The sequence below is a fragment of the Enterococcus sp. AZ196 genome, assembly GCF_050498845.1.
Lineage (GTDB): Bacteria > Bacillota > Bacilli > Lactobacillales > Enterococcaceae > Enterococcus_A > Enterococcus_A murrayae.
This window is the reverse complement of the sequence record NZ_JBIPAM010000002.1, coordinates 230,380-461,065: the sequence shown is the minus strand read 5'-3', so window position 1 is coordinate 461,065 and position 230,686 is coordinate 230,380. Positions and strand designations below refer to the sequence as shown.

212 protein-coding genes, 1 tRNA gene and 1 other annotated feature (1 of these 214 cut by a window edge) are annotated in these 230,686 nt (G+C 39.5%); of the genes, 119 read left to right on the top strand and 94 right to left on the bottom strand.

Translation table 11 applies throughout. The features are described 5' to 3' along the window. On the bottom strand, positions 1-438 hold the 5' portion of the coding sequence (locus tag IGI67_RS19940; protein ID WP_429958995.1) for a PadR family transcriptional regulator. Its footprint begins 111 nt before the window's first position; 438 of the gene's 549 nt are visible here — the first part of the coding sequence; the start codon lies at positions 436-438; its stop codon lies beyond the left edge, outside the window. A gap of 390 nt (positions 439-828) precedes the next feature. Here IGI67_RS19940 and IGI67_RS19935 point away from each other — a divergent pair, with 390 nt between their 5' ends. Beyond that, positions 829-1,320: a hypothetical protein gene (locus IGI67_RS19935; protein ID WP_429958994.1), complete on the top strand. Its 492-nt coding sequence runs from the start codon at positions 829-831 to the stop codon at positions 1,318-1,320. Positions 1,321-1,467: 147 nt separating this feature from the next. Here IGI67_RS19935 and IGI67_RS19930 read toward each other — a convergent pair whose 3' ends face one another. The 10 genes from IGI67_RS19930 to chvE form a co-directional block, all read right to left on the bottom strand. Further along, a complete protein-coding gene (locus tag IGI67_RS19930; RefSeq protein ID WP_429958993.1) occupies positions 1,468-2,325 on the bottom strand; it encodes an ROK family protein in 858 nt (285 codons plus the stop codon). A gap of 10 nt (positions 2,326-2,335) precedes the next feature. Continuing rightward, a complete protein-coding gene (locus IGI67_RS19925; protein WP_429958992.1) occupies positions 2,336-3,706 on the bottom strand; it encodes a glycoside hydrolase family 1 protein in 1,371 nt (456 codons plus the stop codon). Between the two features lie 12 nt (positions 3,707-3,718). Continuing rightward, on the bottom strand, positions 3,719-4,510 hold the full coding sequence (locus tag IGI67_RS19920) for a MurR/RpiR family transcriptional regulator (protein WP_207109665.1): 792 nt from the start codon (positions 4,508-4,510) through the stop codon (positions 3,719-3,721). Positions 4,511-4,521: 11 nt separating this feature from the next. Then, positions 4,522-7,143 (bottom strand): glycoside hydrolase family 38 C-terminal domain-containing protein, encoded by a 2,622-nt coding sequence (locus IGI67_RS19915; RefSeq protein WP_429958991.1) that lies wholly within the window; start codon positions 7,141-7,143, stop codon positions 4,522-4,524. A 39-nt stretch (positions 7,144-7,182) separates the two neighbouring features. Beyond that, positions 7,183-7,638 carry a PTS sugar transporter subunit IIA gene (locus tag IGI67_RS19910; RefSeq protein ID WP_207109667.1) on the bottom strand — a complete coding sequence of 152 codons (456 nt, stop codon included), beginning with the start codon at positions 7,636-7,638 and terminating at the stop codon, positions 7,183-7,185. 15 nt (positions 7,639-7,653) lie between these two features. Further along, on the bottom strand, positions 7,654-9,177 hold the full coding sequence (locus tag IGI67_RS19905; protein ID WP_429958990.1) for a PTS fructose transporter subunit IIC: 1,524 nt from the start codon (positions 9,175-9,177) through the stop codon (positions 7,654-7,656). Positions 9,178-9,436: 259 nt separating this feature from the next. Further along, a complete protein-coding gene (locus tag IGI67_RS19900) occupies positions 9,437-9,763 on the bottom strand; it encodes a PTS sugar transporter subunit IIB (protein WP_207109669.1) in 327 nt (108 codons plus the stop codon). An 11-nt stretch (positions 9,764-9,774) separates the two neighbouring features. Beyond that, a complete protein-coding gene (mmsB, locus tag IGI67_RS19895; protein ID WP_429958989.1) occupies positions 9,775-10,980 on the bottom strand; it encodes a multiple monosaccharide ABC transporter permease in 1,206 nt (401 codons plus the stop codon). Further along, positions 10,980-12,512 carry a multiple monosaccharide ABC transporter ATP-binding protein gene (gene mmsA / locus IGI67_RS19890; RefSeq protein ID WP_429958988.1) on the bottom strand — a complete coding sequence of 511 codons (1,533 nt, stop codon included), beginning with the start codon at positions 12,510-12,512 and terminating at the stop codon, positions 10,980-10,982. Before mmsA ends, mmsB begins: the two co-directional genes overlap by 1 nt. Before the next feature lie 67 nt (positions 12,513-12,579). Then, entirely contained in the window at positions 12,580-13,668 is a 1,089-nt protein-coding gene (gene chvE, locus IGI67_RS19885) for a multiple monosaccharide ABC transporter substrate-binding protein (protein WP_429958987.1), read from the bottom strand. Positions 13,669-13,888: 220 nt separating this feature from the next. Here chvE and IGI67_RS19880 point away from each other — a divergent pair, with 220 nt between their 5' ends. From IGI67_RS19880 to IGI67_RS19870, 3 genes are read left to right on the top strand one after another with little or no spacing between them, the layout of a single operon-like run. After that, positions 13,889-14,854, top strand: a complete 966-nt coding sequence (locus IGI67_RS19880; RefSeq protein WP_429958986.1) for an ABC transporter substrate-binding protein — start codon at positions 13,889-13,891, stop codon at positions 14,852-14,854. Positions 14,855-14,864: 10 nt separating this feature from the next. Further along, the gene (locus IGI67_RS19875; RefSeq protein WP_207109674.1) at positions 14,865-16,310 is read left to right on the top strand and encodes a sensor histidine kinase; all 1,446 of its coding nucleotides are present in this window, start codon (positions 14,865-14,867) and stop codon (positions 16,308-16,310) included. Beyond that, a complete protein-coding gene (locus tag IGI67_RS19870) occupies positions 16,303-17,838 on the top strand; it encodes a response regulator (RefSeq protein WP_429958985.1) in 1,536 nt (511 codons plus the stop codon). The genes IGI67_RS19875 and IGI67_RS19870 overlap by 8 nt, the downstream gene beginning before the upstream one ends. Before the next feature lie 119 nt (positions 17,839-17,957). Here IGI67_RS19870 and IGI67_RS19865 read toward each other — a convergent pair whose 3' ends face one another. The 6 genes from IGI67_RS19865 to IGI67_RS19840 all read right to left on the bottom strand — a co-directional run bounded on the left by IGI67_RS19865 (position 17,958) and on the right by IGI67_RS19840 (position 25,971). After that, positions 17,958-20,342 (bottom strand): phosphoketolase family protein, encoded by a 2,385-nt coding sequence (locus tag IGI67_RS19865; RefSeq protein ID WP_207109676.1) that lies wholly within the window; start codon positions 20,340-20,342, stop codon positions 17,958-17,960. A gap of 160 nt (positions 20,343-20,502) precedes the next feature. Then, a complete protein-coding gene (araA, locus tag IGI67_RS19860; RefSeq protein WP_429958984.1) occupies positions 20,503-21,927 on the bottom strand; it encodes an L-arabinose isomerase in 1,425 nt (474 codons plus the stop codon). A gap of 31 nt (positions 21,928-21,958) precedes the next feature. Then, on the bottom strand, positions 21,959-22,657 hold the full coding sequence (locus IGI67_RS19855; protein WP_429958983.1) for an L-ribulose-5-phosphate 4-epimerase: 699 nt from the start codon (positions 22,655-22,657) through the stop codon (positions 21,959-21,961). A 14-nt stretch (positions 22,658-22,671) separates the two neighbouring features. After that, positions 22,672-24,264 carry a xylulokinase gene (locus IGI67_RS19850; RefSeq protein WP_429959814.1) on the bottom strand — a complete coding sequence of 531 codons (1,593 nt, stop codon included), beginning with the start codon at positions 24,262-24,264 and terminating at the stop codon, positions 22,672-22,674. A 159-nt stretch (positions 24,265-24,423) separates the two neighbouring features. Further along, complete coding sequence (locus tag IGI67_RS19845) at positions 24,424-25,506, bottom strand: GntR family transcriptional regulator (RefSeq protein WP_429958982.1); 1,083 nt, start codon at positions 25,504-25,506, stop codon at positions 24,424-24,426. A 180-nt stretch (positions 25,507-25,686) separates the two neighbouring features. Next, positions 25,687-25,971, bottom strand: a complete 285-nt coding sequence (locus IGI67_RS19840; protein ID WP_429958981.1) for a DUF1905 domain-containing protein — start codon at positions 25,969-25,971, stop codon at positions 25,687-25,689. A gap of 181 nt (positions 25,972-26,152) precedes the next feature. On the opposite strand from IGI67_RS19840, the gene IGI67_RS19835 reads away from it, so the two are divergent. From IGI67_RS19835 to IGI67_RS19825, 3 genes are all read left to right on the top strand, one after another. Beyond that, positions 26,153-26,767, top strand: a complete 615-nt coding sequence (locus IGI67_RS19835; RefSeq protein ID WP_429959813.1) for a YitT family protein — start codon at positions 26,153-26,155, stop codon at positions 26,765-26,767. Between the two features lie 264 nt (positions 26,768-27,031). Beyond that, on the top strand, positions 27,032-27,403 hold the full coding sequence (locus tag IGI67_RS19830) for a hypothetical protein (RefSeq protein ID WP_429958980.1): 372 nt from the start codon (positions 27,032-27,034) through the stop codon (positions 27,401-27,403). An 89-nt stretch (positions 27,404-27,492) separates the two neighbouring features. After that, the gene (locus tag IGI67_RS19825; protein WP_207109682.1) at positions 27,493-27,918 is read left to right on the top strand and encodes a hypothetical protein; all 426 of its coding nucleotides are present in this window, start codon (positions 27,493-27,495) and stop codon (positions 27,916-27,918) included. Between the two features lie 362 nt (positions 27,919-28,280). On the opposite strand, the gene IGI67_RS19820 is transcribed toward IGI67_RS19825, so the two are convergent. The 3 genes from IGI67_RS19820 to IGI67_RS19810 form a co-directional block, all read right to left on the bottom strand. Further along, positions 28,281-28,377 (bottom strand) — tRNA-Sec (locus tag IGI67_RS19820). 145 nt (positions 28,378-28,522) lie between these two features. Next, positions 28,523-28,882 (bottom strand): DUF1622 domain-containing protein, encoded by a 360-nt coding sequence (locus IGI67_RS19815; RefSeq protein ID WP_429958979.1) that lies wholly within the window; start codon positions 28,880-28,882, stop codon positions 28,523-28,525. Positions 28,883-29,261: 379 nt separating this feature from the next. Further along, the gene (locus IGI67_RS19810) at positions 29,262-31,328 is read right to left on the bottom strand and encodes an LTA synthase family protein (protein ID WP_429958978.1); all 2,067 of its coding nucleotides are present in this window, start codon (positions 31,326-31,328) and stop codon (positions 29,262-29,264) included. A gap of 399 nt (positions 31,329-31,727) precedes the next feature. Between IGI67_RS19810 and IGI67_RS19805 the strand changes: the two genes are divergently transcribed. Then, the gene (locus IGI67_RS19805; RefSeq protein ID WP_429958977.1) at positions 31,728-32,243 is read left to right on the top strand and encodes a DUF2975 domain-containing protein; all 516 of its coding nucleotides are present in this window, start codon (positions 31,728-31,730) and stop codon (positions 32,241-32,243) included. A 29-nt stretch (positions 32,244-32,272) separates the two neighbouring features. After that, complete coding sequence (locus IGI67_RS19800) at positions 32,273-32,476, top strand: helix-turn-helix domain-containing protein (protein ID WP_207109686.1); 204 nt, start codon at positions 32,273-32,275, stop codon at positions 32,474-32,476. A 186-nt stretch (positions 32,477-32,662) separates the two neighbouring features. On the opposite strand, the gene IGI67_RS19795 is transcribed toward IGI67_RS19800, so the two are convergent. The 26 genes from IGI67_RS19795 to IGI67_RS19670 all read right to left on the bottom strand — a co-directional run bounded on the left by IGI67_RS19795 (position 32,663) and on the right by IGI67_RS19670 (position 59,987). Beyond that, a complete protein-coding gene (locus IGI67_RS19795; protein WP_429958976.1) occupies positions 32,663-34,465 on the bottom strand; it encodes an FtsX-like permease family protein in 1,803 nt (600 codons plus the stop codon). 10 nt (positions 34,466-34,475) lie between these two features. After that, positions 34,476-35,228: an ABC transporter ATP-binding protein gene (locus tag IGI67_RS19790; protein WP_429958975.1), complete on the bottom strand. Its 753-nt coding sequence runs from the start codon at positions 35,226-35,228 to the stop codon at positions 34,476-34,478. Between the two features lie 45 nt (positions 35,229-35,273). Further along, the gene (locus tag IGI67_RS19785) at positions 35,274-35,633 is read right to left on the bottom strand and encodes a YxeA family protein (RefSeq protein ID WP_207109689.1); all 360 of its coding nucleotides are present in this window, start codon (positions 35,631-35,633) and stop codon (positions 35,274-35,276) included. A gap of 154 nt (positions 35,634-35,787) precedes the next feature. Further along, positions 35,788-37,368, bottom strand: a complete 1,581-nt coding sequence (gene abc-f / locus IGI67_RS19780) for a ribosomal protection-like ABC-F family protein (protein ID WP_429958974.1) — start codon at positions 37,366-37,368, stop codon at positions 35,788-35,790. Positions 37,369-37,810: 442 nt separating this feature from the next. Next, a complete protein-coding gene (locus tag IGI67_RS19775; protein ID WP_207109691.1) occupies positions 37,811-38,356 on the bottom strand; it encodes a CD3073 family putative ECF transporter S component in 546 nt (181 codons plus the stop codon). Continuing rightward, positions 38,353-38,850 carry a CD3072 family TudS-related putative desulfidase gene (locus IGI67_RS19770; RefSeq protein ID WP_429959812.1) on the bottom strand — a complete coding sequence of 166 codons (498 nt, stop codon included), beginning with the start codon at positions 38,848-38,850 and terminating at the stop codon, positions 38,353-38,355. Before IGI67_RS19770 ends, IGI67_RS19775 begins: the two co-directional genes overlap by 4 nt. A gap of 18 nt (positions 38,851-38,868) precedes the next feature. Then, positions 38,869-40,245, bottom strand: a complete 1,377-nt coding sequence (gene selA, locus IGI67_RS19765; protein WP_429958973.1) for an L-seryl-tRNA(Sec) selenium transferase — start codon at positions 40,243-40,245, stop codon at positions 38,869-38,871. Between the two features lie 15 nt (positions 40,246-40,260). Further along, on the bottom strand, positions 40,261-41,385 hold the full coding sequence (locus tag IGI67_RS19760; RefSeq protein ID WP_429958972.1) for an aminotransferase class V-fold PLP-dependent enzyme: 1,125 nt from the start codon (positions 41,383-41,385) through the stop codon (positions 40,261-40,263). Beyond that, complete coding sequence (gene selB, locus IGI67_RS19755) at positions 41,386-43,275, bottom strand: selenocysteine-specific translation elongation factor (RefSeq protein WP_429958971.1); 1,890 nt, start codon at positions 43,273-43,275, stop codon at positions 41,386-41,388. Positions 43,276-43,279: 4 nt separating this feature from the next. Continuing rightward, the gene (locus IGI67_RS19750; RefSeq protein WP_207109696.1) at positions 43,280-43,546 is read right to left on the bottom strand and encodes a DUF3343 domain-containing protein; all 267 of its coding nucleotides are present in this window, start codon (positions 43,544-43,546) and stop codon (positions 43,280-43,282) included. 117 nt (positions 43,547-43,663) lie between these two features. Beyond that, positions 43,664-44,254 carry a sulfurtransferase-like selenium metabolism protein YedF gene (gene yedF / locus IGI67_RS19745; RefSeq protein ID WP_207109697.1) on the bottom strand — a complete coding sequence of 197 codons (591 nt, stop codon included), beginning with the start codon at positions 44,252-44,254 and terminating at the stop codon, positions 43,664-43,666. Between the two features lie 14 nt (positions 44,255-44,268). Then, the gene (gene selD / locus IGI67_RS19740; RefSeq protein ID WP_207109698.1) at positions 44,269-45,291 is read right to left on the bottom strand and encodes a selenide, water dikinase SelD; all 1,023 of its coding nucleotides are present in this window, start codon (positions 45,289-45,291) and stop codon (positions 44,269-44,271) included. 358 nt (positions 45,292-45,649) lie between these two features. Further along, the gene (locus IGI67_RS19735) at positions 45,650-46,531 is read right to left on the bottom strand and encodes a sulfite exporter TauE/SafE family protein (RefSeq protein ID WP_207109699.1); all 882 of its coding nucleotides are present in this window, start codon (positions 46,529-46,531) and stop codon (positions 45,650-45,652) included. Positions 46,532-46,549: 18 nt separating this feature from the next. Further along, positions 46,550-47,566, bottom strand: coding sequence for a proline racemase family protein (locus IGI67_RS19730; RefSeq protein ID WP_207109700.1), 1,017 nt, complete (start codon positions 47,564-47,566; stop codon positions 46,550-46,552). Positions 47,567-47,636: 70 nt separating this feature from the next. Continuing rightward, on the bottom strand, positions 47,637-48,116 hold the full coding sequence (locus tag IGI67_RS19725; RefSeq protein WP_207109701.1) for a glycine/sarcosine/betaine reductase component B subunit: 480 nt from the start codon (positions 48,114-48,116) through the stop codon (positions 47,637-47,639). Positions 48,117-48,142: 26 nt separating this feature from the next. Continuing rightward, positions 48,143-48,880, bottom strand: a complete 738-nt coding sequence (prdD, locus tag IGI67_RS19720) for a proline reductase cluster protein PrdD (protein WP_429959811.1) — start codon at positions 48,878-48,880, stop codon at positions 48,143-48,145. 16 nt (positions 48,881-48,896) lie between these two features. Further along, complete coding sequence (gene prdB, locus IGI67_RS19715; RefSeq protein WP_277988950.1) at positions 48,897-49,622, bottom strand: D-proline reductase (dithiol) protein PrdB; 726 nt, start codon at positions 49,620-49,622, stop codon at positions 48,897-48,899. Between the two features lie 3 nt (positions 49,623-49,625). Beyond that, entirely contained in the window at positions 49,626-49,931 is a 306-nt protein-coding gene (locus tag IGI67_RS19710) for a CBO2463/CBO2479 domain-containing protein (RefSeq protein ID WP_207109703.1), read from the bottom strand. A gap of 9 nt (positions 49,932-49,940) precedes the next feature. Then, positions 49,941-51,827 carry a D-proline reductase (dithiol) proprotein PrdA gene (prdA, locus tag IGI67_RS19705; protein WP_429958970.1) on the bottom strand — a complete coding sequence of 629 codons (1,887 nt, stop codon included), beginning with the start codon at positions 51,825-51,827 and terminating at the stop codon, positions 49,941-49,943. A 25-nt stretch (positions 51,828-51,852) separates the two neighbouring features. Further along, positions 51,853-53,142 (bottom strand): proline reductase-associated electron transfer protein PrdC, encoded by a 1,290-nt coding sequence (prdC, locus tag IGI67_RS19700; RefSeq protein ID WP_429958969.1) that lies wholly within the window; start codon positions 53,140-53,142, stop codon positions 51,853-51,855. Between the two features lie 539 nt (positions 53,143-53,681). Then, complete coding sequence (locus IGI67_RS19695; protein ID WP_207109706.1) at positions 53,682-55,037, bottom strand: MFS transporter; 1,356 nt, start codon at positions 55,035-55,037, stop codon at positions 53,682-53,684. A gap of 25 nt (positions 55,038-55,062) precedes the next feature. Then, the gene (pepI, locus tag IGI67_RS19690) at positions 55,063-55,944 is read right to left on the bottom strand and encodes a proline iminopeptidase (RefSeq protein ID WP_429958968.1); all 882 of its coding nucleotides are present in this window, start codon (positions 55,942-55,944) and stop codon (positions 55,063-55,065) included. 15 nt (positions 55,945-55,959) lie between these two features. Further along, the gene (locus IGI67_RS19685; protein WP_429958967.1) at positions 55,960-57,036 is read right to left on the bottom strand and encodes a M24 family metallopeptidase; all 1,077 of its coding nucleotides are present in this window, start codon (positions 57,034-57,036) and stop codon (positions 55,960-55,962) included. Between the two features lie 507 nt (positions 57,037-57,543). Further along, positions 57,544-58,011 (bottom strand): threonine/serine exporter family protein, encoded by a 468-nt coding sequence (locus IGI67_RS19680; protein WP_207109709.1) that lies wholly within the window; start codon positions 58,009-58,011, stop codon positions 57,544-57,546. 32 nt (positions 58,012-58,043) lie between these two features. Next, the gene (locus IGI67_RS19675; protein ID WP_207109710.1) at positions 58,044-58,796 is read right to left on the bottom strand and encodes a threonine/serine ThrE exporter family protein; all 753 of its coding nucleotides are present in this window, start codon (positions 58,794-58,796) and stop codon (positions 58,044-58,046) included. A 120-nt stretch (positions 58,797-58,916) separates the two neighbouring features. After that, positions 58,917-59,987, bottom strand: a complete 1,071-nt coding sequence (locus IGI67_RS19670; RefSeq protein WP_429958966.1) for a M24 family metallopeptidase — start codon at positions 59,985-59,987, stop codon at positions 58,917-58,919. Positions 59,988-60,236: 249 nt separating this feature from the next. On the opposite strand from IGI67_RS19670, the gene IGI67_RS19665 reads away from it, so the two are divergent. Further along, complete coding sequence (locus tag IGI67_RS19665; RefSeq protein ID WP_429958965.1) at positions 60,237-61,553, top strand: ISL3 family transposase; 1,317 nt, start codon at positions 60,237-60,239, stop codon at positions 61,551-61,553. A 128-nt stretch (positions 61,554-61,681) separates the two neighbouring features. Here the strand turns inward: IGI67_RS19665 and IGI67_RS19660 are convergent, their stop codons facing one another. The 5 genes from IGI67_RS19660 to IGI67_RS19640 all read right to left on the bottom strand — a co-directional run bounded on the left by IGI67_RS19660 (position 61,682) and on the right by IGI67_RS19640 (position 68,485). Further along, positions 61,682-63,199 carry a chloride channel protein gene (locus IGI67_RS19660; RefSeq protein ID WP_429958964.1) on the bottom strand — a complete coding sequence of 506 codons (1,518 nt, stop codon included), beginning with the start codon at positions 63,197-63,199 and terminating at the stop codon, positions 61,682-61,684. A gap of 56 nt (positions 63,200-63,255) precedes the next feature. Beyond that, entirely contained in the window at positions 63,256-64,338 is a 1,083-nt protein-coding gene (locus IGI67_RS19655; RefSeq protein WP_429958963.1) for a replication initiator protein A, read from the bottom strand. A 650-nt stretch (positions 64,339-64,988) separates the two neighbouring features. Beyond that, entirely contained in the window at positions 64,989-65,528 is a 540-nt protein-coding gene (locus tag IGI67_RS19650) for a hypothetical protein (protein ID WP_207109714.1), read from the bottom strand. Between the two features lie 12 nt (positions 65,529-65,540). Next, positions 65,541-66,389 carry a ParA family protein gene (locus IGI67_RS19645; RefSeq protein WP_207109715.1) on the bottom strand — a complete coding sequence of 283 codons (849 nt, stop codon included), beginning with the start codon at positions 66,387-66,389 and terminating at the stop codon, positions 65,541-65,543. A 1,028-nt stretch (positions 66,390-67,417) separates the two neighbouring features. Continuing rightward, positions 67,418-68,485, bottom strand: coding sequence for an iron-containing alcohol dehydrogenase family protein (locus IGI67_RS19640; RefSeq protein WP_429958962.1), 1,068 nt, complete (start codon positions 68,483-68,485; stop codon positions 67,418-67,420). A 233-nt stretch (positions 68,486-68,718) separates the two neighbouring features. Beyond that, positions 68,719-68,951, top strand: a binding site (T-box leader). Between the two features lie 125 nt (positions 68,952-69,076). Here IGI67_RS19640 and IGI67_RS19635 point away from each other — a divergent pair. From IGI67_RS19635 to IGI67_RS19625, 3 genes are all read left to right on the top strand, one after another. After that, on the top strand, positions 69,077-69,901 hold the full coding sequence (locus IGI67_RS19635) for a MetQ/NlpA family ABC transporter substrate-binding protein (protein WP_207108935.1): 825 nt from the start codon (positions 69,077-69,079) through the stop codon (positions 69,899-69,901). 92 nt (positions 69,902-69,993) lie between these two features. Beyond that, on the top strand, positions 69,994-71,007 hold the full coding sequence (locus tag IGI67_RS19630; RefSeq protein WP_429958961.1) for a methionine ABC transporter ATP-binding protein: 1,014 nt from the start codon (positions 69,994-69,996) through the stop codon (positions 71,005-71,007). After that, the gene (locus tag IGI67_RS19625) at positions 71,007-71,669 is read left to right on the top strand and encodes a methionine ABC transporter permease (protein ID WP_207108931.1); all 663 of its coding nucleotides are present in this window, start codon (positions 71,007-71,009) and stop codon (positions 71,667-71,669) included. Before IGI67_RS19630 ends, IGI67_RS19625 begins: the two co-directional genes overlap by 1 nt. A 57-nt stretch (positions 71,670-71,726) precedes the next feature. Here the strand turns inward: IGI67_RS19625 and IGI67_RS19620 are convergent, their stop codons facing one another. Further along, on the bottom strand, positions 71,727-72,668 hold the full coding sequence (locus IGI67_RS19620; RefSeq protein ID WP_429958960.1) for a nucleoside hydrolase: 942 nt from the start codon (positions 72,666-72,668) through the stop codon (positions 71,727-71,729). Positions 72,669-72,876: 208 nt separating this feature from the next. Between IGI67_RS19620 and IGI67_RS19615 the strand changes: the two genes are divergently transcribed. Together IGI67_RS19615 and trhA are read left to right on the top strand one after the other, a co-directional pair. Then, the gene (locus tag IGI67_RS19615) at positions 72,877-73,164 is read left to right on the top strand and encodes a hypothetical protein (protein WP_207108929.1); all 288 of its coding nucleotides are present in this window, start codon (positions 72,877-72,879) and stop codon (positions 73,162-73,164) included. An 89-nt stretch (positions 73,165-73,253) separates the two neighbouring features. Next, positions 73,254-73,889 (top strand): PAQR family membrane homeostasis protein TrhA, encoded by a 636-nt coding sequence (gene trhA, locus IGI67_RS19610; protein WP_207108928.1) that lies wholly within the window; start codon positions 73,254-73,256, stop codon positions 73,887-73,889. 65 nt (positions 73,890-73,954) lie between these two features. Here trhA and IGI67_RS19605 read toward each other — a convergent pair whose 3' ends face one another. Further along, a complete protein-coding gene (locus tag IGI67_RS19605; protein ID WP_429958959.1) occupies positions 73,955-75,745 on the bottom strand; it encodes an ISL3 family transposase in 1,791 nt (596 codons plus the stop codon). Between the two features lie 156 nt (positions 75,746-75,901). After that, on the bottom strand, positions 75,902-77,077 hold the full coding sequence (locus IGI67_RS19600) for an AI-2E family transporter (protein WP_429958958.1): 1,176 nt from the start codon (positions 77,075-77,077) through the stop codon (positions 75,902-75,904). 142 nt (positions 77,078-77,219) lie between these two features. On the opposite strand from IGI67_RS19600, the gene IGI67_RS19595 reads away from it, so the two are divergent. Beyond that, positions 77,220-77,762, top strand: coding sequence for an acyl-CoA thioesterase (locus IGI67_RS19595; protein WP_429958957.1), 543 nt, complete (start codon positions 77,220-77,222; stop codon positions 77,760-77,762). Between the two features lie 179 nt (positions 77,763-77,941). Here IGI67_RS19595 and IGI67_RS19590 read toward each other — a convergent pair whose 3' ends face one another. After that, positions 77,942-78,814, bottom strand: a complete 873-nt coding sequence (locus tag IGI67_RS19590; RefSeq protein ID WP_429958956.1) for a cation diffusion facilitator family transporter — start codon at positions 78,812-78,814, stop codon at positions 77,942-77,944. 409 nt (positions 78,815-79,223) lie between these two features. On the opposite strand from IGI67_RS19590, the gene IGI67_RS19585 reads away from it, so the two are divergent. The 3 genes from IGI67_RS19585 (at position 79,224) to IGI67_RS19575 (ending at position 80,723) form a co-directional block, all read left to right on the top strand. Then, on the top strand, positions 79,224-79,922 hold the full coding sequence (locus IGI67_RS19585; RefSeq protein ID WP_207108924.1) for a MarR family winged helix-turn-helix transcriptional regulator: 699 nt from the start codon (positions 79,224-79,226) through the stop codon (positions 79,920-79,922). A 140-nt stretch (positions 79,923-80,062) separates the two neighbouring features. Next, positions 80,063-80,506 (top strand): GNAT family N-acetyltransferase, encoded by a 444-nt coding sequence (locus IGI67_RS19580; RefSeq protein WP_429958955.1) that lies wholly within the window; start codon positions 80,063-80,065, stop codon positions 80,504-80,506. A gap of 49 nt (positions 80,507-80,555) precedes the next feature. Next, positions 80,556-80,723 (top strand): hypothetical protein, encoded by a 168-nt coding sequence (locus tag IGI67_RS19575; protein WP_207108923.1) that lies wholly within the window; start codon positions 80,556-80,558, stop codon positions 80,721-80,723. 147 nt (positions 80,724-80,870) lie between these two features. On the opposite strand, the gene IGI67_RS19570 is transcribed toward IGI67_RS19575, so the two are convergent. From IGI67_RS19570 to IGI67_RS19555, 4 genes are all read right to left on the bottom strand, one after another. Further along, positions 80,871-82,421 carry an L-glutamate gamma-semialdehyde dehydrogenase gene (locus IGI67_RS19570; RefSeq protein ID WP_429958954.1) on the bottom strand — a complete coding sequence of 517 codons (1,551 nt, stop codon included), beginning with the start codon at positions 82,419-82,421 and terminating at the stop codon, positions 80,871-80,873. A 341-nt stretch (positions 82,422-82,762) separates the two neighbouring features. Beyond that, positions 82,763-83,476 (bottom strand): GntR family transcriptional regulator, encoded by a 714-nt coding sequence (locus IGI67_RS19565; RefSeq protein ID WP_429958953.1) that lies wholly within the window; start codon positions 83,474-83,476, stop codon positions 82,763-82,765. Then, complete coding sequence (locus IGI67_RS19560; protein ID WP_429958952.1) at positions 83,457-84,506, bottom strand: ADP-ribosylglycohydrolase family protein; 1,050 nt, start codon at positions 84,504-84,506, stop codon at positions 83,457-83,459. Before IGI67_RS19560 ends, IGI67_RS19565 begins: the two co-directional genes overlap by 20 nt. Positions 84,507-84,526: 20 nt before the next feature. Continuing rightward, positions 84,527-85,912: a PTS transporter subunit EIIC gene (locus tag IGI67_RS19555; protein WP_429958951.1), complete on the bottom strand. Its 1,386-nt coding sequence runs from the start codon at positions 85,910-85,912 to the stop codon at positions 84,527-84,529. Positions 85,913-86,274: 362 nt separating this feature from the next. On the opposite strand from IGI67_RS19555, the gene IGI67_RS19550 reads away from it, so the two are divergent. After that, positions 86,275-87,036, top strand: a complete 762-nt coding sequence (locus IGI67_RS19550) for a tyrosine-protein phosphatase (protein ID WP_429958950.1) — start codon at positions 86,275-86,277, stop codon at positions 87,034-87,036. A 19-nt stretch (positions 87,037-87,055) separates the two neighbouring features. Here the strand turns inward: IGI67_RS19550 and IGI67_RS19545 are convergent, their stop codons facing one another. After that, positions 87,056-88,594: a helix-turn-helix domain-containing protein gene (locus tag IGI67_RS19545; protein ID WP_429958949.1), complete on the bottom strand. Its 1,539-nt coding sequence runs from the start codon at positions 88,592-88,594 to the stop codon at positions 87,056-87,058. A 288-nt stretch (positions 88,595-88,882) separates the two neighbouring features. Here IGI67_RS19545 and IGI67_RS19540 point away from each other — a divergent pair, with 288 nt between their 5' ends. The 18 genes from IGI67_RS19540 (at position 88,883) to IGI67_RS19455 (ending at position 107,346) form a co-directional block, all read left to right on the top strand. Next, positions 88,883-90,130: an O-antigen ligase family protein gene (locus IGI67_RS19540; RefSeq protein WP_429958948.1), complete on the top strand. Its 1,248-nt coding sequence runs from the start codon at positions 88,883-88,885 to the stop codon at positions 90,128-90,130. Continuing rightward, positions 90,127-91,164 carry a glycosyltransferase family 4 protein gene (locus IGI67_RS19535; RefSeq protein WP_429958947.1) on the top strand — a complete coding sequence of 346 codons (1,038 nt, stop codon included), beginning with the start codon at positions 90,127-90,129 and terminating at the stop codon, positions 91,162-91,164. Before IGI67_RS19540 ends, IGI67_RS19535 begins: the two co-directional genes overlap by 4 nt. Positions 91,165-91,178: 14 nt before the next feature. Next, complete coding sequence (locus tag IGI67_RS19530) at positions 91,179-91,865, top strand: YveK family protein (protein ID WP_429958946.1); 687 nt, start codon at positions 91,179-91,181, stop codon at positions 91,863-91,865. A gap of 25 nt (positions 91,866-91,890) precedes the next feature. Continuing rightward, on the top strand, positions 91,891-93,102 hold the full coding sequence (locus IGI67_RS19525) for a polysaccharide pyruvyl transferase family protein (protein ID WP_429958945.1): 1,212 nt from the start codon (positions 91,891-91,893) through the stop codon (positions 93,100-93,102). Beyond that, positions 93,099-94,517 (top strand): lipopolysaccharide biosynthesis protein, encoded by a 1,419-nt coding sequence (locus IGI67_RS19520; RefSeq protein ID WP_429958944.1) that lies wholly within the window; start codon positions 93,099-93,101, stop codon positions 94,515-94,517. Before IGI67_RS19525 ends, IGI67_RS19520 begins: the two co-directional genes overlap by 4 nt. Continuing rightward, positions 94,510-95,235, top strand: a complete 726-nt coding sequence (locus IGI67_RS19515; RefSeq protein ID WP_207107020.1) for a WecB/TagA/CpsF family glycosyltransferase — start codon at positions 94,510-94,512, stop codon at positions 95,233-95,235. Before IGI67_RS19520 ends, IGI67_RS19515 begins: the two co-directional genes overlap by 8 nt. After that, positions 95,232-96,473 carry a glycosyltransferase family 4 protein gene (locus IGI67_RS19510; RefSeq protein WP_429958943.1) on the top strand — a complete coding sequence of 414 codons (1,242 nt, stop codon included), beginning with the start codon at positions 95,232-95,234 and terminating at the stop codon, positions 96,471-96,473. The genes IGI67_RS19515 and IGI67_RS19510 overlap by 4 nt, the downstream gene beginning before the upstream one ends. Next, positions 96,470-97,237, top strand: coding sequence for a winged helix-turn-helix domain-containing protein (locus tag IGI67_RS19505; RefSeq protein ID WP_429958942.1), 768 nt, complete (start codon positions 96,470-96,472; stop codon positions 97,235-97,237). Before IGI67_RS19510 ends, IGI67_RS19505 begins: the two co-directional genes overlap by 4 nt. Before the next feature lie 236 nt (positions 97,238-97,473). Next, positions 97,474-98,160: a sugar transferase gene (locus tag IGI67_RS19500; RefSeq protein WP_429958941.1), complete on the top strand. Its 687-nt coding sequence runs from the start codon at positions 97,474-97,476 to the stop codon at positions 98,158-98,160. Between the two features lie 35 nt (positions 98,161-98,195). Further along, positions 98,196-98,969 carry a YveK family protein gene (locus tag IGI67_RS19495; RefSeq protein ID WP_429958940.1) on the top strand — a complete coding sequence of 258 codons (774 nt, stop codon included), beginning with the start codon at positions 98,196-98,198 and terminating at the stop codon, positions 98,967-98,969. 18 nt (positions 98,970-98,987) lie between these two features. After that, positions 98,988-99,671, top strand: coding sequence for a CpsD/CapB family tyrosine-protein kinase (locus IGI67_RS19490; RefSeq protein WP_207107025.1), 684 nt, complete (start codon positions 98,988-98,990; stop codon positions 99,669-99,671). Between the two features lie 66 nt (positions 99,672-99,737). Then, positions 99,738-102,611, top strand: a complete 2,874-nt coding sequence (locus IGI67_RS19485; protein WP_429958939.1) for an immunoglobulin-like domain-containing protein — start codon at positions 99,738-99,740, stop codon at positions 102,609-102,611. A 16-nt stretch (positions 102,612-102,627) separates the two neighbouring features. Then, positions 102,628-103,110 (top strand): DUF4352 domain-containing protein, encoded by a 483-nt coding sequence (locus IGI67_RS19480; RefSeq protein ID WP_207107027.1) that lies wholly within the window; start codon positions 102,628-102,630, stop codon positions 103,108-103,110. Between the two features lie 173 nt (positions 103,111-103,283). Further along, positions 103,284-104,477: a non-hydrolyzing UDP-N-acetylglucosamine 2-epimerase gene (wecB, locus tag IGI67_RS19475; protein ID WP_429958938.1), complete on the top strand. Its 1,194-nt coding sequence runs from the start codon at positions 103,284-103,286 to the stop codon at positions 104,475-104,477. Continuing rightward, on the top strand, positions 104,432-105,382 hold the full coding sequence (locus IGI67_RS19470; RefSeq protein ID WP_429958937.1) for an LCP family protein: 951 nt from the start codon (positions 104,432-104,434) through the stop codon (positions 105,380-105,382). Before wecB ends, IGI67_RS19470 begins: the two co-directional genes overlap by 46 nt. 222 nt (positions 105,383-105,604) lie before the next feature. Then, complete coding sequence (locus IGI67_RS19465) at positions 105,605-106,084, top strand: RrF2 family transcriptional regulator (protein ID WP_429958936.1); 480 nt, start codon at positions 105,605-105,607, stop codon at positions 106,082-106,084. A 14-nt stretch (positions 106,085-106,098) separates the two neighbouring features. Beyond that, a complete protein-coding gene (locus IGI67_RS19460; protein ID WP_207107031.1) occupies positions 106,099-106,287 on the top strand; it encodes a hypothetical protein in 189 nt (62 codons plus the stop codon). A 72-nt stretch (positions 106,288-106,359) separates the two neighbouring features. After that, a complete protein-coding gene (locus IGI67_RS19455; protein WP_429958935.1) occupies positions 106,360-107,346 on the top strand; it encodes a choloylglycine hydrolase family protein in 987 nt (328 codons plus the stop codon). Positions 107,347-107,415: 69 nt separating this feature from the next. On the opposite strand, the gene IGI67_RS19450 is transcribed toward IGI67_RS19455, so the two are convergent. The 5 genes from IGI67_RS19450 to IGI67_RS19430 form a co-directional block, all read right to left on the bottom strand. Next, positions 107,416-108,498 (bottom strand): YhgE/Pip domain-containing protein, encoded by a 1,083-nt coding sequence (locus tag IGI67_RS19450; RefSeq protein WP_429958934.1) that lies wholly within the window; start codon positions 108,496-108,498, stop codon positions 107,416-107,418. Positions 108,499-108,907: 409 nt separating this feature from the next. Then, positions 108,908-109,540: a DUF2922 domain-containing protein gene (locus tag IGI67_RS19445; RefSeq protein ID WP_429958933.1), complete on the bottom strand. Its 633-nt coding sequence runs from the start codon at positions 109,538-109,540 to the stop codon at positions 108,908-108,910. A 48-nt stretch (positions 109,541-109,588) separates the two neighbouring features. Next, entirely contained in the window at positions 109,589-109,972 is a 384-nt protein-coding gene (locus IGI67_RS19440; RefSeq protein WP_429958932.1) for a hypothetical protein, read from the bottom strand. Positions 109,973-110,040: 68 nt separating this feature from the next. After that, entirely contained in the window at positions 110,041-110,253 is a 213-nt protein-coding gene (locus tag IGI67_RS19435) for a DUF2922 family protein (protein WP_429958931.1), read from the bottom strand. A gap of 19 nt (positions 110,254-110,272) precedes the next feature. Then, complete coding sequence (locus IGI67_RS19430; protein ID WP_429958269.1) at positions 110,273-110,482, bottom strand: hypothetical protein; 210 nt, start codon at positions 110,480-110,482, stop codon at positions 110,273-110,275. Positions 110,483-111,216: 734 nt separating this feature from the next. Between IGI67_RS19430 and IGI67_RS19425 the strand changes: the two genes are divergently transcribed. Beyond that, on the top strand, positions 111,217-111,636 hold the full coding sequence (locus IGI67_RS19425; protein ID WP_429958930.1) for a hypothetical protein: 420 nt from the start codon (positions 111,217-111,219) through the stop codon (positions 111,634-111,636). Positions 111,637-111,660: 24 nt separating this feature from the next. Continuing rightward, the gene (gene ptsG, locus IGI67_RS19420; protein WP_429958929.1) at positions 111,661-113,721 is read left to right on the top strand and encodes a glucose-specific PTS transporter subunit IIBC; all 2,061 of its coding nucleotides are present in this window, start codon (positions 111,661-111,663) and stop codon (positions 113,719-113,721) included. A gap of 206 nt (positions 113,722-113,927) precedes the next feature. Here ptsG and IGI67_RS19415 read toward each other — a convergent pair whose 3' ends face one another. Further along, positions 113,928-114,704: a glycyl-radical enzyme activating protein gene (locus IGI67_RS19415; RefSeq protein WP_429958928.1), complete on the bottom strand. Its 777-nt coding sequence runs from the start codon at positions 114,702-114,704 to the stop codon at positions 113,928-113,930. A 145-nt stretch (positions 114,705-114,849) separates the two neighbouring features. Here IGI67_RS19415 and IGI67_RS19410 point away from each other — a divergent pair, with 145 nt between their 5' ends. From IGI67_RS19410 to IGI67_RS19385, 6 genes are all read left to right on the top strand, one after another. Beyond that, the gene (locus IGI67_RS19410; RefSeq protein ID WP_207109522.1) at positions 114,850-115,593 is read left to right on the top strand and encodes a DeoR/GlpR family DNA-binding transcription regulator; all 744 of its coding nucleotides are present in this window, start codon (positions 114,850-114,852) and stop codon (positions 115,591-115,593) included. A gap of 140 nt (positions 115,594-115,733) precedes the next feature. Next, positions 115,734-118,175 (top strand): glycyl radical protein, encoded by a 2,442-nt coding sequence (locus IGI67_RS19405; protein WP_429958927.1) that lies wholly within the window; start codon positions 115,734-115,736, stop codon positions 118,173-118,175. 551 nt (positions 118,176-118,726) lie between these two features. Beyond that, positions 118,727-119,578, top strand: a complete 852-nt coding sequence (locus tag IGI67_RS19400; RefSeq protein ID WP_429958926.1) for a PRD domain-containing protein — start codon at positions 118,727-118,729, stop codon at positions 119,576-119,578. A 104-nt stretch (positions 119,579-119,682) separates the two neighbouring features. After that, the gene (locus tag IGI67_RS19395) at positions 119,683-121,554 is read left to right on the top strand and encodes a beta-glucoside-specific PTS transporter subunit IIABC (protein ID WP_429958925.1); all 1,872 of its coding nucleotides are present in this window, start codon (positions 119,683-119,685) and stop codon (positions 121,552-121,554) included. A gap of 14 nt (positions 121,555-121,568) precedes the next feature. Next, positions 121,569-123,026 (top strand): glycoside hydrolase family 1 protein, encoded by a 1,458-nt coding sequence (locus IGI67_RS19390; RefSeq protein WP_429958924.1) that lies wholly within the window; start codon positions 121,569-121,571, stop codon positions 123,024-123,026. Continuing rightward, positions 123,023-123,841 carry a phosphatase PAP2 family protein gene (locus IGI67_RS19385; protein ID WP_429958923.1) on the top strand — a complete coding sequence of 273 codons (819 nt, stop codon included), beginning with the start codon at positions 123,023-123,025 and terminating at the stop codon, positions 123,839-123,841. Before IGI67_RS19390 ends, IGI67_RS19385 begins: the two co-directional genes overlap by 4 nt. A gap of 76 nt (positions 123,842-123,917) precedes the next feature. Here the strand turns inward: IGI67_RS19385 and IGI67_RS19380 are convergent, their stop codons facing one another. Further along, complete coding sequence (locus IGI67_RS19380; RefSeq protein ID WP_429959810.1) at positions 123,918-124,424, bottom strand: DUF4865 family protein; 507 nt, start codon at positions 124,422-124,424, stop codon at positions 123,918-123,920. A 121-nt stretch (positions 124,425-124,545) separates the two neighbouring features. Between IGI67_RS19380 and IGI67_RS19375 the strand changes: the two genes are divergently transcribed. The 8 genes from IGI67_RS19375 to IGI67_RS19340 all read left to right on the top strand — a co-directional run bounded on the left by IGI67_RS19375 (position 124,546) and on the right by IGI67_RS19340 (position 132,879). After that, entirely contained in the window at positions 124,546-125,331 is a 786-nt protein-coding gene (locus tag IGI67_RS19375; RefSeq protein WP_429958922.1) for a LysR family transcriptional regulator, read from the top strand. Positions 125,332-125,358: 27 nt separating this feature from the next. Continuing rightward, entirely contained in the window at positions 125,359-126,201 is an 843-nt protein-coding gene (locus tag IGI67_RS19370) for a PhzF family phenazine biosynthesis protein (protein WP_429958921.1), read from the top strand. Between the two features lie 43 nt (positions 126,202-126,244). Then, positions 126,245-126,604: an MmcQ/YjbR family DNA-binding protein gene (locus IGI67_RS19365; protein WP_429958920.1), complete on the top strand. Its 360-nt coding sequence runs from the start codon at positions 126,245-126,247 to the stop codon at positions 126,602-126,604. Positions 126,605-126,824: 220 nt separating this feature from the next. Then, positions 126,825-127,670, top strand: a complete 846-nt coding sequence (locus IGI67_RS19360) for a PRD domain-containing protein (protein ID WP_429958919.1) — start codon at positions 126,825-126,827, stop codon at positions 127,668-127,670. A gap of 5 nt (positions 127,671-127,675) precedes the next feature. Then, positions 127,676-129,514, top strand: coding sequence for a beta-glucoside-specific PTS transporter subunit IIABC (locus IGI67_RS19355; RefSeq protein WP_429958918.1), 1,839 nt, complete (start codon positions 127,676-127,678; stop codon positions 129,512-129,514). Positions 129,515-129,525: 11 nt separating this feature from the next. Further along, positions 129,526-130,953: a glycoside hydrolase family 1 protein gene (locus IGI67_RS19350; protein WP_429958917.1), complete on the top strand. Its 1,428-nt coding sequence runs from the start codon at positions 129,526-129,528 to the stop codon at positions 130,951-130,953. 3 nt (positions 130,954-130,956) lie between these two features. Then, a complete protein-coding gene (locus tag IGI67_RS19345) occupies positions 130,957-131,733 on the top strand; it encodes a histidine phosphatase family protein (protein WP_429958916.1) in 777 nt (258 codons plus the stop codon). 486 nt (positions 131,734-132,219) lie between these two features. Further along, entirely contained in the window at positions 132,220-132,879 is a 660-nt protein-coding gene (locus tag IGI67_RS19340; protein ID WP_207109509.1) for a helix-turn-helix domain-containing protein, read from the top strand. A 597-nt stretch (positions 132,880-133,476) separates the two neighbouring features. Here the strand turns inward: IGI67_RS19340 and IGI67_RS19335 are convergent. Continuing rightward, a complete protein-coding gene (locus IGI67_RS19335) occupies positions 133,477-133,773 on the bottom strand; it encodes a hypothetical protein (RefSeq protein ID WP_429958915.1) in 297 nt (98 codons plus the stop codon). 383 nt (positions 133,774-134,156) lie between these two features. On the opposite strand from IGI67_RS19335, the gene IGI67_RS19330 reads away from it, so the two are divergent. The 3 genes from IGI67_RS19330 (at position 134,157) to IGI67_RS19320 (ending at position 136,276) form a co-directional block, all read left to right on the top strand. Then, the gene (locus IGI67_RS19330; protein WP_207109507.1) at positions 134,157-134,465 is read left to right on the top strand and encodes a hypothetical protein; all 309 of its coding nucleotides are present in this window, start codon (positions 134,157-134,159) and stop codon (positions 134,463-134,465) included. Between the two features lie 220 nt (positions 134,466-134,685). Further along, on the top strand, positions 134,686-134,910 hold the full coding sequence (locus IGI67_RS19325; protein WP_429958914.1) for a hypothetical protein: 225 nt from the start codon (positions 134,686-134,688) through the stop codon (positions 134,908-134,910). 22 nt (positions 134,911-134,932) lie between these two features. After that, a complete protein-coding gene (locus IGI67_RS19320) occupies positions 134,933-136,276 on the top strand; it encodes a C39 family peptidase (RefSeq protein ID WP_429958913.1) in 1,344 nt (447 codons plus the stop codon). A gap of 125 nt (positions 136,277-136,401) precedes the next feature. Here IGI67_RS19320 and IGI67_RS19315 read toward each other — a convergent pair whose 3' ends face one another. Continuing rightward, a complete protein-coding gene (locus IGI67_RS19315) occupies positions 136,402-137,022 on the bottom strand; it encodes a TetR/AcrR family transcriptional regulator (RefSeq protein WP_429958912.1) in 621 nt (206 codons plus the stop codon). A 157-nt stretch (positions 137,023-137,179) separates the two neighbouring features. Between IGI67_RS19315 and IGI67_RS19310 the strand changes: the two genes are divergently transcribed. Continuing rightward, positions 137,180-138,301 carry an alpha/beta hydrolase gene (locus tag IGI67_RS19310; RefSeq protein WP_429958911.1) on the top strand — a complete coding sequence of 374 codons (1,122 nt, stop codon included), beginning with the start codon at positions 137,180-137,182 and terminating at the stop codon, positions 138,299-138,301. A 268-nt stretch (positions 138,302-138,569) separates the two neighbouring features. Here the strand turns inward: IGI67_RS19310 and IGI67_RS19305 are convergent, their stop codons facing one another. From IGI67_RS19305 to IGI67_RS19275, 7 genes are all read right to left on the bottom strand, one after another. Next, positions 138,570-138,932 (bottom strand): DUF3784 domain-containing protein, encoded by a 363-nt coding sequence (locus tag IGI67_RS19305; protein ID WP_429958910.1) that lies wholly within the window; start codon positions 138,930-138,932, stop codon positions 138,570-138,572. Between the two features lie 396 nt (positions 138,933-139,328). Further along, positions 139,329-139,634: a hypothetical protein gene (locus tag IGI67_RS19300; RefSeq protein WP_429958909.1), complete on the bottom strand. Its 306-nt coding sequence runs from the start codon at positions 139,632-139,634 to the stop codon at positions 139,329-139,331. Between the two features lie 101 nt (positions 139,635-139,735). Beyond that, entirely contained in the window at positions 139,736-139,993 is a 258-nt protein-coding gene (locus tag IGI67_RS19295; RefSeq protein ID WP_429958908.1) for a hypothetical protein, read from the bottom strand. Between the two features lie 193 nt (positions 139,994-140,186). Further along, positions 140,187-140,405 carry a hypothetical protein gene (locus IGI67_RS19290; protein ID WP_207109497.1) on the bottom strand — a complete coding sequence of 73 codons (219 nt, stop codon included), beginning with the start codon at positions 140,403-140,405 and terminating at the stop codon, positions 140,187-140,189. Positions 140,406-140,531: 126 nt separating this feature from the next. Next, entirely contained in the window at positions 140,532-140,705 is a 174-nt protein-coding gene (locus tag IGI67_RS19285) for a hypothetical protein (RefSeq protein ID WP_429958907.1), read from the bottom strand. A 96-nt stretch (positions 140,706-140,801) separates the two neighbouring features. Beyond that, on the bottom strand, positions 140,802-141,143 hold the full coding sequence (locus IGI67_RS19280; RefSeq protein WP_429958906.1) for a hypothetical protein: 342 nt from the start codon (positions 141,141-141,143) through the stop codon (positions 140,802-140,804). 141 nt (positions 141,144-141,284) lie between these two features. Further along, positions 141,285-141,644, bottom strand: a complete 360-nt coding sequence (locus IGI67_RS19275) for a YxeA family protein (protein WP_429958905.1) — start codon at positions 141,642-141,644, stop codon at positions 141,285-141,287. A gap of 467 nt (positions 141,645-142,111) precedes the next feature. Here IGI67_RS19275 and IGI67_RS19270 point away from each other — a divergent pair, with 467 nt between their 5' ends. The 5 genes from IGI67_RS19270 to IGI67_RS19250 all read left to right on the top strand — a co-directional run bounded on the left by IGI67_RS19270 (position 142,112) and on the right by IGI67_RS19250 (position 148,860). Beyond that, positions 142,112-142,909: a MurR/RpiR family transcriptional regulator gene (locus IGI67_RS19270; RefSeq protein ID WP_429958904.1), complete on the top strand. Its 798-nt coding sequence runs from the start codon at positions 142,112-142,114 to the stop codon at positions 142,907-142,909. 115 nt (positions 142,910-143,024) lie between these two features. Further along, positions 143,025-144,389, top strand: a complete 1,365-nt coding sequence (locus IGI67_RS19265; RefSeq protein ID WP_429958903.1) for a glycoside hydrolase family 1 protein — start codon at positions 143,025-143,027, stop codon at positions 144,387-144,389. A 13-nt stretch (positions 144,390-144,402) separates the two neighbouring features. Continuing rightward, positions 144,403-145,728 carry a PTS sugar transporter subunit IIC gene (locus IGI67_RS19260; RefSeq protein ID WP_429958902.1) on the top strand — a complete coding sequence of 442 codons (1,326 nt, stop codon included), beginning with the start codon at positions 144,403-144,405 and terminating at the stop codon, positions 145,726-145,728. Between the two features lie 1,076 nt (positions 145,729-146,804). Continuing rightward, a complete protein-coding gene (locus IGI67_RS19255) occupies positions 146,805-147,389 on the top strand; it encodes an RNA polymerase sigma factor (protein ID WP_429958901.1) in 585 nt (194 codons plus the stop codon). Next, positions 147,373-148,860 carry a hypothetical protein gene (locus IGI67_RS19250; RefSeq protein ID WP_429958900.1) on the top strand — a complete coding sequence of 496 codons (1,488 nt, stop codon included), beginning with the start codon at positions 147,373-147,375 and terminating at the stop codon, positions 148,858-148,860. The genes IGI67_RS19255 and IGI67_RS19250 overlap by 17 nt, the downstream gene beginning before the upstream one ends. 254 nt (positions 148,861-149,114) lie before the next feature. On the opposite strand, the gene treR is transcribed toward IGI67_RS19250, so the two are convergent. Then, positions 149,115-149,837, bottom strand: coding sequence for a trehalose operon repressor (gene treR, locus IGI67_RS19245; RefSeq protein ID WP_429958899.1), 723 nt, complete (start codon positions 149,835-149,837; stop codon positions 149,115-149,117). Positions 149,838-150,165: 328 nt separating this feature from the next. On the opposite strand from treR, the gene treP reads away from it, so the two are divergent. Both treP and treC read left to right on the top strand, forming a co-directional pair. Next, positions 150,166-152,115 carry a PTS system trehalose-specific EIIBC component gene (treP, locus tag IGI67_RS19240; RefSeq protein WP_429958898.1) on the top strand — a complete coding sequence of 650 codons (1,950 nt, stop codon included), beginning with the start codon at positions 150,166-150,168 and terminating at the stop codon, positions 152,113-152,115. 15 nt (positions 152,116-152,130) lie between these two features. Further along, on the top strand, positions 152,131-153,753 hold the full coding sequence (gene treC / locus IGI67_RS19235) for an alpha,alpha-phosphotrehalase (protein WP_429958897.1): 1,623 nt from the start codon (positions 152,131-152,133) through the stop codon (positions 153,751-153,753). A 140-nt stretch (positions 153,754-153,893) separates the two neighbouring features. Here the strand turns inward: treC and IGI67_RS19230 are convergent, their stop codons facing one another. Beyond that, positions 153,894-154,673 carry a glycyl-radical enzyme activating protein gene (locus tag IGI67_RS19230; RefSeq protein WP_429958896.1) on the bottom strand — a complete coding sequence of 260 codons (780 nt, stop codon included), beginning with the start codon at positions 154,671-154,673 and terminating at the stop codon, positions 153,894-153,896. A 299-nt stretch (positions 154,674-154,972) separates the two neighbouring features. Here IGI67_RS19230 and IGI67_RS19225 point away from each other — a divergent pair, with 299 nt between their 5' ends. From IGI67_RS19225 to IGI67_RS19195, 7 genes are all read left to right on the top strand, one after another. Then, positions 154,973-155,731 carry a DeoR/GlpR family DNA-binding transcription regulator gene (locus tag IGI67_RS19225; protein ID WP_429958895.1) on the top strand — a complete coding sequence of 253 codons (759 nt, stop codon included), beginning with the start codon at positions 154,973-154,975 and terminating at the stop codon, positions 155,729-155,731. 12 nt (positions 155,732-155,743) lie between these two features. After that, on the top strand, positions 155,744-156,493 hold the full coding sequence (locus tag IGI67_RS19220) for an N-acetylmannosamine-6-phosphate 2-epimerase (protein ID WP_207109486.1): 750 nt from the start codon (positions 155,744-155,746) through the stop codon (positions 156,491-156,493). 1 nt (position 156,494) lies between these two features. Then, on the top strand, positions 156,495-158,780 hold the full coding sequence (locus IGI67_RS19215; protein ID WP_429958894.1) for a pyruvate formate lyase family protein: 2,286 nt from the start codon (positions 156,495-156,497) through the stop codon (positions 158,778-158,780). A 119-nt stretch (positions 158,781-158,899) separates the two neighbouring features. Continuing rightward, the gene (locus tag IGI67_RS19210) at positions 158,900-159,352 is read left to right on the top strand and encodes a PTS sugar transporter subunit IIB (RefSeq protein ID WP_207109484.1); all 453 of its coding nucleotides are present in this window, start codon (positions 158,900-158,902) and stop codon (positions 159,350-159,352) included. A 21-nt stretch (positions 159,353-159,373) separates the two neighbouring features. After that, positions 159,374-160,144 carry a PTS mannose/fructose/sorbose/N-acetylgalactosamine transporter subunit IIC gene (locus tag IGI67_RS19205; protein ID WP_207109483.1) on the top strand — a complete coding sequence of 257 codons (771 nt, stop codon included), beginning with the start codon at positions 159,374-159,376 and terminating at the stop codon, positions 160,142-160,144. Next, entirely contained in the window at positions 160,137-160,961 is an 825-nt protein-coding gene (locus IGI67_RS19200; protein ID WP_207109482.1) for a PTS system mannose/fructose/sorbose family transporter subunit IID, read from the top strand. Before IGI67_RS19205 ends, IGI67_RS19200 begins: the two co-directional genes overlap by 8 nt. Positions 160,962-160,982: 21 nt before the next feature. Beyond that, positions 160,983-161,399 carry a PTS sugar transporter subunit IIA gene (locus IGI67_RS19195; RefSeq protein WP_429958893.1) on the top strand — a complete coding sequence of 139 codons (417 nt, stop codon included), beginning with the start codon at positions 160,983-160,985 and terminating at the stop codon, positions 161,397-161,399. Positions 161,400-161,588: 189 nt separating this feature from the next. Here the strand turns inward: IGI67_RS19195 and IGI67_RS19190 are convergent, their stop codons facing one another. From IGI67_RS19190 to IGI67_RS19175, 4 genes are all read right to left on the bottom strand, one after another. Beyond that, positions 161,589-162,179, bottom strand: coding sequence for a DUF2922 domain-containing protein (locus tag IGI67_RS19190; protein ID WP_429958892.1), 591 nt, complete (start codon positions 162,177-162,179; stop codon positions 161,589-161,591). A gap of 24 nt (positions 162,180-162,203) precedes the next feature. Further along, complete coding sequence (locus tag IGI67_RS19185; protein ID WP_429958891.1) at positions 162,204-162,596, bottom strand: hypothetical protein; 393 nt, start codon at positions 162,594-162,596, stop codon at positions 162,204-162,206. Positions 162,597-162,719: 123 nt separating this feature from the next. Next, positions 162,720-162,929, bottom strand: a complete 210-nt coding sequence (locus tag IGI67_RS19180) for a DUF2922 domain-containing protein (protein WP_429958890.1) — start codon at positions 162,927-162,929, stop codon at positions 162,720-162,722. Between the two features lie 100 nt (positions 162,930-163,029). Beyond that, complete coding sequence (locus tag IGI67_RS19175; RefSeq protein ID WP_207109525.1) at positions 163,030-163,236, bottom strand: hypothetical protein; 207 nt, start codon at positions 163,234-163,236, stop codon at positions 163,030-163,032. 404 nt (positions 163,237-163,640) lie between these two features. On the opposite strand from IGI67_RS19175, the gene IGI67_RS19170 reads away from it, so the two are divergent. The 4 genes from IGI67_RS19170 to IGI67_RS19155 all read left to right on the top strand — a co-directional run bounded on the left by IGI67_RS19170 (position 163,641) and on the right by IGI67_RS19155 (position 170,202). After that, on the top strand, positions 163,641-164,360 hold the full coding sequence (locus IGI67_RS19170) for a MurR/RpiR family transcriptional regulator (RefSeq protein ID WP_207109478.1): 720 nt from the start codon (positions 163,641-163,643) through the stop codon (positions 164,358-164,360). A gap of 125 nt (positions 164,361-164,485) precedes the next feature. Next, positions 164,486-166,399 (top strand): PTS 2-O-a-mannosyl-D-glycerate transporter subunit IIABC, encoded by a 1,914-nt coding sequence (gene mngA, locus IGI67_RS19165; protein ID WP_429958889.1) that lies wholly within the window; start codon positions 164,486-164,488, stop codon positions 166,397-166,399. Between the two features lie 19 nt (positions 166,400-166,418). After that, positions 166,419-169,010 (top strand): mannosylglycerate hydrolase, encoded by a 2,592-nt coding sequence (mngB, locus tag IGI67_RS19160; protein WP_429958888.1) that lies wholly within the window; start codon positions 166,419-166,421, stop codon positions 169,008-169,010. A gap of 58 nt (positions 169,011-169,068) precedes the next feature. Continuing rightward, a complete protein-coding gene (locus IGI67_RS19155; protein ID WP_429958887.1) occupies positions 169,069-170,202 on the top strand; it encodes a glycerate kinase in 1,134 nt (377 codons plus the stop codon). 244 nt (positions 170,203-170,446) lie between these two features. Here the strand turns inward: IGI67_RS19155 and IGI67_RS19150 are convergent, their stop codons facing one another. Beyond that, positions 170,447-171,139, bottom strand: a complete 693-nt coding sequence (locus tag IGI67_RS19150; protein ID WP_429958886.1) for a hypothetical protein — start codon at positions 171,137-171,139, stop codon at positions 170,447-170,449. A 667-nt stretch (positions 171,140-171,806) separates the two neighbouring features. On the opposite strand from IGI67_RS19150, the gene IGI67_RS19145 reads away from it, so the two are divergent. The 10 genes from IGI67_RS19145 (at position 171,807) to IGI67_RS19100 (ending at position 181,612) form a co-directional block, all read left to right on the top strand. Beyond that, positions 171,807-172,928, top strand: coding sequence for a tyrosine-type recombinase/integrase (locus IGI67_RS19145; protein ID WP_429958885.1), 1,122 nt, complete (start codon positions 171,807-171,809; stop codon positions 172,926-172,928). A 440-nt stretch (positions 172,929-173,368) separates the two neighbouring features. Beyond that, complete coding sequence (locus IGI67_RS19140; protein ID WP_429958884.1) at positions 173,369-174,040, top strand: WxL domain-containing protein; 672 nt, start codon at positions 173,369-173,371, stop codon at positions 174,038-174,040. Positions 174,041-174,146: 106 nt separating this feature from the next. Continuing rightward, entirely contained in the window at positions 174,147-174,785 is a 639-nt protein-coding gene (locus IGI67_RS19135) for a DUF916 domain-containing protein (protein WP_429958883.1), read from the top strand. Continuing rightward, complete coding sequence (locus IGI67_RS19130) at positions 174,757-175,206, top strand: DUF3324 domain-containing protein (RefSeq protein WP_429958882.1); 450 nt, start codon at positions 174,757-174,759, stop codon at positions 175,204-175,206. The genes IGI67_RS19135 and IGI67_RS19130 overlap by 29 nt, the downstream gene beginning before the upstream one ends. A gap of 5 nt (positions 175,207-175,211) precedes the next feature. Next, a complete protein-coding gene (locus IGI67_RS19125) occupies positions 175,212-175,562 on the top strand; it encodes an LPXTG cell wall anchor domain-containing protein (protein WP_429958881.1) in 351 nt (116 codons plus the stop codon). Then, entirely contained in the window at positions 175,549-178,794 is a 3,246-nt protein-coding gene (locus IGI67_RS19120) for a hypothetical protein (protein ID WP_429958880.1), read from the top strand. Before IGI67_RS19125 ends, IGI67_RS19120 begins: the two co-directional genes overlap by 14 nt. 19 nt (positions 178,795-178,813) lie before the next feature. Then, entirely contained in the window at positions 178,814-179,044 is a 231-nt protein-coding gene (locus tag IGI67_RS19115) for a hypothetical protein (RefSeq protein ID WP_207108452.1), read from the top strand. Between the two features lie 55 nt (positions 179,045-179,099). Beyond that, complete coding sequence (locus IGI67_RS19110) at positions 179,100-179,837, top strand: winged helix-turn-helix domain-containing protein (protein ID WP_429958879.1); 738 nt, start codon at positions 179,100-179,102, stop codon at positions 179,835-179,837. A gap of 171 nt (positions 179,838-180,008) precedes the next feature. Next, positions 180,009-180,659 carry a type A chloramphenicol O-acetyltransferase gene (catA, locus tag IGI67_RS19105; protein ID WP_207108450.1) on the top strand — a complete coding sequence of 217 codons (651 nt, stop codon included), beginning with the start codon at positions 180,009-180,011 and terminating at the stop codon, positions 180,657-180,659. Between the two features lie 182 nt (positions 180,660-180,841). Continuing rightward, positions 180,842-181,612 (top strand): aminoglycoside adenylyltransferase domain-containing protein, encoded by a 771-nt coding sequence (locus IGI67_RS19100; protein WP_429958878.1) that lies wholly within the window; start codon positions 180,842-180,844, stop codon positions 181,610-181,612. A gap of 341 nt (positions 181,613-181,953) precedes the next feature. On the opposite strand, the gene IGI67_RS19095 is transcribed toward IGI67_RS19100, so the two are convergent. Next, a complete protein-coding gene (locus IGI67_RS19095; RefSeq protein ID WP_207108448.1) occupies positions 181,954-182,709 on the bottom strand; it encodes a MurR/RpiR family transcriptional regulator in 756 nt (251 codons plus the stop codon). Beyond that, the gene (locus tag IGI67_RS19090; protein ID WP_207108447.1) at positions 182,702-183,481 is read right to left on the bottom strand and encodes a MurR/RpiR family transcriptional regulator; all 780 of its coding nucleotides are present in this window, start codon (positions 183,479-183,481) and stop codon (positions 182,702-182,704) included. The genes IGI67_RS19095 and IGI67_RS19090 overlap by 8 nt, the downstream gene beginning before the upstream one ends. A 191-nt stretch (positions 183,482-183,672) precedes the next feature. Between IGI67_RS19090 and IGI67_RS19085 the strand changes: the two genes are divergently transcribed. The 19 genes from IGI67_RS19085 to IGI67_RS18995 all read left to right on the top strand — a co-directional run bounded on the left by IGI67_RS19085 (position 183,673) and on the right by IGI67_RS18995 (position 205,351). Continuing rightward, on the top strand, positions 183,673-184,998 hold the full coding sequence (locus IGI67_RS19085; protein WP_429958877.1) for a 6-phospho-alpha-glucosidase: 1,326 nt from the start codon (positions 183,673-183,675) through the stop codon (positions 184,996-184,998). A gap of 26 nt (positions 184,999-185,024) precedes the next feature. After that, a complete protein-coding gene (locus IGI67_RS19080) occupies positions 185,025-186,542 on the top strand; it encodes a PTS transporter subunit EIIC (RefSeq protein ID WP_207108445.1) in 1,518 nt (505 codons plus the stop codon). Between the two features lie 595 nt (positions 186,543-187,137). Further along, positions 187,138-187,443 carry a hypothetical protein gene (locus IGI67_RS19075; protein WP_207108444.1) on the top strand — a complete coding sequence of 102 codons (306 nt, stop codon included), beginning with the start codon at positions 187,138-187,140 and terminating at the stop codon, positions 187,441-187,443. A gap of 746 nt (positions 187,444-188,189) precedes the next feature. After that, entirely contained in the window at positions 188,190-189,293 is a 1,104-nt protein-coding gene (locus tag IGI67_RS19070; protein ID WP_207108443.1) for a tyrosine-type recombinase/integrase, read from the top strand. Between the two features lie 341 nt (positions 189,294-189,634). Beyond that, positions 189,635-190,408 (top strand): WxL domain-containing protein, encoded by a 774-nt coding sequence (locus IGI67_RS19065; protein WP_429958876.1) that lies wholly within the window; start codon positions 189,635-189,637, stop codon positions 190,406-190,408. A gap of 57 nt (positions 190,409-190,465) precedes the next feature. Next, the gene (locus tag IGI67_RS19060) at positions 190,466-191,530 is read left to right on the top strand and encodes a DUF916 and DUF3324 domain-containing protein (RefSeq protein ID WP_207108441.1); all 1,065 of its coding nucleotides are present in this window, start codon (positions 190,466-190,468) and stop codon (positions 191,528-191,530) included. Next, positions 191,523-191,948: an LPXTG cell wall anchor domain-containing protein gene (locus tag IGI67_RS19055; RefSeq protein WP_429958875.1), complete on the top strand. Its 426-nt coding sequence runs from the start codon at positions 191,523-191,525 to the stop codon at positions 191,946-191,948. The genes IGI67_RS19060 and IGI67_RS19055 overlap by 8 nt, the downstream gene beginning before the upstream one ends. Beyond that, positions 191,941-194,253 carry a WxL domain-containing protein gene (locus IGI67_RS19050; RefSeq protein ID WP_429958874.1) on the top strand — a complete coding sequence of 771 codons (2,313 nt, stop codon included), beginning with the start codon at positions 191,941-191,943 and terminating at the stop codon, positions 194,251-194,253. Before IGI67_RS19055 ends, IGI67_RS19050 begins: the two co-directional genes overlap by 8 nt. A 14-nt stretch (positions 194,254-194,267) precedes the next feature. Further along, the gene (locus tag IGI67_RS19045) at positions 194,268-196,541 is read left to right on the top strand and encodes a WxL domain-containing protein (protein WP_429958873.1); all 2,274 of its coding nucleotides are present in this window, start codon (positions 194,268-194,270) and stop codon (positions 196,539-196,541) included. A 33-nt stretch (positions 196,542-196,574) separates the two neighbouring features. Next, positions 196,575-198,908 (top strand): WxL domain-containing protein, encoded by a 2,334-nt coding sequence (locus IGI67_RS19040; protein ID WP_429958872.1) that lies wholly within the window; start codon positions 196,575-196,577, stop codon positions 198,906-198,908. 23 nt (positions 198,909-198,931) lie between these two features. Next, positions 198,932-199,141 carry a hypothetical protein gene (locus tag IGI67_RS19035; protein WP_429958871.1) on the top strand — a complete coding sequence of 70 codons (210 nt, stop codon included), beginning with the start codon at positions 198,932-198,934 and terminating at the stop codon, positions 199,139-199,141. Between the two features lie 80 nt (positions 199,142-199,221). Then, positions 199,222-199,935 (top strand): helix-turn-helix domain-containing protein, encoded by a 714-nt coding sequence (locus IGI67_RS19030; RefSeq protein WP_429958870.1) that lies wholly within the window; start codon positions 199,222-199,224, stop codon positions 199,933-199,935. Positions 199,936-200,611: 676 nt separating this feature from the next. Then, positions 200,612-201,550: a magnesium transporter CorA family protein gene (locus IGI67_RS19025; protein ID WP_429958869.1), complete on the top strand. Its 939-nt coding sequence runs from the start codon at positions 200,612-200,614 to the stop codon at positions 201,548-201,550. A gap of 20 nt (positions 201,551-201,570) precedes the next feature. After that, on the top strand, positions 201,571-202,464 hold the full coding sequence (locus IGI67_RS19020) for an SDR family oxidoreductase (protein WP_429958868.1): 894 nt from the start codon (positions 201,571-201,573) through the stop codon (positions 202,462-202,464). 31 nt (positions 202,465-202,495) lie between these two features. Continuing rightward, complete coding sequence (gene amaP, locus IGI67_RS19015; protein ID WP_429958867.1) at positions 202,496-203,062, top strand: alkaline shock response membrane anchor protein AmaP; 567 nt, start codon at positions 202,496-202,498, stop codon at positions 203,060-203,062. Positions 203,063-203,074: 12 nt separating this feature from the next. Then, entirely contained in the window at positions 203,075-203,263 is a 189-nt protein-coding gene (locus IGI67_RS19010) for a DUF2273 domain-containing protein (RefSeq protein WP_429958866.1), read from the top strand. 171 nt (positions 203,264-203,434) lie between these two features. Next, on the top strand, positions 203,435-203,923 hold the full coding sequence (locus IGI67_RS19005; protein WP_242550319.1) for an Asp23/Gls24 family envelope stress response protein: 489 nt from the start codon (positions 203,435-203,437) through the stop codon (positions 203,921-203,923). Positions 203,924-203,948: 25 nt separating this feature from the next. Further along, entirely contained in the window at positions 203,949-204,191 is a 243-nt protein-coding gene (locus IGI67_RS19000) for a GlsB/YeaQ/YmgE family stress response membrane protein (protein WP_207108429.1), read from the top strand. A gap of 299 nt (positions 204,192-204,490) precedes the next feature. Further along, a complete protein-coding gene (locus IGI67_RS18995) occupies positions 204,491-205,351 on the top strand; it encodes a LysR family transcriptional regulator (RefSeq protein WP_429958865.1) in 861 nt (286 codons plus the stop codon). 34 nt (positions 205,352-205,385) lie between these two features. Here IGI67_RS18995 and IGI67_RS18990 read toward each other — a convergent pair whose 3' ends face one another. The 6 genes from IGI67_RS18990 to IGI67_RS18965 form a co-directional block, all read right to left on the bottom strand. Next, entirely contained in the window at positions 205,386-207,275 is a 1,890-nt protein-coding gene (locus IGI67_RS18990; RefSeq protein ID WP_429958864.1) for a beta-glucoside-specific PTS transporter subunit IIABC, read from the bottom strand. Between the two features lie 90 nt (positions 207,276-207,365). Next, a complete protein-coding gene (gene licT, locus IGI67_RS18985) occupies positions 207,366-208,208 on the bottom strand; it encodes a BglG family transcription antiterminator LicT (RefSeq protein ID WP_207108426.1) in 843 nt (280 codons plus the stop codon). Between the two features lie 27 nt (positions 208,209-208,235). Continuing rightward, the gene (locus IGI67_RS18980) at positions 208,236-208,976 is read right to left on the bottom strand and encodes a glucosamine-6-phosphate deaminase (protein ID WP_207108425.1); all 741 of its coding nucleotides are present in this window, start codon (positions 208,974-208,976) and stop codon (positions 208,236-208,238) included. 362 nt (positions 208,977-209,338) lie between these two features. Beyond that, a complete protein-coding gene (locus IGI67_RS18975; protein ID WP_429958863.1) occupies positions 209,339-209,815 on the bottom strand; it encodes a GyrI-like domain-containing protein in 477 nt (158 codons plus the stop codon). A gap of 96 nt (positions 209,816-209,911) precedes the next feature. After that, positions 209,912-210,544 (bottom strand): DUF998 domain-containing protein, encoded by a 633-nt coding sequence (locus IGI67_RS18970; protein ID WP_429958862.1) that lies wholly within the window; start codon positions 210,542-210,544, stop codon positions 209,912-209,914. Beyond that, positions 210,537-211,175 (bottom strand): TetR/AcrR family transcriptional regulator, encoded by a 639-nt coding sequence (locus tag IGI67_RS18965; protein WP_429958861.1) that lies wholly within the window; start codon positions 211,173-211,175, stop codon positions 210,537-210,539. Before IGI67_RS18965 ends, IGI67_RS18970 begins: the two co-directional genes overlap by 8 nt. Before the next feature lie 286 nt (positions 211,176-211,461). On the opposite strand from IGI67_RS18965, the gene IGI67_RS18960 reads away from it, so the two are divergent. Next, positions 211,462-212,184 (top strand): GntR family transcriptional regulator, encoded by a 723-nt coding sequence (locus IGI67_RS18960; RefSeq protein WP_429958860.1) that lies wholly within the window; start codon positions 211,462-211,464, stop codon positions 212,182-212,184. A gap of 24 nt (positions 212,185-212,208) precedes the next feature. Then, positions 212,209-212,418 carry a hypothetical protein gene (locus IGI67_RS18955; RefSeq protein ID WP_429958859.1) on the top strand — a complete coding sequence of 70 codons (210 nt, stop codon included), beginning with the start codon at positions 212,209-212,211 and terminating at the stop codon, positions 212,416-212,418. Positions 212,419-212,792: 374 nt separating this feature from the next. On the opposite strand, the gene IGI67_RS18950 is transcribed toward IGI67_RS18955, so the two are convergent. Next, positions 212,793-213,281 carry a GNAT family N-acetyltransferase gene (locus IGI67_RS18950; protein WP_429959809.1) on the bottom strand — a complete coding sequence of 163 codons (489 nt, stop codon included), beginning with the start codon at positions 213,279-213,281 and terminating at the stop codon, positions 212,793-212,795. 263 nt (positions 213,282-213,544) lie between these two features. Here IGI67_RS18950 and IGI67_RS18945 point away from each other — a divergent pair, with 263 nt between their 5' ends. Next, positions 213,545-214,246 carry an ABC transporter ATP-binding protein gene (locus IGI67_RS18945; RefSeq protein ID WP_429958858.1) on the top strand — a complete coding sequence of 234 codons (702 nt, stop codon included), beginning with the start codon at positions 213,545-213,547 and terminating at the stop codon, positions 214,244-214,246. A gap of 12 nt (positions 214,247-214,258) precedes the next feature. Beyond that, a complete protein-coding gene (locus IGI67_RS18940; RefSeq protein ID WP_429958857.1) occupies positions 214,259-218,191 on the top strand; it encodes an FtsX-like permease family protein in 3,933 nt (1,310 codons plus the stop codon). Positions 218,192-218,238: 47 nt separating this feature from the next. Here the strand turns inward: IGI67_RS18940 and IGI67_RS18935 are convergent, their stop codons facing one another. After that, entirely contained in the window at positions 218,239-218,775 is a 537-nt protein-coding gene (locus IGI67_RS18935) for a TetR/AcrR family transcriptional regulator (RefSeq protein WP_429958856.1), read from the bottom strand. A gap of 117 nt (positions 218,776-218,892) precedes the next feature. Here IGI67_RS18935 and IGI67_RS18930 point away from each other — a divergent pair, with 117 nt between their 5' ends. The 5 genes from IGI67_RS18930 (at position 218,893) to IGI67_RS18910 (ending at position 224,018) form a co-directional block, all read left to right on the top strand. Beyond that, positions 218,893-220,026, top strand: coding sequence for an AI-2E family transporter (locus IGI67_RS18930; protein WP_429958855.1), 1,134 nt, complete (start codon positions 218,893-218,895; stop codon positions 220,024-220,026). Positions 220,027-220,199: 173 nt separating this feature from the next. Continuing rightward, on the top strand, positions 220,200-220,811 hold the full coding sequence (locus IGI67_RS18925) for a GNAT family N-acetyltransferase (protein WP_429958854.1): 612 nt from the start codon (positions 220,200-220,202) through the stop codon (positions 220,809-220,811). 350 nt (positions 220,812-221,161) lie between these two features. Next, positions 221,162-221,356: a hypothetical protein gene (locus IGI67_RS18920; RefSeq protein ID WP_429958853.1), complete on the top strand. Its 195-nt coding sequence runs from the start codon at positions 221,162-221,164 to the stop codon at positions 221,354-221,356. Then, positions 221,317-222,141, top strand: a complete 825-nt coding sequence (locus tag IGI67_RS18915) for an aldo/keto reductase (RefSeq protein WP_429958852.1) — start codon at positions 221,317-221,319, stop codon at positions 222,139-222,141. The genes IGI67_RS18920 and IGI67_RS18915 overlap by 40 nt, the downstream gene beginning before the upstream one ends. Positions 222,142-222,263: 122 nt before the next feature. Then, a complete protein-coding gene (locus IGI67_RS18910; RefSeq protein WP_429958851.1) occupies positions 222,264-224,018 on the top strand; it encodes a 1-deoxy-D-xylulose-5-phosphate synthase in 1,755 nt (584 codons plus the stop codon). A 62-nt stretch (positions 224,019-224,080) separates the two neighbouring features. On the opposite strand, the gene IGI67_RS18905 is transcribed toward IGI67_RS18910, so the two are convergent. Next, complete coding sequence (locus IGI67_RS18905) at positions 224,081-225,028, bottom strand: WD40/YVTN/BNR-like repeat-containing protein (protein WP_429958850.1); 948 nt, start codon at positions 225,026-225,028, stop codon at positions 224,081-224,083. Positions 225,029-225,231: 203 nt separating this feature from the next. On the opposite strand from IGI67_RS18905, the gene IGI67_RS18900 reads away from it, so the two are divergent. The 5 genes from IGI67_RS18900 to IGI67_RS18880 all read left to right on the top strand — a co-directional run bounded on the left by IGI67_RS18900 (position 225,232) and on the right by IGI67_RS18880 (position 230,182). Next, positions 225,232-225,924 carry a response regulator transcription factor gene (locus IGI67_RS18900; RefSeq protein WP_429958849.1) on the top strand — a complete coding sequence of 231 codons (693 nt, stop codon included), beginning with the start codon at positions 225,232-225,234 and terminating at the stop codon, positions 225,922-225,924. Further along, complete coding sequence (locus tag IGI67_RS18895; protein WP_429958848.1) at positions 225,917-227,218, top strand: sensor histidine kinase; 1,302 nt, start codon at positions 225,917-225,919, stop codon at positions 227,216-227,218. The genes IGI67_RS18900 and IGI67_RS18895 overlap by 8 nt, the downstream gene beginning before the upstream one ends. A gap of 353 nt (positions 227,219-227,571) precedes the next feature. Next, positions 227,572-228,489, top strand: a complete 918-nt coding sequence (locus IGI67_RS18890; protein ID WP_429958847.1) for an ATP-binding cassette domain-containing protein — start codon at positions 227,572-227,574, stop codon at positions 228,487-228,489. A gap of 13 nt (positions 228,490-228,502) precedes the next feature. Next, a complete protein-coding gene (locus IGI67_RS18885) occupies positions 228,503-229,294 on the top strand; it encodes an ABC transporter permease subunit (RefSeq protein ID WP_429958846.1) in 792 nt (263 codons plus the stop codon). Positions 229,295-229,378: 84 nt separating this feature from the next. Then, entirely contained in the window at positions 229,379-230,182 is an 804-nt protein-coding gene (locus IGI67_RS18880) for a CPBP family intramembrane glutamic endopeptidase (RefSeq protein ID WP_429958845.1), read from the top strand. The last annotated feature ends 504 nt before the right edge of the window (positions 230,183-230,686 follow it).

The window sequence follows — 230,686 nt, the reverse complement described above, 5'->3', positions numbered from 1 at the left end:
CTCAAAATAATTCCGATCACTCAACTTTTCAGTTGGAATCTGTTTTTCTACCATTTCTAGATGATGTAACTGCTTGCGAATGTGAAATTCATATTCCTGTAACCGTTTGGTACGTATTTCTCTTGGCAATTCACCAATCAGAAATAATTTCACTAAATAATTATCCCCGTCTTTGTTTGGATCAAATGGGGTAGCAAGCCATTCTTTAAATGCAGTTTTACCAGCATCCGTGGCTATATAATATTTTTTCTGCCTTCTTCCCTGCATTTGCATATTCATCATCAAATAGCCTTTATCAGTCAACTTTTTTAGAGCAGGATATAACTGTCCGTGGCTAGCCTTTAGTAAGTTTCCCACACCCACTTCGATTCTCTTCTTGATATCATATCCAGTTAACTCCTCGTAAAGAACCATACCTATTACCAGATAATCAAACATTATCGCACCTCCATAATATGTCTATTAGACATATTATAAAACCCTGTTTTCACAGTGTCAAGAACGCTTTCACTTGGTAACTGCTCACGAACGGACGATCAGAACTGATACATTCCCTTCTCCCTCATTTTGAACGTTCCAAATCAGTCAGTATCTTATTAAGGCTGCCCACTTAGATTCACTGATTTCTATTATTTCAAAGACCTCGCGAAAAATTGTCTTATCGACGCTAAAGAAACTGATATCATTAGGGATTTAGCGTCTTTTTAAACAAGCAGTTAATCGTTCAGTTCATTTCTTTATCTTTTAGAGAGCTTCCTACTATCAATAAAATCTTATGATAAGCTATACTAAAAACTTGTATAATAGTATGCAAAAAGGAGGCTTCCCATGTCCATAGGTATGTATTTAGTTAGTAATCATAAATTAAAGATTTCTTCTCACATTGTTTCTTCAGAATTTATGTCGTTAAACGATCTTAGACGCCAAGAAAATTTTGCCAGCATTCTCACCGATTTGAAGAAAAATTTTGCCATTGATCCAAAAAATGTTGATCCTGAAGAAAAAATATTTTTACTCCCGGATGATTCTGAAGAAATTTTTACAGTAACGAAGGATCAAGACGAGGGCGTTATTCATAAGTACACAACCAAACCTTTTGTTTACTATATTGATATCTATAGCTGGAAAAATTTCTATGAGTATTTCTCAGACTATTTGAAATCGTTAAATAGTCCTTTTGAGCTGTGGAAAATATGGGAAGACAGCTATGAATATGAGGATCTTATCACCACGAAAATTGAATCATTAGATACACAAACCTTAGAAAAAATTTTCGGACTTAATGAGTATTTAGATCCTATAGTGGGAATTTATGAGTAAACAAACTTCCTTTTGACCCTATAGTTGATTTTGAAACGGTTGAAAAACATAAAAACACACCTGCGACTCTAACTATCGCAGGTGTCAGCTAGTTTTATTCAATTAATCAAATCAGCCTTTTGGCTCAAAAAGAAAGCATCAGATCTTCTAAGTTCTTTTTTGGAAATTCAATGCCGCACCGATCAAATTGGCATCGTTATGAAACTTACAGCATTTGATTGTAGGCATTATTTCTCCAACACCTTCTGCTTCAAGCTGCTCCAACAATCGCTTGGAAAGCTCTTCTGCTAACTCTGGCCGCTTAGAGATTCCTCCGCCTAAAACGATCAGCTCAGGATCAAGCATTACTTGAATATTATAGAGATTACTTGCTATGGTCTGATACATATCGTTTAGAAGCTCCGCAGCAAGTGAGTCACCATTTTGGTTTAGCTCGTAAAGCTCTTTTCCCTCTACTTTAGTATTGGTTTGATCAGAGTAAAAGTTTGCAGCTTTGACTAAGGTACCGTTTTGGCTGAAGGTTTGGGTATGTTGGCTTTTCAATAGTCCTACTTCACCGCCAAATAAATGACTTCCTTTGTATAGTTCCCGTCGAATAAAAAGTGCCCCGCCTACTCCTGTCCCTAAAACAACAAAAGCAATGTTTTGTGCATCCTTGCCGACACCAAGCTCCACTTCGGCAACTCCTGCGCAATTTGCGTCATTTTCTATTGATACAGGAAGCGCAAAATACTTTTCGAGTTCATCGAAAATCGGACGTTGATGAATATAATCGACTGCACTGATACCTAGTATTTTTCTTTGTTCTTGGTCAACTGCCCCCGGTGCGCTGATCGCGATCCCTTCAAAAGGTTTGTTGTAAGCATTGATCGTCTGTTTCATTTTTTCCAACAACTCTTCAAATGTTTCTGGGGTTTGAAATGCGGAAACCTGACTGATTCTTTGATTCATCCATACCCCATGTTTGACTGTTGTTCCGCCAATATCAAATACGGCTAAGCTCATTTGTAATCACCTAAAATCCATTCTTTTCACTTACTGCTCTCATCCAGCGTCCGCTCTTCTTCATTGAACGTTCCAGTGTATCTAAATCCAGCCTATAAAACCCATACCGATTTTTATAGCCATTTAACCATGACCAGCAATCCACAAATGTCCAAGCGTGATACCCAAAGCAGTTGCTGCCTTCAAGGATTCCTTGATGTAAATAGCTTAAATGCTCTTTCATGAACTCGATTCGATAATCATCTTCGATTTCTCCAGAGTCATTCATGAAACGTTCCTCATCTGCTACCCCCATCCCATTTTCACTCACATACCATGGAATGTTGTTGTATTCTTTCTTCATCATGAGTGCCACATCATAAAGAGCTTCGGGATAAATTTCCCAGCCTCGATAAGGATTCATTTTTTTATCCGGCCAGTCATATGCTGCATAAAAATCTGCAGGCATTTCTGCAGGCTTTTTCGGTGCAATAGGTGCCTGCACACGCCGTGGCTGATAATAATTCAAACCGATAAAATCAACTAAGTTTTCTTTAATCAACTCGTGATCGCCCGCCTCTCTCTCCGGCAGCAGGTCATGTTCTGCCAGCAGCTCGGTTAGTTCCTCAGGAATAGTGCCTAACACCGCCGGATCTAAAAAACTGCGAGTATTCAATAAATCTGATTGAAAAGCTGCCAATACATCCTCTTCTGCCTCACTCCTCGGGTAAGTAGGAGAAATGTTCAGGATGATACCGATCTCGCTGGTTCGAGTCACTTCTCTAAATTTCTTTACCGCTGCCTTGTGAGCGAGCAATGTATGATAAGCAACTTGGATCGCCCGCCGAAAGTCAACGATCGCTGGGTAATGGTACTGATAAAGATATCCGCATTCGACATGGACAATCGGTTCATTAAAGGTTGTCCATTTTTTAACAAGATCACCAAACAATTCGAATGACGTTTTCGCATAAAAAGCAAAGGCTTCAATAGAGCGTCGATTTTCCCATCCGCCTTGATCCATCAGCCACATCGGCATATCAAAATGAAACAGATTAATCATTGGTTCTATCCCATGATCAAGCATAGCCGAAAAGAATTGACGATAAAAATCAACGGCTTCTTGATTGATTGTCTTTCCATCTGGAAGTAGGCGTGCCCATGAAATGGAGGTTCTCAATGAATTTAATCCAATATCCTGCATTCGACGGCAATCGTTCAAGTAATGATCGTATACGCCAGACGTGATTTCCGGTCCTTGATTTTGATGAAACTTCTCAGGTGCTGTGTGGAACCAATAGTCCCATGTTGTCGCTGCTTTTCCAAAATTTAAACTTTGTCCTTCTGTTTGGGGTGCAGACATTGCAGCTCCCCACAAAAAGTTGTCAGGAAAATTCTTCATGTATACTCCTTTTTACTTGTGCAATATTTGTTCCGACTCCAGCCATTGAGCGATGGCATCAGAATATAAATGGATGTATCTTTCATAAACCATATCCAGCTGAATAAGGATCGGAATTTGGGGTGAGATATTTCCCAACGCTTCTTCTCTAGTGAAGCTGGCGGCGATCAAGACAACATCTGCATGGGGAATCAGCTGCGAATACCGATTCGACGTGATCAATAAAATCGAGACATTTCTTCCTTTTGCGATCTTCATCGCCTCCAGCAATTCTTCATCATCTCCACGCAAACTTGAAACTACAATCAGTTCATCTTTATTAGCAAAATTGGCCGACATTAAAATGGAGTTCTCATCCGCGATCACTCGCACATACTTGCCCACTCTGGAAAACTTGAATTGAAAATCAGCACCTGCATAGGAATTAAAGCCTTTGCCAAAAAAATGAATGATTTTATGCTGATGGAGCAGTTCGCAAAAGGCATCTACCACCTCTTGCGAATAGTTGCTGTCGCTGCGTGTCGCGAGCGAGTGATAGGCTGCAGTTATCTTTGATGACACTGACAGGCTTGAAGCTTCGTTATCTAAAGAAAGCTTGTATAGAAAGATCAACTCCTTGTAGTTACTCAATCCGATCTTTTTGCAAAATCTTGTAATAGAGGATTTTGATACAGCCAGATGCTCTGATAATTTATCAATCGTCATAGCGGCCTGTTTACTCAAAAGATAATCCGCGATCACCTGCTCTACAGATGTAAAATTCAACCGACAGGACTCAATTAAAATGAAAATGTCTTCTTGCATATGATTTCTCCTCAATCAACGATATGGATCGTCTTTATTTCTCCTGGTTTAAAGGTTCCTAGAGGAATAGTATCATTTTTTTCTGTTGAAGAAACAGCATTGCCCTTAAGATCCACAAATGTATAGCTCATTTCATGTGATCCTTTAATTATTTCGCCATTAACTTCCTGGCAAAAATCTGGATTATACACGCGAATATCAAACCCGGCTTCATCCATCGTTTTTACCAATGAACTGAAAACCAGCTTGTCGCTGTCAAAGACGATGCCCTCTTGCGCAACCACTTTATTTTTTAAAGGATTTGATACAAAATATTTCAGTGTTGTAGTGAAACGATTCAACTCCTGAATCTGATAATAGGGAGTGCTCATCGCGTAATTTAAATAGTCCTTGCTAAGTTTGGCTGGCTGATAATTTTTATCCAGCTGAAGTGCAAACTTGAAGGTCAGTTTTTTCTTTAATTGACTATCTGGTGTCGGAATATACTTGAACTCATTTCCTGAAGCTATCCCCGGACGTCTAAGCAGGTCGGGACGACCCAGATAACCAACCGAGCGAAACAGTGTCAAAGCAATCGTCTGGAAGTCTTCTCCTACGAATTGATATTCTTTGATTCCCTTGCTGAAGACCGTCCAGCTGGATGTCGGAGTATGGCTATTAACATACGTCAGCATCGGAAAAATCGCAGTTGGTTCCTCTCGCCAACCCAATTCCCTCCAATCATCAATGTGGCGATCCTCGACCGCTCTTTTTATGGTGCCAAAAGGGGTATCTGTATACGAAAAATCATTTTTATTTGGTGTATCAATTAATACCCTCATTCGATGATCGCTAGCCTGATTTTCGATCTCTAAATGAAATTGAATCTGATGACTGTTCTTCATCAGTTCAATTGTCAGTTGATACGGGATCACTTGTGTTCTTTTTTTCCATTCACGTTCTTGTATATCTTTGGCAATGTTCCATTCACCATTAAAGACCAATTTAGACCGTAATGTGTCCTGTGTCGCTTCACAGCTTGCTTCTGCTAAATCCAGCCGATAGCTATAGTCTGTATAAGGAGGCGAATAATCGTAGGTATCTCCTTCATCGCCGCTATCTTCAAATGCTAAAAAGTTTTTGTAGGTCGTTCCTTCTTTTCGATCTATTAAAGACAACTCACCGGCGTCAAAAATGATTTGATAATCGGCGTTTTCAATTGAATGTCCTGAACTCTTTTTCGAGAACTCTTTATTGTTCTGCACCGTATTCTCAACTACTTGATAGGTCACAAAGCTGAGGGCGGGGATTTCCACTTCGACTAACAATTCATGAATAAAATAATAATTAGCCGGATCTTGATCCGTTTCTTCTCGACGAATGGAGCCGGAAAACTCTTTTCGAGTCCTTATCAGTTCAAATGGAACCATACTTCCGTCCTTCTCCAATGAGATAGCTGCAAATAGCGTGGAAACTTCACACTTCATTACTTTTTTATTTTTCCAAGGCAGCGTATTAAAGACAATCAATTCATTCTCGGATACATTCATTCGCGATTCAGAAATTTTTCTAGTCAGATAATCAACTAATGAGTACGAAAGCTGATCTGCTTCTACAAAGCGATCTGTAATAATCTGATTGGTCTTATCACTATTGCACCCTCCCGCTGAATCATGGGCGTGGTTCTTATTCAGCAGCTTCCAAATTCGATCTAGTAATCCTTTTTTATAGGGTATCCCACATTTTTCCGCCATCACCATTAAAGGTTCTGCTTGATAGATCATTCTGCGTTCAACTTTGTCGTTTAAGTATTTATGATCATAACGTGAGGAATAAATGGAACGATGAATTTTTGAAACAGAACTAGAAATAAATTCGCCTTCGACCACCGGAAGCTCATTCTCACTGATTGCGGCAAAAAAACGATCATAACTACTCTCAATTAACTCGACATTTTTTAATTTTTGGTTATATACCTCTATCCGTTCACGTAAATTGAAATCAATATACCGTTGATCTCCGCCTACTGGTAGTACGAGGTCCTCGCCAGTAGCTCCCTCCGAAATCGTTTCGACTAGTGAATCAGCGTCCTCAGAATAAATCAAACCGACTCCAACAAAATAACCATTTTTTATATTTGAGGTCAAAACACGTGAACCATCCTCCGCATTCCAATGAAATTCACGCTTCGTCGTGACCTCATTCGGCACACCTCGCCAAAAAACAGCTTGCTGGATTCCAAATCCATTGTAAATTTTAGGCATATCTTTACTCTGTCCAAAGGAATCCGGCAGGTAACCAATATTCATATAGCCACCTAGTGATTCAGCCAGTTTCATCCCTAGATTTAAGTTTCTGACGATTGACTCGCCACGAACGATCAGCTCATCCGTTTGGGTGTACCATGGCCCGATGGCTAATTTACTGCTTTTGACTAATTGTGCTAAACGTTCTTCTTGTTCCGGGAAACTAGTTAAATAATCCTCTAAAATACTCATTTGACCATCCAGCAAATAATAATCAATTTGCTTTTCTTCTAATGCCTGCATCACTTCATCCAAATGATAAGCCAGTTGAACAAACGATTCATTTGTGGTGAAATACCATTCAAAATCCCAATGCGTATGATGTATTACATGAACTTTTCTTTGCATAAATGCCATCCTACTCGTAAAATATTCTTTCTTAACTCGTTACTTAAAGTCAATTTGATCAATGATTTCAGTCAACGCTGCCGGATCATCCTGCTGCAGGACACCGTCGCGAAAGTCTTTATCAATTAATTTTCTAGCGATCAAGCTTAGCAATTTTAAGTGCTCGGTCGCTCCTTCTTCAGGAATAGTCAATCCGAACGCCACCTTGACTGGCTTTTGATCCAATGCGTTCCAAGGAATTTCCTGACTGAATTTGATCAAAAATAAGCCTGGTTTCTTGTTTACACTGCTTTTGCAATGGGGGATTGCAATATGATCCTTGAAGCCTGTCGTCGCCTCTTTTTCTCTTGCTTTTAGCCCTTCAAAATATACTTGCTCATCGGAGACGAAGCCTGAATCAAACGCAAATGTAGCAATCCTTTTAAAAGCCTCCTCCTGAGTAGTCGATGTTTCATCAAACAATATATGGTCTTGATTAAATACTTCTCTGTTCATTTTTCCTCTACCTGCCTATTCGTTTACTGTTTCCATTAAATGATCTTGCTCTTCTTGCTCCACAATACTATCTTTTACTACCTGTTTTCGTGTGAAACCAATCAATAAAGCTGTTGTCAAAATCCCCGCGCTTACACATAAAATCCATGTGATAAAAGGAACCGGCTGCTCAATATAACCAATAAATGTTCCTAAGGGCGACCCGATCCCACCGTAAAACTTGCATCCGGTAGCTGCCGCTAACCCTCCGGCAACCGCAGATCCAACCACATTAGAGAAAATCATGCGAATTGGGTCCGCCGCGACAAAAGGAATGGCACCTTCAGTCACACCTACGATCCCCATACCAAAAGCTGCACTGGCTGCGATCTTCTCATTTTTTGAGAATTTCTTTTTGAATAGGATCGTCGCTAACCAAACCCCTAAAGGCGCAACCGAAATAGCAGCTTGCGTCGCTGTTCCAGGAACGAAATTCGCACCCTCAATCCCATATTTTGTCAACGTATCAGTGAAAATCGCTGTTCCAAATACCAAGGCTGTTTTATTGATTGGTCCGCCCAAGTCAAATCCAATCATCGCTCCACAGATTGCCCCGATTAAGATCGGCGCCCCTGCATAGTTATTGTTTAGATTGGTTAACCCTTGATACATCGCGTCCATTCCAATAGCAATCGGATTACCGATGATGTACAGAACGATCAACGTAATAATAGCTGTCGCGATAAATGGAATAATCATAATCGGTACAATAGGCACCAGCAATCTTGGCCATTTGATTTTCTTCAAGCCCTTAACAAGATATCCAACAATAAACGCTACTACAATCGCACCGATAAAACCGCCGCCAGCTTCTGTATTAAGAAATTCTGGATCATTTACAAGATAGGCACCAATCATCGCTGGAGCAATTGCTGGCTTGTCCGCAATCGAATTCGCCACAAATCCGGCGAATAGTGGGATCATCAGCTTGAAACCAATTTGACCCACATAAAACAGCTTAGACATCAGAAAGCCCATCTGTGTTTTATTATCAAAACCCCAATTAACAATTCGACCTAAATCATCTTTTTGAAACGCATACAAATTCGCAATTGTTAAAATCAAACCAGCTGCGATAACCATCGGCACCATGTAAGAGATACCGCTCATGATATGGGTGAAGAAGTTGACTTTTTCCTTATCATTTCCTATTTGGATCTTTCCGACCTTCGAACCTTTTTTCCCAAAAACCTGAGCCTCTTCAAATGCTTGATTGATCAGCGCCTCTGAATCTTCGATCGCTGGAATCGATTTTGTCACAAAAAGTCGCTTACCGGTAAAACGGATTGGATCGATTTTGATATCTGAAGCAACAATGACTACATCTGCTTGTTCGATATCCTCGGCTGTTAAAACATTTTCAGCTCCAATAGCTCCATTTGTTTCAACTTTGATCCCATACCCCATTCGCTTAGCTGCTTGTTCTAATGACTCCGCGGCCATGTAGGTATGTGCGATCCCTGCCGCACAAGCCGTCACCGCAACAATTTTTCTCTCCATTTTGATGAACCCCCATCTATTTATTTTCAATATGAAGAGTAACTTATTATTGATTATAATTAAAGCGTTTTCGAGCTTTTGGGTACTAGTACCAGCATTTAGATTATTATTGAGATTTATTTCATATAATCTTGTTCAGTAAATATAAACAAATAACACCCGTGATCGCAAAATGCTAAATCACAGGTGTTAAAATTAGTCTTTTTTTTGTTAGATAACTAGCTGTGAACAGATTCAACACACAGTATCAATTCTGCTTTCACATGAAGCTTGCGACAATATCCTCCAGCACCGCCTCCCCATCCAAGGTTTCATAATCTTCTTTTTTGATCATTTTGTAGGTGACGGCCTTATAATTCAAAAAGTCTTTCAGGCGGTTCACCTCATATTCTGATTGCGGACCAATCATTAGTCCGTCAATTTGCTGATTTTGAATCGCTTGTTCCGCGATGATCGCAGGAGCTGAGTAGACTCGAATGGGAATCTGCTGCTCATCTGCGGCTGTTTGAATGTTTTTTACTAACAGGCCGGAGGTGATTCCTGCTGTACAAATGAGTAGGATACGTTTTGCTTTTTCTTCAGTCATACTGTCGCCCCTTATGAGATTTTGCGTTTCTTATTATAAATATCTAGTACAACGGCAAGCAGTAAAATCAAGCCTTTGATCGCCTGCTGCCAGTCTACACCGATCCCTAAGATCGACATCCCATTATTCAGTACACCCATTACCAAGCCGCCGACGATCGCACCGGTGATGGTACCGATACCGCCTGAAGTTGATGCTCCGCCGAAGTAAACTGAAGCCATCGCATCTAACTCTAGAGAAGTTCCGGCTTGCGGTGTCGCTGCGTTTAACCGAGCTGCTAGAATTAATCCAGCTAGCGCCGCCATCATTCCCATATTGACAAAGACCCAGAAGGTGATTTTTTTCGTTTTGATCCCGGAAAGCTGAGCGGCTTTAAGATTGCCACCAGTTGCATAAATCTGACGTCCCGCCACCGTACTATTTGTCAAAAATCCGTAAACACCTACGATCACTCCTAAGATAATCAAGATGATCGGGAATCCTTGATAAGACGCGAAGATATAACTCATTCCTAAAACGATCGCTACAGTCAAAATAGATTTGAAAATGAAGGCGTTCATTGAAGGGACTTCGAATAAATTCTTTTTACGTTTTTCTCGGGCCTTCCATTGGAAGAAAACTAAACCTACAGCTAGGACCAATCCTAAAAGAAGGGTCAAAAAGTGCATGCCTGAAGAAGAAACCATGATCTCTGGCAGATAGCCTGTTGAGATTTTTTGGAACGCTCTAGGAAATGGTGCTAACGATTGTCCACCAAGAACAACTTGTGTCAGTCCTCGGAACATCAATAACCCGGCTAAGGTAACGATGAATGCGGGAATTCCTACATAAGCGACCCAGAAGCCTTGCCAAGCACCGATCAAAGCGCCAATAGCCAGACAAACAGGCACGGCGATCCAAGGACTCATGTGGTTGTTGACCATCATCATACCAGCGATTGCCCCAACAAAAGCCATGACCGATCCGACTGATAAATCAACGAATCCTAACAATACGACTAAAAGCATTCCCGCCGCTAAAACTAAAATATGACTGTTCTGCAAGACAATATTTGTGATATTCAGCGGTCGTAGAAAAATTCCACCGGTCATTAATTGAAACGCGATCAATAATGCGATCAAAATGATGACCATACTATATTTGCTAAAAATATCTAATAGCTTTTCTTTTATGTTGATACTGCCTCTTTCTTTACTTCCCTTCGTTGCATTCTCCATTAGGATACTGCCTCCTCTTCCATCGTCATCAAGTTCATCAATGTTTCTTGATCCGCATCTGCGCGCATCACTTCGCCAGTCATCGTTCCCTCATTCATCGTATAGATACGGTCGCACATCCCGATGATTTCCGGCAGCTCTGAGGAGATGATGCAGACACATTTTCCTTGTGCGGCCATTTCTTCAATAATGGTATAAATCTCGTATTTCGCCCCCACATCGATTCCTCGAGTCGGCTCGTCTAGAAAAAGAACATCTGGTTCTGTCATCAGCCACTTCGCTAATACGACTTTTTGCTGATTCCCGCCGCTTAGGCTGCCGACATTTTGAAAGACATTATTGGCTTTGATCCGCATTTTCTTGCGATATTCCTCTGCTTCAGTGACTTCCTTTTCCTTATCTAGGATGCCGCTCTTGCTTATTTTTCCTAGGCTGGCGCTCGTGGTATTTTCACGAATATCCATCAATAAATTCAGACCCAACGCTTTACGGTCCTCGGAAACATACGCTAATCCATTATGTATGGCTTGAGAGACATCTTTGATTTTTATCTCTTTTCCATCTTTATAAATTTCGCCGCTGATATTACTGCCGTATGAATTGCCGAAGATGCTCATGGCGAATTCTGTTCTGCCTGCCCCCATCAATCCAGCGATACCCACAATTTCTCCACGTCGAATAGTGAAGTTGATGTGATTGTTCATTACCCGCGCTGTATCGATCGGGTGGTGGACAGTCCAATCCTTTACCTCAAAGGAAACTTCGCCAATATTCGGATGACGATCCGGATAACGATTGGTGAGGTCTCGCCCTACCATCCCTTTGATGATTCGTTCTTCGTTGATGTCCTCATTTTCTAGGGTCTCAATAGTTTGCCCATCACGTAAAATGGTAATGCGATCAGCCACATCAACGATCTCATTCAATTTATGGGAAATGATGATGGACGTGATTCCTTGATTGCGGAATTCCTTGATCAATTCAAGCAAATTTGCGCTTTCTTCTTCATTCAGGGCAGCGGTGGGCTCGTCTAGAATAAGCAGACGGACATTTTTAGAAAAGGCCTTTGCGATTTCAACTAATTGCTGATGCCCCACACCGATTTGAGAAACGAGGATATTTGGATTGATTTTTAAGCCTACTGTTTTTAACAGGTTCTCTGTTTTTCGTTCAGTCAGATTCCAATCAATGATGCCGTGTTTTGTTTGTTCATTTCCTAAAAAAATGTTTTCTTTGATAGACAGATACGGACTTAACGCTAATTCCTGATGAATGATTACAATTCCTTTGTCTTCACTGTCTCGCAGTCCCTTGAACTGACAAGTCTCACCGTCATAAATAATATCGCCTGAATAATTGCCATAGGAATACAACCCGCTTAGAACATTCATCAAGGTCGACTTTCCAGCACCATTTTCACCGCACAGCGCGTGGATCTCTCCTCGTTTGATACTCAGATTTACGTCATCTAAGGCACGAACACCGGAGAATTCCTTGATGATGTTTTTCATTTCTAAAATGTAATCGGCCATTTCTCCACTTCCTTATTAAGAGGATCGAGAAAAGTATGATCAACTCTCATACTTTTCTCGTCCTGTTCTATTCGTTCAAATCTTTTTCTTTGTAGTATTTTGTGTCAATCAGTTCTTGTTTGTAGTTTTCCTTATCGACAGAGACTGGTTTGGCTAAATACGTCGGAACTACTTTTTCACCATTGTCATAAGTTTCCTTGTCATTGACAGGAACTTTTTTATCGTCGTGGATTGCTTCGATCATCTCTACAGTGTTATCTGCTAAAATTCGCGTATCTTTGAAAATGGTTTCCGTTTGTTCTCCAGCGATGATTGACTTTACACCGGCAACTGTCGCATCTTGTCCAGTGATAACTGGCAGTGGTTTGTCTCCTGAACCATAGCCCACTCCTTTTAATGAAGAAATGATTCCTAGACTGATTGGATCATAGGGTGACAGAACAGCTTCTAATTTCTTGTCTGTATAGTTGGCACTTAACAAATTATCCATCCGTGATTGGGCTGTTGAGCCATCCCAACGCAGTGTCGCGATTTGGTTGAATTTCGTTTGCCCAGAAGGAACGGTCAACTGTTTGCTGTCAAAATACGGCTTGAAGACAGACATGACCCCGTTATAATTGATCAGTGCATTATTATCATCCGGCGAGCCGCCAAATAGTTCGATATTGTAAGGTCCCTTGCCCTCTTTCAGCCCTAGTTTTTCCTCGATATAAGAAGCCTGTAACACACCCACGCTAAAATTATCGAAAGTTGCATAATAATCGACATATTTTGAATTCATCAATAAACGGTCATAGGCGATGACTTTGATATCTGCCTGATGCGCTTTTTCCAATACATCTGTTAATGCTGAGCCATCAATAGAAGCAATGACTAATGTATCCACACCCTTCGTGATCATGTTTTCGATTTGAGCGACTTGGTTCTCTACTTTGTCTTCTCCATACTGTAAATCGGTTTTGTAGCCTTTCTTTTTCAATTGCTTCACGATATTGTTCCCATCAGCGATCCACCGTTCAGCCGATTTTGTCGGCATTGAGACTCCGACATAGCCCTTATCTCCTCCAGAAGCACTTCCTTTGCCGCAAGCAGCTAATGTTGATAGCGCCACTAATGCAACTGCGGCAACTAACATTTTTTTGAACCCTCGTTTCATATCTTTCCCTCCAAAACATATTTGATAGATACAGTGTACGTTTTACAGCAAACGCTTTCATTGATATTTTTTTCTAGTTTCTTGAAAAAAAGCGGGAGATTTTTTTAATCGAGATGTTTTCTTGGATTTTTTTGGTTGATTCTTGACTTTCTTTTGAAATGATCGGACATGTTAGAATAAAGTGTGGAAGCGCTATATAATGAAGGAAAGGAGGGATCGAGTGAAAAAAATCAAAGTGATTCTTCTGATTTGTTTTTGTCTCCTGCTTACAGGGTGTCAAAAGGAAGAATCGGCAGAAGCCCCTAGAGAAATCACGATCGGCTTCGCTCAAGCCGGCACAGAAAGCAACTGGCGGAAGGTCCAAAATCAATCCATTACCGATGAACTGGAAAAACAAAATTACCAGGTGATGTATCGCAATAGCTTCTCTGATCCAAAACAACAATTTCAGGATGTGATGACCTTCATCGCTTACCAAGTAGATTTGATCATCCTTTCTCCAATCCAAGAAATTGGCTGGGAACCCATTTTAGAAGAAGCCAAGGAGGCCAAGATTCCGGTAATCATCGTTGATCGAAACATTGCTACAAATAGATCGGATCTCTTTTTGACTCACATTGGGTCCAGCTTCAAGGCACAAGGCGGAAGAGCCGGCCTCTATGTAACGAACCATTTTCAAAAAATGGAAAAAGAAGCGATCGATGTTTTCGAGATTAAAGGGACAGAGAATACCTCTCCGACCAGACTCCGCCATGACGGATTTACTGAAACGGTTGGTCGTGACCCGCGCATTCAGATCACTCAAACGATCACAGGGGATTTTATTCGTCTGAAGGCAAAGGAAGAATTTTCTAAAGCCATCGACGCAGGAAAACTGGAGGGAATTGACGTTCTTTACTCTCACAACGATGAGATGACACTTGGAGCGCTGGACGCATTGGAAGAGCATAAGCTCGAAAACAAATTCGTGATCGTGAGCATCGATGCCCAAAAAGAAATGATCGATCTGCTGAAGCAGCGTAAAATTAATTGTGTTGTAGAGTGCAATCCTTTTATGGGGGAGCTTGTCGCCAATACTGTAATGCGTTATTTTGCTGGCAAAACAATCTCAGAAGACATCTATGTATCGGATACTGTTTTTTCTGATCAAAACTCTCTATCAACGATTCCGCCAAGAAATTATTAGGAGGCAGCTGATGAAAAAACAGACAACTATCAAATCACTCCTTCAACGTATCAGCTGGTTGATGCTGGTCCTATCGATCGTGCCCTTGATCATCAGCATCTTGATCTACACGCGCTACCTCTTTGCTTACGAGCGTAGTGTCGGAAATATCTCTGAAGCTAACCGAATCGCTAATGAAGTGGAAGAAAAGATCATGGAGGAGGCATGGAGCCTCACCTATGGCCAGCTGACTCCAGCAGAGTTTGAAAAAAGCAATAGTGTCAATCGGATCAAGAAGGAAATCAGCCAAATCAAAAAAAATACCCAAAGCTCTCAAGAACGAGCGACCTTGAATATCGTCAATCGGTCTCTGGACAATGTAAACAATTATCTAGAGAAAATCGTGAAGAACATTGAAACAAACACACCCTTCGACGAAAATCAAGAACTGATGGTCCATGTCGAGTCTGCAACCAATTTAGTCCATGACATTCTCCAAGATTTTGTCAATGTTGAGATTAAGCTGGCAGCCAACCATAGCCAGCAAGTCCGGCACTCAATCATCATTCTTTCTGTGATCGAAGCTGCGATCATTGTCATTATCATCTTCTTTTCAAGGAACACCAACAAACGCTTGATCCAGCAGATTCAGCAGCCGATGGAGGAAATGATCAATATGGCGGATTCCTTATCTGACGGGAAGCTCAACTATCGGATCACCACCCTGCCCGGCAATGAGCTGCGCAAACTAAGCACCAGCATGAATGACATGGCAGATAACTTGGTGGTACTGCTAGAAGAAAATGCCTTGAAGCAATACAATCTCGCACAAAGTGAAGTACGTGTCCTGCAAGCCCAGATCACTCCGCATTTTATCTATAATAGTCTGGATGCAATTTTAGTGCTAGCCGAGATGGGAGAAAGCGAGAAGGTCAAAGAAATGACCTATGCCCTCTCCGACTTTTTCAGAATATCCTTAAGTCAAGGACAGGATTGGATTCCAGTTGAAAAGGAAATCAAGCACATCAGTGATTATCTCATCATTTTACAAATTCGTTATGGCGATGCACTGACCTATTCGATCGAAGTTGAGGAGAAAATAAAAAATTATTCCATGTTAAAAATGATCCTGCAGCCGTTGATTGAAAATGCGGTCTATCACGGGACGAAACTCGTTCGCCGAACAGGGAAAATCATTGTTCAAGCCTTTTTAGATGATCACGATTATATCCATTTCTATATTATTGACAATGGAAAAGGCATTCCGGCGGAGAAATTAAAGGAAATCAATGAAGAACTGAAGGAGGGGGTCGATACAGATTTTAAAGAAGGTTATGGGCTATTTAACGTCAACAAACGGCTGCTGCTCTATTATGGGAAGCAAGCAAAAATCGAGATCACTAGTATTGTAGAAACCGGCACCACCGTCCACGTGATTATCCCAACTATGCAAAAAGGAGTCTCAGAACATGTATAAGGTCTTTATTGCCGAAGATGAATATCTCATTCGTGAATCGTTAAAACGAAATTTAATACAGCTTTCCGAAAAAATACCGATCGAGGTCGTAGGGGAAGCCAAGGATGGTGAGGTCGCGCTGTCTATGATTCTTGAGCTGCGCCCAGATATTCTGCTGACAGATATTCGGATGCCCTTCATGACTGGCATTGAGCTTTCACAGGAGGTTAGACAGACTCTGCCGGATATCCAAATCATTTTTATCAGCGGCTTTGACGAGTTCACCTATGCCAAGGCTGCTATCCACCTGCAGGTCACTGAATACCTGCTAAAGCCGATCAAGCCTGAAGAATTAGCTGACAGTCTGAAAAAAGCGGTCTCCCGCTTAGAGCAGAAAAAGCAGCCGGCAGTCGTGGATTCTTACTCCTTTGACGTACAAAAAAATCTGTATTTGAACACGGTGTTTGGGAATCAATCCACCTTATCAGAGGCGATCGAAGAAGCGCGGCAGCTGAATAGACAAATTGCGGGGAAAAAATTTCTCGTCCTGCTGATTGCTAACCATATCAACAAAAATTTTGCTGATTATGAGCGCTTTCGAGGAGAAATGGCTGAGCGATTCGAAGAAGATGAGAATATGCTTTTTTCATGTCTCTCCTCCCGCTTCATCAAGATTCTGCTCTTTCATACAGATGAGGAGGAGCTCCTGCGCAAAGCGGATCAAGTAGCTGTCACACTGTATACCGACCTGAATACTGAGGAATCCAAACTTGTTGTCGCAGTTGGAAATCCCGTTGGTCGGATCAGTGAGATCCAAAAAAGCTACGAGACAGCTAAAAATCTATTGGAATATTCTCTGATCCAGACAAAGCAAACAATCCTGCATTACCAAGACTTTGATCGGAAATTAAATAAGTACGAGGAAGTGATTCACCTGCAGGAAAAAATCGATCAGATCAGCAATCAAGACATCCCTTTACTCGTTGAAGAACTACTTGAAAAAACAGATAAAGATGAAAATTCTTTGCTGTTTCGCCTGATCCTGCTCAATGAGCTGAATCAGTTAGCTGAAGAAAAGAATGGTCAGGTGAAGGAAACCTTCGCTGTAGCGTCACCAACAAAAGCATCCGCCATCATTTCAGAACCTATGCTATTTCGGAATTACCTGAACCAAATCCTAAGCTTTTTAAAAAGAACCATCATCGATGAACGGATGGGGCAATATCGCGATCTCTTGGATCAAGCGACTCTCTACATCAAACAGCATTTTTCTGATACGGAATTATCCTTAGGCAGTGTGGCTGCCCATATCAATCTAAGCAGTTCTCATTTTAGTACGATTTTTTCTCAGGCCCTTGGAAAAACATTTATTGAATTTCTGACTGAGCAGCGATTGAACGAAGCCAAACGATTGCTCAGAGAAACCGATTGGAAGCTGTCGAACATTGCAGCAGAAATCGGTTATAACGACCCTAATTATTTTAGTTATATCTTTAAAAGAAAAGAAGGCATCTCGCCAAAAGAATTTCGGAAGAAACAATCGCATTAATTAAGACATAGCGGGACAAAAAAGGGCGTCTGATTTTCAAAGAAGCCCACTCTCGCCGTTTATTCGCAAAAAAAGGAACCAAGACAAATACATGTCTCGGTTCCTTTTCTCATTTCAGCTTAACTGAAATGATATTCTTTACGTTTTAACGCTTCCCATTTCCAATTCTCAACCTCTGGAATGTCCTGTCCTTCTGTGCGAATAAAGTCATGGTGTTTTGCTAATGTTTCATCCATTTGAGCAGAGAATGCTTCTGCTTCCTTAGCATACACTGCGTTAGCAGCATCTTGTGCCAAGTGGAAGCGATCCAATTCGCTGAATACACGCATATCAAATGGCGTCGTAATGTCTCCATTTTCACGATAGCCGTGAATATGCAGGTTGTGGTTGTGACGATCGAAGAAGATGTCGCGCACCATACCTTCATAGCCATGGAAAGCAAAGACAATTGGTTTATCCGCAGTAAAGATCGCATCGAACTCTTCATCTGTCAGACCACGAGGATCAATATCAGGATGACGTAGTTTCAAGATGTCTACCACGTTGACAAAGCGGATCTTCAAATCAGGGAACTGATTATTCAAGATTGATACCGCCGCTAAAGCTTCAAGGTTCGGTTCCGTACCAGCTGCTGCGATCACAAGATCTGGTTCGTCTCCATTATCTGTACTTGCCCAATCAATGATCTTCAATCCTTTTTCTACCAACTCTTCTGCTTCATCAGCTGAATAGAATTGCGGACGCGGGTGTTTACTTGAAACGATCAAGTTGATTACTTGCTTGTCCTGCATTGCTTTATCCATTACCGCCATCAAGCTGTTGGCATCAGCTGGCAGGTATTCGCGGATAAATTCCGGTTTCTTCTCAGCCAAGTGTGTCAATACGCCTGGATCTTGGTGTGTATAGCCATTATGATCTTGCTGGAATACTGTTGAAGTAGCGATCAAGTTCAACGCTGGGTATTCCTTATGCCATGCGTGAGCACTAGCTTTACGCATCCATTTGAAATGCTGCGTCAACATTGAATCAACAACACGCAAGAATGATTCGTAGCTGGCAAAGAAGCCGTGGCGTCCAGTCAATACATAGCCTTCTAAAAAGCCTTCCGCTTGGTGCTCAGATAATTGGCCATCGATTACACGGCCAACAGAAGATTGCCATTCATCCGTACTGTTTTTCGGCTCCATCCATTGACGATTCGTCACATCAAATACTTTGTTCAAACGATTGGATTTTGTTTCATCTGGTCCAAAAATCCGGAAGTTCGTTGGATTTTCAGTAATCATATCCCGCGCCTGCTGACCAAAGATGATCATATCTTGAGCCATCACCGCACCTGGTGTGGTCGTATCAATAGCATATTGCTTCCAATCAGGCATCTTCATTGGTTGTGGGTCGATTCCGCCATTTGTGATCGGATTCGTTGACATACGGTGATCGCCTTTTGGTGAAATTTCTTTCAACTCAGCAATGATCTTGCCGTTTTCGTCGAATAATTCTTCTGGGCGGTATGATTTCAACCACTCTACTAATTTATCCGCATGTTCCATGTCTTCTGAACCTACTGGGATTGGCACTTGGTGTGCACGGAAGGTTCCTTCTAGTTGTTCGCCATCCCACGTTTTCGGACCTGTCCAGCCTTTTGGTGTACGGAACAAGATAACCGGCCATTGCGGCATCGCTGCATCTTCCGCTTTGCCTTTACGTGCTTCTGCTTGGATCGTTTTGATCTCTGTAATAACCTTGTCTAAGGTTTCAGCCATTACTGGGTGAACCTTTTCAGGGTCTGTACCTTCTACAAAATAAGGTTTCCAGCCTAAGCCTTCAAAGTATTTTTGTAAATCTTCATCGCTCTTGCGAGATAGGATTGTTGGGTTAGAAATTTTTCCGCCATTTAGATAAACGATCGGTAATACTGCTCCATCATTTACTGGATTGATGAATACATTTGAGAACCAGCCTCCAGCCAATGGACCAGTTTCAGCTTCTCCGTCACCTACGACTGTCGCTGCGATCACGTCTGGATTGTCTAAAATCGCACCGGTCGCATGAGACAAGGCATAGCCAAGCTCGCCGCCTTCATGAATCGAACCAGGTGTTTCTGGTGCAGCATGGGAAGCGATCCCGCCTGGGAATGAGAACATTTTGCATAATTTTTTCAATCCGTCTTCATCTTCAGTGATCTCAGGATAGATCTCGGTATAGCTGCCATCGATGTATGAGTTAGACACCATCACTTGACCACCGTGACCTGGACCTTCGATATAAAACATATTCAAATCGTATTTATTGATTGCTCGGTTTAAGTGAGCGTAAAGGAAGTTCTGTCCTGCGATCGTTCCCCAGTGACCGATTGGATGAGCCTTCACGTCTTCTTTTTCAAGTGGTTTTCTTAATAATGGATTGTCCTTTAAATACATCTGCGCAACTGAGATATAGTTGGCTGCGCGCCACCAAGCATCGACTTTACCTAGGTACTCTTTTGAATCAAAATTAGCTGCCATTCGTAAAACTCCTTTTAGTCATTTTTACTTTTATTATTTTAGTACAATATACCTTTAAATGCCAGAGATGTAAATACCTTTTTGAAAATTAATAGTGATTTTTACTTTTATTAGGCGATAAAAATATTGGTCCGGGATTTCCAGACCAATATTTCAAACCTTACTTGATCGTTACGTATTCTAAATCAACTAATTTTGCCCAGGTAATGATTTGTTCTGTCGTTAGATTCAACGATACGACGGTATGGTGTCCGCCGCCAACTTCAATCCATTTACCTACGCCTTCATGGAAGTTTGGTTTTACTTTCCAGAGCACACGAGCAACTGGCAATTTCGGTGCTTCTTCAGTTGGTTCAAAGGCTTCCACCTCATTGATCAACAATTTGTAATGTGTACCAAAATCTGCCATGGATACTACGACACCGTCGCCTGCTTTTCCATCAAAAACCAAACGTGCCGGATCTTCACGGTCTCCCATTGATAAAGGCGAAACGACGATTTTAGGCTTGTTCACTGCAAGTGTCGGATCGACTTCCATCATATGAGATTGCAAAATCGCTTCTTTTCCAGCAGCCAATTCATACGTATAGTCTTCCATGAAGCCGGTATTTTGATTGTGAGCCATGACTTTCATTAAGCGATCCAACGCCGCTGTTTTCCAGTCTCCTTCACCAGCAAAGCCATAGCCTTCTGCCATCAAGCGTTGAACTGCTAGTCCAGGCAGCTGCTGCATGCCGTATAAATCTTCAAAATTCGATGTAAAGGCATTATAATTGCCAGCCTCCAAGAAGCAACGAATACCAATTTCTTGTTTCGCCTGCACTTTGACACGCGCTTCCCAAGTTTCATGATCATAATCCCCATAATCGAAATCATACAATTCTTTATATTCAGCAAACAAAGCAGCAACTTCTTCGTCTTTGACAGCATCCACGTACTGCACCAGGTCACCAATACCAAAGTAATCAACTACCCAGCCAAATTGAATCTGTGCTTCGACCTTGTCTCCTTCTGTCACAGCTACATTTCGCATATTGTCGCCAAAACGAGCCACCTTGATGTTGAAGCTTTCATTGTAAGCTACCGCAACATCCATCCAGTCAGCAACTTGCTTTTGAACACTCGCTGCTTGCCAATAACCGACAACGATTTGGTTTTGCTTTTTCAAACGTGCATTGATAAAGCCGTATTCACGATCCCCATGAGCGGATTGATTCAAATTCATGAAATCCATATCGATCGTCTCCCATGGAATACTTTCGTTGAATTGTGTTGCTAAATGCAACAAAGGCTTTTGCAATAATTTGGTTCCGCGAATCCACATTTTTGCTGGCGAGAAGGTATGCATCCAAGTAATCACACCTGCTACTTCGTCACGATAGTTAACTTCCTTCATGATTTTAGTGATTGTATCAGAAGTGACTGCCAATTCCTTCAACACGATTGGATACTTCATTTTCCCACTGTCATTTAAGCCTTTGACGATTGCCTCCGCGTCGGCTTTAACGCTTTTTAGCGCTTCTTCTCCGTACAAATGCTGTGATCCGACAACAAACCAAAATTCTTTTTTACTAACTGCTAACATATCTGTTCGCTCCTTTTTCGTATGATTGACTTTATTTTCCTTGCCCATAGTAGGCGTTTTTTCCGTGTTTTCTTAAATAATGCTTGTCTAAAACTCGCTGCGGCAGCTCTTCTGCAAAGCTGTTCAACTGACGGGCAAACAAATTCATTTTGGCTACCTCATCCAAAACCACCGCATTCATGACTGCACTCTTGGCCTCTTTCCCCCAAGTAAATGGTCCATGTCCATGCAATAAAACGCCGGGCACTTCCATGATATCGATGTCCCGCTCTTTAAAGGTCTCAATAATGACATTTCCTGTTTCATGCTCATAGCCGTCATCAATCTCCTTCTGTGTTAAGAACCTCGCGCAAGGTACAGTGCCATAAAATGTATCAGCATGGGTGGTTCCCATCGCTGGTAAATCCAACCCTGCCTGTGCCCAGATCGTTGCCCAGGTCGAGTGGGTGTGGCAGATGCCGCCAATTTCAGGAAATGCCTTGTACAAAACCGCATGTGTTGGTGTATCTGAAGAAGGATTCAGTTCTCCTTCGATCACCTGATTGTCTAAATCGACGACCACCATATCAGAGGCCTTCATTTCTTCATAATCCACACCGCTTGGCTTAATTACAAAATAACCAGTTTCTCTATCGAAGGCACTTACATTTCCCCAGGTGTATTTGATCAATCCTTGCTTAGGTAATTCCAGATTCGCCTGAAAAACCTCTTCTTTTAATTGCTCTAACATTTAAAAATCGCTCCTTACTTCAATGCATCGATCGCTTCTTTTTCGATCGTCAATCCTTTTTCATACCGCTCGATAAACTCACTATAGCCCTGCAAATCTTCCTCTTTAGGCTCCAATGTCACGCCTTCACTTTCGGCAAACACTTTTTTCTCCAAGAAATCTGCCAATGAGATGGTTTCTTCCTCTGCCTGATAGGCTGCTAGCAGAGCGATTCCCCAAGCGCCTCCTTCACCAGCCGTTTCCATAACTGTGACAGGTGCCTCCATTGCCGCAGCTAGAATTCTTTGTCCTACCTCAGGTGTTTTAAAAATGCCTCCGTGGCCAACTAATTTGTCGATCTGAATATTTTCCTTTTTCAAAATTTCCATTCCGATTCGCATTGCGCCAAATGCACTGGAAAGGTGCAGACGCATAAAGTTCGCTAAATCAAACTGACTCTCAGGTGTCCGGACAAATAATGGACGACCTTCATTCATACCAGTAATATTCTCTCCCGAATAATACCCGTAAGAAAGCATCCCGCCGCAATCTGGAGAACCTTCGAGGGCTTTTTCAAATAGCATCGTGTAAAGCTTCTCCCCGCTGACATCTAATCCCAATGATTCCGAAAACTCTTTAAACAGATTGACCCATGCGTTGATCTCAGAGGAACAATTATTTGTATGAACCATTGCCACTAAGTCACCCATCGGTGTCGTTACCAAATCAATTTCCGGGTGAACAGTCTTTAGCTTCTCCTCTAGAACGATCATGGCAAATGCAGAAGTTCCTGCGGAAACATTCCCGGTTCTTTGACGAACACTATTGGTCGCCACCATTCCAGTCCCGGCATCTCCTTCTGGCGGACAAAGGGGAATTCCCGCCTGCAAAGTTCCTGTTGGGTCCAAAAGATACGCACCCTCTTGAGTCAAGGTGCCGGCTTCCTCGCCCGCCAGTAAAACTTTTGGCAAGATTTTGTTCAAATCTTGTGTAAAGGCCGTTCCCTCTGTCAGCTCATCAAAAATCTGAAGCATCTTTTGATCGTAATTTCTAGTTTCCGTATCAATTGGAAACATTCCTGAAGCATCGCCAACACCTAATACTTTTTGTCCGGTCATCTGCCAATGGATATATCCTGCTAAGGTAGTTAAAAAGTGAACCTCCCCAACGTGCTCCTCCTGATTTAAGATCGCTTGATACAGATGAGCGATACTCCAGCGTTGCGGAATATTGTATTCGAAGGCTTCCGTCAGCAGCTTCTCCGCATCAGCAGTGATCGAATTTCGCCATGTTCTAAAGGGAACTAGTAATTCCTCCTGCTGGTCAAAAGCCATGTACCCATGCATCATTGCGCTAAAACCAATTGAGCCGATCGTAGTCAAGGTCTCGCCGTACTCTTCAAATACTTCTGTAGCCATTTTGCGATAGCTCACGCGTAAGCCCTTCCAAATATCCTCTAAAGAATACGTCCAGATCCCATTCTCCAATGTGTTTTCCCATTCGAAGCTGCCGGCAGCGATCGGCGATAAATCAGAGCCAATCAAGACCGATTTGATTCGAGTAGAACCAAACTCAATCCCTAAAGCTGTCCGTCCATCCATGATATCCAGCTTGGTTTTTGCAATCATTTCCTTCGTTTTAATAGGAATCTCCTCCTTCGTTCTTTCTTTGATATCGCTATCATACAATTTATGTACGTACATGTCAACTAAGTATTTAATTTATGTTCGTACATGTGTGGCTATTTGGACAAAAAAATACAGCTCATCGAAATGAGCTGCTACTTTTTATTCGTGTTCTTTCACTGAATCTCGTTCAATTAGTGTTGGTGTATAAAGGATATTCTCCGGTTCGCGCCCTTCTTCGACCGCTTCGATGATCCAATTCGCGGAATCAAGACCTAATTGCTCTTTTGGATGATTCAAGGTAGTCAGTTTTACACTGCCGATTTTGCTCAAAGCAGAGTTATCATTTCCAACCACGGAAAGCTCGTCAGGAACTTTGATTCCCTTCTCACTCAAGCGGTCGAGTAAACTGCTGGCAATCTGATCGTTATAGCAAACGATCCCGGTAATTTGCGGTTCGGACTTTAAACGAGCTAGTGCTTGATCAACTACTTGCTTTCTAGTTTCTGTCTCATAAGTGAGGATATCCTCAGGAGCAAATTGAATGCCAGATTGCTCGCACGCTTTGATAAACCCTTTCATTCGATACTTGCCCTGCAGGTCGTCAATTTTTGTGATCAGCATCAATTTTTTATGCTTTTTTTTGATTAGATGTTCGGTAGCTAGAAAGCCGCTTTGAACATCATCCACACAGATGAACGGTGCGCTGATCTCTTCATAAACAGCATTGATCATCACCACAGGAATCCCCTGTTCCCTCAGCCTGACATAAAGAGCGAGATTGGGATTGTATTGATTACTTTTCGTTGGTTCAACGATCAGCCCTTCCACACCCTGAGTGATCATTTTCTCAATACATTCCTTTTCCTGCTGAAAATCATTATTCGTACTTGCTAGCAATAGAGAATAGCCCTTCTCCCGCAGCTTTTTTTCGATGCCGCGAATGATCGAAGGGAAAATATAATCAGATAAATAGGTTGTAACTACGCCGATTGTCTTATGCCCTGAATAGCTGCTTTCTGCCCGTTTGTATTTCACATCCACATAAGTCCCCGAGCCTTTTTCCTTTCTCAGGAAGCCTTCGTTTGCCAACAATGCAATGGCTTGGCGAATCGTGTGTCTGCTGACTTGGTAATCCTTTTGCAGCTGTAGCTCTGGAGGAATGGTGGTATTTTCTTCATATTCGCCTGATAAAATTTTTGACTTCAATTCATCAGCGATCATTTGATATTTTGATTGATTCATAGTTTATCCTTTCTTTCCGCTACTCTTTGTATACAGATTAACAGAAATATTAAGCTAGCGCCACATATGTCCGAACAAATATCGTGATTTCAGGTCTTTTCCATACAACTTGACAGGATTCGTCAAAAAGAAAAACCTATTCAACCAATGAACAGGTACACCGTTTTTATAAGAATGAGCTTATTCAATAGGAACGACATTGACGGTTACGGTATCACCAATGTCCTTTTTTATTTCTTTTCTGATATCTTTTCGTAAGCCTAAAATATAGCAAATACTGCCATCTTCATTTTTTACACCCATATTTACAATACTTCCTTGATACTCAACCCCATCAAAAGTCGCATGAACCTTCACGCGCCCTTTACCAAACTCTTCGCGAATGTCGTAAGGAAAAATAATGTACGCTCCGCCCTTACCGACTTCTGATGCATAGATTTTTGATTCAAATTTGTATTTTTTCATTGTTCAGAATCACTCCTTCCTTCAATCCTGAGTACGATTATATAGTAATGGAAAAGAGAATTCTATCCGTTAATTTTTCCTTTCATCTTCCGCAGAAATTTCATACATCGCTGAAAAAAATGAACGTAGCCTTTTCTTGTGAAATGCTATAGTTATTTCAACGATTAAGAAGAGGGTGATGATCATTAAACAGATAGTCTATCTAATTAGAATCTCGATTGGAGTCACAATTATTTCTCTAGCATTAAATTTCTTTTTGCTGCCGCACAACATCGCATCTGCTGGAGTCGGCGCAATTGGTCATTTATTAGAAGTACATTTCACCTTTAACAGCAGCTACACTGTTTGGCTAATCAACCTTTTGATGCTTTTATTGACTTATCTGCTGCTGGACAAACAACTCTTTTCAAAAATTTTTCTTGGGAGCTTGCTTTTCCCTGTATATTTAAGTTTTATTCCTACAAATCAGCTGCTCTTATCCTACACCGCTTCTCTTATAATCGGCAGTTCCTTATTCAGTTTAGGGGTATTTTATCTATATAAATTTAATTCGTCTAATGGAGGGGTTACGATCCCGCCTATTATTATTGAAAAATATTTCAAAATCCCAAGCCATCTTGGCCTATTGTTAACAAACCTCATTATTGTCTTTTTGAATTTTTATATCCTAAGTCCCATTGACGGACTTTTTGCAACACTATCGATTTTAATCATCACCTTTTCAATGCAGCTATTTACTACCATTGACAATCGATTGGTCAATAAAAAGAGCAGTAAAAACTATGTAGAGGATTGAACTTGATCCGCATCCTTCAGCTCTTGTCTGATATACTTTTCGTAATAGAAGGAAATTAATCTTTTATGGACAAAATTTACACGGATGCTCATGCGTTCTGCTCAAACAATAAATTACTATTACGCGAATCCAACTTGTGTGGCTGGTTTTAAGGTGATTTTTTAGATAGCAAATGTATACAGTAGCTTCGGTTACTGTATTTTTTTGATTGTTCCTTCAATTTAATCGTGCTACTCTTAATAAAACAACTTAAGGAGCGAAACAATGACTTACAATGAAAGAAAAAATTACTTGCTTTATACCTCGATTGCTTTTGTTGTTGGTGCTTTTTTATATAGTATTCTGGCTATATTTATGGTCCTAGATCCTTCAATTGAGCAATCATCTTTTTCAAAAGTATTATATTTTATAGCCTCAATACTTTTCGGGGGTTACTTAATTGGTTCCGCTTTATCTGGAATTCTTTTGTTTATTACCTTTATAAAAAAACAATCGAAGAAGACGAAAATTTTGGCAATTGTCTTTTTTATGTTTACAATTCAAGCTATTATTATTTTTGGCTTTTTTGCGACACTTCCCTACTATGTCTACAATTTATTTATCGTCCGACGACGAAGATATATAATCGAAAAGTAATTCTTACCTCTTATTGATAGACTGAGTGAATGAGCGGATGCCAACCGATTCATGATAAAATTTATTCAATATACTTAAAGGAGCCAGCCATGCTAGTTATCGGAATTCTTTTATTTTCACTATTAGCAATTAACTTTTTTTCAAGAGCAATCCGACTTTTAGTGCAGATTCATAGACTTACCTACTCTGAGGATGCAAAGCATTCCTTCAAATGTATTTCTTGCGAACAATCCTATACTTTATCCGGACCTGAAACAAAAAAACGGGTCCAAGGTGCTGTACGCATAAAAAAATCTACACCAAAAAGTCAATCAACCTTTTACAAATTTGTTTGCCCTGTTTGCGGTACATATTCAAAACAGGAAAAAATATTTGATCTCAACACCACGAAAGCATCAGGAAATATTAGGGTTCAAATTGATTCCAGCCAACTGCCCCTGGTCATCGATTTTTTACTAAAAGGGGTTCTTCCAATATTTCTAGTTCTCCCGCTTTTAAATCTTATTACCAGATAGTGGTGTTCAATATCAGACCCTGCTTTTTGATAATGAAAACAATCTTCCGATAATTCGAGTGCCTGCAAAATTATTTCTATCTAAAGATTTTGAGAAAATAAAGAGTTCTATCGATGAGTATTTCGCTCATCTCTAGAACTGATAATACAAGAGAATTTTCTCTTGTATTTTTTTGTCCCCAATCTCTCCTCTAATGAAATAGAAAATTCACTTTGTTCAAAAAATTTATCCCTATTGAAAAGTTTACGAACTGTCGAGGCCGTTCAATTAGTAAAGCCAGGTAAAAAAGTGCCGTAAAAAAAACGATAAATGCTAGACAGAATTTCCTCTGTACAAACATTTATCGACTTATTAGGCTATATTGGCGGGAATGTGTGGGAATCGAACCCACCCAAGAAGCTCCTAACTCCTCATACTGGTTTTGAAGACCAGAGGGAACACCAGAACCCATCCACTCCCGAAACAAAACAATCATACCATTCCTTTGAGCCGGAATCAATAACAAATCGCAAAGAAAAAAGAAAGAAATAGCCTTCTCATGAATACTTCTCTCTTTGTTAAAATTACTAAATTATTGGACAAGGAATGAACCTGCCTTTTCCTCTCATTTGGTCTGTTCATCAAAAAATTCACTGATTTCCTTATTTAAAAAATAGGAGATCATGGTTCGGATCACAACAATCAAACCTAATTTGAGAATATCCTGAAAAGTTGGATTAATAATTGTCTCAATAATATCCGCCACGATTAAAAATTCTAGACTCAGTAAAATATAACTGCCTAAATAGGCCTTGATGTATTTGTTCTTTTGCAAAACAGAGGAAAAATCTTTTTTGCTTCCAGGCTGAAGCAGCTTAAAAAAAGCAAGAATCGCTCCGATGATAATAATCGCAATTGATAATACGTCCAATAGTAATACGATCGGGTGGAAAAAAGTTTGAATAAGATTCTCAACCATAGCCATAAGGATCCTGCCTTTTCTCTTTGTATGTCTATTTTAAGCCGAAATAGGTTCCGAATCAAACATATTCCCCTAGCCGAATAGATAGACAGTTTATACTTTCTTAGGATTCTTTAAGCCGGCAATAAGCTTCACTATTTATGGTAACCCTCATACCTATAGAACACGCGAAAGGATGATTATTATGCTGAAAAACTTAAAGGAACATGCGCCTAGCTTTTTAAAAGATACCTTCTATGATTTAACAATTTTGCTTTTGTCACACTTTTTTTATCAAATAATCACCCAATTATTGAATTGATACAGCATTGGCGGGAATGTGTGGGAATCGAACCCGTTTTTGCAAAAAAAGAAGCATCCACTTAAGGATACTTCTTCCTCGCTATTGAATGGGCGGATAAAGTGCCGCCGTTGTTTTGTTGCCGTTTTTCGAATACAGACTCGTTGATTTGCTGCCTTGCTGCTGTTCTATTGCTGTATTTTTCTTATCGAGATCATGGTAATCATATTTCTTCGGATCAACCGGTGTGAAGCCTTCTGGTGTATAGAACCGTAAAAGATTTTCTTGATTCAATTTATCAGATAAGCTCAAGGCCTGTTTAACTTGCTTTTGTTCTTTATCAATCTCTGATTCAATCTTCATGACCTTCGGATCGATTTTTTCACCGGTTTTATTGTCATACGTCTCTCCGCCTAATTCCGTGTAGTTTGGTGAAACAAAATCTCCATTACGAAAGGCAACAGTTTGATCATGTTGTGGTGAAAATAGATCTGTACCGAATTGGATATATTTCTTATTATCGATACCTATCAAATGTAGTAAGGTTGGCAAGACATCGATTTCACCGCCATACTGATGCTGGATACCGCCATTAGTATAACCAGGAATATGGAACATCAAAGGCACGCGCTGCATTTGTGCATCATCGAATTTATCCCAAGTCGTTGGGTCTTTCCCTAGTGCTGCTGCTAAATCCTTATTATTACTATCAGATATCCCAAAATGGTCGCCGTAAATCATAAACATCGAGTTTTGATAAACTCCTGAAGCTTTTAGATAGTCAAAAAATTGACGCAATGATTCGTCCAAATAGTGCGCAGTCCGCACATAATCATCGACCGTACTGTTTCCAGTTTTTAATGCTGGAAAATTGAAATGCTTATCGTCAGTCAAGTAGGGTGTATGGTTAGTTACAGTCAAAAACTTCGTGTAAAACGGTTGTTGTAAGTGCTCTAAATGGCCGACTGTTTCCTTCAACATCTCTTTATCTAAGATTCCATAACCTAAGTTTTCATCTGCTTGATTGAAATAGGAGCGGTCAAAGAAATTTTGATAGCCGAGATTTTTATAAACGTGATCGCGATTCCAGAAGCTGCCAACATTTCCATGAAAAACAGCACTCGTATAACCGGCCTCTTGATTTAAAATCGCTGGTGCAGCTTGGAAGGTATTGTCTGAACCAAGCTGAGTAAATAATGATCCTTGAGGCAGCCCAAACGTTCCAGTTTCTAACATATTTTCCGCGTCACTGGTCTTTCCTTGACCAACTTCATGGAAGAAATTATCGAAGGCTAAAGTCTGTTTATTGTCATTTTCCAAGCTATTTAAAAACGGTGTTACCTCTTGTCCATCGACCTTCATATTGATCAAAAATTGTTGAAAGCTTTCTAAGTGAATCACGATGATATTTTTGCCCTTTGCAATGCCGTATTTACTTGGATCAGGTGCCGCATAGTGGCTCTTCGTATATTTCAAAATATCGGTTAACCCGTTGCTTGAGGCATGGGCGCGAATACTATTTGTCTGTTCGGTTTTGATCCCATCGTAAACAGTAAAAGCATCCAACCCCAAATATTTCACAATATAAGAACGATCAAATGTCCGCTGCAATAATTGTGGGCGATTGGCTTCACTCAACGATAGATTCACGGAAAAGGTCAATGCTGCTAAACAGCTTATCGCCACCGCAAAGGTCTTTTTGACCGGCTTGCTGGTGATTTCTTTTCGTTTAGCGAAAAGATAGATCAGAATTCCTAAGAATATTAGTAAGTCTGCCCAATAAAAAATATCATGAGCTTTCATCAACGCAAAGGAGCTGCCTGAGATTCCTTGAGACACCTTGGAAAATCCTAAAATCGATTTAATCGTAACAAAGTCCGTAAACTCCCGATAAAAAATCACATTCAGATAAAGGATCAACGTATTCAAAAGATCCATTAAAAATAATACGATCAGTGCCGGCTTAAATTTTTTTACATAAAGGAACACTCCAAACAGCAGCAAAGTCGTAGCGATTGGATTGATCCACAGGATGAAGTATTGAACAGACCCTTCCACTCCTAACGAAAAATCTACATAGTAGGCTAAGATTGTCTTCGCCCAAAATAGCAGACTGGCTGTAAATAAAATCAGCCAACGGTTGGTAAAAGCTTTTTTTACCCGGTTCATCCAGAACACTTCTTTCTCTATTAAATTGTCCGTTCTCACTATAGATCAGATTTAAAAAATATGCATTTTTATTTACAGTTGTCGCAGCAACTTTATATTTTTTAACTAAATCGCGTGTTTTCTTTCAAAATTTAACGAATGATCCGCTTTTTTCCTAGTTTTTTAAACCCACATGAAAATTTCCTAAGACACAAAAAATTCATAATCTTAATAATTATCCATAAAATAACATCTAGTGATTTTATGTTTTCCCTTTTATTCATTTAAAGAAGCTGCCACAAAAACGAGCATCTATTTAATCAATATATTTTTATCGAAATTCGATAAAAATATATTGACTTAGTTTAATTCGACCTTTATAGTTAACTCATCAAGTTAAACAAAAAGGAGTGTATCAAAATGAATTCAGAAAAAGGTATTTTTAAAGTATTGAAATGGTTGTTTAGTTTTTTTATTGGGGTAATGGTGATTGCAGCTGGGGGGCTGGCAATCCTAATCGTCATTTTTAATTTCACTTCTATTCCAGATTTATCAACAGTCAGTATCAATAGTCTCCCTTTTGGAGCCTATACTTTTGACATTCTATCCTCACCTATTTTTCTTTTGTTGCTGATTGCTAATATTCTCTTGTATGGTATTCTTTTTTACTTTGTTCGAAGCTTTTTCAAAAATCTTGAAATGGATCAGATTTTTGTTCGCACAAATGTTAGTACCGCTAAAAAAATCGCCGGCATCCTATTGCTTTTATCTGTGACTTCTTGTCTTCCTGATATCTATGCCTCAATGCAAGGCTTTGCCATCGACAGCGCTGCTATTGATTTAACCTATATCGTAGGTGCATCAATCGTTTGGGCGTTAGCCAAAATTTTAGAAAAAGCGAATATGATCGCTGAAGAAAATGAATTGACCATCTAAAGCTAGATCGTGAAAGGAGAGCAATCACAATGATACAAGTAAATTTAGATGTTATGCTGGCAAAAAGAAAGATGTCTTCTGGTGAACTAGCGAAAAGGGTTGGAATGACCAATGCCAATATTTCTGTTCTGAAAACAGGGAAAGCGAAAGCTGTTCGTTTTTCGACGCTCAATGAAATCTGCAAAGTCCTGGAATGCCAACCAGGAGATCTATTGGCATATATTGAAGAATGATTTTACTCAAAAAGAAAGGCTTCGCGAACTTGCTCAGCTTTTGAGCCATAAGACCAAATATTTCTAATTTGCTTCTCAAATTTCGAAATATTCTTGCTTATTGCCAATAAAGCTAGTTCGTGAAGCCGGACATGGATATATCTGCTGCAAAGCGATTGATTCATGTGAAAATTTTATACTTTCTTTTTAGTCTTCTCGTTTCATAACGATTCCTGTATAAATCCATACAGTCAATAAATAATAAATAAAGTATAGGACAAAGAATATCAGGAATGGCAGCCAAATGTTGCTGTAGGGCTCACTTAATAGTGTCGTGAATAATTGTAGTCCAAACAAGACATGTATTACGCCTAATAACCCGGGGACTAAAAATAAAATCCCAATCTCTTTACGAATGGATTGCTTCAACAGCTTCCGACGCGCACCGATTTTTTCCAGCATACTGTAGCGTTGAATATCGCTTTTCGCACCAGATAAAATCTTAAACATCAGACAGCTTGCCAACATTGTCAAAAAGGCGATTCCTAAGAAGAAGCCCATAAATTCAAAGCCTGAGAATAGCGCATTATACAGCTCATAAACCAATGACTTTTGATTCATACTTCCCATATTTTTATCTAAAGTTGGATTTTTACTGAAATTCTCATTGGCCAACTCCTTCAATGCCTCTTTATCCTTCACAAAATCTTTTACCGTGATCACGCGCAGCTCAGCAACTTTCATTGGTAACGCTGAGAACTCCTCACTCGTTAAAAATTGATGCTTTTTCGCGCTCTGTTCAGGTAATTCCAACGAACGTAATTGATCTGAGGCGTTTAAATCATTAGCCAGTTGTTCTCCAGTATATCGAACGACCTTAGTTTGGCGGTTCGACGTAAATTTTTTCACTGCTAAAGGAGTCTGATCAAATTGCGAACGATCATAATAAACAGTATTTGCGTCCTCTTTTTGTTGATAAATCGTCTCCGAGGATGGATGGATTTTCTTAAAATCTGAGTCACTAAAGTTTTGTCCATTGTTCAAGACCAAATCATAGGTCGAGGTCGCTTCAGTCATTTTCATGATCTCGTTATGAAAACCCAAACCAACTGTGATCGCTCCTAAAGCCAAAGCAAAGAGCATCGCTACCATCGACAAAATTCTCGTGTAATCTTGAATACGAAAACTTAACTGCGACAAAGTAAAATTGTTCAACTTCTTCAAGGCGATACTATCGCGCTTTTTCAATACATCTAATACAAAGATCAAAATAGAGTGGAAAACAAAATACGTCCCTAAAACAATCGTGATCAACGCAATGATCAATGCTAAAAAGGCTAATTTCATCACTTGTGTCATCATAAAATAGCCAATTGCTAAGAAGAGGACGCCAGCAATGACTTCAATCACTAAAGTTATTGGTTTGCGGTTAGCCGGCAAAGGCGTCTCGCTCGCCTTCAGCAAGCTCAAGATTGGTTTCTTTACGATCGTCATCGCATTGACTAAAGCAGCCAATAAGAAAATAACTATAAAAAATACGATCGTAAACAGCACTGCTGTAGTATTAACCGCGCTAAAATGTGTGATTTTAATTTCCAGCTGTTTCACCAGCAGCTGCTGTACAATACTGCTCAAGCCGATTCCCAACACAATCCCCATCACGGTTGCACCGACACCCACAACGAATGTTTCAATGAAAATCAATTGTGCGATCTTACGGCCTTTTGCCCCAAGCATCATAAACATGGCATAATCTTTTTGCCGCATTGTCATCAAGAAAGAATTAGCATACAGAATATAAACAAAGGTAATGATCGATAATAGTACAGTCCCTAGATGAAAGATCATCACCACCGATGAAATCATCGAATTGCTTTCTAAAAAGGTCTTATTAGTAGCCAGACCTTCAAACATATAGAAAATCCCGGAAGCCATGACAAGCCCTGAAAAGAGTACGACATAATCTCTCAAACGGCCTTTGATTCCAGTAAGTGATAGTTTTAAAAGCATCGAATTCCTCCTACTGTTCCAAATTGCCGAGAATACTTAAAATCTGACGATAAAAAGCTTCCCGCGTTTGATTTTCACGTTTGACCTCTTGGTAGATCACACCGTCTTTGATAAATAGAATACGTCGGCAATAACTGGCAGAAAATGGATCATGAGTCACAAGAAGAATTGACACTTGGTCCTTTTGATTCAGCTCTTCCATCGTGTCCAATAAATCTCGGGCACTGTTTGAATCCAACGCACCCGTTGGTTCATCCCCTAGCAAAATCGTTGGCTGCGTAATTAGCGCCCGTGCAGCAGCAACCCGTTGTTTTTGTCCGCCAGAGATCTGCGCAGGGTAGCTGTTCAAAATACCGTCGATAGACAGTCGTTTGGCAACCTCATTCACCCGGCGATGAATCACTTTGCTGCTCACTCCTTGCAGGGACAAAGGCACCGCAATGTTTTCTGCAGCAGTCAAATTTTCCAAAAGGTTAAAATCTTGAAAGATAAAACCAATTTCACGACTACGGAAATCAGCTAATTGATTGCCAGATAATTTTGTGACATCGGCTTGATTGATTCTAATTTTTCCATCCGTCGGTTTATCTAAAGTCGCTAATAAATTTAGTAATGTCGATTTACCTGAGCCAGATGCACCCATAATCCCAACGAATTCACCTTTTTCTACTTCAAAAGAAATCCCTTTTAAGGCTTGTGTTTTTTTCTGATTGCCTTTACCATAGGTTTTTTTTACTTCATTTACTGATACAATTTTTTCCATATTTTCACTCCTGTCTCGGTTTCAAGAACCGGCTATTAAAGAAAACTAAACGCCTAATTTTTCTGCCGCCTTTTTCGGCAATTGCTTTTGTTGAACCTCTTCATAAGAGGTAACGCCTTTTTTCTTGTTCCAGGTGACTTTAAGAAAGGCCTCACGACGCAATGGACGATCTTTTGCGGCATTGAATTCTAATTGCTTTTTTGTACCATCCTTATCGTAGCCAGGCAACGAGTATTTATAATCGACATAAGGGTTGCCACTACTGTCCTTCCCATCAATACGTTCACCATCTGTAGTGACTTGAACATAATAATCGTCCCCGCCTTTTACAACTTTATCTGCTATCTGTAAGCCAACCAAGGCGATGACGATTAAACTAATAAAACCAATTAAAAATTTTTTCATGACTCAGTGCTCCTTTATTATTTTCTAAGGTCACTATACAAACTTTCTAAAAAATCAACCATTGAAACAACTTGATTTCATCTAACATTTTTGTCATCTAAAAAAACTAGCATCACTATTATTTAGTGACACTAGCCAGTTTCAAAATAGAAATTCAGTTGTATTGCGGTCCCTTTATAATCGCTTCATCTTTAATCAGCAGCTGACCGGTAGTAACCTTTCGTAAAAAGTATCGGTCATGAGAAACTACCAATAATGTTTCCTCAAAGTCCGCTAAAATCGCTTCCAGTTCTTCTTTTCCATCAATATCTAAATGATTGGTTGGCTCATCTAGAATCAAAAAATTGATTTTCTGCTGGAATAGTCTCAGCAGATACAGCCGCATCTGCTCACCGCCGGAAAGATCTTGGATTCGTTTTGAGATATCCTCAGCGAAAAAACCAAATTGCGCCAATATGCGCCGTGCCTTTTGCTCTTCTGCTAGAAAACCTCGAACATAATCTAAAATGCGCAGCGTCCGGTCCGCAAAATCCAATTTTTGCGGGAGATAGCCAATTTTGACGCTCGCACCGTGCTTGATCATTCCTTCATCCAACAATTCTTCTCCTAGCAAGCAGCGAATCAAGGTTGTTTTTCCGCTGCCATTAGCACCCATAAGAGCCAGTCTCTCTTGCCGATAAATAGTAAAATCAGATTCAGTGAATAAAATACGCTCGCCAGCTATCTTCCCAATCCCCTCTGCAATTAGGACCTCTTTTCCTGAACGATTCGCCTGCGCAACCTGCTGTAGACGTTTTTTTCCAGACTTTGGCGGCTCTAACAGCGCTTGTTTCAGCTTTTGTATTCGACGCTCAATCTCCTTGGCTTTGCGGAAAAAATCCTCATTATCTGCTTCTCTGCCCCATTGACGATAACGAGCGCTCATTCGCTGCAGCCGCTGGATCTCCTTTTGCTGCAGATCGTAATTTTTTTGCAGCAGGACGAGCCTTTCTTGCTTAAGCTGGGAAAATTTACTGTAATTACCAGGGTAATTGACAGCCTGTTCACCTTCGATCTCAACGATCCGATCAACCACATGGTCGAGAAATTCTCGATCGTGTGAGATCACTAGATAAGCCTGTTTACTATGTCTCAGGTAGCTTTCTAGCCAATCGATCCCCGCGATATCCAGATGATTGGTCGGTTCATCCAATAATAATACCTCTGCCGGCTCTGTAAGGACTCGCGCCAATTCTACGCGAACCCGCTGACCGCCGCTCAAGGCAGAAAGCGGAACCTCTAGTTTATCCGCAACACCCAAACCTTTTAATGTGCCAGAAATCCGATCCTCCAGCGTATACCCGCCAGCTTCTTCATAGCTTTCCTGTAAACGGCCATATTTAGTTAATAACTCTGCGATGTCTGCCTCTGGATCAGTCATCGCTTTTTCGATTTGATGCAGCTTTTGACCCAATTTTGCGATTTCTTCAAAGCTGTCGAGTAAATACTCTTTGACCTTTTTATCGCTAGTAGATAATTTTTGCGGAACATAGCCAATCGTCAATCCTTTTTGGCGTGAGACTGTTCCTTCACTGATCCCTTCTTCCCCCGTCAATATCTGTAATAGCGTACTCTTGCCGCAGCCATTCATACCTACTAATCCTATTTTGTCACCGGAATGAATCGCAAGCGTTAATCCTTTAAAAATTGGTTTCGTACTGAAATTCTTAGTAATATTGTTTGCTTGAATCAGCATCGTCTTCGTCTCCTTGATCCAGACCATAGCAGAAACATAAACAAGGTCATGTATGGACAAATCCAAACATGACCTTGTTATTATTTAAATTCCAAAAAAATCGGGATTCTGCCACATGGTCATGTATTCTCTTTAAATTTTAGTGTTTTTGGGCAAACTGTCCCCTTGATCACTGATTTAAAGGTAAGCGTATGACAAAAGCTGATGTGGAATCGTAAGCTGTCTTGATTCATCGTTATTTTTGACATACAAACCATGTGTAAATCCCTCCTCTCAAATAATAGTACCTAAAGGATAGCATAATCATTCAGAATAGCAATACTTCTTTCTTCAAACCTAATCACAAACAAAAAAATAAGCTAGCCTCAACTTTTTTTCGTTGACAGCTAGCTCACTTTAAAATTTCCAGACTAAGCACCTTAGTCGTAGAATCTAATCACGCTCATTTTACGGCGAAACGCTTCATTTGCGGCAGCTTGATAAACCAAGCAACTAACAAACACGATACGATTTTATCGACCACATTGCCCATTACAGCACCCCAATACGTCGCACTGATCATTTCCTTGCCCGAAGCTCTAAGCGCCAGAATCACAATATCTGTTCCCGATCCAGTAAACCCGCCAAATAGCGCTAAGCGAATCGGTGCACCGATCATTGGACAAATAAAGGCTAATAATACCCCAGCAATCAACGCTTGCTTATAGCCAAACTCTTTTTTCGCTAATAATGCTACAACGATAGCTACGGCTACATTTACCAAGGCAAACGGAATCGATAACGGTCCGCTAAAAAATCCCATCAATAAGTTCGTTGTCACACCTGTTAAAATTCCATACCCCATACCAAAATTTGCCGCAATATAAATTGTTCCCATCGTATCTAAGAACAACAACGGAATTTTCATCATCGATACCGCTTCACCTAACACCACATTTAAAACTACGGCAATGGCGCACATCGCGATCACTTTTGCTTTACTATTCATTTCTTTACCCCTCTTTCTAAAAATCCTTGCAACTGTTCTTCAAAATCACCTTGATCGTCCTCACTGTACCAAGTCGGCACTTCTAAAAAGCTGGTACCGATCTGAGCCTTCTCACACTCTGAAAAGAACTCCTCCATCAACACACCCCGTTGTCCGCTAATCGAACAATTCGGGCTTTCATTGATCCCGATAACGCCAAGATATTGATAGCCCTCTGCCTGATAAGCTTGTATCTGCTGGATCATCGGCTGCAGCAGCTCTTGACATTTTTGCCGATAGTTCGGCAAATCTCGGTATTCTTCATACGTCATTGGTGGCCGATCACCGCCCAACACGATAAATTCAGGACACGGCAGCTGAATCAATGCAATCCCTTGCCTCAATAATTCGATCGCAAACGGAAAAGCACCTCGAGCCCGTTCCCAACCATGGATCACGGCATTTTGATTTAAAACACAATGAGACACGGCAACTAACTGCTTCTGTGGTTGAATAGTCCTACCTCCTTCAATTTATTTAAAAATAGCTTGCAGGCTTTCTTGAATCAGCGGAAATTCATCTAATGCGATCGTCCGCAAATCTAAGAAATTGCAATCATTTTTTATCCGTGTAATGATTGGTGTCGCTGCTAAACGTAGCTTCTCTTGCAAGTCATCCGCAGTAAAACGTTCACTGCTTAGAACAACCGCATAAGTTGGCAACAAATGCTCCGGATACGATCCGCCGCCAATTTTGCTGCTGTCTTTTTCAATCTTCACGCTTAGCTCAGTAATTGCTTGCAGCATTGCCGCAAGTTCAGCGGCTTTCCCTAAGCAGTCTTCTTCACTCAAGCCAATCATTTGTAGCGTTGGCACAGATTTCAGCGCCTCTTTTTCATCAAGATACAAGGCCAAGGTGGCCTCCAACGCGCTCAAGGTCATCTTGTCGATCCGCAGTGCTCGTAACAACTGGTTTTTCTTCATTTTTTCAATATATTCTTTTTTACCGACAATGATTCCCGCCTGAGGACCGCCTAATAACTTATCACCGCTAAAGGTCACAATGTCGCAGCCTTGATCTAAAACCTCTTTTACGGTTGGTTCATAAGGTAACCCGAAAGGCCGCATATCTAACAGCAACCCGCTGCCTAAGTCATTGATCAACGGCAAATTATTCTTGTGGGCTAATTCTGCTAAATCATGTAATGCCGGGCTTTCTGTAAAACCAACGATTCGATAATTGCTGGTATGGACTTTCAAGACCGCGCCAGTCTCTTCAGTCAACGCTTTTTCATAATCGGTTAAATGTGTTTTATTGGTTGTCCCAACCTCTACGATTGTTCCGCCGCTTGATGTAATCACATCAGGAATCCGAAAGGCCCCGCCGATCTCAACTAATTCACCGCGAGATACCAAAACTTCTTTTTCCTGCGTCAGTGTACTCAAAACTAACAAGACCGCAGCCGCGTTGTTATTAACAACCAAGACATCTTCCGCTCCTGTGAGCTTCTTCACGATAGAAACCAAATGACTATAACGAGAGCCGCGTTTGCCGCTTTCCAAATCAAATTCTAGATTTGAGTAATGAAAGCTGGTCGCCAATAATTGTTCTTGTGTTTTCGCACTTAATGAAGAGCGCCCCAAATTCGTATGGATCACAGTTCCGGTTCCATTGATCACTCGACGCAATGAAAACTGCTTCTCTTCCAATTGCTTGTGGATCATTTCCACGGTTTCTTTTTGATCAATTACCGTTTTTCTGCTGCCATCGACCACGGCTTCTCGAAGACTTGCTACAACCTGTTGGGCTGCTTCTTTCGCTTTTCCATGAGGGTAAATTGGATCAATCTGTTTCAATAAAACATCCACGGAAGGCAAACTTGCTAAAATATTCTGAATCTCTTTTGACATAAGCCACCTGCTTTCTTAGCGTGACGCCAGATTTTTTAATGCTTCCAAAGCTGTATCGACTTCAGCCTTAGTGGTAAAAGTTGAAAATGATAAACGAACCGTCCCACGATCCGCTGTTCCCAAGGCATCATGCATCAGTGGGGCACAATGATAGCCTGGACGTGTAGCAATCTGATATTCTTCCCACAGCAGATCACTAACAATAGCCGACTCAGCGTCTTTAATATTGACTGAAAAAACGTCCACACGCGGACTGTTGAAATCCCCATAAATTGTTAATCCTTCAATTTTTTGCAGCTCTTGATAAAAATAGTCTCCTAATTTTTCTGAAGAGTCTTTTTTCATCAGCCACTGAACACTAGCGGTTAAACCCGCGATACCAGGAATATTTATCGTTCCTGCTTCTAATAGTGTCGGCAACTCTTTCGGCTGCACCTTGGAAAAGGACTGCATCCCATCTCCGCCAGTGATTACGGGTTCTATAGGCAAATCCTTTAATAAACAAACGCCGCCAGTACCTTGCGGACCATAGAGCGACTTGTGCCCAGTAAAGCATAATGCCGCAATTTTCCCGTCACTAAGATCGATAGGAATGAGTCCAGCAGTTTGCGAAGCATCAATTATCAGGTAAAGTCCATGTTCTTCACAAAAATCCTTGACCCATTTCAAGTCCAAAAGATTCCCTGTCACATTGCTCGCATGATTACAGACGACAGCCTTTGTTTCCGGGCAGAGCTTTTCAGCAAACTCCTCATAGTTCAGACGCCCTGTCACCGCTTCACTTGACACTACATCAAAGCTGGCCCCCTGAGCTTCCAACTGATACAGCGGCCGTAAAACGGAGTTGTGTTCCCACGATGTCGTAATCACATGGTCACCCGCGCGAATTAACCCCTTCAAGACTTCATTTAAAGAAACTGTAGCATTGTTAGTAAACGCAACTTCATAACGCTGATCAGCATTAAAGAGCTCCTTGATTTGATTACGTGCCTTTTCTGCCACACGGAACCCTGCCAATGAATAGCCGTGAGCACCACGAGAAGGATTGCCGTACTCGCCAGTTAGAATCTGTGTCATCGCCTCTGCCACGACAACAGGCTTTTGAGCAGTCGTCGCGGCATTATCCAGGTAAATATTCATTTATTTTCCCTTCTCCCCTAATATACGATAGTTGTCCACTCGCTTAGTGATTTCTTGTTTATCCATATATTCCAAGATCAGCATTGACGACTTACGACTGGAATTCGTCAAATCCCGAAAATCACCCAACGTCATTTGCTTATGCTCAGCAATATAGCGTTGAATTTCTTTGACTGCTTGATCAAATATTTTTCCTAGTAATACATATTCATGCGTCAAGAAAACCACAGTTTCCCCATTCAACGCTTCTAAGACTTCCTCCGCATTTTTATCCAAATCAAATAGTTCGTCTTTTTTAACGGGGGTATAGCCATTTTTGGCTAAGGCTGTCTCAATTTTTTCTTTTGCTGCTTGCTGATATTTGTTAAATGTAACTTCAAAATCAGCTAACGCAATTTTATCATTTGCTTCTTTGACTAGGTTTTCTTTCATCAATGTAATCAAAACAGAAATTTCTTTTTCCGCTAACAGACCTCGCATCCGCGAACGAAATTCCTCCAGCGGCATCCCAAAACGCAGACGATATTGCTTGTGATATGCTGATAAAAGTTCTGCTGAGCGATCTGCTAATTTTTGGTAGCTGGCTTGAGCCAAGTATCCGACTTTGGTTTCAATTACTCGACCTTCTGAGACCATTTCAGTTAAAATTGGCTGCAGCTCCTCTACTCCAACACCCAAGTATTCCTGCAGATCCTTTTCTTTAGTGAACGGCTGTTTCTTATTGACCATGAAATCCGCGATCAACTCGTCTAGGCTGCCCTCTTCTTTGGCCTTCAGACTTTCTAGAATCTCTACCTTGAAACGACGATGCTTATGTGGTGCCGCATCTAGAATTTCACCACCAGCGATGGTATACATCGGAGAATAAGAACGTAAGATAAACCGATCCCGCTCTTTAACCGCAACCTGTTCTTCTAAACGCAACTGCAAGAAGCCCTCTTCACCCGGTCCGATCCAATCAACGCCTAATGGGACTGTCCGTGCCATTACCTCTCGAGTACCGATTAACAGACGAACCCGATCCCATAAGCCGATTCCACCCTCTACTTCAGGCAGACAGGTAATTTTTACATCCAGCATCCAAGTATCTTCCAGCTTTTCTGAAACAGAGAGTACGTCCCCTCTTTTGATTTCATCGGTTGCAATATTTGCCAGATTCAATGCCGTTCGTTGTCCAGAATGCGCGTTTTTTACATCCGTTTCATGAACCTGGATATTTCGCACACGTGTCTTTTTCTGACTCGGATATAGATATAAATCTTCTCCAGTATTGATGGAACCATCCAGTAGCGTTCCAGTTACAACTGTTCCAAATCCCTTTACACTAAAAACACGATCCACATTTAGACGAGCCGAACCACTGCCTGAGCGCTCCTGCACCTCTTCTGAATGCTCTTGAATTTTTGCCAACAACTCGTTGATCCCAGTTCCGGTCACGGCGTCTGTTTCAATCAGATCCGCTTCCGCCAACGGTGTATCTGCCAATTGTTCACGAATATCTTCAACAACCAGCTCCTTCAAATCAGGATCGACAGTATCCACCTTCGTCAATACGATCAAGAAGTCTCGAATTCCCAATAATGTCAAAATATCGATGTGCTCTTTCGTTTGCGGCATGATCCCTTCCGCTGCATCGATCACAAGCAATACTAAATTGATGCCTGGTAAACCAGCCACCATATTTTTGATAAATTTTTCGTGTCCTGGCACATCCACGATCCCTACACGTTTTTTATTTGGCAAATCCAAATAAGCAAAACCTAAATTGATCGACATCCCGCGTTTCTTTTCTTCGCTCGTCGTATCTGTTTCGATTCCGGTCAGCGCTTTGATCAAAGTCGTTTTTCCGTGGTCAATATGCCCTGCTGTTCCAATCACAATATTTGCCATCTGCCTATCCTTTCTGAACCAACCTGTATTCTGTCTTCAACCCTTCTTGGGTAGCATGATAAAAACCCTCTGAGGCGATCTTTGCATCTGTAAGCAATGAAGATAACACATCTTCCTCGACCAACGGATATTTCAAAGAAAAGCCGCAACTAGCATGAATCTTTTCCGGTGTTGGAATGATTCGAACGGCAAGTTGGGCTTCCTTCGCGAGTTCCTCAGCTTTCATGGCCTCCCGGGTTGAATAAAATAAAGCAACACCGTATGTCTGCATAAAAACTGCTCCTTTTCATAATAGAGGATTCATTTTTCTTTGGAAAAGTTCATCCTAGTTTCAAGCCGTATACCATTTAGCTAATCACACTATCGCGTGATTAAAAGCTGACAGCCTTTAAGGTTTAACGATTTTTGGTGCTTGTCGCATCATTTCTACGATACGATACATATTCGTTACTTCACCGATGGAAGCAGTCAACTCATAAAAGTTTAAGCACGCACCGCAAGCATAGATTTCCACACCTTTTTCAATCAAACTCTGCAAATCTTCAAGTGAATCGGAGCCTTCCACAACGGAATGGACACCGCCATTATAGAAAATCACTTTTTCTGGCAACACATCTTGTTCCGTTAATGAATAAATGAAGCCCTTCAGTAAATTTTTCCCTAATTCATCTGAACCGCGCCCCATTACGTTAGTATCAACCACGACGATATAATCATCGACAGTTGCGATCATTTCCGCTGCTTGTGGTTCTTCCTCAGTCAGATCAGCATTTGCCTTTGAGATAACTACTGTGTAATGACTCGGAGCATCTTGATTCATTTGATAAATGTAACCAAGCTGTTCCGCCATTTTCTTTAAGTTTTGTGTCGCAATCTCATTATCTACCAACGTTTGTACAACTTCGTGTTCACGCAGTGCTTTTTTCGTTTCTATCACTGGTAATGGACACGCTTTACCCAGAGCATCAATTTTAAACATGGTTATCCACCTCTCTAATAAATAATCAATTCTTTGTCTTGCTTTTCAACGACCACACCAAAATCTTGTGCAGGGATATCCGCTGCTTGTAATTCCTGCAGTAACACCGTTGCTTCCTCAGCTGGCACGCTCACTAGCAGACCACCTGATGTCTGTGGATCAAATAGCAGCTCTTCGATTCCAAAATCAGCAATCTTAAAATCGATTTTTTCTTCCATATAATTACGATTCCGTTGGCCGCCCGCAGTTAAGATAAATTCCTTCGCTCCTTGATAGGCCTCTTCAAAATACGGCAAATCTTTTGAGCGAATTTCTGCACTAAAGCGCTCATTCATCATTTCATGCAGATGTCCTGCCAAACCAAAACCAGTTACGTCAGTACAGCTATTGATTGAATATTTTCGAATGATATCCATCGCGTATTTATTCAATGTTTCCATGCTCGTGGTTGCTTTCACAAACGCTTCTTCACTAATTTCTTCTGCGCTGTAGCCAACGGTGATGATACTTACACCTAATGGCTTCGTTAAAATCAAATGATCCCCCAGCTGGCAGGTATTATTTTGATAAATTTTATTTGGATCGATGGTGCCTGTCACTGACAAACCATATTTTACCGATTGATCATGAATCGAGTGTCCACCAGCTAAAATAGCGCCCGCCTCTTGCACCTTCTCTGCGCCGCCACGTAAAATCTCTTTTAAAATAGATAAATCCTTTTCTTCCGGAAACGCGACAATATTTAATGCAGATAGTACCTCGCCACCCATGGCATAAACATCACTCAAAGCATTAGCTGCCGCAATCTTACCAAAAAGATAAGGATCAGTGACCATTGTCGGGAAAAAATCTAACGTCTGGATAATCGCTAAATCATCACGTAGTTTAATAACAGCAGCATCGTCAGTTGAATCAAATCCCACCAATAAATTCTCATTGGTTGCTTTAGGTAAATCTGCCAGCAGCTCTCCTAAGTTTCCTGGACCAATTTTTGCATTGCATCCACCGCAGACGATCAATTGTTGAACTGTCTCCATGCTTTCCACCATCCTTCACGGTTTCTATTATAACAGTTTACTTTTTGTTTCTCTATGTAAATTTTTGTCACGCTCATCCGTAAATCGAAAGCCTTTCAGTGCCCAAGATAAAACGATTCCAGTGACATTTTTTCTTTCCTATCATAAAGCATTACATATGTTTTTTATACCCTCTTAAAAAAACTTAATTTTTTTGTACATAAATGAAATATTTTTCTATCCTACATGATCTATTCCAAATTATCGGTCACTAATTTAAAATATTTTGAAGAGGTCTTTTTCTGCAAAAATCTCGACAATTAAATGGACATAAAAAAACTACCTGCTCGTTTTGAGCAAGTAGTTTTCATTTTATATCTTATGCATTGGTTGCAGCTGGTTTCATACTCTTGCGAATATAAGTAATACCAGTGTAGATGATTACTAAAATGATGATATAAGTCAGAATTTCTAAATCTAAGCCGGTTACGAATTTCGCAGCGATAATTACCCCGATAATTCCACCAACAGTGATCGCCAAACTAACTTTACGTGCATAATCTCCTGTTTTAACAAAGTTCAAACTTGCAATCGGCATCAAGCCTGCACATGAACCCATCATAACTGGGAAAGCAACTAGCGGGCTCAAACCTAACATATAAACCATTGCCATACATGGAGCATACAAACCAACACCAATCGTCATCAACGCTCCCAAGAAGAAGTTGATCACAACACCAATAACTAATTTGATGCCTGTCAATGCCGTTGCTGTATTATCCGCGCCCAAGATATCAATCCAACCTTGCTGACGTGCAAACATTAAAACAGCCGTAACAATCAAAGCCCAGCCCATCCAAAGTTGGACTTTTTTCTCTGGCAAACCAGTTACAAATCTTGAGCCGATAAATGCGCCAATTGTAGCAGAACCAACTAGTGCAAATAGAGTTACTGGAGAAACATCCACTACCTGAGTAAAGATAAACGCTTCAACCAATACGGGAATACCGTGACCAACATTCAACGTTCCCGGCAATAACCGATCCGAACTCAACTGTTTTGTAAAGTCCAAAAGTAACGTTGTCGGTGCGAAACTTCCGATTCCTAACGTATCTAAGAAGTCCGTAACAAATCCGATGATACCTGAAACAAACCAATTTCCTTGTCCTAAGTCGTCTTTGTTTTTGACTAAGTCGCGTCCCATATTTCCCGTGTGTAGTAAAATCAGTGCAACATAAATTCCTAATAATATTGTTACCATATTACCCCTCCTTCATTTTTATCCCAGAAGGAAACCATCCTTCAAGGAGTCCTTTGGATCAACTAAGAATGAGTTGTATCCAGTGACATAAGCCGAACCAGTTACACGAGGAATAATTGCTTTATATCCTCCAACTTCAGCCTCTTCAACAATTTCACCTTTAAACTTCGTGCATAAAATACTTTCATACACAAATGTATCGCCAACCTTCATCTCACCTTTACCGTATAAAGTCGCAAGTTTAGCACTTGTACCTGTACCGCAAGGAGAACGGTCAACTTGTCCATCGCCAAATACAACAACGTTTTGATACGTTGCATCTGGGCTTGTTGCTGGACCATAAAACTCAACAAGATCGACAGTTTTGATGTGATCCAATGTTGGATGTTGAATCTCGATTTGTTCATTCACAGCATCGCGAATGATCATACCAAGTTCATTAAATTTTGAAGCATTTTCGGGTTTGATTTCCAAACCAATTGATGCTGCAGGCAAGATAGCAAAGAAACTACCGCCAAAGGAAATATCCATAGTCAATTCACCAATTTCAGGAACATTGACCGTCACATTTTCTTTATAAAGGAATGATTCCACGTTTTCAAATGACACTGACTCTGCTGAGTAGTCTTCATCTAAATGTACAGTTCCGTGTACAATTCCTGCTGGTGTATCTTGAACAACTTTTACTTCGCGGTCGCCTTCTTTAACTTCTACCCAACCTTGTTCTACTGCTGCCGTCATTGCTGCGATCGTATTATGTCCACACATGTTCAAGTAGCCGCCTGAATCCATAAAAATGATACCAAAATCAGCTTCTTTATGAACTGGTTCAGTAATAAAGGCACCAAACATATCGCGGTGTCCACGTGGTTCCAGCATCAGCATTCTGCGCAAGTCATCTGCTTCCGTTTCTAAATAAGCTCTTTTGTCAGCCATTGTTTCTCCAGGGAATTTTGGAATTCCACCAACGATTAAACGTGCAGCCTCACCTGCTGTATGAGTGTCGATTGCTGAGATCATTTTTGATACTTTCATGATTATCCTCCTTGTTTCCTACTTAATTAAAAATAGTACTCTGGTGATTCATATTCATAAAAAATTTACTCTAACGTACTTGTTGATTATCTTTTCGCATTTTTAATTTGATTGACGCAAGCGCTTTTACTGCATCCCGTTCATTGATCGTATTTTCACCAACTACTTCGGTTTCGATACCAGCCTCTGATTTATTAAAGTCCAATACATGCTTTGTAAAGTCATTTTCAACAACAAACTTAGCTTGTGTACCAATGAACTTGAGTCCAATCACGCTAATATCCCGGCGACCAATTTCTTCCAAGGTATTCGCAAAATCTACGTCAGAATTCCCCCAGCCATCTGTTGCAGCGATCACACCATTTGTGCGCATCCCTTCCAACCATGCAGCTGTACGTTGCCCAACTAGATACTTCATTGCATTGCTTTGCGGTGTTCCCACTACAACGACTCCTTGAAAGTCGATATCAGGGTCCTTACCTAGAAGTTCGACAAGCGGATCTTGAAAATGATGCAGTGATGTTTCTTTTGTTGATGGGCCAATCCCCATAACGCCACCACCTATCCGTTATTCAGTTAAACCATAGAACGAATCGCTCCATCGCGATACTCATTTGCTGATAAGAAGACCGGCATATTGTTCATATCGATGATAGAATGGCCCCCTTGAAAACCACTTGGTTCATTTGGATAAAGGAGCATATCATACATCGCTCCTTGACCAGCCACTTGTTTAACTAAAGCGACTTTGGGTTTTCCTGAGTTGATATTCTCTTCATAAACATGTGATTCACAAGCATCCTTGCCTTCCAGCATCTTCATTTTTTCACGAATTTCTTGGATAAATTCATCCACAATCGCAAACATTTTAAGACAGAGCTCACGATTAAAAGGAGTCCCCTTTTTCGCTAGAAGATCCACTAAAATAATGTAGTCTTCCGCGTTAGGCGTCCCTGCTCGATTCAATACTAAATGATCACGCAAAACACCTTCTGAAGAGCCAAATTCATGCATTTGTTCTCCTTCTTCAATGGCTCCAGTCATAACGACTGAAACACCGGTAAGTGTATGCGTGATCCCTGAACCCAACACACCCAACACCTTCGTAGAAATCGGAATAATATCCATGATGGTGTTGGTTTCAACATTATGCTGATGTGGTGGGAGTAATCGAATCGTCAGCTTCTGAATAGCGGCGTCCTTGCAGTCAAAGTCTTGCTTAATTTGCAAACGTGTTGGTTCAATACGAAAGTCGTTACCTTCAGTGACTTCCTTCATATGAAAAACTTTGATCTTTAAAGTTTCGCCTCTCATCATTCACACCTACTTTTTAGACGTGGGCAATGTATTCATAAGGTAATGGAACAATTTTCCCTGGCGTTTCGATTGATACTAGTGCTTCTAAGGTATCCTTCATGATACCTGTTTGCATTTCAATGTTATGTGGTTCACCTGCATTTGCACCCATTGGCACACGCGGCGCAACGGCACGTGGAGTCCCGTTTTGGCGTACAACTGGTGGTAATGCGGCGATTAAAATAGTAGGAATTCCCGCTTCCTCAATAGCTCTCTGCACGATCACGGCAGTTCTATGACAGGTTCCTCAGCCAGCGGTTAAGACGACAGCGTCGACTTCTTCTTCTACTAATTTTTGAGCGATTTCTGGTCCAGTTACATCGTGGAATGCATCTTGGTCTCCACCGCCGCCCATGAATGCGTAATGAACAGGTGCAGATTCTTTGATGAAGCCTTCTGCAGCTAATTCATGTAAACGATCCAATGGGAACATCGCATTGATGTCACGGTTCGCATCAGCGTTATCATAACCACCGTGAGAAACCATCAATTCCTCTACTTTTGAAGTATCTGGTACTTCGCGGTATGTTGTGTCACCCGCTAAATTGAAACGTTTATCTGTTTTTAAGTGTACGCCGGCTGCTGTTGCTAATGCCACACGCATTTCTTTAAGCTCTTTTTTCACAGGGGTAAAGACAGATTTTGGCGTAATCGGCACAAAAATTTCTGACTGTAACCCTTCAAAGACTGTTAAGCCCATGTGTTAATTCTCCTCTCCTGCTTCTTCACGTTTTTTTCTGGCCTCGGCCCGACGACGTTCATGCTCATAAATAGCCGTTTTATAATGTTCATCAGGCTCTTCTGCCAAAACTTCTGGATAGGTCATTAAAAACCCAACTTCTTGACCGATTTCTAAATTATACTCAGAAATGATCATTCGACGAGGTATTTTAAGCTGACCCAATCGACCTTTCAAGTCAATCGTCACGCTGGCATCGTGAAGTTCTACGATGATCCCTTCAAACATCTGTTCCGTCGAAATGTATTTGAGTTTGTTCATTCCATCCATTATTTCACCTTATTCTACTTCGTAAATTTCTTGGCGTTTTTTACTCTTAGGCAAGATTTGTTCATTATCTACTAAATCAATCTTTTGGCCAGTAGTTTTTTCAATGATTTCAATGTTGTTTGCTTTCACATTTGGATTCCATTTACGTTCAGCAGCTTTGATCGTACCGCCGCCCATCAGTGTTTTCAACATTGCTAAATCACGAATCGCATCTTCTTTACACAGTGTGTTATTAGATAAGATCTCATTTTCGATTCCTTGCATAGATTTGTTGTTATCTACCATAGCAATCATTTCTGGGTTCCCAACAACTAACGCACCCTGTACTGCTGAATAAGAGTCGCCGACAACTTTAATGCCGCGTTTGCCGATTTCTTCAATATGTGAAGCAAAATCGATGTGGTTGTTACCAAATCCTTCAGTCGTAACGATTGCGCCTTCAACATCCATCGCTTCAATCGTCATACCTAAACGTTTAGAAACATAGTATTTTTCAGTGTTCGCCTGCGGAGAACCAACAAACATAACACCGACTAAATCGATTTCTTCGTCTTCCATTGCTTCACGCACTAGAGGTTCTCTCCAGTAGTGACGAGAAGTTTCTTTTGATGCTGGTCCAATACATGTCAATGCATGGATCCCGCCGTCTAACACTTCAGTTGGAGCCAAAATAACTGGTAAGTTTCCTAAGTCAACGTTCGGTTTTGCTCCCAACGTTCCAACTGGTTCGATTGGCATGATCAGGTTATCGTGCATCGCACCTTGTCCCATGATCTCTTTAACAATAATGACACGTTTGTTACCAATCCGACGTTTTTGTACGATTTCATCCTGCTCTACAACTAAAGATTCGTCCGCTTTCTTCACTGCTTCACGAATTTCTTGAGTTATATAATCAGATGCTTTATGAGCGGCTAATGGTCCTGGACGTTCCATATTCGCGCCTTCTTTGATTGTTACTTGTGTTTTGATGAAAATTTCGCCTTTATCTGGTGCACCAGGACGTCCCCACATGATGTTACGGTCTAATTCACCTTCAGATGAACCGAATTCTCCGATTTGTACACCATTTGCATCTGTTCCTGTAAGAACCATTACAACGCCATCTAACACACGAGTAACACCATGGCCGATATCCGCACCATCAACTTTAGCTGCGATTGGTTGTACGTCCATGATCGTTTCACTATATTCGTTATATTTATCTGGTGTAATGATTTCAAAAGTAACACTTTCAACTAGCTCTTCTAGCTCAGCTGCTTCCGCACACATATCTTCCATTTTGCGTAGAACCAAAGTTGTACCTTCGATTTTTGTTTCGTCGCCAAAAATTACTTTTTCGATCTTCATATGATCACGACGAACTGAACGAACGACTTTTTCTTCTACTTTTGCTTCAGGAGCCACAGCCTCAACCGCTGGTGCCGGAGCCTGTGCTGCTTCAACTGGTGCTACTGGTGCTGCCGGAGCAACGCCCATTTGACCTGCGATAGACATTGGTACTTCTAAATCAATACCCCGTCCTTCAGCAATGTGGATCTTAATAGTTTGTCCACCGACTGGTGCAACTGGTGCTACCGGAGCAATAGGAGCAACTGGAGTTGGAGCAGCTTCTTCTGTAGGAGCTTCCTCTTCTGTGCCTTCAGAAACACCATCTAATAATTCTTTTGTTAATGGAACCAACGCATCCGTTGTTTCTTTCAATGTCGTACCAAGTACTTGTTCGATCGTTAGAGTATTTTCAGGCAGTTCTAATAAACCTGAATCCTCTAAGTCTGGGAAGATCGCTGGATCTTCTAAATCATCTGGTGCAATTACTTTGCCTGCTTCTGCACGGCAACATAATACTGCAGGGTCTTTGGCATGTTCTTGAGCAGTTTCTGCTGTAATAGACATTCGTTAAATCCTCCTAAAATTTTGTTTAGTTTGTAGGTAATTTACGATATAGTCTGTGTCCATCTGCCCGCAGTACATGATCTGTGTGATGATAAACCGGAACTCCTAACCTAGGAGCTACACCCATTACGGTGTTCGTTCAATCGGAACAAGATCCAGTCATCACTACTTCTGCTCCTTGTTTCTTCAAGGACATAACAGTTGCAGCTTGGCCTGGACAAATACCTGGCAGGGCACATCTATATCTTCCATTTACTTCTACCATTCGCTTGCAACGTTCTGCAGCGACAACTTCTGCGCCCATGTTGTTAGCAATCTCGGTCATACGTTCGGCAGATCCGCCGCATTCGCAAATCAAAAGACCGACTTTCCGACTTTCTTGAGGGAACGGCATTGCGACTAACACACCACCACTTGTTTTAGTGATTGGGGTCATCTCATCGCCGCTTCTTCCAGTCATAGGTCCGCCAATGACGATTTCGCCATGCGGTTCAACGTATCCGCCAACATTGTTAATCAATGTCTTCACTGGAGTACCGATCGGCACATCAACAAATACTGTTTCTTTTTGCTTTACGCGACCAGAAACGGTCACATCTTTGTCAATGAACGGTTTGCGATCCTCAATTGCTTCCGCGATACGTTTGATCGTTTCCACATTATCAATCACTGCACCAACCTCAGTTGGTAATTGACCTGGTTCTAAAACAATGTCCATTACTTCACGAACGATCATTCGTTCATCCCCAGCCGGATAGATATCTGGCAATTGGTAGACATCAATCGTTGGTTCAGTGTCCACTGCTTTTAATAAACGAGTTACTAACACCCGATGCTTACCTTTTACAGCAATCACACCTTTTGGAGCGTTAGTCATCTCCATGCAATACTTCATCCCACGGATTAATTGATCAATGTGTTCACTCATTTGCTTCACGTTATGAGTAAGCAACGCTTCACACTCTGCTCCGTTTGCGATAAACGTCCCTTCAGGAATATCACATGCTAATTTTAAGAATGTTGGGAAACCTGCTCCCCCAGCACCGACAATTCCTGCAGCTTCGACTGCTTTCGCATTTGTTTCTGTTTCTGGGATAGGAAGGTACTTAGAAAAATCTTGTTCATCATCGATAGTCAAAACAATATTATCTCCATCAACATCTACTACTTTACCAGAGAAACTTGCGTGGATATTTGCACCTAAACCATTTGGTTCAGCAATCAATTGTCCTCGTTGAACTTGATCACCAGCCTTAACGATTCCTTTACAAGGAGCGCCGACATGTTGTTTTAATGGTATAAGAATTTGTGTCAAATTATTTCACCTCCCAACTTTTTCGTTTGTTCGAACTTGAGCAAATCAGCCACCCGTAGTTCATGTAAATAATAGCACAAACCACCTTCATGTAAAAGGTGGTTTCTCAATAAAACTGATATTTTCTGACAAATAACTTTATAAATTGTAGATTTTTTTGGATTCTCTAATTAAATTTTCATCAAACTTATCTTCTGTACAAAAAACGTTTACAAACACTAATTTTACGATATTTGTAGAAATTGTATACTGTCGACAATCCGCCTTTCTTTTACAAAACCATATTAGTTGAATTCGTTATTTCTCAATCTAAAACGGTAATTATTACCGTTATTTAATAATTGAGAACCCGCAACTAACAATAGATCCTATATACTATTTTTATTAATTCAAAAGATGATATCATCTTAAATTTATATGTTTGATCATTCACATTAAAATTGAGATATATTTTCCCCCTTGCCCTATCCGTCTCCTTCTCACTGTCTTTTATACAAAAAAAGCCCTCACCTTAATAAGGTAAGAGCTTCTTGATAATGCTATTCAGCTGTTTCCAATTTATCTAATGACTTGCTGCCAAACCATAAGATCAAACCTAAGACAATTACGATCGCAGCTAACACGCCGTAACCCATCTGGAAATCACCCGGTACATCTGTTTCTAACAATGCATAGATTACTGGATAAATCATTTGTGAGAAGAATACTGCGATTGTCCAGAAACCTAATAATAGACCCATTAATTTTGCTGGTGCCAATTTAGAGATAAATGAATTTCCTAAAGGTGAAAAGATCATTTCGCCCACAGACATTAAGATGCTGACCATTACCAACCAGATAATTGACGCACTTCCTTTTCCGACGATATCTCCAAATACCATAACTACATAAGAAACGCCGACTAAGATCATTCCTAAGGCTGTTTTCTTAAACATACTCATATCACCTTGAGGGCGTTTAGCTAGTTTCGTCCATAAACGACCTAAAACAGGACCTAAAATGATACATGTCAAGGCATTCATTGAGTCAAAATAAGCAGTAGGAATATGGAAGTTCCCGATCACCCAGTTAGCACGGTTCAAGAATCCAGCACCATCACCCCAGCCAAAGTAGAAGTAAGCTGGCATATAGGCTAAATACCAAACAGTCCAGAAAACAACAGAGAACATTGTAACTAAGAAAATAGCCACAAGTCGTTTTTTATCGCCGGAAGTCAATGCAGTATCAGCACCGTCTTCTTTTTTACCTGCTGATTCATATTGACGTTGGTCGATTTTAAACGGTTTTTTACCCGCTTCACCTAATGAACGGCTGTTAAAGATAAACCAACAAGCATCAATTAATAGTAAAACACCACAAATCATAAAGACAAAGTTAAAGCCAAATCCTGGAATCAACAGAGTTAAGAATGTTGTTCCCATGAATGAACCAATATTAACAAATGAGTACTGAATCGAGAACGCTTCATTCAATTCTTTTTCGTCGCTAAACAGTAAGGCATTTACACCGGACAGATTTCCTTTAAACAAACCTGTACCAAGCGCAACTAAGATAATCATGATCCATACCATGCCCATTGAGCTGGCTTGCCATGCCAACATATAGCCGACACCCATCATAATCATTCCGACAGCCACACAGAGCCTTGGGCTTATCCAATAATCGGCGATAATCCCACCAATCGTCGGTGTGATATACGTTGCAGCAACGAACCATGCTGAGATTTGTACGCCTTGAGCACTAGTCATTCCCAATCCGCCAGATGCAGCAGTCGTAGCGATCCAAATCGCTAACATATATTTAGCCGTGTAAAAGGCCATACGTTCAAAAGTAAACCCCATGGCACATACATAAAATCCAAAAGGCTTTTTATTTTTTACTGGTGTTGTTTCCACTATCATTCCTTCTTTCTTTAAAAAACTAATCGTTAGCTGCTAGCCATTCTTCCAATAATTTCATATATTTTTCACGTTCCTCAACAAATGGCATATGTCTGCTATAAGCAAACAGTTCCCATTTAGCTCCCGGAATCGCGTCATACATAGTTTTTGCTACTAAAGGTGTACACAAATCATTTGTGCCGCTAGTAACAAGTGTTGGGATAGTAATGTCTGACAGTTTATCCGTATAATCATATCCGTGCAGAGTTCCCTCTGGCGAATATTCATTTGGTCCCCACGCGTTGACATAGCTTTCTGTTCCAGCTACTTTTTCACGTCGCAATGGTTCAGGATCATTTTCGGTAAATACTGGCGCTGCATGGCGCACCATGAAGCGATCATTGGCTGCAAGATACGCAGGATCATCATATACACCAGTTTCTTCAGCTTTTGCAATTGCTGCTTGATCTTCTTCAGACATGAATTTGATCATACGATGCTGTTCTTGTGCCCATAGCTTAGCAGAAGGTAAAGTACTTGAAAGTACCATACTCTTGATGCCTTTTGGTGCATAGTCACAAACATAAATGATTTCTAGCATCCCGCCCCATGATTGTCCTAATAAATGAACTTCATCCAAGCCTAAATGCTCCCGTAAAGCAATCAATTCATTGACCCATGTCTCAGCTGTCCAAAGCTCTGGCTGAGAAGGTACCGCGGATTTTCCGCAACCTAATTGATCATACATGATGATCTGGCGGCCATCGACCGCCATTTCATCAAGTACTTCAAAATAGTTATGGGTTGATCCGGGGCCGCCGTGCATGACAATCAATGGTTTCTTATTACCAGCTTGTTCACCAACAATCCGGTAATAAGTCTGGTGTCCAAGATATGGCATATATCCTTCTTCGATTTTCATACGTTGCGCGGCCTCCTAACCGATTACTTCTAGATCTTTCGGATAATGATTCAAGTTTTCGCAACCATCTTCTGTTACGATCACCAAATCTTCAATACGCACACCGACTTCGCCTGGAATATAGATTCCTGGTTCGATAGAAAAGATATTGCCCACTTCAGCAACATTATCATTTGCTCCTGAAACATCACCTGTTTCATGACAATCGATCCCGATGAAGTGGCCTAGACGATGAGTAAAGTATTCACCGTAACCTTTTTCTGTAATATAATCACGAGCCGCAGCATCAATATCAGATAATTTCACACCCGGTTTCACTAAATCAATCGCACGTTGATTTGCTTCTTTTACGATTTCATAAACTTCGCGACCTTTATCAGATACTTCTTTGTAGAAGAATGTCCTAGTCATATCTGAAGCATAAGAATTCTTAATGCCTCCAATGTCTAAGATGACAGAATCTCCTGGTTTCACCTTTGAATCATCTGTTTCGTGATGAGGATCCGCCGCATTTGCACCATAACCAACTATTGGGTCAAATGAAAAGCCCGTATTACCTAATTCTTTGTAAATTTCGCCTAGCTTATCTGCCATTTCAGCTTCTGTCAATTCTTCAGGTAACAACTTCTTCAAACGATCAATAGCAATCTCGTTATCAGCTTGCGCATCACGCATCAATTGTTTTTCTTCTTCATCTTTGATCGCACGAACCGCGTCGGTCACTTCTGAACCATTACCTAATTTGGCATCTGGAACAAGTTCTAATAAGTGTAATAAGAAATGCGCAGGCCAGTTCTTATCGACACCAATTTTTTTGTCAGTATCAACATACTCAAGAACTTTCTTCACAGCGTCGTCGGTATCATCAATAAATACTTTTTCCACGCCCAAGTCTTCTTCAATTGGGAATAATTTGTTAACGATCAATGTGTTTTTGTTATCTGGAGTAATCACTAATACTAACAACCGTTCACCAGGATGAATCCAGCGACCAGTTAAATAGAAAATAGTTGTTGGATCTGAAACTAACAGTTGGCCATAACCTTGTTCTTTCATTTTTTCAATTACTCTTTCAACGCGACGTTCTTTCAAAATGTTTCACTCCTTCTAAATATTATTTTTTGCCTGTCGGCATTATTAAAAACAGCTCTGTCTTCACGTAGCTGCTAATAATCCTTTTTTACGAAAACGAACTGCTATGGAACAGTTTGGTTTAGTACCAAGAACTTGTTCAACTATTCACCTGTTGCTAGTTTTAAAATAACCATAAATCCATTTGAATTTCAAGTCTTTATAAGAATAAAATCCAAATTTATCATTCGTATCCGCTTCCATTAGTTTACTATATCTTTTGGCGTATTTAAACAATTCTTTAAACTTTTTTTCAAATCTGTGCTAATTTGGAAATAAATTAAAAAAACTCTCTCAATATTTGGTTTGACTTTGATAACTTCAATCATTTATCTTTCTCTCATGAATTTGTTTTTTTATTAAAATAATGGGTTTTTCAATAACATTTTCATCGTTTAATACTGCATGCTTTTATACTCAGTAGAAATAAAAAAACAGCCTGTTATACAACAAGACTGTATTGTTTCCTTATTCATGAGAGTGAATTTTTATTCTTTGCATTTTATGATAGGAATAAAAAAATTTCGGAGATAACTCATACCCTACTGTGATTCCTACTGCAATCGCAATGGCAATTTTCAAAACTTGAACACCTATTTGTGCCGCTTTGATAGAATCGCCTATAAAAAAATTATAAGTAAAATTGTAAATTCCCATTCCCGGGACTAAGCAGAAAATACCACAAATTAAAAAAATTGTTACTGGTGCCTTTAATGCAAATGATGCTTCTCGTGAAAGGTAGATCAAAACCAATGAAGCAATAAACGTTGCAGCAACTGGTGCCACCCAAAAATGCATGATCATTAAATAAATAAACCAGCCACAAGCTCCAATCACTCCACAGTGAACATAGTAACGTCGAGGAACCTCAAAAAGTATCGCAAATGAGATCGTTCCCAAGAAACCTGCCAAAATTTGAAATAAGGTAGTCATCATGACTTATTCGCCCCTTTCGATTTAAAATGAAGTTAACTAAATAATTGCAAGACAAGCCCAACACCGACGGAAACACAAAGAGCAGTAATCAAAGCATTGATCATCTGTCCCCATCCAGAACTATAGTCACCATCAAATAAATAACGAATACCATTGACGATCGCCACACCAGGTAAAAGAGAAATGATTCCACCAGTTACTAGACTTGTTAACTGTAAAGCAGGAATAAAATGAACAAATAGGCAAGCACAAACACTAACAAAAGCACTACTAGTAATCGTCAAGATAATGTCCGACATATTAAACTTTGGTAATAAGTACATAGAAAAACTGGCCAACAAAACTCCTAAAAATAGCGCACCAATTGTATCCCAGAGACTTCCCCCAAAAATAAAACAGAAACTGGCACTACCAAAAGCATAGGCAAAAATCTTTAGCGGGTTTGAAGCAAAGGTTTCTTCTTTTATTTCTTGCAACCACTCATTGGCATCTTCTGGACTCAGACGTTTTTCCGTCAAACGTCGAGATAAGGTATTGATTTGCTCAATTCGGCCTAAATTAATTGGTGAGATTGGAATATCTCGAACTCGAGCCTGAACGGTTTTATCTTTCAATCGTGCCGTCATAAAGATACCATTGATTAAAACAAAACTATCAAACTCTTTTAATTCCAAAGCTTCAGCTATGTGGCGAATGGTCGTCTCAATCCGTTTGATTTCTGCACCATTCTTCAATAACGTTTCTCCAATATCATAGACAAAATCAAAAGCTTCCCGTTCATTCATCGGTTGCCCCCCTTTTTTTGTAGAACTACACAAATCCGTGTGGCTTTTCTTATAATAATTGGGTGTTAAAAAACGACGACAGCTTATGCCGTCGTCGTCTTAGTATAGCCTAACTCATACTTACAATTCAATCAAATCATGGGAAATACTGATCATATTTTCATAGCCGTCATCCGTGATCAAAACTTGGTCTTCAATCCGTACACCGCCCCAATCAGGAATGTAGATTCCTGGTTCAATCGTCATCACCATGCCTGTTTCCAAAATGTCATCGTATTGTTCATCAATATATGGTAATTCGTGTACAAATAAACCAATACTATGACCAATATTACGATAAGTATATTGCGGATACTCTGTTCCTTTCAGTGGTTTCAATGACGCTTGGTAGATGTCCTTCACAGCAGCACCATTTTTCATAACAGCTTCAGCAGCTTCTAAACTTTGTTTTTCGAGCTCATACACTTCCCGTTGTTTATCAGTTGCTTTGCCAACCACGACGGTTCGAGTCATATCAGACATGTAGCCTTCATATTGGCAACCAAAATCCATCAAGACAAAGTCGCCGTATTCAATTGCTTTTTTAGATGGAATTCCATGCAATAACGATGTGTTCGCGCCAGAAATCAAAATATTTCCATAGGGTTGTGTATCAGCACCCTCTTGTACCATGTACAAAGAAAGTTTAGCAGCCAATTCTTTTTCCGTAACACCAACTCGAATTTCAGGCATTAGCCGTTCCAATGCACGACAAGAAATTTCACAAGCATTACGCATATATTCGATTTCTTTCGGAGATTTGATTGCCCGCATACGATCAATCACACCGCCAGCTTGTACAAATTCTGCCTTTGTCTTTGAAGTAAAATCAGAAGACATGTCATAGGTTAAATAATCCGCTTCAAAAGCGATCGTTTTTAAGTTTTTCTCACTCGCTAAACGCGCTACAGTATCTCCGACCGTTCGGCCAGGCAAGCGCCAATTAATAATTTCATAATCCGATACCTCGATATCCGCTTGTTCAGTATAGCGCGGATCCGTCAAAAAGTACTGACCTTCTTGTGTGAGCAAAATGAATGAATCGTCCCCTGTCCAACCGCTTGTAAAACGAACATTCACCCTTTTGGCAATAAAAAAAGCATCCAGTTTTTCTTTTTCCAAATACGCACGAATCTTTCCTTCGTTTAACATCGTCACACGTTCCTTTCTATTTTGAAGTTTTTAGTCTTCTAATAAATAGAGTAGCAGTCAGCAGAACTTTGGTCAACGCTTTCAAAAAATTGAACAAAAAAAGAATAGGGAAAAATATTCAAAGGTTCTATAATATTTGGTGTTGTTACTCAAAAGTGAGTAGGAACACCCTTTTCTTTTTATAATACAAAAAGACACTTGGTTGTCCTATAATTAAATCGCCAAACCAAACCATAGGAGGTCAACCAAATGTCCGTAACTAAGAATATCAAACTTAAAGATGAAAATACAGATAAAGCCATCAAATTGTTGCTAAATATCAAAGATTCTCATATCTCGTTTCCTAAAGATGCGATAAATAAGGAACGCATCCGCGGTAAATCTGCGAACGTATTTACGGGGACACTGTCCTACGAACCGCCTCACTGTGAACTTTGCGGCTTTGATTCTGTGATTCGTCATGGCTGGAAAGACAGCCGGATTCAGATGCTTCCTTATCAGGAAGTACCAACGTATCTTCATTTATATAAACAACGGTTTCTCTGCAGGCATTGTTTTCATACTTTTTCTGCCAAAACGTATTATGTCGCTGAAAACTGCTATATTTCTCAAGCATTGAAATTTGCGATCGCCGTTGATCTAAAGAAAAAAATCTCCATGAAAGATATTGCCGAACGCTATTCTGTTTCTTCGAAAACGGTTGAGCGGGTACTGGACACTTTTTTTAAAGAGCCGAAAAGAAACCCTGAGTACTTACCAAAGCATCTTTTGATCGATGAATTTAAGGGAACCAAGGACTGTGAAGGGGCTATGTGTTTTATCATCAGTGACGCGGATACCGGGAAAATCTTCGATATTCTAGATGATCGTCGGAATTTCAAGTTAAGAGCGTACTTTCAACGTTTTTCTTTCAAAGCGAGACGTCGAGTCACACACGTTGTCATGGATATGAATGCTTCTTACGGCATTGTGACGAAAGAAGTGTTTCCCAATGCACGGATTTCAATCGACCGTTTTCATGTCATTCAACAGCTGACTCGCGCTTTAAACAAACAACGCATTCAAGCGATGAACCAATTGAAAAAGAGTGATTCGCAAGCACAAAAAGACTATCGGAAACTAAAAAAGTACTGGCGCACCGTCTTGAAGAAAAATTCCAAACTAAACTATCAATCATTGAAACAATTTCCACTATTCAAACAGAAATATCTAACAGAATCGGAGGTTTTAGATTATCTGCTTTCCGTTGATCCACAGCTTCGTCAAAGTTATGACATCTACCAGAATTTGTTAGGTGCCTTTGATGCGAAAGATTTTAACAGCTTTTTTGACTTGATCGATTCCTTGCCTCAGTCATTAAACGCTGGTTTTAAAAAAGCCGTGACCTATCTTAATAAACATCGAACGGCGATCATTAATGCCTTGAAGTATCCGTATTCCAATGGCAAGTTGGAGGGGAAAAACAATCTGATCAAAGTAATTAAGCGCATTGCTTTTGGCTTCAGGACTTTCCGTCATCTCCGTAAGCGAGTGCTGATCCACCAGAATCTCTGTGACATCATTTAATAACTCAAAAAAAGGAAACGCCGAAGCGTCTCCTTAAGGTGATTTGATTGAAACAACACTATTTGACTTAGAGCCGATTGAAACAACACTATTTGACTTAGAGCCTATTCAAATTTCTCCCCATTCCATTATTTCCGCCGATGCCGACTCATTCGTGTCATTGGAACATCGGTAGTTTGTTTATCTGATTTTGTTTCAATGCTACTTTTTAAGTCACGTTGTTTCTGGACTTTTTTTCGTGCTAATACCTCTTTCTTCGGCTCGATGACTCGCGGCTGCGAATCAACATTTTTAGCTTTTTTACGGGCCGCAGCTTTTCTCAATTCAGAAACATCTCTCGTTGCATCTTCTTCTGTTTTTACCGTTGGCTGTTTCGAACGTTTTGGTAATTCAGGGAATTTGAAAGATTTTATTGTTTGTTCTTCTTGGAAAAATGGAACTCTTTGTAAGAATAAGTTTCCTAGATAACCCGCTAACCATATCCATAGGAATAGTTCCACAGGAAACAACAATAAGAACAAACAAGCTGTTGCAAGAGGTTGTTTCAAAATAACAGCGCAAGCACTAGCTGTAAAAACAGCAACTAATAAGCCTGGTGAATACGGAAGCAAACTCACAAAAGCTAACCCTACTGCAATGCTGGAGAAGATCATCGGAAAGATTGTTCCCCCACGCCAGTTACACGCCAAGCAAATCATTGTTATCGCGACTTTACCAAATCCAATCAATAGCAGAATGAAAAAACTCATTGTTTCTGCCTGTCGCGTAAAAGATAATAAATTATGCTCGCCAGAAAATAGGAAATAAGGAGAGATCATTCCCAGTACACCTAAAATGCCCCCAGCTAAAACAGCTAACGGTATCGGGTTACGAATCCGTTGATTTAATTTTTCGCCTCTTTCTTGCAAGACTAAGAAGAATTTCCCGAAAAGAGCACCTAAAATAATCATTGGGATAACCAACAGTAATCCTTGCCAAGTAAAGCTGCTCTCCATTCTTCGAATCGCGAAGACCTGCTCTTGATTTGGAAAAATATTGTAAGCTAAAAGATAACCAATAAAACCAGTGAATGTAGTAAATAAATACAAAACATATTTTTTTAGTTTACTTTCTGTAACGACCTGCCAATTGTCCCGTTCAACGGAACGACCTACACCAAACAGCGGGGTCATAAAGATTACCCCTAGGGAGGTCCCTACACCAAATTCTATCATATCGGCTCGCTGATGCTCCGCAATTTTCCTACGGTCCGCTACATAAGTAATCAGGCCTCCTAGTAGTGCAACCAAAGCGGCTTCTGGACCTAAGCTAGCTCCAAAGAACAGGACTAGTAAAGAACCCAACAAATTTTTTACCAGTTTACCATCCTGATAATCAATCCGCCTTGTTTCCTGAAATTCTGTAAAAGATTCTTGCAACGTTCGAGGATAGCGCCCAAATGTTTTTACAAAAAAACCAATCGCCACGCCGCCTATTATACAGACAATTAAGGGGTAAAAACTTGGATTACCAAGAGCTTTAGGCACTGTTTGCCATAAAAGCTGGTGTCCCAGTTCTGTCAGCCCCATAAATAAAGCTACAATGATCCCAACAGCAAATCCTAAAAGACCACTGTAGCCAAAAAATGTTAGTTTAAACTTATTCATAAAATTAAACCTTTCTCTAGATAGACTCCGCTACATTATAACAAAGGTTTAGGTTCTTAGGATACTTTTTGGGCGACTTTTTGCGTTTTTTGAAGCTTTTGGCGTCCATTTTTTTGTTGAATAATCAATTGAACACATGAAAGCGTTTGTTGTAGTTCTGGTGTTAACTTATAATGATCGACCAGGTATTGTCGCGTCTTTTCTGTAAAAAAGCCCTTCATGAATGCAAAGAAGAACCCTTCTGGATTTTGAACTGTTTTGTACCGATACATTTGTTCTAATGCTTTAGCTATCGCATCGCTGATATCTGATTTGAAATAGCTGTTATGTTCAAAGGTCAAAACTTCTGCCTCTGCTGGTAAACCAGCTTTGATATATTGTTGGGTACTTGCAAATTTTGCTTTAAAGATCGTATCAACAAACCAGCGAGCTTTTTTATAGTCACCTTTACAAAACGGTAAGAAGCGGTTGAATGCTTGTTGCGGCAGTAAGTGAGCATAACGAGCACGCAATCCGTCAATAAGACTGTTGTCTGCAGAATCATCAATTTTGCCTGCATTTTCTGTTACTTTTGTTGCTTTTGTATTTTGTTTTGCTAAATGTTTTTGTGTACTTGTAAGCAAATCTTGCGTTTCCGAAGCCGCAGATTTTGCTTCTCTATCCACAGTGGATAACTGCGATTTCTTTTTTGGACTGTCTTTTTCCACAGCCTGCAAGGTTTTGGTGCTAGTATAGTTCTTAAAAGAAAGTTTAACGACAATGCCCTTTTCTGGGGGCATAGGGTTTGCTACATAGATCCGATAATTTTTAAGTCCATGACGAAGAACCTGAATCAAACCAGCTTCAATCAAGACATTTTTCAAATTGGTAATCTTTCGCTCAGATACGCGTAACAAAAGCGCAGCTTCTTCATTAGAAAAATAAATATAAGGGTGCCCTGATTCATCAAGCCAGCTGCCGTCTTTTTGGGAATTGTAAATGCTGCACGTCATCCGCATAGTATATAGAGCATGTAGCATCATTGCTTCAATGGAAAGATTTTCATATTGTGGATTATTTATTAAGTTCAAATCAATAGGGATATAATTACTGTTGGGTAAGTTTGTTGCGGTCATAATGTTGTCTAAATTTGTGGACATGACAAAAAAACCTCCTTAAATACACTCTCAAATTTTTACGAAAGTTTTTAAAGGAATGCTTACTGTCACATGATATTTGATTGAGAAAGCAACCAAAATATGGTATACTTAATAAAGGTTAGGCAAACACCAATTTTTCTAACCCTACAAGTTTATCTAAATGTGACAGGCTAATTCGCCAAAATTAGCTCAAACCTTTGAGTTTAAAGATCGCCAAATCTTTAAACTCTTTTTTTCGCTTTTTTCTACATGTATAGAATAATGGATTGAAAGCTTGTTGTAAAGCGATTCCCAACCATCTTTTTTTTGAGTAAACTTTTATTATGTTTATAAACGTATTTGAGGTTTACTATAATGATGAAGAAAAAACATTTGGGGTTTACTTTGTTAAAGGTTGCAAAAGTATTTATAGTAAACTCCAATTAAAGTAATATGTCTGTTCTTCATAATTCGGAATGTGAATAAAAAGTAATGTGGATAAGGAGTTTCTAAGTTATCCACAGCTTGTAAAGCCAGGCCTTCAGGTTTTCAAAAGTAAACTTTTAAAAAGAACTGACAATAATAAAAGTAAACTTAAATAAGAGATAACTTCAAAAAAAGTAAACCATAATGTAAGATATTATCTACATTGCGGTTTACTTTTTTTGAAGTCAATTCTCATCATTTTCTAATTCTTTGAACAATTTTTGGTATTTCGGCTTCTCCTTATACTCCTCCATGGAAGCTTCTTCAAGCTGATTTAGGAAGTTTCTGTCATCTCTTGACAGACCTTTTTCAATATAATAGTCATATAAGAAGTCAATCATTTTATCTGGGGTATAACCGTCAAACTTCGCATTAATCAAATTTTGCATGCGAATTTTTGTACGTGCGGATATCTTTTGCATTTCAAGTGCCTTTAAACGAGGATCATAGTACTGACGCTTCCGACCTCTCTTCCCAGCTTCACTCTCTTGCGTTTGCGGCGTAGGTTCCCGATGTAGATTTTTTTCGTTTAAATGCCTGGCTTCTTCTCGAAAAGAGGAGTGTCTGAAATCCGGTTCAGGGCTTAATGTCCTTTTAGCCAAGAGGTCTTGGGAGCTGGGTTTCTTTTCTTCTTTATCTTGATTGGAATATTCAGACATTTTTTCAATGCCCTTATTTTTTTTATTCGCCGTTAAAAGCGAATCTAACTTCATTTTTTTCGCCATTTAACGTCTCCCCTACTCTTCACCGCTTAATATGAGGCGATGTTCATCGATTTCATCTAAAATATTAACGAAAACCTCGTGTGCGCGCTTATCCCATTGCTCAACTTTGCCATTTTTGTTGATTTCATAGGTAATCCCCGACCCATCATAGCGTTTTAAACGGCTTTGATTTAGAACAACAGTATCTAAAAGATGGGCACCATAAATCTCTCTAGCTGCAGTATAGATCTCTTGGTCGACAGAGTCTCTTTTTTGCATCATAAATGGTACGATTCCTACAACTTCTAGGTCAGTATCGTATTGTTCGATAAAGAAATTCATGTAATCGATGTAGTTTTGAGCCCCTTTTAAAGATTTTACCTGAGTTTGCAAAATAACGATAACGTATTCTGCTACATACATGGCTGCATTTGAATAGGTACTAATTGTAGGTGGAACATCGATGTAGATGACATCATAAATATTTTTCAGAGGTTCAATTAGCTCTTCCATATATTTAAATTGAGATAACTTGTCACCAGGGTATTTTTCAATCATGTAATCAGGAAAATCAGAAAAAGAAATATTTGCTGGAATCAAATCCAAATTCGGCATAATTTGATAAATGGAAGATTGGATATCCCCTGTACGGACTGCTTCCCAAATTGTTGCATCAAATTCATCTGGTAAAGTATCATTTCCAAAATTTTCTGCGGTAAGGGATAAAACATCACTAGTATTTCCCTGAGGGTCTAAATCGATTACTAACGTCTTACGATCTTTACGGAAGGCACTTTCAAATGAGAGCATTTGAACAGTGGTTGATTTACCAACCCCGCCTTTAAAATTTCCTACTACATAGGTCTCTGCTTTGTTTGACATAAAAAGTCTCCAATCCTAATTTCTCAATTAAAGTTTACTATAAAATCATTTATTTATCAATAAGGTTTACTACAATTGTTAAAATGAGGTAAACTGAAAATACGAAGTAAACTTCAAATAGAAAAATTATAGTTTACCTAAATTAGGATTTTGAGGTAAACTATAAATAGATTAAATGAGGTTTACTCTATTCAATAAAAGTAAACCTATTTTACTAATTAGAGTAAATCTATTTTAAAATAAGGGTAAACATTAACTATAAATAGGTAAACCTTTAATGATTGAAAATCCCATTGTATAAGCTTTTGTGATTTTAAAAAGTAAACCTTATTTTTTATAGAGTAAACTTTATTAGTAAAACAGGTATACTTTAAATTATTAATAAGGTAAACTACTAGTATTTAGGTAAACTTTATTATGTCTTTTATAAAGTAAACTTGTTATATAAAGGTTTACTGCAATTCTATCAAATCATTAAAGTAAACTTATTTGATAGAATATAGAAAAGTAAACTTTTATTGGCGTTTAAAAGTTTACTTAAATCAAATGTTCGAGGTAAACTTTATTTAAAAAGTAAACTGTATTCTTAGATTTAAAGGTTTACTGAATAAAAATTAATTGAAGTAAACCTAAGTATGTATAAAGGTACACCCTAAATTACTTTTTTAGAGTGTACCTTTATCAGCCTGAAAATCATTAGGTAAACTTTAAATAAATGTTGCTATACTAATGAGGGTACTATTTGAGATTAAATTGAATAAAAGGACTATTCTTAATAAAGTAAACCTCAAATTAAAAAGTAAACTTCAATATACCCTTAATTAAGTAAACTTTTTACATGAGTGAATATTTGCTCATTAAAAGTTTACTTAATATAAAAAGCTTTAATATAAGTATTATTTGAGGTAAACTATATTAAATAGTATGCTCTAAAGATTTTTTAAGGTAAACATTTTGTTGGTTTTTTAAAAGTAAACTTCAAAATAAAAAGCCTATTGAGGTACACCTCAATAGGCTGAAAGTAAACTTTATAAAGACTCGACTACTTGAATAGCTTTATAGATTTGTTCTGATGTAATCTTAGGATCGATCATTTTAAATGTTTCGCTAGAAGCAGCAGCATGGCTTATTACCGACTCTAGAGCCTCTTTAGTCGTCTCAAGCACGTTTAAGTCTTTTAGTTTTAGAGGGAGTCCAGTCGCTTGATAAAAGGCCTTTAGATTTTTGATCTCGTCTAAGTTGTTTGTATGTGCTAATTGAACGAGAATTCCATAGGCAACTTTCTTTCCATGAAGCTGATTGTGAGTGCTCTCCAGATAGGATAGTCCATCATGAATCGCATGAGCACCGGCAGAACGGCCGAAGGAAGCAGCAAATCCTCCTGTTTCTCCCGCTAGACCGATAATGGTATCTGTTACACGGCTAAAGGCAGGTGTCGCCTTATGGTTTTCAAGGTCTTCAATCGCTGGAATCGCATCCTTTAATAGCAACTCTTGGATAGCTCTAGCACTAGCGATTCCCAGTCTAATATAAGCGGTTTTTTCATCCTCTTGAAGATTACGGGTAATCCCTTCGATTTCATACCACTTTGCTAAAGTATCCCCGATACCAGCTACAAAATAGTCTTTAGGAGTTGCCAATAGGAATTTTGAATCAACTAATGTCAAAAAAGGTGCCCGTTTCATAAATCCCATAGCTTTGAACGTTCGATTGGGGTGATAAACAGCAACGATCGGGGTGAAGGGCGCACAATTTGAGACCAATGTTGGAATGACCATCAGTTCAGCATTAAGCTCTTCAGCAGTCATTTTTGCTGTATCTATGACACGTCCACCGCCGATGGCTAGAATTAGTTCGGCTTCTTCAATTTTGTTAGCTAATTCAACAGCATTCTCGTGGCTGGAACTACCATCATATCGATAGGTTGGATAGTGAAGTTCTTTACGATAGTATTTTTTGAAAGCCTCAGAGGATTTCTCACCTGTGATAACGGCAATTTTCTTGAAGCCTGCTAAGTAACTTGGTAAATCCTGCAGTATATTTTCTCCACAAGCATAACGATTGGCGCCAGGTCTTACTTCTGTAGTAATGTCCATTAAATTCAACTCCTTTTTATATTGAGGAACAAGTTTTTGCTTGATTGGGGGGGGGCTCCAATTTCAAGCTATTTACCATTTCATTTGATAAGAATTAATTTGACTCTTTAAAAGTGAGATTTCAACTAGTTTATGCTTTGTACAAATTAAAGTCAAATGTGTTTTTGGTGATAAAAAGTGTTGACAGCTTTTATTTAGATGTGTAAGATACTACTTATCAATTTGTTAAACAAAGAAACGTGATGAAGAGAAAAGTATAAATTACGAAACATTAAAGAGAGTCCGATTAGGTGAGAGCGGATATGTTGAAGGATTTAGAAAATGGTCTCTGAATGGCATTGCCGATAAGTAGGCAGTGACGGGGCAGCGCTCGTTATTAACGCTCAAGTATGACTGTACTTGTTGAGGTAATGGTTGTGAGACTGTTGCAAATGAAGGTGGTATCGCGAGTAAGCTCGTCCTTTTCAAACACATAATGTGTGGAAGAGGGCGGGCTTTTTTTCTTTTGTTATAGGCTGATTGCATTTTGATAATTCTTCTGGACGCTCAAAAACAGGAAGAAAAAAGAAACTAATTTAGGAGGAAATGATGATGAAAAAATTATGTAAAGGTATTTTATTAGGGGTAGCAGCATTAGCAGTTAGCGGAGTATTGACGGGATGTGGCAGTAAAAGCGAAGCAAAACCATTGGATGAGAAAAAGGTGACGATCGGAGTGACCTCTGGTCCACACCAAGAGATACTGGAAGAGGTTGCTAAACAAGCGAAGAAAGATGGAATCGAGATCAAAGTCAAAAGCTTTGATGATTATAATACACCTAATACAGCACTAAATGATGGTGATTTAGATGGAAATAGTTATCAAACATTCTCTTTTCTGGAGCAACAAGTGAAGGATAAGGACTACAAGATCGAAACGGCTTTCAAAACAGTGGCCTTCCCATTAGGGGTTTACTCTAAAAAAGTTTCTGATTTAGGTAAACTTCAAAAGGGGGACAAGGTCGGGGTGCCAAATGATCCGACAAATGAATATCGGGCATTGAAATTATTGGAAGAAGCAGGTGTCTTGAAGCTAAAAGATGGTGTCGAAGTTAAAGCTACTAAAAATGATATCGCTGAAAACCCTAAGGATATCGAGATTGTGGAACTGGAAGCATCACAGATTCCTTCTCAGTTGGGAGAGTTAACGGCAGCAGCAATCAATACAAATTTTGCTTTTGGCGCTGGTCTAACTATTAATGATGATGCGATATATCATGAACCATTAGAGGATAATCCGAATTACAATGTATTTGCAATACGGACAGAGAACAAAGATGACAAGATTGTGAAAGAACTTAAAAAGTATTATCAGTCGGATGAAACGAAAAAATTTATTGAAGACAAATTTAAAGGTTCTGTTGTACCGGCCTTTTAATAATTTAATCGTACGTATCTATTAATAGAATCAAACTTATTTTTCTTTCAGAAAAATGAATACAGTTATACGAATTGGAAGGGAGCCTTCACATGATTGAGCTTAAGGAAGTTTCGAAGGTTTATCAACAGAAAAAACGTCGTGTAGAAGCAGTAAAAGAGGTTAATTTGACGATTGAAAAGGGTGAGATTTTTGGTGTAGTAGGCTATTCTGGCGCTGGGAAATCCACTTTGATACGCATGATTAATTTTTTAGAGCCGCCTACGACTGGAGATATTCTGATCAATGGGCAGAATTTACGTGAACTAAACAAAAAAGAATTATTGTTAACTAGGCGGAAGATTGGCATGATTTTTCAAGGATATAATTTGTTATCGACCGCAACAGTTTATGAAAATATTGCTAAGCCGTTGAAATTAGAGGGGGTCTCGAAAGACGTCATCGAAGAACGCGTCGCTAGGTATTTGAACTTAGTTGGTTTGACAGATCGCAAGGATAATTATCCCGCGCAGTTATCCGGTGGACAACGGCAACGAGTAGCAATTGCTAGGGCTTTGGCTCATGAGCCGGAGATTCTTTTATCAGACGAGGCGACTAGCGCGCTAGATCCGGAAACGACAGAATCAATTTTGACCTTATTGACTAAGATTAATCAGGAGCTAGAGATCACTATTTTTCTAATCACTCATGAAATTGATGTGGTTCAGCGAATATGTGACCGCGTAGCAGTGATGGAGGACGGCAGGATCGTCGAAGCGGGGCCTGTGATCGATTTATTTACTCGTCCTAAAGAGGAAACAACGAAACGATTCATTGGGGCGAATGGTGGTTATAACGTCCCAGACGAGGTTTTAGCGGCTTATAAGGGTAGTGGACGGTTAGTACAGCTGCAATTTATCGGGGAGGAAGCAACAGAGCCCGTTTTAGCGCGTGTCGCAAAGGATTTTCAGCTGAGTCCAAACATACTCAGCGGGAATATTGGTTATTTGAAGGAAAAACGCCATGGTCAACTGTTGGTTCAGTTTGATGGCGGAACAGAGACGGACTTTCAATTAGCGAAAGAGTATATCAGAAGTCAAGGTGTTCTTATAGAGGAGGTTGTTTAATGAGTGAGTTTTGGAATCAGTGGGGAAATGTCGTGATCGAAGGATTGGGACAAACGCTCGTGATGGTCTGTGTGGCGTTGGCGCTTTCGATCGTTATCGGGATCCCGCTGGGTGTACTCTTAGTGATTGCTCGTCCAGGCGGATTGAACAGTAATCTTCCGTTGTACTCAATTTTAAATAGTATTATCAATGTACTGAGATCATTGCCATTTATTATCCTGCTATTTTTGATTTTGCCTCTGACTAAATTGATCATGGGAACAACTATCGGGGTGCAAGGGGTACTTTTGCCGCTGATCATTTATACAGCACCGTATTTAGCACGTTTAGTGGAAACCTCATTATTGGAAGTTGATGGAGGGGTGATCGAAGCTTATCAAGCGATGGGAATCAGTCATTTTCACATTATTCGTAGTGTACTGCTAAGAGAAGCACGTGGCGGGATTATTCGTGGATTGACGATTGCGATGATTGGTCTAATTGGTGCAACAGCGATGGCGGGTCTAGTCGGAGCAGGAGGACTAGGAAGCATTGCCTATCAATATGGATTTTTACGAAATGAACCGGCAGTGATGTACTCAACGATCGTATTATTGATTGTGTTGGTTCAAATTGTTCAGACTTTAGGAAATACGATTGCAAAAAGTCTGGATAGAAATTAAGCAGAAAAAATGGTGAGCCATCAAATGATGGGCTCACCGTTTTACTTTTTGCTCAAGTTACATCAACGCAATAATTTTTTTATTTAACTTATCCCCATTAATTTTTGTGATTACCTCGACATTGTTTGCAGGGTATTTATGGTTAACAGCTAAGATATCCTGTGGGTCATTTAAGATGACTAATCCGTACGTATTGTCATCTTTATAACAGCATTCCGCATAAACCATTTTTGATTCGAGAACTATTTCTTCTTCCCAGAGGGCGACTCCAAGAGCTACAGCATCCGGTAAATCAAGGACTTCTTCACCACTGCGCTCAAGGTTGTATTGAAGTACAGTATGATTACAATCCATCAAAAACTTACCTAGGGAGCTTTTTTTACGCAATTGTTTAATATCAGACGCTTTGAAGGCATTTTCAAGGCAAATATCAAATCCAATGATTGTTTTTGGCACGTTGCTTCTTAATAAAGGTACATAGCTTTCTGCATCAGCATAGACATTGAACTCTGCCATTGTCGAGGCATTACCTAAAGCAAAGCCAGAGGTGCCCATGATATAAAAATGCTTCACTCGGTTCATGATGTCGGGCTCTTTCATGATCGCTAAGGCAATATTTGTTGCGGGTCCAATGATTGCAATTTCTACTTCGTCTGGGTATTGGGCGACCATTTCAATAATAAAATCTACCGCGTGCTGCTTTTCGTGTGTTTGTTCTGGATGAATAAGATCTAGATCTCCCATACCATCGATACCATGAACACTGACAGCATCTACTCGTTCTGATCTAAGCAGCGGAAGGCGACAGCCTTTGTAAACGGGAACTTGTTTACCTGAGTATTGAACGACCATTAAAGCATTTTTAGTGGCTTGAGTGAGTTCACAATTTCCCGAGACTGTAGTGATCCCTAACAAGTCAATCGTTTCATCCATCAATCCCATGGCTAGAGCAACTGCATCATCACTTCCGGTATCTGTATCAATAATAAATTTTCGCATCAGTAAGCCTCTTTTCTAATTGTTTTGTTCAATTGCACTTTATCGTTTTCTATCAAAAACAAGTAGGACATTTGTCGTATGTATAAGAATAAAGAGCGATTCAGTTAATCGGGAAGCGGATCAACGATGGCCATGATGTGTTGCTTTTAGTTTATAATGTAAGCGAATGTATTTAAGTGAGTTCCAATAAGTATGTGAGGTGAAGTTAATGAAGGCGAAAGATCTATTGACTGCAATCCAAGTGGATTCAACTGGAAAAATGAAAAAATTATCTTCTTATACCTATGTTTTTATTAATGATGGGGAAAAGCAAACGAATCATTTAAGCGTAAAGGTCGAAAAAGATAAAATCGTTCTTAGCAAACAACCGGATAAAGTATTAACCTTGAATCAATTGATTATCGCACTAAATGAAGTAAAAGAAGCAGAGATATTTGTCGATAAAGAGCTGGTTTTTGGATATAAATTAATCAAACAAGGGATTGTTCTTGGTTAAATAATTCAATCTAGTTATGAAAACTAGATTGAATTATTTCGTAAACTATGATATAGTATCTTTAATAAATTATTCGAGGTGACAAATAAATGGATACAAAATTTAGCCGGAAATATCTAATCACAAATGAAGTGCTAAATGCGATAACGCATGGTATAGGCGTGGTATTGAGTATTGTTGGGTTTGTTTTTTTGTTGAGGAAGGCTAGCAGCGGGTTGCATTATGTTTCATTTATTGTTTATGGAGTCTCGCTTTTGCTATTGTTTTTGGCATCGACGCTCTATCATAGCTTGATCTTTACCAAAGCAAAAAAAGTCTTCCAAGTATTCGACCATTGTTCGATCTACTTGCTGATTGCTGGGACATACACACCGTACTGTTTGCTTTATATTAAGGGGACGATAGGGATTGTCTTGCTGAGTATTATTTGGCTAGCTGCGATCGTTGGGATTGTTTACAAGAGTTTGACCTTAAGTAAAGTCAAGACGGTATCAAAGCTCTCTACAATCATTTATAATGTGATGGGCTGGGCGGTCGTCATTGCCTTACCAAGTTTGTATCAGAGTGTTGGACTAAAGGGATTGCTACTGCTAGTTGGCGGTGGAGTAGCATACACAGTGGGCTCTCTTTTTTATAGCATGAAAAACCGTCGTTACATGCATGTTGTTTGGCATTTGTTTGTAATGCTGGGCGCGATACTGATGTTCTTTTCGATTTATTTATAAAAAATGACAATTTAAAAGGAGCTGCGTCTAAATGAAGGTTCTTTCTGAAGTTTTGGTATAAAACTTCAGAGAAGACCCTGAAGCGAGAAATTATCCAATGTAGCCGAGAAAGCCAACTGACATTTTCTCGATAAATTGACTAATCCAGATCGACCGTATACAATTCGCTTTATAAGCTTGAATTTGTTGTTATTACCTTCAACGAATCCAGAGCTGACGTTTGAAGATATCGCATTCTTAACCGGAGCGATATCTTTTTTTATGCTCTGACAAAAATTTGCGATTGATGAATTCTCGTAAGTTGCCAGAAACTCATCCATTTTTTCGGGCCGATCCCCCATCAAGATCGAATGAAATGATTTGAAAGCCTCCTTGAGTGTAGAAATAACTGGATAGCTTTCTTCCAACAATGACAAATAATTCTCAACCGTTTTGTTTCTCTTAGTTTTAGGATTGACGGTTGTAATGACCTTTACCAATTGATTACGGGTAAAAATCACTACATCATCTGGATAGCGAAATTCTGTTAATCGAATGCGATTCATCCGTCCGCGATTCGGAAAATTATTTTTACTGATTAAATAAAGGTAGCTCCATATCGTACTTTCCTTTCTGTCACACCCCTGTTTACGAAGATAGTAATAAATCGTATCATCTGGCAGCCCATCCGCCATCATTTTGAAGATCATGTTCAAATAAGGATCCATTCCACTTTTATGTTTCTTATAGTTCTTTGGGTGATTCATTTGTTCAATCTGTTCTTCAGTCATATTCAGATACCTTTTCAACGTCACTGGATGAATATCGAATAATCCAGCCATCACTCTAATATCTTTTTGGTTCGAAGACTCCCAGTATGCACGAATACCGCGAATCAACTGTTGTTTTTCCATTCGATTCTGTGCTCGTTTTTGATAGCTTGAATCGGTTATATCGTGCTTTTTATTGTCAAAGATTTTTTCAGTACCATCCGAGTTTCTTGGAACAGAATTATCGTAATAGAGTGTGTCTAAATAAGCGTGATCGAATGCCTTTTCTTGGCGGATTTTCTTAGGCTCTTTCTTCAATAGTTCCCCTTTTTGAATAAAAAATTTCTCTGGAAGTTCTGCTTTGAAGACTTCTTTCAAATGCGTAATCAGGTTTTGAAACAGATGAAAGCGATCCGCGACTTGCACACAATCAGGCAAAACGTTCGTAATCGCGGTTGCGTAAGCCTCCGCACGATCTCTGGTTACTAATTCAATCTTAGGGTGTTCTGCGAGCCAATTTTCTAACGGTTTCGCCTCACGACCATCAAGAAGGGCCAATAGATGGTGATCATTGAAATCATAAATGGCGGTTGCGTATGAATTCCCCTTTTTAATCGCGACATCATCGACACCGATCGCAGAAATATCCGGATCATCAATGAAACTGAGTTGATCGTAAAGGCTTTGAATGGTGTCGTTACTGATTATGACCCCCATTAAACTTAAAACATGGCTGGCACATTCATTACTCAGAAAAATGGAAACACCGAGAATAAAGGTATTGAGGGCATCTGTTCGGACTTGATAAGGCTTGGCAAAAGGCAGGGATTCCGTGAAGGTCTGGTGGAGGCAATCTGTGTTTAAGCAATCGTAATTGAATAAGGTGGCATAAAGGTAGGTCAATTTTCCATGGATCGGTGTGTCTTGAAATCTCCTCACATAGGTTCCATGTAGCTTACAAGATAATGATCCGCAATAAGGGCAAGTACAAGGATGCGGCTTGGATTTTATGAATAAACGAATCGTCTCGGGATCTTCCTCACTATCATAAATGAAATAATCGTCGCCAAAGAACAGCGGACACCAGTTGATTTCGTGATACTTCATCCTGAACGCCTTCTCTCTTGCCTGCAGTATACGATGGAAATTTCTTAAAACATAATAAAAAGCACGAAAAAAGCGAGTATTCGATGGATACTCGCTTTTCGTGCTATACCAAAACTTCAGAAAGAACCTAAATGAAGACGTAGCCCCTTTTTTTCTTTATAGATAATCATCCTCTGAAAATCCGGTATTGCGATAAGCACCTTCATCAGCAAAATATTTATTGTAGCGCTGCTTGAATTTGCGGAAAGTGAAGACAACCAATAATTTGATCATAGAATAGATTGGGATACCGAAGATTACTCCAACCAAACCTAAAAGATCCCCCATAACTAATAAGACAACTAAAATGGTAATTGGATGAATTTTCAATTTATCGCCCATTACACGAGGCACAACAAGGTCGCCGTGAAGTAATTGAACAACAAACCATGCGATAACGAATTTAACCACCATAAAAGTTGAATCTTGAAAGGCAATGAACACGCCAGGCAAGAAGGCCAAAAAAGATCCAATATAAGGAATAATACTTAAAATCCCTGCGGCGAGCGCAATGACTGTCGCAAATTGCAAACCTAACAGCAGGAATACAACCCAGTAAATTAACCCTAGCAGGAGTGAGGCGATTACCTGTCCTTTCAGAAAGGCGCCTAACTGCTGATTGGCGATCCTGATTAGTGAGCTAGTATCTTTTCTAAATCGCGGTGGGATCATTTCGATTACTGCATTATAGAGTTTATGTGGACTTTGGATCAAAAAGAACGCGATAATGGGTCCGGTAAATAGGGTGATGGCGGTGCTAGAAACAGCAGAAAAAATTGTTCCTAAGCCTTTGGCACCATCCTGCCAGTTGTTCGCTAAGTAGTTCAGAGCTTGTTTGGTCAATTTATCCAGTGAATCCAAAGCTTGATCAGAAGAAGCCGCGAAGGGTGTGGCATCAAGAATATTTTTGATCGAATTTTGAAAGTCATCAATGTATTCTGGAAATTGTTTGATCAAATCTTGTGCTTGATCCTGAATCACAGGAATAAGTCTCGCTCCGCCAAAGAAAAATATGCTGAGGATCACAACATAGGTTAATATGATACTGATGGTCCGCGGAATTCCTTTTTTACTGAGGAAATTGACCACGGGATTCAGTAAATAATACAGCAACAAGGCAAATATTACTGGCGGGAGTACCGTAGTGATAATGACCACAAATGGTCTGAAAATAAATGAAACAGTATTCAATAAATAGATGGCTAAGGAACTTAAAATAATTAGTCCGATAATGTAATAGGATGTTTTACCGCCAAAAAATTGAATAATTTTCGAGGGTTTTTCTTTTTCCATGAAATGTACCTCCTCCTTTATAAATCAAGTATACCGAATGTCTGTAAAACTGTATACTTTTCGAAATTTTTGAAAAAGTTCAATGAAGATGGGATAATTCGTATGAAATGAAGAAAAATGATACATAGAAAGAGTGAGTGCTTTGACTGAAACAAGAACCTGCCGTGAATCCCGTGTGATTCAAACACACCGCATTTTTCCTTTTGATTTAAATCCTTTCGGCTATTTATTTGGAGGGAAACTGATGACGCTGATCGATGATGCTGCATCCATTTCGATTTCGCGTCATTGCCGGAGAGGAGCGGTGACGGCTTCATTGGATAATTTGAATTTTCTAAAACCTCTCCATGCCAATCATTCGGTGTGCGTGAAATGCTATGTATCCGGCACACATAATAAGTCTATGGAGGTTTTTGTCAAGGTAATCGGAGAAGACCTCACGACTGGTGAGCGCTATTTGGCAGCGACCTGCTTCACAACCTTCGTGGCGGTGCCATCTCATATGAATGAAGAAACTGAGTTCACCGTTCCTAATGTCGTACCAGAAACAACAGAAGAAAAAATGGTCTGCGATGGGTATGAGAAGCGACGGAGCCATCGACTGAAGGACCGTGATGACTATAAGAATTTTGCGGCATTATTGTCTACCGATCTACCTTGGTCAGAGGAGGGGACAGGGGATTAAGTGAATAGAATGGAGTTCGCAACTGCACATTTAGGAATCGATGCTATCTGGTTATCAATTGCAAACAATCTGTATCTTTGTTTATAAATTCAATCATAACCCCCCGAATGAAAAAAGGACTACTGCAAAATTTCCTTCTAAAGTTAATGCTTAGAGAGGGATTTTGCAGTAGTCCTTTTTTATTCGCTTGGTTCCACATGGATGTCCGTTTCAAAAATATGGAACTTATCTTGCAACAGGTGCTCAATCTGATCGGTGATATCATGGCTTTCTCTGACTGTCAAATCGGGCTTCATGGTCACTGTAACATCGAGATATATATTGGCTCCATAACTGCGGCCTTTGATACTTTTGACCGCTTGAATGTGTTTGATATGACCAATGGCATCATTGTATTGAAGCAATAGCTCTTGATTAAAGCCGTCAGATAACGAAAAGACACTTTCTTTAAAAATATCGATAGCTGTTTTTAGGATCAAAAGCGCTACGATAATGGCGGCTGTACTATCGAGCCAGACTAAATTAAAAGAGGCTGCGAAGACGGCAATAGACGTACCGATACTAGTCCAAGCGTCACTGCGATTATCTTTGGCCGCTGCTAGTAATCCGGGACTTTTAACTTTTTCAGATAGTCGCTTATTGAAGTAATAGACACCATACATTATAGCAGCAGAAATGATCCCAACAATTGCTGCAGTCATATCTGGAGCCTCAGTTTTTTTATTTATCACAGAGAGAATTGAACTATATAAAACCTGTAGCCCTACCAGCAGCATAATAAAAGAGGTCACTAAACTCGCAATATTTTCTGCTTTCCAATGCCCATAGCGATGTTCTACATCAGCTGGTTTTTGTGAGATTCGTAATCCAATTAAGACAGCAATTGAGGATAGGATGTCTGTGAAGTTATTCAGACCATCTGCTCGCAGGGCTTCTGAATTTGCCCAATGACCAACCACTAATTTCATGGCAGAGACTAAAATATAGGCGATGATACTGATAAGCGCTCCTAGCTCTGCTTTTTTTAATTGTTCATAACGATTGTTTATCATGATTTTACCCCTCAAAAAATAAAATGTTTTATCACTATACACTTTATTTAATCAGTAATACAAGCGTTTTTTTAATCTGTAATTATTTTGGTGCAGCTAAAACAATTAGTCGCAGGTCCCTTGAAAAGACTTGTCAGGGGACTTTAATTTTATTCATTACAGCTTCCTTTTTCATTTATTCAGAAGAGTAATCAAGACAAATTTTTATATTTTTTTCGTTGACAATGATTAGGTACCGAAGTATAATCAATTCAAACGAATGTTAGGTACCTAAAATATAGGTGCCGAAACAAAAATAATTCAGTTCAAATATTGATGACTTATTCGGACTGACCCAAATGTAGCATGAACTTTCAGAGAAGTTAGTAGAGTGTTTTAAAATAAGATTTTTTTAAAGGAGAGAGTGAAGATGAGTGAATACACAAAAGAATTATTGAAACGATTGTCTTATGTAGGCGGTGCCAGTCGTCGCTTAATGGATGCAGGGAATTGTCAGAAAAGTGCGCCGACACAGCAGTTAGTTTTGGATATTTTGGCAGAAGAAGATGGTGTGACGTCTGGTGTCTTGGCTGAGATATTGGACATGCGTCCTAGCTCAGTAACTGAGATTTTGAACAAGTTGGAAAGCCGTGACGAGATCGAACGCCGTGAGGATGAGCAAGACAAGCGAATCAAGCGCATTTACATCACCGAAATTGGTCGCAAAAAAGCGAATTTGAATAAACCGCAAGAACGTTCGGAAGAATTTTTTGCCGGATTGACAGATGAAGAACTGCACACCTTGGATCAATTATTAAATAAGGTAATTGCCGGTTGGAGTGAGGACTTTGGCGGTCGGCCTGAATTTCCTAATGATCCATTTGAAGCAATCGAAGCCTTAAAAGCGATGAGGATGCAGTTTGATCCGCATATGAAAGAATTTAATGGGATGTCACCAGCAGACCGCCGTAAATTGAAGCGTGCATGGAAAGAACAAATGCGTAATCAATTCGGCAGAGGAGGATTTGGACCAGGACCTTTCGCTCATGGCCCTATAAATCCGAAAGAGGATCCGCGGAAAAGAGACGCACACGACCAAGCTCAACATAGCGAATGGGACAATTGGTAAAAGGATTGGAAACAGAGACTGACTAAAGGAATGGAATGCGGCTCAACATTCAGTCTTCTATATAGGAAAGGATGAAAAATCTCATCATTCTTAATGATTGTATAGAAAAAGAATGCGAGCAAAATGAAAAGGAGCCTGTGATGATGAAAATTGAAATAGCTGAATTGTTTAGCAAAGAACATACTAGTGCAGTGAAATTACGCAAACAGGTGTTAGGCGGGAAAATTGATTGGAATAAAGAGAAAAATTTAAATGTTTTTGTGGCAGTTGAAAACGATGAAGTCGTGGGAACCGCATCTATTCAATTATATCCCTTTGGAATCGCCCGTGTTCGACAGGTAGCAGTTTTACCAGAATATCAGGGACAACATATCGGAGATCAATTGATGAGCAGTTTGGAAGAATTTGCTCAGGAGCAAGGACACTTCCGGATTATTTTAACCGGACGTAAAACTGCTCAGTTATTTTACGTGAAACGTAATTACCGTCGTGTGCTAATCCCGTTTACAAAACACGACATTGAATTTTTATGGATGACGAAAGTGTTGCCAGTAGTGGAAGTTCCTGTGTTTTCAGAGAACTAATGTAATTTGTCTGCCTCCCCTGGAAGAAAAGATGAAGGAGGAATCCATCATGAAGGAGTTATTTGATCCAAGAAGAAAAGAAAATGAGCCAAAGAAGCATACAGGAAAAGAGTATGAAAAACTACGAATCGAACTAGAAGCAAAATCGCGGTTGTTTACTACTTCGCTTGGGATGATCAATTATCAAAAGTACCATGATCTTTATGATTTCGGGTGATAAACCGGATGAATAGTCTTTTAGTGACATTCAAGATAAATAGAAGTGAGTCAAAAGAAATTTTTCTTTCGACTCACTTTTAGTTTCGACTCCTATTTTTGATGATAAAAGAGGCCCGACCTCTTAGTGAAAATAGTTTCAATCGTTTTACTTTGTAATTGTTCGAGTGATGGATTTCAATTGTAGGAAGTTTTGTAAATAGTCATGGGTTCCAGTTTTTGCATCTGTTCCAGACATATTAAAACCACCAAATGGATGTTGACGAACAACTGCGCCGGTAGATTTATGATTGATATACAGGTTTCCCACATGGAAATCAGCTTGCGCTTCCTTGATGTTCGCTTCATTCTCGGAATATAAAGAACCGGTCAAGGCATATTCAGTTGCGTTTGCTAAGCTAATAGCCTCAGAGAAGTTTTGATAGCCAGTGATTGCCAATACTGGGCCGAAGATCTCTTCTTTAAAGATAGTCGACTCGGGTGATACAGCAAAAATTGCAGGATCAATGAAATACCCTTTTTGATCATCGTAACTGCCGCCATAGATCAATTGGTCTTCTTTCTTAGCAATTTCTATATATTTTGTAATTTTGTTGAAGGCACTTTGCGAGATAACAGGACCAAGTGCATAATTTTCTGTTCCAGCTCCTTGCTCTAATTCCTGTGTTTTTTGAACGATCATCTCAACTAATTGCTCTTTGATTGTTTCGTGAACAATCACTCGCGAACATGCAGAGCATTTTTGACCTTGTAAAAAGAATGCTGAAGCAACGATGTCGCTAGCTGCTTTTGCAAGATCAGCTGATTCATCAACGACAATCGCATTTTTCCCGCCCATTTCTGCTACCACTCGTTTGATCCAAATTTGTCCAGGACCGGTTTTAGCAGCTAATTCATTAATTTTTAAGCCGACTTCTTTGGAGCCTGTGAAATTGACGAATCTCGTTTGAGGATGAGCTACCAGCTGATTTCCAATCGCTGCTCCTGACCCTGGTAAGAAAGCAATACTATCTGCTGGATATCCTGCTTCTTCTAAAATTTCAAAAAAGCGATAGGCAACAGCAGGTGTATCACTAGCCGGTTTTAGAACGACCGTATTGCCTGTAATCAAGGCACTCATCACCATGCCGCCGATCAGGGATAAAGGAAAGTTCCAAGGAGCGACAGCAATACCTACACCAATAGGCACGTAAACACATGCTCGCTCCTCTTGAGGATCAGGAATCAAATAATCTAATCCCTCAGATAATTTTTCCATGCTGTTCATATAAGCACGAGTAAAATCAATCAACTCACAGATTTCACCGTCAGCTTCACCCCAATTTTTTCCATTTTCAAAGCTCATCCAAGCGATCAGCTCAAATCGTTTTTCTAATAAAAGCTCAACCACCCGCTGTGCCAATGTCAATCGTTCTTCTAGGGAGACTTTTTTCCATTTTTCAAAACCTGCTGCACAAGCTTCTACAGCTTCATCTGCATTCGTAGCAGTAGCACTCGCAACTTTAGCCACTAGTTGTGATTTCTCAGCGGGATTATAGGAATTGATCCATTCTTGTGTACGGATTCGTTTTCCATTGATAATCATAGGAATTTCTTCTCCAAGTAATGCTTTAACTTTCTTTACTGCAGCAACTACTTGTTCTTCATTCTGATCATTCGTGAAATCCAACTCTAGTTCATTAAAAAATTTAAAACGCATATACATGTTCCTCCCCACTTCTACCAAGGTAGTATTTTAAGACAAAATGTATGCCCTTACATTTTGCGGTGAAATCGCAAAATTATAGCAGTCTTCTTGTCCTCAAGTCATTCTATCATTTTAGATACCGCTATTCCAGATGATTTATTTTTTGTGATAGAGAAGGGGGGCGGCGGATTTAATGGTTTATATTTTTGATTCTACTAGCTTTCATTGTTTGTTTACTTTACATTGTCATAGTTTAGGACACAGATGTGTATCAGTTTAATAATATGAAATAAAAATAATCCGTCATGTGAATCACAACTGATTCGCATGACGGATGTTAGCTTACAATTAGTTTAAGGTACTTGCAACTGCACATTATAGCGATAGCGATCACCGCGATAAAAGAATTCCGTGTATTCAATTAGGCGGTCTTTCTGATCTCGAGTAACTCGTTCAACATACAATAAAGGCTTATTTTCTTCTATGTTTAAACATTCTGCCAACTGTTTATCAGAAATAACTGACTCGATTGTTTCCTGTGCTTTTGTTACTACGAATCCTTTTTCTCTTAATAGCTTATATAGAGAAGCATCGGGTGCTTCAAGTTCTTCAGAGACTAGTTTAATAAAAGAGGGACAATAGACTCTTTGAAAGCTGATGGGAATCCCATCTACCCAGCGAACCCTTTCGTGACAACTGACTGTAGCCCCCTTAGGAAGTTCTAGATGAGAACAAACTGTTGGATCAGCAACAACTGATTCGTTAAAGGAATACAGAGACGAATGTGCATCACGATCATTGTTTTCTTCTGTAAAACTTAGCAAGGTTTGTAACTGTAGCGATTCTTTTTGGCTTAAGACGATTGTTCCAACACCGTGGATCCGTTGCAAATAGCCTTCGTCTACTAGGAGCTTAACAGCATGTCGTACTGTAATACGACTAACATTAAATCGTTGCTGTAATTCTGGCTCCGCAGGGAATGTCTCTCCTACAGTATAGGCACCATTAATAATTTCTTGTTTCAATTCTTCATAAATAGCTAAATATTTAACACTGTTTCCTTTCATGAAACCCCACCACATCTGATAATGAATTTGCTAGTTGAACTAGATTAAAATCATTGGCAAGCTGAACGGCTTCAAATAAGGAGTGGAATTGTGGATCGGATTGGTCAATAAAAGCACCTACCATAGAGCCGACAATTGTCGCGATGGTATCCGTATCGTATCCAATATTTACTGCGTCAATGACTGCTTGCAGGACATTCTCCTTATTGAGAGCGACAATTCCAAAGGCGCAAGGAACCGCTTCCGAAATATGCAACCCGCTGCCAACGATTTGAGAAAGTTGACGTAATTTGTCTTCTTTCGTTCCAATACCGTTAACAACAGTATACGCTAGTTGTATACGTTCCACAACATTTGGTCCGGCTACCTCTCTCGAGACTTCTTTGGCCAACGTTTCTCCGCGAACCGCTCCGTAAAATCCTGCAGATAGCACGTCATCTATTGTGGCATGAGGTGCTAAAGATATACTGGTTGCTGCCGCCACCGCACAGGCGCCTGAAATTGCTAAGGAATTGTCATGAGTTACTTGAGCAATTGTGATTGCCGCCTCGATTGCTCCTTCGAGATTATTTGGATGTAGAATTCCTGCCGGAGCAATTTTCATGGCTGCGCCATTGGTAGCTTTAGAAGCATAATCCACGGTTACTGCTCCGGGAAGAGGTTTCATTTCTAAAGAAGGATCCTTATACATAGCGATCGCACTTCTTGTAGTAGGTCCTGCAAAGCGGTCAAAGTACATTGGGACATCTGACCAAGCTAACATAGCTTTGATGACAGTCTCTTTGTCCAACATTCCGTTATTAGATAGAATTTCATTACATAAAAAATAAATTTGAGAAAAGTCATCTGTTACTTGTCCTGGTTCATTCCCCAATGCGAAAGCCGTTTCACCTGGTTTTTTGAATTCTGTTACTTTTTCTCCAAAAAGAATTCGAATTTGATCAAAAGATAGATTTTCTGTTGCGGCTCCCATAGCATCCCCGATTGCCGCTAAAGCTAGAGTTCCTTGAATTTTTGCATGTAAAGTCATAGTATCTTTCCTTCCTTTTTCTAATTTGTCTGTGTCATTTCTGCTTCAGGATCTTTCACACCGAATAAAAAGGTTAAAATCATTCCACCGAAAAATGAAATAGCTAAACCAACAACGTAAGCCCATAAAGTGGGGCCTGCGAATGCTGGTATCGTGGTCAAACCACCAAAAACAAATGCATTTCCAATAACATCAAATGCCCCCATGAACGCTCCACCTAATGCGGCCCCTAAACAACCTGCAATTAATGGTGTTTTGAATTTTACGCCTAAACCATAGATAGCGGGTTCTACAATGCCTGATAAAAAAACCGACGTAATAGCAGTCAGTGAAAAGGTCTTTAACTTTTGATTGCGGGAACGCAGAAATATAGCAAATGCGGCTCCTGCCATCCCAAAGTTTGCCGTTGCTCCATAAGCAATGAATGCGGAGTGGCCTGTTCGAGCTATCTCAGGAATGATTACCATTGTATTTGGGGCCCAATGAACACCGAACATAATTAAAATATTCCAAATTCCGCCAATTACCGCTCCTGTAACAATTTGATTTATATTCGCTAACCAACCTACGATATTCGCAATCCCAATACTTAGGTAATTTCCAATAGGACCGAAAATACCAACGACAATTGGAACTAACAAGAACAATAAGATTGTTGGAATGACAATCATATGCAAACTATTCGGTAATCTCCTCTTCATAAAGTGCTCCAAAACTGACTGTAGCCAGACAGTCAAAATTGCGGGAATGACTTGGCTCGTATAGTTGAATACGGGCATAGATATTCCAAAGAAACGAATCAAGTTTCCGCCATCTCCTTGAATAAGATTAATGAAATCAGGCATGATTAATGCTCCTAAAATAGCTACAGCAATATATGGGCTGGTTTTAAATCGATTTGCCGAGGTTACGGCTACTAATAATGGCAAAAAATAGAAAACTGAAGTAGCAGCAAGAGTTAACATCAGATTTGTTGTGCTTGTTGTTGATAACCATCCCAGTTCGTTTGCCAAAATGGTAAAACCGCGAAGTAAACCTGATCCGGCTAGTAATGGCAATAATGGTGAAAAGATACTGACAACTAAAGCAACAAAATCATTCAGCAAATGTTTTTCTTTCGTTTCAGATTTTAAATTCTCTGAAGCAGAGGATGGCTGGGTATCCAAACAGTTGATAAAAGCCTCATAAACTTCGCCAACATTTGTTCCAATAATAATTTGAAAACCAGCTTCTTTATCAACGATTCCTGTAACACCATCTAGTTCCTGAATTTCCTTTGTTCGAACGAAACTTCGATTTTTGAACTGTGGGCGTAATCGTGTGGCACAATGAGTAATCGATTGAATATTTTCAGCTCCTCCCATAAGTTTTACTAATTGCTTTGCTAACACCTTTGTTGATTCCATAACATTTTTTCCTCCTTTTCTAAAAATAGTTACCATAATTGGATAAGACGTTATAACGTCTTATCCTTTAAAAGAGTATACAATAGAAAATTGATAATGTAAACGCAATCATTTTGATTTCTATCAAAAAAAGCAAAAACAGTTCACTTTCATTTCTAAAAAGAGAAGATTCACAGCTATATATAAGTTTGTCGCTTCTCTTTTTTCGAAAAATGAGCGAATTTTGATAGGGCGTTGAAAGGAATGTCTGTTAAAATCAAACGAAAGATTGGGTATGAGACAGTCGAGCCGTAGGGAATGATTGACTATCTGATCCTTTTTAAAATGTTTTTAGAGAGATTAATTAGTTTGGAGTGATAGGCGTGATAGATTTACATTGTCATATTCTTCCAGGGGTGGATGATGGTCCTAAAAATCTTGAAGAGAGTATCGCTATGGCTCATTCAGCTGTACAACAGGGGATTACACACATTTTATGTACCCCACATCATAAGAATGGCCGTTATGATAATCCGGCTGCCAATGTCATCGCAGCCGTAAAAAATTTGCAGCAGGAATTCGATCAAAGAGGGATAGATTTGACTCTTTTTGAAGGTCAGGAGGTTCGTTTGACTGGTGAATTGCTTGAAGATATTCGGCATCAAAATATTCTATTTACAGATCTGAATAACCAATACCTGCTGATCGAGTTTCCAGCAGCAGAGGTTCCGGCCTATACAGATCAGCTTTTTTATCAGCTAATTGAACAGGGACATACACCTGTGATAGTCCATCCAGAACGTAATGGCGTGTTTTCAAAAGACCCGAACCGACTAGTACCGTATCTGGAAATGGGGGTCTTAACTCAATTAACTGCGCCGAGTGTTATTGGTTTTTTTGGTCGGAAAATTCAAAAGGTAGCTAGGACGATGTTGAGTAATCGATTGGTTTACATGGTTGCCTCTGATGCTCATAGTATTCAGCAGCGAGGCTTTTATTTAAAGGAAGCTTATCAAGAAATTGAGAAGGATTTTGGGAGTGAATTAGTGAGAGAGATGGAGCAGATGACCAAAGATCTGCTGAATGGAGATCCAGTAAAGCGTCCAGCTTTTCAAAAGGTAAAACGACATTCTTTTTTTAGATAAGTGAAAAGGCATGTATCCTTCAAAAAGATACATGCCTTTTTTGCTGGTTTTTTATCATAAAAAGTTCGTTTAATTTCGCGTCTAGCGTGCAAAAATCTAGTTTTGTAGGTTTTCGAGGGATCACGATATTGGGAATAGCTGGTTGATCGACTAAAATTGTTTTTCTTGTTGAAAGCAGCAGATCGAGTGAATTGATTTCACCCAGGCAATCATGGTGAGTGTAAATTTCCATTTTAAAACGCCCTAAGAATTCATTTTTAATCATGTTGATCAGACGCTGTTCCTCTAAATTTGACAAGTCTGAGGCTAAGAAAATCTGCAAAGGCTCCTCCACTTTTTGAAGAGGCGTGATCGTTTCAAACAATAAAGGATAAACGGATAATAAATAGCTGCTGTCTCGAAAAAGTGGAAAACCGGTTTTTTTGTATAGCAAAGAAATTAACTCGCTTGCTCGATTTCTTAAGTGAGGAGAGATCGATTCACTGGCATATAGACAAGATTCCTGTGAATGATAATCAGAAGGTTCTTTATTGTGGAATAGCTGACAATGCAGATGAGCACTGTAGAGACTTTTATCCACTGTTTTATGGTCTTCTTTTGAAATGAAAAACTTCTGTTCATCGAACCAGAGTTTTTTGAAGATTTCGACCGACTGGAACAGTTGTGTGTTCCGCTCATAATGAAATTCGATAAAATCTTTTCGTATGTAAGTATTATTAAACACCTCGTCTATTGTAAAAACATATAAAAATAGAAAGCCTATTTCATTTTGCTGCTGGAGCTCTTTAGGCAAAATATCCCTCAGCTCGTAAAAAAAGCGATCGAACAGCTCATTTTTTTCGATATTTTCTCGCTGCTCCTTTGTTAGCTGAACATGCTTTCCTCTTTTTGCTCTTTCAATGCACACCGCAATCATGCAAAAAAGTTTCTTGTATTCAAACTCCGATAAACATAAATGGAAAAAGTTAATAACACGGTCAATAATTTTTTCTGTGATTAATCTTGTAGTTCCCCCATAAGGCCAGCTGCCTCTGCTGAATGAAGTCAATAGCAGGAGAAAGCTGAGATTACGAATATGTGTTTCATTCCCCACCAATTCTAAAGAACGACGCTCAATCGTTATTCCCTTAGGCACTAATTTTTTTCGAAATTTATTGATCATGCGCCATAGAGAAGACTCACTGACATAATACTTATGTGAAAATTGGATGATTGACGGCATTTTTGAGAAAAAGATTTTCATTATCAATTGATAGTTAATAGTGCCCTCGATCATTCGGAAAATCAAATCCTCTAACGCTGGTTCAAAATCATAATGCAAAAAATATCCTTTCTTATTGTGATTCTTCAACACAATTTCATTGTTGGAAATGAACGAATCGATGTCTTCTTCGATAAATGTAAGGTACTTCAAAATAGTTCTTTGATTAATTTCTAGCTGCAGTGACAGCTCATCAATGGATAGCCACGTTTTACATTCCTTCAACAAGCAAATAATTTTTATTTTTGTGAACGTTTCCTTGTCAAATAGATCCGCAATTTGATTGATTAGAAACATCTTCCTGTAAATCCCTCCTTTCGATCATTTATTTTTAAAATAATTTAGTTAAACAAACAGTAAGAAATGTTGCGGTGAATAAATAAATAGACTTTTGTGATGTTAATATTCCGTTTTATTAACTTACATTTATTATTTTATACTCTTATTCAAAAGTCAACCAATCAAATTTTGATTAAAAATTAACAAAAACAGATGTTTGAATAAATATAGACTAGATTAACATTAATTATATTTAATTTTATGCATCGCAAATTTTACTTAATTCTAAAGAAAAGGAGAGATTTATTGAGTAATCGGATAAGGCTTCATATTTTTTTGCTGTTGATAATGATTTTTCCTATAGTGGATATTTTCAACGGGGTCTTCATATCATACGGCAGCAATATTCCATTGGGAACAGCGTATAGAATCTTTTTCATAGCTTATATTCTTTACGGTGTTCTAGCGAAAGGAATGAAGCAAACAGATGACTATGTATTGCTTCTTATTACTCTTTTTTCATTAACGATCATTTGTATTTTTCAGGCCTTCTTTTTCGCCACAGGCTTTAACCTGCTGGTGGAGGAAATGTCCTATGTTATTCGTTTTTCCTTATGTCTGCTGATTCCCTTCTTTGCGAAGCAATTCGGAGCAGCTTTATCCGTAAAGAGGTTGTCTAAACTGACTATTGTATTGGATGTCTTTTTGATTGGCGGTTTAATTGTTCCTTATGTTTTGGGCCTGGGAAATAACACCTATGATGATGCAGCTGGCTTTAAAGGTTTTTACTTTGCTACTAATGATATCGCCTATGCTTTTTTAATCATGCTTTTTTTTGTGGGTTGGTTTTTGATCCAGCAACATAAACCGATAGTACCAGCAAGTCTTTTATTAATTCTTTATTTTCTTAATATGTATTGCCTGCTGATTTTAGGAACAAAGTCTGGCTTATTAACAGGCGTTCTCTATTCCTTCTATTTAATCGGCTATTTTCTTTTTCGTTATCGCAGTGATTCTTTGCATGAACAATTTTTCGTTTTTGAATTTTTGTTAGGGCTGTTGCTATTTCTTTTGATGAAGGGAAAGGAATTCCTATTAACATCTTTATCTAGTGTGATTGCACGCTTTACATACTTCCGCACGCTTTATCAGGATGATTGGCCGAGACTGCTGTTGAGTTCTAGGAATGTTTATTTACGAGATGCGGCCGCTAATTTTTCTCAAGCGCCGAAAAATCAATTGATTTTTTGGTTTGGTTCAGGCTTTGAGAATCGCTGGAATTGGTACGGCAGGAAGGGCGGCCTGATTGAAATGGATTTTTTTGACATGTTTTTTTCCTATGGAATTATTGGAACGATCATCCTTGTGTCAGTGGTTGTTCATTTCCTAAGAGTAGCAGTTTATCAAGGCAGTGATAAGTTTTGCGTATTCTTATTAATTTTTACGGTTATTTACAGTTTTTTGGTCGGGCATGTCTTTTTTTCAGCACTGTCAGCGACAGTATTTGGTTTTATGTGCATGTTCATCCAAGTGATTAAAGAGGAGCAAATATGAAAAAGATAATCATGGTGGGACCGGAAAGTACAGGTAAAGGTGGAATTTCAACGGTCGTCAAAAATTTTATTAATTACTTTCCCAAAAATCAAAAATGGCAGATTCGTTATCTATTTTCATGGAATGAGAAGCACAAGCTCTTCTATGCTTTACGATCGTTTCGGCAGCTGTTTGTAGCGACACATACTGAAGAAGTATCGATTGTTCACTTTCACGTTTCACAAGACGCGAGTTTTTACCGTAAAGCAGTACTGGTGAAGGCTGTGAAAAAAGGAACGAAAATTATTTTTCATATGCATGCGCCGAATTTTGACCATTTCTATAAAGAAGCATCCGAAAATAAAAAACGTTCGATTCGCAAAACCTTGAACCGAGTTGATTTAGTGGTCGCTTTGGGTGATGACTGGAGAAACTATTATCAAACACTGACGAAAACAAAGGTCATCGTGATAAATAATGCTGTTTCTGTCCCTTCGAATAATAGCTATCAGCTTCATTCAACCAACGTTTTAACCTTTGGGCGCATTTGTGAGCGAAAAGGAAGCCACGATATTTTGGCACTTGCTAAGCGAATCCAAAGAAAAATACCAAACGTGCGATTTCATCTTTACGGCGATACTGATGAAACGACCCCGAAAATCATTGAACAGATGAAGCGGCTTAATTGTGAAAACGTCGAGCTGCATGGCTGGACCACGAATCAAGCGGAATTGTTGAAGGACTGTGGCTTGCATCTTCTTCCTTCGTATCATGAGGGGATTCCGATGGCAATCTTGGAAACGATGGGCTGCGGCATTCCAAATTTGGCAACGGATGTGGGGGGAATCAGTCAGGTAATAAAAAACCAAGAGAATGGTTTTCTGGTCGCGCCGGGAGACATCGATCAAATGGAGCAGGCGATCATAGCCTTTTTCTCTAATCAGGAGAAGCGTAGACGATTCTCTGCCAATGCTCAGAAGACGATCAGAGATCACTACTCTATGGAAGCTTATCTGCAAAATTGGGAATGTGTATATGAATCGTTAGCTGATTAGGAGAGGAGTTATTCATGTATTCATTTAAGGAGTTCATGCATTTTCTGTGGCTGCAAAAAAAAGTGATTTTAGTAATGACCCTCTGTTTTATGGGAATAGGCTGTGGAGGCATGTTCTTTATGAAGGGGTTTGACTATACAAATCAGGTGTCCTTTTTATTACCGGCAACGGAACATAGCGTTGAAGACAATGGGGATGAGGATAGATTGGAAATCGAGAATCAAGTGATCTCTAGCAATATCAAGCTGGTAGAAACCTATAAGGAAATGGTGAAAAGCGAGCCTATGCTGCAGGCGATACAAAAGGATAACCCGCAGCAAAGCAAGCAAGCATTATTAGCTAGCATGAAAGTTTCAAGCAGCATCAATTCACAAATTTTTACAGTCGCTATTACGACCCGCAGTCCAGAACAAAGTAAAAAAATAGCTGTGAGCTTAAGTGAGCATTATCCCCAGATCGTCGAAAACAGTCGTCTGCCTAGAAATGTATTTCTGCTTTCTGCCCAATCCATTGAAACAGAAAGGACACCTAGTGTTCCTAAATTCATCCTGGGAATATTCATCATGAGTTTTATGCTCAGTACATCCTGCAGCTTCGGATGGTTCTATGTACATGAAAGAAAATTCCTAAGGTCACCTGAAGCGGCACAGCAGTTGATGGAAATAGAAGCGATCGGAATTGTAGATTTTTATGAAATATAAAAAACATGAAAGTAGAGGAACATGAGTGAAAGCCACACTAGTTAGTTTCATTGACAGCTCGAATATTGGTGATCGATTGATTGCCGCGACGTTATCAGAGCAGCTGTTAGCCGGAATTGAAACATGGAAATATAGTTACAAACTAATTGAAGAATCAAAAATTAAGATAAATAAAAATCTGATTCGTCGATCAAGAACCCATGAAATTTATTATAAATACTTTCGCCAGCTGCCATTGGTAAGAAACCTTGTCAGTAGGGGAAAGTGGCTAAGATCGCGAAGAAAAATGTATGATCCAGCAGATATTCAACATTTTGAGGAGACGTTGGCCCAAACGGATCTTTTAGTAATCGGTGGAGGGAATGCAATTTTTGATTTATCGTCCGCCACCTTATCCGCTCAGCGCTTTGATCAAGTGGTTTCCTTGGCTAATAAGCATCAGGTCCCGGTCTTTGTCAGCTCGATTGGAATCGGTCCGTTTTGCACGGAGAAACAAAGAAATGCGGCTGTCGCTACCTTAAAGAAATGTGAGTATGTCACTTTTCGTGATGAACGGTCATTAAGATACTTGGAAAATACTCAACACCCAGCAGCTTATGCTTCTGTTGATCCAGTGTTTCTATTGCCAGAATCACTGCCCTTTGAGCAATTAAAAGCACAAAGAGCTCTGCAGGAACGCATCGGGATTTGTGTCATTGACTATCGAATTACCGGCTGTTCACGGAAGGATTATCTGGACTATTTGGAGGAGATGAAGGTGTTGATCCAACGCTTAGCTCAGGCGAAAAAAGAGATTGTTCTATATTCCTCTGAAGTGCAGGATTACGAAACAATCGAAACACTTTATTCTGATTTCCAGAAATCAACAGAGGTAAAGGTAGTCTTCGTTAAGGATCGTGAAGACTTGCTTGACTTATATCAATCGCTGAACCTGGTAATTGGAACCCGAATGCATTCAATGATAGTCGCGGTTTCGCAATTTGTTCCAATTATTGGCTTGTCTTGGCAGCAAAAAGTGGTAGAAATGTTCAAAAATCTTGAGCTGGAGGAAGATGTGCTGGCAATTGAAGGCCTGAATGAAAAAAGAGAGCTTTTATCAAAGAAAATCGCCGAAAAGCTGGCGGACAATGAGCAGGAGCTAATTAAAATGAAGCAGCGGAAAGAAGAAATGCGAACGGCCTTTGCGATTAATCATCAAATTATAGCTGACATTCGGCAAAACTTGGTAGAAATATGAATCAATATAAGAAATTATTCAGCGATTCGTTGATTTTTGCGATTGGCAGTTTTGGCAGCAAGCTGATTACGTTTTTTTTGGTTGGGTTTTATACCTATTATTTGAGCAAAAGTGAGTATGGAACAGCGGATCTGCTGATCAATACGATTAATTTGATGCTGCCGATCGTCAGCTTGAGTGTCTCTGAAGGCGTTTTGCGCTTTGTTTTGGACAGCAAAAGTAATTCAGAAAAGGTGGGCTGGCTGCGCACGGCGATCAGTATTAACCTCGTTGGGCTCGGTCTGACTGGGATATTGGTTGGAGGGGTCTATCTATGCGGACCACAGGTGATGATCTCTTCTTATGTTGGTTTGCTCAGTTTTCTTTTACTGACGATCCAATCCTTTCAATTGATTTTCATGCAGTACATCAAAGCGATCGGCAAGCTGAGAATCTATGCATCAAACGGCATTCTGTTATCGCTGCTGACCATGCTTTTTGGGCTATTTTTCTTTCGTCAAATGGCCAATAAGCTCGATGCATACTTTTTGTCTTTGGTATTGGCGAATAGCTTTTCCTTAATATTCTTATCCTTCAACATCTCCTGGAAGAATTTGTTTATCAAAGAAAAGGACTTGGATCAGGTGCAAAAGAAGCAGTTGATCACTTACAGCCTGCCCTTGATTCCCAATTCGGCTATGTGGTGGATTCTTACAACATCCAGCCGCTTTATTATGACTTTCTTTCTGGGAGTAGCAAGCAATGGCATGTACGCTGCGGCTAGTAAGGTTCCTAGCTTGTTATCAGTGATCGGCTCAATCTTCTTGCAGGCTTGGCAGCTTTCTGCGGTTGAAAACTATCGCAAAAAAGATGCGGGGAGCTTCTATCAAAATGTCTTCAATCATTATTGCACACTGCTCTTGGTTTTCTCGTGCTTGATTCTCTTGTTTTTAGATCCGATAGCTTCTGTATTGCTGTCAAAGGAGTTTTATTTTGCCAAAGCTTACATACCATTGCTGCTGATAAGCAATTTCTTTTCCTGTGTTTCGGGCTTTTTAGGAACAGCTTATATCGTGGTGAAGAAAACAAAAGGCGTTTTGACGACTTCACTAGTCGGAGCTGCCGTCAGTCTCGTGGGCAGCCTTATCTTGATTCCACTGGTGGGGATTAATGGTGCCTCGATAGCATCTGGTTTGGGCTTTTTTATCATCTTTTATTTACGAAAAAAAGAGACCAATCGTTTAATGGAAAATTATCTATCTGCTAGAAAAATGGGAATTCAATTCGGTCTGTTGGTTTTACAGATCGTTCTTAATCAATGGTTGACCTTCTCAAAGTTGGCTTCGATCGGCAGTCAGATTTTAGTGATCGTGTGTATCATTTCCATTGATTTGTTTCAGAGCAATCCAATAAGAAGGAGGGGACGCAATGAATAAAATTGAACTATTTGATTTGCTGATTGATGAGGGCAGCTTGGAAGAAACGGTGGAAGAGATGATTGAGCGAATCCAGCGAAATGAAGTAATAGAGCACGTAGGAGTTAATTCCAATAAGGTCGTTCTAAGCCATCGTGATGCTGAAATCAAAAAAATCATTCAACAAGCGGACATGGTAAGTGCGGACGGCTACTCAGTGGTGCGAGCCTGCCGATGGCTCAAAAAGAAAGACATTGATCGGGTTACTGGAATCGACACAATGATGGCACTGCTGAAGCAGGCGGAAGAACTAGGCTTGACAGTATATTTTCTCGGCACGAAAGAGACAATTCTCAATAAGCTGCTGGAGGTATTGAAGCAGCAGTATCCCAAGCTGAAAATCGCTGGTGCACAGCATGGCTATTTCAAGGATGAACAGGAGGTAGTAAAAAAAATTGCCGACTGTCAACCGCAAATGCTGTTCATTGGAATGACTTCTCCTTATAAGGAGGCGTTTGTAAATAAGTATAAAAAAGAATTGAACGCCAACTTAATCATGGGCGTTGGCGGGAGCTTTGATGTACTAGCTGGCGAAATATCACGGGCGCCTGTTTGGATGCAGCGCAATGGATTGGAGTGGCTGCATCGATTTATGAAGGAGCCGCAGCGACTTTATAAACGCTATATCTTTGAGAATGTCTATTTTATCTATCTCTTAGTGCAGGAGAAATTCAAATGAAGAGGATACGGGTGTTACTGCTGACTTATGGAAAATTACCTGTGCCGGCGGTAAAAGGCGGTGCGATAGAAACGCTGCTCGACACTTTAATTGAAGAAAATGAACAGCAGCAGCTGTTGGAGCTGATCGTGGTATCTAAGGATGATGAGGCGATTGCAGCGTTCAATCGAACACATAAGCATACGCAAGTGGTTGCGGTGAAAACAAAAGAGCGGCCGTTTCGCTGGTTTATTCAAAGATGCTGGAACAAGGGAAGACAAATCGTTACAGGCAAAAGAAAAAATATGATCCCTTATCCAGAGCTAGTGACAGCAGCCAAACACTATCTGCAAAAGAATTCTGTGGATTGCCTGATTGATTTGAATTGTCCAGAGCGAATTCCTCTTATCCGCCGCTTTTTTTCAGGGAAGCTGGCCGTTTATTTACACAATGATTATCTCAATAATCGAACAATGAAGGGAGCAACGATTCTTCAGGAGCTGGATGGGATTTTATCGGTATGTGATTTTCTTAACGAGAAAGTGCAGGAGATTAGCTATTCAAAGGAATGGCCCGCTCTTTATCGTGTGAATAATGGGATCGCGTTAGAGGAATATCAGCCGACAGCGCCTACTGAGAGGCAGAAAATCCGTTCGCTATTTCATTACAAGGAGACGGATTGTGTCATTGTCTTTTCAGGTCGGGTGACGGAGACCAAAGGGGTGCATCTGTTGTTTGATGCATTGAATCAAATTGAATCGGTGCAAAACGTCAAGGTATTGGTATTAGGGGGAACTACCTACAGCTCCGCTCAAAAGGATTCCTATTTCAAGAAGGTAATGGCGCAGGCAGAGCAGCTGCCCATCGAAGTGACTTTTACTGGCTATATTGAAAAAAGTCAGATGCCTCTCTATCTGAAGGCGGCGGATATTTGTGCTGTTCCATCAATATTCCACGAAACCTGCTGCCTTTCGGCGGTTGAAGCGCAAGCAATGGGAATTCCTGTCATTGCCACTAAAATTGGCGGGATTCCAGAATACATCAGTGAAAAAAGCGCGTTATTAATCGAGTATGATCAGCAGTTTGTTCCGCGTTTTGCTGAGGGATTAGAGCAATTGATTCATGATGACGCGCTCCGCGATCAGCTGAGTAAAGAAGCTTTAAAAGGAAGAAACAGGCATTCAAAGCGAAGATTCTATGACGAATTTGTTGAGAGTATTAATCACTTAAATGAAATTGGTAAAGGAGATCGAATATGAAACTATTAATTTTAACGAAAAATATATTGGCTGAGACGAGCTTTCAAAGCAAACTTCAGCAAATAAATAATGAAGTGTTTTGCAGCACGTGTTTACTAGATGAGTGTTTTTCGATGGATCAGGAGATGGGGCAGCTGCTTTCTTGTTTTGACGCGGTTATTTTAAGTGAGACGGTGTCTTATCAGGAGATTTTTGAAATAATCCCGCGTATTCGCGAATATGTTCCGGCAATCGTCAGGAAATATGAAAGTGAGTTTACAAAGGGCTATGAAGAAGAGCGGACAGAATACATCATTGATCAGAGGATCAAAGGAAATGCTTCCTTAGAGGAGATTCGCGAGCTTTGTCAAGCTATTGAACAAAAGCAGGCCGAACATCCGAAGGCCAGAACCTTCAGCAGCAGGAAAAGAAGGACTGATGAGGTAGACTACCGCTTTTACAATTTTGGTTTTTCTAAACGGGAAAGAATCATGCTGATGTGTCTGTACGAAAACAGAGGCCAGTATCTGTCACGGCAGGAATTGTGCAAGAAAATTTGGCGTGAAGAAGGAGTAACGGATTCAAAAATGTCCGCGTTGTCTAGCTGTGTCCGCAACATCAAAGAAAAAGTAGAAAAGAGCGGAATGGATTTTAGTCCGATCGATACAGCATGGGGAAGAGGCTATCAGATATCAGATGAATTCTACCATTTAATCAAAGCAGAAGCCGAGTTTAAAAATAGTGAAGGACACAAAATTTTTGATGTAGCTGAGAATGTACTTTGAAAAATAGCTTAAAAATTCAAAAATCGAACAAAAATAGAATGGAATGAGCATCGTTTTGTCGTTTGTGTTAATAAAAAACGTGATTTTTGGATAAAAATGTTAAAAACCATCACTTATTTGATGTTTCAAGGTGCAGCTTCTGTTCTATTATTAGTTTGTTAGTTGTAATTATTCTAAAAAAAGAGTTTGGTAATCAAGAAAAATACATCGGATTTTTTCGATTTTTTGGAAGTGAAATGATGAATAACATTTATGAAAATAACTCGTCCATTAATGATTTTGAATTAACTGAACAACAAAATTTAGCTGCCTCCATTTTTTTTGGAAGGAAAACAAAACGAGTCATTGACATCGTTGTAAGTCTTTTGGGATTAGCTGTTTTGGCGATTCCATTTGGTTTTGTTGCACTGTTGATAAAACTGGAAGATCCTAAAGGCCCAGTCTTTTTTAGTCAAACACGTGTTGGTCTGAATGGAAACTATTTTGTTCTATATAAATTTCGGACAATGTTTGTTGGAGCTGAAGAGCAGCTGGCAGACTTGATGGAAAAAAATGAGATTCAAGGCCCTATGTTCAAAATGAAATGTGATCCGCGTATTACTCGAACCGGTCATTTTTTGCGGAAATTTAGCATTGATGAATTTCCGCAACTGGTGAATGTACTGAAAGGGGAGATGTCGATTGTCGGACCAAGACCAGCATTGCCTCATGAAGTGGAGCAATACTCGGATTATCATCGTCTGAGATTACTTGTTAAGCCTGGATGTACCGGTCTGTGGCAGGTGAATGGGCGGAACAATCTCCATTTTGAAGAAATGATCCAACTAGATCTCAGCTACTTAGCTAAAGGAAGTTTTCTTCTGGATATACAGATCATACTTAAAACCTTTTTGGTCATCATCACACGAGATGGGGCTTATTAAACCAGTATATAAACTATCGGAGGCAACTAGTCATTATGGATGAAAAATTAAATTTCTCCTTTTTTGTGCGCACTATTAAGGAAAAGCTGCTGACCATTGTTCTTTTTAGTATCGGCGGCTTACTGCTGGGCAGCTATATTACCTTTTTCTGGATCACGCCGCAGTACAGCTCGCAAACACAGATGATCGCGGCAACGAAATCGACGGAAGAAAATCTTTCTAATGAAATTACTGCTAATCTACAATTGGTAAAAACCTACAAGGAACTGGTGTTAAGTGATTTGGTCTTAGGCCGAGTACAAGAAAGATTGCAGACAGAAGAACATCAACAAATGACGATTAGTCAGTTAAGAGAAGCAATTACACTCGAACAGCAGCAAGAATCGCTTTTTTTTTCGATCCGCGCTGTTAGCGATCGACCAAGGCTGTCCGCTCATTTAGCCAATACAACTTCGCAAATATTTCAAGAAGCTTTAGCAGAAAGTCAAATTCCTGGAGAAATTTCGATTACTTCAGAAGCGACTGCTAGTCGGGCGCCAATATCGCCGAATCATAAATTAAATTTAGTCCTAAGTCTATTTATTGGTGTGTTGGCCGGCTTCCTATTTGTTTTGGTGCGGGCAAGCTTTGATCAGACGATCAAATCAGAACAAACGGTCTATGAAGTTTTTGAAACCAATGCCTTAGGGATTATCCCCTACATGACTAGTGTAGACATGAAAATGTCCGCAAAGGATAAGGATCTTCTGAAGAGAAATTTGTCGGAGGAGTCTTTGCGTGTGTCTAGAAGACAAAGAAAAAGAGTCTAAACTTAGGAGCGTCATTACATGAAAGAAAGAGAAACACGATTAATTTCGATCGAAAATCGATTTTCACCTATTACCGAACAGTACCGCAATGTTCGAACGAGTATTCAGTTTGCCGCATCCTCCGGGCAGTCATTAAAGCTGCTGTTAGTGACATCGACAGAGCAGGAGGAAGGAAAGACTACGTTGGCTTCTAACTTAGCAGTCGTTATGTCTGAAACCAATCAAAAAGTGCTGCTGGTTGATGGCGATTTGCGGCGCGCGACAGCAGGGAAATATTTTAATTCCTTTTCTACCCGTGCTAAGGGGCTAAGTTCTTTATTGAGCAACAGCCGGACTATGCCGGAGGAAGCGATCCAAAGCACACAAGTAAAAAATTTGGATTTTCTCCCGGCCGGACCGATACCGCCAAATCCATCGGAGTTGTTAAATTCCAACAGGTTAAATGAAATTTTAGGACAGCTGGAGGAACAGTACGACTTTGTCATTATTGATTCTCCGCCGCTGCTTGTAGTGACAGATGCTCAGATCTTCTCTTCGAAGGTTGATGGCGTTATTTTAGTAGTTCGTGAAAACCGCACAAAACGAAACAACTTAATAAAATGCAAAAACCTGCTTAAGCAGTCAAATGCTCGTCTGGTGGGCTTTGTTTACAACGGAGCAAAATCTACGAGTACAGGAAACTACAAATACTACAAATATTAGGGAGGTGATGGATGAATGTAGTGTGTGTTTGATTCAAAAAAGGGAAAAAAGAAAGGGGTAAATTTAGTGAAGAAAAAGAAATTATTAACAATCGGTGCCAGCAGCTTGATGTTGCTGAACACAGGCCTGCTGCCTGCTGCAGCTTTGGCAGAAGAAAAAAATGTAGAAACAGAAGAGGTAGCACCAGAACTGGCAGACAGTCTGGTGAAGAACGATCTGCCAGAAGTTGCACCAGAAACAAGTGACGAACCCGTACAGGAAACAACAGAAACAAAGGAGATACCTACGACTGAAGCACCTGCTGAAGACGAGGATGCTGAAGATACAAAGAAGCAGGAGACAAATGGTCTTATTAAACCAATGGATATTGGGTTGATTGCTTGGGGTAAAATTGGCTTAAAAACATCAACAGGTAAAGAATTAGTGATCAACAATCAAAAAACAGAAGGTATTTTGACTGTTGACTTAAACATCACTCAATTAGCGAATTTAGGTATCGCTGATAAAACCTATTATCAAGTCAAATTGCCAAATGAATTTAAGCCGTTATTGGAAGATCCGCGTTTTATCAACTATTTATCAGGTGAGATGAAGGCCTACAACTTAGGTATTCCAATTAAATCTTATACCTACAAATCAACAGATATCAGAGTAGATCCAGAGAGTTGCTCACTGGTTATTCAGAATCCGAATATTACGACGATAGTCGGTATTTTACCACGGGTTTATTGTTCGGTGAATATTGATTTAGGTGGGTTTGTAACAGACACAGAAATCCGTATTCCAGGTTCATTGGATGGTAAATATCATTTCAACACAGGTTTGACGCAGGATAATAATATCATTGACTGGACAGTCGGTGGTGGAAAAGAGTCTAGCGGCTTCTTGGAATATGCAAAGCTTGATCCAGCCTATGGGACGGAAAAGCCGGTATTGACTGCGGAAAACCGTAAAATCGTACTAGGCGATGACTTTACTGGCGCATTTGCTATGAAAGGGGTATCGGCGATCGATAAAGAAGATGGCGATATCACTAAAAATGTTGTCATTATTGATAATCAAGTACGTTCAAATGTGGAGGGTGTCTACCCTGTAACCTACAAAATCACGGACAGCCATGGGTTGACAGCAACTAAAACGATCGAAGTAACTGTAGCAGAAAACACATTGCCAGTTATCCATGCTGAAAATAAAGTGATTGAAAAGGGCACGCCGTTCAATCCTTTAGAAGGAGTAACTGCTCATGATGAAGAAGACGGCGATTTAACTACAAAAATTGTGGTTAAGTCAAACACAGTAAACACCAGTGTTCCCGGTAAATACTTCATTACTTATTCAGTTGAAGATTCTCACAGAGGGATCGCAACAAAAGATATTGAAGTTGTTGTCAAAGAAAGCATTCATGAAATCACACCAGATGATTATACAGTTGGACAAGGACTGATCACAGGTAAGTATGAAGGGGATGTTTCTTATCTAGAGTTTTATGTTGATGATCATTTGGTATCTGAAGGCGGAACCCTCAGAGATGGTCGCTTCTCCTATGAAGTAACGACTGGTCTAATCAAGAAAAACTCTAAAGTTGTCTTGATGGCTTACGACGAAAACAAGAATAAATTAGATGAAAAAACAGTTAAGGTACTATCTAATTATAGCGGTACGATCACTGCCTATGATTATACAATCGGCGAAGAATATATTCGTGGAACATTCACTGGAGATGTGAAGAAGGCAAAAGTCATCGTTAACGGAAAGGTTCTTGCTTTAGGCGGAACGTTCAGAGATGGTGAATTCAGCTACTGGGTTGGCAAAAATGCTATTAAACAAGGTGATAGTGTTCTAATCAATGGCTATGATGTAGACGGCGATGTATTAAGTCAAAACAATAAAGTTACTATTGTTGCTGCACCAGAAGCAAAAGGAACTATTACTCCAAATCTATTCAAAGTCGGCGATGTAGAAATTACCGGAACCTATACTGGCGATGTGAAGAAAGCTAAATTGTATGTCAATAATAATTTAATTTCACAAGGCGGAACCTTTAAAAATGGTACGTTCACTTATTATGTTGGTCAAAATGTGATTGCTAAAGGGGCCAATGTACGTTTAGTTGCCTTCAGCGCAGATGACAAGGAATTAGACAGCAAAGTTGTTCAAGTTGAAGCAACAACAGCTGGATCAATGGTAGCGGATGCTTACACGATTGGAAACGAAGAAATTACTGGAACTTACACGGGAGACGTGAAGAAAGCAAAAGTGATTGTCAATGGAACGGTCCTTTCTTTAGGCGGAACTTTTACTAACGGACGCTTCACCTATTGGGTAGGCTCTTCAAGAATCAAAGCCGGCGACAGTGTGTTAATCAACGGCTACGATCAGAACAACACTCTATTGACTCAAAACAATATCGTTAACATCAAGCAAGCACCTGTACAAAAAGGAACGATTACTCCTGACAGTTACACAATTGGTAACGGAGAAATCACCGGCACCTACACTGGCGATGTACGCAAAGCTCGTCTATCAATAAATGGCAACGTCATCTCTTGGGGCGGTACCTTTAAAGATGGTCGTTTCACTTATTATGTTGGCAGCAGTATCAAAGATGGTGACAATGTAACTATGAATGCTTACGGGACCAATGATGTGTTATTGCAGGAAAATGTGAAAGTTTCCTTCACAAGCTCTTCTTATAGGGGCAGTATTTCGCCAAATACGTATACTGTTGGTGCGATTGAAATCTCAGGCGTTTATTCAGGTGATGTGACACAGGCTCGCCTTTACGTAAACGATGGACTGGTTTCAATTGGCGGCACCTTTAAAAATGGTTCATTCACTTACTATGTAGGAAATGCTATCAAAAAAGGCGACACTGCTTACCTAGTTGCATATGGACCTGACAGCAAAGAATTAGATAGAAAAACAGTTCTAGTGAACTAGCGAACGGAGATTTTGAATGAAAAAATTATTATTAAGTGTTATCGCAGCTTGTTTTCTCTTAACTGGATGTGCGGCTGGAAATGACAAAGAAAGCAGCAGCAGCGGAGAAACGAGTGTTTCGGTTGCCAAGGTTGAAGTAAAAGATGGATTGAATGCTCCTTTCACGGCGGATGGAATGGAAATGAAACTCACCGAAGTATCTAGCAGTGAATCTGTGGATCAAGCGAAAAAGCCTAAGCAGCTGATTACCTTTACTGTTGAGTATAAGAATATTGGTACCCAAGACAAAGGAATGGGAGCGATTGATTTTCGCTTGGTGACAGATAAAAAAGATAAGACATACAACGTAACTGAAGAGATGGAAGCCTTTGGCGGTGTACTAGCACCGGAAAAAGCGTCTAAGGGTAAATTATATTATCTGATCGGACCGGGAGAAAAACCAACTAAATTGGAATACGCACCAGCAGATAAACCTCTTAAAACGTGGAATCTAAAATAATAAATTTTTTCATTGTTCGATATTTCGCAAAAACAATCAATCTTTTTATTATTTAGCTCTTCAATTCGCTTGTTTTATGTTTGAAGTACAGAGAATCTTGAAGGAGAGGACCAGAATCTCCTTCAAGATTCTTTGTCGTAGGGGAAAAATTATTGAATAAAAGGGAGATACATATGTCGATAAAAGTAATGTCGATTTTTGGTACTAGGCCAGAAGCGATTAAAATGGCTCCAGTCATCAAGGTCTTAGAAAAGGATGCGCGCTTTGAGTCAATGGTAGTAGTAACCGGCCAGCACCGAGACATGCTGGATCAAGTATTGGATTTTTTTGAAATCACACCAGATTTTGATTTGAATATCATGAAAGACAAGCAAGCTCTGAGCGATATGACGATTCGCATTATCAAGCTGCTTACACCCATACTGGAGGATCACCGGCCAGATATCGTTTTAGTTCATGGCGATACAACGACGACATTAGCGGCAGCCTTATCCGCCTATTATCAGCAGATTTCTATCGGTCATGTCGAAGCGGGTCTGCGCACTTGGCAGAAGTATTCACCTTTTCCAGAGGAGATGAATCGTCAATTGGTCGATGCCGTAGCTGATCTTCACTTTGCACCGACGCAGGCAAGCGCTGATAATTTATTGAAGGAAAACCATTCAAAGGAACATCTCTTCGTGACAGGAAATACTGCCATTGACGCAATGAGCTATACTATCGACAAGGAATACTCACACCCCAACTTGTTGAATAATGGGAAAAGAAAATTGTTGGTGACGATGCACCGTAGAGAAAATCTGGGTGAGCCGATGACAGAAGTCTTTCAAGCATTAACTCAATTAGCAAAGACTAAAAAGGATGTTGAGATAATTTTTCCGATGCACAAAAATCCAGTCGTTCGTCAGTTGGCAGAAAGTGAGCTTGGGGGCTTAGACAATATTCAGCTGATCGAACCGTTAGATCTTTTTGATTTCCATAACTTTGTTCAGCACTGCGACTTGATACTAACGGATTCTGGCGGTGTTCAGGAGGAGGCCCCATCATTAGGCGTTCCGGTGTTGGTTCTGCGTGATACGACAGAACGTCCGGAAGGTGTCCAAGCAGGAACACTAAAATTAGTGGGAACTAAAAAGGAAATTGTTTTTCAAGAGGCCAAGAAGTTGTTGGAATCGACAGAGGATTATCAAAAAATGGCTCAAGCGGCGAATCCTTATGGAGATGGTCATGCAAGCGAACGGATCGCCGATATTCTAGCACAGGCCTTTAGTACCGATCCAGCAGGACCAAAAAAACTGAAAAAAAGCGATGGAGTGAATGAATGGGAACGAAGCGGAGAAGAGCTCCTAATCGAAAAAAACAGCTGAAAAAGATCTTGACTGTTCTGGTAAGTACCTTATTGGTCTTGATTCTTTTGCTCACAGCTGTTGCTGCGAAGGTATTCTACGATGTAAAGAGCACCACTGAAAATGCCTACGAGCCGATTGCAAGAGCACAGCGGTTAAAAGAGATTGATTTAAAACAGCAGGAGCCCTTTAGTGTTTTATTACTAGGCGTCGATACCGGAGCACTGGGTCGTTCGGAGCAAGGACGTTCTGATACGATCATGGTAGCCACTGTGAACCCCAAAACAGAAAAAACAGTATTGGTCAGTTTGCCCCGAGATACGTATGCTGAGATTGTAGGACACGGAACGATGGATAAAATCAATCATGCGTATGCCTTTGGCGGTACAGCTATGACGATTGCTACGGTTGAAAAGCTATTAGATATTCCTATCAATTATTATGTGACGATCAATATGCAGGGAATCGAATCACTTGTTGATGCTGTTGGAGAGGTGGAAGTATCCAATCCTTTTGCATTTACATACGAAGAAACAGAATTTCCCAAAGGCGTCCAAAAATTAGATGGAAGCAACGCGTTAAAATATGTTCGCATGCGTTACGATGATCCAGAAGGGGATTATGGTCGACAAGCACGCCAACGCCAACTGATTGCGGGGATCGTGAAGAATGCGATCAGCTTTAAAGGTCTAAGCAGCTATCAAGAAATTTTAACGAGCCTCGGCAGCAATATCAAGACCGATGTTCATTTCAGTGATCTGAAGCTCTTAACTAGAAAATACCGCGGAGCCTTTAGTGAAATAGAATCTGAACAGGCTAAAGGAGAAGGCTTCATGCAGGACGAAATTTCCTATCAACGCCTTTCTTCAGAAGAATTAGTTAGGATTCAGCAGCTGCTGAAGGCACAGCTGAACAGCGGAATATAAACCAATAGTTTTTAACGAATAGGGCCTTTTTTTAAGGTCCTATTTTTATAGTAACGGTGCAATCGATTTAAAGAATAAATCAATCACGGAGGAATGTTCAGCAGCTGACCAAAAACCTCATAGAAAAACTACTAAAATTTGTAAAAGATTGAATAAAGCAAAGTCGATATATAGACAAAAAATATCTATAGATATATAATATCTATAAAAAGAGGTGAGTACTTGAAATTATCATCATCCTACGTTCAAGCTATCGGAATTTTAGTTATGCTGGCAGAGCTTCCTGAAAAAGATTCACTAAAATCTAGTGAGATCAGTAAGCGAATGAATGTGTCTCATACGTACTTGCAAAAGATCGCGACGAAATTAAAGCATGCTAATTTGATTGATTCCTACGCGTCGAAGCAAGGCGGCTACAAGCTGAAAAAACCGAAAGAGGAGATCAATTTCCTAGATGTTTTCTTGGCCATCGAGGGAGAGAATGCGTTTCTATCCCATATCAACCTTGAACCCATTGACGCGATGTTTGTTGACAAGGATTTGATCAGGGAAAAATCAGATGTGGTGAAGGAGATTCATTCAGAAGCTCAGAAAGTTTACATGGAGCAACTACAATCCCACCTGCTGACAGAAATTTTACCGAAAGCATCCGACGGCAGCTATTTAACCATCGACTGGAAAAAATTTATCAATGAAGAATAGGAGTGAGCAACGATATGTCATTTAAAGAAGAAATCAACAAGTTAAAAGAAACCTTCGAACAAACCAAAGAGCAAGGGGCTAAATTAGGAGAAAAATACAGCGAAGAAGGAAAAAATATCGGAAAAGAATATGCAGAAAAAGGCAAAGCCGTTGGAAAACAATTCAAAGACTTGTCATCTACGGTTAAGGATCGTTTCAAATAGCTTTGAAAAGAGTGACAAGCGTTAACGATAAAAAATGAAATGGCTTAACTTTTTATGAGGGAGTAATCGATTATGTGTACTAGTTTAACATTGACAAACAACTCACAGCATCATTTCTTGGCTAGAACAATGGATTTTGGCTTCCAGCTTGAAGGGAGACCAGTTGTTATTCCCAGAAATTATACTTGGAAAAAGCAGTTTGACGGGACCCGAAATACGAAATATGGGTTTCTTGGAACAGGAAGAAATTTAGGAGAATATTTTTTAGCCGATGGTGTGAATGAAAAAGGACTCGCTATTGCGGAGCTCTACTTTCTTGATGAAGCGAAATACAGCTCTGAGGTGGGAGAAGAGCAGGTGAATTTGGCTCCCCACGAATTCATCATTTGGCTGTTGGGCGAGAATGCAAGCATTGCCGAATTAAGGGAACGTATCACTGAAGTGAATATAGTTGAAAAGGAAATACCTGTTCTAGGATTCGTGCCGCCGCTTCATTATATTGTCACAGATAAAACAGGAGAAACAGTGGTGATCGAATCGGACAGCGGGAAGCTGGTCATAAAAGAGAATCCTGTTGGTGTCATGACCAATAGTCCTGAATTTGAATGGCATGTAAAAAATTTAAACAATTATTTGAGCATCCAGCCCAATAATTTTCCGAACAAAAAAATTGCGACTCATGAGATAAAGCCTTTTGGGCAAGGGTCTGGAACATATGGCTTGCCTGGGGGATACACATCACCCGAAAGGTTCGTTCGGACAGTTTACCTGCGGGCGTTAACGGAGTCAGGAAATACGGCGGCGGATTCTTTAAATGCCATTTTCAAAATTCTGGACAATGTGACGATTCCAAAGGGCGTCAATATCAAAAATGACGGGGCGATCGATTATACGCAATACCGCGCTGTTTTTGATGTATCAAATACAACCTACTATTTCAATCCTTATGAAAATCAAGAAGTCTTCGAGATTACACTGAATGAAGAACTACTAAATAAAAAAGAGCCGGTAGAATTTAAGTACACGACGGATTTTAAAACGACGAATTTGAATGAATAGAAAAAAGAACCGCTCATTTGGAACTCTATTTCCAGATGAGCGGTTCTCTATGTGCTTAAGATTTTAACCCTAATGAACTGCCTTCTTTTCATGAATTTGATAGCTGAAATAGATGCCTATTTGACCTGCCATAATAAAGATAATGAGAGCAGCATAATCCATAAAGATCTTCGAATTGTCCAAGCTGATCAAATTTCTGAAGCCGTTGACACTATAGGTCATTGGAATAAAACGATGAATTGTTCGGAAAATTGGTGAGGATAAAAGAATCGGATAGCTTCCTCCAGATGAGGAGGTTTGCATCATTGTCAGCAGTAAAACGATGAAGCTGCCGATCCCAGGTATCAGTTTGTTAAAGGCCACGATAATACTGTAAAAGGCCGCGGCGACAACGATTGAAAAGAACATAAAGTCCAAAGGCTTGGTAATGGATATATGAATAAAGCAGGTGTTGATCAGCAACAGCAGCAGCAATTGCAGCAGGGCAATGACCATTGGGTAAAGAAATTGTTCTCGCCAATAGTGTCGATAGTTCTCCTTTTTCTTAGTCAGAGCTCTCATAATGAATTGATTTGTAAAGATTCCGCCAACAAATAGCGTTAAGGAAAAGATATAGGGAGCCATCCCTTCGCCGTTGTTTTTGACTGGGTGAAGGTCCTTGTGCTTTAAGCTGATTACACTGGCAACATTTTCAGGGACTTGATCAGCATTGAGCTGGTGAATCATTTGTGAGGAAAGCCCTGTATTGACCTTGGACACGAATTGTTCAGTCGTCGTCGTAATCAGTTTAGCAGCGGAATAGTTCAGCCCTTCAGAGGTCGTCAAGGTTAAAGTCGGGCTTTGTCTATTTCTAGGAAAATCCTTTAATTTCTGAGGAAAGCCATTATTAAATGTGATGATGGCATAAACCTTCCCTGTTTCTAAATTAGCCTTCGCTCTATCTGCACCCGTTTCTTTATAATCAAAGAGCTTGTTTTCTAAAAGCTTTTGATAGATCGGATTGTCCTTTTCTCCGACCAATGCCACAGGAAGCTGATCTACTTTTCCATAAGGGTCCATCATGGCTCCTAAAAATAAACTAGAATACAGTATTGGAATTAGGGATAAAAAGAAGACCACTGCATAGATTAAAAATTTCTTTTTCACTTTCATGTTTCTCGCCTCGTATATCATTAGTAATTAGTCTTTTCTAAATCTTAAGATAAAACAAATCTACAGATATAATATATCCGTGGATTTATTTTGTCAATAGATAAAAATGATCGATTGATGCCCGATCTGAAGCGAGGTAAGAGTAATTTATCCAAGTGTTTACGTATCCTATGTGTAAAAAGTCCAACTCTAATTACCCCCTGCAAGCAGAAAATCACAGGGGGATCTATCGTTCAACTGTCAAAGATAGGCTCACGCTAAGAATAATTAGCAAGAGCAATGAGATTAACCCTATGAAAAGCGAGACAGGGTATAGAGAAGCAACCATTCTCAAGGCTACCTACCTTGCAACATGGGACTGACCTACTTTATTTGAAAAGGGCAGAATTTAGTGACCGTTCATTTGATTTCAAGAAGGACCTTCTTTATTTTTGCCATGCTTGCCCCAGATTCGAGCAAACAGACCTTTGTGTTTACCCTTCTCTTTTTGCACTTGTTGTGCTTTCGGAGGAGGGCCCACCTTTCCGATAAAAGTACGGCTCCTCTTCGGGTCATTTTCCGACAAATTAGTGTTTAGGTCTTTGAAACATTCACGATTATTGCTGTCAATATGTGGTGACAAAGAAGGGGGCTTTGGCAACTTCGATGCTGCTGCGACAGATAATGGAAGAGTATCGGACCTTCTTTTAGAATCAATCGTATGCTGTTTCCCGAATTGTGGAGAATTCTTCATTAATGAAGTGGGTTCAAGTGGTGTATCTACAGTTGCTTCATTTTCTGTCTTTTTATGCTGTTCTCCCGCCTTTTTTTCAGCTTCGGGCTCCACATCAAAAATATCGGTTTCGTACGTGGTGACGAACTTTGCCGTAACAACAGTATCAAATAGTTTTACGCCATTTTTTTCAAAAATATCCAATTGAGTCAGTAATTCGCAAGCTTCTTTGATCTGTTCTACAGGCAAATCGGCATTCACATTTTTATAGGTCCAGTCGTGCTCTTTGCCTAGACCATTGGTAAAGGTCGTGACTAAATCATGGGTCATTGTTCTGCTTTCCTTTCTAAATTAGTTTTTTGCGTAGGTAAAAACTTATCAAGGTTCGTTGGTTTCTGTAGGACGAACTTTTGCAATAAGAGAACGGACAAGTGAGATGGTCTTTTCGCCAAAGTTACGGACAGGAAATACTCTTGCAGCTAACGAGCGCCATTCGGGTGCCATGAAATAATCTTGGAAATAATAGAAAAATCGCTTCATGGTGCGAGTGGCTTTGGTATTCATAAAAATCTCACGGACAAGATCCTTCAGAATGAAGGCAAACTCCTCCGCACCGAGTTGAAAACGCACGCGTAACGTTAAGATGTATTTGATCGTTAAGCTGCTATTTTGAGTCTGGTAATAGTATTCAGTAATTCGTTTCTCTAGTGTTTTTGGTGTTAAATTGAATAATTGTCGGCAAGATAAAGTTTGTTCATTCATGGATCGTGTCCTCCTTTTATGATTAGAGGAGAGCGGCATCAATACCGCGGCTCCTCAATTTTCTATGCTTAAAAAATAATCGTTTCAACAGTTTCAACGTATTTTGCGCTGACGACTTGGTTGAACAGCTTTTCGTCGTCCTTTTTAAACAGGCTTAACATTGTCAGCCGTTCTAAGAATCCTCGAATTTCCTCAGGCGCTTTTCCTTCGCCGGGAGTTGGATAACTCCAGGTTTGCGAACGTCCGCCGCTGGTTTTAAAGATCGCTACTAATTTTTTCATTTCTGTTTTCCTCCGTTTCCTAATTCTTCGTTACTCGTGATTGACTAGTGATGATCACACCATCCAGTAATGTATCTTCTTGATCCAGGTTCTTCATGATTTCTCCCAGCTCAAGAATTTCTGCTTCAGCGGGATTGTCTACGACATTTGGGAATGTCACTTTCTTTAATTTCTCTACACCAGGGACAGCGAGCTGCACTTGTAATTTGGTACTTAGTTTTTGAATCATTTTTCATTTCCTCCGTGTGTTTGTATTTGTGTTCCGGCCGGTGACTAAAGAATAAAGCACAAAATAAAAATAGGTCAAAATGGGGAAAATTACTTTTTTGTAGGAAAATTACGCCTTTTTTCATTCTCTCTTTATTTAAAACATGATTAAATGGGGAGTCCTGCTAAAACGACTAATGGAAAAGCTGCAAATTTGAGGGGGAAATGTAATGTTCCTCATTTTGACAATTCTATTTTTTTTTTGCTTTTGGGAGAAAGGTTGATAAGACGATGTTTTTATCGAGCAGGGGAAGCTTGATTTTTTTTTGTAAATAGAGGAGTAGGTGTAGGAATTTTCGGCAATTAATAGTTTCTTAATATTTGTACAGCAGGTAGAGCCCATCACAGGTGGCTTTTTATCTTCAGGGGCGCTTGAAGAATTTCAAATAGCTGTGATGGACTTAATAATGGAAGGAAAGGGGTGAATATTCGGAGAACTGAAAGTAAAAGCGGTACATATCTTAGTTGTCAAATTAGTTTTTTAGGAGTTTTCTAGTTACTTGGTTTTCTTGAAGACGGATCATTTATCAAACAAATATTTAAATGGACTAAGAATAAAAAAAGTTCAAAAAAAGCACAAAGGTGCATTTTTGAAACCAGTTTCACAAGGTGTATTGACGCAATCGCTTTCAAATGATAATTTTTTACTTACGAAAGAGCAGTAAAATATTTCGAAAGAAGTTAGGAGGATTATGTATGAAAAAAGGAGTCAAAAGCAGGAAGCTTTTTGCAGCGGTCGTCGATCTTTTTATTTATTCAATTCTTGTCCGGATATTTCTATTTAGTCTCTATCAAAGTGGAGGCAATCAGCAGATTTCTTTTTTGATGGGGCTTTTAGTTGGAGGAATGCTAAGTTATGTGGCAGTCCCTCTTTTTCTTAAAGGACAAACTTTAGGAATGAAAATGAATGGACTGGTCTATTCATTTGTGAATGAGGATACTTTTAAAAATGGGATTATCTTAGCTGGAAGGTTTTTGTCGCAATTATTTTTGAACATTGTTCTGCTGGGCATGCCATTAGCAATTAATTTGTTTCTGATGTTATGGAGGAAAGATGGCAATACTATCGCTGATCGATTGTTCGCAAGCATGATGGTTAGCCAAAAAATACTTTAATACAAAGAAAAGGATGGGAAGAACATGAAAAAGCTATTTGGAATTTTACAAAAGGTAGGGAAATCTTTGATGCTGCCTGTGGCAACCTTACCAGCTGCCGGTATTTTACTTGCATTTGGGAATCTATTTCATCAAGAAACAGTTCTAAATCAATTCACATTTTTGCAAGCGGGATGGTTTCAGGTTGTCGCGGATGTAATGGAGCAATCGGGCTCAATCATTTTTGGAAATTTGCCGTTACTATTTGCGGTCGCTGTCTCGATCGGACTCGCTAGGAATGATGGAAGTGCCGCACTTGCTGGTGTTGTTGGGTATTTAATGATGAATATGGCAATGGGCGCTGTTCTGGGCATTACTCCCGAAATGGTTCTTGCGGATGGTCAGAAATATGCAACCGTATTAGGGATTCCAACTTTACAAACAGGTGTTTTTGGCGGGATCGTAGTGGGGGTTATCGCAGCAAATTGCTTCAATAAATTTTATAAGATCGAGCTGCCTCCTTATTTAGGCTTCTTCTCAGGGAAACGTTTTGTTCCGATGGTTACTGCTGTATTTTCACTTTTAGCAGCGGGGCTGTTGTGTTTCATTTGGCCGCCGATTCAAGGAGCATTGACAAGTTTTTCTTCTACGGTGATCGAAGCAAATCAAACATTGGCAGTTTTTGTTTTTGGGGTAATTGAACGGGCATTGATTCCCTTTGGACTGCACCATGTATTTTATGCACCATTTTGGTTTCAATTTGGTTCCTATACCTCAACTTCAGGTGCACTTATACACGGGGATCAGCAAATATTTTTCCAGCAAATGCGTGACGGTGTGGAGCTGACTGCAGGAGCGTTTATGACTGGAAAATTCCCATTTATGATGTTTGGTCTTCCGGCCGCGGCTTACGCAATGTACAAGGAGGCGAAGCCTGAAAAGAAATTGATGGCAAGCGGAATACTGCTATCAGGGGCATTAACTGCATTCTTAACAGGTATTACAGAGCCGCTTGAATTTTCATTCCTCTTTATTGCACCGGCACTGTATGGTATTCATTGTTTATTAGCCGGTGTTTCCTTTGCTGTAATGAATATTTTAGGCGTGAAGATCGGGATGACACTTTCTGGTGGATTAATTGATTTCATTCTATTTGGTGTTTTGGTTAATCGAACCTCTTGGTGGTTAGTAATTCCTGTGGGCTTATGCTTCTCAGTTGTCTATTACTTTGTATTCCGCTTTATGATTGTTAAGTTTAATCTTCCAACTCCTGGTCGAGAAGATACTGTTGAGGATGAGGAAAATGGAGCGATTTCCACTGGTGATAATGTAGCGGTGAGTTGGAATATTATCGACGCTTTGGGAGGAAAAGCAAACCTTAAATCTGTTGAAGCCTGTATTACTCGTTTAAGAACGGTACTTGCGGACAACTCGATCGTAGATGAAGCAAGGCTTAAACAGCTTGGTGCTGTTGGTGTTGTCCACGTAGGTGATGGATTCCAAGCTATTTTTGGAGCGAAATCTGATATTTATGCTACAACCATTAACGAGATCATTGACACTAATATGGCGAGACCTGCCGAAGCTGAGTTGCAAAGTAACGCTTCAGTAAGCGAACCACTAGAAATTCAAGTTCAAAATAACTGTGCGGATATTAAGAATAAAATTGTGTCTCCCGCTTCTGGGAAAATACTTCCAATGACGGATGTTCCAGATCCTGTTTTCTCACAAAAAATGATGGGTGATGGATTTGCGATTATTCCTGAAGGCAAGGTCATTGTTTCGCCAATTGATGGAAAAGTTGTCAATGTCTTTCCAACTCAACACGCTATCGGTCTGATTACTGATTGTGGAATTGAAATCATTGTTCACGTGGGTATTGATACGGTTTCATTAAAAGGGGAAGGATTCCAGGTACTCGTTAACGAAGGAGACGAAGTTCATAAGGGGCAAAAACTGTTTGTCGTTGATTTGGCTTATCTAGAAGAACAAGGAAAAAATACGATGACAATTGTCGCTATTACTAATCTGGTCAATAAGAACTTAAAAGTAATCGCTGGTAATTCTGTGAAAGCGAATCAATCAGGAATCATTGATTTAGCCTAATTGTAGCAAATGAAAAGTATAGGGTGCTTGATAGTAGCACATATTTGTCAAATATGTGCCTCTTGGTCAATCGAGGAAGATTTTTGATTAAGGATAATTCCCAACACCACAAAAATTATTCAAACTAGATAAAAATAAGCATGCGATATTCGCATGCTTCAGACTGTAGACAATGTCCGTTTTGTGGAGGTTGTCTACAGTTTTTATTAATGAACAGAACACAAAACTTGATGATCCTCCAATATTTTTTTGAAGTAATCCAGTTCCTCGGTGTGAAGTTGAGGAATGTCTTTCATGTCATAGGCTCTATCAAGAAAGGCGTATTTTTTTTCGCCAAATTGATGAAAGGGTAATAATTCAACTGTTGCTATACCTATCTCATTAAACAGTTCCGCAAATTTTGTGGCATTCTCCGCACCATCGTTAAAATTGGGAATGACCGGAATTCTAACGACTAAATTTTTGTGGGAGCTAAGAGCGGTTTTTAAGTTTTTAAGAATCGGTTTCAGCGAAACACCAGTACCAGCCTTATGCTTTTCTTCATTATAATGCTTTACATCGAAATATAGAAGGTCTACTTGTTCAATGAAGCTGGAAAAAACGTCATTTCTAGCAAAACCTGTCGTTTCACTAGCTGTATGAATGCCTTTTTCTTTCAATTGACGCAAAAGTTCTGTCGCAAATTCTGCTTGATAAAGAACTTCTCCTCCAGATAAAGTCACTCCACCATCAGATTCTTCATAAAACGGTTCATCCTTCATCACTTCGGTAATTATTTCGTCCATTGTTTTGTATTCGCCAACAGTGGTATGCTCTTTTTTTTGATTATCCCACATTTGCTCGGGTTTTCCAGATTGTGATTCAGGATTTGAACACCAAAAACATTTTAATGGACAGCCCTTGAAAAAAACAACGGTTCTAATTCCTGGTCCGTCGTGAATACTAAATTTTTGAATATTAAAGATGCAGGCTTCTGTAGTCATCATAATCCCCCTTTTATTCTCATGCTTATCATACCAGAGGTTGGATCATTCGTAAATACAATTAGTTACGAACGTAATCGTAATGTTTGTTTTATTGTTGGTTAAACAGATATATGTTAATCTTGTAGTGATAGGGAGGATACGCATGTCTAGAGAAGAAGAGATTATTTCAATAGTAAGTAAAAAGAAAAAAATTGAAGTGAATGAACTTTCGGAATTGTTGAACGTTTCAAAGGTAACAATTAGAAAGGATTTAGATAAACTCGAGTCAAGAGGATTGTTGCACAGACAACATGGCTTTGCTCTATTAAACAATATGGATGATATTAATTATCGGCTCGCTCAAAATTACGACTTAAAAATGAAAATTGCTCTGGAGGCAAGCAAACTTGTCAATGACGGTGAAGTGATCATGATCGAATCAGGCTCAACGTGTGCGTTATTGGCAGAAGAGCTGGCATTTAATCGCAATGATATTACCATCATTACGAATTCTTGTTTCATTGCTTCCTATATAAGAAAAGCGGACTCCGTAAAAGTTATTTTGATCGGCGGCGAATACCAAAAGGACTCTCAGGTCAATGTTGGTCCGCTGGTCAAACAAGTCATTAGTGAATTCTTTGTAGATAAGCTATTTGTTGGTATTGACGGCTTTGATCAAAGCAGAGGGTTTACCGGCAGTGATATAACGAGATGTGACACGACTCGGACCTTATCAACCGCCGCTAATCAAACGATTGTCCTTACTGATTCAAGCAAGTTCACCCAAAACGGTGTAGTATCTGAATTTGGTTTTGATGAAATCAGTAAGGTATATACGGACTCAAATATTAAAGAGGAAACATTGACGTTTTTGAACAAAAAGAATATTGACGTAGTCACTGTTTAAGTATGAAAAATGCACATATGTGCATTTTTTTTTTAGTTTCAAAGGAGTACAAAGAATATTGACCAAGGTTGCTAAAAAATGCTATTATTAATTCGAAAGAAGATAGTTTTAGTTTCGAACGTAAAACAGGAGGGGTAATAATGAGTATTCAAATCAAAGAAAGAGAAAGTGCTGAGAATCAGCCATATTTTGGCAACTTAACCAAACGGATGAATGATTACCGTGAATCCGTGTTAAACAAGAAACCCTATATTTGTGCTGAGCGCGCATTGTTAGCAACTGAGGCCTATAAAGAGCATCAAAGTCAGCCAAGCGTAATGAAGCGGGCCTTGATGCTGAAAAATATTTTAGAGAAAATGTCGATCTATATTGAAGATGAAACAATGATTGTTGGTAACCAAGCAGCATCAAATAAAGATGCTCCGATTTTTCCAGAATACACAATGGAATTTGTCCTTAACGAGTTAGATTTATTTGAAAAACGCGATGGTGATGTTTTCTACATTACAGAAGAAACGAAAGAAGATTTGCGATCAATCGTCTCTTTCTGGGAAAACAACAACTTGCGCGCGAAAGCCGGAGCTTTACTACCTGATGAGGTATCCGTCTTTATGGAAACGGGATTCTTTGGAATGGAAGGTAAGATGAATTCTGGCGATGCTCACTTGGCCGTAGACTATCGTCAAGTATTGGAAGTTGGTCTTGAGGGCTATCGCCAAAGAACGCTGAAAGAAAAAGCTAATTTGGATTTGACTATTCCTGAAAGTATCGATAAATACCATTTCTACAATTCAATTTTAATCGTCTTAGATGCTGTTCAAACATTTGCTGAGCGTTACTCAAAGTTAGCTAAGGAAATGGCTGAAACAGCTGCGCCAGAAAGAAAAGCGGAATTGTTGGAAATCAGTCGGGTCTGTGCCAAGGTCCCTAACCAGCCAGCTGAAACTTTCCTTGAAGCTGTACAATCTGTGTGGTTCATTCAATTACTATTACAAATAGAATCGAATGGTCATTCCTTATCCTACGGTCGTTTCGATCAGTACATGTATCCCTACTTAGAGGCCGATTTGGAAAAAGGGACTATTACCGAGGATAAAGCCGTCGAGCTACTTACCAACCTTTGGATAAAGACACTTACTGTCAACAAAGTTCGTAGTCAAGCGCATACCTTTAGCAGTGCAGGTTCTCCATTGTATCAAAATGTGACCATTGGTGGACAAACAAGAGAGAAAAAAGATGCAGTTAATCCACTTTCTTATCTAGTCTTGCGGAGTGTTGCTCAAACAAAATTACCTCAACCGAACTTAACAGTTCGTTATCACTCTGGATTAGACAACAAGTTTATGAATGAGTGTATCGAAGTAATGAAGATTGGTTTTGGGATGCCGGCATTCAATAATGATGAGATCATCATTCCATCATTTATCAATATTGGCGTCACAGAAGAAGATGCCTATGATTATAGTGCAATCGGCTGTGTAGAGACGGCAGTACCAGGGAAATGGGGATATCGTTGTACGGGAATGAGCTATATGAATTTCCCTAAAATCTTAATGATCGCAATGAATGATGGTATTGACCCAGTATCTGGTAAACGCTTTGTCAAAGGCTACGGTCATTTTAAAGAGATGAACTCTTTTGAAGAGCTGCAAGATGCATGGGATAAAACGGTACGTGAATTAACTCGAATGAGTGTCATCGTAGAAAATGCCATTGACTTAGGGCTTGAGCGTGATGTCCCAGATATCTTGTGCTCTGCATTGACGGAAGACTGTATCGGACGCGGGAAAACATTGAAGGAAGGCGGCGCCGTTTACGATTTCATTTCTGGTCTTCAAGTCGGAATTGCGAACTTGGCCGATTCATTAGCGGCAATCAAGATGCTGGTATTTGAAGAAGAAAGATTCACTCAAAATGAGCTGTGGGATGCTTTGATGACCGATTACTCTACTGAAAAGGGTAGAGAGATTCAAAAGATGATCCTAGAGGATGTCCCAAAATATGGCAACGATGATGATTACACAGATCAATTGGTACGTGAAGCCTATGACAGTTATATTGAAGAAGTAAAAAAATATCCTAGTACGCGCTTTGGCAGAGGGCCAATCGGGGGCACAAGATATTCAGGGACTTCATCAATTTCAGCAAATGTTGGACAGGGCAAAGGAACAATGGCGACCCCAGATGGACGGAATGCTTGGGTGCCATTAGCAGAAGGCTGTTCGCCATCGCATAATATGGATAAGAACGGGCCGACTTCTGTTTTAAAATCGGTTTCTAAATTGAGAACAGAAGAAATCATCGGTGGCGTATTACTGAACCAAAAAGTAAATCCTCAGACGCTGGCTAAAGAAGAAGACAAACAAAAATTGATTATGCTGTTGCGTGCGTTCTTCAATAAATTGCATGGGTATCATATTCAATATAATGTAGTGTCCCGCGAGACGCTTATCGATGCTCAAACGCATCCTGAAAAACATCGTGATCTAATCGTTCGAGTGGCAGGCTACTCTGCGTTCTTCAATGTTTTATCAAAAGCTACACAAGATGACATTATCGAAAGAACGGAACACGTAATATAGTGAATGAGATGTCTGAGAGCTTTGCTGCTCTCGGGCATCGATAAATAATAATTTCGTGAAACGAAAGACAATAATTATTGCTTAAAAATGTATTAACAACGTTTAAGGGATTGGATTTAGAAAGCATTTATTATAATTGGCTATGTGATTTTAGAAATTTAGCGCTACAAGAGAGAAATGAATCATTAAATGTCAGGTAATTTCATTACTGTAGGCAACATCGATTTTATGGATGTTTTCTACAGTTTTTTTCTTTTGTAGAAAAGCATGATAATGTCTATGAGGAGACAATTGACGGTAAAAAAGGAATGGCAGATATGAATCTGTTTGTTAGCGGTCGATAGTTTATACTGAGATCTATTTATCAAATTATATTAAGATATTTTTTATGCAAAAAAAAAATCTGATTGACAACGTTTGCAATAATCAGTATTATAAGCGTATAAGAATATGGACTGTTACTGATTCGATCAGGCATAACCTACGTTTGAAACCACGCTGAGTAATTGGCGAGTGTTTTGACGTATTTTTTTTGGAAAGGAGGTTATGTTGTGAAGTTTCAAAAGAAAATCAATAATAGTGTAGCTTGGGTAACAGATGAAAACGAAAACAGAGTCATTGCTATGGGGAAAGGTATTTCATTTGGGAAGCAAGTGGGACAAGAGATTACTGATGAAGAAATTGAACGCGTGTTTCATCCTAGTGAGAACGAAAAGAAAGAACAAAATGTCCTCTATAAAGCAATTGAAAATATCACTTCAGATATTTTACTGCTCACAGAAGAGATTAGTGATCAGGCAGCTGCGGCATTGGGAATTCCAAAATTTGACGACAGTCATTATCTAGCTTTGGCAGATCATTTGAATTATGCGTTAAAACGAAGTTCCAGTGATACGTTTGATTATCCAGAAAATTTACGCTGGGAGGTCAAAAATTTGTATCCTAAGGAACATGAAGTGGCGATTGATATTCTGTATTATATTGAGAAGAAAACAGGAATTCGTCTACCTAAAAGCGAACAAACTTTTTTAACCTATCATTTTGTTAATGCTCAGTATGATTCTAACGTGAATCTTCAATCGATGCAGTTAGCAGAGTTGATCAATCGAGCAATAGAAATCGTTCAATACCATTATCAAATGATTTTAGATCAGAATTCTGTTAACTATATTCGTTTTGTTACACATTTAAGATATTTCATTTTGAGACAAGTGAATCATGAAAATTCAGATAAAATTGCTGATCAGTTAATTGATGTGGTAAAGAAAAATTATCGAAAAGCATACCAAGCAGCCGAAAAGGTTGGGAAAATGATAGAGAGCAGTCAATCATGTGAAGTAAATGCGGATGAGGTATTTTATCTAACGTTGCATATTGAAAGAGTTACGGAAAGACAAAAATAAAAAATTGGACTGTTACTGATTCGATCAGGCATGACCAAATGTTACAAGAAGAGACGTTCTTTTTGTGATGTTTGGTCTTTTATTATTTATAAGGAGTGATAAAAATGGCGAAATATACAGAATTGACATCGACATTGATTGATTTAGTTGGTGGGAAAAATAATATTACTGCTGCATGGCATTGTGTAACGCGTTTGCGCTTCAATGTAATCGACGACAGCAAAATCAAAATTGATGAAATCAAAAATACGAAAGGAGTCATGGGGGCACAGTTTTCAGGGGATCAATTTCAAATAATCATTGGTAATGAAGTATCCAAGGTGTTTGATGAAGTGGAGAATCAGTTAGGTGCATTAGCTAATGATGGAGGCAGCGTCAATGGGAAAAAAGGGAATATCGTAAATACATTGATGGACACGATTTCCGGAATCTTTACTCCAGCTTTGCCGGCATTAGTGGGTACGGGATTACTAAAAGGGGTCCTCGCACTATGTACCGCCTTTAATTGGCTGCCAATGGAAAGTACGGGCTATCAAGTCTTAAATATTGTTGCGGACTGTGCCTTTTATTTCTTGCCATTCATTTTAGCTGTGTCTAGTGCAAGAAGGTTTAAAACAAACGAATACTTAGCTTTGTGTATAGCAGGAGCATTACTATATCCAACGATGACTTCGGGAGCTGCTGCTTTGATGGCAGGAGAAACTGTTAATCAATTAAGCTTGTTTGGCGTTTTGCCAATTCCCTATTTGACCTATAGCTCATCGGTAATTCCGATTATATTGGCCACCTATTTACTAAAACATGTCCATAATTTTGTCAAAAAATGGATGCCGGCCACTTTGACTACGATGTTTACTCCAATGTTGACTTTACTATTGGTGATACCAGTAACTTTAGTCGTCTTAGGTCCGATCGGCACATATATTGGCGGAGCTTTGGCAGGTGTTATTAATTGGTTATTCCAAACAGCAGGATTCATTGGTGGAGCGATTATCGGTGCTTTTTATCCATTGTTAGTCATGACGGGGATGCATTGGGCTTTATCGCCAATCATGATTGATACATTTGGAAAACTAGGATTTGATAACACTTTAATGCCAGCAATGCTAGCGGCTACTTTTGCTATGGCTGGTGCGACATTTGGTGTATTTCTTAAAACGAAGAACAAAGATATGAAACAGCTTTCCTTATCAGCTGGTATTTCAGCGGTATTAGGTATCACTGAACCGGCAATGTATGGTGTTGTAATGAAATTGAAAAAACCATTTTACGCAGCAATAATTAGTGGAGGAATTGTAGGAATTGTCTTCAATTTGTTTAATGTTAAAACGTTTGGGATGGCAATGCCTGGATTGATTGCGCTGCCGGGCTATGTTGATGCGAGCAATGATCAAAATATAATTATTACTATCATTGGTTCTCTTGCGGCATTTCTTATCGCTGCTGCATTAACGTGGATATTGGGTTTCAATGAAGAAACTGAGGAATCTAATACTGGAAAAAGCGTAGAATCTGGCAAACAGTTGAATATTAGTTCTCCTGTAACAGGAGAGCTTGTTCCAATCGAAACGGTCGCTGATGTTACATTTTCAGAGCAAATCATGGGATACACGGTTGCAATAAAACCAAAAAGCAATAAAATCAAATCTCCTGTTGAAGGTGAAGTGGTAATGATTGCTGAAACAAAACATGCGATTGGATTAAAGAGTTCAGATGGATTGGAGATTCTACTTCATTTGGGGATTGATACAGTAGAGCTTCATGGAGACGGCTTTGAACCACAGGTCAAGGTTGGCAATCATGTTTCGGTGGGGGATTTCATTATGGAAATGGATATCAAATCCATTAAAGAATCTGGTTACGACCCATTAGTACTGACAATAGTAACTAATAGTAACGACTACTTAAAAGTCTTGCCGGTACATTCAGAAGATAAAATCGATTCTGGTAATGAGTTGTCTGTGGTAGTAGGTTAAAGAGGGAGAATAAGATGAACAATAAAAAATTTCCAGAAGATTTTCTTTGGGGCGGAGCAACCGCAGCTAATCAAATAGAAGGAGCTACACGAGAGGCTGGGAAAGGATGGACCACTTCTGATACGTCAAAATTTATTGAAGAACCTGAAAAAAGAATGCAGCAAATGTTAGCACCGATGACCATTCAAAGAGTTCAAGAAGCATTGGAGGATGCTGAAGGTTTATATCCGAAGAGAAACGGGATTGATTTTTATCACCGTTATAAAGAAGATATTGCTTTATTAGCTGAAATGGGCTTTAAAACTTTTCGCTTTTCAATTTCTTGGGCCCGAATTTTCCCAAGTGGCGATGATGAAGCTCCGAATAAAGCAGGACTTCAATTTTATGAAAATGTAATCGATGAATTACGAAAGTATCATATTGAACCCCTTATTACTATGAGTCATTATGATTTTCCACTTGCTCTATCTTTTAAACAAAATGGGTGGGCAAGCCGAAAAACGATTGATGCTTTTGAAAAATATGCAGAAGTACTATTCACTCGCTTTAAGGGGAAAGTGAAGTATTGGATAACCTTCAACGAGATGAATGTCATTGGTATGACAGGATATTTATCTGGTGGTATTTTAGCAGATAAATTGGCTGAGAATCAAAGTAATACACAAGTCAATTTTCAGGCAGCGCATCATCAAATGGTTGCGGCGGCTAAAGCTACTGCACTTTTACACAAAATTGATCCTGAAGCAAAGATGGGCTGTATGATTGTTCGGTTTGAGAATTATCCGGAAACCACCAATCCAACGACTATATTAACTGCTTTAAAATCAGATCAAGAAAACTTTCTGTTTTCGGACGTGTTAATGAAGGGGAGATACCCTAGTTTTTCTAAGCGTCTGTTTGATGAAAGAGGAATTTCACTCAGTATTACTCCAGAAGATGAACAATTACTCGCCGATAATACCGCAGATTTCTTTTCTTTTAGTTATTACATGAGTGGGATTGTTGCTGAAAATGAAGGTGATGAAACCGCAGGAAATATTCTAGCAAGTAAAGCGAATCCCTATTTGAAAAAAAGTGAATGGGGCTGGCAAATTGATCCAGTAGGACTGCGAATTAGCCTGAACAAGATATATGACCGCTATCAAAAGCCAATCTTCATTGTGGAAAATGGTCTAGGTGCCAAAGATACATTAACTGTTGATAATAAGGTCAACGATGATTATCGAATCGATTATTTACGCGCACATATCGAACAAATAGCTGAAGCTCTTGCTGATGGGGTCGATATCATTGGCTATACGCCATGGGGATGTATTGATTTAGTTAGTGCTAGCGGAAACGAAATGTCTAAAAGGTATGGGTTCATTTATGTCGACTTAGATGATAACGGGGATGGATCATTAGAAAGATATAAAAAGGCCTCTTTTGATTGGTACCAAAAGGTTATTTCCTCAAATGGTGAAGTACTATGAAAAAGACCTGGGGAATAATAGCTATTGTGCTATGTCTGATGTTGGGAATAGGGACATTTTTTGATCTGGACATTGCTCAAGCCGTGTTTAAAAAAGATAATTATTTCTCCTATTTCTTTGAGCACCTAGCTCCGGTTGTATTCGCAACGGTCAATATTATTGGAGCCTCATTATTATTATTTACCCGAAGATGGAAAACCGATAATAAATTGATCATTTTTCTGTCTGGTATTGGTTTTATCTTCTTTACCTTCTTAGGAGTACTGCTTTCTTATAACTACCTGAAGTTATTTGGCCTCATCTATGGTATTTTAGCAACAGTTATAGCGGCTGTTTGTGTAACTAAAATACCTAAAGAACTAAGAAGTGACTACGCAAAGGCTGGATTGGCGATCGTGTTGACCTCTATCGTATCAATGTTCATTGTTGAAGGGATAAAACCAATTTGGGGACGTGTAAGATTTAGATCCATGCAAGAAAATTTTGACTTGTTTACTAGATGGTATAGTGTGAATGGAGCCAAGTATCTTACCTCTGTTCCAGCAAAAGAGGAGATAAAATCTTTCCCTTCTGGACACTCCCAATGGGTTGGAAATACACTGAGTTTGAGTCTGCTTTTTCTTGTAAATCCAAAGCTTAGAGATAAAGAAAATTTGGTTATTGGTATAGCAGCAGCGTATGCAGGAATCGTTATGTTTAGCCGTATGATGCAAGGAGCACATTTCTTATCAGACGTTACAATCGGTTTTAGCATTGCCTTTGCTTGTTTTATCCTCTTTAGAAAAGTCATTGTAACAAGAAGTATAAACTTATAAATATAAAATAGAACATATCGACAGAGAAGACCTATCGATATGTTCCATTTTAATTTAAATAACTGAAAACATACTTTTACATAGAAAGATGGAGAATCTCGTAAACTGTATCTGGCGTTTTTCGCTGAGTCGGTTTTTCAATGAAGAAATAGAACTCAACGTATTTCCACTTAGCGGGGTTATAGATTAGCACACGTCCTGTTTCCGTTGATTTTTCCAAGGAAAACTCAGGAAGGACCATCTTTGTCGTTGGCAAAATATCGTGTTCGATTTCTAAAACATAGGCGGATTCTTTAATGGAGTCACCTAATTCAACTTGAAGGGGAATGGCACTAGTGATCGTTTGCCAGCCGAAGGAGGTCAGGATATTGTCATAAAAGCCTTCAAATATAAATTTGTTCATTCCAGCTTCATTATTCCAAAGATATAAAGGTGAATATTCTTTTTTAGTTTCACTATCAATCATTAAATAGCTTTTCAGCAGTAGATCTTGAAAGCCGTCTGTTTTAAAGCCGTTAGTTTTCACTCGTTGTCGGATGATCTCCATGTCGTAATCCATTGGCAAGAGGATCTTGTATTGCATGACGTTCACAACTATCATTTCCTTTCTTAATCATTTTTATTATACAAGGCCCAAAAACGACTGTATAATGGTTTAAATTCATACTAGCTATGCTCTGTTGGAATAGCGAAGGGAGAATTTCATGGAAATCAATGATTTAAAAATATTTAAATCAATCGTTCGTTTTAATTCAACCGTTAAAGCCGCTGATAGTCTGGGTTATGTTCAATCAAATATCAGCAAGCGGTTGACTAAACTGGAAGAGGAGCTTGGGAAAACACTCTTTTATCGTACGAATAAAGGAATGGTATTAACGGAGGATGGGGAGGAGTTTTTAAGGTATGTGGACACTCTTTTAGCAACCATTTCCGATATGGAAACCAATTTTTTAGGTAATAAGAGCAAAATGAGACTTGGAGCGACCCAAACAATCACCAAAAACTATTTGCGGCAGTATTTTTTTAACAATGAGTGGCTCATTTTTACTGATACAGCAATGAATTTGCTAGAACAATTGAAATCACAGAAATTGGACATGGTCCTTCTAAATAAAAAAATCGCCGATACTGAATTAAAAGAAACGGAATTTACGGAAGAATCGATCTTTTGGCTCTATTCGAAGGAGAGCCAGCCATCTTTTCATCAGCAAACAGTGCTAATCAATCGAGATAAAGAGTGTCCATATCGAAAGGCGACACTTGCCTATTTAGAAGAACATCATTTAACAGATATGCCTATTATTGAGGTGGATACATTAGATGTACTTTTAGACATGCTGCAAGAACAGGACGCAATCGCCATTCTTCCAAAAGAGACTGTTCGGTTAAATGCTTCTTTGAAAATTTTTGAAACTAGCTTATTACCACCGGTTAAAATCTATTCTTATCAGCTCAAGAGTAGTGAAATTAATTTAACATTGGAGAGATAGAGCAGAAGCAGACAAGGAGGATGATAGATGGAACTAACAGTTTATGTTGCAAGTGCATTTAGTAAGGATCATAAAGGCGGTAATAAAGCTGGAGTCGTATTGTTTGAGAAAGGTTTGACGACTACTAACAAAAAGAAAATAGCTAAACAGCTAGGTTATGCTGAGACAGCATTTGTTTCAGAATCACACGTTGCTGATTATAAATTTGCCTATTTTACTCCCAAAGAGGAAGTTGATTTATGCGGCCATGCTACAATTGGCGCTTTTGTAATTTTAATGCATCAAAATAAACTCTCTAAGAATCAATACACGATCGAAACTAATAGCGGGATACTGACTATTGAGATAGAAGGGGACACCATCTTTATGGAGCAAAATAGACCAGTGTTCCATGATCGTTTATCTCCACAGGAACTTGTCGATTGCTTCGATAGTCATACTGTAGATGACAACTGTCCAATTCAAATAGTCTCGACGGGATTAAAAGATATTTTGATACCTATAAAAAGCGAAACAGAATTGCATAACCTGCGGCCAAATTTTGAAGGAATAGAAGAAATTAGCAGGAAATATGACGTGGTTGGTACTCATCTGTTTGCTTTTAACGGCGACCGAATTATTTGCCGAAATTTTGCCCCGCGTTATGATATCAATGAAGAATCTGCGACAGGAACATCCAATGCCGCATTAGCCTGCTTTCTTTACGAACAAAATTATTTAAAAAAAGAACGTTATGTATTTGAACAGGGGTATTCATTAAACGCCCCTTCAGAAATAGTAGTCAGATTAACAACTAACGATAAAAATAAAATAGAAAAAGTTTGTGTTGGCGGGAAGGGCTACTATTGCGAGACAAAAAAATACGCATAGATGAAGAGCTTGTGCTGAATTTTAGGAATAAGGACGGACGAAAATGATTACGAAAACAGAAATAATGAAGTATATTGAGGAAAAATACAACAGCTTACCAGAGTATATTTTTGAAAAATTCCCAAATTACTGTGTATTCCGGCATACGAGGGGAAAAAAATGGTTTTGCCTGATTATGACAGTTCCTCAAAATAAGCTCTATGGAGAGAATAATGAAATGATCGAGATTATCGATGTAAAAATCGATCCTGTACTAGGCGATATCATACGAAACAGCCCGTTTATTTATCCGGCGTATCATATGAATAAAGAGCATTGGATCACGATCGACCTTTCGCAAGTCGATCATTTTGAACAGATAGCAGGGCTAATTGAAGATAGCTATCAACTCACTGTAAAGTAGTCAGAATAAACAGTAAAAATTTATTACTAATGTTTTTTATAATTTTTATCTTGACAACCAATCGATAGATGATAGAATGAAAATGAAAAAAAGAAAACCCTTTCTTTCGCCACAGAAGGAAAGAGTGAGTATGTTACTGAATGCAGGCAGACTCAAACCACGCTAAAAGTCTTATTTAGCATGGTTTGAGTTTTCTTTTTGTCTGAAAGGAGGATAGATGATGAAAATTCGTCAAATATTAAATAATAATGTTGCGCTTGTGCAAAGAGGTGAACTAGATGTCATCGTTCTTTCGAATGGTCTATCGTTTAGAAAAAAAGTTGGTGATTCTATCTCAGCCGATGAAGTTGATAAAGTTTTTGTACCGGACTCAAATGATGTTTTAGAAAATTACAGCTATCTTTTAAGCAATGTGAATCAAGAAATTCTGAAAGCGACCACCCGAATCGTTCGTTTGGTTGAAGAAGAGCTTGGGGAAGCAGTCAATGATTATTTATATTTGACCTTGCTTGATCATGTTGATTATTCATTAAAACGTGCAGAAAAGGGTCAGTATATTGTTAGTCCGCTGGCATGGGAGGTAAGAAAGTTTTATCCCAAGCAGTATGAGCTCAGTAAGCAGGCATTAACCATCATTTTCGAAGAAACAAAGGTGGATTTTCCAGAAAGTGAAGCGGTCTCTATTGCACTTCATTTGATTAATTTACAGGAAACGAAGGTATCCATTGAAGATACGATGAAAGAGATGAAGCTGGTGGGCGATATTTTAACCATTATCAAAATGCATTATCAAATTCAATTGGATGAGGGATCAATGAATTATAACCGGCTAGTGACGCACTTACGCTATTTTGCGCAACGTGTCGCCGCTGGTGAAATCTATAGTAGTCAAGAAACTGAAATAAATAAACAAGTTCGAATGATGTATCCGCAAGCTTATCTATGTGTTCAAAAGATCAGCAAGTACTTGTATCAACAATTCCAAAAAGAATTGACCAAGGATGAAGAAACCTATCTAATGCTGCACATTAGTCGTGTAGCTCAAAGAAAAGAAAGCGAGGAGTAAAAACTATGAAATATGAAAAACTGTGTAAACAGATTATCGAATTAGTCGGCGGAAAAGAAAACATCGAAGCGGTTGTCCATTGTATGACCAGACTGCGTTTTACACTAAAGGATCAAGAATTGGCAAATGCCAATAAAGACGCACTAAAGGCGATTCCAGAGGTGATTGATGTTGTATCCAATAAAGTATCCTTTCAGATTATTATTGGGACTGAAGTGAACCAAATTCATCCAGAGTTGTTAGCACTTTTAGGAATGAAGGAATCTGAAGAGCCGAAAGTCAAAAAGAATATTTTTAAAGCAATCTTAGATGTGATGTCCGAATCCATTTCTCCAATCATACCAGCTATGATGGCAGTGGGTTTAATGGCAGGTGTTTTGGCTATATTTGTTGCTGCAGGGGTACTAAAAGATACTAGTCCAACCTATATTATTTTCAACTCGATCAAAGATGGATTGTTTTACTTTTTGCCAATATTTATGGCCGTATCTGCTTCTAAAAGACTGGGCGCACCAATGTATTTAGGAATCTTACTGGCTGGTACATTGCTGACTACATCGTTAAACGGGGTAGAGGGCTTGTCATTATTTGGCTTGCCACTACAAACGATTACCTATTCAAATACCTTTATTCCTATATTGTTGGGACTATGGTTTATGGGAAGAGTGAATCAAGTCTTAGTAAAGATTATTCCTAAGTCGCTTGAATACTTTTTCTCACCATTACTATTAATCGCAATCACATTGCCGGTTACATTATTTCTATTTGGCCCAATTGGAACATGGATCAGTGATGGTTTGACTATCGGTGTGGAATTTTTAACGGGAACATTTGGAACGTGGATTGTCTTAGCTCTATACGCCGCATGTCAACCTCTCCTAATCATGATGGGAGCAGGAAACTTTATCGTACCCCTTGTGCTTGCCGCCTTTGCTTCTCAAGGATATGAAGAAATTTTCATCCCTGCATTCATTATTTCAGACCTAGCTGTAAGCGGAGCTATGTTGGGCTATTTTCTTCGCGCGAAAAATAAAGAACAAAAACAATTCTTTGGTAGTGTCGCTTTTAGTGCATTTATGGGAATCACAGAACCAGCAGTATTTGGTGCTTTTGTAAAATACCGTCGCCCGTTTATTGCAGTTATGATTGGCGGTGGCCTGGGAGGTTTATTTGCAGGACTGATGCACGTTAAAGCCTATGCAATGACAAATCTTTTTGGGCTTGTAAGTTTTATTGGAAATAAAGATTACAATAATTTCTATTTTATGATCGGTGCATTAGTTATTGGTTTTGTAGTCTCTCTTGTTGCAGGGTATCTATTATGGCTGCCTAAAAATGAGATTGAGGCTGAAACGGTAATTGATCAAGTCGAATCTAAATCAACGCTTAATACAGTTCCAATTGCTACACCTGTTTCAGGTGAAGTTAAATCGTTAACAGAAGTTAAGGATGACGCCTTTTCTTCTGGTGCGCTAGGAACGGGTGTGGGGATTGTACCAACAGATAATCTGATTAAATCACCAATCAAAGGGAAAGTCGCTAGCTTGTTCCCAACCAATCACGCAATCGGTGTTGTCAGTGAAGAAGGGGTCGAAGTTCTGATTCATATTGGGATTGATACTGTCGATTTGAAGGGACAGTATTTTGAAGCGCTCGTTGAACAAGGGGCTGAAGTCGATTTGGGTTCTCCTCTAATCGAAGTTGATTTTGAACAGGTCAAAGCAGCTGGGTATGACCCGACAGTAATTATGATCATAACGAACACACAGGACTATTTAGAAGTCTTACCAAATCTGGATGAAGACAATTCATTGAATAATGATTTAATTACAGTAATTATGTAGGAGGACAAACAATGAAATTAAGCAAAGATTTTTTATGGGGCGGAAGCATTGCTGCGCATCAGCTTGAAGGGGCCTATAACGAAGGAGGAAAAGGCCTCAATACGATGGACCTTTTTACGAGCGGCAGCTATGAAACGCCACGAAAAATTACGGAGACGCTTCAAGATGACCAGCTGTATCCATCGCATACCGCGATCGATTTCTATCATCGTTATGAAGAGGACATTGAGCTGTTTGCAGAGATGGGATTTCGAGCATTAAGAATCTCCATCGATTGGTCACGTATCTTTCCTAACGGGGATAATCCGGAACCAAATAAGGAAGGGCTTGAGTATTATCATAAAGTTCTGGATAAGCTGATAGAAAAAGGTATTGAGCCAATCGTGACCCTTTTCCACTTTGAACTCCCAGTAGCGATCGTTAAAAACTACAATTCCTGGTTATCCAGAGAGACGATCGAACTCTATCTTAAATTTGTAAAAACAGTTGTCAGTGAATACAAAGGAAAAGTAACGAAATGGATCACCTTCAACGAAATGAATCACATCGATCCGCAAACCGAGGCCTCTGATATTTTTACGTATATATTAGCAGGCTTGGAATATTCCAAGATGACGGATAAAAAGCAAACATTAGCGACGCTTGGCTACAATATGACTTTAGCTTCTGTTAAAGCGGTCAAAATCATTCGAGAAATCGATCCGAAAAATCAAGCAGGGTGCGTTTTTGGATTAGCACCTTCTTATCCTAAAACCTGTAAGCCTGAGGATGTACTATTGTCTTTTCAGGATACGATTCGAGACTTTTATCAAATCGACGCGATGATGCTGGGCGAGTTTCCCAAATACAAATTATTTGAATTTAAGAAAAATGGGATTGAATTAGAAATTACAGAAGAGGACCAAGCAGCCTTTAAAGAAGGAATTCTAGATTTCATTGGATTGAATTATTATATGAGTGCAGTAAGTTCGACGGAAGCTGAAGCGAAAGCTCAGGAAGCGCTGTTCGGCGGTGAAGTCAATCCGTATTTAGAAAAATCAGATTGGGGATGGACGGTCGACCCGATTGGATTACGTTATCTGCTAAACTTTGTCTATCGAAAATATCAAAAGCCGATTATCATTTGTGAAAATGGCTTAGGCGCTGTGGATCAGGTAGCAGAAAATGGTGAAGTCCAAGATACGTATCGAATTGACTATTTACAGCAGCATTTGTCGCAACTGAAAAAAGCTGTCCTTGAAGATGGCGTCGAGTGTTTTGGCTATTTGATGTGGGGACCGATTGATTTAGTTAGTGCTTCAACTGGTGAAATGAAAAAACGTTATGGTTTTATTTATGTAGACAAACAGGATGATGGCTCTGGCGATTTATCTAGAAGCCGCAAAGCCTCATATTATTGGTATAAAAAGCTGATCGAAACGAATGGGGAGGAACTATAGAAAATGAAAAAAATAGTGGGTGTATTGCTGGCATGTGTCGTTGGAATCACTGTCCTTGGCGGGTGGAACACAGATGAAGTGGAAGCTGCTAAGAAAAACGATGAAATCACCATTTATCTAGTCCGTCATGGAAAAACGTTTTTTAACACTACGGGGCAAGTTCAAGGATTTGCGGACTCCCCTTTGACAGATAAAGGAATTAGCCAAGCGAAAAAACTTGGAACAGGGTTGAAAAATATCAAATTTGACTTAGCCTACTCAAGTGATTTGGGACGTCAGCGCAATACAGCGAAGCTGATTCTGGCGAAGAGCGGCAACTCAAAAACAGAATTGTTGGAGCACGACGGTTTTAAAGAATGGAATTACGGTGGCTATGAAGGAAAAACCAATGAGGAAATGTGGACGCCAGTCTTTGAGAAGAATGGATTTAAAATGGATGAAGAGTGGTCGGATTATGGTAAGTTAGTCGAGAAAATCGGTGATGAGGGGATTGCTAATTCGATTGCTGAAAATGATCCTTTAAAAGCTGCGGAAACGTATGATGAAATCACGACTCGAGGACAAGCGGCGATGAATAAGGTCATTAAGGACGCAAAGAAACAGAAAGCAAAAAATGTGATGATCGTCTCTTCTGGAAGCATGATTCCGACTTTACTAGAATTAATTGCTCCAGGGGAATACGACGGGGAGACGATAGATAACTGCAGTGTGACGACGTTGAAATATAAGGCAGGGAAATACAGCGTTAAAAAAATCGGTGATATGCAATATGTTGAATAGGAAATACTAGTATTCCTAATTACAGTGAAAGCCTCAAACTAATCGTGTTCATTAGTTTGAGGCTTTTTTACTCTTTTTGAGTTGGCCACTTGAAGGTTAATTACACACAGGGATTTGTTACCGTTATCATCGTGCTTTGAGTAAAATGATCGTCTTTATTCAGCTTTTCCTTTAACAATTCCTTGCAGGTACAATTGTTGTATTCTTACTTTCAGCATTAATTGCGATTTTCCCGTTTTAACCAACAAATGAAAAAATAGCATACCATTTAAAAGCTCTGTACTTCTCTTTATAAAGAGAAGTACAGAGCTTCTTGGTTCAGTCTATTTCGATACAAATAAATTAAAAGTAACTCGTTCAGCTAATCATCCATTCATTTTCTAGCCTTTTTATTGGAAAAATATCTAAAATATGTAATTTTATCTGATATCCAAAGCCAAAATAATGTATTATAAACTAAAAGAATTGTTTTGGGGAGGAATGTTTATGAATAGAAACTTGATTTTAACTAAGAATTTATTAGCAGAAGAAACCTTTCAGAGAAAGCTGCAGGTATTGAATCATGAAGTTTTTGTGTCGGCGAGGGTGATTGATTCAATCAAAGGAGAGAGAATCTCAGCAGACTTCTTATTGAATTTTGAAAGGATCATTATAAGTGAGACGATCTCTATAGAAGAGCTTAGGGAGCTGTTACCTATATTAACAAAGGCAACATTATACATTTTTGTGAAATATGACGAACAGCCGTCAGAACAGCTGATAAATCAGTTTCCTCAAGTGACAGGTTGGATAAGCAATAATAGTTCATTGGAGTTTATTCGCGATGCATTTGGTCCTTCTACTAAAAATAAGGCTGCGTCTCCTAGATATCTCAAATTATCAAAAAATGAAAAAGCGGTTTTGAGTGCATTAGTAAGCTCATCAGGGCAACCGTTGACACCAGAGAAACTTAGCCATGCAATCTGGAAAAAAGGGATGAACACCTCTAGACAAGCCGCACTTTCCAATATAATCAAAAGGGTCCGGCAAAAAAATGACGAACAAAAGATCGTGGATTTTAAAGTGATCGAAACTTGTTGGGGAAACGGTTATAAAGTTAACCAGCAATTCCTAAAGCTAATAAGAAATGGAGAGGTCCTTTATTAAGTTAAAACTCCATGATCACAGGTAGAGAAAGCAAACGTTTTTCGAAATATGAAATGAGGTGTATTTGAATATGACTATTTTGTATAGGGGACTCTTGGTATTTTGCAGTTTGACATTCTTCTTCATACTGTTTTCTGGAAAAAAGTATGTAATAGAAAAGAAACGTGCGTTTAATTATACTGCACAATTAGTACTAATAGCAGTCGTACTCCATTTAGGGTCAAAATCTGGCTTAGATAAGGTTCCAAATGAAACACTGTTACTTCTTATAGCAACAGTATTTTGTTCACTCTTTATACTTATGGCTTTACCTAGTTCGCCAGAAATGATGAATAGCGAGGTTAAGAACAATGAATAGTAAACTAAAGGAATGGTATCCCGCATTGTTTATTCTTATATTAGTGGTGCTTCTGAGAATAGGAATTCATTTTTTATTAGGAGGGAATCAGTAGTTTTAAGTATGGATAATGTGTTGTAAGAGCAATAATTTTTCGACAAAAATTGTAAGTAATCATTCCACAATTTTTGTCGAAAAGTTCGATGCCTCTGGTTCATCAAAATTTCTTAGCCGCCTGAATTTTCAATGGCAATCAACATCTAAGCTGTTATCAAAAAAGAGAGAAAAATCAAAAAAGCATAAATAAGCAGCCCCACTAGATTTCTCGGGTTGATAGTTGAACCGTAGCCTATTGGTCTAGGCGCGAGCAGCTTATTCTGTTCTTTTGGATTTAGTATCAGAACAAGTGTTGCGTTCATGATAAGAACTAGAGCTATGATCGCACCAATGTAGTTTAAGCGCATACTTTCTAGCAAAGTACTTTTTAAAACATAAAGAATAATCAGAAGTAAAGCAAAAATGCCAACGGTAATCCCAACTATCTTGTTTTTAGCCACGCAATTGCCCCCTTATAACTTTTCAGCTTTTAGGATATTCCACAAGAAAATAATCGATAGAGTCTTTATCACGAAAATAATTGACCGAAACCTCATGATACTTAGAAAAAATAGTGAACTTATAGTTCAATTAAGTACTGACGGTTAAGATAAAACGTATCTTAATTCTAAATGTTCCCCTTTTTAATTAATGTTACTACGAGCCAGTATGAAAAGAAAGATTCTCCCAATTAAAAATTGCTGTAGAGAGGAGACGAATGGCGGGCGGACATTCACTGTACGCTATTTTCTTTTAATCTGATGATTCTATTTGGGCGTGTTTGCTGATATGATGAGTATATAAACTATTCAATATATGATTGACACGAAAGGGTGTAGAGGGTATGCAGCTAAATAATGGAGAAGCAGGGTTGTTAGCCAACCCGCGTGGAACGTGTAAACTAAACGATGAGTTGGACTATATTTTTTACATGAAGACAAATTGGGAGGCAGTGAAGGAATTTTGTGCCCCCTTCTCAATTGAAAAATCGAAAATGGGTATTCGAAAAGGCCGGGCAGTAATTGATCTCCCTTCTGGAAATGAAGCGTTCAACTACGGGACCGTGCTTGTTCGACTAGGAAATAAGCGAATCCTGCTTTTTTCATCAAGCGAGTTTCTTGAGTTATTTTCTTATATTGGTAATAAAGATTAAATGATCCAAATAGATGCATGAATGAACGATAGACGGATACCTAGGGAGCAGTTCTCCTATCGATTGCTAGAGTCTAACAAAATGTAACAGAAAGAAAGATTTTTTTCTTTTTCTTCATAATAATATAAAAAAGTAATGTATAATAATGAAAAAAGATATTTTGGTTTTTTAGAAATAAAATTAGTTGGAATAAACGGAATCTACCAAAGGAGTAAAAACTATGAGTCATCATGTCAAAACTAGGAAGCAATCTAAAAGATATATGAAGGATGATCTTAGAAAAGATATGAAGCGTGTCAATTTATTACTTCTTCTTAGCATAATTATTGTTGGAATCACTCATTTAATAAATACATGCATCATAGAGTCATTTGTTTGTTTGGGTATTGCTGCTTTCGGAAGTATTATTTTAAATATACTTTGGATTGCAAATAAGAATAAATAATTTCAGATAATGGGAGGAAAAGATGAAAAAGAAGAATTGGTCACTAATTACATTGACAATGCTGATGCTCTCTATTGGGGCGGGGAGTGTTACCCAAGCAGAGGAACAGACAAGCAGTAGTGCTGCTACAGCAGAAACTAGTTCCAGTATTACTGCAAGGGTGACACCAGTAGAAGAGACTTCTAGTAGTGAAGAAACAGCTAAACCTGTGGACGAAGCGGAAGTAGAGCAAGAAGCTAGTGCGGATGAAACGGATCTAACAAGAGCAAAAAGAGCAACACCTGATCAAGAAACGCCTGCTCCTGATCCGGAGACAGCTGAAGTTCAAGCAGCCGAAGCGGCAAGTGCACCTTTAGCAGCCGAAGTCTATGCAAACAATGGATTGAAACCGATCTATCGTGTATACAACCCTAATTCTGGTGAACACTTACACACGCTAAATGCTGGTGAAAAAGATTCATTGATGTCAATTGGTTGGGTATATGAAGGAATTAGTATGCAAATTGACGGCAGCGGCAGCAATTTATACCGCGCCTACAATCCTAATTCTGGCGAGCATTTTTACACCAAAGATTACAATGAAATCAATAAAATCAAGCGTGCTGGTTGGCGTTATGAAGGTGTAGCTTGGAAAGTACCTAATAGCGGAAAAAAAGTCTATCGCCTATTCAATCCGAATGCGCGCGACGCAGGAAGTCATCATTATACATTATTGGAATCTGAAAAAAATTCCCTTGTAAAAATTGGTTGGAGATATGAAGGGGTTTCATGGTCTGTAACGGGTGGTTCAGTAACAGCTAAATCAACCAATCTTATAAAAAGCGTCCCATATGTAAGCCAATATACCCCTGTAAAAGCCCCTTGGGGTTGTGCTTCCGCTTCATTAGCAATGATTTTAGGATCAAAGAATATCAAACCCAGCTTAAAAACGATGCAGGATAAATTGCCAATGTATCCAGCGAATCCGAATGGTCAAAAAGGAAATGTTTACACTGGTGCCGGGTTCGGATGGGTAATTAAACCTAATGCCTTAGCTGCGTATGGTAAAACTTATGGTGGAAATACGGTGGATATTTCTGGTTCAAATACCGTTCAAATTATCAATCGTGTCTTAAATGGTCAGCCAGTTCTTTATTACGGTTATTCTTCGTACCAAAATAATGCAGATAAAAATCGAAATCATTGTAAAGTGATTGCAGGGTATAACGGTGGGAAATTCTTAGTGTATGATCCGTTGTACTATTCTGCCAACGCCGGACCAGGTAGTGGTGGAAAGAACATGTTATATGATCATGGAGCTAAAGCATGGATTACTATGGGTCAATACAACGCTGAAAAAGATGGCCGCGCTATTACTATTCAGTAGCCAAAATCAATGATACGCAATACGTAGAGTAAAACGATCATCGATCATAAAAACGAATAGACCCCTAGTCAGGACAAAGAAACAATCGAGTCCTGGTTAGGGGTATTTATTGTGGAATAAGAACCTCATTTTACCATCGCTGAATAGTCTTCTATCCCTTTTTTAGTCAGGTACGGATATATCAAATGCTGGAATCCTGTATCAACTTCAATTTGAGGTAGCGAGGGATCATAATAAGGCGTTGCTTCTTGAATCCATAAGTAGGACATATATACCATGATATATGCTAAGGTCTGATATTGCTCGTCTGCAATATCATTTCGCAGAATAGCGCTCTTCTTTAGCTTTAGAAAGCTTTCAAAGTAGAAGTGAAAAATACGCTTTTGAAAATCTTCTACATTTTTTGCAATTATTGGCGATTCTGTACAAAGAGAGATGATGCTGCGATAAAAAAACTCATTTTCATTTCTATTTTTTTTAATTTTAGTGAAAGAATTTATGATGATATTCAATAAATCTTTTCCATCAAGCAGCTCTTTTTTCTCGAAAAGGTCAGTTAGAAAATCTGTATATAAGTTATCCTGAATAGACAATAGCAAATCTTCTTTTTGCGGAAAGTGATAGGTCAAGTTACCAATCGTTGTTCCAGCCGCTTTGGCTATTTCGCGTAAAGATACATTTGTATAACCCTTTTCGTTAAAAAGAATTCTCGCTTGCGTGCTTATTTCCAATTTTGTATTACCCACAATTACTCCTCCTAGATGTCTCCTATCATTATAGCACTATGTACTAATAACGAGCATCTAGTCATCACTAATTTTTATCTTGACAACGACAGTACATCGTACTATATTGTTAGTACAGAGTACTGTAAGCGTTTAAAATAATGAGGAGGTAAAGATTATGGATAAAAGAGTAAGACCAGCTGCACAAAATGTCGGAAGAATTTTAGGCGGAGGGATGTCACCAGAGGATTTTATCAAGTTGATGCGATCAACAGAGTTCGATTTTGAAACGTTTCGAGCAGTAGCTGCTGATCAAAAAGAGGATTTTGTAGAATCTTGTGAAAAATTAGGAGATGAAGCAGTTTCGTATGCCTTGGAGAATGAAAAAATGGGGCGTGATGTTACAGCAAGCAATTACTATTTTTATGCTTCGTGTTTGTATCGATTGGGCGATTATGCAATTAAGGGCATCACAGATGAGAAGCACCGAGTGTATGGGAAATTACTGTCTAGCTTCAAAAAAAGTAAGGAACTTTCACCGACAGAAAATTCTGAGCCAGTTGAAATATCTTTTGAAGGAAAAACGATGCCGGGTTATTTACTAATCCCGCATGGCGCTCCTAGTGATGTGCCAGTGGTTATTTGTATCCCAGGGGCAACAGGCTACAAAGAGGAAAATTACAATATTGCTCTTTCGGTATATGAAAGAGGATGCGCGGCTCTTATTTTTGATGGTCCAGGACAAGGAGACCCGCTACTAAACCAGGACATGTTTGTTGACGGGGATAATTATGACAGAGCAGTTCGTGCAGTGATTGATTTTGTTCACGCAGATCCAAGATTAGGAAATAAAATTGGATTGAGCGGTATGAGCTTTGGCGGCTATTGGGCTACTAGTGCGGCAGCGTATAATAACGCTGATGTTTCAGCACTGGTTTGTCGTGGCGGCTGCTCTCAAGCAGATCAGCTAAACCTGCATACTTGGGATGGAATTGAGAATTTCTATCTGCGTCACTTTATGCCAAAATTTGGTACGGAGAATATAGAGGAAGCAATTGAAAAGAGTCATGAAATGAACGTGGAACCAAGACTGCATAAAATCACATGTCCAGTCCTTGTTGTTCACTCTGAAGAGGATCCAGTCCTTGGAATCGAAGGCGCAAAAACTATCTATAAAAAAGTAGCAAGTTCTGATAAAGAGTACTATGAGGTTCCGGGAAATGTTCATTGTGGACAAAATGAAGAACAAAAGACACGAAGCTATGCTGCTGATTGGATCGTCAGTAAGTTAAATCAATAAAATCAATGAGCTCTCCTTCTTTGGTTGAAGGGGAGTTTTTTCAAGCAATTCTAAAAAAGCTGTTCGCGATTCTGTTTGAGGAATGAAGGAGAGATGGGCATATCAGTGGTAGTAAAATTTGTTAAAAAAGAGAAAAATTACAATTGAAATCGGGTCAGTAGAGCATCAATCAAGCATTTTGACAAAGATGTAAAAGGCTACTTATGAAAGGTCATTAAATAGAGAGAGTAGGCGATGAGGTTGTTAATAGAAAAACGGGCGAATAACCCTAATTATTTTTAATCGATTTATACAGCACATTAGTCTTTCGGACTTCCTTCAATATAAAAAGTAAAAACAAAATAGATGGGATTGCCAACAGAACAAGTAAGAATGCTGAGCTTGTACGAGTATTTTCCAAAATCAAATAGAGAAAAAGATCCATAAACAATAAATAGATTCCACCCGCAAGCGCGCATTTACTAGCAGATTTACTGATGAGACTAAAATCAATCAGTCCTTTTTGTTTTTCAGAAAGGTTATTGTACCCTGCGATTATTGCTCCCCATTTTTGACGAGAAAACTGAAAGCCGCAAACAAAGCAAAGGATCGAGAAACAAAAAACAAGAATGTAGAGAATGAAATGAAGCATTTCAACTTGCTCCTTCCTTTAGTCGATTAAAAAAATGTTTCATTTTTGAAAATAAAAAGAGGCCTTAGACCTCCTAAACAAAACTTGAATAATCGCTAAAAAAACAAGAGATGGCAATACTCAAAAGTATTATGGCGAATACCAAGCCACCCCACATACTCAGCATAATAAAAGGAGAGGTGTCCTTATCAGCACTTTGTCTAAGATGTGTGAAGGCTCTCTTGAACATAATAAACTGCCAGATACTTAATAATAAAAAAATGACGCCTAATAGGTACTGCATAAAATCACTCCCTTTATAGAATTATAACAAGAAGAAAAATTGCTCACAATTATACGGTGGCCCAAAAATGATATTACATGAATATTAGTATAGGCAAAATGAGAACTCCTTAATCAGTCTTGATTGTTAGAAAAATAATCGTCTATATACGTCTTTATTTTTTCAAAATCTTTTTGCATAAACAAGAGTGCGGGTACTTCGATTATTGGGAGTTGGTTTTCATTAACAAAAGGCGGAAACGGTTTAGGGACTACCAAATAATCAACGGCATCTTTATCTCGAATATAGTTAGTAGAAACATCAAAATACTTGGAGAAATACTCTTTAAAATCATCGTTGTCTCTGAAAATTGGTCCAGCAAATATTGTGCTATAGTTGATCCCAGAGCTGACGGTTAGTACAAAACATATTTTCTTCATGACGCATTCCTCCTATTATAACTAATGATAAATCTAAGGAATAACTTTGTAAATGCAGAATGGACGGACTGTCACGTAGAAAAGTCACCCTAAAAGGATGACTAATTCGTCCATTTGGTTTTAAATTTTGACATCAAGATTGCAGTTCCAATAATAATTGTGAAATAAGCGACTTGGACAAATGGGGATTCAAATCCTTCAAAATAGTAGTAGAAAAAGACTAGTGATCCGCCAGAAAAAGCTAGTACAGTTAACATGTCTGGTAAGCAAGGTCTTTTGTCAAATAATGCAAGCTTAAAAGCACCTAAGATACCGAAAAGTGCACAGATAATAAAAGCAACAACGTCTTTGGTTATCATGTTTACCACCCCTGACTAAATTGTATATTATTTCACATGATTAGTAAATTGATTTGTTAATGTGGCGTAGCTTAAAAGAGGTTAGTGGGTGGACGAACTTTCACAGATCATGAAGCTGAGTTATCATATAGGTTGTTAGGTAAAAAAAAGCGGAGCCTGCTTAGGCAGGCCCCATTACGTAAATGACTCTGATTTATTTTTTCCACTTGACTTGTATATCAGCTTTCTTAAATTGGATTATTGTAACAACCCACCCCATGAAAGTAACAAAAGCCCACATAAAAAAGCTTAATTCTCCGAAAGCATTAAAAAAAAGTGAGCCGATTAATGCGATAGTGTTCATCATTAATATACCAGCAATCAAACCAAAAGCAGTATTTAACTGCAATAACACTTTCTTTTCATCAAACATTTTGATCCTCCTTATAGGTATTAATGGTATAAGTTTTTGATTTCGTAACTGGAAAAATTTTTGGCTAAATAGAAGATATTCATACTATAACAGCCGATACTACACAGCAAGCTTCAAGGCAATCAGCTAATGACTGCTTTGAAGCTTGCTGTTAATTACTTTTAAAATGCTCTCAGAAAATAAAATTAGAGCAAATGACAGGATATTGATAAAGATGTTGAAATCAAAAAAGAGTGCGTTGAGCACAATAATAATTATTCCGATAAAAAAAAGCGTATTGGGTTTAATAATAATCGTCATGATGTGCCTCCTTTTCTTTACTATATAAGAAAACACGGGGCATTGTAAATAGTATATTTGCTGTTAGTTTGGGGTAACGCAAGCACCGGCAAAATATTAGATTCCGTAATGTATCATATATTTATTCTCTTTTTTGGCTTGAATAATTAGTTTACAAAGTTCAGTTACGTCGTCCTCCTGTTTCAAGCCTTTAGCAGACGAAACACTATCTAAAAATGCCGATAAAGAGTCGACAGGGATAATGGTTACGCCATAATAGTCTAGCCCAAAGTCTGGTTGTTCTAAAGAGGAAAAATAGGTTTTTATTAGAGACGGTGAGGGCAATAAAGCTTGAATACTAGCATCATTAACTGAAATGCAGTGATACTTTTTGGGTGTGTAATCGTCATATGAAGTTTCAAGATGATCTATGATGCCGATTTCATGTGTTAAGGCCATTATCATGCTCCTTTTTTATCCCAATATACCATATATAAGAAAGCGATGATTTCTCAAAATGAAAGAAGAAAGCCAACAAGCAGATGTGACTCAGCTCCTTTTGAAGATTGTCCAATCAAAAGGAGTGAGCAATCAGTGAAGTCAATGAGCCAATGGTTTTAATGCGCTCGAAGGAATGTCAGCGGACTTTACTTCCTCCCAGCCCATTACGCCTTTTTTATTATTTACGTGAGTAACAAGATACGCTTGTTTTTTAAGAGGTCGGTTGCTCATGGAATGAAATTCAATGTTTTTTGAATCTCCGTTTTCGTTATATGCTTTTAGCTTGTACTCGTAGCGAAAATGAGCGTCCCTTCCACCGCCGCTACCTATGTTTGTTCTATTTCCATCAGTAGTGATTTTCGTGTAATAGTCAGTTGTTCCGTAGTTATTTTGGTACCAAAACCAACTGCCGCCAATTAAGAAAAAGATAGGGATAACAAAATTAAGTATTTGCTTCAAATCAATCAATCCTTTCGAATAAAAGGATACAAAATAATTGAGATTGAAAAATCAAACTAAAGTAAGAACTACAGCTAACGATTTTGTAAGAACAAAAAAACGAACCAGCCGAGCTAGTTCGTGTTGGAATCCATTCGTTCATTTCGGTTTTTGAAAAAGGCGCTGACGATCAAGAGACCTACGGATAAACCTTTGGCAAATTCTAAAAAAGAATTATTTTGAAAACTTGCAATTGTAAAAAAGAATAGGGTTAAAATAACTGAGAACTTGAAAAAAGCATGATAATTTTTAATCATCGTTCCTCACATCCTTCTCTCTTTATTATACCAAAAGCAGCAGAGATTTAGAACGGGTAAAAAGTTTAAATTCTTTAGAGGCAGTTTCTTCAAAGTGTTCATTGATGGGAGTACTTTTTCATTATATACTCTGTGTAAGAATGTATCGATTAGAAGGACGGGGTGTGGAAGATGGAGTTAGGCAATTCTGTAAGAAGTATTTTACTTCGCTATATCAATAACAAAAGGAAGCAAGACAATAATTATTTTATCGCGCAAATCATTCTGGACAACTTCAACTCGATTCCACAATTAACGATTTATGACCTTAGTGAACGATGTTTCGTATCGACCGCCGCTATCTCGCGTTTTATTCGTTTGATTGGTTTTTCGACATATACAGATTTTAAAACAGCATGTGAATCCGAAATTGGTATTACCCATGATTATGACAAGAAATACACAACGAATATCAGCGAGGAAACAGGATCGTTCATGGATGAGTTTGCAGAAAATATTCATAGCAACCTGCTTTTTTGTCAGCGAAATCTTTCGGAAGAAAAGCTGATCGAGCTTGTTGAGAAAATCCATGACTCACCAGAAGTAGTTGTTTTTGGTTTGGAGTTTGCTTCATTTATGAGTCAGCATTTTCAAAGCCGAATGGCCATGATGGATAAACGGATTTACACAGGATTTACGGTTGCAGATCAATTGAAGGTGATTGAGAAGATTCAACCTAATACTCTCGCGCTGATTTTTTCAATGGAGGGCGGCTTTTTCTATTTCAATGAGAAGGTTGTCGCGGCATTAAAAAAGAAGAATGCATCTATTATTGTGTTTACCTTCAAAAATTCGCCGATGATCGAGCGAAGTGCTGAAGATGTCATTATTTGCGGGGAGCGAAATGAGAACACCGAAGGACGGCTATCCGTGCTTCATATTATGGAGCTACTAATTTTCTATTACATGAAAACTATTTACTTAACATAAGGTTTCATATTTTGAAACAAAGCCTCTAGTTTTGAAACTAGAGGCTTTGTTTTGTCGTCGAAATAGTAATCGCTTCCATGCTATTCTTTTGTTAGCAGGAAGGAGCATAACAATTATGGAGAAAAAATTATTTCACTGGGGAGCTTCCACCTCAGCATTTCAAGTAGAAGGGGGTTATGGCGAAGGAGGAAAGGGAGTCGCTACGACCGATGTACGTAATATTCCTGTTGGTATAGCCGATTCGAAAGTTGCGTCAGATCAATACCATCATTTAAAAGAGGATATTGCTTTGATGAAGGAGTTAGGGATCACCCTTTATCGATTTTCTTTTAATTGGACAAGAATCATGGGTGAGGGTTATGAAGAAAATCAAGCAGGAATCGAATTTTATAATCAGTTGATCGACCTCTGTTTAGAAAATGGGATCACACCTTTTCCGACACTGTATCATTTTGAAATGCCGCAAAAATTTGTCGAAGATTTTGCCGGATGGCAGTCGAGAACATGTGTTGATATGTTTGTAAAGTATGCAGAAACATGTTTCCGTTATTTTGGTGATCGAGTAAAATATTGGGGTACAATCAACGAACAATTGATTGCTAGCGCGGCATCTGATTTGAATGGGAATCATGAAGCAAATTCAGATCAAAAGATGAAGAAAATGTATCAGATGAGTTATCACATGTCGCTTGCGGAGAAGAAGACGATCGAATTATTTCGTAAGACAGTCGAAAATGGGATGATCGGTCCTGTCTGCTCTATGCAGGTGGTCTATCCAGAAAGTCCTTCGCCAGCCAATATTTTAGCTGCGAGAAATGCACAGGACTTTTTACAAAATTGTTTTTTAGACATGTCTGTATTTGGACGATATCCAACTAGCTATAGCAATTATTTAAAAAACAAAGGCTGGTATCCTGAAACTAAGGAAGAGGATGCTGAGCTATTAAAGAATAATCGACCAGATTTCATCGGGATCAACTATTATTGCAGCACGTGTATACGAGCACTCGATGAAGGCGAAGATACTAGTAAACTGCCGCCATTCTATCGAAATGAATTATTTACACTAGGAGATAATCCATATCTAACCAAAACAGAATGGATGGAGTTTGGGATTGATCCTGAGGGCTTATACATCGGAATGCGAGATATTTATGAGCGGTATGAACTTCCAATGGTTGTGGCTGAAAATGGTCTAGCTTATTCAGATAAATTAGATGGAGAAAAAGTATTCGATCCTTATCGAATTGATTATTTAGAACAGCATATTAATCAATGTGAGCGTTTGATAGAGGAAGGATATCCAGTTTTTGGCTATTGCCCTTGGTCACTACTGGACTTGGTCAGTTCTCATCAAGGATTCAAGAAACGTTACGGGTTGATCTATGTTGATCGAACAGACGAGGATGTGAAAGAATGTCGTCGAATACCGAAGGAAAGTTACTTTTGGTATAAGGAAAGAATTCAGTCGAGTAAATAAAGGAGAGAGGAAAATGAATACTTTTATCGGGTTTATGGAAAAACGATTCATCCCTGTAGCAAATAAAATCTCTGGAAATCGTTACTTAAAAAGTATCAGTACGGGATCAATGGCACTGTTAGGCATTATTATGGTAGGCTCGATCTTTACGGTCGTAGCCAGCTTTAGTTGGGAACCGTATCAAAATTTCTTGACTAGCACAAAACTTGGGCTGCTGCTTAATTACGTTCCTGATTTTACAATTGATTTGCTAGGAATGTACATGGCTTTTAGTATCGCCTATTGCGGTTCGGATATTTTTAAAATAAAGGATCATGCATTAGGAACAGGCTTAATTTCTCTTGTCAGTTTTCTGATGCTTACACCGCTGACAGATGTACCAGAAGAACGTTTAGCGTACTTAAATACGAGTTATTTGGGAGCTAAAGGTGTCTTCGTGGCAATCTTTGTTTCACTATTGACTATTCAAATAATGAGAATTTTTGTCAACAAGAATTTTACTATTCGGATGCCTCAAGGAGTTCCTGAGATGGTGACTAAATCCTTCACCTCTCTTATTCCAGCGGTCGTAATCGTTTTATTGTTTGGAATAATCAAATTACTATTCAGTTTAACCAGTTTTGAAACGGCAACAGACTTCATTTATACCTTGCTTCAGCAGCCGTTGCAATCACTGACAGCGACACTGCCGGCATTTTTAGTCTTAATTTTGATTTCAAATTTATTGTGGTTTTTCGGAATTCATGGGTCTATGACTGTTTTGCCGATTCTAATGCCGATCTTCTTAGGATATCTTGCGGGGAATACAGAGGCTGTATCCGCTGGTGAGGTGATCCCCCACGCTATTAATTTTGGCTTGTATGATTTAGCGTGTTTGGGAGGAAGCGGAGCTACGATTGGATTAGTTACGAATATGTTCATCTTTTCAAAAAGCAAACGCTACAAAGCCTTTTCAAAAATTGTTTTTCCTAGCGGATTGTTTGGAGTTAACGAACCAGTGATTTTTGGGATGCCAGTCATGCTGAATGTGATGCTGCTGATTCCATTTTTGTTAACACCAATTGTTGTTGTCTCTTTGGGCTATCTATTAATATCGTTAGGAATCATCACCGCACCTATCGGTATTTTAGGAGCTGGCTCATTGCCGCCGTTAGTTCATGGAATCGTTCAAGGAAGTTTATCTTTTGGTCTTTATGAGATTATTGCAACATTAATTTCTATGGCGATCTACTTCCCATTCTTCAAAGCCTTAGATAACCAAGCGGTTCAGGAAGAAGTTGCTGCGAATGAATTAACGCAAAAAGAAAAACAAGAAGAAGTAACAGTTCACGAGATTTAGTAGGTAAATCTGATATCGTTTAATGAGTCCATGATTTACAAATGAACTGGCTTGAGGGCAATCTGATGACTTTGGTCTATTAATTTAAAGGATAAAAATTTCACTGTTTCTAATATGGCTCAAGAAAGCTATCCAATTTCTTGAGCCTTTTTTTTGCAAAAATCTTGATCGAAACACACTTTGGTTCATATAATTTTTAACATATTCTGTTGATTTATTTTAAAGTGGAAGGAATAGTGATTTTAGTAGTTCAGCATGATTTCCGAAATAAATACAGCTACTACATCTTTTTCGCCTGATTCACTGACTCTTTGATTCCTGTAAAAAAAGCAATCAAGAAGAGAAAAGTCAAAATTAAGCAAGGTATAAGGGAGATCATATTATTTTGGTAAGTAATCCATAAGTAAATCAAGCTAGGTAGTGCGTAAAAGTAATTGCTAAGCCGTTTTTTCGAACAGATAAATCTGTCGTAGAATAGAAAACATAGCGGAGCAACAACACATATAATGAATGGAAAGAGCCATAAATTTCTATCTTTAAAAAATAGTAAGCATATGATCAAAACCAAAGTTATCAGTGAAATACCTATAGTTTTATCTCTATTCATAAACCACGCCCCCGTTTCAATTTGCATCTTCTATTCTATTTTACAATTATTCGATATCTGGTTAAAGAGCTATATCAAATTTGTGAAGCAGCTTGAATCAATCGAAACGAACCTAACTGCAAAATTTTGTACATTAAGAAAAATACTGACGTTCACGAGTCGTTTTATTTACTTGGAGAAGCCGCACCCAAAACTCAGAATAAGAGTTTTGGGTGTTTTTTGATTTTAGTGAAGAGCAGGGGAACTCCAAAACCAAATGATACCTAATTATTATCCTACAATTTCGCTAAAAAGGAACCGAATGCTCTACCCAAAATTTTTAAAGGATATCCTTTCGTTTAGCCACTATGTCATACTGATTTGGAGAGCAGTTTGCATTGTAAAAAATTATTTTACGAAATTTCTAGTGTATCTTCGATTTTGCTATGTATATATAGGTGAGAGAAAAAGAATGAAGAGGAGGGATCTTTTGGAAGACTTGGAATTGCTGCAAAGAATTGAGCAGCATGACGAAGAAGCTTTGGAAATATTGATGGACAGATATTCAAAGCTGCTTTGGGTGGTTTCCTTATCGATTCTAGGGAAGAACCATGATCCACAGGACATTGAAGAGATTGTTAGCGACGCTTTTTTGCGGATATGGAAGGCACCGACGAAGTATCAGCCAAAACGCGGTTCATTTAAGAATTATCTAATATTGATCACAAGGAGCCTCAGTATTAACAAGCTTCGGCGAAGTCAGAAGGATTACCAGCTTAATGATACTTTCACTCTTGAAAATATACCGATGGCAGAAGAGAATCGCGAGCTTATCCATGAGATGTTTGACGTGATCAACAGCTTAAATGACCCAATGCGGGAGATTTGCCTGCAGCGCTATATTTTTGAAAATACGCCGGCGATGATTAGCAGTGATCTAAACATTCCGCAAAAGACAGTGAATAATTATCTGTATCGTGGAAAGAGAATGCTGCAGCAGGCTTTTGCTGAACAGGATACAGAATTTTTGTTTTTATTAAATAAAGGAGCGGATAGAAATGGCAAAAAAATATGATGAACATCCATTAGGCAAGCTTTCCGATGAAGAGCTAGATCAAATTTTAGAACTCTACGGCAGCAGCTATTCCGCTGAAAACAAAGAGAATGTGATCCGCAAGACACAAGCGAAAAAGAAGGAACCCGTTATTTTGGCCGCCTTCTCTAAGCGCAAGCTGCTGCTGATCGCAGTGCTTCTACTGATCTTTTTCCCTGTGGGTTCCTACCTCGCAGTAAAGTTTCGAGCGCTTACTGTTGAAAAGCAAGATTATCAGCTCACAACAAAAATCGACAAGGCAACCTCTCAGCAGCCGGATACGGGTCATTATCGTTTAGTGGCCGATTATGTGCCAAAGTATTTTACTAGCTATGATAGTTTGCAAGAATTGTCCTTTTATGAAGACCTGCCTGCTGAAACAGAAGAAGATCTCGAAGCTTTTACCAAGGCTCGAGGGATAACCTTCACCCTTTATGAATTGAATCAAAAGGATACCGTAATTGATGGCTATGTAAAAGATTTCAAGGAGATTCCGCTAAAAGAATCGTCCGCCTATATGATCGAAAAACTGGATGACTTTGGTGAAGCTCAAGAAACAGTCTTTAGGAAATTTTTCGAAAAGCAAAATAAGTTTGTGGAAATGACCTGCTTCGGCGATATTCCAGAAAAAGATACTAAAAAGATTCTTGAGCATCTGTTCCTAAAAAATGTAACTACTGAGGAAGAGGCATCACTCGCCATTGAATACATGACCCCAGATGATAAGCAAGAGAGGATTGCAGGAATTTCAGAGGGGATCGAACCTTTGATGTTGGATATCAATAACAAAAGCGAGCTAGTCCAGCTTAACGAGCCTATCAATACGATTGATATCTATGATGCGCCTGTCGAGGAAATAACGGTATTAAAAGCAACACTCAGCGATACGATTGCGCCAAAAACACTGTCGATCTTAAATAAACGATTGAAGATGGGAATATATGCTCGAGTCTTTGGAGAAAAATGGGATAAAAAGGGCAAGCTCTTGCCAATCATAGCGACAGAATATACTCTTGGGGATGGAAGGACTACTTTGAGCAAGAAAATCCGAAATGTTGAGATTAATCCCAAATATCTAGAAGTTGAATTGGCGGTTAAAAATATTACGGAAGAGACAATTAACTACTCACCTTCCATCCAAGTAGAGTGTTTAGTTAAGCAAGGAGATTATTTTACAAATCTTCCTACAGAAACTGAACTAATTCATCATGTACCATCAGACCCATTTGAAAATTATCGTAAGTTAAATACACCCGCTCATTCATTGCCAACAGGAGTTGGGAAGATCGTTGGTGATACATTCGAAGAAGAAGAGAGTTCTCAATCAATCGCTCCTGGGGAAACGGCTACGTTCACTACGAGTTATCTTGTAGCGTATGAAGATTATAGCAGCTTATTTTTCAACTTAAATGCGGTTAGTCCAGGGAATCGGTATGTTCAGTTGACTCAGTAATTGGATATTTTCAAGTAGTCTACAGTTTCTTGGTGGTTACGGTTCGTATAGACAGCTATTAGAATGACTTCAAACGTACATTGCACGCAGCCATCCAATGGTTCAAATACGATCAATTCATAGGGATCGGAGCATAAAGCCGGTCCCTATTTTATCTTTTTTAGACATAAAAACTCACTCTATAAGCTTCAAACAACTTAAAGAGTGAGGAAATAACTAAGGATAAAAAAACAGATGTATTAGTTTTAAAAATTCTATATAGTTGAGTGATGGCGTCTCGCAAAGTCAAAAAAGCGGAATTTATCTACTTGATGCCGGCTTTCTGTAAATTGAAATTGGCAGGCGCTTTTAGTAAAGATACGGCTTTTCACAGAAACGATATTGATATCATGTTGATTGAGATCTAAAAGCTCGTGATCTTCATCAGTCAGCGCGTCAATAGTGATTTCTTTTTCAGCAAAGGCGATATTTAATCCTAATTGGCTTTCAAAATAGTTGTAGAGAGAATCTTTGGCGATCTCTGTATCAAGTTCAGTGACGATTGAAGTCAGGATCAAATCCTTGTCTAAAATAACTTTTTTTTGGTCGATAGCACGGACACGCAGCAGTTCCCAACAAACATTGTCTTTTTCAAAGCCTGTTTCAAGAGACAGGCTATCATCAATGGTAATTTTTTTCAGACTGATGACCTCAGTATGGCTATTATAGCCGTAGGAATTGTGTAATTCCTTGTAGCTTGTTAGACCAGAAAGCGGAAACCGTAATTGCTCTCGTTTCAGTACTAAAGAGCCTTTTCCCTGAATTTTTTGAATATAGCCGTTGGCCATCAAAAGTGACAAAGCTTTTCGAATCGTATCACGAGAAGCATGATAAATTTCCTGCAATTTGTTTTCACTGGGCAGGAAGGTTCCCGCTTCATACACGCCTTTTAAAATTCCCCGCTCGATCGATTGGTAGATCATCTCATAAACTCTCATCACATTTTTCCTCGCTGAATATTCATTTAAGTACATTCATTATAAAGGAACAAGGTTGGAAGTAAAGTGTCCTTTGGCGGAATCATTAAAAACTAAAATGAGAGAAATCTTATTTTCATCTAAGCCTGTATGTGTAGGCACAGACCTGTGTTGACGATTCATACTAGTTTTTTCTATTTCACCACCAAGAACGATCGATAAATTAAAGTGCTCTAATTTTATGAATCAACGAAAAAAAGTAAGCGGTTTACATTGTGTGACGTTGAACTTATAGTTATGCCAACAGATGAACTTATTTATACAAGAAAAAATACTGGGAGGAAAAGCAATGGGGAAGTACGATAAAGACACAAGGGAGTTATTAGAGGCTGTTGGTGGTAAGGCAAATATTTCTGCCGTCACACACTGCTTAACACGTATGCGCTTTGTTTTGAATGAGTCTGAAAAGGTAGATGAAAAACGAATCGAAAATATTCCCAGTGTCAAAGGAATGTTTACGAACGCAGGGCAGTTTCAGGTAATTATCGGAAATGACGTAGCAGTTTTTTACAATGATTTTGTGGCTGCTTCAGGAATCAAGGGTGTTTCCAAGGATGCGGCAAAGGCTGCTGCTAAGCAAAATCAGAATCCACTTCAACGGGCGATCACTATGCTGGCAGAAATTTTTACTCCGATATTACCAGCAATTATTGTTGGGGGGCTGATTTTAGGGTTTCGCAATATTTTGGAAGCTGTGCCAATGGGCTGGCTCAATGGACAAACAATTGTTGAAGCTTCAACCTTTTGGAATGGTGTAAATGGCTTTTTATGGCTGCCAGGAGAAGCGATCTTTCACTTTTTACCTGTAGGTATTACTTGGAGTATTGCTCGTAAGATGGGAGCAACTGAAATTTTAGGGATTGTATTAGGGATCACGCTAGTTTCGCCGCAGCTACTGAATGCCTATGCGGTAAATAGTACGGCTGCTGCAGAGATTGCGAAGAACTGGACTTGGGACTTTGGCTTTTTCACCGTTGATAAGATCGGTTATCAAGCGCAGGTGATTCCAGCGATGTTAGCAGGCTTTCTGTTTGTGTATTTGGAGCGTTTCTTCCGCAAGCATATTCCTGAAGCGGTATCGATGATCTTTGTGCCATTTTTCTCTTTGCTTCCAACTATTTTGGCTGCACATATTGTGTTAGGACCAGTTGGTTGGAAAATAGGCACCATTATTTCTTCAGTGGTAAATGCAGGCTTGACCTCTAGCTTTAGCTGGCTGTTTGGCGGTGTTTTAGGAGCGTTGACCTCGCCGTTAGTGATTACTGGTTTGCACCATACAACCTTAGCAATTGATTCACAATTGATCGCTGACTTTGGTTCAACGAACTTATGGCCAATCCTTTGTTTATCAAATATCGCGCAAGGAGCGTCCGTTTTGGCTATCGTATTTGCTCATCGTGGGAATAAGAAGGAAGAGCAGGTTTCGATTCCTTCGACTATTTCAGCATGGCTGGGTGTTACTGAACCTGCGATGTTTGGAATAAACTTAAAATACACCTATCCGTTTATTGCCGCTATGATCGGCAGCGGGATCGCTGGACTTTTTGTCACACTATTTAAAGTTCGAGCTTTATCAATAGGTGTCGGTGGTCTGCCAGGGATTTTATCGATTCGCCCTCAGGACTATTTGATCTTTTTAATTGGGATGGTTATTGCAATAGTGGTTCCATTTTTCTTAACGTTAATGTTTAGACGAGCAGGTGTCTTTAATAAAATTGATCGCATTGAAGAAGAAATTGTTCCAACATTGGGCGGGGATCAGTCAGAAAAGACTGACACAATCGTAGAATTATTTTCACCAATCCCAGGTGTTATACACCCATTGAGCAGTTCAAAAGATCCTGTTTTTTCTGAAGGAATGATGGGACAAGGGGTGGTAATCGAGCCTAGTGAAGGAAAAGTAGTGGCTCCATTTGATGGTCAGGTTAGTCTGCTGTTTCCAACGAAGCATGCGCTAGGTCTGGTCAGTCTGGGAGGAATCGAGGTCCTAATTCATATTGGCATCGATACAGTTCAATTAGATGGCAACCATTTTACGAGCCATGTAAAGCAAGGCGACAGTGTGAAAAAAGGTCAGATTTTAATGGAGTTTGATATGGAAGCTATTAAAGCCGCGGGCTATGAAGTTCAAACGCCGGTCATCGTGACAAACTCGACACAGTTTCACGTAGATTCATTGATTGAAGCGGCTTCGAAAGTAACAAATGAAGAAAAAATTTTATTAGCAACAGAATTGTAAAGTTGGAGGAGCAAAATGAGCGTTAAAGAGAAAGTAATCTATCAGATCTATCCAAAATCCTTTTTGGATACGAACCAAGATGGCATAGGAGACCTGCAGGGAATCAAAAGAAAAATTCCATATCTAAAGCAATTAGGGGTGGATATGATTTGGTTAAATCCCATCTATCCAAGCCCGCAAAAAGATAATGGCTATGATGTCGCTGACTATCTGGCGATTCATCCGATGTTCGGAACAATGAAGGATTTCGAAGAGCTGACGACAACAGCGAAAGCCAACGGAATCGAAATCATGCTGGATATGGTCTTCAATCATGTTTCTACCGAGCATGAATGGTTCAAAAGGGCTTTGGCTGGAGAAAAGAAATTCCAGGATTACTTTATTTTGCGGGATGAGCCGACGGATTGGGTATCCAAATTTGGTGGGAATGCTTGGGCTCCTTTTGGCGAGACTGGCAGATACTATTTACATCTCTTTGAGCAATCGCAGGCGGATTTGAATTGGCGCAATCCTGCGGTACGTGAAGAACTATTCGAGGTTTTACGTTTTTGGATGAGCAAAGGAGTCAAAGGCTTTCGTTTCGATGTGATCAATTTGATTGGCAAGGATGAAGTCCTTCAAGATTGTGCGGAAAATGATGGAAAGCCGGCCTATACAGATCAGCCAATCGTTCATGAATATATCAAGATGATGAATCAAGCATCATTTGGAGAGGATGAAGAGATCGTTACGGTTGGTGAAATGAGTTCGACGACACCAGAAAATTGCATTCTGTATACGAATCCCGAGCGAGAAGAGCTGACCATGACCTTTAACTTTCATCATCTGAAGGTGGATTATATGGATGGAAAAAAATGGACAAAAATGCCCTTTGATTTTGCCAAGCTAAAAGAAAACTTCCACAGCTTTGGGACAAAAATGAGTCAAGAAAATGGCTGGAACGCGCTTTTTTGGAATAATCATGACCAGCCTCGTGCATTGAATCGTTTTGTCGATGCCGAAAATTATCGAGTGGCTGGTGCTAAAATGTTGGCAAGTGCGATTCACCTGAATCGTGGGACGCCGTACATCTATATGGGAGAAGAAATCGGAATGCTTGATCCGGCCTTTGAATCGATTGATCAATATGTTGATGTGGAGACATTGAATGCTTATGAAGAATTGCTTGAAGCAGGAATGTCTGAAGAGGAGGCATTCGAGATCATTAAAACAAAGGCTCGTGATAATTCCCGTATACCGATGCAGTGGGATCATTCAGAATTCAGCGGTTTTTCAAACGTTGCCCCTTGGATGTCAGTAGGGAAATCAGCAAAAGAGTTGAATGTGGCAAGAGAACTAAAAGAGGGAACGATTTTTAATTATTACCAACGCTTAATACAATTAAGAAAAGAGTATCCTGTAATCGCAGAGGGCAGCTATGAAGCCTTTCTGCCAGAGCATCCACAGGTCTATGGCTACATTCGACGTTGGGGAAACCATTCGCTGCTTGTTCTTAATAATTTTTTCTCACAAAAAGCAACCCTTGATTTGCCGGAGGAATTTTTGTCAGGAGAAGTGCTGATCAACAATTACGAAACGGAAAAACTGGCTAAAAGAATCGAGCTTCAGCCGTATCAATCGCTCGCGATCTATATTTAAAAGAGGCTTTATAGAAAATGCTGTGGACAGTATCCTTAACGGATGGTGTCCACAGTTTTTTTTTTGAAAAAAAAGACCATGGGACTCATTGTGATTCAAAATGAGTTCCATGGAAATGAATAGATTGTTTATTAAAAATTCTAAGCTATCGAGCATTCAATATCGAACGTTTCTAAGACTCTGGCAAACGGAATAAGGTCTGAACTCCGTAGCTGAGGAACACCATCGTATTCGTATTCTCGATTTAAGTATTTATACTTGCTTTTGCCAAATTGATGAAAGGGTAAGAGTTCAACATTTTGAACCTTATGAAGTCGTAATAATTTCCCAAAAGCTTCTGCATCTTCAAGGGAATCATTATAGGCAGGGATAATCGGGATTCTCAAAAGCATATTCTTTTGCTCGCTAATGGCCTGGTCCAAATTTTTTAGGATAGGCTTTAGTGAAACGTTTGTTTTGGCTTTATGAGGCTCCTCGGAATAATGCTTTATATCCATGATCAATAAATCAACACAATCAATTAATTCCTTAAAGTCTGTGTTTGATGAGTAAGCGGCAGTCTCGCAGGCAGTATGGATTCCTTCTTCTTGGCATTTTTTCAGGAGTTCAAGAACGAACGCCTTTTGAGCTAGGACTTCGCCGCCAGTCACAGTAACCCCGCCATCAGATTCCTCATAATAGTCCAAATCTTTACGTATGACTGCCATAACTTCTTCGACCGTATAGTATGTACCAGTAATGATTTCTCTCTTCTTTTGATTATCCCAAATGGGTTCAGGCAATCTGTTTTGCGACTCAGGATTTGAACACCAAGTGCAGCGTAGTGGACATCCTTTAAAAAAGATCGTTGTTCGAATACCAGGACCGTCGTGAATACTAAATCGTTGAATATTAAAAATACAGCCTTGTAGCTCCGGCATTATTTCTACCTCCTCATTTAAACCTATCCTTAGTATACGTGAATCAAATCCAAAAATAAAGGCATTTTGAATCGAAATGACTCAAAATGAATCAAAAAGATTAAAAAAGACTTGATATGGAATTTGTGAGGTGTTACACTACAGTTGTGGTAAATAAACAGTTGTTCCAATAGAACTTCTTTCGGATAGCTCGGGATGAAGTATTATGATTTGAAATGAATCAAAATAACTCTTTGAGCTTTCAAACTCTCATGCTGATTTGTATAATGGAAAGAAAAGACAAAAAAGGAGAGTTTTTTATGTTAGCAAAGGAACGTCAAATCTATATCTTATCACGCTTGAAATCTCAGCCGATGATCAGCATCAGTGATTTATGCAAGGAAATGAATGTTTCAAAATCAACGGTGCAGCGGGATCTGAAGCTTCTAGAAGAGCAAGGAAAGGTCGATCGTGAACGTGGCGGAGTCGTTCAAGTTGGTTTAGAAGAAACGATCAGTGATTTGACGGAAGGACCTGTACTTGAAAAAGTGAACGTTCATCAAGAAGAAAAGAAGCAGATCGCTGAACTAGCGGCGAATGAGGTTAAGGACGGAGATCTTATCTTTTTAGATTCCGGGACAACACCCATGCAAATGATTCCTTTTCTGCGCAATAAGAAGATAAAGATCGTAACCAACAGCTACTTTGTGTTGAACCGTTTGAATCAGCTAGATGCAGAAGTCTATATGCTGGGTGGACGATACAGTAAAAAACATGAGATTTGCTATGGGCCATCGACGATTGAACAGATGCAGGAGTTTCGATTTGATCGATCCTTTATTGGAGCCAATGGAGCCGATATTGATTTTGGTGAAGTGTATACGAGCGAAATGGAAATTGGCAGTATCAAGAAGGCAGTCATCAAAAGAAGCAAGCACGCGTATTTACTAGTTGACGATTCCAAGTTTCATTTAACGGCTTTAAGCACCTTCGGAAGTTTTGATGACTTTGAAAAAGTGATTACCAACAAAATGCCTGAAGGTGGAAAAAAATATAAAAATATTATCTCGATAGAGTAAGGAGAATGTGTAATGAAAACAAATGATCCAAAAAAGCGTGAATTGCTTGAATCGTTAAAAAATGGGCTGATTGTCTCTTGTCAGACTCAGAAAGATGAACCCATTTACACGGATGACATGTCGATTAAAATGGCTGAATGCGCAAAATGGGGCGGGGCAGTTGCGATACGTGCCAACATGCCTGAGCAAATCAAAATGATTAAGGATAATGTGGATCTTCCAGTAATCGGTCTTTGGAAAATCTGGCATGAGGATACGGATGTTTTCATTACACCAACTTTAGAAGCTTGCAAGGCGATTTGGGATGCTGGAGCGGAGATCATCGCGTTAGATTGTACAACTCAGACCACACATGAGGGAACCATCGCAAGAGACCTGCTGCCGATCGTGAAAAAGGAAATTCCCGAAGCAATCATTTTCGCGGACGTTTCTAACTATGATGAAGCTCGTTGGGCAATTGATAACGGTGCGGATATCGTAGCGCCAACTTTATATGGCTACACAGAAGAGACGAAGCATATTGAAGGCCCCGATTTCCGTGAATTTGCCAAAATGTGCCGAGACTTTAAGGATGAGGCGTTTGTCATGATGGAAGGGCACATTTATACTCCGGAGGATGCAATGAAAGTATTATATTTAGGCGCCCATTCAGTTGTCGTAGGCAGTGCCATCACACGTCCTCACTATATTACCAAACGGTTTACTGATCTATTAAGCGGTTACCAAAATAATTGGCGAGAAGCGGAAAGGAGTAAACATTAAAATGAAAAAGGCAAACATTGCTGGAGTTCAAAACGTTGAAGTCAGTATCAAATTGCCAAGCGAAAAAACACCCGCCGAGCAGCTGGAAATCATGGAGGCCTATACGAAGGCTCATAAAGATTCTGAGGGACTCTCCAAAGAAGTTCGGGAAATCAACTGCTTAAAGGTAATTTACCCGACCCTTTTTCGAAGCATTGAAGCCACGGATTTAGTGGCTGGTCGTCTTGATTTCTTACCGATTGGGTTTGGTTGTGTGACATCTTTGGGTGGTGTTGGTCACTATTGTGTTTTTGATAAATTGGCTAAATTCAAAAATGAACTTGCGTCTGAAGAAGAGAAAGCCAGAGTGGACGCCATGTATGACTATTGGGAGAACCACGATGTAAAGGCTTTGTACTGCGCAGACGCGCTTCAGGAAAACATCATTAGTCGATTTATTGATGGAACAGCGCCATTGATGGCAACAGCGCGTTTGAGCGGAATGATGCTGGATTATCCTAAGCTTCTTGATAACGGTATCGAAGGCTTAAAGGAGCTTGTTCTCGAAAAGCAAAAAGAGCTGGGCTCTACTGAGTTTCTCCAAGCCTCAATCGATGCCCTCAACATCTACCAAACGGTGTGTGATCATTTAAGAGAGTTAGTCAATGAGGCTAAAACTGAGGCAACGACAGAAAAAAGAATCAAGCAATTAGAAATGATGGAAAACGACTTAAAGGTAATTACGTATCAAAAACCGCAAACCTTCCATCAAGCGCTTCAAATGGTATGGCTATACGCCTTATTAGCTGGTTGTATAAATTATGGCCGATTAGATGATTATTTAGGGCCTTATTTAAAGCATGATTTGGAAAATGGGGTAATCACTGAGGAGGATGCCTATGAGTATTTGAAATCCTTATGGACATTGATTGAGAATCGTCGTACCACAGTGAATGGTCGGATTATTGTTGGTGGCTACGGTCGTAAAAATCCCGAAGCAGCAGACATTTTTGCCAAAATCGCCATCAAAGTCACGAAAGATTGCAAGTATGTTGAACCGCAATTTACTCTACGATTTAATAAAGATACGCCAGAGGAAATCATGGATCTGGCCTATGACTGTATCGGTGCAGGGGCAACCTACCCAACGCTTTATAACGATGAGGTGAACGTGCCGGCAGTGATGCATGGAATGCGTGTAGATCGTAAAACCGCGGAGCAATATGTACCGTTTGGCTGCGGAGAATTCGTGATTCAAGGTCAAAGTGTCGGAACACCAAATACGTTATTGAATCTTTTGAAGCTATTGACTATCACGCTAAACGAAGGTGTCGATCCGATGGACGGCATCAAAAAATCAGGACCTGTACACATTAAAAAGATTGAAAATTTTGAATCTTTTGACGATTTATATGCCAACTACAAAGACCTGTTGGATTATTACTTCGATCTATCCGCTGACGCGCAATACTATAGCTATGAATTGATGAACCGAGAAGTTTCCTTCATGTTTGCGAGTATTTTGATGGATGACTGTCTTTCAAGAGGCAAGGCGATCTTAGATGGTGGGATTCGTTATCTCGGCGGAACCAATGAAACATATGGAAACATCAATAGCAGCGATGCTTTATATGCAATCAAGAAACTTGTTTATGATGAGAAGAAATATTCGCTTAAAGAGTTGGTCGAAGCGGCTAAGCATAATTTTTCCGGCTATGAAACAATTCGTGAAGAGCTTTGGGAACAGGGCAAGTATGGAAATGATATCGCTGAGGTTGACGAGTTAGCGAATGATTTTTATGAGTTTGTCGCAAAAGGTATCCGTGAAAGAGGAATTGCAAAGGGGATGCAGTACTACCTGATTGTCATCTCTAATAACCAGACAAATACGGAATGGGGACGCGAGACTTCTGCATCTTTGGATGGCAGATACGCCGGACAGTTCATGAATCCTGCAAATAATCCTCAAGGCGGAGCGGCACAAAGTGGACCAACAGCCGTACTAAATTCATTGGCCACCTTTGATGCGAAGTATCATGGCGGGTCAGTCCAGAATATTAAGTTTACACCTAATATGTTCAACAAGAATCGAACGAAGATCAACTATCTATTCAATACCTATTTTAAAAAAGGCGGCTGCCACTTGATGGTGACCATCGTTGACCACGGAATTTTGGAAGATGCCCAAAAGCATCCAGAAAAATATCCGAATCTAATTGTTCGAGTCAGTGGCTTCAGTGCCATCTTTGTTAATTTAGATAAAGACGTGCAAGATGAGCTGCTAAGCAGAATCCTTTATGATGAATGAGAACTAACAGGATAAGAGATAGCGCTGCTATCTCTTATCTATCACCAGAACATGTGAATGAATACCCAAGCTAAAAAATTGACAAAAAAATAAAGCCGTTGGCAAAAAGGAGAATGGATATGTTTTTTAGAATCGATGACAGATTAGTACATGGACAAGTAGTGACTGCTTGGATCAAACAATTAGGGGCAAAAAGAATCGTGGTTATTGATGACCTCGCAGCTAGCAATCCGATTATTTCGAAAGCGCTGACAATGGCGACGCCAAAGCATGTGGAGCTGGTAATCAAAAAAGTGGATGAAGCAGTGCAATGTGTAAATGATTACTCGGAAAATGACACGCTGTTCATTACGAAGGCACCAGTAAGTGCCAAGCAAGTAATTGAAGCCAACAATCAGTATGATTGGAAGCTGAATGTCGGAAATATCGGAATGGCACCAGGGCGAAAAAAATATGCACAAACAGTTCACCTAGACGAGGAAAATTATCAAGCAATCGATACATTAAAGTGTAAAGACTGCGTAGAAGTATTTATGCAAACAGTGCCGGGGCAGCCTGTTTCAACGTTTTAATAGATTGGGAGGAGTAAACAAATGAACTTATTACAAGCGGTATTAATTTCACTTTTCACTTATTTAGCTTGGATTGCGACACCATGGCTTGGTGGGCAAGGAATTGCGTATCATGTCTTTGGCAAACCCTTAGTTGCAGGGCTGATCGTTGGGATCATTATGGGGGATGTAAAAAATGGTGTGATCATTGGGGCTACGATCAATGCATTATATATCGGCGCTGTTACTCCAGGCGGGGCGATGGCATCAGATATAGGGATCGCCGGATATGTCGGAACGGCATTAGCACTTTCGACAGGGGTTTCAGCTGAAATAGCTGTATCTATTGCAGTTCCTTTAGGGCTGATCGGTACATTTGTTTGGCAATTATTTGCGACGATTAATTCCTTTTTGGTTCATAAAACAGATGAGTATGCCGCTGAGGGAAATCTTAGAAAGCTGACCTTCATGACAATCGGCTTACCCCAGATCATCGCCTTTGTTTTCCGTTTTGTTCCAGCCTTTTTAGTTCTCTATTTTGGCGCTTCAGCTGCGCAGGATATCGTTAAAATCATTCCAGAATGGTTAACAGCAATCATCACCGTTATTGGAGGGATGCTGCCTGCTTTAGGGATGGCGGTACTGTTGAAAATGCTGCTTACTAAACCAAGCCTGATGGGCTATTTTATCCTTGGATTTATTGTTGTGACAGCATTGGAACTGCCGATTTTTACTGTTGCTCTAATAGGGATCGCATTAGCGATGATCAGTTACTTAAATCAAGAAAATGCGGGAGGACATGAACATGCCTAATACAGCTCAAGAAGTGACGAAGAAGGATATCTATAAGGTCGGCTTTCGTTGGATTATGTCCAATACGTCAGCTTGGAACTGGGAACGAATGCAGAATGTGGCCTTTGCCTGGAGTATCGTTCCAGTTTTGAAGAAGGTGACGAATGGCGATAAAGACGAGATGGGGCAAGCATTAACAAGACACATGGCCTTTTTCAATACTGAACCAACCATTGGCCTGCCGCTGATTGGAGCAGTTTGTGCGATGGAGGTTTCAAAAGCACAGGGTGAAGATATTCCTGATGATGTTTTTAATGCCATCAAATCTGGCTTGATGGGACCTATGGCCGCATTAGGAGACTCATTATTTGCAAGTACCGGAAATGCGCTGCTGCTAAGCTTTGGTATGGGATTGGCTCTTGATGGGAATATTTTAGGCCCGATCATCTTCTTGGTTGGCTGGACTGCAATTACCTTAGGCTTCGGACTTTGGGGTGTTCAGTTTGGATTTAGAGAAGGAATGAAAATCATGGACTCTGAGATTTTCTCTCCAGCTATGATCGAAAAGGTTACTGGCTTCTTGTCCATCCTCGGTCTAACAGTCGTCGGCGGATTATCTGCTCAGTTCGTTTCATTAAGTACCCCGATCAAGTGGGGAAGCGGTGGAGCCGTCACTAAATTACAGGACATTGTAGATGGTTTAATGCCAGGCCTGCTGCCATTCATATTGGTGATGGTCATATGGTATCTGCACGACAAAAAGAATGTATCAGTGATCAAGCTATTGCTTATTTTGATTGTGTTAGGTGCTGCTGGCTCACTGCTGCATATCTTTTAGACTGAAAAAAGGGAGATTTTTATGGAAACCAATATGAGCAATGTTCTAGTTATGACCCACGGTGAATTCGCGACAGGAATCAAAAAATCTGCCGAGATGATCATTGGTGAACAAGAGAATTTTGAAACCTTAGTCTTTACCCCTGAAATGTCTTTAGATGCCTTGGTCAGTGCACTCAAACAGAAGCTGAGAAAATTTGACAATGATTATCCAACATTGGTATTTGTTGATTTATTCGGCGGCTCTCCTTCAAATGCAGTCGCGCTACTGCTTGCGGAAGGGTATGATGTCCAAGCCATCTCAGGCGTAAATCTGCCGATGCTGCTAGAGGTTCTAACCGGCAGGGCCATTTTCCCGCTTGAAAACTTAGTCTCACAGGGAGTTATAGCGGGAAGTGAAGGCGTTATCAATATTGTCAAGAAGTTTACGGAAGAGTAAGGCCCATGATCGATCAGAAATAGGACTTACCTTCCAGCAACGAACCAATGAATGAAGAATTTTATGACTGTCTATTGCTGAGCAATAGACAGTTATTTTGTGCAGGCTTAAAAGACGGTACACTGAATCAGCTCCGTAAAAGTACTAACTAAATCATGAACCCCATGTACAGCTCTATCAACCACTTATTCAGGGAAATCCGCCCAACAACAGTTCCTTCATTTTACTAATCAGCCGCTTTTTCCTTTTCGGTTTTTCGGAAATTGGCGACACTTCTGGAGCTGCTGCAGGTGATGTCTCGATTGGCTGGCGCATAGTGGGCGCATTTGAGTCAAGACCATCAATGTTTTTAAGAACAACGGGATCAGGAGTCGCTTCGGCGGCTTCTTTTTCTACGGTAAAATGGATGTCTGATAAGTTCTCCAAGGCTGCAGGGCATACTAAATCAACGAATTTTTCGTAATTCGGTTTTGGGCAGGTGACAGGTGCAGGGACTTTGATTGGCTTAGACAGAGTCGTCGGTTCTACCGCTTCGACGGGGTTGTCCTTATCAAATTGAATGTATTTAATGGTCTCTACGTATTTACAGGTATCGACCTCCGCGAATGGTTTAACGCCGTTTTCTTCTTCAAAAATATCCAATGTCGTCAGCAGCTCCAAAGCTTCGCGGACTTCGGCGGCGGATTTATCGACGGCAGGGTCTTTGATGGTCAGATGTTGCTTTTTGCCATTGCTTTTTTTAAAGGTGGAAACCAGTTTTTTAGTTGTAATAATTTTCATGGTGCGGGCTCCTTTCATTATTGATTACTCGAATTGGGCTTCTTGGCTGCCAAACAGCGGACTGACGGATAAGCGATTGCGTACGGCGGTGATCGCTTTTTCGGCGTATTGACGGACAGGGAAGACCCGCAGATTTAGGTATTTCCATTCCTTTGATAAGAAGTAGTGCTTGAAGTGGAAAAAGAATTTTTTCATGATCTTGGTCACTTTTCGCTGTGAAAACAGGTGCTGTACGACTTCCTTTAAGATCAGGTGAAACTCGCTGTCGCCTAAGCGATCGCGGACCTGCAGTGCCATGAGATATTGGACGGTGCTGTCGGTATCTCCAGAAAGCTTGTAATAGGATTTGATGCGTTTTTCAAGGGTGTTCTTTTTCAGGCTGAATAGCTGTTTAGCTGTAAATGGTCGTTCGTTCATGGGTGTTTCCTCCTTAATTTTTTTATAAATCAAAGCTGTTCCAGAGGATTGCGCATCTCCTCTGAAGGCTAAATCTATGTACTGCCTGAGACGGCAGATGACTACCGCCTCAGAATTCAATGATTAGAAAAGGATCGTTTCTTTGGTTTCTACAAACATGGCACTCTCCACTGTGTCGTAGAGAGTATTTCCATCTTTGCTGAAGAGATCTAAGGGGCCGATTTGCATCAAGAGCCCTTTGAGCTGAGCAGGTGTATAGCTCCTATTTGGGTCGGCAAGCGTCAAGGTTTGGCTGCTTCCCCCACTAGATGTAAAATTTGCGACTAGCTTCACTATCTGTCCTCCTCCTTTTTTTTGAAGGGACGATCCAACGATGCAGGTGAGAGAGACTAAGAGTGTTGATTTTCCCCACTCGTTGGACAGTCCTCATGAATTATTTCGTAACACGTGATTGACTAGTTAATACGACACCATCCAAAGTGCTGCCTTCTGAGGATAAGGCGGTCACGATCTCGCCTAAGGTCAGCACAGCACTTTCGGCGGGCGCATCGACGACATGCTGGAAATGAATGTTCTGTAATTTCTCGTCATTCGCCGTATGGATCTGAACCTTTAATTTTGTCCCGATTTTTTGAATCATCATTTGCCTCCACTTTCATTATTATACCGGCCGGTGACTTAACGATAAGCCAGAAACCAAAACTCGGTCAAACCCCTGAAATTTGCATTTGACCGCCAAATTTGCGGCTTTTTACAGGATTATTTTTGACGAAATCCTGCTAGAATAGGCTTTTGAAAAGTGAAGCAGAAGAAACGACTGCAAATTTCAGATGGAAATGTAATATTCGTATGGTGAGAGTGAGAAGGTATGTAAAGGGAAAGGACAAGCAATGATCGCTTTGTATTTTTCATCAAATCGTTGCTTTTTTTTAGTTTTATTATGAGCAAACGTTATGTGTTACACTTAAAATATCAATTTTACAGTCGCGTTAAAGACCTAGTTAGGGCTTGTGCAATAGGAAAAAATCGAGGATGGGGTAAGCTATGGAGTTTCAGCAACGAGTAATTAATCAAGAATATCGTTTTACAGATTTGGAGGATGAGATCGTTCGGTATATTGGTGAGCATAAATCGGTGGTTTCTAAAATGAAAATTGTTGATTTGGCTTCAAAATTTTTCACAGCGCCAAATACGATCACCCGATTGTGCCACAAACTAGGGTATTCGGGATATTCAGAACTAAAAAATGAGCTAAAGCATGAAATCAACGAACCAATTGAAATTGTTCACCAGCAAAAAGAGCTGCTGTTAAGAAATTTTGAATTGATTGATTCAGAACGTGAGAGACAGGTTGCTCAGCTATTCAGCAGCGCAAGCCGCATTAATTTCTTTGCGATCGGCCAGACAGCTTATGCCACAAAAATCGTTGTCGACAATTTTTATGCGATAGAAGATAAGGCCTTTTTTTATACCTACGCAAATGAGCTGCGGCATAAAATTGAGCACTCGACGAATGAAATCTTCTTCTTTATCAGTCTGTCAGGTGAAAAAGATCAAATATTAGAATTAGCCAAGCTTGCCAAGGAGCATGGACATCCAATCGTTTCCTTAACGGGATTAAGCGCGAATTCTCTTGCGAAATTGGCTGATATTAGTTTGTTTTGCTATTCTCCTGAAGTATTTAGAAATCATTACAACATTACGGATAAGACGCCGATACTAGTTATTATGAACAGTCTCATGGAGGCGTATGCCGAAATTTAGAACTAATCCGTGTAATATTACACAAAGACCTCTATCAAAGTTATGAAAGGGGTTTATTTTTATTAGAAATACGAACCAGGTTTTGGGAATATGCTAGATTTCTAATAAGAAAAGGAGGAATTCAAATGAACTTAGCAAACGCCACATCACAAGCACTTATTTTTTTAGATCAAAACTTTGAGACGCGTGAAGAAGTTTTTGAATTTATGACACAAAAGCTGTATGAACAGGGAAAGGTCTCTGATCCCAAGTCGTTTTTAGCGGCTATTTATGATCGGGAAAAAATCTCAGTTACCGGATTTGAAAATGGATTGGCTATTCCCCACGGAAAATCTTCTGCTGTACTAGAAGCCTCTTTTGCGGTTGTCAGATTGAGAAAACCGTTGAAGGATTATCCGAGCTTAGACCCAAATAACCAAGTGTCGTTGATCTTCATGTTAGCAATTCCCGAATCTGAAGCTGGGAGTACTCATCTGGACATTCTGGCGAAATTGGCTGGTCGATTATCAGATAGTGCATACTTGGAGCGTTTTAAGAACGCCGGGGAAAGAGCGGAAATAATCGCGCTATTAGATGAAAAAGAAGAGCAAAGTCCGTCAATTGAAGCAGAAAAAGGATTGATTCTTGGAATCACCGCATGCGCTGCGGGAATTGCTCATACCTATATGGCAGCGGAGTCGATCACTAAAACAGCAAACCAGCTGGGCTATAAAGCACGAATCGAAAAGCAGGGCGCAAAAGGAATTGAAGACCGAATCACACCCAAAGAGGTGAATGAAGCAGTCGGGATAATTCTGGCTCACGATGTCTCTCTAAAGGGGATGGAACGGTTTGCCAATATTCCTAAAATCGACACGACTGTCGCAGAACCAATCAAGCATCCTGAAGAAATCATCAATCGCCTGCTGAAAAAGGCGGAGAATTTTGTGCCTAGCTCGGAGCCGGGGGAAGATTTCACAGAGGTAGACGAATCTGCGAAATCAATCAAGCAGCAGATCAAGGACTCCATCCTTACAGGTATTTCATATATTATCCCGATCATTATTGCCGGCGGGATGATCTCAACGGTTGCGGTATTGATTACTCAACTATTCGGCCTGCAGGATTTAGCAGCAGTAGAAGGCAGTTGGTTGTTTCTATTAAAAGGTCTAGGTGGTGGGCTACTAGGAAGTTTGATGATTCCGGTATTGTCCGGCTATATGGCCTACTCAATCGCGGATAAGCCCGGTCTTACGCCTGGGTTTGCTGGCGGCTTGGCTGCTATGACAATCAACAGCGGATTCCTCGGAGGAATGTTGGCCGGCCTATTCGCGGGTTTCTTGATGAATTGGATGAAGAAGAATATCAATGCCAACGGTGTTTTCTCCGGATTTGTAACATTCTGGATCTATCCTGTAGTCGGTTCACTAGTTGTAGGAGTAGTGATGCTGTTTCTAATCGGAAAGCCAGTCGCGGCGCTAAATGATGGTCTGATCGGCTGGTTGGATACCTTGCAAGGAAGCAACGCGTTGCTATTAGGTGCAGTGCTAGGGGCGATGGTGTCGTTCGATTTAGGCGGACCAGTCAACAAAGCAGCTTACGCGTTTTGTATAGCGGCTATGTCTAATGGAAACTTCATTCCTTATTGTACCTTTGCATCAGTAAAAATGGTTTCTGCGTTTTCACTTTCAGCAGCGTGTTTGCTGAAGAAAAACCTGTTTACCGAACAAGAGAGAGAAATTGGAAACCAAACATGGCTGCTAGGATTAGCTGGTATTACGGAAGGAGCGATTCCTTTTGCTATGGGCGATCCGATTCGAGTGATCGGTTCATTCATTGGCGGCTCAATCGTCACTGGGGCTATCGTTGCCTATACCGGACTTGGATTAAATGTTCCTGGAGCAGGTATCTTCTCCATGTTCCTATTGGAAGGAAGCTACAGTGGTGTGACAGGCGCACTCATTTGGTTTGGGGCTGCGATTATCGGAGCGGCTATCTCAACAATTTTATTGATTGCAACAAGACAACAAAAATTACGCAAAGCAACGGTAAGCGAGTAGGAAGAGGCTGACAGATTTTATGAAAAACGTACACATCGTACCTCATATGCATTGGGATCGTGAGTGGTATTTTACAACAGAAGAATCAAGGATTTTATTAGTAAATAACATGTCCGAGATTTTAGATATGCTAGAGAACAATCCTGACTATCCTTATTATGTTTTAGATGGACAGACGGCACTACTAGAAGATTACTTCGCGGTTTGTCCAGAGAAGGAAGAGCGGGTCAAAAGACTTATTCAAGAAGGTCGATTGATCGTGGGACCTTGGTATTCACAAACCGATGAGCTGGTTGTGGGAGGCGAATCGATCGTCAGAAATCTGCTGTACGGCTTGAAAGATAGCAAGAAACTGGGAAATCCTATGATGATCGGTTATTTGCCGGATTCCTTTGGACAAAGTGCCCAAATGCCGCAAATCTTAAATGGATTTGATATTGAACGAGTGATTTTTTGGCGAGGAGTTTCGGAACGACATGGAACAGATCGAACGGAATTTTATTGGGAAGGAAGCGCCGGATCAAAAGTTCTCACTCAATTATTTCCCCTTGGTTATGCTATTGGGAAATACCTTCCTACAGAAAAAGAACCATTAAAAGAACGAATGGATAAGTACTTTGGTGTTTTAGACCGCGGAGCCACTACGGATGAAGAAATTATTCCTAACGGGCACGATCAAATGCCTATCCAGAAAAATATCTTTCAAGTAATCGAAAGTTTAGAGGAGCTGTATCCTGAACGCAAATTTTTCTTGAGCCGGTATGAGAACGTCTTTGATATTTTAGAGAAAAAGCTGGATTTACCGCGGATCAAGGGTGAATTTATCGACGGCAAGTATAGCCGTGTTCATCGCAGTATTTTTTCTACAAGAATGGATATTAAAGCAGCGAATGCGAGAATCGAAAATAAGCTCACGAATATTTTAGAACCACTGGCATCGATCGCCTACTCGCTTGGTCATGAATACCATCATGGTTTAATCGAAGGTATCTGGAAGGAAATCATGAAGAATCATGCTCATGATAGTATCGGCTGCTGCTGCTCGGATAAAGCGCATTTTGAAATAATGGCTAGATTTGTAAACGCAGAGGAACGAACAGATCGGTTGATTGAATTTTATCAACGCAAACTATCAGAGGGAACGCCTGATAAAGAAGGTACGGAGAAGCTAGTAGTATTTAATCTAGTGCCTTATGAGAGAAAAGAGACACTAACGACAACGATCATTACAAAAAAAGCGTCCTTCCATTTGCTTGATTCTGATGGGAAATCAGTGGATTTTGATATTCTCAATGAAGAAATCATAGATCCCGGCTTGATTGACCGTCAAATAGTACACTATGGGAACTATGAGCCCTTTGTGAAGTTTACGATTTCCTTCGAGAAGGAATTGCCAGCAATGGGGTATGAGACCCTGTATATTGAGCAAAGTGCTGAGTCAGCTTCGATGAAAAAAGCAGTATCCAGCGCTTGTATCGAAAATGATCGATTCAAGCTGTGGGGCAATCCAAATGGCACGATCACGTTATTGGATAAAGCCTCCAATGAAGAATTTTCTGAGATGCTCTATTTAGAGGATGTGGCAGATGATGGAGATGAGTATGATTTTTCACCATTAGAAAATGATCGGCCAATTTTGTCAAAAGATGAAGTGAAGGCAACGGTTGAACATAGTCAAAACAGCTACGCAGGAACAGTAAACATAGCTTATGAATGGTGTTTGCCAAAGCATTTGGAAGAACGAAAACAAGGAAAGAACACTGGAAAAGTAAGCGTCAATCTAGAGATAGAGCTGCCAAAAGCTAGCGATAGTATTCGCCTTACTTTACGAGTAGATAACCAATGTAAGGATCATCGAACCCGGATTATTTTTCCGACAGGGATAGAATCTCAATTTTCCTTTGCCGATAATCAATTTGGAACCATTCGTCGGGGTGTCCATGACCAAGCGATGGAGGTTTGGGAGAAAGAAGACTGGGATGAGCGACCAGATATGATCTTCCCATTTCTAACGAATGTCTCACTCTCAAATAAACAACGAACAGCCGCTATTTTAACGAACAGCTCCAGAGAATATGAGATCATTGGAGAAAAAAATGATTGTATCGCTATTACATTGTTTAGAAGTATTGGTGTCTTAGGGAAAGAGAACTTGGTCCGTCGACCAGGCAGACCTTCCGGCATCAAGCTTCCAACACCAGACTCGCAAATGTTGAGAGAGATCCAACTAGAATTTGGGTTAGTCATTTCCAATGGCCCGATAGCTCAAGCCAATCCTGCTAAACATGCGAAGGAATATCTGACGCCCTTCGTAGCGTATAATCAAATGGGCTATAACGCAATGAAGCTGAACAAAGCAGAGGTGGTTTCGCCTAACCGTTACTCTTTATTCACACAGAAAAATGAGCATCTCATTTTAAGCACAGTAAAAAAAGCGGAAAATAGTGAAAAGATATTAGGCCGATTCTTTAATCCGCTTGAAGGTAATGAAGTGTTACAATTAGAAGGTGCAAAGTCCAGCAGTTTCTATGATTTGAAGGAAGAGCCAATACACAGCGATAAAAATGAATTGTCAGCAAATGAAGTCATAACTATTGATTTAGAACAATAAAAAGGGAATCTGGGCGATGATTCAGTTGCCCAGATTCTTTATAGATAAAGGTGAAAAAATGAAAATTATTTCAGCTATCGACTCAATGAAGGGTTCGTTAACCAGTAAGGAAGCGAATCAGATTATAAAAAATACCTTTGAAGATGAGAAAATTTCCGTAGAACCGATCGCGATCGCAGACGGCGGGGAAGGTACGGTTGAAGCCTTCGTCTCTAGTAGAAATGGGCAGATCAAAAGTGCGCTGTGCCATGACCTTAAAGGAGCAGAAATAGACGCTCAATACGGCTGGCTAGCAGATGAAAAGACTGCGATCATCGAATCTGCGCAAACGTGCGGTATCCAGTTCTTGGACGGAACGATCTCCTCACATCCAAGAAAGACCAGCTCTTTTGGACTAGGCGAACAACTAATGACGGCTTGTAAACAAGGCGCCAGACGTGTGATAGTCGGCTTAGGGGGCACGGGTACAATCGATTGTGGAATAGGCATGTTAGCAGGTTTGGGTGTGGAATTTTTTGACAACGAAGAGCAACCTGTATCTCCAATCCCAGAAAATTTTCAACAAATAGCTAGGATTTCAACGGATCACCTGCCAAACGAACTGAATGAATTGGAAATCATTATCGCCTCAGATGTTCAAAGCATAATCACTGGTGAAACAGGTGCAGTGTATATGTTTGGTGAGCAAAAGGGGTTACGTGCAGATGAATTAGTAGAATTCGAGAGAGACATCCATAAGCTCAGTCAATTATTGTTAGCCAGCTCAGAATCACAACCCGGAGATGGCGCCGCTGGCGGAATCGCCCTAGCCTTAAGAACGATATTCAACGCGCAAATCGTTTCTGGGATAGATTTGCTTATTCAATACACTGATCTGGAGCAAAGAATAAAGCAATCCGATCTAGTAATCACCGGAGAAGGACGAATGGACGCCCAAAGCTTACAAGGAAAAGTCCCTGTCGGCATAGCAAAATTAGCCAAGCAGCATGGTGTTCCCGTTATTGCGTTTGTTGGTGAAGTCAGCGGAGAGCCGCTTGAGTTTGAAAAAGTAGGGCTTTCGGTAATCCTCCCGATCGTTGCTCAACTATCCACTTTAAAAGAAGCGTTGGCAAACGCCAAGCAGAATCTTGAACTAGCGTCAATGAGAGCGAAACAACTGCTCTTTCTCTTGCAGAAAAACAAGGAAGAATAGTATAGTTCTTGTCTGTTGAGGACAGGTCAATTGAACTTGGACCGGTGAAGACTCCCGATCCAAGTTTTTTCAGTTAAATGAAGCATAAAGTTGTAACTGCTTAAACAGGAATACATGCGAAGTAGTTGCTGCATCTAGCGATAAGAAAAGCCCTGCTTATGACCGAGCAGGGCTTTCGTGTGACTAGCATGTGAAATAAGCAATTCTTTATGACTGTTGCTTTTAAAGCGCTAACATTCTTCTGCTACATAAGATTCTCTTGAGACCTCAATAATGCTTCGTGGAAATAGCGTTGTTGAAACATACCGCGCTCCGAAGCCCAATGCTGAAGCAGGGAACGATTACGCAAATTTTGGGCGAAAGGGGTATTCGGCAGTTGAATATAATCCAGCGGGTCGCCGTTATAATTTGAGGTGAGCGAGTAATCACGACGCAAGTAGCAAAGCGCATAGACAGCTTTCTCCGCTTGACTGACCAAGCTGCGCATCTGAGAAGGAATCTCTATGACTAAGCCGTTAGTCATTTCCGCGAAACAAACCCCACGAATCGTACTCAATTTGTAAATATCCAATGGATTCAGCCATGTACAAGATTCCGGCTGCTCCAGCGGCAATAAAACATAGTGCCAGTTCAGAAAAGGGACTTTATAAGAAGAAAAACCATCGATCGCCGCAAAACAACGACGCGTCAATGAGTAATCGAAAAAACGATGCGTCCGAAAGAAATTTTCCAGTGTTTTTAGAGGACTATGGGGGGAATAAGACCGTTGCTCGTCCCGATAGATCACCGTTCCCAGCTCGCAAGGCGCTGCTAATAAGATAGTAAGCTTTTTAAGATCATAACGATTAAAATTAGGCGCATCCTCCAATAAAATTAACCACTCCTCAGACATTTTTTTGTTATACAACAATCTCCCATTTACCGCTTCATTTGACATGTGCAACACTCCTTTAACTTGATACTTTCAGTATACATAAAACAAAAACCCATATTCTTTATAAAAATTAATAAAAAAACATTAAAAAATTGGGTTATTACTGAATTAACCATGAGAAAAAAGAAGAAATGTAGATTTCACGCCGTTTTATTAGTGCTGTTTAAAGTGTTCGCATCAGCTCTATAGGTATAGGCCGTTGTTATTGATAGAGAAATATGGTTTTATTTTTAGCAGAGCAAAAAATACAAAATCCGATGGATTACGAGGGTGTAAATCGACGGATATCTGTTGTTTAAATCAAAAAACACCAGAGGAATCAACATCCTTTGGTGTTTGAAAATCATGAAAATGAATATCCATACATATATGAAAAATATAAGGTGTTTTCTGAGAAATAAGAAATATTCATTTCTCCTGTTTTATTTAAAAATAAGAAATCTGATATATAACCAGAAAAAACACTTGATATTTTGTTATCACCATCATTACATTACAAATTATAAGATATTATAAAGGGAATTGCAATATTAATTTAAATATTAAAATTCGTTTTTAATTTTTGGTATTAGAAAATAGTAGAAACTATCTTGAAAGTATACAGAAAAAGTGAATTATTAATAAGTCGTCAAGAATACTCGTCAACGAGGATAGAGAGAGTGGTTATTTTATGAATGAGCAAGTACGCAAAGGCGAGAACATTTACTATAGAAAGGACGGTCGTTGGGAAGGACGCTACGCGATTGGACGAAAGAGTGACGGCCGATTGAGATACGGCTATGTCTACGCCAGAAGTTATCAAATCGTAAGAGAGAAGCTGTATCCGTTAAAACAGCGAGCGGAGAGAATGCTCCAATTATACGGAAAAAGTCTAATGAGCTACGATGAATGGATCGTTAGCTGGAAGAAAAGCATTCAAACAACGGTCAAAGCTTCGACATTTTCAGACTATTGCTACAAGCTGCGTCATTACATCTTACCGTATGTCGGAGAAAGCCCGTTGTATCAACTAACTTCGGAAAAAATACAAGAATTAGTAAATCAGCTATGTGATGCAAGTTTATCTCCAAATAGCATCCAGATCATCATTTGCTTAATGAAAAAAACATTGAATGATGCTAAAAAACTCGGATTAATAGCGGAGAATCCTTGTGATACCGTTCAATTACCAAAAAGAGCAGTGAAGAAAATCCATGCGCTAACAGTCGACGAGCAGCAAACCTTGATGGAAGCTGTAGAGACGATTGGAAGCGACAAAGGACAAGCGGTGACGCTTGCTTTAAATACTGGTATGCGAATCGGTGAGATATCCGCATTAACTTGGGACAAGGTTGATTTTAATAGAGGAATGATCTATGTCGATCAAACCTGTCAGCGTTTGACTAACGAGGAAGAACATCAAACAGTTGTGCACTATGATTCAGTCAAAAGCGCATCCTCCAATCGCATCATTCCGATGAACCAAAAGGTAAAACGAGTTCTAAAAAGAATAAAAGAGAAAAGTACTAGCGACTATGTTTTCTCTATAAAAGAAAAAGGCTGTGAACCAAGACTATTAACATACTACTTCCACAAAATCCGAAAAAAGGCGAAGCTGGAAAACATTCATTTCCATCAGCTTCGCCATACCTTCGCGACCAGATGCTTAGATGCCAAAGTCGGAATTACATCCGTCAGTGCCCTATTAGGACACGCATCTACAAAAATGACACTGGACGTCTACTCAGATTCCATGCTGGAAGAACGTATCACTGCTGTCTATGCGATCGAAGGACTCATAAAACAGACCTGAAAATAGTCATTTGATAGAAATAAATTTAAAAAAATCGAAAAAACTAGTCAATAGGGGAGAATTGTTTTGCTTTTTTAAAGTAAGCGCTAACAATGGAATCCAACTTATTTCGCATCCCAATCATTCACTAATCCCAAAATGTTAAGAAAATATTAAGATTAAAAACCGTAAAAACCCATATTTTTGTTATTTTAAATTTCTTAATATTTGAAAACGAGCCGTCAGCCCAAACCGTCAACAAAAAAATAAGCACTGAGAATGCTTCTTTTTAAATACTACTTATTTTTAAATAAAACAGGAAAGAATAACAACTTAGTATTAACAGACTATTAAGCCATTTTACCACGTAATTGTACTATTTTTGAATATTTTTCGGTATCAACGGCAGTCAGCCTTTTGATATAAATCTCAAAAAATAAAAAAGAGGGAGAGATTAAGAGATGAAGAAAAAATTATTAGCGGGCATGTTGGCCAGCGCAACCGTCTTAGGAATGTTTGTGGCAGGAGGAACAGCACTAGCGGCAGAAGTGGATACGGTAGATACTGAGGTTGGGATCGGATTTAGTGATCACATTCCTGGGCCAAGTCCTGGACCGTTAAAAATCCAATGGGCGCCAATTAGTTTGGATTTCAAAAATGACAACCAGGTAAATACAGCGACACATAATTTTCTAGAGAAAAGCGGAAAGAACAGATATGTAGTAATCAGTGATGAGCGTGCCACCGCAACACCAGGGGATAATGTATGGAAATTAACCGTTGCTTTAAGTGATTTGGAAAACGCTACGGCAACCGAACAATTAACAGGAGCTACGCTTAAATTTAATGCAGCTCTTCAAGGATTCCAAGGAACGGACGCACCGGAAGCGCCTGGATCAGTGGTTGCACCTGGTGCGCGCACCGCAAATATCGGGGGTGCTGCAAAATCAATTGCAGCTGGTGCACCAGCAACGCAGATGATGGAAGATGGTGTCACTGGTACAACAGATGCGTTCCAAGGGAAATCCGCTATGGAAATGACAGGAATCAACTTGGAAGTACCGGCCAGTGCTGCTAAAGAAGGGGTGCAATATAAAGGAACCCTGACGTGGTCATTAGACGATACGATCTAAATTATTACTTCATTGGGGGAGGAGGGCATACTTCCTCTCCCTTTTCCATTTCTTATTGAAATGGGACGTGATGAATAGACATGACAAGTTTTCAGGAGGACACACGGTGAGACGAGAAAAACGACAGATAATCATCCCATGCCTATCTTTATTTCTGCTATTTCTGTTTCCAACTATTAGTCATGCGGATGACACTTCGACAGAATCTAAGATGGGGTTTTCGATAGAAAGTGTGATTCCCGAGAATCAGTTGGACAAAACAAAGTCCTACTATTATTTATCGATGCAGCCCGGACAAAAACAAACGATTCAGGTTAAAGTCAAAAGCTTACAAAAAGATCCAGTGACTGTGATGGTCGCAGTTCACGATGCGGTGAGCAGTTCGGTGGGTGCGATTGATTACGCGAAAGAAAATCCTAAGCTAGACAAAAGCTTGAAGAACCCAATCACTAGCTTGGTCAAACCGCAAGACGGTGTGAAGGAAGTCACAGTAAAGGATAAAGAGGAAAAGCTAGTTTCCTTTGATATCACCATGCCGGAAAAAGCGTTTGAAGGAGTAAAGTTGGGGTCTCTGCGCTTTGTTAAAAGAGACAAAATGGCCGAAAAGCAAAAAACAGGATTGGTTCCGAAGTATGCGCGAGTCGTAGCGTTGATGCTGACGGAAGACGATGAAACCTTTAATCATGGGGCAGACTTATCATGGGGCAGACTTAAAGTTGAAAGATGTTGGGCTGCAGCTTTCTAACGGCAGAAAAGTCATTGCGGCGAGAATTCAGAATGATCAACCGAAAGTCTTGCAAGAGATGAAGATTCAAGGTGATATTCGTAAAAAGGGTGAACAAAAGAACTTGGATAAACATAAGATAGATAATTTTTCGGTTGCCCCCAATTCGAATTTTGACTTTGAGATTCCACTAGGCTTAGAGAAGTTTAATCCAGGAACATACATTTTCACAGGGAAGGCAGAGGGAGACGGACGGATCTGGAAATGGGAAGAGGAATTCACGATCGGCAAGGAACAAGCAGATAAGGTTAATGATGAGACTGTTTACAAAGTGGTTGTTCCATCATGGGTGCCATGGGTAGCTGGGTTGCTGATTCTAGCTCTTGTTAGCTTGATTGTTTCGCTTGTGTATCGTCAACGACAATGGCAGGAAAGGAAGTGAGGGGTGTGATACGAAAAAAAGGGTTGTTGTTAATGGTAGTATTCTGCCTATTAAATCCGATCATCGCAAGAGCTGAGGGTCAATCAGGGACAGTCGGAATCGGATTTAGAGAAAGTCAGAAAGTTCCCAAAGAAACACCCGAAGCACCGATCGAGAACGTTCTACCCATGACAACAGGAAGAAATTATTACCAATCAAGAGGAAAGAGCTTACCGCAAACAGGCTCCTACCAGAATCATTGGTTTCAATACATCGGCTTGTTTTGTTTGATCAGCTGGTTTTGGTTATTCCTATTCTTTCGATTCAAAGAAGACGAAGAATCAGAAGAAGGGAGGAGTCTGAATGAGGATGAATAAACAGAAAGCGATTCGGACCGCATTGGTAGGGTATTTATTAGCAAGTACCTTTATTCTGAGCGGTGCGGCATTTGCGAATTCGGAATCAAGCGAAGAAGTCAGTACAGTACCAAGTACAATACAATCGAAAAAAGCGACCTCTTCTGTTGGGCCTGAGATTCCAACAGTCGAATCTTCCAAAGAAGGTGTTCCAGAAGCTCCAACAGCAAAAATTGAAGAACCGAAGCACGATTTGGCTTATGAGGATAATAGGTTGTGGGAAGAAACTAAGGATGATTCGGCTGTTCCAGCGGTGGTTTTTGAGGAAAAGCAACTTAAAAAGGAAGTTCGTTTCCGTGGAACCGTTTCTGCTGGATCGGAGATTCAAGAAAATGAACCAAGTGAAACCGTACTCCAATCATTGATGTTGCAACGAAAGGATCAAAATGGAGAATGGAAGAATCATCATACTTTTTCGATTGATCCGGCAGGGGTTCACCTTTCGCAAAAGCCGTATACTTTTGAATTTAGTGAAACGCTAGAAGATGTTGGCGAACATCATTATCGATTAGTTGCAGATTATGTAATTAATCGATCAGAGGATGAACAGCAACAAAAAGGTTCTTTAGAGCTTGGAGCAGTAACTGTAGTCGAAGAGGAATCCGTACCCACAGTTGAATCATCTACTTCGACAGCGGAGACAGAAGTTTCTACAGATAAAAAGGGATCGTCGTTAGAAGAATCGACCATAAATAGTGACTCAGAGGAAGATAGTCAAAAAGATGAGTCAGCGCCAATGGTTGAGAGCCCAAAGGAAGCAACGAAGGAATTAACAACTTTGATAAATAATCAACGAATTCCAGAAATGCCAAATAATTATATGGATGCGTTTCAGCGTGGACTTGGGATAATGCCGATGGCTTCTGCTATCCTAACACCAGCAGAATCCAATTTTTACAAAGGTCAAACTGCTAGTCATAATGAAATTAATCGACCTATAGTATCCGCGAAGTATACGAGTAAGACCAAGGTTGAATTAACACTTAAATTAGTTTGGAAATATCGTAGTTACGGTGTAAACAACTTACCACTGAGCGTAGCCGAGGCGACCACTGGGATTGATAGTCGTGGATATGGATTCTATTTCAATTTTGGTGGCACTCGCTGGGGGAATGTCGGGAGCAGAACCATTAAAGGTAATGTGACTGCTTCTCATTTATCTAGGCTCTCAGGGACAGAGGCTGAAGGAAAGCTGAAAAGTTTCTCTAATCAGCGAAGTGTAAGAGTTGTTGAAAGCGGCTCTGGCTTTGTAACCCGTGATGCTTGGTCAGATAATACTACAACTATAGTGATATCTGATATACCAGTTAACAATACATTCAGATTTCGTTATGAACTGGATTACAATTATAGTGCAAATGTCTATATTGATTATACATTTGCTGCTCCCAATGTTGTTGATCTAACTAATGTTTCCACTCCAAATTTTGAAGCTACTGATGAGCAGCCAAACTTTGTCCATATGCTTCAAGGGACGTATAGTGGAGATATTTCGGATAGCTTAAATGATGGTAAACTCCAATTATCACTTAACAATGGAGCATCTTGGACTGACCACATTACAAACTTGGAACATTCAAAGAGTAAAGGAGGGACCTACGGTAGCAGTCTCAAAACTTACGTATCTGGATTGACTGCTGGGACTGAGTATTATGCTAGAGTCATATTAAAAGATTGGTTATCCAACGAAGTTCGTTCTGGGAATAGAGTTTTTTATACACCAAATAGTGTAGAACAACCTAGTTCTTGCTCATTGGGCACACCGACTACTCCCGAAAATGCATCAGCAAAAATTACCGCAAGTTATAATGTCGGAGTGAAGCCAGCGCATCCAACGATTGTAGAAACTCAGATGTGGGACCCGTACGTTGGAAAGTGGCTAAATATGTCTACTTCTCCAGTAATAAATACAAGTACAAAAACTTTTTCCTACGAATTAAAGAATTTAAAAACGAATACCCTTTACTCTACAAAGTATCGTGTGAAAAATGCTAGTAATAAATGGTCTCCATGGTCCGTATATTATCCTTTTACGACTAGAAGCGTACCTTTAAAAGTATTGGCTCCGACTTTTAACAAGACGAATACTACAACCACGTCCATTACGATGAATAGTGGGACATATACAGGGCATGTTTCAGATGATTCGTCAGATTTAAATAAAGGATGGATAAAATTCTCTAATACATTAACAGAATCATGGACAGATTGGACGTACAATCTAGGGCATGATACGACCTGTAATGGGAATTATAATGGATTAACTTTTAATGGTTTGCAAACAGGGACAACTTACAAATTTATAGTTAGTTTAAAAAATGCTGGTAGAACATATATTCCTTCTGAAGTAGGAACATTCTACACTTTGAATTCAGTGAATAAGCCTGTTATAGATACTATTCATCCTGCTTCGGATAAATACAGCGCTTCAGCAACCATGTCAGGTATATATGATATTGGCCCTGTAGGAACAGATCCAGCACATCCAGATAAAGTGAAGGTTCAAATAAAGCAAGACGGAGCTCCGAACTGGACGGATGTTACTAGTATTTCAACTCCTAGTTTGGACAATCAATCAATTGATGAATCGAGTACAAAAGGTATCTTCAAAATTAATAAGTTAAAGGCGAGTACCAAATATCATGTACGTTATCAAGTTGAAAATAAAGGTGGCTGGTCTGAATGGTCCGTTTCTGAAGAGTTCACGACGTTAGGTGCGCCACCAGCACTGGAAATCATCGATGCACCACAACTTGATTTTGGCTTGTTGGAAATCAAAAATTACGCGCAGACCGCGAATCTCTCAGCGGCGAGTCAGAAAAACCATTTGATTATCGATAACACCGACACGACAAAAAGGTGGAAATTGACAGCTTCACTAGAACAGCTGAAGAGAAGAGATGATCCAAGTATTGTAATGCCATGGGCAATCTTATCAATGAAGATCAATTTACAGGATTCTTCAGATGATGGGGCAACGTGGGGAAACAACAGTAACGGAGGCGCACCAAGAACAATCAGCTTTAATTCTGGTGATCCTGCACAAGATATGTGGGAAATAGCGAATTCAACAGATGCACAGGGGTTGTTCCGAACCGAGATCGATTGGAATAGTGTCAAGCTCCGTGTTCCCGAAAATCAAGTGGGACATTACAAAGGAAATCTAGTATGGAGTCTCGACGACACACTCTAGTGAAGGGGGAAAGAAAGAGATGACGATTCCAATGTGGCTGGGTGTCTTTGGAGCGATAGCGTTGATCGGTTTGATCAGCTTCTTGCTTTTCTTTATCAAGGACAGCCGATTACGAATAGAGCATGGGAAGAAATCGATGGTATTACTCGTCGACTGCGGCTTATTGTTCGTCATGCTATTGGCGATTGCCGCCGCGATCTTCTTATACCTCGATTGGCAAACACAGTTGAATTACTTTTTAGGAAATTAAAACCTGGGGGAGTGAGTCGAGTGCTCGCTCCCTTAAAGAAGGAGAGGGTCAAGGCATGCGACCAATTTTGATTTTGACCAAGAATCTGGTCATCGAGCAAGAACTGCAGCAACGTCTTCAGCATCTGAACTACGAGGTGTTTTGCTCAGTAGAATTATTTGACCGTTTACGAATCAGCGAGTATGACCAGAAAGAGCAGAAGGAATGGCTGGACCAATTTTTAGCCAACTATCAGGTGGTCATCATCAGCGAAACGATCTCAGATAACGAGATCCAAGTGATCCTACCGAACCTGCGATCAGAGGAACGCATTCTTTTACGCAAACTAGGTGCGCCTCCTTCCGCAAAAGAAGAGGAGCAGATCAGAGCTCTAGGCCTGAATGACTGGATCACCGCCGATCAATCGATCGATGTACTGCGGGAACAGCTATCTGAAAAGCTAGTGACACTCCCAAGAGAAGAACCCAATATCGTTGTTCTCTATTCAGGGCAAGCAAAATCAGGGAATATAGACAACCTGAAAAACAATCTCTCCAATCGCGAGCTGACTGTACTGGACTGCTTGATCCAAGCACAAGGCGAGGTCGTCTCACGCGAGGCTCTGTGTACCCACTTGTGGAATGAGGCGCCGAATAATTCTCACCTGTCTCAGGCATCCGTCCTGATCAAACGCATCAAAATGAAGCTGGAAATCGCCGGCTATGATCCAGAATTGCTCAAGACGATCTGGGGCAGAGGCTACCTATTAGCCAAAAGCAATCTAAGCAACAGCTTTTCCGTTCAAACGAGATGACCGATTCATTGGGCATCTCTTTTTTTTCGCTATCCGTCAATTATTCGAACATTTTTCTTCTCCATCATCTGGTAAAATAATAGGAAGAAAAGAAAGGATTGAGCCCCTTGAAAAAGACAGATGATTTTTCCTCCTAGTAAGGCATGAATAGATTATTAGGAGGAAGCTGAAATGAAATTTATTGTAATCAATTTATCAGAATGGGAAAGAACTGAGGTCTTCAACCATTTTTTGGCTCAAAAAACATCCTTTAGCATGACAAACGAGATGGATATTACGAATCTGTACCACTATTTGAAGGAACAGGATCACTCATTTTATCCAGGCTTTATTTATCTTTTGACAACGATTGCCAATCAGGATAGTCACTACCGGATGAGCTTCGATGAGAAGGGACGGCTAGGGTACTGGGACAAACTAGTCCCCCTCTATACGATTTTTGCCGAAGAGACTCATCAATTTTCAACCTTATCCACCGACTTTTCTGCTGATTTTAATACCTTTAAGCAAAACTATTTAACGGACGTAGCTGCATTTAGCGCTACGGGGAAACTATTTCCGCAGCCCTCTGTGCCTGAAAATGTCCTGAGTATCTCGATGATCCCTTGGGTTTCTTTTACAGGCTTCAATTTGAATGTCACGAATGGCACGCCGTATCTTTTGCCAATCGTTACCGGAGGAAAATTTATTTTTCGCAACGAGCGCGTCTTTCTTCCTGTATCCTTGCAGGTTCATCACGCCGTCTGTGATGGGTTCCATGCGGCTAATTTCCTTAATCAATTTGGGGAGATGTCTGCAGCTCCTTGGAAGTATTTTCAATAAATGACAACAAGTAATAGCTATTTGTACCGAACTCCAGAAGTTAGATTTTTGGTCTAACTTTTGGGGTCGGTACATTAAATCAATGTTACTTTTTTTGAATGTTCACTACTCAATGACTTAGTGACAGGGGATTCTGTGTTTTTCGACGTTGATATTCTATAAATTAGATTGGACGGATAGATATGAATCATTCTATATCAACAGATAAACAAATTGAAAGTATCCTTCAGCTACTCTCTCAGGAGTTATCTGAAGGAATTCTTGGAATATACTTATGTGGTTCTGCTGTGCTAGGAGGTTTGAAACAAAATAGTGATATAGATATCTTAGTCGTCGTTTCTGAAAAGCTTAGTAAGGAAACGAAAAAGAGTTTAATAAAGAAAATAAAGCCATTATCTAGAAAAATTGGAGAGAATAACGCATTAAGATATGTTGAAATCATAATAATTGTTGCAAAACAAATAGCAACGTGGGAGTATCCACCATATCAAGACTTCATTTATGGCGAGTGGCTTCAAGAGGACTATGAAAAAGGATATGTCCCAAGCAACGAACAGAATGCAGATCTAACAATCATACTATATCAGTCAAGGAAACATTATAAGAGGCTCTTAGGAAGCTTTGAGTTAGAAAAAATTATTCCTGAAATACCTATTGAAGATGTTAAAAAAGCCATAATGGATTCGGTTAGCGACCTTTTAACTCATTATGACGGTGATGAAACGAACGTACTTCTAACCCTCTGTAGAATGATATTAACTTTAAAGGAAAATAGAGTTTATCCTAAAGATTTGGCTGGTGCAATACAAGCTCGAACTTCACCATTCAATCACCGCCAACTAATTCTATTGGCGGTGAGCGATTACAAAGGAGAAAAATTAGTAAAATGGGAAAATTACAGTATCAACGAAACGATAAATTATCTTTACCAACAACTAAAAAAAGAGACGTAAAGTGAGCAAAGTAAAATTTTTTACCTAAACTCTTTCTAAATGATTTTGAACTATCCAGGATTTGAAGCCATTTGGCGAAGCTAGAAGCATCCAATTTTCTAAAAATGCTTATGTAAGTTGAAAGTGAAAGATAAGTGAATTTTTTCGAACTTAATTTGTTTTTTTAGTAACTATTGATATAGCAAGTTGGATCAGATAAAGTACAATGATTTCAAAATGGACTTTATTTCGATTTATTCAGGATTAAGTTAGAAGAACTATATTATAAGTAAAAATTAAACAGTCGAGCAACCATTAATAGAAGATGGTCAGTTCGACTGTTTATTTCGATTGATTTAGAATCACTCTTCTAACAAAAGTTCTTTACACGCTAATTCAATGAGTATTTGGGTGAGACTCAGCATATTGATACGTGAATTGACATCTGTTCCATTATAGGTCAACGGCGTGTCATTGCTGAATAAGCAGTGATCGGCCAATTTCTCATTTTTTTTTGTTTTTTGAGAAGTAATAAGAATAGTTTTGGCTTTATTTTTTCGAGAATTCTCAAAAACTTCTTGGTAAATATCAGTAGGGACATTGGCGGAAGTGATTACAATGATCGACTCTGGCTGGATCGTACGACTGATACTCTTGATCAAATGCAAATCTTCTACTAGTATACAACGGCGATTCAATGTATTCAAAACAGTATGAAGATACTTTGCAGGAATAGCGCTTAAGCTTCGCCCGTGAATGTATAGTGGCTGATCGTTGCAAAGCAGTTGAACGATTTTATCCAATTCATCTAAAGGAACGAATTCTAAGAAGTAATTGAACTCATTGATCTGTTGGTCAACCTGTTCACGAAAGAAGTTATGGCTTTTTTTCTGCATCTTTAAGTCATTTTTGATTAGATATTTTAATTCGCTAAAGCCGCTAAGGCCAAGCTTCTGGCAAAAACGAAGCATGATTGTATCGGATACATATAGTTTGCTAGCTAAGTCATGAAGTGTCATCTGAATAATTAAGGCTGGATTTTTCTGAATATAATTTAGCATTGTCCGTTCATTTTCGGATAATTCTTCCATTACTATATTTGTAAAAAAATCATTCAATTGAGATCCCCTCCAACGATGCAAGATAAGCTTTGAATATTGTGTCAATGATGAAGAAAATCGGTAGCCGTGAAGTAAACTCAGTATTTTTGTTTTGTCGTGGATGCCCAAAGAAGCGAAAAGTTAGATCAGCAGTTGTCGCCAAGACATTATCGGTATATGGCGTAATCGCTACGACTGTGGCTCCTCGCATTTTTGCCAAATTAGCCATGCGAATTGTAGGCTCATACGTACCGCTGCAGCTGATTACAAAAAGAACATCTTGTTCAGTCAAGGTTTCGGCGATGTGAAAAGCTAGTCGAGAGGCCTCGTAGCGATAGACATTTTGTCGTCCGTAGGAGAAAAGCATTTTCTCCCAATAGTCCAAAACTCTACCAGAAATTCCGCCACCGCTGTAGAGATGAATATGTCTGGAACTGTTCAGGATTTCGATCATTTGCTGGACAGTTTGATTTTTCATCAATAGCAGTGTATTTTCGATCTCCTGTGACATTTCTTGTAAAAGGGCAGAATTGGGTTTCTTTTTCAGTGTTTCTTTTGTATAAAAAGCTTTGTCTTGTTTGATTATATATTTTAATTCACTGTAGCCGGCTAGTCTGATTTTTTTGCAAAAACGTAAAATAGTTGTAGTAGAAACGGTTAACTGGTCAGCCAGTTCTCTAATTGTTGCGTTTTCAACCACATGAGGATTGGTATAAATATAGTGTAAAATCGCTCGTTCATTGGGATTAAGACTGGTCAATACTTCATTATCTAAAATATCTGCTAACATACAAAACCTCCTATTTTGAAACGAAATGTTTATCGCAATTTGTCACACAAACAGTAACAAATCACATTGTTAGTGATCCTCACGTAAAATAATACAGGATATTGTATTCGGTTTCAATTGATGGCATAGTAAATCTATATTAAGTGGCCATTAATAGTGAAAATAAATTTTATATAAAAGGACTGTTGAACATGAGAGAATATAATGTTTGTATCGTTGGCGGAGGAAGTACCTTCACATTGGGGTTCTTAAAATCCTTCGTTAAAATGAAAAAGGATTTTCCATTAAAAAAATTAGTGTTGTTTGATATTGATAAAGAACGTCAAAATCTAGTCGGCAAGTTTGGAGATATTCTTTATCGGGAGCAATTTCCTGAATTAGATTTCTCTTACACGACAGATAGTAAGGAAGCTTATAAAGGAATGGATTTTGTCTTCATGCAGATGCGCGCTGGCGGATTACCAATGCGTGCCCAAGATGAACATATTCCCTTGAGTATGGGATTAGTTGGTCAAGAAACATGCGGAGCAGGTGGAATGGCGTATGGTTTGCGTTCGATTGTTCAAATGATTGAGGCTGTTCATGACATTCGGAAATATGCCCCTAACGCTTGGATTTTGAATTATTCAAATCCAGCAGCGATCGTAGCGGAGGCTTTACGTAGAGAATTTCCAAGAGATCAGCGGATTTTAAATATTTGTGATCAGCCAGAAAATGTAGTCCGTTCGTGTAGTCGTTTACTAGGTTGTTCATGGGAAGATTTAGATCCTGTTTATTTCGGATTGAATCACTATGGCTGGTTCACACATATCTATGATAAAAATACTGGGGAAGATTTATTACCGAAGATAAAAGAGTTAATAAAGAAACAAGGTTTCCTACCGCAAGATGCGGAACAGAGAGATCCTTCATGGTTAGATACCTATGGCATGGTCGAGACAATGATGAATGATTATCCAGAATATTTACCGAATACTTATAATCAATACTATTTGTATCCAGATTATAAAGCAGAAACGTTAGATCCTAATTTCACTCGTGCTGATGAGGTGATGGCAGGTCGTGAAAAACGAGTTTTCGCTGAGTGTGAAAAAATCATTGCTGATGGTACTTTAGGAGATAAATTTGATGATATTAGCGATGCTCACGCTGAAATGATGATTGAAGTCGCAGTAGCAATTGCATTTAACAAGAATAGCCGTCATATCTTGATTGTTGAGAATAATGGTGCAATCGCAAATATGCAGGACGATGCTATGGTGGAAGTTGTCTGTGAATTAGGGGCAAATGGACCGCGACCAATGGGTGTTGGGAATATTTCTCAGTTTTACTTAGGGTTACTGGTTAATCAAGTATCCAGCGAAAAATTACTAGTGGATGCCTATTATGAAAACTCTTACTTAAAAGCACTACAAGCTTTAACGTTAAATCGACTAGTCAACGATGGGAAGAAAGCACGTCAAGTGTTGGATGTATTGATTGAGGCAAACAAGGGCATGTGGCCTGAGTTAAGTTAAGCCGGCGAGGCGAGGAGGAAAAGGGAATGAAGAAGAATAAAATAATGGATTTTTTCTCAACATTGGGCAGTAGTTTAATGATGCCGATCGCCGCTTTAGCAGCCTGTGGGATTCTATTAGGAATCTCAGGGGCTTTGCTGAAGGATCAAGTAGTTGCGGCATTACCATTTTTAGAAAATCCAGCGGTCTTTTATATCATTGATACCTTGCGAACGATCTCTGGTGTAGTATTCACGTTGATTCCAGTACTATTTGCGATTTCTATTTCGTTAGGTATGGCGAAAGAGGATAAGGGAATCGCTGCCTTTGCTGGTTTTGTCGGTTATTATACTTTTTTAGTGAGTGCCAGCACCGTTGTCAATTCAGGGTTTGTTAATTTTGATTCTCTACGTGTTGCGCCAATTCTGGGCATTGAAACAATCGATATGGGAGCAGTAGCGGGAATATTGACTGGGATAATCGTAGCTTTTTTGCATAATAAATATCATAAAATCCAATTTCCAGTTGCTATTGCCTTTTACGGAGGAAAACGTTTTGTAGCCATTGTCGTTATTTTAGTGATGGGGCTTTTGGGTCAGGTCGCACCGTTTGTTTGGCAGCCGGTCTCAGCTGGGATCACAGCATTAGGGACATTGATCGGAAGCGCGGGCTCAGTGGGAGTATTCTTCTTTGGATTCTTGGAGCGGCTGCTGATTCCTACTGGGTTGCATCATGTGCTGAACAGTATTTTTCGGACAACTGCAGTCGGAGGAGTCTATGAAGGAGTCGAAGGCTGTCTGAATATCTTCCTGCAATTCTTTGATAAAGTAGATATTGATACGTTACGACCCTTTACACAATTTTTAGGTCAAGGAAAGATGCCATTCATGATGTTTGGGCTTCCTGCAGCGGCGTTAGCAATCTATCATTCCAGCCCTTCAGATAAAAAGGATCGTGTGAAAGCTTTGATGATCGCTGGTGTAGCCGCCAGTATCATTTCAGGAATTACAGAACCGTTGGAATTTTCATTCATGTTCATTGCACCTATGCTTTTCTTGTTCCATGCTTTAATGGGCGGGATTTCTTTCCTGCTTATGTCGGTTTTGGGTGTAGCGATTGGAAATACAGGCGGTGGACTGATTGATTATATCGTTTGGGGCGTGATGCAGCCGGGTTCCCGTTGGTATATGGTTCTGATTGTTGGTCCGATTTACGCGGTACTATACTATTTTGTCTTTAAGAAATACCTTAGTGCGAAAAACTTATCGATCGATGTAGCAGAAGAAGTTGACGAGGATGAAGCTATTGAAACTATATCATCTAATGGAGATAATTCGTTGGCGCTGCAAGTGATCGCTGGCTTAGGCGGTAGAGAAAATATAAAAGTAGTTAATAATTGCATTTCAAGGTTGCGGGTGGATATAGGAGATATGAACTTGGTTCAAGAGAGTATCCTAAAGAAGACCGGCAGTTTGGGAATCATCAAACCGTCTGAAACTCATATCCAGGTAGTTTACGGTCCCAAAATTGAAAAAATAGCAGATGCTGTCCGCAAGTCATTATAAGAAATTGAAGTCGCTGAGTGATGAGAAATCATCTCTCTTAGCGACTTTTATTAGGTCCAATTATTCAATATTTTAGTGATTGAAAACTTGCCAGTCGCCAAGAGATTTAGGAAGCCCTTGATTTACAAAAAAAGTAATACATTAGAAATTATATCTATTTTGAAGAAAATGGATATCACTGGTTCTGAAAATAGAGGCCAGCTATTAGATGCAGTTTAGAAGTAATGGAAAACAATAAAGTGATACTCATTAGTTGTCAGGCAAACGAAGCAAAAAAATTACAGAGAATAAATAATTATTTTCCACTGGTGTAAGCTATATATCTAGCATTACACTAGTGGTTTTTTTCTATTTCCAGAATATATCCTAATAGAAAGGTTTGTAAAAATACCATTAACTAGTGATTAGGTGACTGATTTGTATTGATATCATAGTTCTTTTGGGAGAAAATGCAGGACTAAATGATAATGATACGGGTATTATTGTTGATCCGCAAAGAAATCAAGAGGTAGAGAATAAACTTGTCTAGAAGAGGAGGTAGTTCAAACATGAAAAGAGTTTACCAGTAATCAATGACAAGGGAGTTGAAAGAATTTTGCAGCTAGGGAGCATAGAGGAGCTAATAATATTCCCACTTTCAGTTGAGCAGTGCCATGCGGATTGGAAAATAGCACAAAATATATGCGTTGAGTTGTCGAACGATTCTGATGAGCGAGTTCGAGCAAATAGTGCATTAGGGTTTGCTTATATTGCTCGTAAAAAAGGTAAAATAGAAAAGCACATTGTTAAACCAATCTTGTTGGGATTATTGAAAAATAGCAGTGATCGCTGGGCTAGAGTGGTTGATTCGATTCAAGATATAGATAGTTACATGAACTGGCAAAGGCTATTGAGCGACTAGAGAAGTGTGATTAAAGCAACATCGAATAATTGAACTCAAAACTAAAGTAGCTTAAATGATATAAAATAGCCGACAAAATCTTAGAGCAAGATTTTGTCGGTTTCATTTTATCAAAAAGTATCGTATTTAACTGTACAAGTACCTCGCTTTTTTGAGGGATTAACAGTTTAGCCTACCGATTAACGAATTGCCAAGTCCTTATAAGTAATACTTTTTTTAGTTTTACTGGTTACACAGAGAAGGTTGACGGATATCAAAGGTCTGCTATTTCATAGAGATCAAAAAAATTAGAACTGTTTATTGGATAATCCATATCAGAGAAAGTTTACTCTAAATCAAGAGTCATTTGCTTGCACATTAATTATTGAAAAAAAAGCTCTTATTCTTTTTGCGATAACAAAAGGAATAAGAGTTTTGCTATAGAAATATATTTTTACAAAATTCGACTGTATTCTTATTGCTACACTACAAATTATTAAAAAATAAATGTATAGTCCTTTTTATTACATAGTTTGATTAAAACTACGAAACAAAAACACCTTAAATAATAAGATATTAATCAAAAGTCTAAAGTTATTATAGAATATAATCAATTGATAATCAAGTTGATTATTAAAATTTATTAGAAAATATTCATGACAATGAAAGATTGTCAATTTCATACAGTATGGAAGAAAAATAGACGGAAACAGGGTGATTAGAGCTTTCTATTCACCGTCATTTAAGCCGTCAAAAGGAGAACATTTATGCGAAGAGGAGAAAACATTTACAAAAGAAAAGATGGTCGTTGGGAGGGAAGGTATAAAAAAGGATACAAAGCGAACGGACAGATCAAGTACGGATATATCTATGGAAAGAAGTTGGGGGAGGTTCGTATGAAGCTTTATTCGTTGAAAAATTATTACCATACGCATCAGGAGACCCATGGAGCAGCTTGTATTCCGCTAGAAGAATGGGGCAATATTTGGCTGCAAGATATACAGTATCAAATAAAACCATCGACTTATAGTTCCTATCACTACAAACTGACTAAGTATGTATTTCCTTATATAGGAAAAATATTTCTTAGTGATTTGACTGTAGATAGCGCAAAAAACATAGTCGAACAGTGGGAGAAACAGGGGTTGAATCCATCGACAATGCAGGTCATTTTAAGGGTGATTAATCAATGCTTAACTAGTGCCCAACAAAAGTCCCATCTAAAAGTGAATCCTTTCCAATCGGTAAAGCTGCCAAAGAGAAAGAAACAGCCGATTCGTTCTTTAACAAAGAAGGAGCAGAAGAAACTAGAAAAAGCAGCATTGATGGAAAAGAGTACAGGTTTGCCGACTTATTTATCTTTGTATACAGGGCTTAGAATTGGTGAGATAGCCGCGTTGAGGTGGGAAGATATTGATTTCGATCAAAATATGATCTATGTAAAACACACCTATCAGCGCGTTTCATTAAGTTTGGAAAGCAGAGCAACACAGCTGATTTTTGGTCCAACAAAAACGGAATCCGGTGTTCGTTCCATACCGATGGGAAAAACTTTACGACGCTATTTGATAAAGCATAGACGTCAATCCAAAGGTTCCTTCGTTTTTACTAGTAATAATCGTCCTATGGAGCCCCGTTTATTGACCTATCATTTTCATCGAATTCGTAAGAAATGTGGTTTAGAAAAAATCCATTTTCACCAATTGCGTCATACTTTTGCAACGAGATGCTTGGAAGCGCAGAGCGACATATTATCTGTCAGTGCACTTTTGGGGCACGCATCCACTAAATTGACACTGGATACCTATGCAGATTCAATGATAGAACAGCGAATAGAAGTTATTTATCGTATGGAGTCAGCGATTAACTAAAACGTTTCTGAATATAAAGCGATTTCGAAAAAAGCTTTTTTAGCTTCACTAGACTATTCTTTTTTCTTTTTCAAAGAAAGCGCTTACTTCATTTCGCAAACATATGATAGGGAATATTTTTTGAAGATTCAGTATTCAAAACTTTTTTGTTTTTTTTATAGCCGTCAGCTCTCGTCAAAAACAAACTAGAGAAGTTGATGTACTAAGGATTGTGAATGAGATCTTAGTTTTAATCAGACTAGGAAAAGCGAGTGAATCGAAAGTACTGTATTTATTTTAATATCAATTGTACGAATTGTACATTTTTTGATATAAAAAAAATTATTGAGGAGAGAAAAGAAATGAAAAAAAATAAGATTGTAGCAGGAGTAATAGGGACAGCCTTTGTCGGCAGTGTTCTGATTCATACGGGAGGAACGGCAAGCGCGGCTACCTTTAATGGTTCGTCAGATGCGTCGGTATCATTCAAATCAGGTTCACTTATTACCCCGCCTATTACACCACCAGTTGTGCCGCCAGTAACTCCGCCGGCGTCTGATTTTGGACTTTTGCATGTGCCAAAAGAATTTAACTTCCAAGAAACAGCTGTTCCTGCAGCAACGGTTACGGCTAATACGTCTATTCCAATTGATAGCAATTGGGAAGGTAGTCCTGCGAGTGATACGAGTGGAGCAGGCGGGACAAACCCAACGACGAAACATGTTGGCGTTGGGGATGTTCGAGGAAAACGTGCAGCAGGTTGGAAACTAGAAGCAAAATTATCGTCAAGTTTAGCATCAGGTGCGAAACAGCTGACTGGTGCAACGATTCAAATGGGACAAACCTTGAATGAGTTGAATCCAACTACATGGGCTCAAACACCAACCGCTGTCGGCAGTGGTGTACACGCGCCTGATACTGTACCGACATCAGTAACGATTAGTACGGCTTCATCAGTTGTTGCAAGTGCTTCTGCTGAAACAGCTTCTGGAGCAGCGGATGGTCGTGGTGAAGGATATTGGGAAACAGAATATACAAATATCAATTTGGTAGTACCAGCGGCAGCGATGAATAGTGTAACAGCTGGCGAGCAATATTCTGGAACTGTTGATTGGACTTTGACTGACGCAATTTAAGCGAATAATGACAGCTGGAGATGCATAAGAATCTTCAGCTGTTTTTAGGAGAGACGTATGAAGCAACGAACAAGATTTTTGATTGGATTGTCTTTGTTATTCCTGTTTCTATTTTTACCTGATAGAGGCTATGCAAAAGAACAAAATAGAATTGATGAGACAGAACAGCGTGCAGGCTTTACTATTCGTGCAGAAATTCCAGAAAACCAAGTTGATAAAGCAAAAAGCTACTTTCATTTGGCAATAGGAAAAGACCATGAGCAAACGATCAAGGTTAAGATTTTCAATAACACTGATAAGGAACAAACTTATCAGATTCTGGTCAATCCTGCTAAAACCAATAAAAATGGAATCATTGTTTACGATGATTTAGATACACCTTTGGATTCTAGTTTAAAATTGCCTATCACTGATATTGTCAAACCAGATAATAAGACGGTGACTATCCCGGCTTGGAGCGAAGGTGAAGCCAGCCTTACGATTAAACTAAACGATCAAGTTTTTTCAGGAGTGATTCTAGGCGGTGTTCATATTAGTCAAAAAGAATCCGAAGAGAAGACACAAAAGGGAATGTCTGTCTCAAATCGCTACGGGTATGTAAGTGGAATTGCACTGGTACAAAATGCAGAGACAAGTATTTTTGGGAACACAGAACTTAAGCTCAAAAAAATTAATCCTATGGTTGACTATGGAAGTAAGGTTGTTGAGGCACAAATTCAAAACCCAAATGCTGAGACCTTTGATAAAGTCAAAATAGAAGGAAACATTACAAAAAAAAGCAGTCAAAAGATATTGGCGGAACATACCATCGACAGCGCACGAATCGCCCCTAATTCATTTTTGCCTTTTCAAATTGATTGGGGAAAAGATAGTGTAGCCCCAGGGACTTACATCTTCGAAGGTGAGGCCAAAGATAAAGAAAAAAGCTGGAAATTCAAGAAAGAATTTACCATTACAGCGAAAATTGCAAAGGAAATGAATGAACAAGCTGTCGTGAAATTCATTTTGCCGGATTGGTGGAAGCAATGGACAATCATTTGTAGTATTTCTTCTGTTTTAGTCATTGGTTACCTTGTGTATCGAAGGATTCATCGATCGAAAAAGGAGGGGGAAAATGAGTAAAAGAAAAAAAGTGTATATTTTTTTTGTTGCGGCTTTTCTCTTAGCAAGTTTAAAAAGTGGCATAACTGAAGCTAGTACTACTATAGGGAAAACAGAAGTTGGCGTGGGGTTTGTCAAGGGTAGCGACAGTTCTAGCAGTAGCAGCTCTACAAATACTGAGCCATCTACTAGCCATACTCAAGACAGCAGCAGTACCTCCACTAGTAGTGATTCACAGAGCGAATCGAATAATCTTCATCGAGAAATACCTAAAGATGGTAACGGGACTGGAGGTAATACGCCTGTCTCAGCTGGAGCCAATAAGATGCTGCCGACAACAGGAGAGAAGAGTACTAGTCTCTGGATTATAGTGGGAATACTTGTCCTATTGATGGCGTTTGTATTGAATCGGTTGTATGAAAGGAAAAAATATGAGTAGCTCAACCAAATGCTTCGTTCGATTTTCGCTACTTATATCGTTAATGGTAACTTTTTTTCCTGTGAATCAATCTGTTTATGCCGAAGAGAAAACGGAGCTGACTAAAGAAAGCACAATAGAAAAAACTAAAGAAACAAAAAGTACAAATGAAAGTCAAGAAGTAACAACAAAAACTTCTGATACAAAGGAAGTCGAGAAGGGGAAAGAGGAGAGCAGCGAGGAAGCGATCAAAATACAACCGTTTGCAGCGGGCCAACCATTAAGACCAGAGCATTTATATTATCCAGATACTCTGGTACAGGTTCGATTTCAGTATCCTACTGGGGCACCAGTAGAGAATCTAGATGTTGAACTGGAGCTTAGGGATACCACAGTTGGAGGTGGTGGACCTATGCCATCCAGCACTTATAGGTTTTCATATAATAGTACAACTCAATTATATGAATGCGTAGTTCGTTATCCCTATGCATTTCCTTATTCACCACCTCCGTCGGTTAGTTATTCAATAACAATGCAGAGTTATTTAATAATCAGAAATTTAGATTTAGCTACCTCAATTACTGAAAATTATAAAAATACGATTACTACTACAACTAGACGTAGTGGTTTCTATGGAGGGATAACCATTCCTTCATTCGATCCAGATAACCCTACGGTTGGTTCGATAACGAATAATCCAGTGGGGCTATATAAGCAAGCTGACAAATCATGGATAGGCTATCTTTCCCCTAGTACTAGTATCTCGTATTCTGCATCTAGAGAGCCAGCTTCTATAACTAACTATAAACCTGCAACCCCTTTTTCTTTCAATGTTAATTATAACTATATGACAGAACATATTGTGAATGAAAAAGGTGATACGATTGCGGCGCCGACTGGTTTTTGGAACTATCGGCAATGGTATATCAACACGCCAACAACACTATATGAATTTGGTAGAACAAATGTGGTCGGGCCTAAGGAGACGGATGTTCCCATGAAATATGTAGCTGGTGGAATCACGTATAATTATGAAGGCTGGTATACAGGGTGGACAAAGCCATCTACTTTGAACACGGCTCATCCGATTACTGTAAATGTAAAACAAAATGAAGGATCCCCAATCACAGTGGTCTATAGTTCTCATGTACTAAAGACAGAGAAATATTATAAAAGTGATGGAACCAGTTTGGAGTCTGGACTTCATGATAAAACTGCGGAAGAGGTTCCTTTGGATTCTACTTTTACGGGAACACCTAAGAATATTATAAAGGCTTCAAATGGGGACTATTATGTTTATCAAGGATGGCTAAAAGATACCGAATTACCTGGAACAGATACTCCTCGTTCTGGAAAGCCAAATGAAGCCATGACACAAAATACAGAGTTCAAATATGTTTACAAAAAAGCAACTCCTAGTAGAAGTCTTTCCTTAACACCAAACACTACTCATATAGCAAGCGGAGATCAAGTAACATGGACAGCGAAGGTGAAAAATACTTCTGTAGAAGCGATAAATTTGGATGATACTGACATGCGCTTACTCTCAGTTCCCGATTACGTCTCTGGAAGTACAGTGGTGGATGGAGTGCCACAATCGGATTCTTTTTGGACAGGCACGTCTATTCCATTGATAGGACCTGGCGGAGAGGTGACTATCCAATTTAAAACACAGCATGTTGGTGTTCCTAATTCCTATCACGGGACAGTCATCAGTGCAGAATCCACGAAGGTAAGTCGTGATATTGCACGTGGAAATGTACGTATTAAGGATGAGGACTCCAAACCGGTTCCCCCTACGGCAGATATCGGGCTAGAAAATGTACCGAGTAAGTTTGTCTTTGAGGATGTAACGGTCAATAATTACTCTCAAGTTTCACTATTAAAGCTAAGTTCGTACGCATCTCACACAATCAGTGATGGACTGTTCGTTCGATTGTTTGACGATCGAGCGGGTGCACCGGGGTGGAGACTGACAGCCAAATTAGATAGTTTCAAACAAGCAGCACATCCTTCACGAACTTTGAGTACAGGGGTTTCTATGGATTTCAAATCAAAACTAGAACAGGTGAATAATCCAAATACTTCTACAGAAACGATTGATCCGAGCCCAGCTGGAAGCTTACCGACCATTCAAAGCACGGTTCATTTGTCGTCAAATAATACTGATGTCTTAGTGATGAATAGTCCTATAGGTATTGGTGATGGGACTTGGCAAGCTAGGATACCACTAAATGATGTGCAGCTGACATTGCCAGCAAATAGTGGAATAGCTGGGGAAACGTACGAATCAACATTAACTTGGACATTGAGCGATGCTCCTTAAAGGAGAAAAAAATCATGGTTAAAACATTGAAAAATATTTTGTTTTATTCGATTCTATTTTCTCTGCTCTTAACCTCTGAAGGATTCTACTTTGCAGAAAAATTGACAGAAGAAAAACAAGTAAAGACAACACAATCCTCTACTACTGGAGAAAAGCAAGAGAAATCTACAGTGGAAACTCAAGTTGAGGAAGTTGAACAGGTAGAACCAGCAGAAAAAGGCGGGACAAAGAAACAGCAACTAGGAACAAGAGCGCTTGGTGATCCATTCAAACCTCAGCATCTTCTTATGCATCAACGTTCAGTTCGCTTTAACTTTCATACTCCTGATGGAACACCTATTGAAGGATTGGACCTCAATGGAGAAATGGTTGATTATCTTGCAGGGAATACTCTGCCTACTGGCTATCAAGTAAATCTAGTATATAATAGTGCGACGCAGTTTTATGAAGGATGGATGGATTATCCACATCCAATTCCTCCAACGACCACGCAGTCTCAAGGTGTTGCTCTACAAGTAAAGATTGAAAATATTCCAAGTGTTACAGCAATTACTGAGGATTACCCAAACACGTATACCCTTTATGAAAGAAGAGCGGGAACATCCTCTATGGATCCAGATAATATGCTTAGTATTACTGGAACTGCCAATGTTCAATTTGCTAATTGGGGATCAGGAAATTGGGGGAAAAGACTTGATGACTCAGAAAGTTTTAGTGCGGTAGTTTGGAGCTCGCCTACGCCAATCAGTTCAATAGCTTATGTACGAAATAGGCAAACTTCAACGCCTTACTCTCATACATTAAAAATGAACATGAGTGAACACTTCGTGGATGATCATGGGAATTCAATTCCGGCGCCATCAGGATTCAGTAATGGTCGTCAATGGGATGTACCTGGACCAACAACTTATCAGTTTGGGATAACAGGGGCTGGTGGAATGCCACCTGCTGATGTTCCAATGGAATATGTATCAGGCTGGAAAACTTATAAGTATGAAGGATGGTATAAGGGCTTGAAAAAGCCTGCTACTTTAAATACTACTCATCCGATTACAGTGCCTGTTAATGCTGGATCTGGATTTCCGATAAGCGTTGTATATAAAGCGCATTATAAAGTGACTGAGAAATATCTTCACGAAGGTGGCGGGGGAAGTCTAGATAGTGGGGCTTTCGATTCCGTCCAGCCAGTTCCTGAAAATAGTCTATTTGCTGGGACGCCGCAAAATGTAAAAAAAATTTCCAATGGTGATTATTATGTGTATCAAGGTTGGTTAAAAGATAATGAGCATCCATTGTATGATATGCCTCGTCTTGGGAGACCAAATGAAACCGTGACAAAAGATGTCATTTATAAATACATCTATAAAAAGGCTACACCTAACAGGAGTCTTACTTTAGCACCAGATGTTTCTGTTGTAGCTAGTGGCGACCAAGTAACATGGACAGCAAAGGTGAAAAATACTTCCTCAGATCCGATTAGTTTGGATGATACTGATATGCGCTTGGATTCAGTTCCTGATTATGTCGCAAACAGCACGATTGTAGATGGTGTTCCTCAAGCAGATTCGTTTTGGACAGGAACTTCAATTCCGCTTATCGGTCCTAGTGGAGAGATAACTATTCAATTTAAAACACAACCAAGTGGAGCACCGAATTCGGTCAAAGAGACAGTTATCAGTGCTCAATCAGTAAAATTGGCTCAGGATATTGTGAAAGGTCAGGTTCGTATCAAGGATGAGGATTCAAAACCAGTTCCACCTACGGCAGATATTGGATTAGAGAATGTACCGAGTAAGTTTACCTTTGAAGATGTAACGGTCAATAATTACTCTCAAGTTTCACTATTAAAGCTAAGTTCGTACGCATCTCACACAATCAGTGACGGATTGTTTGTTCGATTGTTTGACGATCGGGCGGGTGTACCTGGGTGGAAACTAACAGCCAAATTAGATAGCTTCAAACAAGCGGCACATCCTTCACGAACTTTGAGTACAGGGGTTTCTATGGATTTCAAACCAAAATTAGAACAGGTGAATAATCCAAATACTTCTACAGAAACGATTGATCCGAGCCCAGCTGGAAGCTTACCGACCATTCAAAGCACGGTTCATCTGACATCAAATAACACCGATGTCTTAGTGATGAATAGTCCTGTAGGTGTGGGTGATGGAACTTGGCAAGCAAGGATACCGCTAAATGATGTGCAGCTGACATTGCCAGCGAATAGTGGAATAGCTGGTGAAACGTACAAGTCAACATTAACTTGGACATTGACCGATGCCCCATAAATAGGAAAAATTGATAAAAGCGGGAGGGAAGGGATGAGTAAAATAGCGAAAGTTTCTTCTCTGTTTTCATTAATTCTATTGCTTTCGGTAGTTTTAATTCCCTTAAATTCAGATGTTTACGCTGATGGGAAAACCACAACAACGAAGGAAAGTGTAATAGAAAGCTTCGAAGAAACAAAAAGTACAAGTGAAAATTCAGAGGAACCTGATACAACATCTTCTGATTCAAAAGAAACTGGAGAGGGAGAGAAAGAAAAAAAATCTGCCATGGAGGAAGAGGGAATAAAGATTCAACCTCTTGCAGCTGGAGAACCATTTGGACCTCAACACATGCGCCCATTTAAACGGTTTATCCAACTCCGTGTTGAGTATGCAACAGGGACTCCAATAGAAGGTTTGGATATTTGGATGGTGGCAAAGGAAACATCTTCTCCAGCTTATGGAATGCCGAGGCACGAGTTTCAGCTGGAATATAATAATGCGACTCAGCTTTATGAAGGCTGGTATGATTATCCGTATCAGTTTCCAAGATATTATTCGCAAACGTATATTACCCTGGATTTGTCTGGTGAAATTAGAGGGCTGGAACATGGACCTACTACTATAATTTCACCTATCATTCCGGAAACAGTATACAGAAAGTTAAGGCAAAGTGGAGTGATCCATCCTTCAAAAGATCCAGATATTTTGACTGGGAGTGTTACTTACACACTTTCAAATGCTGGAAGTTTCTCTCTGTCTTCGTCTACACCAGGGTTATATAGTGGGACAGTAGGTAAAAATGAGACTAGGATGGAGTATGTACCTAGTTATGGCGGAGAAGGACTTCAGATTCGCGAAGATTATACAGAGGCCATCCCTAAATATCCAGTTCTTTACAACTTGATGTCTGAATACTTTGTGGATGAAGAAGGAAACGATATTCCAACTCCTGTATCTGAAGGTTTCATTGATGGCTACATTTGGGGGATTGATTCTCCAACTGCAACTTATAAGTTTGGTCAGACTGGAAGATGGGGATTAGTGCCTCACGATGTCCCAATGGAATATGTCTCGGGGGGAATTACTTATAAATATGAGGGCTGGTATACAGGGTGGGTGAAACCCGCCACTTTAAATACGGTACACCCCATTGCTGTACCAGTTAAAAAGAATGAGGCGTTTCCAATAAAGGTAGTCTATAAATCCTATGTCAAGGCTGATGAGCAGTATTTTGACGAAAATGGCAACAGTTTGGATGGTGGTTCCCATGACGTTAGCCAGCTAGCAGGTTTAAATTCTACTTTCAATGGAGCACCACAGAATATTATTAAGGATTCTAATGATGATTATTGGGTATATCAAGGCTGGTTAAAAGATTCAGAAATACCTGGAACAGATACTCTGCGTGTTGGAAAACCTAGTGAGTCAATGACGAAGGATACTGTTTTCAAATACATCTATAAAAAAGCGACACCTAACAGAAGTCTTACTTTAACACCAGATGTTTCTGTTGTAGCTAGTGGCGATCAAGTAACATGGACAGCGAAGGTGAAAAATACTTCCTCAGATCCGATTAGTTTGGATGATACTGATATGCGACTGGATTCAGTTCCTGATTACGTCGCAAACAGTACGATTGTAGATGGTGTTCCTCAAGCAGATTCGTTTTGGACAGGAACTTCAATTCCGCTTATCGATCCTAGTGGAGAGATAACTATTCAGTTTAAAACACAACCAACTGGAGCTCCAAACGCTATTAAAGAGACAGTTATCAGTGCTCAATCAGTAAAACTGGCACAGGATATTGTGAAAGGTCAGGTTCGTATCAAGGATGAGGATTCAAAGCCAGTTCCACCTGGAACAGATTTTGGATTAGAGAATGTGCCGAGTAAGTTTTCTTTTGAAGATGTAACGGTCAATAATTATTCTCAAGTTTCATTATTAAAACTAAGTTCGTACGCATCTCACACAATCAGCGATGGGCTGTTCGTTCGATTATTTGATGATCGAGCAGGTGCGCCTGGGTGGAGACTAACAGCCAAATTAGATAGCTTCAAACAAGCGGCACATCCTTCACGAACCTTGAGTACAGGGGTTTCTATGGATTTCAAACCAAAATTAGAACAGGTGAATAATCCAAATACTTCTACAGAAACGATTGATCCGAGCCCAGCTGGAAGCTTACCGACCATTCAAAGCACGGTTCATCTGACATCAAATAATACTGACGTCTTAGTGATGAATAGTCCTGCAGGTATTGGTGATGGAACTTGGCAAGCAAGGATACCGTTAAATGATGTGCAGCTGACATTGCCAGCGAATAGTGGAATAGCTGGTGAAACGTACGAGTCAACATTAACTTGGACATTGAGTGATGCTCCGTAGAAAATGGATAAAGGAGAATTTCTATGTATAACTACATCTGGTTTACAGGAGTGATGGGGGTAGGTCTATTAACGGTCGCAATAATTACATTGATGAAGGAAATGGTGTATTGCGAAAGACACGGTTTGCAAAAGTTGAAAACCCTCATTCCTAATGGATTATTAGTCGTTTGTTCTATTGGCTGGTTTGTATTGACTATCTGTCTCTATCTTTCTATCCAGAACCAAATTTGATTTGTATCAGCATCGAAATACCGTTCGATGATCTCGGACGGTATTTACATAATAGTGAAAACTAGAAGGTGGGAGTTTTAATGAGTCAGATATTAGTGTTAACAAAAAATACATTGAATGAGGAATCCTTTGAAAGAAAAATACTTCAATTGGGACATGAGACATTTATTTCCTCTGTAATTATTGATGAGTGTCTTATGGATCGATTGAACATCAGGTTTTTTGAAATGTTTCAATTCATTGTGTTAAGTGAAACAATTGATAATTCAGAAGCAATTCAGATAGTAAAAAAAATGAGCCGATTTTCAATAAAAATACTTAGAAAGTCAGATGAACAGCTAGACGATCATCAAATGCAAAAGTGGATAGATCAAGGAATTGACGATTGGATCGAAAGAGATCCAAGAGTTGAGGTATTAAGAGAAAAGCTAAGTTGTAAGAAAACAATAAAAGAGGGGAACGTTGTATTACTACAAAAATCGATAGAGAGACGGCCACTATCCAGTTTATCTTTAAGCGGTGGGGAATTAAAGCTGTTTATCATTCTCTATCAACAGAAAGAGAAAATCGTCTCTCGAGAAGAACTATGCTTACGTATGTGGAATAGAAAAAAATGTAATTCAACAATGTCTCAATTGTCCGTACTAGTTAAGAATTTGAAAAATAAGTTAGCTATGCAAAATATTGATGGCCCAATTATTAAAACCTGTTGGGGACAAGGGTATAGAATGGATGAATCTGTTTATGATCAAGTTCGTTTAGACTCTCAAGAGCTGCAGCTTGCGCATAAATAAGAATAAGATATGACAAGAACACAGGAGTCTTCCAAAAGAGAATGGGAGGCTCTTTATTTTTTAGGGATACAAAAATGTTTTTAATGTGCTTAGTTAAACTAGCTGAACCACAAGTGAAAAATTGATCCATCTATAAGAATAGTGATTTGATCTTAAATGGTGTGTTTGGGATTTCTCCTAGCTATGCTGCCCTTGTTTTAGTGAGAAGACGTAATATCAAACAGTAACAGAATAACTTAGAAAAGCTTGATCGACCGATGAGGAAGCTGCATCGATTGATCAAGCTTTTTTCTATTTATAGCGAGTGTAAAAACGTTAAATTAAAATTCAGTGAGAATAGAAGCAGGTAAAAAAGGGAAAGATTTAGTTTGTGAAATCCTTCTATAGATTCGTTAAATGAGAGAAAGATATATAAGTAGGTTTTCAATTAAAAAAACATCACAAAACATAATTAACTCTATTGTAAGCGCTTAATATTTTGCTTAATTGCTTATTATTAGTTAGTTTTAAAAGAATTTATAAGCATATTTTTTGCCTAAAATAACGAGTCGTCCTATGCTGAATAGTGTAGAGATTAGAGACAATTTAAAAAAGGAGCTGATTTTCTCAAAAAAATAAGGAGCTGATTTACCTTTGCTGGCTGCATATTTCTGATTAGCAGGAGGCGATATTAGTAATGGTGGACCATTATTTTGTTGATAAGGAAAAAGCACTAATGACGGATGAGGCGCATTTCAATTGGCTGATCGTTGATAGCAGCAATACTGAAGAAATCGAAAAAGTCATTACAGAGTATCGGCTGCCAAAGGATCTTTTTATGGGAAATGCTTATCCTGAAGAGGTATCAAGAGTCGAGCGGCTTTCAGGGACTACGTTAAGAAACCCGCTTTCGTTGATCGTGATTGATCTTTCTAGTAAACAGGAGCGGATCGAAAAACGGCTGACGCCTATTTCCTTTATTCTCTCGGATGAATTATTGATCACCAGTCTGGATAGGGAAAGCAATTTTGTTGAACATCTGATTAAGAAATATCCGAAACAGCTTAACTCTTTCGAAAAAATCATCGCCTACGCGATTTTAGATATATACACGCATTATGTAAAAGAGTTGAAGGAAATGAAAAAAACGATTGATGCGTTGGATAAGGAAGCACGCAAGACGACAGAAAATGAGGAGCTCTATAAGCAAGCGGATTTAGAGCGTGACGTCGTGTATATCGACCACACGTTAAGAGATCAGAGAGAAACACTGGACAATTTATGGGCTTCAGATAATTTTATCCAGCGATTGGCTGATGAACGCTTGTTGTACGATGTCCAATTACGGCAAAAGCAAACAGAAAAAATGATCGCGATCTACCGCGATTTATTGGAAAGTATCGGAGACCTTTTTAATGGCATGATGGACAATAATTTGAATCATCTGATGAAATATCTTGATTCAACCGCGCTGGTCATTTCGATTCCAGCGGTGATCGCTGGGCTCTGGGGTATGAACACTGGCGGCTTGCCGGGGAAGAGCTCGACTTTAGGGTTTTTACTCGTCGTCGCAGGTGCGGTCGTTGCCGCAGTGGTGGTTGGCTATTATCTGTTTAAAAAGGATTATACAAAATAAATATTTCAAGGAGGATAACTATGAGTGAACCAAAATTAATTGATCCACGTAGACTTTATCACACGGAGGAATTTCAAAAACAAGATCAGGACACTCCGGCGTTGCAGCAAAACATGCAGCCTGTACCTGATTGCGGAGAGGAAACGTATGTAGGATCGAGCCAGCTAGAAAATCGCCGTGTATTAATCACTGGCGGAGATTCTGGGATCGGGCGTGCCGCAGCGATCGCTTATGCAAGAGAAGGTGCGGATATCGCGTTGCACTTTTTCCCTGGTGAAGAGGCCGACGCGGAGGAAGTGGCGAACTATATCAAGGAAGCTGGCCGCAAAGCGGTATTGCTGCCATATGATTTAAGAGACGAAGCCGCTCCGAAGGAAATGGTTGAAAAGGCCGTTGCCGAGCTAGGCGGTTTAGACACGCTGGTATTGAATGCTGGCCAACAGATTTCATCTCAATCCATTGTTGATTTACCGATGGAACAAGTCAAAGATACCTTCGCAGTGAACATTATCGCGATGTTCGCCATCGTAAAAGAAGCGGTGCCGCATATTCCGGCAGGAGGCGCAATCGTAACTACGACGTCTGTTCAAGCGACGAATCCAAGTGACCATCTGCTTGACTATGCCTCAACCAAAGCAGCGATCGCCAATTTTACGATCGGTTTAGCGAAACAGCTGGCGCCTAAAGGCATCCGAGTAAACGGTGTAGCTCCTGGTCCAATCTGGACACCGCTGCAACTGGACGGCGGACAGCCGACAGACGCGATTCCAGAGTTTGGTCAAGACAGCTTGCTTGAAAGAGCGGGACAGCCTGCTGAATTAGCAGATGTGTATGTCTTCTTAGCTTCTAATAAGGCTAGCTATGTGACCGCTCAGATCTATGGTGTTACCGGCGGAGAAGCGATCAATCCATAAGCGACGCTTACGCCATTTGGAGGTGCAAAAAATGAATAGAGGAATAAAAGCAATTGGAATCATCGTCTCCATCGTTCTTATAACAGTGCTGCTGTTTTCAATACTGCTAAGCTCGGTCTATCCATTACCATTTATGCTGGAACGTTTCCGGTTCTTCTCGGTGACGAACAACATCATGCAGCAATATATCTTTTGGGCAGCGGTAGTTTTTGTGGCCATTCTTTTGATCGTGATTTTGGTGCTGCTTTTCTATCCGAAAACGATCAGTACCTTTACCCTAAAACGCGGAGATGGTCAGCTGACGCTGGACAAATCAGCGATCGAGGGCATGGTGCGTTCTTACCTGCGTGACGAGGAGTTTGTCGATTCACCTAGAGTAGCCGTTCGGGCGACACGCAATAAAATCAAGGTAAATATCAAAGGAAAATTAAAACGGACCTCCTCATTGATTGGAAAAACAGGAACGTTGATGAGTGAGATCGAACAAAAGGTAAAACAAATGCTTGGAACCGAGGAACCAGTGAAGGTTGCTGTGAAATATACCGGTTATCAAGAGACGGAGCACAAGCAATATTCAGATGACACTCGTGTAAAATAGGAGGTTTGTGACATGAATGAATTTTTATCGACCTACAAGCTTCCGATTCTTTTCGGAGTGCTTGGCCTGATCTTAGCTGTTTTATGGCTATCAGTCGGTTTTTTCAAAACACTGCTGATCATCCTTATGGTAGCGATCGGGGTCAGAGTGGGTTTTTATTTAAAAGAAACCAAATTAATGGATCATTATTTTAAATCATAGGAGGTTTTCATTATGGAAAACAATAAAAATACGAATCAAACACACACACCAGTCACACATGCGGAGCCAGTAACACCGCCTAATGCAGAACAAAACGCCCGTACACACAGTAATGACGGAGCAAAACCAACGCATAACGGATTTGATCAAGCTAAAGAAAGTGGTGCATCAATGAAGGGTGAAGTTACTTATGACGATAAAGTCATTCAAAAAATTATTGGGATCGCGCTAGAAAATGTCGATGGCCTATTGACAGTTGATGGCGGCTTCTTTTCTAACGCCGCTGAAAAATTAGTCAATACGGACAATGTTACGGCAGGCATCGAAACCGAAGTCGGCAAAGAACAGGTCGCAGTGGATATGGAGGTTGTTGTTGAATACGGCAAAGATATCAATGACATCTTCGAACAAATCAAAAAAATTATCGCTAAAGAAGTTCAAGACATGACGCACCTGGATGTGATCGAGGTCAATGTGAAGGTCAAGGATATTAAAACAAAAGAAGAATTTGCAAAAGACAGCGAAACTGTTCAAGACAAAGTAACAGATGCTGCCAAGAAAACAGGCGACTTTGCTTCAAAGCAAACGGATAAGGCTAAAACAGCAGTAAATAACGGCGCGGATAAGCTTAAAGAAAACAATGAACCGCGAGTGGATTAATCAATACTAAAGGAGGAAATGAATCATGGGATTTATTTGGTCATTAATCGTAGGGGGAGTCATCGGTGCCATCGCTGGAGCGATCACTAACAAAGGCTCTTCAATGGGAATCATCGCAAATATTATCGCCGGACTGATAGGTTCAGCGATCGGACAAGCCCTATTAGGAACTTGGGGACCAGTCATTGGCGGTATGGCAATCGTACCATCGCTGATTGGAGCGATTGTCTTAGTATTAGTCGTTTCATTCTTTGCCAGAAAAATGTAGTACGGAAATACAAAGCATACTAAACCCAAAAGCAGGAGAGTTGCCAATTCAGGGAACTCTCCTGCTTTTTTCGTGTGCTTCTTATTGCTTAGGAGTCTATTAAAGCAGAACAGCTGCTAAAAGAAAACATAGCGAGGGTCCATAAATTATTCTTTTAGCTAAAAATGATTTATGGACTTTTGCTATCCCTTCCTTTTCAAACGAGAAGACTGATCCCGCAATCAGTGACTGTATAAAAAAATTGAATCCTATCTCCTATTAGTTCCCGCTATAATAAGAATTGAGGGGGGATTCGGAGAATGGATATTCAGAAGCTGAGGTATTTTGTTGAGATTGCGCGGACAGAGAATATTTCAAAGGCAGCGAAGGCCTTGTATATTGGACAGCCATCGTTGAGCATGGCTTTAAAACGAATGGAGGAGGAGCTGGATACGACACTTTTTGATCGGAAGGGCAAATCGCTCCAGCTGAATGAGAACGGACGAAAAATTTTAGTGCCGGTGAAGGAAATCGTCGAGCTGATGGATCAGGTCGAAGCGATCGCGTCTAAGCGGCAGGAGCATCATCTCTCGTTAGCAGTCGCGGAAGATGTCGTCTTACATAATTTCAAGGATGTGTTTGAGCGGGAGCATCCAGATATAGTGATTGATTTTTGCTTTGTCACGACGCAGGAGGCGATTGAGCTGCTGGAGCTGGGGCAGGTGGATCTGGCGATTACTACCACAAAGGTTGATTTGAAAAATATCGAGCCGCTTTTTCAGTTTGAATTGCCCTTATTGCTGTGTATTCCAAAATCGAATCCATTATCAAATAAGAAGAAGCTGTCCTTTCTGGAGACTAGGGATGAAACGTTCATCTATTCCTTGTTTCAAAAGAGCTTTATCGCCTTCATCAACAGCTATGCGGCAGCGAATAATTACATCCCCAAGTTGGAATACGCGACTGCGGACCCGCTGTTTGTTTTTCGCTTATTGAAGCAGGGGCGAGGGATCACAGCGATCTCTGAATATGATGAAGTGATTGTGGAGGAGATGGACATTGCCATCGTTGAGGTCACAGATGTGGCTCGAAAAATCGTAGGCTATTCCATGATCGCCGAGGCGGATTTTTCTCCAGAGCTGAAGACCTTTAAGGATTTTTTTATTCATTATTACAGCTAAAAAGCAGAGGAATTCTTTTCCTCTGCTTTTCTGTCTATGAAAGTACGATCGTAAAGAGCTCTTCTGAAAGGGCGATAGTGTCCTCATCATTGACGATGATATCTAAAAAGTCTTTAGGATTGGTAATAACTACCGGGCTGGTCAAATCGTAGCCGGCTTTTTTTATGGCCTCTACATCGTATTCCAGCAGCAGCTGTCCAGCCTTCACTTTTTCGCCTTGTTTGGCAAACGTTGTAAAGTGTTTTCCTTCTAATTGAACGGTATCCAGTCCAATGTGGATCAGCAGCTCGATTCCCTCATCGGTAGTAAAGCCCAAAGCGTGACCGGTTGGGAAAAAGGAGGTGATGGTTCCGTCTGCCGGTGCGACGACTCTGCCATCTGTCGACTCGATCGCGACACCGACTCCCAATAATTCAGAAGCAAAGGCCTCATCATTGATTTGTGAAAGCGGGATAACTTGGCCTTCGATCGGACTTGACAGCTTTGTATGATTTATCGGATGAGCAGGTGCTGCTTCAACGGGCTTCACTTCTTCCTTAAATAGGAAAAACTCAAGCGCGAAGCCGACGATGAACGCGACAATCATTGCCAATAGACACATATAGAAGGAATGATTGATTCCGTTTTTCGGATCTACGTAGCTCGGTAACTCAAAAATTCCTAATCCGCCAGAAACGAAATTAAGTGTCCGCGTGCCGCCTGTAATTGCACCGCCGACTGCAGCACCGATACAGCTATAAATGAACGGCCATTTTTTAGGCAAGGTAATCCCGTAAATCGCTGGTTCTGTGATCCCGAAAACACCTGAAATGAAGGCAGGGAAGGCCAGCGTTTTTGTTTTCTTATCCTTTGTTCTCAGCATTAATGCCAAAACAACGCCGATTTGAGCGAAGGAGGCAGGCACGATCAAACTTAGTAACGTATCCTGTCCGTAAATGGCCAAATTGTTGAGAGCGATCGGAATGATCCCCCAATGAAGACCGAAAATAACCATGATCTGCCAGAAGCCGCCCAGAATCACACCAGAGACTACGGGACTTAGATCATAAATTGCCAAAAATCCTGAACCGATTAATTGACTGACCCAAGTAGCGATCGGACCGATGACGATGAAGGTTAAAGGCACGATACATAATAAGGTCAATAACGGCAAAGCAAACATCTTGATCACATCAGGAATGATTTTTGAGAAGCCCTTTTCAATTTTTGATCCTACATAGGTCGCGATCAGAATCGGGACAACACTAGAGGCATAATCCATCAAAATAACAGGAACCCCTAAGAAGGTAGCGTGAATGGGCGATTCCATGAAGCTGCCGCCAAAAATAGTGAATAAAGGCTCTAAGGCGTTGATCGAGCCGATGGTTGGATGCAGCAGGCTTGCTCCGATCGCCATTCCGACGAAGTGATTCAGCTTAAATTTTTCCGCGGCGGTATAGCCTAAGAAGATCGGGAAAAAGTAAAAGAGTGAATCGCCTAGAGCATTGAGAATAATAAAGGTTCCTGATTGATCTGAAAGCCAGCCGATGGAAAGGAACATCGACGCGAAGCCCTTGATCATCCCTGTAGCGCAAAGCAAACCTAAAACGGGAGTAAAAATACTGGATACGATATCGATAAACGCGTCAAAAGGGTTTTGCTTTTTCGCAGGAGCCGAATTTTCGGAAACCTTACTGACGCCTAGTCCTAAAATAGTATCGTAGACATCTGTTACATGGTTTCCGATAACGACCTGATATTGTCCGCCGCTTTGCATGACGGTCACGATTCCCTCCATGTTTTTGAGAAAATCGGTGTCTGCGAGAGCTTCATCCTTTAGTTTAAAACGTAATCGGGTAATACAATGGGCGAGGCTGTTAATATTTTCCTTCCCGCCAACCTTTTCGATGATTGTTTCTGCTAGTGCTTGATATTTTTCTGTCATTTTTCTTTCCTCCATTTCTTAAAATGAAGGTTTGGCCAACTAAATGTCACCATCCACGTACTGCGTTTTACTTGTGTATGTATGGGCTCGCTATCCGCGAGCTTCTTTGATCAATTTTTCAATGTGAATCGTTAAGTATAGCTGATCATCTTCAGTGATCGTAAACTGATATTTTCTGTGCAGGAACTCCTCGATTTTCTTCACACATTCGAAGGCGTCCGGATACTTCGCGGTCACCAGTGAAAACAGATCAGGATCTGTTTCTGCTGGCTGCTTATCCATCGTAAAGAAGCGCTTTGCAAAGAATTTTAAATGCGTCACAAAACGAAAATAGGAAACCGAATCCGGTGAAAAATCCATTTTAAAATGATAGCGGACGAAATTGGATATTTCTTGGATCAGTTGGGTGACTTCGTTGGCGATGGATTCCTCTGTATTTAATTCTGCGTCGACGATGTGCAGGGCGATGAGTCCGGCTTCGTCCTCGGGAAGCTGAACCTTGAAGCTTTCGTTGATCCATTCCAAGGTCAACAGCCCGATCTGGTACTCGCTAGCGTAGAAGCGTTGGATGTCCCAAAGCATGACATTCTTGGTGACATTTCCTCCGATGAAGCGCTGAACAGAGGAAAAGATGTGATCCGCCAACGAGATATAAAGACTTTCACTTAACTCCTTGTTTAAAACTTTTTTTGCATGAGAAATCACACGATCTGCCAGCATGACATATTCAGGTGGCAAACTAGTGAGCAGCTCTTGAAGTTGTTTGGTTACTAATTCATTTGTGAGCGTGAAGACCTTTTCTGCGTCCTCGGCATCGATGGAATCGCCGACCTTCTTTTGATAAGCGACGCCTTTTCCCATAAGGACAACCTCTTCATTGCTGTTATTGACAGCTAAAACAACATTGTTATTTAAGGGCTTGACAATCTTCATGTTTACCACCTCAATTTTTTGTCTTGCCTAACGATAGACAGAAAGTGTTTTGGGACTTAACAGGGCTGCGGCTTCCGCATCCAGAATGACGGTTAAGGATGGGTGCAGCGGCAGGATCGATGCAGGAACCATCTCATCCACTTCGCCTTCGAGGATTCGTTTTACCATTTCCGCTTTTTCGCTGCCATTAACGATCAGGACAATATTTTTAGCGTTCATGACACTTTTTGGTCCCATCGTGACAAATTCGTCTGGAACGAGGGACGTGTCGCCATTCATATCGGTATCGGCGATGGATTGGATCTCTTCGGGAAGAATCTTTCCTTTGACCGTCGAATCACCGAACTTGGTGGCTCCTGGAGAATTGCCGCAGTAATGACCATCAGCACCTAAGCCAATCATGATCATGTCAAGCCCGTTCACAGCGCGCAGATTTGCGTCGTGCTCCGCATAGTTTTCCATCGTCAATGGATGAATGTTCTCTTCAGGAATTCGAGCGGGAGTAAAGTAGCTTTCGCGCAAATGACTGATCGTTACAGGTTCGCAATCTAAGCCTTTAAAGGGAATCTCATCAAAATTGTAATAATGAACATTTTTGAAGCAGGGCCGATTTTTTACGAGCGGTACTAACAGCTCATACATTCTTTTCGGGGTTCTGCCAGCTGTAATCGCTAAGTTTACTGGGCGATTTTTAGTCATATAATGCAGCATGTAGGTAGCCGCCATCTGACTCATTTCTTCGTAATTTTTTTCTACTATAATTTTCAACCTAAATCTCCTTTCAATCTTTCAGGCATAAAAATAAACCAAATAACAGGACGAATGAGAGAAGCGTCTCCTGCTTTTTTGGTTTTGCCCGAGTGGTCACAATCCTTTTTTTATACAAACACAAGTAAAAATTTAGAATTAGAAGTAGTTTCGCCCAATAAGGTCACGATCTTTTCTATAGCTACATTGTAGCATCCAGCGCGTATGAAGCTCAAACCAGCGGGCAGGCCGGAAGCATTGATCTATCAGCATATAGCACAAAACAATATCGATATCACAAATTTCAATGGGGCCTTTTCCACCTATGTAAGCGGAAAAAAATAACCCATCTCCCCGTGAAAATGGGTAGATGAGTCATCCGATCAGTCCTCCTGCTTCTTAACAGGAAGATACATCTCAGTTAAATAGTCATTCTCAGACTGTTCTTCACCATTCAAATAATGATAGTAAATTCCGCCAATGGGCTGATAATCATGATCAGGCACCCATTGCATGAGTTCTTCCAATGTCGGATCTTGCTTTTCGTAGGGACCACGATCAATAGTCAGTGCGACTGTGCGAATCGGATGAGTCAGCGAGCGAATGTCCTCCTTTGCTTTAATAGATCTAGGGGTAGCAAAGCCGATCTCAACATCTAGTTTCTCTAAGTCAATATTGTGAAAGCAGACAATTGGTCCGCTGCTGGGCAGTGCATTGTTTTCTTCGATCAGCTGAAGGATATCGTTGATCGCCTCGCCCATAAAATCAGCGTATTCTGCGAAGAAGTCAATGGTTTTACGGCGCGTCAGCATGTGTTGTTCAGGGAATTGCTTTAGCATGATGTCGGCTATTCTTGTCATAAGGGTGTCCTCTTTTCATTATTGTCTTTAGAAAAAGCATAACAAAGCCGGCGAGTCTTCTCTTGTTCCCCAGTGCTCAATTTGAGTACCTTTGATTTACTTTTCAGCAAAATCACAGAATAGATACACCCCTAAAACAGCATTGAACCCCATCGCCGCAAAGACACTAAAGCGTTCGGGAATCCCAAAATATTGGCTGGGGGCTGCGTTGACGCCAATAGATCCTGCAATCATAAAGAATAAAGCAATCGCTCCCCATACTGCTAATGAACGATACTTCTTGGAACGAACGGCATTAAAAATAATAAGGAGGAGGGATGCAATGGACAGCACAATAACCAAAATCGTTACCACCACATGCATAATGTCCTGAAGAGTTCCCGCAAAACCACTGTCAGTTAAAGGAAACATCGCATATCCCACAGCTGATAGCCACATCATTCCTGCAAATAAGTAAATACCCACACGCAAAGGCCTTGTAAGTTTTCCTTGAATATACACACACATCATGGTTATCGATACGACACTGCCGACACCAGACAGGGAGGACAGCTGATTCCACACGATTCGTGAAGGCGCATTGTCAGCACTTAAATCACTGACGGCCTGCGCCATCCAATCATAGCCTGGGTAAGCCAACGGACTGAACACTACTGCCGCAGCATAAGAAAGCAGAGCAATCACACCCAGTAATCCCAGCCATTGCATCAGGTCTCGTTTTTTACTCATGGCCGTCAACTCCTGTCCGATAAAGTGAATGGAATTGTCGAATGTGCCGCTCTAGCATCTTTAAGGACTCCGTTTCTCTTTCTGGATGGCGGTCACAAATAGACAGCAGCAAATGAATCGGGGCATAAAAATGCAGCGCCATGATTTGACTATCGGCTTCGCGCATGGTGCCAGATTGGACCAGCATAGAGAACAGCATTCCCTGATAAGCCAACGGTTCGTCTACATATTGCTTGGTATACATAGCTGCTAATTCACTATCTTGAAATTGCTCGATCGTCAGCAGTTTGCGAAAATTTGCCGCATATTCATCATGTAAAAAGAACGCAAACAGCTTTTCCCCAATCTTTTCCAGCTGTTCCTGTGTTATTTCTTCAAAGGTTGGGGCATCAATGTCTCCATCATGACCATCTAGCTGAATATCTGCCATATTTTTCTGATACCGAGCAGTCATTTCCAGCACGACTGCATCGAATATTTCCCGCTTGCCTTTGAAGTGTTTGTATAACGAGGGGGCCTTGATTCCAACAGCCTTCGCAATTTCTTCCACATTCACCGCACCATAGCCTTTTTTTGCGAAGAGACGAGAAGCTTCTGCAATGATTCTTTCTTTAGTAGATAATTGATTCATTTGATTCCTCCTTGGCTAATGACCATTAGCTTGAGTATAGCTAATGATTATTAGCCTGTCAATCGATTTAGTGGATGGTAGCCAATGTTCTCAAGTGTTTGTAACAATCATTTAAGATGAAAATTGTGAATGTATGGCAAAGAAATCCCTTAATATCTAGACAAAAAGCTCTAGTAATTTGAGAAAATAGTATGCAGTGTCTATTTTTGTTGTTGACAATTTTTTGAAAACGATTTATATTACTTGTATCAACACGTGTTAATACAAGTTAGAGGAGGAGATATTCTTGCAAGAAAAATTTTTAGATACCAAAAAGGAACCGTTATATATTCAGCTGTCCAATACCATTCACAATAAAATACTTTCTGGTGAGTACAAATTTGGAGAAAAGATACCGTCTGAGTTGGAATTAGTTTCCACTTTTGAACTTAGTCGTGTCACTGTACGAAAAGCTATTCAAGATTTGACCGACAAAGAAATTGTTGAAAAGAAACAGGGTAAAGGTGTATTTGTCAAATTTCCGGTGTATCAGGAGACCTTTAATGCAGGAGGGAGCTTCACTTCATCAGGGATCATTATGAATAATATCCCTACATCAGTAATCATTGATCGACGGGTAGTAGATACAAAAGAGTTTGATAATTATTCGTTGAATTTCGAATCAAAGGAAGTTGTGGAGCTAAGCAGGATTAGAAATATTGATGATCAGCCTGTTATCTATGAAGTGGATGTTTTTGATTTATCATTTAGTGAAATGCTGGATGGTCTAAACGAACAGGATTCATTAATTGATACTTTGAAAGAAAGTGGCTATAAAATCAATCATTTTGATAACTTAATAGATGTAATACTAGCTGAAAGCAATATCTCAAAGGCATTGAATGTGGATATCGGAACTCCTTTACTGCATATTCAGCAAAGAGTTTTGGATTCATACGATACTCTTATATATTTCAACGAACAATTTATTAATTCTGATATCTATAAAGCAGCCATCAGATCCTATTAATCCAGATAAAAAGGAGTTTGAAAATTGAGAAGAATATATATAGCAACTCATGGAGAGATGTCTTTAGGGATCAAAGACTCGTTAAAACTAATTGCGGGTGATTCTGCAGATGACATCCAAACATACTCTCTTATTCCAGGGGAAAATGCCATTGATTTTATTCAAGAAGTTGATAGGAAGCGTACAGAAAAGATATTTTCTGTACGCTTTTTACTCAAATTCAGGAGTTACTAGAAAGAATTTATTATATCGGAACTGTATTTTGAAAAGACTAAATTTGATGATTTACGAATGTAACATAATCCGATTGAGTTACATTCGTAAAAATATATCTATCCCTTACGGCTCTAAAGAAAGCGTGTTTTTCCTCTCGCCTGTAATTTTCATATTTTAATTACGTAATTCTTGTTCTGTATTTAACATGTGTGTCAAATAAATTGTAAAGTGAAGTTTAATTATTTAACGACATCGTAGTTGGTAGACATAGAATAAGGAACTGCCAAATCTGGCAGTTCCTTTATTTTAAAAAATTAATTTACTTAAACAAAGTTTCAAACCGTTAAAAAATGAACTATGGTTGTTGTGCTCATTGAAATGTAAGATAAAAGTTAAATTTGTTTTTCGAAGTAAGGTTCAACATTTCTAAATCCAAAAGAGAAATACCGTATCATTTTTTTATATTTATCAAAAGAGAATGTTTTAGAGTTCGAGAGTATATCATAAATTACACCGTTATCTTCAATTTTGAAATCCATTTTATAGTACCCATTCTTGAAATAAAAGTGCTGTCTTCGCAACCTTTGTTGATAATTTCCATAATTGGGGCTTACTGTTTCTATGTTTAAAACAATTTCATTTTGATTATACGTCTTCTCAATCCATTTCAATATCTTTGAACCAAACCCTTTTGAATGGATGTCTGGATTTGTTGCTAGGTATACGATAAAAGTCGTTTTTCGATGATGTACAAGGTAGGCAAAGCCACAAAATAGCTTCTCTTCATAGAACGCAAGAAATTCTATTCCTTTTCTGAGATTAAGGATATTTAACAGCCAAATAGGCATTTGCTCCTCCTTTGGGAATGACTCTCGTAACATTTTTTTTATTAAGTCATATTCGTCCAATTTTCTTGAAACAGACTTTACTGTTAACACAATAATCACGACCTTTCAGACATTCATTATATATGAAGGAAGAAAATAGTTCCTGAACAATTCTCCAAACAATGTTGATTAATATACACCTTGCAGCAAACTGCATATTGGCAGTCTCTAAAAACTTTCTTATACTGATCACGCTATATACTGAACATGTGTTTAGTATATAGCGTATTTTTTATTTTAATTAAGAGGTGATTTACATGTCATATATTGATGTGAAAGACAGTTACAAGCGCTATAATTCAGGCAGTTCAGAAATAATTGCAAATAATGGTGTAACCTTTTCAATAGAAAAAGGAGAACTTGCAATAATTTTAGGATCATCTGGTGCTGGTAAATCAACTGTGCTGAATATCTTAGGTGGGATGGATACCAACGATGATGGAACAATCAGTATCGACGGACAAGATATTTCCAAATTAAATAGGAAAGATTTAATTACTTATAGAAGAAGCGACGTTGGCTTTGTCTTTCAATTTTACAACTTAGTTCCTAATTTAACAGCAAAAGAAAATGTTGAGCTGGCCTCGGCAATTGTCAAAGATTCCTTAGATGTGGAGGATGTACTAAAAAAAGTAGGTCTACAAAAAAGAATGAACAATTTTCCTGCCCAGCTTTCTGGAGGAGAGCAGCAACGAGTCTCTATCGCTAGAGCAATTGCAAAAAAACCAAAAATTCTGCTTTGTGACGAGCCTACAGGTGCACTTGATTATGAAACGGGAAAACAAGTACTCCAATTACTTCAGGATATGAGTAGAAAAAATGGTGCGACTGTTATTATTGTTACGCATAATGGGATGATTGCGCCAATTGCAGATCGTGTTATCCATATGCATGATGCTAAGGTAAAAAGCATTGAAGTGAATTTAAATCCTAAAGAAATTGCTGACATAGAATGGTAGGTGAATATTTTAGTGAAGAAAATACTATTCAGAGATACCCTCAATTCTATTAAGAGTTCAAAAGGAAGGTTCTTATCTATTTTTTTCCTGATTTTTCTTGGGACGTTTGCGTATGTTGGTCTTAAAGCTTCAGGCCCCGACATGCGAAATACGGCAAATTCATTTAGTCAACAGATGAATGTGGCAGATGAAACCATCATATCTACATGGGGATTAGATAAAAGTGATCAAAAAAAGATTGCCAGTAACAATGATATAAAAAAGGTAGAGTTTGGATACTTTCAAGATAGTGAAATTACAGACTCTTCAAGATCCTTACGTTTATTTTCTAAATCTAAAGAAATCTCCCGTTATGCTGTAGATGAAGGAAGATTACCACAGAAAGCCGACGAAATTGCTTTGGATTATTCTCAAAAAGGAAAATACTCTTTAGGAGATAAAATCAGCTTTAGTAAAGAAAAAGAAGAAAAGAATCTAAAACATTATGAATTCTCCATCGTTGGTTTTGTTAAATCGAGTGAAAATGTTGTAGCAAAAGACCTTGGTCCCTCAACTACAGGAACCGGCTCATTAAATGGTTATGGCGTTGTGACACCAGAGAATTTTGACTCTAAATTATATACAATCGCCAGAATCACCTTTAAAGATACCCCAGGCATGGACAAAGTTGGTACAGCTTATAAAGACAAACTTAGAAAGCATGGAGAAAGAATCAAAACAGAGCTAAATCAATACGCACAGAACCGTCTTTTAGAAACGAAAAAGACTGAACAAAAGAAAATTGATGATGGAAAGAAAAAGATTCAAGAAGCTCAAAATGAACTTACAAATGCAAAAAGTAAATTATCCAAGGCTTCGGCAGAAATAAGCAATGGAAAAAAGGAAATTAGTGATAATCAAGAGAAACTTAATTCCAGCATTTCTCAAGGTGAAGCAGAGCTATTTAGTGGTGCTCAACAAATTTCTGATGCACATCAAGAAATTAAGAATGCTGAGAATGAACTAGACGAAGCGAAAAGGCAGTTAGTAGAAGGAGAAAAAGACCTTCAATCAAATTGGGAAAAATTATCCCTAGCTAAACAGGAACTTTCCTCTGGGAAAGAAAAGTTAAATGAGAGTCAAGAAGAACTGCTACAAGCCAAGAAGAGCATTCAGGACGGAGAAGCTGAATTAGCCGCTGCAAAAGAACAACTTGCTGGAGCCTCTAAAGAGCTTATAGAGAAGCAAAAAGAGATCAACCGGAATCAGGCTGATATTACTAGCAAAAAAAATACTTTAGATGGGTCACAGACTCAATTGACTACAAATCAAAATGAGTTAGCCTCACAGTTGAATAGATTGGAAGGTGCAAATTCAGACTTCTTAAGCAACATACAAAATCTAAACTCTGAACTCAATAATGACCAAGTATTTTTGAATAACGTACAGAATGATCTAACAAATATTAAAGCGGTAATTATCAATTTAGGCCAACAATTGGAAAATGCAGAAGCGGAGCAAAATCAAGAAGAAATTGAACGATTAAGAATTGAGATCCAAACTAAAAGGGAAGAACAAAAGAGTAAAGAATTACAAGAAGTGAATCTTCAACAAACAATCGTAGGAATACGAGAAAAAATTTCTGTAGCGGAAAGCGAACATCATGCATTTTTAGAAGCTACGTACAATCCTAGTATAGCTGTTATCAAGGAAAAGCAGGCGGAAATGGCTATTCTACAGGAGCAGCTCAATCAATCAAACCAAGAATTAGCAGCACACCAAGCTTCTCTTGATAAAGCTCAAAAAGCCATTAATGATGGAAAGGAAGAACTAGTACGCCAACAGAAAACAATGACTCAAAATGAAAAAATGCTTTCTGAGAAGACGCAAGAATATCAAAGTGGTCTGGTGCAATATAATGAAGGCATAAAGTCATATAATGAAAATCTAAATAACTACTATGATGGTTTGAGCGAATGGACGACCGGTTTTGAAACATTAAAAGCTGGGTCTGCAGAGTATCAGACAAACCTCGATAAATACAATCAAGGAAAACAAGAATTACGAGAAAAAGAGAATGAACTAGCTGAAGGAAAGCAAACACTCTCACAAGAAAAGAAAAAAAATCAAAAAGAACTTGATAACGCTAAGATCGCACTGATTAACGGAGAAAAGGAATATTTAGATAATCTAGCAGAGTTCAGGAAACAAGAGAGTAAAGCACATAAAGAAATTCCTGACAGCCAAAATAAATTAGATAAATCACAAAAAGATTTGCATAACCTAGAAGCTCCAGTCTATTCAGTAAAAAGTCATGAAGAAATGGATAGTGGCTATAAATCGTTTGTTGATAGTGCTGGGCGTATCGATATACTAGCCAATATTTTTCCAGTCTTTTTATTTGCTGTTGCAGCCCTAGTAAGCCTGACTACAATGACTCGCTTTGTTGATGAAGAAAGATTAACTATCGGTATTTATAAAGCTCTAGGATATAGCAATAGTGCCATAAAAAAACGTTTCATTATTTATGGACTAGCTTCTAGCATTTTAGGGACTATTTTCGGAAGCATACTGGGTCATACACTATTACCAAAAGTAATCTATGAAGTGTATGCAGCTGGGACCAGTTTGCCGGATGTAAACTTAGATTTCTATCCAGGCTATACGATAATTGGATTAACAATCGCAATCTTTTGTACAGTTGTTTCGACCTATTTTGTAATAAGTAAAGATCTAAGAGAAAAGCCAGCCATATTGCTTTTACCAAAACCACCCAAGGAGGGTTCTAGAATACTGCTTGAAAGGCTTTCGCCTATTTGGAAAAGACTGTCTTTCAATCATAAAATTACCGCAAGAAACTTGTTTAGGTATAAAAAGCGTATGTTAATGACTATTTTTGGAGTAGCTGGTTGTATGGCTCTATTGATTACCGCATTTGGAATAAAGGATTCCATTTCAGGAATAACTGAACGGCAGTCTCAGCAGATACTCAAGTATGATCTATTGGTATCAAAAGAAAAAAACTTGAATGATAGGCAACAAAAATCTATCGACACATTATTAATAAATAAGAATGTTGAGTCATCTAAAAATATTTTTTATGAAGAACTCACAAGTACCTCAGCTTCAGATCAATCAACACAGTCGATCACTTCTATTGTTACCGACAATCCATTGAATCTTGACAAATTTGTCTCTCTCAAAGATTCAACAAATTCTAGATCCTTGAGTTTGAGCGATAAAGGTATAGTTATTTCTAAAAAATTGGCAGATATAATGGATGTTGTGTTAGGGCAGAGAATCATTCTTAGGAATGAGAAAAATCAAACCTTCAATGCAACAATATCAGGTATCACAGAGATGTACTTAGGTCATTTCATATTCATGAATAGCAAGTCTTACCAAAATATATTTGGAAATACCTATCAATCAAATGGCTATTTAGTTAACTTGAAAGACAGCTCCACAAGGTTGAAGAAACAAATGGCAGCACTATTTATGAAAGATGCTGGAATAAATGGAGTTGTTCAATCAAGTAGTACAGATAATGAATCAATTGAAGGACTAACACAAATTACGTTAATTTTCGTTTTTGGTGCGTCCTTACTTGCATTAGTCGTTATCTACACTTTGTCAAATATCAATGTATCAGAAAGAATTCGTGAATTGAGTACCATCAAGGTATTAGGATTCTATGATAATGAAGTAACATTGTACATTTATCGAGAAACGATCATCTTATCTGTAATAGGTATTTTAGTGGGATCTGTTTTAGGGGAAAAATTGAGTGAATTTATTACTTCGATGCTACCCACAGATGAAGTAATATTTGATTCAACTGTTAGATGGACAAATTTCGGCATATCAGCATTGATTACGATGGGAATTACATTAGTGTTAATGGTATTTGTCCATAATAAAATCAGGAAGATAGAGATGCTCGATGCATTAAAGTCAGTTGATTAAAAAGCAGCGGACAAAAGATTTTATGTCCGCTGCTTTTAGTTTCAATTTTATGATTCATACATGATTTGATTTAGAATTTCGATGAATGTCTGATCATCCACTTCAATTTTCCCAAAGATCCAATCAGCAATTACTCCAGTAATCCCTGCAATAAAAAAATTAACTTCAATCTGATCTTTAAGGCTATTGGTTCTTAATTTTTCCTGTTGGATAATTTTTTGAGTAAATATTTTTTTTATTAAAACAGTAAGCTTATTCTCATACCCTTCTCCATAAAATATTTGGAAGAGGTTCTTATTATCTGAAATATAGGTGATAAGTTTAGTAGCTATATCATGAAAGTCTTCTTTATCATTTTCAGGATAATTCACATCAAAAATCGTTTCTAGGTCAGCGATTGTTTCGTCGATTATCTTGTTTTGCAGATCAAAAATATCTGTGAAATGAATGTAGAATGTTCCTCGACCGATATCTATTTTATCTGTAATTTCTGTAATGGTGATTTTATTGATCGGCTTTTGTTGCAATAAGTTTAGAAATGTTTCTTTAATCGCTTTTTGAGTTTTCTTAGTCCGTCTATCCAAGGCAATTCCTCCAAGTAGTTATGCGGTTACACGCATAATTATATTGAACGTTTGATCATAAAGCAACAACTGTATATAAAAAAAGAAAGATTTATTAAGTTAAAGTAGAGGTGCAATATGAATAAATTAAAACAAGAATTTCCTCAATTAAGAAAGCTTTTAGACACGAAATTTGTTGGGGGCTTGCTCATAACAATCCTATGCTCCATAACAATCTTGCTGCTTTCAAAGATTTCCTTCTTTTTTGTCCCAATTGGTACTTTTCTATCAATTGCAGCGGTGCCAATTATTATTGCGAGTCTATTCTATTATATTCTCCAACCCATAGTCTCCTGGCTGGAAGACAAAAACTTGAAACGAATCTATGCAATATCTCTCGTATTCGCAGTCTTAATTCTCCTATTCTCAATTGCACTTATTACTGTAATTCCAATAGTACAGGCTCAAATAGAGAATCTAATAGAGAACCTTCCTCAATATTTTGATGTACTAATGAAACAATTAAAGGATTTACCGCACTTGAGTATCTTAAGACCATTCCAGTCTGAGGTCAGTGAGCTTATGCGCTCTATCTCAACTTCCCTTACTGATTTTGCACAAATGATATCATCTTATGTTGTTTCAGGTTTTGAAAGCTTAATTTCAAAGATAGCTACTGTGGTTATTACCTTAATTATATTTCCGATTATTCTTTTCTTCTTGCTCAAAGATGGCAAAAAAATTCCCGAACGTGTTTCCTCTGTTTTGCCAAAGAAGTTTCAAGTAAGTACTCGAATGGTATTGGAGGAAATGAGTGATCAGGTTTCATATTACATTCGAGGACAGCTTTTAGTTGCCCTCTGTGTTTCAATCATGTTCACCATTGGTTTTACCTTTGTAGGACTAGAGTATTCTCTTGCTTTAGGAATATTAGCGGGAGTACTTAACTTAATCCCTTATCTAGGTTCTTTTTTAGCAACTATTCCAGCTCTCGTTTTGGCCTTCATGGGTGGTCCTATACTGGTTTTAAAAGTGATTATTCTTTTCGCAGTTGAGCAATTAATCGAAGGTCACTTCATATCGCCATTAGTATTAAGTAGTAAACTTCATGTACATCCGGTTACGATTCTTTTTATTCTTCTTTCTGCAGGGAAAATATTCGGAATATTTGGGGTGATTCTTGGGGTTCCAGTTTATGCAATTCTTAAAGTATTGGTGGTTCATTGTTTTTCATGGGTCAAGAGAAATACCGCTTTATATACCAATAGTTGATTAATTATCACTTAATATCTCTGGAATGGGTGTGAGAATAAGATATTGTTCCTGAACAGATAAATAAGCACTGTTAATTATTGAACAACTGTGTGCTAATTGCATATTGGTTTTGATCCAGCGATCACTTACAGTTAAATTAAGAGGTAATTAATAACGTGGAGGGATAGCCTATGGCGATTAATATAAAGCAGATTGAAAGAAGAGATTTTGACGCAGCAAGGAAATTTGCATTAGATGGAATGCACTTGTCATGGTATGTCAATAATAAGGTTGAACTGTATCTCTACAGTAAATATGTTCTGTATTTAGAGTTAACAAAATCAACGATGGTTTTGGGTGCTTATGAGGAAGACCGATTAGTTGGTTTTCTATTTGCGAATTTTCGTGGTGATAAAGTAGTCTATGATTCTTGGTTTTATAGGCTGTATATGAGTATTGTTGAGAAATTTATGAACTTTTTCTCAAAAGACGATATTTCTGGTCCGTATGATCGAGCCAATAAAGAAATGCTAGAAGACTTTATGAAATATAAGCCTGACGGTGAATTAACCTTTTTTGCAGTTGATCCTACATTAAAGGGGAAAAGAATTGGTTCGCTTTTGCTTGATGAGCTGACTAGGCGAAAAAAAGGGAAATTAATTTATTTGTATACTGATACGGGATCGACTTATCAATTTTATGAAAAACGAGGATTTACTGTATCAGGTAAAAGAGATCTCATTTTGCCAATTAAAGGTAAGGAACTACCCTTAACCTGTTATCTGTTTAGCAAAAAACTTTAATAATATCAAATGTCTTGCTCTCTTTTTTATTCTGTTCTATAAATCTATTGAAAGTGTGTAGAAAATGATGATACGCTCCCTATAAAGTAGAAAATTGAGATTTAACGAATGTAACACAATCCGATTGTGTTACATTCGACAAAACAGATCTATCCCCTGCGGCTCTAAGGAAAACGCGTTTTTCCTCTGGCCGCTTTTTGTTTCGATTGTTTTGAATGCAACATAATGCTTTCCTGGGAGTGTTTTTGTTACATTCTATGTAAAAGGAAATTGCCATTTAAGTCCAAAAGGAACACTTCATACAAAAACACAGAATTTGATTTGACCTAAACCTGACTTTAGGTGATAAAATGAAAAAAATCATTGGCTTGGGGGCGAGATATTTGAAAAGAGCGGTTATTTTTATCGTTTTATTAAGTGTATGCATTGGTCTTGCTGCTTGCGGTGAAACGACTCAACAGACTGGCAAAGATCCATCCCCAACCACGAAGGAGGGAAAGAAAAAATGGCAGAAAGAGCATTTAATTTTGAAACGCAAACCGTAATGCTCAATAGCGGTCACGAAATACCGCTAAATGGCATCGGTACCTATAGCTTGCTGGAGGAAGAATGCGAAAATGCGTTAACAGAGGCAATGTCCCGCGGGGGTCGTCTAATTGATACGGCGTTTATGTACCATAATGAGGAAAGTGTGGGAGCGGCTGTTCGGAAATCGGGCATCCCTAGAGATGAGCTATTTGTGACGACAAAGCTGTACCCTAATCAGTTCAATGATCCGGAGGCGGCGATCGATGAAGCGCTGAAAAAGCTGAATATTGAGTACATTGATCTGATGCTGCTCCATCATCCGGGGGATGGCGATGTTGCCGCCTATCAAGCGATGGAGCAGGCAGTCAAGCAAGGGAAAATTCGTTCGATCGGATTATCCAATTGGTACATCAAGGAGCTCAAGGAATTTCTGCCGCAGGTCGAAACGACTCCGGCACTCGTGCAAAACGAAATCCATCCGTATTATCAAGATGATGAGGTGATCGAGTACATTCACAGCCTCGGCATCGTCGTTCAGGGCTGGTATCCCCTTGGTGGTCGAGGGCATACTCGTGAACTGCTGGGAGATGAGACGATCGTCAAAATTGCTGAAAAGCACAAAAAGTCCGCGGCACAGGTTATTCTTCGCTGGAATCTGCAAAAAGGTGTGATCGTCATCCCCGGTTCAAGCGACCCGGATCATATTCAGGAAAATACAGAACTGTATGATTTCGAGCTGACCAAGGAGGAGATGAAGCAAATCAATGCCCTAGACCGCCATGAAAAGCATGATTGGTATTAAAAATTAAAAAATCAATCTGCCGTTCTTTTGATATAGAGAATCAGAAGGATGAATAGTTGAAATTAAAAACGTTTGTTGGATGTTCCATAGAATGTCCAGCGATGAATAGATGGAGGAACACTGTGTTATTAGAAAAAGTAAAAAGTCCTAAAGAGTTAAAAGAAATGTCGATAGAAGAGCTGCAAATCCTTGTGAATGAAGCAAGAGAGGCATTGCTCCAAAAGGTCAGCAAGCATGGCGGCCATAATGGACCGAATCTCGGTGTGGTGGAGATGACGATTGCACTGCATTATGTTTTTGATTCACCAAAGGATAAATTTGTATTCGATGTGTCTCATCAAACTTATATCCATAAGATGCTGACGGGAAGAGGGCAGGCCTTCACAGATCCAGCGCACTATGAGGATGTATCAGGCTACACGAACCCGCAGGAAAGTGCCCATGATCTTTTTTCAATTGGCCATACCTCGACCTCACTTTCACTGGCAAATGGGGTCGCAAAGGCACGCGACTTAAAACAGGAGGACTATAATGTTGTCGCGATTATCGGGGATGGCTCACTATCTGGCGGTCTTGCCTATGAGGGACTCAACAATATTGTCGAACAAGCCACCAATACGATCGTGATCGTGAATGATAATGATCAGTCCATCGCAGAAAATCATGGCGGGCTTTACCAGAACCTCAGAAAACTGAGAGCCTCTAAAGGTGCAGCACAGGATAATTTCTTCAAGGCTTTGGGATTTGAGTATCATTATTTAGATGCCGGAAATGATGTGAAGGAGCTGATCGATCTATTTAAGACGGTAAAAGACAGCGATCATCCTATTGTGGTTCATGTGCATACGATCAAAGGCGCTGGTTTCAAGCTGGCAGAGGAGAATCGTGAAGCCTTCCATGCAGGCGGACCATTTAGTTTAGAAACAGGAGAATATCTTTCAGCGGGAGGAGCTGGGGCAACCTATAACAGTGTGACCGCTGATTTTCTAATGGAAAAAATGGCGGCTGATTCCAAAGTTGTTGCGATAAATGGCGGCACGCCCATGATGCTGTTTTCTCAAGAACAACGAAAAAAAATCGGCAAGCAGTTTGTGGATGTTGGGATCGCGGAAGAACATGCGATGACGATGACTGCTGGACTAGCTCAAAATGGTGCAAAGCCGGTCTGGGCAGTATTCTCCACCTTCATGCAGCGAAGCTATGATCAAATTTCGCATGACTTGGCCTTAAATAATCTGTCAGGCACGATATTGGTTTTCAGCGCCTCGGTGAATGGCATGAATGACGAGAGCCATTTGGGTATTTTTGATATTCCGTTTTTGAGTCATATTCCGAATATCGTATACTTAGCACCGACAAATAAGGAAGAATACTTAGCTATGCTGGATTGGTCGATCGAACAATCCGATCATCCGGTTGCGATTCGCGTGCCAGTAGGAAAACTAAAGGAAGTCGGAGCGGCGGATTCCACCGATTACTCACGCCTTAATAAAAATGAAGTGACACAAACAGGCTCGCAGGTCGCATTATTTGGCCTGGGAAATTTCTACGAGCTGGCAGTTAAGGTCGCTGACAAATTAAGTGAGGCTCATGGTATTAAAGCAACGATCGTCAATCCAAAATTCATTTCAGGCTTGGATAAGCAACTACTGGACAGCTTAGAAAAGGAGCATCAGACAGTTGTCACGCTGGAGGATGGTATTTTGGAGGGCGGCTATGGTCAAACAGTGGCAAGCTATCTTGGCGATAGTGAGCTGAAGGTACTCAATTATGGAATAGACAAGCAATTCCACGACCGCTACGACGCGAATGAGCTGCTTATTCAAAATGGCCTCTCAGTCGATAGTATCGTTCAAAGAATTTTATCTACTATTTAAAGAATGTCAAAATAAATAAACGTGTTAGCCAAGAGCGCTAACACGTTTATTTGTTCAACTGTTTAAATCGCTGTGGATTGGCCTTCGCCTAGATCCTCATCGTTTGGCAGGAGATCACCCGGAATGTCATCTAGAATATCTTGGATGCTGGGAATTTCGTAGCCCTCAGGTTTTTCTTCTGTCCAGGTCTTGCCGCCATCAGTGGAATAAAGTGTTTTTCCATCTTCAGATTGCTTGGTGAGGATTGATTTTACTTTATCCTTGAAGCCTTCAGGTGCTTCATCAGTCCAGGTTTTCCCGCCATTTGTCGAGTATTGGATTTTGCCATCCTTGATTTTCATCGAGACTCCGCCTTCGACTGGGACAGTGAAGCCGTTTTCCAGCCAATCGTCGATCTCCTTCAACGGATCTGACCAGGTTTTTCCACCGTCTTCTGAATATTTCCACTGATTTTCCTTTGGATCAAACTCAGACACTTTTTTGCCATCCTTGCTTTTCCAAGTTAATTTGCCATTTTTATCGACTTTTACACCTTCAGGAGCTTCTTCTGTCCAAGTTTTTCCGCCGTCAGAGGAGAATGTCCATTTATCCTCCTCCTGTTTCATGATCACGCCGTTTTCCTTGTCGCTAAAGGGAAATCTGAAGGTATTCTGATTGGACGTGCTGGTAATACTTTTTGATTCAGAATTCTTGTAGTGGAGGCGCCCATCTTCGTCTTCGTAGATTCCATCGGGCGGTGTTGTCGACCACGAAATTCCTTCATCCGAAGAAAACTCCCATTTCCCATTGTTTCGACGAATTTTCACATCATCTACATTGGTTTTCTGGGTTTGTTTATTGGGAAAGTTCACTTCTGTTTGGCTATTGGCTTTTACCTCTGTGACGGCTTTTCCAATATTATAGGAGACAACGGAAAGTCCGATCAAAAGAGTGAGTGCGAGGACTCTGGCTGTGAAAGGAAAGGAACTTAGGAACGTGGAGCGAGAGGATTTGGGTTTTCTGTTGTTCATGTTAACGACCTCATTTCATTTATTGATAATGCTACTATAGGGGGTGAACCTATAATGAAGCTGTAGTATCAACAAAGGAGAGTGAAATTATTTATTTTAGGTAAAGAACGGTTTTATTACTCGTGTTATTTTTGCGATTCAAGCTTCATTAGAGGTTCGTCCTTTATAATTAGGTAGAGTCTAGGTTTTAAGGAGGACGATGAATGAAGCTTTTACTAGTTGAAGATGAGGCGATGTTAGCTGAGGCAACGGCTCAAATATTAAAAAAACAAGGATATTTAGTAGATATAGCAGAAGAAGGCGTTTATGGATTAGATTGTCTGCTTTCAGGTGTCTATGATTTAGCCATTTTAGATATCATGCTTCCAAACAAGGACGGTTTGACGATTTTAAAAGAAGCGCGGGAGGCTGGGATAGAAATTCCGATTCTCATGTTAACAGCAAAAGGAGAGCTGGAGGATCGAGTGGACGGGCTGAACAGTGGGGCAGATGATTATCTATGCAAACCGTTCCAGTATCAGGAATTATTAGCCCGATTAAAGGCCTTAAGCAGACGAAAAGGGACGTTTAAAATCGATGGGCTTCTTTCATTTGGGGATTTTGAATTGAATCCGTACAATTTGCGCTTGAAGACCCAGTCCGGCGAACTGAATCTAACAAAAAAAGAGGCCAATATTTTGGAACTCCTAATAGCGAATTATCCGCAGCTGACCTCGAAGGATCGAATCATCGAAAAGGTCTGGGGCTATGATTCAGAGGCGGAATACAATCATGTAGAGATGCATATGTCGCTTTTGCGAAAGAAGCTGCGGCAAGTGGAGAGTGTGACGCAAATCACGGTTGTGCGGAATCTAGGTTATCGGCTAGATTTTTCGAAGGGTGACGACTATGATTAATCAGTTTAGAAAACGATTGATCGCAATGACGACTGGATTTGTGGCCGTCATTTTAATCATAGCCTTCTCCACAATTTTTATGACTACCTATCTAAACCAAAAGTCAGATACCTATGAAAAATTAAATCAGGCAGAGCAGCTGCGGATCACCGGCGGTAAGGTGACCTTCGATGAAAAGAGCGATGATGCAGTAGAAATCAATCGAATCGTGACCGGCGCAGGCGTCTATTTCAATATGCTGGTAGATAAAACCGGCAAACCAATCATGGTGGATTCTGCCTTAAAGCTGTCCAAAAATCAGTACAACAAAGCAGCGAAGCATGCTTGGAAGCAGCAAGAGGGCGGCGTAATCAAAATGAATGGGCGAGAATGGCAATACATTGTCGCTCCAGCCATCGCCAATTTTGATTATGGCAGCAATGATCAGGATAAAGAGATCAGGAAGAATGATGAAACGTATCTTATGCGTTTTTTAGATGTCACGGACGCGAAAAAAAGCTTGTCTTCTCTGGCGACCACTTTGATCATTGTCGGCCTCGGATTAATGCTTCTTTTCTTTTTAGTGATCCTTTTCTTTACTAATCGCGCGATTCGTCCGATGGAGGAGGCCTGGAAAAAGCAAAAGCAGTTTATCGCCGACGCTTCACACGAATTGAAGACGCCGTTGAGTATCATTTCGACAAATGTCGATGTTCTTTATGCTAGTCAAGAAGAGACCATCAGCGATCAGCTAAAATGGCTGGACAATATCTCCAGCGGAACCAAGCGGATGAATGGGCTGGTAAATAAATTGCTTACGGTCGCAAAAGCCGACAGCAGCTTCGATCAGTTAACTCTTACAAATATTCAATTGGACCAGCTGCTGGCCAATGCGTTGACCAATTACGAAACAAAATTCGAGGAAAAAGGGATTACGGTCAACAAGAAGCTAATGAAATTGACAGGAAAAACCGACGAGGTCATGCTGCAGCAGCTCTTTGATCTCTTCATTGATAATGCCAGCAAATATACGAACAAGCATGGCTCATTTGACGTTTTATTAGAAGCGAAAGGACGAGAGTGTGTCATTATTTTTCGAAACACTGGCGATGGAATCGCGAAAGAGGATCTGCCCAAAATTTTCGATCGTTTCTATCGCACAAACGAGGTTCGACAAAAATACGAAGGCAGCTATGGCTTGGGCTTATCTATTGCGCAAAGCATTGTAGACCAATTAGGTGGAAAAATCGACGTCGAAAGTACAGTGAATGAGGCGACAGAGTTTACGATTCGTCTGCCGTTAAAGAGACTGTAAGAAAGGACCAGCGATTTTGGCAGCTGCCAATAGAAATTTCGAGTTGTTTTATTGTGAGCTGGACGGTGCCGCTTCCAATAAATCGATTGGGCACTCCTTCAAGGCACATGTTCATTAACTATTACGGCAATTAAAAGGGAGCAACTAAGAAGGGAAGAAAAGCCTGACCTCAATTGGAAAATTAAATAGAAGCGATTCGATCGGTTGATATGAGGATGACATATCAGCCGATTTTTTATTTTGCTGAGGAATCGCTCCCTAATTCAAGGTTCATTATAGGTTGAGTCGTTATAGTGAGACCACCACATTTCAATGATGTGGGTGAGGAAGGCACAGAGAAGGGGAGTCATAAAATGAAGGCAACGATTTTGAAGACGAATAATTTAACAAAAAAATATTCTGGTAACGCAGGCGTTAAAAATATAAATATGACGTTGGAAAAGGGGGATATCTATGGATTTATTGGTCAAAACGGGGCAGGAAAAACCACCCTGTTACGGCTGATCACCTCGTTGATCCATCCAACAAATGGAACGCTTGAGCTTTTTGGAAGTGGCGAAGAGCAAGACCTGATCAACGCGAGAAAAAAAATCGGTGCGATGATCGAAACACCTGCCTTCTTTCCAAAAATGACAGCACGAGAAAATCTGAACTATTATCGCATTCAAAGAGGGATCACAGACGAAAATGAAATCGAACGGGTTCTGAAATTAGTCAATCTGGATGCGACCGGAAGTAAGCGATTTAATCAGTTTTCCCTTGGAATGAAGCAACGTCTGGGGCTTGCGTTAGCAATTATGGGCAATCCTGAATTACTGATCCTAGATGAACCGATCAATGGGTTAGATCCAACAGGAATGATCGAGTTTCGCGAAATCATCAGCAAGCTAAATCAGGAAAAAAAGATCACCATCTTAATTTCCAGTCATATTCTTTCAGAGTTAACTCAAATAGCCACAAGATATGGCATTATCCATCACGGCACACTATTGAAGGAGTTTACCAAGGAAGAGCTGGACAAAAATACGCAAGGGTATATCTCTATGAAGGTCAGCAGCGCGGTGAAGGCTGGTGAAATCATTCAGTCAACGATGAATACGAAGCAGTTTGAGGTTCATTCGACCGAAGAGATTCGACTGTTTGATTTCCATAAGGATACGTCCAAGGTGATTGAGCTACTAAGTTCCAATGGGATAAAAATCTATTCGTCAAACGAAATAAAAATAAATTTGGAAGACTATTTCATTAGTGTCATAGATGAAATAGCATGAGGGAGCACAAACGATGGTTAATATAATTAAATCAGATATTTTTCGAATAAAGAAAGGATCTGCGGTCCGCAATGTCTTTCTGGCGGGAATAATCATTATCGTCATTACAGGAGTCAATATGCTGGGTTCCAGCAGCGGTTTCGGAGGTGTCGGCGTTCAATCCACTGCCAGTGCCGCGAGGTCATTACCTGGAAACGGGGCAGAATTCGTTCAGCAGATGCGGGATGATGGGCTATTTCCATTCTTTATTTTAGCCTTCGCTGTGGCGGTGCTGGGTGCTGAATATTCTACGGGAACAATTCGCAACAGCCTGTCCTATTTTGTTGATCGAAGGAATGTTTTTTTTGCGAAATGTGTCACCGGATTTCTATGCTGCTTAACCTACACCACACTATGCTTAGTAGTAAGTTTCGCAGCAGGGACAATTTTGTTTGGATTTGGCGGCTTCACTCTAACCCTTATCGCAAGAATTCTGGTTCAGATACTCTTATCTACACCGTTGTATATCGGGATGATTGCTATTGGAAATGGCCTGCTCGTTTTTACCAAGAAAACGAGTATCACCATCACGACCTATTTAATCGGTTTGATCGCCTTTCCATCCGTCACTTATCAAATCTATCAGCTATTTCCAAAAGCCGAGTGGCTGACGCTTTGCGACCCATTGTCTGCCTTTTCCATGCTATCAAGATTTTGGGAATTTCCTATAATGACTGTAGGGATGGTTCTGCTATTTTGGGTCATCCTAGACGCGCTTTTATTGTTTGCCGGGGCACAGTTGTATGCGGATGCAGATATTGCCTAACAAAAGTGAAATGACCACATGAAGAGTGAAGCACTATGCGCTTTTCAACAAAATAAAAATGAAAACTATCGAAAGGAAACGTTTATGAGAAATACTAAAAAGGCAGTGATCACTTTTCTGATTCTCTGCTTTGCATTGAGCACAATCTTCTATGTACTGATTATCAACTATCAAATAATGAATATGTCATATCTATTGATGTGGTGTCCAGGAATTGCTGCGATCATCGTCAAGCGGCTTTATCATCGTGATGAGAAAATGTTCAATCTAAAAAAAGGGAAATTGAAATACGTGTTATCAGGCATAGAGATTCCACTTTTATATAGTCTTTCGTCCTATGGAATCTATCTAATTATGCGAGGAAATGGTGTTATTACAGGCAATACACTCCGAACCCTTTTAAATCAGCCGTTAATCCTACTCTTGTATATAGCCATCTTTTTTATTACCGCTTTAGGAGAAGAAATCGGTTGGCGCGGCTTCTTAAATCGTGAAATGTTTGAGCTTTTTGGCTATCGCAAGGGGGCATTTCTCACAGGCTGTATCTGGGCTATCTGGCATCTGCCGCTGATAGTCACTGGCTATGTCTCCAGCATCCCCGTTTGGTATCAGGTTCCGATCTATGTAATCCAATGTATCGCCATGTCCTATCCGATGTCTTATTTAAGCCTCAAATCAAAAAGCGTATGGCCCGCTGCAGTGTTCCATTTTGCACACAATTTCGTCATTCAAATTCTATTAGACCAATCCATCGGTGGTCAAAACAAACCGTATTTAGTAGGCGAGACAGGAATACTAACGATCGCGATTATTTTGATTGTTTGCTACTTCTATGCAAAGAAACCACTTGATTCGCTGGAAGAGAGTCGGGCGTTTGAAAATAGATAGATTCAGTCTTAAAAAAAGTGAGGACTGTGGGGATTTTTGACAATCTCTACAGCCTCTTTTCGCTACATTATCAATATTCAAAGAAGCGTCAAAAATAGTATAAAGAAAAAATAAAAAAGCGAACGAACAAATTTCTTTAACAATTTAAAGAAATCTGTTCGTTTACTTTAATTTTGTAAAGTATTTTTTGGAAAGACCTTTGAATCGATTACGTCTTCTATTCTGGTGTTTTTTCTTTTTCCCACTCGGAAAGCTGATCAAAGGATTATCAAAAAAATAAAACAGTTATTCTTATCACACATGAGGGGATTTTCTCATCAAAGGGCGAGGTTTCTTTTTCTGAAGCCAGCGATGTGAGAGAAACTAAATCAGGCCATAATATAGAAAGTAAAATTTTCCTATGTTATAGTTAAGTGTAGGATTCGTATAATATAAATGGTATATTTGTTTCATATTATTTGGAAAATTGATTTATAGACAATATACAAGAGATGCTTATTTCAT

Coding starts and splice junctions, on each gene's coding strand:
- IGI67_RS19935 (WP_429958994.1), top strand. CDS start 829: ATGTCCATAGGTATGTATTTAGTTAGTAATCATAAATTAAAGATTTCT.
- IGI67_RS19930 (WP_429958993.1), bottom strand. CDS start 2,325: ATGAGCTTAGCCGTATTTGATATTGGCGGAACAACAGTCAAACATGGG.
- IGI67_RS19925 (WP_429958992.1), bottom strand. CDS start 3,706: ATGAAGAATTTTCCTGACAACTTTTTGTGGGGAGCTGCAATGTCTGCA.
- IGI67_RS19920 (WP_207109665.1), bottom strand. CDS start 4,510: ATGCAAGAAGACATTTTCATTTTAATTGAGTCCTGTCGGTTGAATTTT.
- IGI67_RS19915 (WP_429958991.1), bottom strand. CDS start 7,143: ATGCAAAGAAAAGTTCATGTAATACATCATACGCATTGGGATTTTGAA.
- IGI67_RS19910 (WP_207109667.1), bottom strand. CDS start 7,638: ATGAACAGAGAAGTATTTAATCAAGACCATATATTGTTTGATGAAACA.
- IGI67_RS19905 (WP_429958990.1), bottom strand. CDS start 9,177: ATGGAGAGAAAAATTGTTGCGGTGACGGCTTGTGCGGCAGGGATCGCA.
- IGI67_RS19900 (WP_207109669.1), bottom strand. CDS start 9,763: ATGACTGAAGAAAAAGCAAAACGTATCCTACTCATTTGTACAGCAGGA.
- mmsB (WP_429958989.1), bottom strand. CDS start 10,980: ATGGAGAATGCAACGAAGGGAAGTAAAGAAAGAGGCAGTATCAACATA.
- mmsA (WP_429958988.1), bottom strand. CDS start 12,512: ATGGCCGATTACATTTTAGAAATGAAAAACATCATCAAGGAATTCTCC.
- chvE (WP_429958987.1), bottom strand. CDS start 13,668: ATGAAACGAGGGTTCAAAAAAATGTTAGTTGCCGCAGTTGCATTAGTG.
- IGI67_RS19875 (WP_207109674.1), top strand. CDS start 14,865: ATGAAAAAACAGACAACTATCAAATCACTCCTTCAACGTATCAGCTGG.
- IGI67_RS19870 (WP_429958985.1), top strand. CDS start 16,303: ATGTATAAGGTCTTTATTGCCGAAGATGAATATCTCATTCGTGAATCG.
- IGI67_RS19865 (WP_207109676.1), bottom strand. CDS start 20,342: ATGGCAGCTAATTTTGATTCAAAAGAGTACCTAGGTAAAGTCGATGCT.
- araA (WP_429958984.1), bottom strand. CDS start 21,927: ATGTTAGCAGTTAGTAAAAAAGAATTTTGGTTTGTTGTCGGATCACAG.
- IGI67_RS19855 (WP_429958983.1), bottom strand. CDS start 22,657: ATGTTAGAGCAATTAAAAGAAGAGGTTTTTCAGGCGAATCTGGAATTA.
- IGI67_RS19850 (WP_429959814.1), bottom strand. CDS start 24,264: ATGATTGCAAAAACCAAGCTGGATATCATGGATGGACGGACAGCTTTA.
- IGI67_RS19845 (WP_429958982.1), bottom strand. CDS start 25,506: ATGAATCAATCAAAATATCAAATGATCGCTGATGAATTGAAGTCAAAA.
- IGI67_RS19840 (WP_429958981.1), bottom strand. CDS start 25,971: ATGAAAAAATACAAATTTGAATCAAAAATCTATGCATCAGAAGTCGGT.
- IGI67_RS19830 (WP_429958980.1), top strand. CDS start 27,032: ATGACTTACAATGAAAGAAAAAATTACTTGCTTTATACCTCGATTGCT.
- IGI67_RS19825 (WP_207109682.1), top strand. CDS start 27,493: ATGCTAGTTATCGGAATTCTTTTATTTTCACTATTAGCAATTAACTTT.
- IGI67_RS19815 (WP_429958979.1), bottom strand. CDS start 28,882: ATGGCTATGGTTGAGAATCTTATTCAAACTTTTTTCCACCCGATCGTA.
- IGI67_RS19810 (WP_429958978.1), bottom strand. CDS start 31,328: ATGAACCGGGTAAAAAAAGCTTTTACCAACCGTTGGCTGATTTTATTT.
- IGI67_RS19805 (WP_429958977.1), top strand. CDS start 31,728: ATGAATTCAGAAAAAGGTATTTTTAAAGTATTGAAATGGTTGTTTAGT.
- IGI67_RS19800 (WP_207109686.1), top strand. CDS start 32,273: ATGATACAAGTAAATTTAGATGTTATGCTGGCAAAAAGAAAGATGTCT.
- IGI67_RS19795 (WP_429958976.1), bottom strand. CDS start 34,465: ATGCTTTTAAAACTATCACTTACTGGAATCAAAGGCCGTTTGAGAGAT.
- IGI67_RS19790 (WP_429958975.1), bottom strand. CDS start 35,228: ATGGAAAAAATTGTATCAGTAAATGAAGTAAAAAAAACCTATGGTAAA.
- IGI67_RS19785 (WP_207109689.1), bottom strand. CDS start 35,633: ATGAAAAAATTTTTAATTGGTTTTATTAGTTTAATCGTCATCGCCTTG.
- abc-f (WP_429958974.1), bottom strand. CDS start 37,368: ATGCTGATTCAAGCAAACAATATTACTAAGAATTTCAGTACGAAACCA.
- IGI67_RS19775 (WP_207109691.1), bottom strand. CDS start 38,356: ATGAATAGTAAAGCAAAAGTGATCGCGATGTGCGCCATTGCCGTAGTT.
- selA (WP_429958973.1), bottom strand. CDS start 40,245: ATGTCAAAAGAGATTCAGAATATTTTAGCAAGTTTGCCTTCCGTGGAT.
- IGI67_RS19760 (WP_429958972.1), bottom strand. CDS start 41,385: ATGAATATTTACCTGGATAATGCCGCGACGACTGCTCAAAAGCCTGTT.
- selB (WP_429958971.1), bottom strand. CDS start 43,275: ATGGCAAATATTGTGATTGGAACAGCAGGGCATATTGACCACGGAAAA.
- IGI67_RS19750 (WP_207109696.1), bottom strand. CDS start 43,546: ATGCAGACATACGGTGTTGCTTTATTTTATTCAACCCGGGAGGCCATG.
- yedF (WP_207109697.1), bottom strand. CDS start 44,254: ATGTTTAAAATTGATGCTCTGGGTAAAGCGTGTCCATTACCAGTGATA.
- selD (WP_207109698.1), bottom strand. CDS start 45,291: ATGGAGACAGTTCAACAATTGATCGTCTGCGGTGGATGCAATGCAAAA.
- IGI67_RS19735 (WP_207109699.1), bottom strand. CDS start 46,531: ATGGTAACAATATTATTAGGAATTTATGTTGCACTGATTTTACTACAC.
- IGI67_RS19730 (WP_207109700.1), bottom strand. CDS start 47,566: ATGAAAGTATCAAAAATGATCTCAGCAATCGACACTCATACAGCAGGT.
- IGI67_RS19725 (WP_207109701.1), bottom strand. CDS start 48,116: ATGGGGATTGGCCCATCAACAAAAGAAACATCACTGCATCATTTTCAA.
- prdD (WP_429959811.1), bottom strand. CDS start 48,880: ATGAGAGGCGAAACTTTAAAGATCAAAGTTTTTCATATGAAGGAAGTC.
- IGI67_RS19710 (WP_207109703.1), bottom strand. CDS start 49,931: ATGGATGGAATGAACAAACTCAAATACATTTCGACGGAACAGATGTTT.
- prdA (WP_429958970.1), bottom strand. CDS start 51,827: ATGTCTATTACAGCAGAAACTGCTCAAGAACATGCCAAAGACCCTGCA.
- pepI (WP_429958968.1), bottom strand. CDS start 55,944: ATGAAAATCGAAGAAGGATATATGCCATATCTTGGACACCAGACTTAT.
- IGI67_RS19680 (WP_207109709.1), bottom strand. CDS start 58,011: ATGATGACTACCTTATTTCAAATTTTGGCAGGTTTCTTGGGAACGATC.
- IGI67_RS19675 (WP_207109710.1), bottom strand. CDS start 58,796: ATGAATGAACGGGAAGCTTTTGATTTTGTCTATGATATTGGAGAAACG.
- IGI67_RS19670 (WP_429958966.1), bottom strand. CDS start 59,987: ATGTTAAACGAAGGAAAGATTCGTGCGTATTTGGAAAAAGAAAAACTG.
- IGI67_RS19665 (WP_429958965.1), top strand. CDS start 60,237: ATGTCCGTAACTAAGAATATCAAACTTAAAGATGAAAATACAGATAAA.
- IGI67_RS19660 (WP_429958964.1), bottom strand. CDS start 63,199: ATGAATAAGTTTAAACTAACATTTTTTGGCTACAGTGGTCTTTTAGGA.
- IGI67_RS19655 (WP_429958963.1), bottom strand. CDS start 64,338: ATGTCCACAAATTTAGACAACATTATGACCGCAACAAACTTACCCAAC.
- IGI67_RS19650 (WP_207109714.1), bottom strand. CDS start 65,528: ATGGCGAAAAAAATGAAGTTAGATTCGCTTTTAACGGCGAATAAAAAA.
- IGI67_RS19645 (WP_207109715.1), bottom strand. CDS start 66,389: ATGTCAAACAAAGCAGAGACCTATGTAGTAGGAAATTTTAAAGGCGGG.
- IGI67_RS19640 (WP_429958962.1), bottom strand. CDS start 68,485: ATGGACATTACTACAGAAGTAAGACCTGGCGCCAATCGTTATGCTTGT.
- IGI67_RS19635 (WP_207108935.1), top strand. CDS start 69,077: ATGAAAAAATTATGTAAAGGTATTTTATTAGGGGTAGCAGCATTAGCA.
- IGI67_RS19630 (WP_429958961.1), top strand. CDS start 69,994: ATGATTGAGCTTAAGGAAGTTTCGAAGGTTTATCAACAGAAAAAACGT.
- IGI67_RS19625 (WP_207108931.1), top strand. CDS start 71,007: ATGAGTGAGTTTTGGAATCAGTGGGGAAATGTCGTGATCGAAGGATTG.
- IGI67_RS19620 (WP_429958960.1), bottom strand. CDS start 72,668: ATGCGAAAATTTATTATTGATACAGATACCGGAAGTGATGATGCAGTT.
- IGI67_RS19615 (WP_207108929.1), top strand. CDS start 72,877: ATGAAGGCGAAAGATCTATTGACTGCAATCCAAGTGGATTCAACTGGA.
- trhA (WP_207108928.1), top strand. CDS start 73,254: ATGGATACAAAATTTAGCCGGAAATATCTAATCACAAATGAAGTGCTA.
- IGI67_RS19605 (WP_429958959.1), bottom strand. CDS start 75,745: ATGAAGTATCACGAAATCAACTGGTGTCCGCTGTTCTTTGGCGACGAT.
- IGI67_RS19600 (WP_429958958.1), bottom strand. CDS start 77,077: ATGGAAAAAGAAAAACCCTCGAAAATTATTCAATTTTTTGGCGGTAAA.
- IGI67_RS19590 (WP_429958956.1), bottom strand. CDS start 78,814: ATGATAAACAATCGTTATGAACAATTAAAAAAAGCAGAGCTAGGAGCG.
- IGI67_RS19585 (WP_207108924.1), top strand. CDS start 79,224: ATGAGTGAATACACAAAAGAATTATTGAAACGATTGTCTTATGTAGGC.
- IGI67_RS19580 (WP_429958955.1), top strand. CDS start 80,063: ATGATGAAAATTGAAATAGCTGAATTGTTTAGCAAAGAACATACTAGT.
- IGI67_RS19575 (WP_207108923.1), top strand. CDS start 80,556: ATGAAGGAGTTATTTGATCCAAGAAGAAAAGAAAATGAGCCAAAGAAG.
- IGI67_RS19570 (WP_429958954.1), bottom strand. CDS start 82,421: ATGCGTTTTAAATTTTTTAATGAACTAGAGTTGGATTTCACGAATGAT.
- IGI67_RS19565 (WP_429958953.1), bottom strand. CDS start 83,476: ATGAAAGGAAACAGTGTTAAATATTTAGCTATTTATGAAGAATTGAAA.
- IGI67_RS19560 (WP_429958952.1), bottom strand. CDS start 84,506: ATGACTTTACATGCAAAAATTCAAGGAACTCTAGCTTTAGCGGCAATC.
- IGI67_RS19555 (WP_429958951.1), bottom strand. CDS start 85,912: ATGGAATCAACAAAGGTGTTAGCAAAGCAATTAGTAAAACTTATGGGA.
- IGI67_RS19545 (WP_429958949.1), bottom strand. CDS start 88,594: ATGTTTCTAATCAATCAAATTGCGGATCTATTTGACAAGGAAACGTTC.
- IGI67_RS19535 (WP_429958947.1), top strand. CDS start 90,127: ATGAAAAAGATAATCATGGTGGGACCGGAAAGTACAGGTAAAGGTGGA.
- IGI67_RS19530 (WP_429958946.1), top strand. CDS start 91,179: ATGTATTCATTTAAGGAGTTCATGCATTTTCTGTGGCTGCAAAAAAAA.
- IGI67_RS19520 (WP_429958944.1), top strand. CDS start 93,099: ATGAATCAATATAAGAAATTATTCAGCGATTCGTTGATTTTTGCGATT.
- IGI67_RS19515 (WP_207107020.1), top strand. CDS start 94,510: ATGAATAAAATTGAACTATTTGATTTGCTGATTGATGAGGGCAGCTTG.
- IGI67_RS19510 (WP_429958943.1), top strand. CDS start 95,232: ATGAAGAGGATACGGGTGTTACTGCTGACTTATGGAAAATTACCTGTG.
- IGI67_RS19505 (WP_429958942.1), top strand. CDS start 96,470: ATGAAACTATTAATTTTAACGAAAAATATATTGGCTGAGACGAGCTTT.
- IGI67_RS19500 (WP_429958941.1), top strand. CDS start 97,474: ATGATGAATAACATTTATGAAAATAACTCGTCCATTAATGATTTTGAA.
- IGI67_RS19495 (WP_429958940.1), top strand. CDS start 98,196: ATGGATGAAAAATTAAATTTCTCCTTTTTTGTGCGCACTATTAAGGAA.
- IGI67_RS19490 (WP_207107025.1), top strand. CDS start 98,988: ATGAAAGAAAGAGAAACACGATTAATTTCGATCGAAAATCGATTTTCA.
- IGI67_RS19480 (WP_207107027.1), top strand. CDS start 102,628: ATGAAAAAATTATTATTAAGTGTTATCGCAGCTTGTTTTCTCTTAACT.
- wecB (WP_429958938.1), top strand. CDS start 103,284: ATGTCGATAAAAGTAATGTCGATTTTTGGTACTAGGCCAGAAGCGATT.
- IGI67_RS19470 (WP_429958937.1), top strand. CDS start 104,432: ATGGGAACGAAGCGGAGAAGAGCTCCTAATCGAAAAAAACAGCTGAAA.
- IGI67_RS19460 (WP_207107031.1), top strand. CDS start 106,099: ATGTCATTTAAAGAAGAAATCAACAAGTTAAAAGAAACCTTCGAACAA.
- IGI67_RS19455 (WP_429958935.1), top strand. CDS start 106,360: ATGTGTACTAGTTTAACATTGACAAACAACTCACAGCATCATTTCTTG.
- IGI67_RS19450 (WP_429958934.1), bottom strand. CDS start 108,498: ATGAAAGTGAAAAAGAAATTTTTAATCTATGCAGTGGTCTTCTTTTTA.
- IGI67_RS19445 (WP_429958933.1), bottom strand. CDS start 109,540: ATGACCCATGATTTAGTCACGACCTTTACCAATGGTCTAGGCAAAGAG.
- IGI67_RS19440 (WP_429958932.1), bottom strand. CDS start 109,972: ATGAATGAACAAACTTTATCTTGCCGACAATTATTCAATTTAACACCA.
- IGI67_RS19435 (WP_429958931.1), bottom strand. CDS start 110,253: ATGAAAAAATTAGTAGCGATCTTTAAAACCAGCGGCGGACGTTCGCAA.
- IGI67_RS19430 (WP_429958269.1), bottom strand. CDS start 110,482: ATGATTCAAAAACTAAGTACCAAATTACAAGTGCAGCTCGCTGTCCCT.
- IGI67_RS19425 (WP_429958930.1), top strand. CDS start 111,217: ATGAAAAAAGGAGTCAAAAGCAGGAAGCTTTTTGCAGCGGTCGTCGAT.
- ptsG (WP_429958929.1), top strand. CDS start 111,661: ATGAAAAAGCTATTTGGAATTTTACAAAAGGTAGGGAAATCTTTGATG.
- IGI67_RS19415 (WP_429958928.1), bottom strand. CDS start 114,704: ATGACTACAGAAGCCTGCATCTTTAATATTCAAAAATTTAGTATTCAC.
- IGI67_RS19410 (WP_207109522.1), top strand. CDS start 114,850: ATGTCTAGAGAAGAAGAGATTATTTCAATAGTAAGTAAAAAGAAAAAA.
- IGI67_RS19405 (WP_429958927.1), top strand. CDS start 115,734: ATGAGTATTCAAATCAAAGAAAGAGAAAGTGCTGAGAATCAGCCATAT.
- IGI67_RS19395 (WP_429958925.1), top strand. CDS start 119,683: ATGGCGAAATATACAGAATTGACATCGACATTGATTGATTTAGTTGGT.
- IGI67_RS19390 (WP_429958924.1), top strand. CDS start 121,569: ATGAACAATAAAAAATTTCCAGAAGATTTTCTTTGGGGCGGAGCAACC.
- IGI67_RS19385 (WP_429958923.1), top strand. CDS start 123,023: ATGAAAAAGACCTGGGGAATAATAGCTATTGTGCTATGTCTGATGTTG.
- IGI67_RS19380 (WP_429959810.1), bottom strand. CDS start 124,424: ATGCAATACAAGATCCTCTTGCCAATGGATTACGACATGGAGATCATC.
- IGI67_RS19375 (WP_429958922.1), top strand. CDS start 124,546: ATGGAAATCAATGATTTAAAAATATTTAAATCAATCGTTCGTTTTAAT.
- IGI67_RS19370 (WP_429958921.1), top strand. CDS start 125,359: ATGGAACTAACAGTTTATGTTGCAAGTGCATTTAGTAAGGATCATAAA.
- IGI67_RS19365 (WP_429958920.1), top strand. CDS start 126,245: ATGATTACGAAAACAGAAATAATGAAGTATATTGAGGAAAAATACAAC.
- IGI67_RS19360 (WP_429958919.1), top strand. CDS start 126,825: ATGAAAATTCGTCAAATATTAAATAATAATGTTGCGCTTGTGCAAAGA.
- IGI67_RS19355 (WP_429958918.1), top strand. CDS start 127,676: ATGAAATATGAAAAACTGTGTAAACAGATTATCGAATTAGTCGGCGGA.
- IGI67_RS19350 (WP_429958917.1), top strand. CDS start 129,526: ATGAAATTAAGCAAAGATTTTTTATGGGGCGGAAGCATTGCTGCGCAT.
- IGI67_RS19345 (WP_429958916.1), top strand. CDS start 130,957: ATGAAAAAAATAGTGGGTGTATTGCTGGCATGTGTCGTTGGAATCACT.
- IGI67_RS19340 (WP_207109509.1), top strand. CDS start 132,220: ATGAATAGAAACTTGATTTTAACTAAGAATTTATTAGCAGAAGAAACC.
- IGI67_RS19330 (WP_207109507.1), top strand. CDS start 134,157: ATGCAGCTAAATAATGGAGAAGCAGGGTTGTTAGCCAACCCGCGTGGA.
- IGI67_RS19325 (WP_429958914.1), top strand. CDS start 134,686: ATGAGTCATCATGTCAAAACTAGGAAGCAATCTAAAAGATATATGAAG.
- IGI67_RS19320 (WP_429958913.1), top strand. CDS start 134,933: ATGAAAAAGAAGAATTGGTCACTAATTACATTGACAATGCTGATGCTC.
- IGI67_RS19310 (WP_429958911.1), top strand. CDS start 137,180: ATGGATAAAAGAGTAAGACCAGCTGCACAAAATGTCGGAAGAATTTTA.
- IGI67_RS19305 (WP_429958910.1), bottom strand. CDS start 138,932: ATGCTTCATTTCATTCTCTACATTCTTGTTTTTTGTTTCTCGATCCTT.
- IGI67_RS19300 (WP_429958909.1), bottom strand. CDS start 139,634: ATGAAGAAAATATGTTTTGTACTAACCGTCAGCTCTGGGATCAACTAT.
- IGI67_RS19295 (WP_429958908.1), bottom strand. CDS start 139,993: ATGATAACCAAAGACGTTGTTGCTTTTATTATCTGTGCACTTTTCGGT.
- IGI67_RS19290 (WP_207109497.1), bottom strand. CDS start 140,405: ATGTTTGATGAAAAGAAAGTGTTATTGCAGTTAAATACTGCTTTTGGT.
- IGI67_RS19285 (WP_429958907.1), bottom strand. CDS start 140,705: ATGACGATTATTATTAAACCCAATACGCTTTTTTTTATCGGAATAATT.
- IGI67_RS19280 (WP_429958906.1), bottom strand. CDS start 141,143: ATGGCCTTAACACATGAAATCGGCATCATAGATCATCTTGAAACTTCA.
- IGI67_RS19270 (WP_429958904.1), top strand. CDS start 142,112: ATGGAGTTAGGCAATTCTGTAAGAAGTATTTTACTTCGCTATATCAAT.
- IGI67_RS19265 (WP_429958903.1), top strand. CDS start 143,025: ATGGAGAAAAAATTATTTCACTGGGGAGCTTCCACCTCAGCATTTCAA.
- IGI67_RS19260 (WP_429958902.1), top strand. CDS start 144,403: ATGAATACTTTTATCGGGTTTATGGAAAAACGATTCATCCCTGTAGCA.
- IGI67_RS19250 (WP_429958900.1), top strand. CDS start 147,373: ATGGCAAAAAAATATGATGAACATCCATTAGGCAAGCTTTCCGATGAA.
- treR (WP_429958899.1), bottom strand. CDS start 149,837: ATGAGAGTTTATGAGATGATCTACCAATCGATCGAGCGGGGAATTTTA.
- treP (WP_429958898.1), top strand. CDS start 150,166: ATGGGGAAGTACGATAAAGACACAAGGGAGTTATTAGAGGCTGTTGGT.
- treC (WP_429958897.1), top strand. CDS start 152,131: ATGAGCGTTAAAGAGAAAGTAATCTATCAGATCTATCCAAAATCCTTT.
- IGI67_RS19230 (WP_429958896.1), bottom strand. CDS start 154,673: ATGCCGGAGCTACAAGGCTGTATTTTTAATATTCAACGATTTAGTATT.
- IGI67_RS19225 (WP_429958895.1), top strand. CDS start 154,973: ATGTTAGCAAAGGAACGTCAAATCTATATCTTATCACGCTTGAAATCT.
- IGI67_RS19220 (WP_207109486.1), top strand. CDS start 155,744: ATGAAAACAAATGATCCAAAAAAGCGTGAATTGCTTGAATCGTTAAAA.
- IGI67_RS19215 (WP_429958894.1), top strand. CDS start 156,495: ATGAAAAAGGCAAACATTGCTGGAGTTCAAAACGTTGAAGTCAGTATC.
- IGI67_RS19210 (WP_207109484.1), top strand. CDS start 158,900: ATGTTTTTTAGAATCGATGACAGATTAGTACATGGACAAGTAGTGACT.
- IGI67_RS19205 (WP_207109483.1), top strand. CDS start 159,374: ATGAACTTATTACAAGCGGTATTAATTTCACTTTTCACTTATTTAGCT.
- IGI67_RS19200 (WP_207109482.1), top strand. CDS start 160,137: ATGCCTAATACAGCTCAAGAAGTGACGAAGAAGGATATCTATAAGGTC.
- IGI67_RS19195 (WP_429958893.1), top strand. CDS start 160,983: ATGGAAACCAATATGAGCAATGTTCTAGTTATGACCCACGGTGAATTC.
- IGI67_RS19190 (WP_429958892.1), bottom strand. CDS start 162,179: ATGAAAATTATTACAACTAAAAAACTGGTTTCCACCTTTAAAAAAAGC.
- IGI67_RS19185 (WP_429958891.1), bottom strand. CDS start 162,596: ATGAACGAACGACCATTTACAGCTAAACAGCTATTCAGCCTGAAAAAG.
- IGI67_RS19175 (WP_207109525.1), bottom strand. CDS start 163,236: ATGATTCAAAAAATCGGGACAAAATTAAAGGTTCAGATCCATACGGCG.
- IGI67_RS19170 (WP_207109478.1), top strand. CDS start 163,641: ATGGAGTTTCAGCAACGAGTAATTAATCAAGAATATCGTTTTACAGAT.
- mngA (WP_429958889.1), top strand. CDS start 164,486: ATGAACTTAGCAAACGCCACATCACAAGCACTTATTTTTTTAGATCAA.
- mngB (WP_429958888.1), top strand. CDS start 166,419: ATGAAAAACGTACACATCGTACCTCATATGCATTGGGATCGTGAGTGG.
- IGI67_RS19155 (WP_429958887.1), top strand. CDS start 169,069: ATGAAAATTATTTCAGCTATCGACTCAATGAAGGGTTCGTTAACCAGT.
- IGI67_RS19150 (WP_429958886.1), bottom strand. CDS start 171,139: ATGTCAAATGAAGCGGTAAATGGGAGATTGTTGTATAACAAAAAAATG.
- IGI67_RS19145 (WP_429958885.1), top strand. CDS start 171,807: ATGAATGAGCAAGTACGCAAAGGCGAGAACATTTACTATAGAAAGGAC.
- IGI67_RS19140 (WP_429958884.1), top strand. CDS start 173,369: ATGAAGAAAAAATTATTAGCGGGCATGTTGGCCAGCGCAACCGTCTTA.
- IGI67_RS19120 (WP_429958880.1), top strand. CDS start 175,549: ATGAGGATGAATAAACAGAAAGCGATTCGGACCGCATTGGTAGGGTAT.
- IGI67_RS19115 (WP_207108452.1), top strand. CDS start 178,814: ATGACGATTCCAATGTGGCTGGGTGTCTTTGGAGCGATAGCGTTGATC.
- IGI67_RS19110 (WP_429958879.1), top strand. CDS start 179,100: ATGCGACCAATTTTGATTTTGACCAAGAATCTGGTCATCGAGCAAGAA.
- catA (WP_207108450.1), top strand. CDS start 180,009: ATGAAATTTATTGTAATCAATTTATCAGAATGGGAAAGAACTGAGGTC.
- IGI67_RS19100 (WP_429958878.1), top strand. CDS start 180,842: ATGAATCATTCTATATCAACAGATAAACAAATTGAAAGTATCCTTCAG.
- IGI67_RS19090 (WP_207108447.1), bottom strand. CDS start 183,481: ATGTTAGCAGATATTTTAGATAATGAAGTATTGACCAGTCTTAATCCC.
- IGI67_RS19085 (WP_429958877.1), top strand. CDS start 183,673: ATGAGAGAATATAATGTTTGTATCGTTGGCGGAGGAAGTACCTTCACA.
- IGI67_RS19080 (WP_207108445.1), top strand. CDS start 185,025: ATGAAGAAGAATAAAATAATGGATTTTTTCTCAACATTGGGCAGTAGT.
- IGI67_RS19070 (WP_207108443.1), top strand. CDS start 188,190: ATGCGAAGAGGAGAAAACATTTACAAAAGAAAAGATGGTCGTTGGGAG.
- IGI67_RS19065 (WP_429958876.1), top strand. CDS start 189,635: ATGAAAAAAAATAAGATTGTAGCAGGAGTAATAGGGACAGCCTTTGTC.
- IGI67_RS19060 (WP_207108441.1), top strand. CDS start 190,466: ATGAAGCAACGAACAAGATTTTTGATTGGATTGTCTTTGTTATTCCTG.
- IGI67_RS19055 (WP_429958875.1), top strand. CDS start 191,523: ATGAGTAAAAGAAAAAAAGTGTATATTTTTTTTGTTGCGGCTTTTCTC.
- IGI67_RS19050 (WP_429958874.1), top strand. CDS start 191,941: ATGAGTAGCTCAACCAAATGCTTCGTTCGATTTTCGCTACTTATATCG.
- IGI67_RS19045 (WP_429958873.1), top strand. CDS start 194,268: ATGGTTAAAACATTGAAAAATATTTTGTTTTATTCGATTCTATTTTCT.
- IGI67_RS19040 (WP_429958872.1), top strand. CDS start 196,575: ATGAGTAAAATAGCGAAAGTTTCTTCTCTGTTTTCATTAATTCTATTG.
- IGI67_RS19035 (WP_429958871.1), top strand. CDS start 198,932: ATGTATAACTACATCTGGTTTACAGGAGTGATGGGGGTAGGTCTATTA.
- IGI67_RS19030 (WP_429958870.1), top strand. CDS start 199,222: ATGAGTCAGATATTAGTGTTAACAAAAAATACATTGAATGAGGAATCC.
- IGI67_RS19025 (WP_429958869.1), top strand. CDS start 200,612: ATGGTGGACCATTATTTTGTTGATAAGGAAAAAGCACTAATGACGGAT.
- IGI67_RS19020 (WP_429958868.1), top strand. CDS start 201,571: ATGAGTGAACCAAAATTAATTGATCCACGTAGACTTTATCACACGGAG.
- amaP (WP_429958867.1), top strand. CDS start 202,496: ATGAATAGAGGAATAAAAGCAATTGGAATCATCGTCTCCATCGTTCTT.
- IGI67_RS19010 (WP_429958866.1), top strand. CDS start 203,075: ATGAATGAATTTTTATCGACCTACAAGCTTCCGATTCTTTTCGGAGTG.
- IGI67_RS19005 (WP_242550319.1), top strand. CDS start 203,435: ATGAAGGGTGAAGTTACTTATGACGATAAAGTCATTCAAAAAATTATT.
- IGI67_RS19000 (WP_207108429.1), top strand. CDS start 203,949: ATGGGATTTATTTGGTCATTAATCGTAGGGGGAGTCATCGGTGCCATC.
- IGI67_RS18995 (WP_429958865.1), top strand. CDS start 204,491: ATGGATATTCAGAAGCTGAGGTATTTTGTTGAGATTGCGCGGACAGAG.
- IGI67_RS18990 (WP_429958864.1), bottom strand. CDS start 207,275: ATGACAGAAAAATATCAAGCACTAGCAGAAACAATCATCGAAAAGGTT.
- licT (WP_207108426.1), bottom strand. CDS start 208,208: ATGAAGATTGTCAAGCCCTTAAATAACAATGTTGTTTTAGCTGTCAAT.
- IGI67_RS18975 (WP_429958863.1), bottom strand. CDS start 209,815: ATGACAAGAATAGCCGACATCATGCTAAAGCAATTCCCTGAACAACAC.
- IGI67_RS18970 (WP_429958862.1), bottom strand. CDS start 210,544: ATGAGTAAAAAACGAGACCTGATGCAATGGCTGGGATTACTGGGTGTG.
- IGI67_RS18965 (WP_429958861.1), bottom strand. CDS start 211,175: ATGAATCAATTATCTACTAAAGAAAGAATCATTGCAGAAGCTTCTCGT.
- IGI67_RS18950 (WP_429959809.1), bottom strand. CDS start 213,281: ATGTTACGAGAGTCATTCCCAAAGGAGGAGCAAATGCCTATTTGGCTG.
- IGI67_RS18945 (WP_429958858.1), top strand. CDS start 213,545: ATGTCATATATTGATGTGAAAGACAGTTACAAGCGCTATAATTCAGGC.
- IGI67_RS18930 (WP_429958855.1), top strand. CDS start 218,893: ATGAATAAATTAAAACAAGAATTTCCTCAATTAAGAAAGCTTTTAGAC.
- IGI67_RS18925 (WP_429958854.1), top strand. CDS start 220,200: ATGGCGATTAATATAAAGCAGATTGAAAGAAGAGATTTTGACGCAGCA.
- IGI67_RS18920 (WP_429958853.1), top strand. CDS start 221,162: ATGAAAAAAATCATTGGCTTGGGGGCGAGATATTTGAAAAGAGCGGTT.
- IGI67_RS18915 (WP_429958852.1), top strand. CDS start 221,317: ATGGCAGAAAGAGCATTTAATTTTGAAACGCAAACCGTAATGCTCAAT.
- IGI67_RS18905 (WP_429958850.1), bottom strand. CDS start 225,028: ATGAACAACAGAAAACCCAAATCCTCTCGCTCCACGTTCCTAAGTTCC.
- IGI67_RS18900 (WP_429958849.1), top strand. CDS start 225,232: ATGAAGCTTTTACTAGTTGAAGATGAGGCGATGTTAGCTGAGGCAACG.
- IGI67_RS18895 (WP_429958848.1), top strand. CDS start 225,917: ATGATTAATCAGTTTAGAAAACGATTGATCGCAATGACGACTGGATTT.
- IGI67_RS18890 (WP_429958847.1), top strand. CDS start 227,572: ATGAAGGCAACGATTTTGAAGACGAATAATTTAACAAAAAAATATTCT.
- IGI67_RS18885 (WP_429958846.1), top strand. CDS start 228,503: ATGGTTAATATAATTAAATCAGATATTTTTCGAATAAAGAAAGGATCT.
- IGI67_RS18880 (WP_429958845.1), top strand. CDS start 229,379: ATGAGAAATACTAAAAAGGCAGTGATCACTTTTCTGATTCTCTGCTTT.